This window comes from Shewanella sp. NKUCC06_TVS (assembly GCF_019345515.1).
Classification (GTDB): domain Bacteria; phylum Pseudomonadota; class Gammaproteobacteria; order Enterobacterales; family Shewanellaceae; genus Shewanella; species Shewanella oncorhynchi.
On record NZ_JAHKQX010000007.1, the window covers coordinates 1 to 230,686 of the forward strand.

The window sequence follows — 230,686 nt, forward strand, 5'->3', positions numbered from 1 at the left end:
CGGAATTGTGGGCTGGGAAAGGTTATGGCAAGGATGGTTTAAACTGCAAACCATCCTTGAAGGTTACCAGCTAGCCTTGTCTCTTGAGCAAAAGATGTGATCAAGAGACAGGCCAGAGCGAGGTTTATGAATAGCGTTAGTATCTTAGCGCGATTAAGATTTATTAGTGCAATTAAGGTTTAGCACACTGGGTTGGCGAACCCACTCCTTTCCACTGTGTAGTGCCATCAGTGAGTGACAGGGGCACAAAGGTTAAACCTTGGCTCATATTGGCGGGTGGCAAGTCGGTTTCTAACTCATACATGCCCATGGGGATAGCCCCTGATGTGGCATTGGCGGCTGTTTGTGCGGCCGCAAGGCTTGAGTAGCGCAGACCCAACATATCAAAGTGGTTGCGCCAATCTTTGCCTGTGAGTTTACTCAAAGACACCAGCATAAAGTCGTTGCCCGGAATATCTTTCACCGTTTTGCCACCGTAGACACTATTGCCTTCAAACGAAAATTGGCCAAAGCCCAGTTTGCTGCGATTCGCTTCCCAATCACTGGCGTTATTCGCATATTTACCGAAAATACGACTGTGTTGATACAGCAAGGTAAAGAGATTAAAGCCATTGTTCAGAGTGGTGCCGTCACTGAGCGTCATGCCGTGAGCCTTAAGCGCCATTTGGATGTAAAACGCCATGCGATAACCGTTATGCACTGCATAAGCATTGCTGGCCCAAGGCGCAGTGTACCTGTCTTCACCAGCATCGAGCACCTTACAATTGGCGTCAAACACTACGCGTTTACCACTGGTGTCTGTTGTACCTGCGGCATCGGACATAAACACATAAAAAAGATCCTTGTGGTTCATGTGACCATCGGTCACTGTGCCTGTATTGCCGTCGCGCAGATAATGGGTTTTCCACTTCACCACATAGGGGAAGATATTGTTGGAGTTTTCCCCTGCGCGGCTGCCATAACCTGCCCAGTTTTCATTATCACTTGCCGCAGCATATTGCACATTGAGACGGTTAGTTTGCAGATTGTGGCCTAACTCATGGTTATCACCCCAACCCGTTGGGTCGATATTCCATGCTGCGTCCCAAGGATTACCGCTACAACCTCCACCGCACTGGGCATTTTGGTCATAATTCGCGTGTTGAATGATAGTGCGGGTATGCAGACTATTATCGATACAGTCGTCGCCAAACAGTCCTTTGCAAGCCGCTAGCACATCGGCGGGTAAGGATTCACTTAAGCTCTTGCCTTGGATCTTAAGTCCCGCAAGGGTGTAAACGCTGTTGATATGGTCATCGACAATACTTTTGAGTAGCGCGTTTACATCGGGCACATCCCCGCCGATGGCGTTTAAAAAGCGGTCGCGACGCAGATGCTGCTCGGCACCATCGGTACGCAAGTCCACATGGGGTAATTCGGTATTTTGGATGCGATCGTTAAAGGCTGCTATTTCTGCAGGGTTTGAAAAATCCATAATGGTCGGATGTTTAGCCACATGCTCAGCGCTGACTTCGACACTTAACGCGCCGCTATCAGCACTCGAAGTATCACCACTGATATACAGATAAATCGGCCCACCGTAGGGGGAAGAAAATTCGAGACTTTGTCCTTGAGCTAAGCGTAGGCGTTGCTGCGCCAACTCCAATGGACCGCGGTAGATTTTCTGCTCATAGGCACGGTTAGTATTACGTCTGTGGTAGTTGAGTTTGATCTCCACATTTGCAGCGCTGCTATCGAGACGAGTCAGTTTAATGGTTTGTCCTGGCAGCGCATACCAGCCTGTGGTCGTCCATTGGCCTGCATAGGGCACGCTAATGGTTTTACGTTCAGTGACAGTCGCAGGATAAGCGTAGTGTGCATTGCTGCCCTTGCTGAGGTTAGCTCTGTCGGTAACATATTCACCTAAATCTGGCTGGGCTAAGTTATGGCTACGGGCATAGCTGACGGTCCAATCGGCAAATAGGGCCTGCTGCCACTGGGCGTATTCGCTGTAGGCTATGGGGTAGTCAATCTCGCTGCGATACTTATCGGCGAGCAGCAGTCCGGCCTTCATCAAGGGGAAGTCTGCTTTGGTAAACACATCGATAGCATGGTTATCTAAGGTTTCAGCATTGGCTCGATACCAATCGGCACCCGCCTTGAATGAGTCAACAAAGGCGGCAGTATTACAGCTCAAGTAATTACCGCCACAGTCGTTGAGTACAGAGGTGTCGAAGCGGCCTTCGTTAAGCTTGCCGAGCAAATTATTCACCTTGGCCAGGGCGGTGTCTTCGTGCAAAATGTCGGTCACACTGAGGTTATTGGTATTGAGTTTTGACCAGTAATTGCCAGAGGTAGAAAGCCCCATCTCAAGATAAAGTGGCGACAGTATTGGGCTTTCATTACGCCAGTAGTTAGAGAGCAACAAGGGAATTCCTGCCGCTTTGGCCTTAGCGATAGCGGCTTTTATGCCTGCAAAACCGAGTGACTGACGGTCTATGTCACTAATGATAATCAGATCCGGTTTCAGTGTGTTGATACAGTTGCTTAACTCGCTGTAGTCACAGGTATTTGCTGTATTAATGCTATGGGCTGCGGGGTAGTTGTTTGTAAGCCAAGTGCGGATCCCTTCATTATGGGGAAAGTACCAACTGTCAGCCTTGCTCGGCATTTGGGCGGTCACTATGCTGAGGCCGTCGGTTTTATCGGCGCCTTTGGTCAGCCAGCCTAAAAGGTTTTTCAATAAAGTATCAGTTTGCGCCGAAGTGTTGACAGAAAATAGATTTCCTCCCATGGCCGCATATCTTTGCCCCTGTTGCTCGCCCGCCATCACTAACCCACGAACGGCGCTTGCCCCACTGCCATCGACATTTGATGGCAAGACAGTAAAAGTGTTCTCCGGCATAAAGCTCGAAAAGGTAATTGAGTCATGGGTTGGATGCCAAGAGATGCTGCTACCGACACCTTGATATAGCTGATTTATCTGGGCTTTACGTTTGATGTCGATATTAGCGAGTTCGGCGATGCTGAAATCAATTAACTCACTCGCACTGGCAAGCCTGTGGTCTTGGTGTTTAATGGCATTTTCGGCATTACTGATAAATGTCGGCGTGATAGTGCAATCGGCCGTCATGGCCGTAGTGGTGTAAGTCAGCACATTGAGCGTGCCACCACAGCCAGTAATGCCCTCAAGCGTAAAGCCGGTATCGGCAGTAATGCTAAAAATAGCGCTTTTGCCAGACTCCACTTTTTGGCTGCTTGGACTCAGTGCGCCACCTATTACCGATAGGCTGCTGGCGGTGTATTGTACCAGCGCGGGAGGTCGGACTGGCGGCTGAGTGGGTGGTGTTGTCGTGCCAGCATCTTCTGAGCCGCCACCGCATCCGCTAAGCAGTATGGCAATGGAGGCATAAAGTAGTCTAATCCTCATGGGGAGTCCTTGATCTTTGTGTATTTAACATTTGGTTGACATTGTATCTTGTTGCTCCTGTTTTCAATAGAATTAATTATATAATTTTATTGAAAATCATGACGTTATATTTGACGCTTGTCAAAAAACAGGCACAAAAAAACCGGCTTCTTGCCGGTTTTTTAATAGAGATATTAATTAATCTTACTGTTCACGTGCGATTGCGCGATAACCAATATCGGTACGGAAATACACATCATCCCAGTGAATTTCATCAACCAATTTATAGGCGGCTTTTTGCGCTTCGGTGACGGTGTTACCCAGTGCCGTCGCACACAATACGCGACCGCCGTTGGTAACGACGTGGCCGTTTTTCATCTCAGTGCCCGCATGGAACACTTTGCCATTGTTATCGCCAAGGCTGAGACCGTCAATCACATCAAATTTGCGATATTCATCTGGGTAACCGCCAGCAGCCAATACCACACCCACGGCTGCGCGCTCGTCGTATTCAGCGGTCACTTTATCTAACTCGCCACGGGTGGCGGCTAAACAGAGTTCCACTAAGTCAGACTTTAACCGCATCATGATGGGCTGAGTTTCTGGATCGCCAAAGCGGCAGTTGTACTCGAGCACTTTGGCGCTGCCATCGGGTGATATCATCAAGCCCGCATACAGGAAACCTGTATAGATATTGCCTTCTGCCGCCATTCCATCAACCGTCGGGCGAATCACGTTTGCCACAGTCCAATCGTGTACCGCTTGGGTTACCACAGGTGCTGGCGAGTAAGCGCCCATGCCGCCAGTATTTGGGCCGTAATCGCCGTTATCACGGGCTTTATGATCTTGGCTGGTGGCCATTGGTAGAATATTCTTACCATCGACCATCACGATAAAGCTGGCTTCTTCGCCCTTGAGAAACTCTTCAATCACTACGCGCGAACCCGCTTCGCCAAACTTGTTACCGGCGAGCATGTCATCAATTGCGGCATCGGCTTCGGCTTGGTTTTGGGCGATGATCACGCCTTTTCCGGCGGCTAAACCGTCGGCTTTGATAACCACTGGATAACCCGTTGTGGCCGTTAATTCACGCACGAAAGCTTTGGCATCGCTGATTTCAGTGCAGTTTTTATAACCCGCCGTAGGAATATTGTGGCGGGCTAAAAAGTCTTTAGTGAAGGCTTTTGAACCTTCGAGTTGGGCTGCGGCTTTAGTTGGGCCAAAAATCGCTAAACCTGCGGCGTTGAAGGCATCGACGACACCGATAACGAGTGGTGCTTCTGGGCCGACTATGGTCAGTTCAATCTTATTAGTTTTCGCAAAATCGAGCAGAGCAGGGATGTCGGTGGCGCTGATCGCCAGATTTTCAACATTAGGTTCTAGGGCTGTGCCCGCATTACCGGGTGCTACATAAACGGTAACAACTTGAGCCGATTGAGCGGCTTTCCAAGCTAGGGCATGTTCGCGGCCGCCGCCACCAATGATTAACACTTTCATGGTTAAAACTCCCACACATCGCAAAGGAAAAGGCCCTAATCGCTAGGGCCAAGTTTGATTTAAGTTGTTATCAATGACGGAAGTGGCGCATGCCTGTCATCACCATGGCCATGCCGTGCTCGTCTGCTGCTGCGATGATTTCAGCATCGCGCATTGAGCCACCCGGTTGGATGATGCAGCTAATGCCCGCAGCCGCTGCGGCATCGATACCGTCACGGAAGGGGAAGAAAGCATCGGATGCCATTACAGAGTTCACCACTTCTAAGCCTTCATCGGCGGCCTTGATGCCAGCGATTTTCGCGCTGTAAACGCGGCTCATTTGGCCTGCGCCGACACCGATAGTCATGCCGTCTTTGGCATAAACAATGGCGTTAGATTTAACGAATTTCGCCACTTTCCAGCAGAACATTAAGTCTTTCAGTTCGCTTGCAGTTGGTTGACGTTTAGAGACCACTTTGATGTCTTCTAAACCGACCATGCCTTGGTCGCGATCTTGCACTAGTAAGCCGCCGTTAACACGTTTGTAGTCTAAGGTTTGGGTCTTAGTGTTCCACTGACCACATTCCAATAAACGCACGTTGGTCTTTTTCGCAACCACATCGCGCGCCGCTTGGCTGACGCTTGGGGCGATAATCACTTCAACGAATTGACGCTCAACGATAGCGCTTGCGGTGGCAGCATCTAATTCGCCGTTGAAGGCGATAATGCCACCGAAGGCTGAGGTTGGGTCAGTTTGATAAGCGCGGTTATAGGCATCGAGTAAGTCTTTACCTAAGGCCACACCACAAGGGTTAGCGTGTTTAACGATAACACAGGCGGGTTCCAAGAATTCTTTTACGCACTCAAGGGCGGCGTCGGTATCGGCAATATTGTTGTAAGACAAGGCTTTGCCTTGCAACTGAATCGCGGTAGCCACAGAAGCTTCATCAATTTTAGTGTCAACATAGAAAGCCGCTGCTTGATGGCTGTTTTCGCCATAGCGTAAGTCTTGTTTCTTCACTAATTGGGTGTTGAACGTGCGTGGGAACTTAGAATCAGCAAAGCATTCGTCCGTGCTGTGTGCAGGAACCATAGTACCGAAGTAGTTGGCGATCATGCCATCGTAACCCGCAGTGTGCTCAAAGGCTGCAATCGCTAAGTCGAAACGCGTCGCATGGGTCGTGCTGCCATTGTTAGCCGTCATTTCTGCAAGTACGCGTGAGTAATCGGCCGCATTCACCACGATAGTCACATCTTTATGGTTTTTCGCCGCAGCGCGCACCATAGTTGGACCGCCAATATCGATATTTTCGATAGCGTCTTCTAAGGTACAACCGGCTTTAGCCACAGTTTCAGCGAAGGGATAAAGGTTAACCGCAACTAGATCGATGGCATTGATATTGTTATCGGCCATCACGCTTTCATCAAGACCGCGGCGCGCCAAAATGCCGCCGTGCACTTTAGGGTGCAGCGTCTTAACGCGACCGTCCATGATCTCAGGGTGTCCTGTGTAATCAGATACTTCGATAACAGGCACGCCGTTATCCGCTAACAGGCGAGCGGTGCCGCCAGTTGATAACAATTCTACACCTTGGGCGTGAAGTGCTTTGGCGAACTCGAGAATTCCGGTTTTATCTGAAACGCTTAACAGCGCGCGACGAATGGGTCTGGCATTATTTGCAGCAGTCATTTGGGTACAGGGTCCAGTTATTTTAGTTTCAAGGATCTTTCGGAAAACAGAACAGCCTTAACGCTGTACTGCTTTCCAAAAGTCCCTTGGTCCTATTTTTACTTTATTAGCTAACTTTTTATCCCTTCGTCACAGCGCGCGTATTCTAGCGTAAAACTCGATTTACGGGTGTTTTTTCTGCGTGATTTCACAATATTCATATCAGAACAAAGCGGCATTGCCGTGTTGGCTTTCAGTAAAGTTAAAATTACCTCTTGACCTTGGAGTAGGCTCCAAGGTTTATACTTGCATTATTGAGTTGTATGCTGGAAATGATCCCTGAGTTGCGGACTATTTCGCAAAGGATGAAGACATGTATCGTATTGGTGAATTGGCGGATTTATGTGAGGTGAAAGCCGACACGTTAAGATTCTACGAGAAGCACGGCCTACTCGCGCCGTCGAGCCGTACTGAGTCTGGCTATCGAGTATATACCGAGGCCGATGCTGCGCGATTACGCTTTATTTTACGGGCGAAAGCTGTGGGTTTTACCCTCAATGAAATCAGTGAATTGCTGTCAATTGAACTCGATAAATCTAACCGAGTCTGTGCCGATGTAAAAGGCATGGTTGATTGTAAATTGGCTCAAGTACAGGCCAAAATTGCTGAGCTGAATCATTTTCAAGCGAGTTTACAAAGCTTGTCTGATGCTTGCTGTGGTGGGCCACGTAGCGCCGAACATTGCTCTATTTTAGAGGCGTTGGAGTCCAGCACTGAGCGGGTACGCGTTGAGCATCACTCTCATAATGTAAATCAGTACCAAGCGCACCAGAATAATCACGGCAAAGCCATTTATGAAGAGTCAGGGAATTAATTATGTTATTGAAGAATTTTATTGATCTGTTTTTAGACTCGGCGCCTTGGTTATTACTGGGCCTGATTTTAGCTGGGCTATTAAAAGTATTCGTGCCAATGGCGTGGATGCAAAAGCAGCTCGGTGGTCACGGTTTTAAAACCGTAGTGAAAGCGGCGCTGCTTGGCGCACCTTTACCTTTGTGTTCTTGTGGCGTTATTCCCGCAGCAGTTGGGCTGCGTCGCTCTGGTGCATCTAAAGCGGCCACCACCTCCTTTTTAGTCTCAACCCCTGAAACGGGCGTCGATTCCATCGCCGTTTCCTACGTGTTACTCGGCCCCTTTATGGCGATCGTCAGACCGATTGCAGCGATTACCAGTGCGATTGTGGCTGGCTTACTCGTTGGTCGCGATGATGACGATGGCAAGTCAGTGGTTAAGGTAAATACTCAATCAGATAAGCCATTAGAGGGTGAGGCGTCTTGCTGCGCTTCAAAATCAGTGGCTCAGCCAGAGATGGTAAAAGCCGAAGCGGTTAAAAGCTGCTGCTCATCGACTACGCCTACGATAACGCCCGTAAAGTCTTCCTGCTGTGGTAATGACAATGTTGATGCACCTGCAGCCGAGCCAAAGCCGAAGATCAAAATGACGCCTATGGCGGCGCAGAGCTTGATGGCAGGTCCTTCAAGTGTTATGGCTGTTGGCAGTCAAACCATGGGATCTGCTCAAACTATGGGTTCTGTGGTTAAGGTTAACGCTGCTAAAGCAGAAAGCGTGGGGTCATGTTGTGGCAGCCAAACCACAGAGCCTGAAAAAATAGTGGTGGTGAAAAAAGGCGCTTGCTGTGGTGGCAGTGCTAAGGATGCAGAGCAGGTGAGTACTAACACTGCAGGCGATAGCTGCTGTGCGTCTACTCAAGATATGGCGACTGAGTTTAAGTCGCAATCGGTACTCAGTCGTATCGGAATTGGCCTTAAATATGCGGCAACGGATTTAGTGCGTGATACTACGCTGTGGCTGCTGGTGGGCTTATTTTTCGCAGCTCTGGTACAAACCTATGTGCCGGCTGACTTTTTAGCTAAATGGGGCGATGGCATTCTGGCTATGCTAGTGATGGTGCTCGTTTCTGTGCCTATGTATATTTGCGCGACCGCATCGACACCGATTGCCGCTGGATTATTATTGGCGGGAGTGTCACCGGGTGCTGTACTCGTGTTTATGATGGCAGGTCCGGCAACCAATATCGCGACTTTAGGCATAGTGGCTAAAGAGCTAGGTAAACGTGCGCTGTGGGGCTACCTTGGCGGTGTGATTGGCGTGGCCTTAGTGGCCGGTATGTTGGTCAATTATCTGGTTAATACCTTTGGTTTTGTGGTGATGCCACAAATTGGTGAAGAGCACCAAATGTTACCTCAATGGTTAGTGGCAACCTCTGGCATATTGCTGGCGTTACTCATGGCAAAAGTGGTTTTTGAGAAGATCCCAAGAAGCTGGGTTCGCCGCAACGATTGCTGTTCTTAGTCGATTCATATTCCGCTAAGCAGTATCAAACAAATAAACATCCCAGTGTTGTTGCTAACACTGGGATTTTTTATGGGATTGATTTGCAAACCTATCAGTATTTGTTTGCTTTTTTAACGTCGATAAACGTAGGCGGCCTGTCGGCTTCAGCCTTGTTAATTGATTAGGATGGGAAGGAGCTTATCTCCGCCAAGGTTAAGTTGCGCCATTTCCCTACATCGATATCTAAGGTCACTGCGCCAATTTGCGCCCTGTGTAGGGCAACCACTTTATTGCCCACGGCGGCAAACATCCTTTTGACTTGATGAAACTTGCCTTCGGTGAGTGTGAGTAGCACGGTTTTTTCATCCACTTGCTGCAGTGTTGCTGGCAGAGTGAGGGCGGTTTCGCCCTGTAGATTTAGCCCAGCGTCAAACTTTGCGGCTATGGCTGCAGTCGCTTCGCTGTCGAGTGGATCTCGCAGTTGGATACGATAGACTTTTTCACACTGATATTGAGGCGAGATAATATTAAACGACCAGCGGCCATCGTCAGTCAGTAGCACTAAGCCTGTGGTATCAGCATCTAGGCGGCCAACGATGTGCAGGTCAAATGCACGTTCGATATCGAGCAGATGAAATAGCGAAGGGTAGGCACCATCCACATTTGAGCACAAGGTATTAGCAGGTTTGTGCAACATGATATAGCGAGATGGGCGTGGCGCTAGCGGCTTTCCATTAAGGCTGACAGTATTATTTTCATGCACTTGCATTGCGCAGTCTGTCACGATAGCGCCATTGACTGTGATTGAGCCGCTAAGAATGGCGACACTTGCGGCTTTGCGATCAAGATCTGTGCTTTTACAGAGGAATTTATCGAGGCGCATAGTGAAATCTCAGGAAAAACAGTCAGCACAGGTGTTTAAGTAAGCTGCATTATCGCGACTTAGGGAGGATAAGCAACTGCCCTGTCTGAATGTTAAAACTGAGCGTACTGATTTTTAACGTTATGACCTTTGTGGATCATTTTGCTGTTCGTTTTGTATTGATTTGACCGCAGATGTTTTCTATTTGAGCCACTCGATGAGCATATCGTTCATTAAGTGGCTGATTATTGAGTCGCAGTGCAATGTATTTTATGGGACTTGTTAAGGCGAGGAAAAACTTGGCTTAGTGTTAATAAGTAATTGAGCAAAAATGTAAATACTGCTCAGAATACAGCATATGCCTAAATAAATGAGTAAGCCGAACTCCGTTTGGCCAAAACTGCTGGCAACTAATGGGCCTATTACTGACCCCACCGAATAGCTCAGCAGCATCACTTGAGTCGCTGAAACAATTTGGCTAGCAGGCAAGTCGTCACAAGCTAAGCTGATTGCAATCGGGTAAAGGGCAAAAGCGCTGGCGCCAAGCAAGATAAATCCAATAATCAGCGTCATATTTGAATGCTGAGTGAGCAGTAATAATGCTGCGACACCCAGTAGGCAAAAGCTTACTATCAAGCCACTTTTGTTAACTCGAGGAGATAAATAACTGACTAAAGGTTGTACCAGCATGCCACCTACAATGATGAGGGCCATAAATTGTCCTGTTTGCTGATCAAGCCCCATATCCAGTGCCACATAGATGGGAAGTAAACCATAGATAGGGCCAAGCAATAATCCAGAGACTAAACATCCCATAATGGCAGGCTGACTTAGGTTTTTTAGCGCAGACAATGACATTGATTGTTGTTCGCTTACCTGAGGTTGACCGCGTTTTACCAGTAGCGCGGGTAAACTTGCCGCGGCTAATAATCCCATGATCACTAGGTAAGGTAGATTGCCCTTTGTACCTAAATAATCAATGGCTAATTGTCCTAAGGCAGTGCCTCCATAAAGCGCTGTCATATAAAGTCCAAGCCGCTTAGCGCGTTGCTTTTGGGTATCGGCCATTAATAGCCATGATTCAACAACCACAAAAATCCCTGCAACCGCAAATCCCGCTATAAGTCGAGAGGCTAACCAGACTCCACTTTTGGGGATTAATATCATAGCGACAACGCTGCAAAGAAGGATATTCAAAAAAAGGATAAAGGCTTTACTGTGGCCGATACGGGCAACAACAGGAGCAATACAAGGCGCCCCCAGTAATAAACCTAAATAAAAAATACTGGCCAGTAATGGAGCAAGTGAGGTGCTGAGTTCGAAAAAAGTGAGCGACAGTGGGATTAAGCTCATCAAGTAGCCTGATGCCAAAGCAAACAAACTTAACCCTGCTACGGGGACGAAAAGGCTGGGTTTTTGAGCCGACTGAGTTAAGGCAATTTTTTCCACGGGCGGTTCCGAAAACAGACAAATAATATACAGCGGGCGGGGTTGCGGTCGCGACTTTAGGCTGGATCGCTAACAGGGTAAAGTGAGTTAGATTGACTGTGGTGGTGAATAATATTTGTGTTTACTATTCATGTAGATATTGGGTTTTCTATGTTGCTTTGTTGCAATACGTTTGTGTTGTTCGCTTGCTGTTCACTGCGTCGCAGTTTTAGTGCACATTCAACGATATCTAGATTCGATTTAGCGCTACACATTCAATTTAGTGCCAAATTTGGGGAATAATACCTAATCCTACCAATGATCAGAAGGTATGATTAATTAGTTGATTATCACCTTGGTAGAAAGTGTGGCGTGATCTATATCTCAGTTTTAAACATTAATTAAATTACAACGTGGGCAAGGTTTTGTTCGATCTTTGTCCGTTTGAAATTTTAAAACAAAGGTGTCGATCAGAATTTGGTGATTATTGTCGCTAATCGGCTGTTTGTGCGTGCTAGCTCAGCAATAAATGTTGTTGCCAAGTGATAAAATTACAAAATAAACCGCTTTGCCAAGTGTGATCTATGCCCTAAATTTGCGTCAAAATAAAATGGTATTAAGGTTGTAACCATGTCTTTAACAGATTCAAGTACTGCTCCACCTAATAAAGCTCCTGTCAGTGAGGGGCTCGATAAGAAAAAAATGCTGATCCTAGTGGCTGATATTGTGCTGTTATTTGCACTTTATTACGGTTTACCTTTCGAGCAAGGGGTGAATACTGGGCTGGCCATTTTGTTCTTTGCCGCGATTCTTTGGCTGACCGAAGCGATTCACATCAGTATCACTGCGATTCTCGTTCCTATACTCGCCGTATTCTTTGGGGTGTTTGAAACCAAGGAGGCGATGAGTAACTTTGCCAATCCCATCATTTACTTATTCTTTGGGGGTTTCGTATTGGCTGCGGCCTTGCACCATCAAAAGATTGATACCCTCATAGCGCAAAAGCTGCTGCTAGCCTCTAAGGGCAAACTCAGTATTGCCTGTTTGATGCTGTTTGGAGTAACTGCGCTGCTCTCAATGTGGATCAGCAATACCGCGACCACGGCGATGATGTTGCCATTGGCACTGGGGATTTTGCAGCAGCTCGACCGCGAAAAATACCACAGCACCTATGTATTCCTTCTGCTCGGTATTGCCTATTCAGCCAACATCGGCGGTATTGGTACTTTAGTGGGTAGCCCACCGAATGCGATTGCTGCGGCTCAAGTGGGCTTAAGTTTTAGTGATTGGCTGAAGTTTGGTATTCCAACCGTTATCCTCATGCTACCTATGATGTTGATTGCCTTGTATTGGTATTTTAAGCCTGATCTTTCTGCCAAATTCGATGTTAATGTTGAAGCTCAGAAGCTGACATTTCAGGGGAAATTTACTCTGCTTATCTTCCTGACTACCGTATGTTGCTGGATTTTCAGTGTGCCGTTAGCCAAGGCATTAGGTGGCATCACTCAGTTTGATACCATAGTCGCCTTAGGGGCCGTCGTTTTACTCTCGGGCTTAGGTTTGGTCGGCTGGAAGAAAATTGAATCGACCACAGATTGGGGCGTACTCATATTGTTTGGTGGCGGTTTAACACTGAGCGCAGTACTAAAAACGACTGGCACCAGCGTATTTTTAGCTCACTGGATGACAGATATTTTCGGTAGCACTCACATGTCGTTGTTCGTCTTTGCTGTGATTGCTTTTGTGGTGATGTTGACTGAATTTGCCAGTAACACCGCCAGTGCTGCACTGTTAGTGCCTGTATTTGCTGCGATTGCTGAGGCATTAGGCATATCGCCTGTAATGTTATCTGTACTGATTGGTATTGCAGCTTCTTGCGCCTTTATGCTGCCGGTGGCGACACCGCCCAATGCTATCGTTTATGGTTCTGGCCATATCAAGCAATCGGAAATGGTGCGAGTGGGTATGATCATCAACTTTATCAGTATGATAGTCTTGGGTATTATCGCCCATACCTTCTGGGATATTTAACACTGATATAGTTCATGGCAACTTTGTGTTTCAACGTTGCCGCTATAATAGTATTCGCCTTATGAAGAGCATAGGGCGGATACGCATTTTTCCTAGCAGAGTCGTCGTACCGAGTTTTTGGGCTTAGTGTTTCGAAGCTTACTCTATGCTTATGTTTTGCACTTAATTTGAGGTTAAGTTGCGACTAAAAGTATTTGCGCTATAAATTGCTTGATGTTGATAACGTAGATAAAAGATTTCTTTTACGTTGATGATATCAATCTGTTCAATGTCATTTTTATATAATACGGGAGCGGTATCGCCTTCAGTGACAGTAACGGCTTGTAAAATAATAGGCTTATCTGTCATGGCAAAAAACACTTCTGCTTGCTGTAAATTCTCTGAAAGATAAACATAAGCTGTCTGCGGCTCGGCAGAATTATGATCACTGCGAGTAAAGGCTATCCCTTGCTCGAATGGGCGAATGCATTGCTGAGTTTCATCGTTCCAAGTCCCTCCCTTGTCGAGACAAGTATCAATTGTGAGATATTGTTGTAAACCCCATCCTGTCACCACTAGCAAGAGCACTGCGCCCAGTAAGAACATTGCTTTTTTCAATTTTCGTTACCTTTACAAATTAGCTCGGCTGAGCGTTTGTATCTTAGCTCAATCCTCTTATTTATAGGCATTTAACCATTGGTTTAACGCTGAGGAGGGCAAAGCTCCGGCTTGCTGGGCGAGTATGTGGCCTTGTTTAAAAATCATTAAGGTTGGAATAGATCGAATGTTAAATTGAGCCGCGAGGGCTTGCTGTTCTTCAGTATTGATTTTACCGAAGCGAAATTGAGGTTCCCATGTCTTAGCTGCTGCAGAAAATATGGGCGCAAAACTTTTACAGGGCCCACACCAGCTGGCCCAAAAGTCGACGACAAGGGGAAGCTCTGATTTATTGGCATGGTTGGCAAAGTTTGTGCTATTGAGTTCAATTGGCGCAGCCGTAAAGACACTGAGCTTACATTTACCGCAAGTGGGTTGTTGGTTTAAACGCTCATCGGGAACGCGGTTTAACGTATCGCAATGGGGGCAGGCAATAATCATGGCAAAGCTCCAAAATAAAACGTTTATACGACTTATATATTGGGCTAACCGACAGTAATTTAAAGGGCGAGTGATGATGTTATCGCCCATGATGACCTTATTATTAAGGATTAAGCAGTGAACCGAGCTGCAGAAATGTTTAGATTGCGCCGACAAGCCCGCTCGTCGGTGATAAAATCCTGCGCAAAGTTGAATATCACGCCCTAAGTGCGAACAAGAAAAGAGAATGAAGATATGACTGAATTAGAAGTAATCGATCTGCAAGTGGGCGAAGGAAAAGAAGCGGTAAAAGGCGCACTGATCACCACCCAATATCGGGGATTTTTGCAGGATGGCACCCAATTCGATTCATCCTATGATCGTGGTCAGGCGTTTCAATGTGTAATTGGTACTGGCCGAGTCATTAAAGGCTGGGATCAAGGTATTATGGGGATGAAAGTGGGTGGCAAACGTAAGTTGTTAGTCCCAGCTCACTTAGCCTATGGCGAGCGTCAAGTGGGGGCACATATCAAACCAAATTCTGATCTCACCTTTGAGATCGAATTGCTCGAAGTGCTGACTCGCGACTAAGCGTGACAGGACTGCGAGAGTCTGTGTAAGCTCAATTGAGCCAATATGATTCTGGCTCATTTTGCACTCCTCGCTATGTTTCTTCGGCATTGGGTGATTTACACTGGACTCAATTTTCCCACTTAATGGAAAGAGATTTGTCGTGGCTTCGGATACTGCAGCAGAGTTAATTGCGCAACTTCAGGCTGAGATCGCTCAGCTAAAAAGTGAAAACGCTCATTTAGCAGCGTTGAATTATCGTGCCGAAGAAAAACTCTTTGCGGCCCTCGATGGTAATGGTTTATGTCTATGGGAACAGCATATTCCAAGCGGAAATTTAACCATATTTAACATGCGCTGGGGCGAAATGCTCGGGTTTAGTCCTGAAGAGTTTGCTGCCCATGTTGATATCTGGAAAAGTAAGTTACACCCCGAAGATAAAGAATGGGTGATAAAAGCCTTTGAAGATCATGTGAATGGTCAAGCCGATTACTATCAAGCAGTTCACAGAATGCTACACAAAGATGGCAGCATAACCTGGGTGTCCGATCGTGGGCGTATTGTCGAGCGCTTAGCTGATGGAACACCACTGCGAATGATGGGCAGCCATATTGATATTACTCAAGAAAAGCGCTACGAAATAGATTTAGCCCGTTTAGCTCACAGTGATCCACTCACCAACTTAATGAATCGCCAAGCTATTGCCAAAGTATTCGATGAATCCTCGCAATCAGGTATTCACGGTGCGTTATTTTTTATCGACCTTGATGGTTTTAAAGCGTTAAATGACCGTCACGGCCATAAGTTTGGTGACAGCCTGTTGATGCACGTTGCGCATACTTTGGTATCTCATGCAGGTGAATTTGCGCAGATCGCACGGTTAGGGGGTGACGAGTTTGTGATATTACTGCCGTCATTTGATCGTGAATCTTTAGGGGCGCTCGCACAATCATTGCTCGATGTTTATCGAGATAAATTCCTGCTAGAAGGTTGTGAAGTAGAGGTAGGCCTGAGTATCGGTATTGATATATTTGGCTATGGTGATAGTTTTGCCGAGAGTTGTGATCGCGCGGATGCCGCCATGTATCGCGTGAAACACCAAGGAAAGCATGGATATTGTTTTTATCAGTCGTCGGAATAATGATCCAAGCCTGCAGATCTTAGTAATACTTAATTTATATTTGATTACAGTGCTTTATTCGAACAAAAAACCACCTTTAATGGTGGTTTTTTGTTTTTTAGCTTTTTAAGCTTAGTGTCATCAGCTTATGGAGTTACAAAATTAAATGGTTGATGGCAACTGACACAATAGTTTTCAGATTTTTTGTGTACATGGTGGCACTTACTGCAATCAGTTTCGGTGTCGAAGTGGCGATTTTTATGGGGATTGGTTGGTTTTACATCCGCCGTTTTTTCCGCTAATTTCTTAGTGTTGTGGCATTGTACACACTTGAGCATAGGGACGGCTTGTCGTTCTTCTGCACCATGGCAGCTTGCACATTTAAGCCCTTTCGCCATATGAGTTTGATCGAGTAAAGTACTCTCTTTAGCGAACGCGCTGCCAGCGAAAATACCCAAAATAATAGCCAATATAATTGTTAAGTTTTTCATTGTTTGATCCCATTATTCATTTCACAGGATGCCAAAATGTGAGGCATCCATTATTGATGACTATGTGTTCTATAGTTTTGCTACATATTTGCCCGCTAAATAGCCGAAGGTGTAGCAGCGACCTAAAGACAAGCCAAATACCGTTAATGGGTAGTCAACGCCACCATAGAAACCTGCGCCTAAGTTACCAACAATGAATAAACCTGGAATTTCCTTACCATCGGCATCAAGTACTTGGTGGTTGTCGTTAACGAGAATTCCTGAACATAAAGTAGAAATACGCATACGACGGTGAATACCGTAAAACGGTGGTTTGAGCACTGGTACCATTTTGCTTTTAGGTTTACCGAAGTCCTCATCTTTACCTTTTTTGCACAGCTCGTTATAACGGTTAACGCTGGCAACAAAGGTTTTTGGATCACACTCTAACTTCACCGCCAATTCTTCTAATGTGTTAGCTGAATGGGTGTTGATCAAAGAGGGAAATACTCCTGTTTTCTCACCAGGAACTTCAGGCATGTAAACTTTAAGCTCTTCAGGAGAATAGAGGTGGCCAGGCCAATCCTTCGCTTGCGTCATATAGTCAGAATCAAATACTTGTGAGTAATGCCCCGCATTCTGCTCATCTTTCAAGTAGTTATTCATTAGAGACATCTCAACCTTCTCATTCACAAAGCGCTCACCTTTACGGTTTACCGCTAAGAATGGCATGTCACACATGGAAGCCGGGCCGGCATCGAAGTCGTGCAACATTTTGGTATGTCCAACAGGTTCGATAACGCCGCCAGCCCAATAGGCCATAGCAAAACCGTCACCGGTACGATCCATTTGTTTACGTTCAAAGTTTTTCAGTTCGGGGATGAAGAAGTCACACATGGCTTTGTTATTTTGATAGTCGCCAGAGGACAGAATGACACCTTTCTTCGCCATGTATTTGTGGTATTTACCATCACGAGTTTGAGCAATGACGCCGATGACTTTTCCTGACTCATCCTGGATTAATTGTTGTGCAGGAGTATTAAAGAAAAACTTAACGCCTGCTTTTTCTGCTGTTTTAGCTAATGCGCGCATAGCATCACCCGTGGTGTAGGGTTTAGGGCCGCAGAAAGAAGTGATAAAATTTAAACGGTCATCAGTATCAGCAATTCCGCGAATACCGTGCTGCACTTTAGTTCCTTGGTCAACAATCTGGCCGCCACCTTGTTTCACTCTATCGATAACCCAAGTGACAGCTTCACCTGAATTGTAAGCCCATTGCTTAAGAAGACCGGGATGTGAACGGTGCGCGTTATCCGCCATTAAACGGCTAACTAAAGCTTCAATTGCTGATTTATCACTGTTTTTCAGGTCAATCCCTGAACCAGTGTTTCCTTGAGAGACTGGGATGGCTTGCTTTTGTAAACACGCAACGGTTGCACCACTTTCTCTGGCTGATAGAGCCGCAGGCACACCAGAAGCTCCAGCACCGACGACGACAACATCAAAGGTTTGGGTTGTTGCAATATCTTTATCAGCAATAGGTTTTGGCTTAGGTAGAAAATTGAGCGTTGCGCCGCCAATTTCGCCATATTCAGTGCCAACTTGAAGGGGTGCAGCACTCGCTGAAGCAATACCAAGACTTGCAAAGGCTAAGCCACCACTTCCCACTGCAGCTCGAGTTAGGAAACTTCTTCGAGATATACCATTCTGAAGCACGCTAGCAGTGTATTGATCGATTTCTTTCGGTTTCTGTGAATGCTCTTTACTCATTTTGATACTCCTTGGGTCCTCATTGCTAAGGTCGATATGACATCGTTAGCAACGACAATGGATCTGGCCATAACCGCATGTGATTTGTTTGCTTTAAAAACTAGAAGTGCAGTTGTGTGAAAGTGATTAAATTCTCATTCATTAACAACATACGTTTAAATGTATGACATATGACAATAAACCAAAAGAGGTATTAATTACATCTTTGCAGTGCTTCACAAAATGCTGGAGTTTTGAGCTGTTAATATGATTATTCTTTTTGAAACAAGCTAATGTAGGACTTTCTTTATTAAATAATGCAGTGAATTTTTTGAGGAAGATGTATTTCTTAAATACAGTGATCAAAATAAAATATGTGTTGTTAAGCTATTTCACTACATATATTTAGTGTTCTAGGTTTACGGGAGTTAATTGTGGTAATGAGGCGTTAGAGTCATCGTTATTTCCGCATCCGATAAATAAGACACATGAAATAGCCATGGCTGGAATAATTAAGAAATTATTTTTCCATTTTTGATCTCAATAATTAAGTCAACGCATTCACCGCAACATTTAAATGGATTGAGCATTTTGCAGTGTAAAAACCGGGTGTATCCAACAAGGCTGATACACCCATATAAGTTTTGGTGCAGGGGAGTTAAAACGGATGAACTATTTACCTAAGGCAAATTTATAAGTGACATATAAACGCAGATCGTCAAGATCTTCGGCTTGATCAAAATCGACCATGGCATAACGCGCCTTAAGACCTAGGCCCGATAACATGCCTGAAAATTTATAGGCGATTGAAAAGTTTGTTTCATTAAAATCTGACGCAGTCCCCTCTGGCACATCGTACTGCCCATAAAAGGCATAGGCTTCTAATCCACTCACCCCTAATTTTTCAAAGTCATAGGCCAGCTTTAACGCGTTGACCTCTTCATTCGCCCGTGCAGATTGATATACCTGTTGAATGACCACTTTTTCATCGCCCCATGGGGTCAGCACTGTGTCATCCCCGGTTTTGGCGTACATATAAGTGAGATCTGCCCCCGCCAATTTGGCGCCAAGATGGAAGCCATATTGATAGGTATCGAGTGGGCCGCCGGTTTCATCACCTATTGCCTGTTGAGTTAAATAGGAAGGTGTTAAGTACAAATTCGTTGGACCAACATCAGCGGCTAATTTCACTTTGGCATAGGTTTGATTGAAAACATCTTCCATGCTGTAGTGCCAAAGATGGGCTTCAGTTTGGACTGTCTTAAAGGGCAATTGATATTTAGCACCTAGGGCATAAACTGGGTTATCGGCAACATCTGCCACAATACCCGCTCTTGCTAATTCGCTTTGTACCGCCTCTTTTACGGATACGAAGTTATTATCAGACCACCCCATGGAATCTGTAATATAGAGTGCTGATAACGTTAGATTGTCAACACTCTTATTTTCTGCTGAAAAGCCGCGAAAAGTTCGTGGGATCGCACGAATGTCATGGGGATTCATCATTGGTGTGCGCAGTTCTTGTGCACCTAATTTGAATTGAGTATCCCACCAATTACCTTGGACAAAATACTCCTGTAAACGGTTGACGTTGTCATGGTCGCCAGCGGCATCGCGAGCAACTAGGCCGTAGACATCATCTGAATCATTGGTCCAAATGGGATTTGCAGATGCGAAGCTGGTCCCAAAACTAAGGCCATTCACTTTTGCGGTATTGTAATAAAACAGTCCGCCAAATGACGTATCGTGTTTAGTGTTCGTCGTATTATCAAAGTCACGGGTAAAATCGAATAAGCGTAATTCCCCTTTTAACGTACCTTGGCTAAACATTTGATCAATGCTGGTATCAGCCGTAGCAGGAATCGCTAGCGTAGATAGCACAAGCAAAGATAAATAAGATTTTTTCATCATCATCTTCCCTATTATTAGTAAGCCCTGATCAGAATTGTCTGAGCTAGTTAAAGAAATTATGTTTAACATTCTTAGGTTAAATGTATGACGTATGACTAATGTCGACAACGAAGTTAGGATGAATATGAGAAACTAGTTACGAAATTCGCACAGATGTTACTTGGATCAACAAAGATGAATGTTTTTTAATCACTAATGTAGGAAAGATGAGAGTACTTTTTCTGCGTTAATGCGGTTTTATGCTAGTATGGCGACACTAAGCATATTTGGGATAATCAAGTGCATATCTTCAAGCCAATTAAGCAGATAAGAGCATCGAGTGAAGTCGGGCAGCAACTGAAAAATGCTATTTTAGATGGCGAATATAAGGCTGGCGATAAATTACCCTCTGAGCGCGAATTAATAGAATTATTTCAAGTTAGCCGCACTGTGGTGAGAGAGGCGATCAAAAGCCTCGAAGCGGGTGGATTAGTGGAGATTCGCCAAGGTGCAACAGGTGGCGCATTTGTTAAGCACTTAACCTTTGAACGTTTAAGTGATGCTTGCCAAGATTTATTTCTAATGGGGAAACTTTCCCTTCCTGAACTGTGTCAAGCACGCATGCTGATTGAGCCGCAAGTGGCTAGAATGGCTGCTAAAAATTGCACTCCAGAGCAAGCTAAAGCTTTGCAAGAGGCGAATAGTCATGAAAGTGACTCATTGGCCTATCCCGAAACTGTCATATTGCGATCTCAAGTACATTATTTGCTTGCTGAAATGTCTGGAAATCGCTTTTTAGAAGCGATCGTAAAATCCTTGTTGGTTTTATTAAGTAATCAAACGACTAAGTTTCAGCCACCGACTGATGAAATTCATCCTTTAGGTTTGCATGATGTCATTGTCGAAGCGGTTATCGCAAAAGATGGGGCAAAAGCTGAGGCCGAAATGTTTGCACACCTTGAGGATTTTAATCGGCGCCTAATAGAAATTGAGCGTAAATATATGGATAAACGCGCTTAAGGCAAAGAGCCGCAACCCCAAAGTTCAACCGCGGCTGTTTGTTTGTTGGGTAAGCCAATCCAATGACTCATGGCTTGGCATTGCACTTTTCCTGAGATTTGAGTGAAGCAAAGTTCAAAATCCCCTGCTTCGGGCGTGCGACCTAAGCGCAACACAGGCAAAATGGGCAGCTTGGGCTGATAATGCCAGCTGCCATTTTTAAGATAGGCATCATCTGGGATTTCCATTCCTGCACCCGTACCTTTCACTCTTGCTTCGACCAACACTAATCCTTGTGGCGTGACGTTATAGTCTTCCTCCCAGCGAATTTTTTCTATGCTGTGGTTCCATGCCAAGGTGAAGTTGTCTGTGGGCACTTGGGCCCACAGCGTGCCCGCTAGGCCTAAACACAGGCCTAGCATCTGTTTACCTTCAATGGCTGATTAACAACCAATAATCTCAAGAGCTTATCCTTGCTCTGCAAGACGTTTGAGTTTGCGTGCTCGCCAGCTGTGTTGCACGATAAATAGCAGCGCGAGCCCAAAGCCAATTTCATCACTCAACGGCGTAGCAAGAATTAAGCTCGCACCTGCAAGGAAGCCGATAACGCGTTCCCACCAGTAGAGTTTTTGTAATAGATATCCGGTAAAGATGACGCCCCAAATACCAATACCCACAGTCGCTTTTAGCAAGACAAACCCAGTGGCTAACCAGCTATCACCTTGAAGCATCAAAGCGGGATCGTAAACCGCCATAAAGGGGATCACAAAACCTGCAATGGCGATACGGATTGCCCAAAGGCTGATCTTAAGGCCTGATTCTTTAGCTATTGGCGCTGCGGCAAAACAGGCTAAGGCAACGGGAGGCGTGAGATCGGCCATGATGCCGAAATAAAATACAAACATATGCGACACAATCAGTGGCACACCGAGGTCGAGTAATGCGGGAGCGGCAATCGAGCTAGTAATAATGTAGTTAGGGATTGTGGGGATCCCCATGCCGAGTACTAGGCAAGTGACCATAGTTAACACGAGTGATAAGAACAAGTTATCTTGGCCAACGGCGAGAATGTAGCTCGCGAAGGTCGAGGCAATTCCTGTCAGTGACACTATGCCGATAATCACACCGACTAAAGCGCAGGCGATACCCACAGGCACTGCATGACGGGCGCCTTCTACCAGTGCATGCAAGCAGATGGTGAGAGTATCTCTGCCACCTTTAATAAACCAACAAATGGCGACTAATAAGGCGATAACCCCAAATACGACCCCGATCCCGAGTTGGAAGAAGCCAGCGCAAAGGATGCCAAGGGCAATCCAAAAGGCAATGCGCATTGCCATTGAGGAAAGCCGCAGTACTATGGCTGAGCCTAAAATTACTATCGATGTGAGGGCGAGTCCTACCATGCCTGAGAACAGCGGCGTTCTACCCGAAAACAGCAAGTAGACTAAAATAAACAAAGGGATAAGGAGATACCAACGCTCTTTAATTGCCGCCCATGGATTCGGGCACTGATCTTTAGGCAGGCCACAGAGATTGGCGCGTTTGGCTTCTAAATGCACCATCCAAAATACGGAGCAGAAATAAAGTAGCGCAGGGATCAATGCCGCTTTGGCTATTTCGATAAAGGGGACGTTAATGGTTTCGGCCATGATAAAAGCCACCGCGCCCATGATTGGCGGCATGATTTGGCTGCCCATACTCGATGTTGCCTCTACCCCGCCGGCGAAGGCTGGGCGATAACCGAATCGTTTCATGAGTGGAATGGTAAATTGGCCAGTTGTGACCACGTTGGCAACACCTGATCCTGTAATCGTCCCCATCAATGCCGATGACACTACTGCAACTTTTGCAGGACCGCCGAGCTTGTGGCCAAATAATCCCATGGCAAAGTCGGTAAATAAACGGATCATTCCGGCTTGTTCTAAAAAGGAGCCGAAGAGAATAAACAGGAATATATACGTCGCCGATACATAGGTTGGTGTGCCGTATAGCCCTTCGGTACCGAAGGCTAATTGATTGATGATCTGATCGAATCCATAGCCGCGGTGCATTAAGTCACCGGGTAAATACTGGCCAAATAAGCCATACATCAAAAAGATGCTACAGATGATCGGTAGCGCCCAGCCCATGACTCGGCGCGCTGCTTCAAACACTAATACGATCAAAGTGATACCTATCACTATATCCGCATCGGTCAGATCGCCTGAACGTTGAATTAAGTCGGCTTCGAAATACCACTGATAAGCCGCTGTGGCCATACCAGCTAGACCGAGTAGCCAAGCGAGTGGCTGCCAAGGCTGAGATTTTCCTCTAGCGGGATAACTTAAAAAAACCACTAACAGTAAAAAGCCCACATGGGTGGCACGCAGTACTTGAGTCGAGACGGGATGAAAAGCGGCAGTGATGATTTGAAAAATAGAAAAAATTAGGGCTGTATAAAATAGAGCCTTGGGCCAATCGCCAGTATTTGCGCTGAGACCTTGTTGGGGATCACTCATATTATGCCTCACAGCATTAGACTACAGAGATGATATAAACGAGATGCCGTTATTTAACGGCATCTCAATTGCTTAGTTTGGAATAGGATGCACAGATATCAGTAAAACTTAGAGTGCACCAACTTCTTTGTAATAACGTTCTGCACCTGGGTGCAGTGGTATTGGTAGATTTTTCGTCGCTTTATCTACGCTGATGGTCTTCGCGGCGGAGTGCGCGTTACCGAGTCGGTCTAAGTGCTCGAACATGAGTTTTGTCATCTGATAGGCTAAATCATCCGATACACCGCTTTGAGTCACCAGTAAATTTTGAATGGCGACGGTAGAAACGTCGGTGGTTTGGCCTTCATAGGTCGATGCTGGGATCACGCCATGTTGATAGGCGGGATTGTTAATCTTAGCGATCACATCTTCTGGAATTTCAACAAAGTTGATTGCCATAGTCGCAGCTAAGTCACGGATAGCAGCCATGCCGAGACCGGAAGATTGTAACGTGGCGTCTAATTGACGATTTTTGATTAGTTCAACGGATTCGGCATAGGGTAAAAACTCGACTTTCCCCATGTCTTCGTAACTTAGTCCCGCAGCCTTGAAAATCGATCTGGCATTGAGTTCTGTCCCTGATTTAGGGGCACCCACTGAGATGCGTTTTCCCTTTAAATCAGCCAAGGTTTTAATGCCAGACTCTTTATTGGCGACAATTTGAATGTAGTTAGGATAAGCCGAGGCAAGTACTCGGATTTTATCCAGCGGCGTTTTAAAGCCTGCATCAATATCACCTTGATATGCTGCTGCGACTGAATCACCTAAAGCGAACGCTAATTCACCACGACCCGCTTGCAATAAATTGAGGTTTTCTACCGAGGCTTTAGTTGCTTGAACTGAGGTTTTAGAACCTTCGATTCCTGTGCCGTAGAGTTGCGACAGCGCAACGCCAATAGGGTAATACACACCACTGGTGCCGCCTGTGAGAATGTTGATAAAGGCGGGGGCAGCAGCCATAGCGGCAGCACTGAGTGTGAGAGTCACTGCTGCGCCGACGGCGACAAAACGTTTTTTGATTTTCATTATGAAATATCCTTATTTTTTATAGTGTTATGTAGGGTCTTTCGAGCGGTAAATACCGTAATCAGCTCAATATAACTACATAAAACCTGAAAAAGGTCAATTAGGCTATAGTCGATAGCTGCTACTTTTGTATCACAAAACTGAGATCTGAGACTGTTTTGAGCAAGGTTGTATTGTGAGGTAAAACTTGGTTGGTTCAATGCAGCGGGCAATAAAAAGGGCTAACCTAAGTTAACCCTATTTGTGTTATTAGAGGACAAACCTCCTAATAACAAGACACTATTTAGTGTTATCTAAGAAACCTTTAGTTGCGTTTTTCGCATGTTTTGCTGCTCTTTTCTCTTTAGGAGACATCAGCGGTTGTTTCTTCGATTCTTTACGGTTTTTTTGCTCTTTACTCATATAAAACTCCATGTACTCTTTGGTTATTCATCAGGCTAATCATGTAAGCCGTACTTAATTGAACCTATTCCATGACGTCCTGATTGAAGCGAAATTTTTATCTCGAATTACAACATTTTAAATTACAAATATCTAAAATCATTGATAATTATCTGTGAATTTATTTGCCTCAATGAGCGATTACAGCAAAATAATCTTATCACCGAATTCCGTACCATGATCCATCTATCACTTAGAATAATTAATGCTAATGCTAGCGTTAACCTGTATAAGAAATATGCGAACAAGGACACAGTACCTATATTTTCGTCATTGTTTGTGGTTTTAGTGGGCCCTAATTGGAGGCATAACTAAGTACCATATGCCTAACGTCGGCTCGATTTACCTAACATGCCACCTAATATACCGCGCAAAATTTGTTTACCTAATTGGCTGCCAACCGTGCGTGCAGCTTGTTTTGACAAGGTTTCAGCTAACCCTTGGCGACGCTTATTACCAAAAATGAGTTCACTGAACCAACCTTGTTCCTCAGCTTTTTGGCCCGTTTGAGCATCACTTGCTGTGGATGTGGCGTCGCTGGTGGCGTTACCAACTCGTCTTTGGTTAAGGCGTTCGTAGGCCGATTCGCGGTTGATTAACTGATCGTATTTACCTCCAATCGGGCTTTGGGCGCGGACTTGTTGTAACTCCTCACTTGTGGCGGGTCCCATGCGGCAACGTGGCGGTGCGATGAGCGCGCGCTCGACCATAGTTGGCACGCCTTTGTCGGCTAACATAGACACTAAGGCTTCACCTACAGCGAGCTGGGATATTACGTCGCTGACAACCAGTTTGGGGTTAGGCACAAAGGTTTCGGCGGCGGTTTTAACAGCCTTTTGATCCCTTGGCGTGTAAGCTCGCAGGGCATGTTGAATACGATTACCTAATTGTCCGAGAATTTCGTTTGGGACATCATCAGGAAATTGCGAGCAAAAATAAACGCCTACGCCTTTTGAGCGAATTAGGCGCATGATCTGTTCGACGCGTTTTAATAGACTCGGTGGGCAACCCTCAAAGAGTAAATGCGCCTCATCGATAAAAAACACTAGCTTAGGTTTTTCGGGATCGCCGACTTCGGGCAGATTCTCAAATAATTCTGAGAGTAGCCAGAGTAAAAAACTTGAATATAAACGGGGTGTTAAAATCAGTTTGTTCGCTGCTAATAAATTGATAATGCCGCGCCCTTGCAAATTAGTGCGCATTAAATCTTCAAGCTGTAACGCGGGTTCACCAAAAAAGTCTTTGCCACCATCGCGCTCTAATCCTAGTACCGATCGTTGAATCGCTGCGAGGGATTGGGCACTGATTAAACCATATTTGGCGGAGATTTCTTTGCGTTCCTCGGCAACTAAGGCCAGCATGGCCCGCAGATCATCTAAGTCGAGCAGTAATAATCCTTGGTCGTCCGCCAGTTGAAAGACTATGTCTAAAATACCGCTTTGGGTGTCATTCAATTCTAAAATTCGGCCGAGTAAGGTTGGGCCCATTTCGCTGATGGTGGTACGCAGCGGGTGGCCTTGAACGCCCGCTAAATCCCATAACACCACAGGGTTAGCTTCGTTGTGATAATCCTCAATGCCAATTTGAGTTGCCCTTTGTAATAGCTTTTCACTTGGAGTGCCGGCCATAGCTAGACCCGAGATATCGCCTTTAACGTCTGTGATAAAAACCGGCACGCCTTGGCGTGAAAAACCTTCGGCAATACTCATCAGCGACACGGTTTTACCTGTCCCTGTGGCACCGGCAATTAACCCATGGCGATTGGCATACTTAAGATTTAAGTGAACCTGTTGTTCACCTTTTCCTATTAATAGCGTATTCAAAGGCATTCCTTATGTTAACGGTAGGGCTTATATTGGAATCGTTGCAGCACCTTTATTTAAGCCACTGTGTATTTAATCCACTTTAGTGTCGTCGTTCATGCGTATAAAAATTCATCATTGAGTGTTGGCCTTAGCGTAATTTATGTCAACATGGGGCCTGAATAAGCTTGATATCATTTAGCAAAAATGTGTGATTGGCAATATGGGCGTTACCTATGAATGAGGTGTGTTATTTGGGTCATTCACTGAGGCGTGCTTGATGGTGAAATTCCCTTTGATTATGCTGCTCTTGTTCTTTACTGTGCTGACATCTGCCTGCACCGAATGAGTCTGTGGTGCAAGAACCTGTGTTGAATCTTATGAGCCTATGCGAGATAAACAGCGCTGTGTTGCTGAGGTGGATAAAAACCTTTATTTGTATGAAAAACTAAAAGCAGTAGAAGAAAATCAACGGCTGAAAATGGCCAAAGAACAAGCCATTCAAAAATTGTTAATTGTAGAAAGGATATCTATGAAAGGTGCGGGCGGAACACAGGGCGGGACGGGACAATTTTTTATGGGTCTTGCCATGATGTGTGGTGGATTTTATTTATTGTTCAATGCAATACAGGTGAGCTCTAGTTTTGGACTGGGCTATGGCTTATATCGAGTGAATGCCTTTGGGCAAGGCATGTCGATTACCACTGGCATGGTGATGCTACCGTTTATTATCGGCATTGTTATGGTGTTTTTTGACGCTAAGAGTAAGTTAGCTTGGCTGTTGAGTCTAGGTTCGCTTACGGCCTTGGTTGTGGGCGTGATCAGCTCGATTCAATTCCACTTTAAATCTATGTCGGCCTTTGAACTGATTGTGATCCTCGTTTTGGCCTTTGGTGGTTTAGGGTTGTTTTTACGCTCACTGAAAGACGCGCCCACAAGCGATACACAAGCGAAATAACCACTAGACTCTTAATCACTAGGCTTTTAACCACTAGGCGCTAGAGTGCAAATACTAAATCAGAGTTGTGCATCTAAGCGACTTTAATAGCGGTTTAATGAAAGTTTTAACTACAGAGTGAAGGAATGCGATGCGCTGGCGTGACACTGACAGAAGCTCCAATATCGAAGACAGACGCGGCCAGCAAATGGCATCTGCGGGTGTGCCGAGTGCCTTGTTACTCAGGTTCTTGCCCTTTTTGCTGAGAACTAAACTTGGTCGTGTGGTGTTGCTCATCGGCGGCATTTATATTGCTTTTCAGTATTTTACTGGTGGTCTGTCACTCGACCCAAATACTCAAGCTCATCTTAGCCAATCCCAATCTAGCTCAACAACAGCGGTACAGGATGAAAATGCCCAGTTTGTGGCGGCCATTTTAGGCACCACAGAAACCGTTTGGGGCCAGTTGCTCAAAGGGCAATATCGAGAGCCTAAGTTAGTGCTTTATCGCAATATGACCTCCACTGGCTGCGGTATGGGACAGGCGCAGTCTGGGCCTTTCTATTGCCCTGCCGATAGCAAAGTATATATCGATCTTAGCTTTCTTGATGAGCTTAAAACCTTAGGCGCGCCCGGTGATTTTGCCTTTGCCTATGTGATTGCCCACGAGGTGGGTCACCATGTGCAAAACCTGCTGGGCACGAGCACTAAGGTGCGCCAAGCCCAGCAATCTGGCAGTAAAGTGCAGGCGAATCAATTGAGTGTCGCACTTGAATTGCAGGCTGATTGCTACGCAGGGATTTGGGGGCATTATGTCAATCAACAACTTAACTTACTTGAAGCGGGCGATTTAGCGGAAGGCATTGCCGCCGCCAGTGCAGTGGGTGACGATCGTCTGCAAAAGATGGCGGGTCGCGCCGTACAGCCCGATGCTTTTACCCACGGCAGTTCGGCGCAGCGGGTGAAATGGTTTAAGACAGGGTTTGATTCGGGTAATCTCGCCAGTTGTAATACCTTTGCGGCTAAGTGATTTAGTCTGATATCTCAAATACGTACCGAACAGAAATGCAAGGATAACTGAGTGGCCTTTAACGATACCTTTAGATTGAGCAGCCACGCGGTTATCACTAATGCGCAGGGACAAGTACTGTTGCTTAAGGCCAATTATGGTAATTTTGCTTGGGGTTTGCCCGGTGGCGCACTCGAGCCCGGTGAAACGATTCACGAGGCCTTAGTGCGCGAATGCCAAGAGGAATTAGGCTTAAGTGTGCGGGTTAACTATTTGAGCGGCGTGTATTATCACAGCGCCTATCAATCCCAAGCCTTTATTTTTCGTTGTGAACTGTTGTTGCCTGATGGGCCTGAGGTGGCAAAAAATGTGGCAGAAGGTGAGCCATTGCCGATCCACTTAAGCCACGAACATTCAGAGTTTGCCTTCCACGATATCGACACCCTTAGCGCGGTTCAGCAGCAAAGAATTAAAGATTGCCTCAATTTCAACGGGATTGTCATGAGCGCAAAGTTTTAATGCTTTGCCAGCAAACCGCCAGCTGTTAATCGGCTTGGGTTTGCGCGAGTAAGGTTTCTAAGCAGTGTTCCTTGATCCCGTAATAGGCTTTAATGTCAGCTATTTGCGCGAGGATTGCAGCGCTGTCTTTCTGATTGTGTTGTGGCTTTTTAACGGCCAAAATCATCTTATTCTTATTGGTATGTTCTAGGCTGATAAATTCAAACACCTTAGTCGCATAACCATTGGCTTCCAAAAATAGCGCACGTAATGAATCCGTCACCATTTCAGCCTGTTGGCCCATGTGCACTCCATATTGCAGCATAGGTTTGAACAACTCTGGGCTGTGCATCTGCGGGCGAATTTGTTTATGGCAGCAAGGCGAACACATGATGATGTCGGCATTGGCGCGGATACCATAATGAATCGCATAGTCAGTGGCGATATCACAGGCGTGCAGCGCGATCATCACATCGGTTTGCTTAGGCGCGTGGGTTCTCACATCGCCGCAGACAAATGACAATCCTTGATGATCCAGCGTTGCCGCCGTTTCGTTACATAAATCGGCTAAGGCTTGGCGTAATTCCACCCCAGTCACCTGCGCATCATTGTGAAGGCTGTGGCGCAGGTAATCATGGATTGCAAAGGTGAGATAGCCTTTGCCTGACCCAAAATCGACTACATTGATCGGTTGGTCATTCTTGTGGGGTGAGGCTTCGAGTGCTTGACTGAAAACCTCAATAAATTTATTGATTTGCTTCCATTTACGCGACATCGTAGGGATAAGATTATGTTGGCTGTCCGTCACCCCTAGCTTGGTCAGGAAGGGACGTTCGATATCCACAAAACGCTTTTTCTCACGGTCATGTTCTAAGGGCGCCGCGACGGCTTGTTTAACGTTATGTGTGCTGATTTGGACTTTGCCTTTTTTGCTGATCTCAAGCTGAACTTCTGCCTGCGCCGTGGCTAAGTGGGCGCTCTTAAAATCGCTACCGAGTAACAGTTTTATGCTGGCTAACCCTTCGTCATAACTCAGGTTTTTTGTGATGTGATTCGTCTGATGCTGATACACAAACGATAGCACAGGTTCATTCTGCAAACTGATCGGTCGAATCGTAATGCGCTGCAGGCTTTTATCTGCCCCTCGGTACTTACTCAACAATAGTTTGATCAGACTATTCTTCGCCAAGCTGTCAGCCAAAAGCTGGTAAAAATCATCAAAAGAATTAAGCGCTGAATGGGACATTATTGTTTCCGAAAAAGTAACCAAGAAAAACAGGGTGAGTATTCTAACCGCGATCCGCCGCTACCTAAAGTTATTCTCATCGAGAAGGAGGTTTGGGGCAGACCTCCGCTGCTGATCTATCTGTTGGAGGTCGTAGTGATTAAGCGCTGTCATTCCAGTTACACGCTCTATTAATAATACAGCGACTTGTTAGTGCTCTGTACACATAAAATATTCAAATTGGTCTTCGTCAAAAATTTTAAAGCCGAGCCTTTTGTATAAATTAAGCGCCCGATTTTCTTTTAAAACTGTTAGTTCAAGATACTTGGGTTTTGAAGTTTCTAAAACTTGCTTTAACACTAGACTACCTAGGCCTTTTCCTTGGTTATTAGGGTGAATTTGAAGCTGCATAATTTCTACCTTATCTTCAAATTCGCGGAATTGTAATGTACCAACAACGCTCTTGTCGTAAATAATTAAGTGCGAGTATTTGTAGGAGTTTTTTAATCTAAACTGGTGTTCCTCTTCAGAAAGGAATTGCCCAGACTTTTCAAGGTGCTCAACCATTGTCAATTTTCTCAGGTCAAACAAATAGTCCCAATCTTGGGCTGTTGCTTTGATAAATTTAAATTGCATGTGAACCTTATTGAGCACTAACGCCCGCATAAGCTGCGGAACATGTTGGACGTTTTTTGCGTCTTGTTCTTTGCAAAAAATTGGACAATTTGAAATGTCAGATTTAATGCGCTTGTTAAGTATTTTACTTTACTAAATAAGATCGCGTAGCCGTACAAATGGCTTGCCTGTTTCAGCTGCACGACGGACTTTCTTTGATAGAACGCTCTTAAATCCGATTTTTCTCATTAACATTTCACTCAAATCTAGGCCATCCATGCAAACTAGACTGTTACCCCGACCAAACGCATGTAATCCTTCTTCAGTAAAACCACTATTACTCACGAATAAGCCTCTTGACCAAGCTGCTTTATCTTGAACTTTAGCGTTAAAGGAACGTAAATCAGCAGCGTTTACCGGCAAATTGGTCCATTTTGCCTCAAGAAGATATGTTTCCCCATCAAGCTCAAAGCTCCCGTCAATTTGCTCGCCGAGCAAACGGAAAGATGCTCTACCAGACATCCCGCTTACATCAAAAAGATTTTTGAGGAAAGATTCAAACGCGTAACCTCTAGGGTGAGGATCCATTGCTGCCAGTTGCATCAGAGCTTCCAGTAATTCTTTGGCTGTACTTTCATTAATTGCTTCATCATGCGGAACGAACGACGATTTACTCTTATTCACGGGGGCTTTCCCGCCAAGGCGAACCAAGAGTTCATTAAACTCTGATACTAACTCTGGTTTTTCTTCGTCGATGCTCGCTCGTTTCCGTTTAGTCTCACGATACTGCCACAACGAAGCTAGCACTCTCAAAACTTCTTCTGTTTTAGATTGTTTTAAATAACTGCGAAGCCGCTTCCCTTTACTTGTACCTATATCGCAGAACCTATTATCGTCGATGTTTATTCCTAGCTCATCATTAAAAAACTCAGAGTATGTTTGATTTGAGAAATCTAAAACATACCCACCTTTCATTTCGAAGATGTAATCTAGTAAATCGAAATCTAGCCTTTTAAGTGAATATGTAGTCATGAATAATCCTTATTTTTCTTAGTATATAAGCATCGATTTCGACACCAGCCTAACGTCTTAGTATTTATGCGCTGCGGTGTTTGCAGAGCATAAATCACTTGTTGGACTTGGCCGCTGCCACATCCATGTAAATGGGTAAGAATGATGCCGATAAATCGGAACGCTCAATATAAAACAATAACTTAATGCACTTTTGTTCCGTATTCAAGTAACGATAAGTCACTTAGCAACAAAAAGGCTTACAAGGTAAGGTTCCAAGAAATTAACTAGCTACCTTCGTTAAATTTACAGAGTGCATGCTTGTAAGAAGGGGGTCAGATTACTGTAGGGGTTGGCAAGATTAAGCACTGTCATGGAAGTGACCGTTGACGGCATGGATGCCGTCGTCGAGCCCTCAGGGATGAGTTAATGGCGAGTCACTGGAATGACAGTGCTTAATTAATTTAGTCATTATGACGCCATTGCAAAGTAAGATGCGGCAACTTGTCATTCGTCCTATGGTTCTCGTCTAGTGGCTCTTGTATTGTGGATCAAGCGCGCAGGCGGGGTTTCTTCTGTTATAATGCCTCCTCGATTTTTTGGAGGCGAGAATGGACGTATCTTCTTTACTAGACGGCCTAAATGATAAGCAGCGCGAGGCTGTCGCGGCACCGCAATCTAGCATGTTAGTGTTGGCGGGCGCAGGCAGTGGTAAAACTCGGGTGTTGACCCACCGCATTGCGTGGCTGATGCAGGTTGAACAGCAGAGTCCTTACTCGATTCTTGCGGTGACATTTACCAATAAAGCTGCGGCTGAGATGCGCGAGCGAGTTGAAAAAGTCGCTGGCACAAATATGGGCCGCATGTGGATTGGCACTTTCCACGGCTTGGCGCATCGCTTGTTACGCACTCACTTCCAAGATGCGGGTTTACCGCAAAGCTTCCAAATCCTCGATTCTGACGATCAAGTGCGTTTGATCAAACGTATTCTAAAAAGCCTAAATTTGGATGAGAAACAATATCCTCCACGCCAAGCTCAGGGTTATATCAATGGTAAAAAAGACCAAGGATTACGTCCTAAACATATCGATGCGGGCGGTTTTCCGCTTGAGCAGAATCTGCTAAAAATCTATCAGGTCTACCAAGAGTCTTGCGACCGCGCGGGTTTAGTCGATTTTGCCGAAATCCTATTACGTGCCCATGAGTTATGGCTCAATAAGCCGCACTTGTTGGCCCATTATCAAGACAGATTTAAGCATATTTTGGTGGACGAGTTCCAAGATACCAACGCGATCCAATATGCGTGGATCCGCGTGCTTGCCGGTCAAACTGCCAATGTGATGATAGTGGGTGATGACGACCAATCGATTTACGGTTGGCGCGGTGCTCAGGTTGAAAACCTACACCGATTCTTAAAAGATTTCCCGAGTGCGACCACGATTCGCCTCGAGCAAAACTATCGCTCGAAGGGCAATATCCTTAAAGCGTCCAACGCCTTAATCGCCAATAACCCAGAACGTATGGGCAAAGAGTTGTGGACGGATGAAGCCGATGGCGATCCGATTTCGCTCTATTGCGCCTTTAATGAAATGGACGAGGCGCGCTTTATTGTCGGTCGAATTAATGATTGGCACGAAAAGGGCGGCAACCTCAGTGATTGTGCGATTTTATATCGTTCTAACGCTCAGTCGCGGGTATTGGAAGAAGCCTTGTTACACAAAGGCTTAGCCTATCGCATTTACGGCGGTTTACGCTTCTTCGAACGCCAAGAAATTAAAGACGCCATGGGTTACCTACGGCTGATTAATAACAAAGACGACGATGCGGCTTTTGAGCGCGTGGTGAATACGCCACCCCGTGGCATTGGCGATCGCACTTTGGATATTTTGCGCTCCACGGCGCGCCAGCATGAGTTAACCCTGTGGCAGGCGAGTGTGCGTTTGCTCGACGAGAAAGTGCTTGCGGGTCGTGCAGCAAATTCTGTGCGTGGTTTCATGGACTTAATCATGACACTGCGTGAAGACACCCAAGATATGGTGCTGTATCGCATGGCCGATACAGTGATCCAAGCGTCGGGCCTTAAGGCCATGTATGAAGCCGAAAAGGGTGAAAAAGCCCACGCTAGAATCGAAAACTTAGAAGAACTTGTCACGGCGGCGCGTACCTTCGAAATGCCAGAAGAGCTGGAGGACATGGGCGAACTTAACGGTTTCCTATCCCACGCGGCGCTCGAAGCGGGCGAAGGCCAAGCCGATGCCTTTACCGATGCGGTGCAGCTAATGACGCTGCATTCTGCCAAAGGGCTAGAGTTCACTATGGTGTTCATGGCGGGTGTCGAAGAAGGGATCTTCCCGAGTAAAATGGCGCTCGAAGAGGGCGATAGACTCGATGAAGAACGCCGTCTCTGCTATGTGGGCATGACCCGCGCCATGGAAAAACTCTACATAACCTATGCGGAATCGCGGCGCATTTATGGCCGCGAAGATTACGCTCGGCCGTCGCGTTTTATCAAAGAGATCCCGCCGCAATATGTGGATGAAATCCGCCTCAAGGCGCAGGTTTCAACGCCGATGGCGAATAATCGTTTTAGCGCCCCAAAATCGGCTGCGACAAACGATACCGGTTTTAACGTCGGCCAAAGAGTCAATCACCCTAAATTTGGTGAAGGTAAAGTGACCAACTTTGAGGGCAGCGGTGCCCAAGGGCGAGTACAAGTGAGCTTTACTGACTTTGGCAGCAAGTGGTTAGTGGTGGCTTACGCTCGGTTAGAGGCGCTTTAATACCTGCCCTGAACGCGATGAATGTCAGCTTTTTATGACACGCTTTTAGGGCGTAAATTCGCATCGGGAGAAGCATGGGTATATGATGCTAATCCTGAAACCGAGTGGAAACTTGAGGGTATTGGGAGTACCTAGTTAATGAATTTAAAGCAGAAGTGGGATGTGTATTCCCGTCTTACTCGAATCGACCGTCCCATAGGTACGCTATTGCTGATGTGGCCATGCTTGATGGCGCTGATGTTAGCGGCGGGTGGTATGCCCGATCTTAAGGTATTGATCATCTTTATTATTGGCGTGGTGATCATGCGTGCCTGTGGCTGCATTATTAACGACTATGCCGATCGCGATCTCGACTCTTTTGTGGAACGCACTAAATCTCGGCCGCTGGCCAGTGGCGAAATCAGCACTAAAGAAGCCTTGATACTGTTCGTCGTTTTAGGTTTATCTGCTTTTGGTTTAGTCTTATTACTCAATGGATTAGTGGTTAAATTGTCCGTTGTTGGTATTATCCTCACGATTATTTATCCCTTCACTAAACGCATCACCAATATGCCACAGATGTTTCTAGGCGTGGTGTGGAGTTGGTCTATCCCTATGGCTTACGCCGCGCAGACGGGTGAAGTACCCATCGAGGCTTGGTGGTTATTTGCGGCCAATTGGTTTTGGACTGTCGCCTACGATACCATGTATGCCATGGTCGATAGGGATGATGATTTAAAGGTGGGCATTAAATCCACTGCAATTTTGTTCGGTAAATATGACCGCCAAATCATAGGGCTATTTCAGCTTGCTGCGCTGGCTTGTTTTATCGCCGCCGGTTGGAGCGCCGATCGTGGTTTACTCTATGGCCTAGGTTTACTGACTTTTGTCGGTTTTAGTACTTACCAGCAAATGCTGATCTTTGATCGCGAACGAGCCCCTTGTTTTAAAGCGTTTCTCAATAACAATTGGGCAGGACTCGCATTATTTGTTGGGCTGGGCGCCGATTATTTAGTTTAGTGAACATCATTTTGGCTGTGGAAGATCCTGATGGATCATCCACTGATTCTGTGGCGCTAATATTTGTTCTAAATCAATCTGGTGGATGTTGTCTTGGGAGATGACCTTGATAACTGGGCTCACTCTGTGGGGATAAGGCGCACCTTCGAGTGCGCGTATTGCGAGATCGATGGCAATCCGAGCCTGCAATACTGGTGAGTCGCTGACCGTCGCGAGTAACTGTTTTTTCTGCACTAATTCTATGGTCTGTGCATTCGAGTAGAATGCGATGACTTTTCCCGTTTTATTCCTACGCCCGTCTAAATAGCGCGCCGCGAAAGTGGCGGCAACTGCATTGGCGATTACATAATCTACACTTTGTTTAGTAAGCACTTTTCGCACTAAATCAGCTTGAATAAATAACTCCGTAGTGCCAAACCCTCCTTCAATTGTGTCGAACTCTTGTTTAGCTGCCGCCCGCCTAAATCCTTGTTCCGCCGCCATAACCCAAGAGGCATCCTTAGGCCCTGGAAACCAAGCAACTTTAAGTTTCACTGGTGCTTTATCGACAGGGTCTCGTTGCTGCGATGCAATATACTCAATCGCCGCCGCAGACATATCTTCAAAGCTGACTAAGGAGCGACTCGTGAGTTTGTCGGTCGCGATACCATTCACTAAATCAATAACAGGAATGCCCGCAGCAGAGAGTTGTTCGATATCCGCAATCAGTCCATCGGCCGTATTCGCAGCAATAATATAGGCTTGAGCTTTGAGGGCTTGGCAATCATAGAGTTGTTGTTTTTGTTGCTCAATATTGTCATATCCTCCAGCATCATAAATGCCGAGAGTTACAGCTTGACGTTCGGCTTCCTGCGATAACCCAAAGGCGACGCCCCACCAATATTGGTCTTTACCATGGGGAAGTAAGGCGCAGATCCGCCATGCTTTTTTGGCATGAGTGAGTGGTGTGTATGCCGTTTTTTTGCCATCAGCAATCACATCGGCGGGATACCAAGTTGCCTGCACTGCAAAGGCGAAAATATAGAGGATTAAGGTGAGGCAAATCCTGAGGGAGTAAGCGAAGAATGCAGTAAAGTGCATAGGATCATCATGTTAAGTTAACAATAGATTAAGCATAGATGAATGATCCATAGTTGCTAAGTCGATGCTAAATAAAGCTGATTTATTCTTAATAACCAGTGTCATGAAGTGTTATGGCACTTTTATGATGGGCTGCAGAGTGGTTGAAATTGTAGGGTCGTCTTACATTAGCAGGCTTTACGCTTTGACTTGTTCACTGAATGCTTAAGTTTACATTTCACGCTAAAGGCTTAATTGCCACAGCTGGTTTTTGCCATAGTGCTTAGTCTATAGTCATTGGCTTATAGTGGTTTTTTATGATCAATTTCATGCTTAGGTAACAAGGAATCGTTATGTTTATTCCGTCAGGATTTGCACGGGTTAGCCCGTATATGATGATCGCTGATGCCGATAGTTTAGTGGTTTTTTTACAGCAAGCCTTTGATGCTAAAGCGCTACATATTTCCCGTCGGGCTGATGGCAAAATAGCTAATGCACAGATGCAAATCGGCGACTGTTTATTTATGTTGAGTGAGGCGAGTGAAGCTTTTCCGCCTATGCCCGCATCTTATTATTTATATGTGGAAAATGCCGATAAAATGGTGGCTCAGGCACTCGCCGCTGCGGGTGAATTAGTGATGGAAGTGGCGAATATGCCCTATGGCGATCGCCAAGGTGGAGTGCGGGATCCCGTGGGCAATCTGTGGTGGATCTCCCAGCGTTTAGCCGCGGGGCCATATCAGGATTGAGCATCAAGTGATAACAAGTCAAAGGAGGTGATGTATGCCGTGCCAGTTAACCCGATTATTTGGAATCGAATTACCGATTATTCAAGCGCCGATGGCGGGTGTTCAGGGCAGTGCCTTAGCTATAGCTGTGTCGCAAGCGGGGGCGTTGGGATCTTTGCCCTGCGCCATGTTATCCCTCGAAGCCTTAGATACCGCCTTGACACATATTCGCACCCAGACGGCTAAGCCCATCAATGTAAACTTCTTTTGTCATTATGAACCTGAACCGCAAGCAGCGAAACAAGCCGCATGGCTTAATCAACTCGCGCCTTATTTTTCTGAGTTGGGTGTCAATCCTGATAGCCAAACCGTGGGGGCACAACGCGCGCCATATACCAGCACCCAGGCTGAAGTGTTAGCTAAATTTAAACCTGAGGTGGTGAGTTTTCATTTTGGCTTACCGAATGAAGATTTGTTGCTGGAGATAAAGTCTTGGGGTTCAAAAATCATTTCGACAGCGACAACTGTAGAAGAAGCCCTATGGCTAGAAGCGCGTGGTGCGGATGCCATTATTGCGCAGGGTTTAGAGGCCGGAGGTCACAGGGGGCATTTTTTATCCGATGATTTAACCGAGCAGTTAGGCACTTTTAGTCTATTGCCGCAAATCATTGCCGCCGTTGATATTCCTGTTATTGCAGCGGGTGGCATAGTCGATGCCAAGACTGTGCGCGCCGCTATGGCGATGGGCGCTTCGGCGGTGCAAGTGGGGACGGCATACTTACTCTGTCCCGAATGCACCACCAGTGATATTCACCGTGCCGCCCTGCAAAGTGAGGCAGCGCAGCATACGGCTCTGACTAACTTATTCACTGGTCGACCCGCCCGTGGAATTATGAATCGTTTTATGGCAGAGCTTGGCCCCATCAATAATGCCGCACCGGATTTTCCGCTCGCCTCAAGTGCCGTCGCAGTATTGCGAAGCGCCGCTGAACAACAAGGATTTGGTGATTTTAGCCCACTTTGGTGCGGCCAAAATGCAACTGGCTGTCAGGCTATTCCCGCCGCAGAGCTGACGAGGCAATTGGCGTTAGGTTTGATGGTCTAAGATATTGTTGAATAGGTTATTAATACTCATTGGTATGCTCACCAAGGCTTACATTTTACATGACTAAATTAGCGGCTTGTTAGTTTATACTCACTGTTTAAAGGTTGGCTGCTGGGTAGACTGTCGCTTCTTTTAAATTATGTTTTTTCTGTACAAATGGCTGCAAATCACTCGCCCCATAGTCGTGGATGCGAGTGATCTATCAATTTAAGGAAAACACTATGTTGTTACGTCAAATCATTGTTATGTGCCTTGCCGTTATGAGTTTTGCTACGTTTGCGGGCGACAAAGCCTATCAAGATATCGCACTTAAAACCTATCCAGATCAGCAGCAAGTGACTTTAGCCAGTGTTGCGGGTGACAAGCCGATATACCTAAAGTTTTGGGCAACCTGGTGCCAACCTTGTATGGAGCAAATGCCGCATTTTGAAGCCCTGCAGAAGAAATATCAGGACAAGATTAATATCGTCGCGGTGAACATCAATATTAATGAAGAGCAACCTAAGATTGCTGACGTTATCGCGCGTTTCGGGCTCACTATGCCCGTGTGGTTGGATAATGAAGGCGAGCTGGGTGTGGCTTTAGGTTTGGTCGGTACGCCCTATAGTGTATTAATCAATCGTGCTGGAGATGTGGTTTACACTAGCCATGAGTCAGATGCTAATTTAGATAAATTTATCGATATGTTGGCGAATGGCCAAGAGTTGACTGCGCAGACAACGGAGGCACCCAGTGCCGAACAAACAGCTAAGTTACTGAAACCTTGGGAACAAGGTGAGCATTTACTTTTTTTTACCGCAACATGGTGTGATTGGTATTTGGCTGATAGCCGCCCAGAAATGTCTAAAGAGTGTATTACCGTTCAAAAAGGTTTAAATAATCTCGCGCAAAAAGTGCCTAATAAAGCGTGGCACGGTGTGGTCAATCATTTGTGGACAGACGATAAAGCGCTCGAAGATTTTAAGCAGCTTTATCAAACTCAAGTCGATTTTAGTATCGATGAATTAGGTGTGTTATTTAATCATTTTAAAATCCGCAATATTCCTACTTTACTGTGGGTTAAGGATGGTAAAGTTATTCAGCGTATTACCGATTTTAGCCAGCCAGAGAAAGTAGTTGAGCAACTTTCGGCTCAATAAGCTCATTCCAAATGTTAGGCCTTTGATAGATATCCAAAGGCCTTTTGTCTTCAAAGATTGAATAGATACACAGCTTAATATTCGGTGTTAAAGTCATTGCCCATGGGAAGCACTGCGCAATAAACTGATTCGTAGAACGAGTTGGTTAAGCGTTAACCTTGTTTGGTGTAATGCAGAGTGTTTTCCATTTTATCGTTGAATTTTATTGTGTGGGGGGGTTAGCACTATGACGCCGATTTTCAGTAATGCCGCTATTGGTCGTAGTTTGTTGGTTTTGCTCTTGTGTGCTGGCGTATTCTTTTTTATCGATTTTTTAGTGCCCGCCTTAGCTGCATTGATTGTGTGTTTTTCAAGTTGGCCTCTCTATCAAAAACTATTGGCAAAATGCGGTGGTCGCTCGGCGTTGGCGGCAACCATTGCCCTATGTTGTATTGTGCTCGGGCTGATTATCCCGCTGGTGTTTGTATTTTCCTATGCGTTACAAGAGATTAGGACTTGGGTTGATTGGTTGGTGTTTACTAACCAACACGGTTCGCCCGTGCCCTTGTGGATCAAAGATTTACCTTGGATGGGCGAATGGTTAACCCTGCAATGGCAGCAGTTTATTGGTGAACCCCATGAATTAGGCCAAATTATCAGTGCCATTAGTGGCCAGAATTTGAGTGGCATTTCCCGTTGGGTGCTGCAATTGGGTTGGAATACTTTAGGGTTGTTATTGACCTTACTTTTTATGCTGATCACTTTGTTTTTCCTCTATAAAGATGGTCCGCAAGTGGCTAAACAGTTGGATATCGTGGGTGAGCGAGTGCTGCCTGCTCGCTGGCATAGTTTTTCCCGTGTGGTGCCTGCAACAGTCAGTTCTACCGTGATAGGTATGACGCTTATCGCAATTGGTGAGGGTATAGTGCTGGGGATTGCCTATTGGATTGCGGGAGTACCTTCGGCTGTGGCTTTTGGAGTGTTAACCGCCTTTATGGCCTTGGTTCCCGGCGGCGCGCCAACCATGTTTACCTTGATTTCACTCTATCTTGTCGGCACTGGCGATATGACGGCGGGTGTCGGCTTGTTTCTTTGGGGCAGCATAGAGCTGTTTATTGTCGATAAAACCTTAAGGCCTAATCTTGTCGGTGGGCCGATTAAATTGCCTTTCTTACCGACTTTTTTCGGTCTGATCGGCGGCGTAAAAACCATGGGTTTTGTCGGTTTGTTTGTTGGTCCTGTATTGATGGCCCTGCTGGTGGCCATTTGGCGTGAGTGGTTAAGGGAAGAGCCCGAAACGATACCATTGGATAAACAGGCGGATAGATAGTCGCTAAAGCATCATTTCTCTAAGGTATTTTTGCGCTCATCGGTGTAAAACCACCAAGGTTTAGGATCTTCACCTGCCATAAAACGGGTGATGGAGATAAACACATCGAGCATACAGGGGTCGTGTCTCTGGCCCGTTTTGTCACACAGCGTTTGATACAGCTCGTAGGGGTTTCTATCTAACAGCTGCTCAGGCTTATCTATGCCAAGCAAACGTAAATCCGCCGCACAGGCTTTGCCAATATTGGGTAAATCAGTCAATTGCTTAACCTCGGCACGCATGACTTTTGCTGGATTCATACGGATTGCCTCGTTAAAACACACGCTGAAAAGTCATTACTGCTGGATAATCGCTTAGGCGAGATAATTGCCTTGGCGAAATAAGAGCCTGCAAATAACAGGCTCTTAAAAAAAGCTATAAAATCTAGGCTTTAACCAGTGTAGTCAGATCCGCTGGGCGGTAGTAAACCGATTTTAGTACCTTGCCTTGGCGAACCACTTTACCTGCCATTTCCACATCTTTAGCACATTTGGCTATGATGAAATCACCTTGCTGACTACCGACAATTTCAACACCTTGCTTGGCATAGAAGGCAATGGTCTCGGCCAGTTCTTGCTCGTTACGGCACACTTTACTCATATTGCTCGAGTGGACTTCATCCCAGCAGCTAATAAAGTCGATTTCACGGTTTTGAGCCACGCAAAGCAACAAGTCAATCAGGTAACTGATTTCGAGTCTGTCGGTCATGGCCTGTGCGCCTAAATGCACCAAACGCCCCATTAACACATATACAGAATCGACTATGGCATCGGCCTGTTCGATACGGCTATCGGCTTCTGCAAGTTCAGTTAACTCCTCAATAATCAGTGAAGTATGTAAGGTATCGGCCTTGTCATCTAAAGAATCGACATCATTAACGGGCAAGTCGAAGGTGCTACGAAACTCACTGATATCACGATATAAGTGGTCATAAATAGGTTGAGTTAAGCGGGTGAGTTTCATCTGATTTGCCTTGAAATAAAGAGTTTGGCGGCAATTTTAAAGAAATGCGTCGCAGAATACAAAGATGGGGCAGAGATAAAAATACCCGCAGCCAAATAGGCGGCAGCGGGTTTCGGTAAATTTTGGCGGATGACCGAATGGAGAAATATATTGTGAGTCTGTGTTACTTGGTGATTATTGGCCGTATTTTGCAATCAGTTGATCAAGATAAGGGCCAACGTCTTTATCAGCCCAATCGAGATATCCCCGCACAAAACCGACAAGATTACCTTTAGCATCAAAAATATAACTGGCGGGTACGACATTCGCGGGAATGATTTGTTCTATGTTTTGCTCTGGGTCAAGCCAAGTGGCATAGCCGCTAAAGCCATGTTGGTTAAGAAAAGGGCGTACATCTTTAGATTCTTCATCGATAGAGATTGGAATGATGGCGATATTCTTCCCTTGATACTGCTGCTTAAGTTTTTGGAGTTCTGGAATTTCCCTTAAACAGGGGGCGCACCAAGTTGCCCAAAGATTAACTAAAACCAATTTTCCTTGGTGCTGTTTTAGGGTTTGGGTTTGTCCTGATTCATCAATAAAGGGAACTTCTGGTACGCCGCGTGCGTGCTGCATTTCTATAAAACCAGTCATCACAAGGGGCTTAGGGAGGGGCTCTCCCGTACTGTAGAGTTTATTGTCTAGTGAGTGGGCTGAGCTGCTATTAGAAAACAGACCCAAACACACGAGTAGAACAAAGGGAAAATAGTGTAATTTCATCTAGTTATCCTTTACTTTTAAATAGTCGTTTGTGTTTTTCTACGGGTTACCAATGCGAGACACAACCCAACACCAAGCACTAATAACAGCAGTGGCCCAAACCAAAGTGCGAAGGTGGAGGCTTTAAATTCAGGTTGATAACGGATTTTTTGACCATAGCGTTGCACCATAAAATCGATAATCTCATCTTGGTTTTGCCCCTGTTCCAGCATCGAGAATATTTGTGCTTTGAGCTCATGGGCGATTGGCGCCTGTGACTCAAATAGGCTCTGATTCGTCGCCATAGGGCAACGCAGCACTTTACTGATATCTATTGCTTGTTGCTGGTAGGAAAGGCTTGATATGGGCTGAGCTTGCGCGACGGATAAGCATGGGATCCCTATCCCACATAAGGTGATAGGGAGCAGTAAGACTAAAAAGCGCAATATTGGATTCATTAGGCAAGTGTCTCCTGTGGTTTGTGATGGGATAGGGTACCTAAGGTTGTTAAATCAGCTTGGTAGCTAAAATGGCGAGTAGGCCAAGCGGCAATCGCCCCACCTAGCATCATTAATAGCGCACCAAGCCAGATCCAACTCGCAAGGGGTTTATAGCTAATACGGATAAGGTATTCGCTGTCACTTAATTGCAGCCCCATAGACACATAAATATCCCGACATAATCCATGATCGATACCCGCGTGGGACATTTCCATCCCATTGCTTTTAAAGGTTTGGCGTTGCGGCCTAACGTAACCGAGGATCACTTCATCATTCGCACCATCGCGGATACTGATATTGGCTTGGATTGCCGTAAAGCTGTTGGTTTCGACATTCTCAGTGCTTTCATACACTAAGATATAACCCGCCAACGGTTTACCTTGGCCAGGGCCCATTCTGAGGAGGGCTTCCTGTTCAAAAAAGGAGACGGATGTTGCACCAATAATAGTGATAGCCACCCCAAAGTGGGCGAATAGCATGGCTATAAACCCTTGTTTTGATGATTTAACGGGAGGATTTAAGCCGTGCTCATTGCGGTTTTGGGTTAATTGACGGGCATATATTCGTCTACCCAATCCTGAGGCTGCCAATATCGTGAGCAATAAACACACTAGCAACCAAAGTGCTGCGGCAGTGCCAAGGAGTAAAAATAAGCTACTGCCCGAGGCGGCCTGTAAGCTTACCCAGCCAGCGACGGCTAATATCACTAGGCTAGGAATGAGCAAGGAAGCGATACGAGTCTTTGAGGCATTTTGCCATTGCACTATTTGCCATTGCACTAAGGGCGCAATGCCCATTAACAGGACAAGCAAGAAAGTGAGGGGGACAAATATAGCGTTGAAATAAGGGGCCCCCACTGAAAGTGTACCTAAATCGAGCAGCTCATAGATCAAAGGGTAAAATGTACCGAGTAATACGGAAAACCCTGCTACGACTAAGATAACGATCCCGAGCAGTAACAGCGTTTCCTTACTGAAAAGCGCGAAAGTCACATCCTGTTTTAAATGGTGGGCTTTGAGTGCAAAAATGAGTAACGCAACCCCAACAAAAATCACTAATAAGCAGAGGATTGACATGCCACGGGTCGGATCGGCGGCAAAGGCATGTACCGATTGCACTATGCCGGAGCGCACCAAAAAGCTACCGAGTAAACTGAGTGAGAATGCCAATAAGCACAGCAGTAAAGTCGTGAGTTTAAAGCCATGAGTACGTTGAGTGAGAATGAGGGAATGTACTAATGCTGTTGCCACAAGCCAAGGAATAAAGGAGGCGTTTTCTACCGGATCCCAAAACCACCAACCACCCCAACCCAGTTCGTTATAGGCCCACCAAGATCCAAAGGCATTGCCGCCCGTTAGAAACACCCACGCTAATAATACCCAAGGTCGTAAATAGTTAATTTGACGAGTATTAAAACCACCACCGAGCAGTGATGCTAACGCTGCGGCAAAGCAAACTGTGAGGCCAACATAACCAAGAAAGAGCATGGGCGGATGCAGTATGAGTCCTATGTCTTGCAAAATGGGGTTAAGATCTCGCCCTTCAATCGGAATGTTAGGTAATAAACGGGCAAAGGGATTAGAGGTAAAGAGTAAAAATAAGTTAAAACCAAGGATTACTAATGCCAAAATGGCCAACAGCCTCGCAAAATACAGGGCGTCTTGGTATTTATCGCTGGCCTTATCTTGAGTGCAATCCGCCATTTTTATGCGATAACTGATGATCGCGCCCCAAAGTGCAATCGCAAATATCCAAAACAGCATTGACCCTTCGTGGCTACCCCAAACGGCGGCCACTTTATAACCCAAGGCTAATTGGCTATTCGAGTGGTTTGCGACATAAGCAACAGAAAAATCATCAGTCATAAAGCAATAAATTAAGCAAAGAAGTGAAACAAATACCGAGGTAAATATGGCTCTAAAGAGTGTCGGGCTTAATCCTACCAGATAGGCATTATTCTGCTTAACACCGATTAAGGTCAGTGTTGCAGAAAATAATGCCAATACGCTACTGATGATCAGTAATATATGTCCAATTTCTGGAAGCATAGTTGTCATTTATTATGCCTTAGAATAATGTGGTCGCGGTAATATAGTTTTTACAGTTGGCTATTTTACCCGTGTGATTTTTACATGCTGATTTTTATTAAATCAGCTCAGAAACTTGAGTTATTTTCTTGTGATTTTAAATTTACATATAAGACCTTGTTGGAAAAAGTCAGTTTAATCACAAGCTTTAATCACTATTGATTTTAAGGTTAGTCGAGTTTTGTATTTAATAATGTGATCTTATCCGTTATTAAATCATTCCTTTTTACGCTTGATGTTTTTTGAAAAGTAAAATGCATTTTGAGTTTTTTTTATAACTGAAATGTGCTTTTTAACTTCTAAAAAATAAATGACATTAATTTTGTAAGTTATTGTATTTTATTTGTTTTAATTGATTTTATTCATCTTGATTTATCAGCGCAAATTTAGTGTGCTCTAGCTCTGATTTTTAATGGTTTTTTGCCTCCACCATGCTGTAACTGGTCAATTGTTTATGTCGTTCAGTGAGCAATTAGGTTCAGTGGAAAATATAAAACTAATGATAATTAGGAGTGAATGATGAAACGATGGAAATCCAAAATAGCACTCAGCGTGCTGTTTTGTTTAGGTACTATCGTCAGTGTGGCCGGAATAGCATCCGATGCTAAACCGGGCGAGGTAAAGCCTGGCTATGGTAATAAACAACAGAGTGCGGAAGCTCAGGGTATTATGGCTAATCCCGATCTAACACTAGAATCCCGTGGTGTAAGAACACTGCAGGATTATATTGTTCAGGAAAAAGAGTTGTTTGATTTTCTTTTTGAAAATCATCCGGTATTTAAATATGCCGAGCAAGGTCGTTTAAAAGGAACCTATAAGGTCAGTGACCGTGGTGAAGAATACTTACACGGTGGTGATAGCCAAAAATATAGCCAACATCAAGAGGGCAATCGCCCTATGGCATTGCAATATCGCCTCGGTGCCAAGTCGATTTTGGATTTTCCAAATAAGTTTGTTGGACCTGAAAAATGTGGTGAGTGCCACGGTCCACAATATGAAAAGTGGAAACGTTCACGCCATTCAAAAACCTTACGTTTCCCGGGGAGTCATCCCGAAGTCGATAACGATTTAAACAAAACCATGTATGGCACTAAGGATACTTCTATCCTGCCAGACGGCATTACCCCTGATGCAATTTATGCGACGGTGGGAACACCAAGAACCAAATACGGCTTTATCGACAGCTACTTAGTACGCGGTACCTTCCATGTGAAAGACGGTTTACTCAAAGATGGTACTGGCACTATGGTCGCCGGCGGTAACCAATTCTCCCGTGGTTGGGCTGAATGGTTAACCCCTGAAATGGCGAAGAAAATTCAGAAAGTTATTCCTGAATTTCCAACTAAAATGGAAGATTTTGGCGCGAGTGGTTCACACCAGTGGGGTATGAGCTCCTATGGTGCTAAATACGAGAAGGAATTCTTATTCCAACCTGCGAGTTCCTATTGCGAAATGTGCCACACCTTTAAGTTTGATTTTAAAACTAAAGATGAGTTTTTTGCAGCCCTTGGTAATCCTAAAGAGCTCCAAAAACATACAGTGTCACTCGGTATTACCTGTGAAGAGTGTCATGGCGCAGGTGGTCATTTAGACGGCGGTATCGGTGGTGGTATGCCTTCTAACTGTGAGCGTTGTCACCAGCGTTTTAACTTCGTAGAAGAACTTGCGCAAACCCCACAGGGTAAAGAAAAACTGGAATATGCCTTTAACGTGAAGATGAAATCTTCGTGCCCATCTTGTGGTACAGAAGGTTCGCAAATGTTTGCCTCATCTCACTACGATAAGGGTATGCGTTGTTCTACCTGTCATGATCCACACGAAGTGACTGATGGTGATTGGAAATCCGGTATTACTAAACCAAAACTCATCAAAGAATGTACCGATTGCCATACGGCACAGGCTGAAATTGCGAGTAATACCAAGACCCACAGTAAACAAACTTGTCAAAGCTGTCATATGCCAAACATGGGTAGTTGTGAAAACTTCACCGCGATCCAGTTCCCTGATATGGCCGGTTTCGACAACGTTCGTAAATCGCACATGTGGAAAATCGATGTCGATCCATTGCGTAAGACGCTTAACCCACCTGAAGGTAAGTCTCGCGACTCATCCACTAAGGGCTGGACTGTGGCGAAGGACGAAAATGGCCATAACTACCTCGATCTGATGTGGACCTGTGCTCGTACTTCCGCTTCTGATCACGATGTAGTGGATAACAAAGGTTGCCATAGCCAATTTCAATCTAAGTTGGGTGAGGGTCTGCACTTTAAAGATCAACAGCAAATCTACGGCAAAGTTCAGAAGTGGCAAAAACCAGTGAAAGAAACCTATGCCAAAGTAGAAAAAGCCCTTATTAGCATCGATAAGTCGCCCAATATGGCGAAGTTATCGGTAGAAGATAAGACACAAGTGCTGTTGTTGACCGATAAAGCTCAAGATGTCCTCAAGCTGATTAAAGCCGATGGTTCATGGGGTGTTCATGGTGCGCGTTACTCACAAAAACGCTTAGATGCCGCTTTGACCTATGTGACCCAAGCCCAAGCCATTATTGATGGTAATGCGCTGAGTGCGAAGAAAATATAGTTTAACTTGAGTCCTAGTTATCCCCGACACCTTTGGGTGTCGGGGAATATGAGAGCCTAATTATGCATAACATGCTTCGTCAAAGTGTAAGCCGAATATTGATGGTGTTGGCCTTAGGCGTGACTGCGATGCCAGTCATCGCCGGTGGTGGCTCAGAAATGTCTGAAGTGCCCTATAACGAAATCCAATTAAATCCCATTTCGATGATGGAAGCGGAAACCTTAGTCGGCAAGCAAGGCGTTTATTTTTTCGACGTAAATACACTGGAGATATGGGCAGAAGGTTTTATCCCCGGAGCAGTTTTTTTCAATGTTCAGAATTGGAGAGAGTTACTTCCAAAGAATAAAGATGCAGTCATGGTGTTTTACTGCGCTAACCGCCTTTGCACCAGCAGCAATATGGCGGCGAGAGAAACCATGAAGCTAGGTTACACAGGTGTGCGTCATATGGCCGATGGTATTTATGGCTGGCGTATGTCAGGTCGAGTAACAGAAAAACCTTAGTAACACACAGGACCGATGTTTTATCGGTTTGGTTTGCAGGGCCAAAAGGCGAAACCCACAGGGTTAACATTGTAGAGAACATAAAATGAAAACACGTATGCCAACTTCTTTTATCCCCAAAAGCATCACAGTGGCGACCTGCGCCGCATTATTTGTTTCGGTAGCCAGTTTTGCCGCCACAAGTCTGAAAACCGATGCAGATAAAACCTCCTACAGCATTGGCGCTTCTATTGGTAATTACATTTCTGGTCAAGTTTACAACCAAGTTGAATTGGGTTCAGAGGTGAATGTCGACTTAGTCGTGCAAGGTTTTGTGGATGCGCTTAAAGATAAACAGCAATTAACCGACGAAGAAGTGCTGACCTACCTGAACCAAAGAGCAGAACAACTCAATGCCGCAAGAACTGTCGTTGCTGAAAAACAAATGGCAGAAACTAAAAAGGCAAGTGCGGCATATCTTGCTGAAAATCAAAAAAAGTCTGGCGTTAAAGTTACCGCCTCTGGTCTTCAATACGAAGTCTTAACCCAAGGTAAAGGTCATAAACCCAATCCAGAAGATGTGGTCACAGTGGAATATGTTGGCACTCTTATCGATGGGACTGAGTTTGAAAATACGGTTGGACGTAAAGAGCCCACTCGCTTTGCATTAATGTCGGTGATCCCCGCTTGGGAAGAGGGATTAAAGTTGATGCCTGTGGGGTCTAAATACCGTTTTGTGGTACCAGCAAGCCTTGCCTATGGCACTGAAGCCGTAGGTATTATCCCTCCTGAGTCAGCACTTATCTTTGAAATTGAACTGAAAAATATTGAGAAACCCAGCGAAATGAAAGAGATGAAAAATAAAAAGATGATGCCTGCACACGGTTAATCAGGCTCCTAAAACGAGTTGTTTGGAGAGTGAAATGGAGACTGGAATGGTGAGCTTAGGACTAGGCATTGGCATCAGTTTACTGTTGTTTGTTGCTTACATTTATTGGCAGCACATGCGTCTAAACCTAGTAATGGGAATCGCACAGTTGCCAAACATGTCGAGCAAAGTGCCCTTTGCGATGGGAATCGTCCTAGTGCTGCTGACCCTTGCTATCTACAGTCAAACAGGCCGTTTTAGGGATTGGGATCAAGGTCGGCTTGATGAAAATATTGATTATTTAGTCGCGGCCGAGATCACCAAAGCCAGTCGTTGGGCTCAGAGTGAGCCGCAAAACACCTTGGCACTTATGTCATTAGCTCAGGCTTACAATGCGGGAGGTTTGTACTCAGATGCGGTGCTGACCTTAGATAAATTACTCGAAATAGGGGGGGATGATGCCGAAGTGTTAGGGGCAAAAGCTAACGCGCTTTATTACCGTGAGCTTCGGCAAATGACACTTGAAACCCAAGGGGTGATTGCCAAAGCATTATCACTTTCTCCCTTTGAGCCTCAAACCCATATGTTACTCGCGGCAGATGCTTACTTGCATGCTCGTAACCAAGAGGCCATTGACCATTGGCAGCTTTTGCTCAAACACAATGGGGACAGTATCAACCGTGAAGCAATCAATAATGCGATTGCAAAAGCACAAAGCAAAATGAATGAAAGATGAAACCCGTTCTATCAACCCTCGCCGTAAAGATCTGTCCCTGCAAGGAATCTGGCGAGGCGTTGATATTTTAATAAAAGGATAAATAGGATGAAGAAATACTATGCATTGTTGCTGTTAGTGCCCTTGCTATTTGGCTGTAATAAAAGCGAGGCCACAGACCATGTTCATAAAGCCGAGATGATCCACGAGCATGACCGTTGCCATTTATGCGGCATGGTGATCACTAAATATCCCGGACCTAAAGGGCAAGTGCACCTCAAGGCTGAGAAAACGGTACCTAAGTTTTGTTCGGCTCGCGATATGTTTAACTTTGCATTACAGCCTGAAAATAAAAGACAAATTGATTACATGATGGTGCATGACGCGGGCACGACCGATTGGGATCAGCCAGATGATGGCGCCTTTATTGATGCTCAAAGTGCCTTCTATGTTTACGGTACGACCAAGAAAGCTGTGATGGGACCTGCCGTTGCCCCTTTTAGCACTAAAGCCGCCGCCGAAGCCTTTGCTAAGGAATACGGTGGCCGAGTGCTGAGATTTGATGACATCACCCTAGAACTGCTCGCGGGTGATAAATAAGGTTGTGATGATGAAGCTGCGTCTCGTCCTTATCTGGCTGCTGTGCTTTGCCTCTTTCGGTACTTGGGCTGCACTCATTCGGGTAACAGATACAGATTCACTCACTCTTGCCCTTAACAAAGCTCAAGAAGGTGACACCCTAGTGCTGGCCACTGGGGTGTATGAAGGCTCCTTTAAGGTGACGCAATCCATTTCGCTAAAGGGGGAAGTAGGCGCGACATTAGATGCACTGCGCCAAGGCAGTGCATTGGTCATTGAGGCGCCTCAGGTGAGTATTGAGGGGCTCAATATCCGCCACTGGGGACGGGATCTGTATTACCGTGATGCCGCCATTTTACTCAAAAAAGGGGCGGATAATGCGTTGATTAAGGGAAACCGCTTGGTGGGTGAGGGTTTTGGTATTTATGGCGAACAGCTAAACTCACCCATCATCACGGACAATAGTATTAGTGGCAACGGTGCCATTCATGTGCTTGATCGGGGTGATGGCATTTATCTTAAGCATGTTAATTCGCCACAAATTGACCGAAATCAGCTCATTTTTGTCCGTGATGGTGTGTATTTAGAGTCCGTTACCCACAGCCGCATTTATGAAAATCAATTCACTAAGCTTCAATATGGCATTCACTACATGTATACCCAAGCCGACGAAGCGTGGCAAAACCAAGCGATTGCCGTCGATGGCGGTTATGCCCTAATGAATTCAACCCATATTTACCTGCACCACAACCGTGTGACTCAGGCGCGGGACTTTGGCATTTTACTCAACATTACTGAGGCATCCCATGTGCAAGCCAATGTTGCGAGTCAAATCCATAACCCTAAGGGCACTGTGGAGCTTGGCAATGAGGGGAAAGGTATTTTTATTTACGCTGCTCAACATAACCGTATTCAAGATAACGAGTTTAGCCACAGTGATACTGGGATCAGTATGGCCATGGGCGGAGAGGAAAATCGCCTTTGGCATAATCGTATTATGGCCAATCAAACCCAAGTCAAATATGTCGGTGAAAGCCAACTTGAATGGAGTTATCAGGGGCAGGGGAATTACTGGTCGGAATATCAAGGCTGGGATCTGAATGGCGATGGATTAGGGGATATTGTCCATAGGCCGAATGACAGTTTAGATAAACTGTTTTGGCTTTATCCTGAAGCCAAACTGTTGATGGAAAGCCCTGTTGTGTTGTTACTGCGCTGGGTGGAACGCCAATTTAAGCCCCAAGTGACGAGCGGTATAAGTGATAGTTTTCCCCTAATGCAAAGTGGCGCGCACGTACTGATTGATGGAGGTTCGCGATGAATCATCAAACTTTGACCTGCTCAGCAAATAAGCCTATAGCGAGTGCTGATGTGGTTGTTAAAGCGACAAATATCAGTAAATGCTATGGCAAGTTTAAGGCTCTGGATGATGTGAGTTTTGAGGTGTTAGCTGGTCAAGTGATCGCACTCCTTGGGCATAATGGTGCGGGTAAATCTACATTACTCAAGCTTATTTTGGGATTACTTACCCCCACAAGTGGTCTGCTCCAAGTTCAAGGTCATAGTGTGAGCTCCCAACAAGTGCGGCAGAGTTTGTCTTTAGGCTATTTACCTGAAAATGTGAGTTTTTATGACAATATGACCGCTAATGAGCTGCTGCGATATTTCGCTAAGCTTAAGGGCGTTTCCTTGCCTAAAGTACATGAATTACTCGCTGAATTTGGTTTAGAGGCCGCTAAAGATAAGCGTTTGAGTACTTTTTCTAAGGGGATGCGGCAACGTCTTGGGCTCGCGCAGGCGATATTGGCTGAGCCTAAGGTACTGTTACTCGATGAACCGACAGTTGGCTTAGATCCCTTGGCATCGGCTTTCCTGTATCAAAAAATCGCTCAGCTCAGGGCGCAGGGCTGCGCCATTATTATCAGTACCCATGAGTTGGGATTAGTGCAAGATCAGATGGATCGCGCTTTGATCTTAGGTCGAGGGCGAATGTTGGCTTCGGGAAGCTTAACCTCCCTGAGGGCGGCGACTCAGTTACCAAATCATATCTTGTTGCATTTTCTATCTAATACTCAAAGGCAAGCATTGCTAGCAGATCCCATTTTAGCGGCATGTGTTAAGGCAAATGCGGGGCAGGGACTTATGCTAGCCGTGCCACAGGAGCAAAAGTCAGCCGTGTTAAATCACTTATTACAAAAAGTGCCCGCGGGGGATTTTTCTATTGAACCTCCTAGTTTGCAGAGTGTGTTTCATCATTACATGGAAAGTCTTTGCCCCCTTCAGTCGTCAAAAATGCCTACAAAGACTATTAACATAACAGATATAAATCAGGCGATTAATTTGGAATCAGTCCTATGAACCGTTCTGAGGTTTTGCACCATCGTTTAAGTGCTCTGAGCATAGTGAGCACCATAGCCGCCAAAGAGTTTAAGGATAATTTACGTAATCGTTGGTTATGGATGATGGCGGGAATCTTGTTGCTGCTATCTCTGTGTGTGAGTTTTATGGGCAGCGCTGTGTCCGGCAACTTAGTGGTATTTGAGCCTGCCCAGATCCTTTCTGGGTTAGTCACTTTATCGGTATTTATGCTCCCTTTAGGTGCGATTTTATTGAGTTATGACAGCTTTGTTGGTGAAAAAGAATCCGGCACTCTGCTGTTACTGCTGACCTATCCATTAGCACGTTGGCATCTGGTGTGCGGCAAGTTTTTAGGCCATGCCTGCGTGATGACCATTGCCTGCATTTTGGGCTTTGGTTTAACAGGATTAATACTGATATCACTGGGCGATACTCTGGCCCAGTTATCCATAGCTATCGGGTTTAGCCATTTGATTATGAGCAGTATTTTACTGTCATTAGTGTTCGTGCTCTTGGGTTATTGGGTTAGCTTGTGTGTGCGAGAAAAAGCTAAGGCACTGGGGATATTACTCATTTTATGGTTTGTGCTTGTGCTGGTTTATGATCTGATTTTACTCAGTGCTGTGGTTGGAATGAGTGAGATGTTTAATCGTACTGTATTCAATCTACTGATTTTGTTGAACCCTACTGATCTGTTCCGTGCTTTAAATTTACTCGCGACCCCCTCGGATACACTCGCGGCTAAAAGTAGTCTCACTCTGCTTGCTCAAACTGGGTTGGGCTTACCCTTAATGTATGGTTTGCTGGGTGGCTGGATTGGTGCATTACTTTTGTGTTGTTCTTGGATCTTTAAATACCAAGAAATCTAGTTTAGCGACCTCTGTATTAGTCTAACTTTGTACTTATTAAACAATGACTAAACTGAGTATAGAGTCACACTCTTATATGTTGTTAAAAGGTAAAATAAACCATCTTGACTTGGTGATTGCATATCATCGTTTTCTTGGAAAGAAACAATGTCACATGATGATTGCATGTTGTTAGTGTAATCAAACTTTATCAGTATTGGCTGATCTTTCAGGCGTTTAACATGCATAAAATCACATCTTATTTAATGTTAGATGAACAGGCTAAGGAATTAGTCGATCATGTGAATGGGACAACCATCAGCCTGACTTTTTCCGAAAAGGCCTTATTAGTGCTGCTGTTATCATCCACGAATGCCATTTTTACTAAGGAAGAATTGCTGCAGGTCGGCTGGCCTGAAAGGGTGGTTGCTCCTACCTCTTTAACGCAATGCATCAGTACCTTACGTAAAAAGCTCGAACCCTATACCGAAGTGCAGCTTAAAACCGTGGCACGCCGCGGTTATCAATTGCATATCTCTGAACAATCCCATGTAAAGATGTTGGCGATCAATGATGCGAATGCAATTCGTGATGCCTTAGTGGGGGTGTCGGTTTGGACTAAAGTTGCTGGTATTGCCCTTTTGTGCGCTATCTTGGCAATCGTTTGGTATGTGAGCGACCATCATGCGGTGGTTAAACAGGTGGCTAAATGGCATGCCGATAAATATATCAGCCTCAATATTGGTGGCACGCTGGGGACGGCGCGAACCTTCTATATTGGTGATGAGGATCGTTTACATCCTTCATGGTGGCAAAAACATTTAGCGCCAGAGGGAAATCACATCAATAACCTTAATTACTTCAGTGCATTTACCTCAACAGATGGCAAAAATTATTCGATGGCGATTTGCCCTGAGCTGGACGCCGATGCCTGCAGTGGTCACGGCATCATCAATATCACGGCGATAGATGCAAAACCCGCAGGATTAAATATGGCGGAGTTTATTCCGCTGAGCCAAATAATGGAGCAGCGCATTCGCTATAACCGTATTGTCCTCCCTGCGGATGATAAAGGAATGGGTGAGCTACTTGAGCATAATTACCATGCGGATATTTATTTTCCCGTGGCGGGCGAACTCTTAGTTCGTAACGATCTCAGTATGTCTCTGGTCTATGAAGGGCAAAATAAGGGTAAGTTTTATTCGACCTCCTGTATTACAGATCAAGATTGTTTAACGACACCGATTAAATACACTATCCGCGGTGAGTTTGAGCAGTACCAGACCACAATTGATGACCTTAAAGTCGATGTTTTTCACGTTAAAGTGTTACAAAAAGAACTGACAAAACCGGATGAAGTCAGCCATTCTGCTATGCAGTTCTACCGTGAAATTCGTAAGCATGATATCCGTGATGAAGATTTATTTTATTATCGTGTTTATCAAAATGAGCACACGGCAGTATGGATCATTCCTCAGATGGGACAAGTACTTGCGTGGACTCAGTACACTCAGATCAAATTATAAAGTAGTCGTTAGCAAACTTGATTAAGCCGACATAGTGTCGGCTTTTTTGTGCCTGCAGTTGAGCGCGGTCGTGATGATGCTAAGCTGCGAGTTTAAGCGTCTGGCTCAAATTGTTTGCATTAACTTTCTATCATAAAAATTGGCTTTGTTTTACTTCTTCATTCAGTGCCAGTTACACTGCCAAACTTAGCAATCACACTATAAATACAATAATAAAAAAGAGAGGAGTCATTCATGTCGGACCGTCTTATTCCCGTGCTATTACTGTCAACTTCAGTACTGGCTGGGCTCACTGCTTGCAGTGATAACACCACAGAAAACACCGTAAAAACCAGCGAAAATGCGCCAAAAAGTCAAGACGTTGCAGCTCAAATGCCGATTGGCATTAATGTCGCGGCTATGACGCCAACGGTAAAACCAGGGGATGATTTTTATACCTACGCCAATGGCGAGTGGATGAAAACGACGATGATCCCAGCCGATCGCTCCAGCACTGGCGCTTTCCTCGTAGCCTTTGAAGCAACCGAAAAGCATAAAACCAGTTTGATTGCCGATCTGGTGAAAGCGCAACATGCGGCGGGGAGCGACGAAGCGCGTATCGCCGATTTCTACAAGGCTTACACAGATACCGCCGCTATTGATGCCGCAGGAATGAAGCCTGCCGAGGCGGATATTGCCCGTTATGAGGCCATTGCGAGCAAGCAGGATTTATCTGCGGCGTTAGGCGGAAATCTGCGCGCCGATGTCGACCCTCTCAACGCGACTGACTTTTATACCGAAAACCTATTTGGGATCTTCGTCACCCAAGGTTTAGCCACGCCGGGCGAAGTCTTACCTTACTTTTTACAGGGCGGTTTAGGCTTACCTGAGCGTGAATATTACCTGTCTGCCGATCCTAAAATGGTCGACATTCGCACCGCTTACCGCGCTTACATTGAAACCTTGCTCAAAGATGCGGGTGTGAGCGATGCCGCTGTCCGTGCCGATCGTATTTTTGCCCTTGAAAACAAGATTGCCGCGGCCCACGCCAGCCGTGAAGCAAGCGAAGATTTTACTCAGTCTTCGGGTGTATGGAGCCGTGCTGACTTTGATGCCAAAGCATCGGGCATCGATTGGACTGCCTTTCTAGCGGCGGCGCAACTGGGCAATCAGCCTAAATTTGCGGCCTACCATGCAACGGCGATTACGGGACTTTCTGCGCTTGTGGCCTCTGAGCCTTTAGAAGCATGGAAAGATTGGCTCGTGTTCCACCATATCAACAGCCATGCTGATGTGTTGCCATCGGCAATCGACAACGCTTCGTTTGCCTTTAATGGCACTAAGCTTTCTGGCACGCCAGAGCAGCGCAGTCGCGATAAACGTGCCTTAGCGGCACTCGACCAATATTTAGGTGATGCCGTAGGCCATGCCTATGCCGAGCAATATTTCCCCGCTTCAGCCAAAGCAGAAGTCAGCGCTATGGTGGATAACATAGTGACCGCCTTCGGTCAGCGAGTGGAAAAACTCGATTGGATGGACCCTTCAACCAAGAAAGAAGCCCTAGCAAAAGTGGCTACTATGGCGGTGGGCGTGGGTTATCCCGATAAATGGCGCAATTACGACAGCTATGCAGTGACTGCGACCAATGCCTACGCTAATGCCATCAATGGCGAAAAAGTAGAGTACAGCCACCAGTTAGCCAAGATTGGCAAACCAATGGATAAAGGCGAGTGGTGGATGACGCCGCAAGTGGTGAATGCGGTGAACTTGCCGGTGCAGAATGCGCTTAACTTCCCAGCGGGTATTTTGCAACCGCCATTCTTCGATGCTAAGGCCGATGCCGCTTACAACTATGGCGCGATTGGCGCTGTGATTGGCCATGAAATCAGCCATAGTTTTGATAACAATGGCGCGGCCTTTGACTCGACTGGTGCTATGCGTAACTGGTGGACGCCCGCTGACTTTGCTCAATTTGATAAGCAAGGCGATGCGTTAGCGCAGCAGTTTGATGCTTATGCGCCTTTCCCTGATTTACACGTGAATGGCAAGTTGACCTTAGGTGAAAACATTGCCGACGTAGCAGGTTTAGCCGCCGCTTATGATGCTTACCATGCCTCGCTTAAAGGCAAAGATGCGCCTGTGATTGGAGGCTTTACGGGTGATCAACGCTTTTTTATCGGCTTTGCGCAAACCTGGGCCACTAAGATGCGTGACGAAGCCCTGCGTGCTCGGGTGGCAACCGATGGACATGCCCCCGGCATGTACCGCGCGCTGACCGTGCGTAACTTAGATGCTTGGTATACTGCATTCGATGTTAAGCCTGGCGACAAGCTGTATTTGGCTCCAGAAGATCGCGTTAAGATCTGGTAAGTTTACTGCGTTGATTTGAAAGGAAGGGGGACACTAGCGTTCCCCTTTTTATTAACGATTTTGCAGTCGGTTGTAATCCAGCCACCCACTTTCTATCGGGTGATTGTCGAAAAAGATCTGATTGAGTTCGTCACTAAAGGCCCAAAACTTCGGATCAGTACGGCGTACACCCACCATATCTAACAGTGCTTCATAGTCTTTTTCAGTTTGCATTTTCTCTATTGTCGCTACGACGTTAGGCAAGTCCTGTTCTTTCACTCGCCAAAATGCCTCAGGATAACTGCCCAATAAGCCATGCACTAAAGTGACGTCATCTTTAGCGGGTTCGCGGTTACTCGCCTCATTAAACAGGCTCGAAATATTCCGATGAGCGCTATTGCGAACTAAGGTAAATATCTCAGTTTTACCCGCTTTTTCAGGTTCCACCATGATCATGGTTAGTTCAGGTAACAGGGTCGCTTGTGTGCCTTTTAATCGATCTAATGTGTGTAAAAGTGCTTTGCTATGTATTTGCAAGCTACTGTTTTCTATGTGATATCGATTGGGTTGAACCTTAGCAACCTTCTGTCCGAGTTTTTGATACAGCTCGCCCTTTAGATCGTCACTAAAGTAGAGTACGCCCGTAGGCTGATGAAAGGTGTTGATATCCCCTGCGATAAAGGCCGTGAGCTGAGTACCAGCCCCTTGATACCAATCACTCAACTGTTTGCGCCTTTCCTCCTGTGGCAACAGGGTCAGGAAGTTCGATTCCCCCTCCATGCGTAAAAAATCCATGTATAAGCGAGTTAATAGCTGATGGCCGTAGTTACCATAAACATCGAAACCCGCGACCAATAAATAGTGGATACGCTCCAGTAAGGCATAATCGATAATCCAAGCCGTTTTGGGCGGTTCGCCGACTAAGCCTTTGACCACAGTGGCATTGTCGAAGTGGCGCAGCACTGTCAGGCTGGCATTATCATTGGTGTCGTCGCCATCCCAGAGCCCGTCTATGGTGAGGTGCTGGCCGTTTTTGAATTTCTCGTTCAAGAACTGATTACGCGCCCGCATATATTTGCCTTGCTTGGCGGCATATTTCACCCAAGTTACTGCTAATGCAGTGCTTTCTTCCTCTGCAGGCATACGTAGATTTTCAAGTTGGGAATGGTAAAAGGCGCTAAAGTCAGTGTCGTCCATATAATCTGGAGTCACAAAGTACACCCAGAATCTGTCGTTAATGACATTGAGCGCCACCTGACCACGGCACACTGGGCCTTTGATAAAGCCCATAATGGTATCTTGGGCGCGGGTCAGCATAAATCGATAGCGCGCACTGGCAGGAATTTGAATAAAGGCTTCAAAGGGATTGGCCGCAACGCTCGGCTTGTAGCTCGGCAGTTGAGTGACTGAGTAATCCGCATCGATAAACCATTGTTGCCAGTTATTGAGCAAGCCGGTATTTAAAGCGTAGGGGATATGGGTTTTATCGACTATGGTTGCCCGATAAGGCCGAAAGCGGTAATAGACTCGCTCCACCTTAGGATCGTCGAAGGGACGACGGGAGGCGATAATATCCAGCGCTTGCCCCGGCGGCGTCCGAGAACGCACTAACTCGAAGAATAAAGGCTGGGCGTTTGGTTGATTCAAAGACTCAAAATATAAATGGAAGGCAAACAAATGCTCATAAATGTAACGTGCACTTAATTGGCTTTTTAAACTGTCGCCGTTTAAAAACTCTTCCCAGTGGGTTATTTCTGCAATAAATTCAGGTGTAAGCGCTTGTGCAAACGGCAGTGGCGCACCTTGCTCGAGCCAGTGCATCAACACTTGATGTTCATTCGCATTCAGTGCTGGCAAGCCATAAGGCATACCTGCAAGGGGCTGGCTTTGCTCGTATTTGTCCATTTCCTCTAGGCTGGCGCATTGCTGAACTCTGTCTAGGCTGAAATCAAAACGCTTATCTAAAATCTTGTCTTCGGGCAGGGGGTGCATTTGCTTAAGCGTGAGCATTCTGGCTAATACCGAGGCTTGGGTATTGGCTTCTGGGGTTTGATCGCGCTCGTTTAGCATGGGGTAAAACCCGCGTTGACGCCAAGCTTCTGGGGTAAAGGCATCGACAAATAAGCGATTAGGTGTGGCAGCGACTAAGCGTGTGCCTTGGTAGACCTTTTCCTTACTCGCCCCGCGTTCTATACCTTCGCTCGAGGTCATTTTTAACTGACAGGGGGCATCGTAACAGGCATGACATACCACGCATCGGCTATTGAGAATAGGCTCAACTTGTGTGTGCACAAACTCGGCTTGTTGAATAAATTGGCCGTTAAGCTGTGCATTTTCGACGCGTTTTTGCGGTGAGCTAGTGCCAAACAGGCTATTGAAATCGATTTGCGCTACGCTGGCACAACCTGTCGCTAACAGCACTGCGACCAACAACAACCTCTTCCATCCCCCTTTTATCGCGTCCATTCACCGCTCCTTCATTTGCCACATGCTATTTAGCAGAGTTAGGCTTTTTAGCCCACTGATAAGTATCACTTTAGCAGAAGAGTGTGTTGGATTTGAAATTTGCAGCCAGATGTTGTTCAAGGAGCTGACTTAAGTTGCCCTACAGACTTTTGGTCGCTGCTCGAAACTTGGGTAAGATAGCGGCTATAAAAGCGTACCTGTGATGGCTGTATTAATTGCACCAGTATTGTTGTGGCAATAACAAAAGGATGAAGTATGACTGCTGATAACCGCTATTTTTACGAACCGAGCAAAGGCCATGGCCTTGCACACGATCCTTTAAATGCGATTGTGGGGCCTCGACCGATCGGCTGGATTTCATCACGGAATACCGAGGGGCAACGCAATCTCGCACCTTACAGCTTTTTCAATTGTTTCAACTACAAACCGCCCATCATTGGCTTTGCCAGCACAGGCTGGAAAGACAGTGTCGCCAATATTGTCGAAACAGGGGAGTTTGTGTGGAACCTCACCACCCGCGGCTTAGCCGAGCAGATGAATCAAACCTCCGCCATGCTGCCACGCGGTCAAGATGAGTTTAGTTTTGCCGGACTCACGGCTAAAGCTGGCACCATTGTTAAGGCCGATTTAGTGGCTGAAAGTCCAGTAAACTTCGAATGTAAGTTGTCCCAATGTATCCAGTTAACTGCCGCTAATGGCGACAAGATCGATACTTGGTTAGTGTTAGGTGAAGTGGTGGCTGTGCATATTGCTAAGCATTTACTCAATGCCGAGGGGATTTATCAAACTGCTCTTGCCGAGCCCGTATTACGTGCTGGCGGCCCATCGGCCTATTATGGGATCTGTGAAGATCTGCGTTTTGATCTACATAGACCACTAGTGTAAGGGGCTGCTCATTCGCCGCAGGGCTGTGGGTGTTCAAACTTCGTTTGAGTTTTAGGAATTAGTTTAACTTTTAACTTTTTAAATCAAAATCTAAGTCAAAGTCGTGGGGCTTCACCCCACACCCGACCAAGGTGGACTGCTCGTCCTATCCTCCTTGGATTCTCCATGACGCCCCTAGCGAAGTTACATGCATTGGTTACTGGTCTCATACTCCAATAAAAATTGCCTAACGGCTCAGATAGGACATCCCTGTCCCCCCGAGCCTGCGCCATCATCCATGATGTCGCCACGGCCCCACTCAAACAACTAAGAGCTATCTGCGTATTTCGACAACTTCGCAGGGGACGGTGAACTCCTGCTATTTCGGAGTAAGCTGCTTATCTCAAAAGAATTCTGCCTGTCCTATCTTTTATTTAAATCCAAATCTAAATCTAAGTCGTGGGGCTTCACATCTGATTTTTAACAAAGTGTCTTGCATAGGTAAGTTAATGTTGTGATTCCGTCTGACGGGTATTAAAGTCAAGCGCACAACGCGCTTAAAAAATAGTAGAGCACATTTGAATATTCAACGAGTTAAAGCATTTGTATTGACGACTCAACTAGGCTCTGTCTCAGCCGCCGCTCGCGCACTGGGCAAACGTCAGCCGCAAGTGAGTCAGTGGATTGCCGAGCTAGAAGTCGACATAGGTGTGGATTTATTTGAGCGTAGTGCAAATCAAGTGGCACTCACTGCGGGAGGCGAGCATTTACTACCTAAGGCTATTTTAGCCTTGGCCCAATGGGAACAATTTACTCAATCGGCGACCCATTATGCCGAGCTTGGTAAAGGTCGGTTAGTGTTGGGGGTTGAAAATTATATTCCTTTAGAAGTCTTACGTTCGACAATTCAGCGCTATTTAATGCAGTTTCCAACGCTGGATTTTGTCTTAAAAGTGGATACTTTCGATGCATTACACAGTGCATTTCTATCCGATGATATCGACCTTTTACTGTTACATGAAACGGTTGAATTACATCAATCTCAATCGGGTTACTGCCGCCTTGGCGAATATCAAGAGGTAATGTTGATATCTGGACAGCATACATTAGCTTCACAGCAGGTAATCGACCCCGCACAATTAGCGCCCTATCGTGAATATATTTGGGCAGGAGGGCAGACTGAAAGTGATGATCTCGAAGTCGGCTTTAGTGGCCATTATTGCCAAATCCCCGATCTTGCTTTGTTAAAGTCCTTACTTGCCGAAGGGGATGGATATAGTTTTTTGCCGTTATCTTTAGCGCAGACAGAAATCGACAGTGGAAGATTAAAAGTTGTCCAATTGAGTAGTGAATTTGCGCCTATGAAGCGGCGGCTCGAAATGCGCTGGCATCATGGATTTGAGGCCAGCACCTTAGGGTCTTCTTTGCTGACGTTAATAAAAGAGCAACTCAGCAAATAATTAGATTGATACGGGATTGCTATTGATCATTGAGATCGAACACTAGCTCCCCCTCTAACCACGTCATTAAAATTTGAGTGTCAGCAATTTGTTTTGCTGTGGCTTGGGTAATGTCTCGCTCTAATACAACAAAATCGGCAGATTTCCCTAGCGCGATAGAACCAGTAATGTCACTTATGCCCAAGGCGTTAGCGGGATTTATTGTATAGGCTGCAATAGCACTGTGAATATCAGCGATGCCTGCATTTTGCAGATAGACTGCGTTAGCAATACCAACGAGTGGATTGATATCATTCACATTCCAGTCACTACTTAAAGTTACATTCGCGCCAGTCTTGAAAATAGGGTTAATAGGTAATAAAGCATTAGCTCGTTGCTTACCGATAAAAGGGATCGCCCACTCATGATCCTGCGCGGCAATGTAATCGCTACCCAATTGGAAATCGGCATCGACTTTGAGTGAGGCAAAGCGCTTGATATCTTGGGGAGATACCATTTCTAAATGCGTCATGGCATAAGGGCGAGTAGCTCCCTGAGATCGTAAAGTTTCAATGGCATCTAAGGTGTTGCGTACCCCTGCATCACCTATTGCATGAATATGTGCCCCGTATCCAATTTTGTTGAGTTCAGTAAGCCACCACGCCATTTTACTGGCAGGAACATACTCGAGTCCCCTAGGAAGGTCGGGGGTGTAGCTCCAATCATAGGGGGCTAATGTACTGGCAGTACCGTTTATGATGATGCCATCACTGTAGATTTTGACCTGATTGATGAGCAGCAGACGTTGTTTATCATCAGAATGAATTTTTTTAAAGAAATCAAGCTGTGCTTGGGGTTCATCGACAGGATAAATCCAAGGGCGTAGACTGACTCTGGCGGTTAATTCATCATGACTTTCGACGGCTAGCCATGTTTCTAACCAGTCACGTTTCCAATAGAGTCGTCCATCACCGATAGTCGTTATCCCGTGCTCGGCAGCAGCTGCCAGACCATTTAATAAACCTTGATAATTGGCTTGTTGTAGATTGGGTTGTGATTTCCATGCTTGTTCCATCACAAGATCGCCAGCATTATCGAATAAAATACCGAGAAGTTTACCGCTCTCTTCATCTTTGAGGATCTTGCCGCCTTGCGGATCGGCTGTATGAGCGCTTATCTTAGCTTTGGCTAATGCGAGGGAGTTGACCCACATAGAATGGGATGTTTGCTCCATAATAACGACAGGATTATCGGGGAAGATTTTGTCTAATATTGCCAAAGGAGTGGGGCCACTCTCTTGCATTACTACACTGAGTTGATGGCCATATCCGAGTAACCACTCTCCCGTTTCCAACTGATTTTTACAGGCGGTTAATGTGCGGATATAGCCGTTGAGATTAGTGTCATCATCCAGTAAACAGTCGCTACCTATTTCACTCGCGGCTTCAAACACATGATTATGGTTATCAATAAAACCAGGTAATAAGTAATGACCTTTTAAATCGATGACTTTGGTTTGATTGCTCACGTGATCCATGGCGTTAATGCTATTCCCAATGTAGACAATTTTGCCATCCTTAATGGCTAAACTAGTCGCTTGATCATGGCCATAGACGTGGGTATTGGTGAGTAAAGTATCTGCAAGTTCGTCGTTTGCACAGGCAGATAGGGTGAATAATCCCGTTAAGGCTAAGCATTTAACGAGTTTGTGTGGCGTCTTAGTCTGTTTCATTTGTACTTGAATCCCATATTGCGTCAGCTATTGACTCATTATGGGATAATTTCTCAATAGTGAAAGTTAGTGACTATCAAGAAAACGAGATACCCATGGGAAAAGACTGATAGCCATATTTTTGTTGGTACATTGTGACTGGTTACTATGATTTTCTGCGAAGTTAATCAGAGGCGTTGGAATAAACCGCAGTGAATCTGATCAAGTGGGGGCAAACTTCGTTTGAGTTTTGAGTTTGTTATTTTATGGCTGAGCAATCTAAAGCTTAAGCTTTTTTTTAAAAGAAAAATCAACGTCGTGGGGCTTCACCCCACACCCGACCAAAAGGGGAGCAACAGCAATTCCCTCTTGGATCTCCCTTGCCGAACAACGTCCATGTCTAACTGCCAGTTCGCCATCCCTGGCTCTCGTTCGAAACGCTGCTACGCAGCACTCACCCTAGCGAAGTTACATGCATTAGTTACCTGTCTCATACTCCAATAAAAATTGTAGTGGCACACTAATTTTGGCCACCTAAATAGAGGTGATATTATTACCTCGTAGATGACTTTAGGTGAACACAAGAGATCGACAACCAGAAAAACATTTAGTGCTGAATTCAAACTTGAAGCAGCCCAATTAGTCCTCGATAAAAACCATAGCATCATCGAAGCTGCAAAGGCGATGAACGTTGGTAAGTCCACTATGGATAAATGGGTGAGACAGTTAAAACTAGAACGCCAGGGTGGCACACCAAAAGCATCTCCGATTACCCCTGAACAAATTGAAATCCGTGAGCTGAAGAAGCAAATAGCTCGTCTTGAGGAGCACAATCTTATCCTAAAAAAGGCTACCGCTCTCTTGATGTCAGACTCGATGAACAATTTACGCTAATCAGCGCACTCAAGCAGAGCCACTCTATTCTCACAATTTGTAATGCATTCAAAGTGCATCGAAGTAGCTATAAGTATTGGCTAAAAAGAAAAGAACATATTGATGCAGACTTTACTATTTTATGCAGTGAAGTGAAGGCTGCACATCGTATTAGTCATGGCTCTGCCGGTGCGCGAACGATAGCGCAATTAGTGACTAACAAAGGGATTGGTCTCAGTCGTTATCGAGCCCGTAATCTAATGAAAAAGCTTGGGTTATTAAGCTGTCAGCAGCCTAAGCATTCTTATAGAAAAGCGACACAAGAGCATGTTGCAATCCCCAATACGCTTAATCGACAGTTTGCAGTAACTCAACCAGATCAAGTGTGGTGTGGCGACGTGACGTATGTTTGGGTCGGTAATCGTTGGGCCTATCTAGCCGTTGTTCTTGACTTATTTTCCCGCAAGCCTATTGGATGGGCCTTGTCATTATCACCAGATAGTGAGCTGACCTGTAAAGCTTTGAAAATGGCATTTGAGTTAAGGGGTAAGCCTGAGAATGTGATATATCACAGCGATCAAGGTTCGCATTACACAAGCTTGAAATTCAGACAATTAATATGGCGTCTTCAGATTGAGCAAAGTATGAGTCGCCGCGGGAATTGTTGGGATAACGCACCAATGGAGCGTTTCTTTAGAAGTTTGAAATCTGAGTGGATACCCGCCAGTGGTTATGGGAATTTTACAGAAGCAGATAAAGAGATCACAAATTACATCACTGGATATTACAGTGAGACAAGACCCCATCAATATAATGGTGGGTTAACGCCAAATGAGTCAGAACGTTTATATTGGAATGACTCTAAAATCGTGGCCAATTTTACTTGACCACTACAGTTGTCACTGTTTAAGTCGTCGTTACGGGCTGCCTTGTAATGTCCACTGTGGAAGGCTGTTGGTTGGAATATTACTTAGGAGAAGGCCCGCTTATCGCGGTGTTCATCCTAAAAACAAATTATTAATCAGTGCAGGAGCAAATATGAAAAAAGTAGTAATGATTGCCATGGCGACGGTCTTACTGGGGATGGGAGGATGCTCTGTAAAGGAAAGGGCAATGAGTGGATTTCAGGTTGTGCCCTTTGATGCGTTCAAAACGAGCGAAAGCAATCCCAATCAGCGTATTTATAAGGAGCCGGGCGTTGACCTGCGCCAGTACAATCAGGTGTTACTCGATCCAATCCAATTTATTCGGCAAGAGAATGGTAAATGGTATCTATTGACCGCCAATGAGCAGAATGAGATTGGTCGTTATTACCATGCTAAGTTCCAAAATGAGTTGATCAAAAATGGTGTCAAGGTTGCTACCGCGCCAGGGCCCGGAGTTATCAGAGTGCAGGCTGCGGTGACAAATTTTGATTTAACTCGACCAGAGCTTAAATTACGCGATCTATTACCTGCGAAGATTGCCATTGATGTGACAAAAGAGGCGATCGGTATGGAGCCTTACTTGCTGAAGGTCGGCAGCATGTCGCAATTGCTCGACTCACAAAGCGGCAAGTTGCTAGTACGAGTATTAGATGCTCGCGAGAGTGATGATACCATCCAAAAAGATTCTCCTATTACAGCAAGCGAATTGGAAAAGATGATTGATAAGTGGGCTGCTGGCCGTGCGAAACAGTTAGCCGACAATTTGGGTAAATAATTCAAGCCGTATGTAATATTTTGGTTTAATACATCCATTATAAAAACAAAACCCCAGTAAAAACTGGGGTTTATTATTTAAGCCTATGCTGGCAAAGGTTAGCCAGCCAAGCATACAAATTATCGCGTTATTTGATAAACGCGAACGCATCACCGTAGAGATGTGCTTCTTCTACACCAATCTCACGGAAGATTTCCCGTGCTGCACCCACCATATCGAAACGGCCGGCGATGTAGATATCGTAGCCATTTAAGCTGACAAAATCTTGTTTGATTTGCGCTAACAGATTAGCGGTTTTGCCTTGCCAATTAGCGGGAGCTTCTTCGATGACTGGGACGAAGTGTAACCAAGGGTGAGCATCGTGCCACTCGCGGGCGATGGTTTCAAAATACATGGCATCTTGGGTGCGACAACCCCAATACAGCATAGTTTCAACCTGTTGGCCGAGGGCGATTTGGTGCTCGATGATACTTTTAATGTAAGAGAAACCTGTGCCGCCAGCGATTAACAGGCGAGGGCGAATGCTTTCGTGACGCAGGTGGGCTTCGCCGCCTGGGGCTTCGATGTCGATAGTGCTGCCATCAAGGGCGCAGGCTTTCAGGCGCTCGACCACTTGCATTGGGTAGCTTTCACTCACAGCGGCGCCAATGTGTAATTCGATCAGCTCGGCGTTTGGCGCTGATGCGATAGAGAAGGGGCGTTTATCTTTTTCACCCATGACAACACATAAGTATTGCCCCGCTTGGAAATCGAAGGCGGTTTCAGGCCTTAACAATACTTGATATACGGCATCGTTAAATGGGTTAACTTTCTCTATCTTACAACGTATGGTTTTCATCAAACTTCCTTTGCACCTTTCTTCAACAGTATGTGTCTAGGTGTCGCTTTAGCGGCCTGTTATTGGCCTATTCTCTTGGCTTAAGCCGATACTTGAGTAATGGCTTAAGCTGAATTATAGGGTTGGGCTGTCGTCTATGCCTAACTCATCCCAGATTGAGTCGATCTTTTGTTTTACTTTTGGATCCATCACGATTGGCGTGCCCCATTCGCGGTTGGTTTCACCTTCCCACTTATTGGTGGCATCGAGTCCCATTTTTGAGCCTAAGCCCGCAACGGGTGAAGCAAAATCGAGGTAGTCGATCGGGGTGTTTTCGATCATCACAGTATCGCGTTTAGGATCCATGCGGGTGGTGATCGCCCAGATCACATCCTGCCAGTCACGGCAGTTCACATCTTCATCCACTATGACAATAAACTTAGTGTACATAAATTGGCGCAGGAAAGACCAAGCGCCCATCATCACCCGTTTTGCATGTCCCGGATATTGTTTGCGAATAGAGATCACTGCCATGCGGTACGAACAGCCCTCAGGTGGCAGATAAAAATCAACGATCTCAGGATATTGCTTACGCAAAATCGGCACAAACACTTCGTTTAATGCAACCCCCAGCATGGCAGGCTCATCCGGTGGACGGCCAGTGTAAGTGCTGTGGTAGATGGCATCTTTACGCTGAGTGATGTGAGTAACGGTAAATACTGGAAACTTATCGGTTTCGTTGTAGTAACCCGTGTGATCGCCGTAGGGCCCTTCTTCCGCCAGTTCCTCAGGATCGATATAGCCTTCGAGGATGATTTCACTGGTGGCGGGCACTTCTAAGTCACAGCTTAATGCCTTACAGACTTCGGTACGTTCACCGCGCAGTAAACCGGCAAAAGCGTATTCGCTCATGGAATCGGGGACTGGGGTGACGGCACCTAGAATGGTCACAGGATCGGCGCCGAGTGCGACCACAACCGGATAACGCTCACCGGGGAATTGTTGTTTAAAATCAGCAAAATCTAACGCGCCGCCACGGTGGGACAACCAGCGCATGATCAGCTTGTTTTTACCCAGTAATTGTTGGCGATAAATGCCTAAATTCTGACGACTCTTACGCGGGCCTTTGGTGATGGTTAAGCCCCAGGTCACTAGTGGTGCGACATCGCCCGGCCAGCAATGCTGAATAGGCAATTTAGTTAAATCGACCTCATCGCCGGTTTTGATGATTTGTTGGCAAGGCGGATTACGCACTGTTTTTGGCGGCATATTCAAGGCTTGCTTGAACATAGGGATCTTAGCGATCGCGTCTTTAAAACCCCGAGGTGGCTCGGGTTCTTTTAAAAAGGCTAACAGTTCACCCACTTCGCGCAGGGCTAATGGGTCGTCTTTGCCGAGTGCCATGGCCACACGTTTTGGCGTACCGAACAGGTTTACCAACACGGGCATGTGATGATTTTTGGGATTTTCAAATAATAGCGCAGGGCCTTGAGCGCGTAATACGCGATCGGCGATCTCTGTCATTTCTAAATGAGGATCAACTGGGTAGCTAATGCGTTTAAGTTCGCCATTGGCTTCTAAGTGATCAATAAAGCTGCGTAAATCCTTAAAACTCATGTGGAAATAGCCTCTGCAGTGAAAATCCATGTGGCGCGCACTATAGCATTTTTCTGTTTTAGGGTTAACCAATTCAGTGATCTTCAAGCTTAGGAAGCGTAAAATGGTTACCAGTAAGTCGCGATAGATCTCGCTTACGCCCTTTATTTCGAGGTTTATATGAATATTCCTGTATGGTTTGCTCAAGAAAAGTGTTTTCAAAGTCAATCACATGGCGCGCATAAGCGGTCGCTAAAGTGCTTGGTTTTATCACTTGCCGTGGGGATCTCACTTTTGGGGGCGCTCAGTGTGCCGACTGTGGCGGTGGCCGGAAATAGAGGCTATTCGGATCAAGACGAACGCCACGGTCATCGTGATAGCCACAGTCGTGGCGACAGTCATTACAACAATCGTCATGACAATTATTACGACAACCGCCATGTGCGCAAAGATAATCGCCATTATCGTCCCTATTATCGACCTTATTACCCTTGGGGTTTAGGACTGGGTTTAGGGCTCGCTACGGGTTGGGGTTCTGGCTGGAATGTCGGTTACGGTGTGAACAGCCAATGGAACAATGATTGGGGCTGGAATACTTCGCGTGACGCTTACGCTCGAAATTACTGGAACTCGCCCTATTCGGGCATAGGATTGTCGATTCCTATGCGCTACGACGATGAACCTGTGGCGATTTCTGCGCCTGTGCGGGTCACAACCAGTATGCAATATTCTGCGAGTGAAGGCCGTATGGTGTCGAGCATGCCTGCAAATATGGCCGGACAAACGACTGGGCAACTGGTGTCGCAAACTAGTAACGTCACTGGTAAAACAGTTGCAACTCCGCGTCCACGCGCACCGCACAGTGTGTCTAGCTTGCCGAGCAATGCTAGGGTTGTGCAGCAGGATGGTCGTACACTTTACGAGTGGCAAGGCACGCTTTACGCCTACGACTGGAACAGTCAAACCTATCAAGAACAGTTAGTCAGATAGATTTACATTACGTAAATGACTGAGAAATTGGAGCCCCTTAGTGGGCTCCAATTTATTTATCATCTTTTATTATCTTTTTATTAGTGAGTTATACCAATCACATTAAATATCTAATCAGTTCAGAGCCTCACAGGCATCTCAATCCAAGGCGCATTGACGCAGAAATGGTATTCCCTTTTAAGTCAATGCAACACGGGAGTGGGATGCCTGTGTGGCTCCCGAAGGGCGGCTGATGTTCACTACATGGCAACGCGCTTTATACTGCGTTTAAGGCTTTCGACAGAGCACCACTATGCCTTCAAGCCTTCGCCTTGTCTAAAGCGCGTTGAACTCCCGCTGAATGAACAGATATTTGATTCGATTGGTATTAGCTAGTTGTCGTTTTATAGCATACCGGAGAAGAGGTTTGAATACTGTTAGAAATCAGGCTGCCCAAAATCAGCATAAGGGCGCCAGTACATTATGGGTGTTACTTGCCTTAGCACTCGGAACATTCGCTTTAGGCACCACAGAATTTGCTTCCATGACCTTAGTGCCTTATATCGCGAGCGATTTAGGGGTAGAGGTTGCCCATGTGAGTTATGCCATTAGTGCCTATGCGCTGGGGGTTGTGGTCGGTTCGCCGATTATCATGGTGCTGGCCGTTAGGGTCAGACGGCGAACACTCTTGATTGCTCTAGCTGCCTTAATGGCGGTGGCCAATGGCTTAAGTGCGTTAGCGCCATCATTGAATTGGCTAATCTTTTTCCGTTTTCTCAGCGGCTTGCCCCACGGTGCCTATTTTGGTGTGGCTATGTTGCTCGCCGCCTCTTTAGTGCCGCCAGAAATGAAGGCCCGCGCCGTATCGCGGGTGATTATTGGCCTTACGCTGGCGACGATTATCGGTGTGCCGTTTGCGACTTGGATGGGGCAAACTGTGGGCTGGCGCTCGGGCATTGGCATAGTGGCAATTCTGGCGACCATTACCGCGATAATGGTGTATTTTTTAGCACCTAATCAAGCCGTGCCCGCTGATGCGAGTCCCAAAAAAGAGCTACAAACCCTTAAAAATCGTGAAGTCTGGCTGACGCTCGGTATCGCGGCCATTGGCTTTGGCGGTATCTTCTGCGTGTATACCTATCTGGCTGAAACCTTAATCCAAGTGACACAAGTCGAGCCGTTTAAGATCCCAATCATGATGGCAGTATTTGGTATTGGCGCAACATTGGGCACCTTAGTTTGCGGTTGGGCGGCGGATAAGTCGGCCTTAGCGGCGGCGTTTTGGTCGTTAGTGTTAAGCACTGTGGTGTTGGCGATTTACCCGAGTTTGACCGGACATTACTGGGCGCTGATGCCCGTGGTATTTTTTGTCGGTTGTGGGTTAGGGCTCGCCACTATTGTGCAAGCCAGATTGATGGATGTGGCGCCCGATGGGCAAGCCATGACAGGCGCTTTAGTGCAATGCGCCTTTAATCTTGCCAATGCAATTGGCCCTTGGGTGGGCAGTTTAGTGATCCTGTCTGGACAAGGCATTGCCGCAACAGGTTATGCGGCGTCTTTGTTGTCATTGGGAGGACTGCTGATGTGGTGGTTGACCCACAGAGAAAGCCGTCGCGTCGTTACCCTAAATACAGCGAACTGCGCCGACTAGCGAGTGCTAAGAAAGAGACGCAGTGGTCATATTTTGCGTCTCGAATCCGCACATTTAGCCCCTTTGTATGGTGATATCGGCGATATAACCATGCTCTGTGACAACTAAGGCTTGCTTGAGCATGCCCGCCGCTTCATCGGCGGACATAAAGCTTGAGGTATCTAAAGCCTTACCGCTACTGGGCCAAAAGCCTGTGTCCATGCCACCGGGATACACGGCAATCAACTTCATTGGGCTTTGTTTAAGCTCTAATCGCACCGACTCGATAAATCCCCGCACCGCCCATTTTGCCGCGCAGTAAGTGGATTCTCCCGCCTTGGCGGCCAGTGCTGCGGTGGACATGACCACAACCACAGTGACTGCTTGATCCTTATAGCGTTTCACTAATTCCCGCACTAACAAAATCGTCGAGGTGACATTGTTATTGAGCAGGCTTTGGATATCGCTCGCCCCTTGGGTTTCAATCGCTCCAAAGTAGCCGCTGCCCGCGCAGTGGATCACGGTTTTAGGGGCTTGTGTTAGGCCATCGAACAGGGCTTCGAGACTCGATTCACTGGCGAGATCGGCGGTGATAGCAGCGATCGTTTTGTTGGAGAAGGGCGTTAATGCATTGGCGACGGTTTGCAGGCGCTCGGCATGGCGGCCTGTGAGTGTCAGTGCTTCATTCTCTTTGGCGTAGAGCGATGCGAGCGCCGCGCCTAAACCACTGCTGGCGCCGGTAATTAATATCATAGTGACCTCGGTTAATGCTGTCTTGGCTTGAAAACCGCATTTTAAATTTAAGTGCGCTTCAATTCATGGGAAGGCGAGCGGTTAGATTAAGGTAAATAGCGGCTGATCGAATGCCACTTCATCGCCGTCTTTGGCCCAAATAGCGCTGACCACGCCATCGCGCTCGGCTTGGATGGGATTCATCATTCTCATCGCTTCGATAATGCAGACAACTTCACCTTGGCTCACACGTTGACCGACTTTAACCAGCGGCACATCATCGAGTTCTGCCGCCGCGTAAAAAGTGCCGACCATAGGTGAGACTTGCACAAAACCTTCTGTACTTGGCGAAATGCCTGTTTGCTTTGCCTGTTCATTCAAAGGCGCCACAGGTGCTCTGGGGATCGCTTGCTGTGATTGCACATTGGCTGGCATAGGGCTGTAGCGGGTGATGCGAATTGATTCTTCACCTTCAGTGATCGCCAGTTCTGCTATGTCAGATTCTTGTACTAACTCAATGAGTTTTTTAATTTTACGAAGATCCATTGCCATTTATCTGCCCTTGCAAAGCACGCTATTGAATGGGATTACTGTGGCTGGTTGAGCCGCTTAATGGCCGCCGCCAGTGCAAACTCATAACCCTGTGAACCAAAACCGCAAATCACGCCTATCGCCTTATCGGAAAAATAGGAATGGTGGCGAAAGGCTTCACGGGCGTGCACATTGGATAAATGCACTTCAAAGAACGGAATTGCCACGCCAAGCAGGGCATCACGCAGGGCGACGCTGGTATGGGTAAAGGCGGCGGGATTGATAATAATCATCTGGGCATCAGTCGCATGAATCGCATTGATTAGCTCAAATTCGGCGTTGGACTGAATATGTTCGAGCTCAACTCCCGCCAATTTTGCCTGCTGGTTTAACTCCGCCACTATGTCGGCTAAGGTTTGATGACCGTAAACGCTGGGCTCGCGGCGGCCTAAGAGGTTGAGATTGGGGCCATTGACGAGCAAAATTTTGTGACTCATTGCGCTTTCCTTTACGACATGCCTTGGGATTAATGCTGGGATTAAAGTTGGAAAAATTTATTTCAGTTTTCTACATAGGCCACTAACTTAACCTGTTCAAATCGATTTTGCATTATCCGTTAGTCGATTGTGTGCGAGCTGATCATGTGCGAGCCGATTATACCTTTGAAATCCTGTGCCATTGTTGGCTGGGTTCAATTGCGGTTATTTCTCTGGTACTGGGTTAGCAATTGCCTAAGTTGGCTGTCAGTTGAGTTAATTGTCATCTAAGTTAACTGTCACCTAAGTTAATAGTCACTCTTCTGTTGGCGCATGGCCTTAGTGGCACCTTTTTGTTTCTTGGTTTCTAATCGCCGCGTTTGGCTGCCTTTAGTGGCGCGGGTGGGGATGCGTTTTTTCTGCACTTCACCGACACTGGCAACCAAGGCGATAAATTGCTCCAACGCCGTTTGGCGGTTGGCATCTTGGCTGCGACTCGCTTGGCATTTGATAATGATTTTGCCGCTTTTAGTGATGCGGTGATCCGCCTTGTTGAGCAAGCGTTCTTGGTAAAACTCGGGTAATGATGAGCTTTTAATATCGAAAATCAGCTGCGCAGCGGTGGACACTTTATTTAAGTGCTGGCCGCCTGCACCACTCGAACGGATAAATTGCCACTCGATTTCATTTTCCTGAAGTTCCACACGGTTTGAGATTTTTATCATGGCAAACTTAGGCATTTTTCAGCATGGATTGAGAAGCCATCAATAATGACTTATGGCTTTCCAATAGATTTGTTATCATCGGGCGCATTCTTTGCCGCTGCATTGGCTAAAGCCATTGCCTGCAAAAGTGTTCTCGATTCGGAGTGCCTCTATGTTATGCCAAATCCCCGATATTGCTAAGGGTGTTATCAGTCTTTTTGCCAGTGGCCGACTATCCTCCACCGATTATCGGACCCGTTTACAGCCAGCGATTAAGAGTTATCGTAAGGATTGGGGCCAAGTTTGCCTGTATATTGAGGCGGATGTGTTACTCGAAGGCTGGGAATTTGAGTCGCTGACCGGTAGTGGTGAAGTCCAGTTACCGAATTTTGAAGCCTTAGTGTTTGTGGGCGGCCCTGATTGGGTGGGAAATGCGGTGCGCTTACTCGGGCCTTTTATGCAGGGCGAAGTGGCTTGGTTTCCACTCGAACAGAAAGCCAAAGCGATTGCTTGGATCACTAAGCGTTCGAATATTTAATGGTCTAATTTAGGCCATATTTACAAGGAATTAAGTATGTCATTATTGAAATCGCGCTCTTTTTCTTCACTGACAGTTTCTAAGGTCAGTGCGATTGCGTTAGTGTTGGCATTTACCGCTGGACTGAGTGCCTGCGCGCCAGAAGTGGGCAGTGATGCTTGGTGTAAACAGATGAAAAATAAGCCGTCTGGCGATTGGACTGCTAACGAAGCCGCTGATTATGCTAAGCACTGTGTATTTAAATAAGTGCTGTGCATTTAAATAAGCACTGAGTGTTTAAGTCAGCGTTAGCCTTTAGAGATCACAGCTTGAAAGACTTTGCTTGCGAGCTGTGAACTTATGTTTATCATACGGGTCAGATGTTCCGTTATCCTTTATTTGCTATAGGTGATATTTGAATTCTACCGCTAAGCCATTTTTTACTCGAATGGTGACCCTACTGATAGCCATTATCGTGCTGCAATTTGCTGGCGCGAATATGGGTGCGCATCAGTTACATGCGGGCAATGGTGCGGAAGAAGCTGAGAATCATCCCCATCTGCAATTTAGCGCTCAAGTGACCACTTTGGCCCAATGTGTCGATTGCGTTTGTCCAAGCGAGCAAGCCTTAGGCTTTGCGGACTCCACGGGTGTCACCAGTAATCACACGGGAGAAAACCAAAGCAGCGGATTTCATTCCCACTTAGTGAAAACCACTGAAATACAAGATTTTGACCTATGCCTCGACTGCCAATGCCATGGCGGTCATGTGGCGTTGTTATCTCAGGCAGTGAGTCAGCCTGTACAGGCGTTAGAAAGCGTCTATCTGCCTACCGATGTATCCTATTTTCCGCCTGAAAATTTACCTAAATACCGCCCTCCTATCGCTTAATTCTCTAATATTCGGCTTATTTCTCGGCCTAGGACGATTGATTCATCTGATTGGATCTCATTCTATTTTGCCGCGTGATAAGCCCGTTATGTTCATCCCCCAAAAGATACGCTTGAACTGATGCTCGCAGCGTTAACTGTTGGAGCCGTCATTGGCTTTTTAGCCGCGCACTGTATTGCTTGGCGGGATGATTCGATCGGCGCTTATTTGCCATGCCCAGAACGATATGATTGCTTTGCATTGAGCTATTTAAATGAAGCTCACATCTAGCCGTTTCGCTTTGGGCGCAAAAGTCAGCCGATCCACATTCGATATTGTTAGGATTTGCGATGAAAAAAACGATTCTCGCCCGTACGTTAGTTTGTCTGTTTAGATCGGGCTTGTTTAGCTGCGGATTAGTATTGGCCGCCGGATTGGTAGCCTTTGCCCTCGCGGCAGAAAATGACTCTCTTGAAGTCAATGTCCTTGAAGTCAAGGTCCTTGAAACCAAAGCCTCTGAAGCTAATGCCCCTGAAATCAAAGCCGCTGAAGTTGAGGCATTTAAGGCGCAATCACTGGGCTTACCCGCCAAAGAAACCGACACGGCACATGTCAACTTTGGCCTATGGTTGCCTGAGTTACTCACACAGTTCAATCAGTTACCTGAAGTTCAGGCACAGCTTGTAAGGCAGCAACAGGCCAAACTGGCCATTCAGGCGGCAGATCGCGCTGTGTATAACCCAGAACTTGGGCTTAATTATCAAAATGCTGATACAGATGCTTATAGCTTAGGGCTGAGTCAAACCCTCGATTGGGGTGACAAGCGCGGCGTGGCGACACAGCGTGCCGAGCTTGAAGCGCAAATCCTTTTAGCGGACATAGGGTTAGAGCGTAGCCAAATGTTGGCCGAACGCTTACTGGCGTTGGCAGAACAGGCGCAAAGCCGTAAGGCGCTGACCTTTGCCGAGCAGCAATTAAGGTTTACCAAGGCGCAGCTCAATATTGCTGAGCAGCGATTGGCGGCGGGGGATTTGTCCAACGTCGAGCTGCAATTGATACAACTCGAAGTCGCCTCTAATACTGCCGACTACGCCTTAGCCGAGCAGGTGGCCTTAGTGGCCGATGGCAAAGTAATTGAATTACTTGGGGATAATAATTTCGCTTTTAGTGAGTTTATCAAGGAGATCCATTTCTTTGTGACTCAGGCTAAGCAAGCGCCAGCGGCCGAGTTGGGCACCTCTAAATCAGCCTTGCCAGCACTGGCGAGTGCTTATCAGCAAGTGCTGCTCGCCAGAGTTAATGTCATGCAAGTCAAAGCGGAAGCTTCAGCTGACCCGACTATTAGCCTAGGCGCTGAAAAGGAGGGCACGGACAATAAGCTCGGTGTCGGCGTGTCGATTCCTCTACAAGTTCGCAATAACTACAGTGAGTTACAAGCAGTGGCCGATAAGGGCATCGCTATCGCGGAGCAAGGCTATCTTGCCCGTGAGCGAGTGCTTACCGCTAAGCAGAAACAATTCCTCTATGCGTTACCGCGTTTACTTGAACGTTACCAAGACTGGCGTGAGTTAGTGCAAGTGTCAGGTGCTAAAGCCGCTAAATCCTTAAGCCAACAATGGCAGGCGGGGGATGTGAGTACTAGCGAGTACTTACAGAGCCGTCGTCAGTTAGCCGCCAGTTATTTGGTGGGCTTAAACCTAGAAACGGCTATCTATCAAAGTTGGTTAACTTGGATGGGCGAAAGCGGCCAGCTTATGCCTTTTATCGAAAAGCTCATTATAGAAAAGCTAAATGCAGCACCTTCGATAACATCTAATGCCGCCGCACGCACAGTAAACCCATGAGGTCACAATAATGAATTCAAATACTCACTACGAAAATATCCTTCAACTGGATGCTGTAACGACGCCTGAAAAGCGTCGGTTTAACCTATCAAAAATTGCGCTCGCATTATTCGTGCTGAGCACGCTGGCATTTCTCGCTCAGCCTGTATTGGCTGGCGGTGATCACGCACCCGTCGTTAAGGAAAGCGGCGATTCGGTAACGCAAACGGCGCCGACGGATGAACACGGCGAACAGGCGTTGAAATTGACCGAAGCGCAGCAAGCCTTGGCGGGGATTAGCTTGTTACCTCTGTCGAGCGATAGCTTGAACCTCGCCAATTTGAATCTCGATATTAGGGCGACGGCGACCTTAGTGGTGGATCGCGATCGAACCGCGACCCTTGCGCCGCAGCTCGATGTGCGTGTGTTGGCGCGCCATGTAGTGCCGGGACAAGAAGTGAAAAAAGGTGAGCCTTTACTTACCTTGGGTGGCGCAGCCGTTGCGCAGGCACAGGCGGACTACATTAATGCCGCTGCCGAATGGAGCCGAGTCAAACGCATGAGTGAAGGTGCGGTTAGCGTCAGTCGGCGGATGCAGGCGCAGGTGGATGCCGAACTTAAACGGGCGATTTTAGAGGCAATTAAGATGACGCCCGCGCAAATTCGTGCACTGGAATCGACGCCCGAAGCCATAGGCAGTTATCAACTCTTAGCGCCAATTGGCGGCCGAGTGCAGCAGGATATCGCCATGCTAGGTCAAGTTTTTAGCGCGGGCACGCCCTTAATGCAACTGACCGATGAATCCTATTTATGGGTTGAGGCGCAGTTAACCCCAACTCAAACTACGCATATCCAGGTTGGCAGTTCAGCTTTAGTGCAAGTAGGGGATAAGACGTTGGCAGGTAAGATTATCGGTCGCTCCCATGAACTCGACAGCGTAACGCGCACCGAGCAAGTGCTGGTGAGTATGCACAATCCTGATCATGTGTTGCATGCGGGGCAATTTGCTGAACTCTATTTTGCTGGCTCTACTACCGATCCAAACGGCAGTGGCATAGTGCTGCCCGATGCGGCGTTGACCCGTGGCGGCGATGGCGATTGGCAGATTTTTATTCAAGATGAGGATGGCTTCGAGTCCATTGAGGTAGAAGTGGTGCAGCGTCAACGTGGTCTGAGTCTAGTGCGTGGACCTGAGCTTGAAAAAGCCCAACAGGCACAGCTCAAGGTTGTGGTGGCTGGCGCGTTCTTCTTGGCATCCGAGCAGGCGAAAGCGGGCTTTGATATTCACGCCCACTAATATGAGCGCCCTCATTTTGGAGATTTTCTATGTTGCAAAAGTTAATCGAAGCCGCGATTAAAAATCGGCTGTTAGTGGTATTGGCTCTGCTCGCCGTGATTGTGGGCTGTGTGGCCATGCTGCCAAAGTTGAATCTCGATGCCTTTCCTGATGTGACGAACGTGCAAGTGACCATCAATACTGCGGCCGAAGGCTTAGCCGCTGAAGAGGTGGAAAAACTTATCAGTTATCCGGTGGAATCGGCCATGTACGCCTTGCCAGCCGTGACTGAGGTGCGCTCGTTATCGCGTACTGGCTTGTCGATTGTGACTGTGGTATTTGCTGAGGGGACAGATATTTACTTCGCCCGTCAGCAAGTGTTTGAACAGTTACAGGCGGCGCGGGAGATGATCCCAAGCGGCGTCGGAGTGCCGGAAATCGGCCCCAATACCTCGGGATTAGGGCAGATTTATCAGTATATTCTGCGTGCAGAACCTAACTCTGGCATTAATGCCGCCGAGCTGCGTAGCTTAAATGATTATCTGGTGAAGTTGATATTGATGCCCGTGGGCGGCGTGACAGAAGTCTTGTCTTTTGGTGGCGATGTGCGCCAATACCAAGTGCAGGTCGACCCGAATAAACTGCGTGCCTATGGCTTGTCGATGGCGCAAGTTACCGAGGCATTAGAGAGCAATAACCGTAACGCTGGCGGTTGGTTTATGGACCAAGGCCAAGAGCAACTTGTGGTGCGCGGCTATGGCATGTTGCCCGCAGGAGACGCTGGATTAACGGCGATCGCGCAGATCCCTCTGACCGAAGCCAGCGGCACGCCAGTGCGTATTGGCGATATCGCTCAGGTGGATTTCGGCAGCGAGATCCGTGTCGGGGCTGTGACTATGACGCGCCGCGATGAATCTGGCCAAGTGCAAAATCTAGGTGAAGTGGTGGCTGGTGTCGTGCTCAAACGCATGGGGGCAAACACTAAGGCGACGATTGACGATATTGGTGCGCGGGTGAGCCTTATTGAGCAGGCATTGCCCGATGGCGTGTCCTTTGAGGTGTTTTACGACCAAGCGGATCTGGTCGATAAGGCTGTGACCACAGTGCGCGATGCGCTGCTAATGGCCTTTGTGTTTATCGTGGTGATCTTGGCGTTGTTCCTCGTCAATATCCGCGCGACCTTGTTGGTGTTGCTGTCGATTCCTGTGTCTATCGGGCTCGCGCTTATGGTGATGTCCTATTATGGTCTGTCGGCAAACCTGATGTCGCTCGGCGGCTTAGCAGTGGCGATTGGTATGTTAGTCGATGGCTCTGTGGTGATGGTAGAGAATATTTTCAAACACTTAACCCAACCGGATCGCCGCCATTTACCTGAGGCGAGGGCGCGTGCCGATGGTGAGGACGATCCCTATCACAGTGAGGAGGATGGTGCTAAAGCCAGTGGGGATGTCAGCGAATCGAATATGGTTATTCGGATCATGCTCGCGGCAAAAGAGGTGTGTAGTCCAATCTTCTTCGCCACCGCCATTATTATCGTCGTATTTGCACCGTTATTTGCCCTCGAAGGCGTTGAAGGCAAACTGTTCCAGCCGATGGCGGTCAGTATCATTTTGGCTATGATATCGGCGCTGCTGGTGGCGCTGATTGCCGTGCCAGCCCTTGCCGTGTATCTGTTCAAGCGCGGTGTGGTGCTTAAACAAAGTGTGATTTTAGCGCCGCTGGATGCCGCTTATCGCAAGTTACTGACGGCAACGCTTGCTAGGCCAAAGGTGGTGATGCTCAGCGCCTTGGTGATGTTCGGCTTGAGTCTATTATTGCTACCAAGGCTGGGTACCGAATTTGTGCCTGAACTGGAGGAAGGCACGATTAACTTAAGGGTGACGCTGGCACCAACGGCGAGTTTAGGCACTTCGCTCCAAGTCGCACCTAAGCTTGAGGCTATTTTGCTAGCATTTCCCGAGGTGGAATATGCCTTGAGCCGCATTGGTGCGCCTGAACTGGGCGGCGATCCCGAGCCTGTGAGTAATATAGAAGTCTATATTGGCTTGAAACCGATAGCAGAGTGGCAGTCGGCAAGCTCGCGCTTGGAACTGCAACGCTTGATGGAGGAAAAGCTCAGTGTGTTCCCTGGACTCTTGTTGACCTTTTCGCAGCCGATTGCGACTCGGGTAGATGAATTACTTTCGGGGGTAAAAGCCCAGCTAGCGATTAAAATCTTCGGCCCTGATTTAGCGGTATTGTCACAGAAAGGCCAAGCACTTACCGATCTCGTTGCGAAAATCCCCGGTGCCGTGGATGTGTCGCTTGAGCAAGTGAGCGGCGAGGCGCAATTGGTCGTGCGCCCCAAACGCGAGCTATTGGCGCGTTACGGCATCAGTGTCGATCAAGTGATGAGCCTCGTCAGCCAAGGTATTGGCGGCGCGAGTGCAGGGCAAGTGATCGATGGCAATGCCAGATACGACATCAATGTGCGACTCGCGGCCGAATTTCGCCAAAGCCCTGATGCGATTAAAGACTTATTACTCAGTGGTACAAATGGCGCCACAGTGCGCTTAGGGGAAGTCGCCAGCGTCGAAGTGGAAATGGCGCCGCCGAATATTCGCCGTGACGATGTGCAGCGCCGTGTTGTGGTGCAGGCCAACGTGGCGGGACGCGATATGGGCTCGGTTGTAAAAGATATTTATGCTCTAGTGCCAAAGGCGGATTTGCCTGCGGGATATACAGTGATCATTGGCGGCCAATATGAGAATCAGCAGCGAGCGCAGCAAAAGTTGATGCTAGTGGTGCCGATTTCTATCGCTTTGATTGCCTTGTTGTTGTACTTCTCCTTTGGTTCATTCAAGCAAGTGTTGCTCATCATGGCGAACGTGCCCTTAGCTTTAATTGGCGGCATAGTGGCCCTGTATGTCAGTGGTACTTATTTGTCAGTGCCTAGCTCTATTGGCTTTATCACTCTATTTGGGGTAGCGGTGCTCAACGGTGTGGTGCTGGTGGATTCGATTAATCAGCGCAGGCAAAGCGGCGAAGCACTCTATGATTGTGTTTATGAGGGCACAGTGGGGCGTTTACGGCCGGTATTGATGACGGCACTCACCTCGGCCTTAGGCTTGATCCCGATTTTATTATCATCGGGTGTTGGCAGTGAGATCCAAAAGCCCTTGGCAGTGGTGATTATCGGTGGCTTGTTTAGCTCGACGGCGCTGACCTTACTCGTCTTGCCGACCTTGTATCGCTGGCTATATCGCGGCGATAAGCGCATTGATGAGCTTGATTCGCTACAGATTAGCCACAGGTAAGCCGTCATCGTGGGCAATAACTTGTTATGTTTCGGGTTATTGCCTTCGTTGTAGACAGGGTTATCACATTGACTAAAACTCTAAAAATCAGTGAGCTAAAGAGTGATAGATGGGCTAGTCTTAGAGTCGACATTAAGGACATTCATTTCTGGAGAACATTATGATTGCGGTAATTTTTGAAGTCATCCCGACAAAGGAAGGGAAGGAAGAGTATCTGCACGTGGCGGCTGAAATGCGCCAATATTTAGAAGGCCGCAAGGGATTGATTTCGATCGAACGTTTTCAGAGCCTAACCGACGATGGCAAAGTACTGAGCCTGTCGTTCTGGGAGGACCAAGCTTCCATCACCCAATGGCGTAATCAGATGGCCCACAGCATTGCTGAGCAAACGGGTATAGTGCCCTGTTTGTTTAACTCTTATCGCATTCGGGTGGCAGAAGTAGTGCAAGATTACAGTGAAACTGTGCATGTTGAAGCTGAGTAATCACTTATCTCGCTGATGTAAAAAACAAAACCCATCTCTAGAGATGGGTTTTTTATGCGTGACACTCAAGTTTGAGATTATTTTTCTTGTTGAGCTTTCAATAGATCGCGGATTTCAGACAGCAACTCTTCTTCTTTGGTCGGTGCTGGTGGCGCTTTAGGCGCATCTTCTTCCTTGCGTTTTAGGGTGTTAATGGCTTTTAAACCCATAAAAATGGCGAAGGCGATAATCGTAAAGTCGATAATAGTCTGAATGAATTTGCCATAGGCAATGACCACAGAAGGCGCATCGCCTTGAGCTGCCTGTAGCACTATGCTCAAATCACTAAAATTCACGCCGCCTAGGATGATGCCAATTGGTGGCATGATGACATCGGCCACGAAGGACGAGACGATTTTGCCGAATGCGGCACCTATGATAATACCAACGGCCATGTCGATCACATTGCCACGGGACGCAAAAGCCTTGAACTCTTTAATTAAGCTCATTAGGTTTCCTCCAAAATTGAGATTAAATGTTAAATTTTATTGTGCAAACTGTATCAGGAAAACCTAAGGTCTTTTGCAGCCTGTTACCTTGCCAAGCTTATAGGGGCTTATGGATTAAGGCAATTCTGACATAGAGGATTTATCCTCAAGGCAATGATTTACACTTTACAAAGTAACAATTGTTACTGTTTGGGGTATTCGATTTATTCATCTAGATCGGCATGGCCGATAAAATCAGGGACTTCTAAGACTTGCGATCCCCAACGTTTAAATAGGGAGCTATAGATGAATTCGATAAAGACGCGGTATTTTCGCGGTAGATACGCCCGCTGTGGATAGCTAAGCACTACCTTAGTTTGCACCATTGGATAGTCATCTAGTAGCGGGATTAAATCGCCCTTTTCTAATGCGACTTGGGCTATGATGGACGGCACCGCTGTGATCCCAAGCCCCGCAATGGCGGCCTCGCGAGCGAGGGTGACATTGTTTACCGTCAGTTGAGTCTTGGGCTCGGCGACAATCCAAGTTTTACCATCGAATAATTTCCACGCACCTTCGATATGCGCCGACTGCAAGCGAATCGCTTTATGTTTGGCTAAGTCCTGTGGCACCTTGGGCGTTCCATGGGCAGCTAAATAAGCTGGGCTTGCCATGAGCGATTTATGGGCGTTGACTAAGGCATAGCTTTGCAGGCGAGTGTCACCCGAATCGGCAATTTGAAATAACAGATCGATGCCTTCTTCTATTACATCGACCTTACGGTTGGTGAGTTCAGCCTCTATGGTGATTTCGGGATAAAGCGTTAAAAACTGCGCGAAAATAGGCCCTAAAAACAATTGGCCTAATTCAATTGGGCAGACAATTTTTAGATTGCCTTTAATCAATTGCTGTTGGGCGCTGAGCTGATTTTCAGCGCTCTGCAGATCGGTGAGGATCTTATTGATCCTGTTGTAATAACTCGATCCTGCTTCGGTGAGTTTTAGGGCTCTGGTGGTGCGAAACAGCAGTTGTGTGCCGGTATCGGCTTCGAGCTCGGCTATCTTGCGACTGACGGTTGCCTTAGTGAGCCCAAGGGCTTTGGCGGCACCCGTAAAGCTGCCTTGCTCGACCACTTGAGCGAAAATTTGCACGCGATTGAGATCCATCATTGTTACACCTGTGAAACAGTGGGTTAATTTTTTACTGACTAATAAACTTAGTGAGACAGTAGTACACTAGATATCACTAATCAAGGAGTCATTCATGTCCAAAAGTAAACTCATTATCGCCGTTCCACTGTTACTCGCTGCAGTTGCGGGAGGCGGTTATTACTGGTGGACACAGGTACGTTTTATCGAAACCACTGATAACGCTTATGTTGAGGCCGATATTTCCCATATCAGCGTGAAAGTACCCGGCTACGTTGTGTTAAGCGATGTAACCGATAACCAGCATGTGCAAAAGGGTGAGTTATTAGCTCAGCTAGAAGATAACCAGTTTAGTGCCAAAGTGAGTCAAGCCGAAGCCTCACAGGCGAGTGCGAAGGCGGACTTGCAAACCTTAGCTGCAAAGGTGGAGTTGCAACGGGCGTTAATCACTCAAGCCAGCGCAGGCGTGGTGGCGGCAAAGGCCGATAAAATACGGGCACAACAACAATTGAGCCGTTCAAAAAAGCTTAAAGTCAGTAATTACAGCTCCCAAGATGATGTCGACCAACTACAGGCAGGATTTGATTCTGCCGCCGCCCGTCTCGATGAAGCCAAAGCCGTGTTAGTGGCAAAGCAACGTGAGTTAGCGGTTTTTAATGCCCAATTAGATCAGGCGGGCTCAGTAGTAGAGCAGGCCGATGCGACTTTAGAACTGGCGAAAATTCAATTAAATGATACCCGTGTGACCGCACCTTTTTCTGGGGTGATTGGTAAACGTGGCGCTATGGTGGGGCAGTACGTGCAACCCGGCCAAGCACTCTACAGTTTGGTTCCGGATGGGGCAGTGTGGATCACGGCGAACTTTAAAGAGACCCAGATCCAACATATGCAACCAGGACAGTCGGTGCAGGTCAGTCTCGATGCGTTTCCCGACAAAACCTTTATAGGTGTTATCGATAGTCTGTCACCGGCGTCCGGAGCCAAATTCAGTCTACTGCCTGCGGAAAACGCCACAGGTAACTTCACTAAAATCGTGCAGCGTATTCCAGTGCGTATTCGCTTAGATTTGTCTGAGGCAGAAACACACATGCTACCGGGCTTAAGTGCAGTCGTAAAAGTGGATACGGCATCTGAGCCATCAATATCGGCAATCGCTGCAAATACAGGTCGTTAGTATGAGCGCAACTGGCTCTATCACTGCGTCTGCCGATATGGAGGCGCAGGGCATCAGTGTACCTAAAAAGCCTACCGATTATGAGCGTGGCAGTCGCCGCTCATGGATCGCGGTATTTGGTGGGTTGATCGGCGCCTTTATGGCGATCCTCGATATTCAAATCACCAATGCATCGATGAAGGAGATTCAAGGCAGTCTTGGGGCAACGCTCGAAGAAGGCAGCTGGATTTCAACCGCGTATCTGGTGGCTGAGATGATCGCGATCCCGCTCTCTGGCTGGCTCAGTACGGGATTGTCGGTCAGGCGTTATCTGTTATGGACCACGGCTGCTTTTATCTTTGCTTCTGTGCTTTGCTCAATCGCGTGGAACTTAGAGGCCATGATCGCCTTTCGGGCGCTACAGGGTTTCTTTGGTGGCGCACTAATTCCGCTGGCCTTTAGGCTTATTCTTGAGTTTTTACCCGATAACAAACGTGCCGTCGGCATGGCGTTATTTGGCGTGACGGCGACTTTTGCGCCTTCAATCGGCCCGACCTTAGGCGGTTGGCTGACCGAGCAATTTAGCTGGCATTATCTGTTTTATATCAATGTGCCACCGGGTTTGTTGGTGATGGCCATGTTGGCCTACGGTTTAGAGAAGCAGTCGGTCGTTTGGGATAAGCTGAAGAATGTCGATCTGGCGGGCATAGTCACTATGGCGCTAGGGATGGGTTGCCTTGAAGTGGTGCTCGAAGAAGGTAACCGCAAGGACTGGTTTGGTTCAGAACTCATTCGTAATCTGGCCATTATTGCCGTCGTGAATCTGGTGTTGTTTGTTTGGATCCAGCTAAGGCGTAAAGAGCCGTTAGTGAATTTGCGCCTGCTCGGTAAGCGTGATTTTGTGCTCTCTACTGTGGCGTACTTTTTACTGGGCATGGCATTATTCGGCGCTATTTATTTGATCCCACTTTATCTATCACAAGTCCATGATTACACACCGTTAGAGATTGGTGGCGTGATTATGTGGATGGGATTTCCGCAGCTATTGGTCTTGCCCTTAGTGCCGAAATTGATGGAGCGCTTCGATAGTCGTTATCTCGCTGCTTTTGGCTTTTTAATGTTCGCCATTAGCTATTACATGAATAGCCAGATGACCGCAGATTATGCCGGACCGCAGATGATCGCTTCGCAAGTCGTGCGGGCCTTAGGTCAGCCTTTTATTCTGGTGCCTATTGGTATGCTTGCGACTATGCATTTAAAACCCCATGAAAATGCCTCGGCATCGACGGTATTAAACGTGATGCGTAACTTAGGTGGTGCTTTTGGTATCGCGCTGGTGGCGACCCTGACTGACACTTTGTCGCGCGGGCATTTGGCTCATATTAAGGAATCTTTACCCGCAGTGAGCACGCAAGCACAGGATTATTTAACCCAAAGCGCAAGTATGTTGCAGGCGGGAGGTTCTGATCCCTATACCGCCGCCGCGCAGGCGAAAGCCTTGCTGGGCAAAACCATGAGTCAGCAAGCTTATATTCAGGCCTATAACGATGTGTTTTACATCATGGGCGCTCTGCTACTCATCGCCGTATTCGCTGTGCTGCTGATCCGTAAACCGACAGGGCCTGTGGCCCACGATGCCATGGTCGAGTAATAACGTTTTTCGTTATCCTATTGTCGCCATAGATTTCCCCAGATCTATTGGTTTGTGCAACAGCTTTGCGCCTTAGTCCTCGCGGATTAAGGTGCTTTTTTATGGTCTTTATGCTGTGGTAGACTCAAAGCTCTTTTTCGATGATTTGTAGAGGGATATCGTTTGCAGTGGCAAAATCTTACATTTAATCAATTAAATGCCAATAGGCTATATGACATATTGAAGCTAAGAGTCGATGTGTTTGTGGTAGAGCAGGCCTGCGCTTATCCTGAGCTTGACGATAAGGATAGGCATCCAGAAACCCAGCATTTGATCGGTTTATCGCCAGACGGGGAACTGCTTGCCTACGCGCGTATTTTACCGCCGGGGTTGAGTTATCCAGAGGCGAGTATCGGCCGTGTGGTGGTATCGCCTGCGGGACGAGGCAAAGGGCTAGCCATGCCTTTAATGCAGCACGCCATCGAATCGGCACTGACGACTTGGCCCAATGCGGGGATCCAAATTGGCGCCCAAGATTACCTCAAAGCTTTCTATCAAAAACTCGGCTTTGTCGCCTGCTCTGAGATGTACTTAGAAGATGGTATTCCCCATTTAGATATGCGCTACCAATCAGCATAAGCGGCTATCAATATGAGTTATCTACATCAATTATCAACATAAGCGATCAACAAAAGCTTGGCACATAAACATTCAACATTAAGCCAATAAGGGACCGAGATGTCGACTTCAACGGACTATAGAATCAATCAACAGCAAATTGCCTGCGTGGCGAGTTTTCTGGCTAAAGAGGGCAAAACCGAAGCGTTGATCGCGGCGCTCGCGAGCCTTATTCCTGATACGCGCCGCGAAGCGGGTTGTATTCGTTACGAACTCAATGTGAGCCGTGATGAACCACGCCGTGTGACGTTTGTAGAGAAGTTTGTCGATATTGCCGCCTTTGATGAGCACTGCGCTAAAGATGCAATTCAACACTATTTCCATCAAGTTATGCCCGAATTAGTCGAGTCATACCATGTGGAAACCTATCATCAAGTCATCGTTTAAGTTTTTACCGTTATATCGCTTAATAAAGCTATATCGTCAGCAGAAGGTATTAATTTACATTGGTTTTGCAGTTTATAGCATTGTATCAGGAGATTTTATTGGTTAGCTTATTTCTTTACGCTGCAACAACAAATTGTCAAACAATAATTAACTCATGGATGTATACAATGCTAAAAAAATGGACAATGACACTTATCCCCCTTGCGCTTCTCGGTTTAAGCGGTTGTGCATCGACAAGTGATGCAGACTCTAACTCGACCGTGGTTAACACTTCCGAAAAGAAGGTCGCCAAGGAGTGTAACAAAGTCACATCTACTGGTTCCAATATAGGACGTTGCAAGAAATAACATCTCGCACCTTTAGTCTATAAGCATGCCTCTACTTTAGCTGCGCACAAAGCTAACTTGTTTCGTGTAACTGGATAAGTCACTTCTAAGCGTCTTGTCCGATATCAGCTGAAGCTTATTTACTCCTAAAATGCCTGATGCGCCCTATCGGGCGTTTTTTATTTTAAGGTCAAATACGGCGGCACTACTTAAGCGCCGCGGGAATAAAGTCATCTGTGATGATCCTCGATTGCTTAGGCGGCATCGCGTTATCGCAGCAACATGCAGTTAATTCGGCTACGCTAATGAATGCTGCCCAGCCGGATTATCTCTCTACTTTAGTAGTGATTTTACCCTTAGGCACAGGGCGAATGGACGCGGTATTTGGCGGGCAATTTCAGTTGCCGGATCAAATGGTTTTTTTCCAAGAAATGCATACCTTATTGGATCATTTTGAATTAGAACAGACGATATTTAGATCAGACCATGCCTCTAATTACCTAGTGCTCAAGTGCATATTAGGTAAGGATAAGGCAAAGTTGCTGGCTTAAGTTGCATTTGTCATCAATGTACCGAGTAGTTATCTACGACAAGAATGACAACCTAGACTTTGATTGTATGACTTCACTGGGATTAATAAAGCTGCCTTGCTACTTTGCTTAATTGAACCCATTCGAATTTCATCGCAGAGTGAGTTTTATATCCATTCCAATCTAAAAAGCCGAGTGGTTTATCACTCGGCTTTTAATATATCTTAGATATCGCTTTATTTAGTGAAAAACACTAATGTCCAAGGGACTACGTATGCTTGGAGTACTGTGATCACGCCAATGAAAGTACAGAAAAATAGACTGTGCTTTAGCGTAAAGCGGAAAAGATCTGATTCTTTACCCGCCAATCCCGTTGCAGCGCAAGCAACGGCAATAGATTGTGGCGAAATCATTTTGCCCGTTACTCCTCCCGTAGTGTTTGCGGCGACTAATAACTCAGGTGTTACACCTATTTGGTTTGCTGTATTGGCTTGCAGCGCGCCAAATAGGGCATTTGATGAGGTGTCTGAACCTGTTAAAAACACACCTAACCAACCTAAGAATGGTGAGAAGAAGGGGAATGCTACGCCAGTGCCAGCGAGCACGAGTGCTAAGGTTGAAGATAGACCTGAATAGTTTGCGACAAAGGCAAATGCTAATACTAATCCAATCGACAATATCGGGAATTTTAATTCAATTAAAGTGTCTTTAAAGGATGTCAGTGCATTACTTACTGACATTTTAAGGACCACAATTGAGATCATTGCTGCGATTAAAATGGCTGTTCCAACAGCGCCTAATAAATTAAGTTTATATATTGCTGCATAAGGGGTTTCCTTAGCGACAATAGGTGCACTTTTGATAACGAGATTATGTAAGTAAGGTACTTCAATACTGATAGTGGCAAAACTTAATGCCAGTTGTACATCTTTAAGACTCCACAGGGTTACAATCGCTGTGAGAATAATAAAGGGAGACCATGCTTTAAATATCTGGCTATTAGAAAAAGTAGATTTAGGGGTAGTAACTCTTTGTTTCATTCCTGAGAAAGTGAATATTTCTTTTGGTTGCCAGACTTTTAAAAATAACGTTAAACAAATTAGACTGACTAACGCTGAAGTAATATCGGGTAATTCGGGGCCGATAAAGTTTGAGGTTAAAAATTGGGTAATCGCAAATGAAACGCCTGCTACTAATGTTGCGGGCCAAGTTTGACGTATTCCCCTGATGCCATCCATCATTGCGATGAGCCAGAAGGGGACAATAATCGATAAAATTGGCAACTGACGGCCAGCGAGTTGTCCAATATGGAATGGGTCTAGTGATGAAACCTGACCTGCTACGATAATTGGGATACCCATAGCTCCAAAGGCGACGGGTGCCGTGTTTGCGATTAAACAAAGTCCTGCTGCATACAATGGATTGAATCCAAGCCCGACAAGTAACGCAGCTGTAATAGCAACAGGTGCACCAAAACCCGCAGCACCTTCGAGGAAGGCTCCAAATGAAAAGCCAACCAATAGCATTTGTAATCGTTGATCTTCCGTGACTGAGATGACTGACGAGCGAATAACCTCAAATTGACCTGTTTTAACGGTGATTTTATATAAAAATACTGCGGTAATAATAATCCAAGCAATTGGCCATAGCCCATAACTAAAACCATATATAGCAGAAGCAAGCGCGATACTAATAGGCATTTTGTAGGCGAGTATCGCGACTGCTAAGGCAATTAATAAGGTTAATGCCCCAGCGATATAGCCTTTAAGTTTTAACACAGTTAAGGCTAGGAAGAAAAACACAATAGGCAGTAAAGCAACCATTGCGGTTAGCCACAAGCTACCGAGTGGCGTGTATGATTGGGTCCAGGTCATAGGGTGGTTTCCGTATTGTTATAATATGTTGACAAATCGTGTCGCAGTCGCAACATAGCAGATACTAGTGTTTAGTGATGTAGGATCAATCTTAAATGTTGCAATAAGTGATATGGGTCACGAGATGTGTGGATAAATGATGACGGGGAAATACCTGAATAATAATCAAGTAAAATATTGCCTGTTTTAGCTATATTCACCAAGCATCTAATTTAGGTTGTATTAATATTTGTTGTGTTATCAAGATTATTTTTTTGAGTCGTGAAATTAACTAGAGTATTGTGATTTTATGAAAAACTAGGCTGTACTTTTTTAGTTTTTTGGTAGTGTTTATAACAGATGGTTTATAAATATTTGTTTATCTTTAGATATAGAAATTAATAGCAATCAATGCAATTCAACTAATAATGCAGTGATCTTATTGTGGCCTGAATTGAGCTATATATGTTGCCATACTCTTGTCTATGAGTTTGCTTGGCTGGAAATTTACCTTGCTATATGTGGCTGCGAGTATGACAGTAGGTTGAAATTTTTAATTTTGCAGCACAGTTCGTTGAGGAAGTAACATGAAACAAGTCAAAGTATTAGGCAGTGGTTGCGCTAAATGTAGCAAAACCGCTGAGATGATTGCGGACATATCAGAAGAAATGGGTGTGGATGTGATTGTAAAAAAGGACACAGATCCTCAAAGCCTATTGAAATTTAAAGTGATGAAAACCCCAGCGGTAGTGATCGATGGTGAGCTCGTACATAGCGGCTCAGTACCGACGCGCGATGAAGTTGAGGGGTGGTTAAGGGACTAGAGCTCGCTGAATAGTTGCACGGATTATGCTCGTTAGAAAGCGCTTAAGCTAAAAATGCACACCATTGTCATCCTGAATCCTTGGCAATGGTGGTGTAATATCATCAGTATACGATTAATGATCGTTAAATATAATTTGTTTAAAAACAATGTATTGATGCTTTGTGTAGTCATTTTATTATGGGGTTTTATTGGCTACGGTTTAGTCGGCATTGCATTATCTGGGCGAGTTTATTAAGTCTATGTCGTAGGAGATTGTTTGCAGATTTCGACTTCTTTTATCAGTATCACTGCTATGATTTTGATTCAGTGACCTCGTCAAGTTGCGGGATGAGTGCCAATGCAAAAGTGGCTTAGGGTATTAACACGTTTCTACAGTTGGTTATTTTTTACTGCACGTCTGTTTCGTTTAGGGCTTTTTCTAACGCTAAGTTTATTAGCTTTACCTTTATTTGCTGCTCAAACATCTCCCGGATTAACCCAAGTATTAACGCCCGCTACGGATTGGAAAAACTCCGCTTATATCACCCAAGCATCTAGTGAAGTCGCCCTAAAAAATGAGTATGACCTTACTAAACATAGCGTGCGTAAGTGGCGCATACCGGTACGAGTGTTTATTGAGCATCAAGTGGGTGATAAGGCGCTGCACACTCAATTAGTGTTGATGCACTTAACACACTTAGGCCAGATCACCGGCCTCGATATTCAACGGGTGGATACGCTCTCTGAGGCGAATCTGCACTTAGTGTTTACCCGTCAATCCCTATGGGCAGGTGAGGTGATGCGCTTAATGGGACCGAGCTCGGCGAAAAATGTCCATGGTTCTGTGTGTATGGCAAAGTTTGCTCTCAATTCACGGCAAGAGATTGAACGTGCTTGGATTATTATTCCTGTAGAACAAGCCAAAATGCACGGTAAGTTAGTGGCTTGCGTAGTGGAAGAGATTACTCAAGTGCTTGGTTTACCCAATGATTCAGAGAAAGTATTTCCCTCCATCTTTAACGACAAAACCCCGCAGGACTTACTTACCGGACTCGATTTCATTTTGCTTAAATTACTCTATAGCCCAAGTATTAGCGCTGGAATGACGGCCGCAGAGGTCAAGCAGCCTTTGCAGATCTTGCTCGAACAATGGCTGCGCGATGGCACTATTGCTAACGCTGGCAAAACGGTACGTCAAGGTCAGTTGTACCCATTGTTAGGTTATTGATGACTAAGCATTACAGCTAAAGTTGACATTGCTCGCACGTGACTAATTAATCCTTTTTGTTTTAGGAATAAGGGCATAGTCTATCTTTATATGAGATAAACACCTTGGAGGGACACCATGCGAATGACATTGCAGTTTTTAGGGGCGACAGAGGAAGTGACGGGTTCGTGTCATTTACTCTCGGTTGATCATGAACACTTATTGCTCGACTGTGGTTTGATCCAAGGCGGTAAATCTGATGAGTTGCGTAATCATGATCCCTTCGCATTTGATCCTGAGTCTATTTCTGCTGTCGTGCTTAGCCATGCCCATATCGATCATTCTGGGCGTTTACCACTCTTAGTCAAAGCGGGTTTTGATGGGCCTATCTACACCCATAAAGCCACGGCAGAGCTGTGCGCCATCATGCTCAAAGATGCGGCTATGCTGCAGACCCGCGATACCGAAAGAGTCAATAAAAAGCGTGCTAAACATGATCTTGAACCCCTAGAACCGCTATTCACCGTTGAAGATGCTGAACTCGCGATAACCCAATTTGTACCATTGGAATATGGTCAAGTGACTAGGGTTATTCCCCATGTGGATATTTGCCTCTCAGATGCAGGGCATATTTTAGGCTCCGCCTTAGTCGAGTTGTGGTTAGGTGAGGGTAAATCACAGAAGAAAATCGTCTTCAGTGGCGATCTTGGCCGTGCAGGTATGCCGATTTTACGTAATCCTACCTTAGTGGATACGGCAGATTTAGTCTTAATGGAAAGCACCTATGGCAATCGTTTTCACCGCAGTTGGACGGATACCTTAGCCGAATTGAAAGCCATTTTTGCTAAGACAGTCAACGAGAGCCAAGGCAATATATTGCTCCCCGCTTTTTCGGTTGGACGAGCACAGGAGTTATTATATCTATTTCATTTATATGCTAAAGAATGGGATCTCGGCCGTTGGAAAATCTGCCTAGACAGCCCGATGGCAATTGAGGCGACCCGCGTCTACGTTAATAATTATCCGCTGATGGATGAGGACTTTAAACGCTTTACCCGCCAACATCCTGGGCAGCATCCGCTGTTGTCGAATGTCGAATTTATCCAAACGACCGAAGAGTCGATAGCGCTGAACGACGTGCATAAGGGATTGATCATTATCGCAGGGAGCGGCATGTGTAACGGTGGACGTATTCGTAGCCACTTAGAGCATAATTTATGGCGCCCAGAATGTGATGTGATTATTTGTGGTTATCAAGCGCTTGGAACACCAGGGCGTGCCCTCGTCGATGGCGCTGAGGAACTGTCTATTCATGGTAACAGCATTAAAGTCGCGGCTAAGTTACACACAGTGGGTGGACTTTCAGCCCATGCGGATCAAGCAGAGTTATTACGTTGGTATCACCATTTTGAAGGCCAGCCGCCGTTAATTTTAGTCCATGGAGAACCCGAGGCGCAGCATGGATTGGTCGATGTGATTAACCAAGATCCTCAGACTAAACCAAAGGCTATAGCAATCGCGATCCAGGGTGACCGATTGGATTTAAATGCACTGCCGCAGTTAGTGTGGAAGCCAGCTTAAGTTTATTATCATTACTCGCGAAACTCCGCTCGATAGACTCCTTGCATCATCAATGCAGGGAGTTTTATTTGTTTTGTAAATCAATATCTCACTGCTCGGTAATAACTCTGCTTGCCAATCAATTTCAGATAAATTCAGGCATGATTTAGAACTTTAATTGTTTGCAATTAGTTTCAATTGGTTGCAATTGGTTGCAATTGGTTGCAATTTGAGGTTTGCATGTTAAATTGGCGACATTGATATGTCGTGTTCGTTAGGCCAAGCCCTGATCCGACCTAGTCAATCAAGCTATGACAATAACAAGCAATCACGAGGTTTGAATGAAAGCGATTACGGAGTTTGTTGGCCTGATTAATGGCTTTGTCTAGGGCGCATCTATACTTGGTGATGATCTTAGGCGTTGGTTTGTTTCTTTCCCTCTGACTGAGATTAATTTCCTCTCTAAAGTTAGGCATAAGCTTTAAGTTACTCTGGTCTAGCCGTATTCCTGATAAAGATAAGAATGTGAATCCGTTTAATGTGTTGATGGCCTCCTTTTTAGCCACTATTAAGCCCTGTAGTTCTTGCTTTAACGTGGTTATACTTTATTCGTCAGCATGCAGAGGAAGCCGCAAAATCAAGCTTATAGATTATTTATTAAAAGTTAAGTGACTAATAAAATGGAATTTAAATGATGCTAAATAAAAGTCTGTGTGTAATCGTTTTTTGCTTATTACTGACAGCGTGTAATGGCGTGACATTTCGCACCAATGCGGGTGCTGTTGCTTTAAATAATGCAGTCGCCGGTACTGTTGAAGTGTATTCTCAGGCAGAAATGTCCAGGCACAAGTTTATGAGCTTAGGTGAAGTCTCCACCACATTTTGCAGTACTCAAATTTATCCTGCTGAACACGTCAATTTGGACGATCTTAAAAAAGATTTGAAAGTACAAGTTAAAAAGTTGGGTGGAAATGCCATTATCTTCTACACGTGTGGCAAAGCGAGTTATCCTGCCTGTGAGTTGTATTTTGAATGTAATGGTGAAGGTTTTTCTATCGAAGATTAGCGTTTAGTATTATAAAAAAGCTCACATAGTTGTGAGCTTTTTTATTTTAAATCAATCAGGTTACTGTATTAGTCCGAGTTGTTGTCAAATTCAGTATCATCGAGTAACTCAAAGGCGGGGACGACATTCGGTACGTCTTTAAATAAGCGAGTGAAATGGCGCTGTACACCTTTCAAATCGATTCCTGCTAAACCTGATGCAAAACCAAACCAAGCATAAAGGCCACTAAAGTTATCAAACATGGGCGGTAGATATTTAGGCGTAGTCAGAATGCCCTCTTGGCAAGCTTGGTATAACACGGGGATATCTTCGATCGCCAATTTACCGAGGAATAGCATAGGGATGAGTTCAGGAAGGCCTGAGGTGATGGCGCTGCGGATAAAGTTAATGTTTTCTACATAGCCACGCACATAGGAAATATCCTTAGTGAAGAAACTGCCGCCTTCCACCATACCACCACGGAAAACCCTTTGGGTGACACGGTAACTGTCTGTCGCACTTAGATTCAATCCTCTGAAATAATTGAATACCTCTATAAAGTCAGCACCATTTTCAGCCATATCGACCGCGGCAACACGGTCACTAATTCGCCGAGCCCGTCCTGGATTTGAGCTTAGCGTCAGCATTTCCAGTAAAACGGCTAGACCTTCTTGGGTTGCTGCTACGCGCGGAGAACCGACACTGAGCCAAGTGGCGTGGGGTTGAGCTCGGCCGTTTAGCGTCGTGCCAACATGCACCCAACCTTCGTGAACTTCATATACATTAAGATCCGATTCGCTGAACATTGCTTTGCTATTGAGCTTAACGGTATCGCCACCGACTGCAGCGTCAGAGACGATACCGTCACTAAGGCGTACACGCATATCATCGCTATGGAAGTACTTTTCTAAACGTTGGCTGAGCACGTTAACCGCTTCTGGCGCGCTAATAATTTTAGGGTGGTGTTTATTCATGTGCCTCGCCGCGGGCAGCGAGAAAATGTAGCTGAGTTTATCGCCTAACTGGCGCAAGGTATGGCGATCGCCATGCAGTTTATGGCTAGCACTGCCGTACAATTCTTGGCTGAGCTTACCAAAGGTTGGCGTGCCTCTATTCCCCAACATATCAATGACAAGGCGATACTGATCGACGTTTGCCACTAATATTTTGCCGAGTTTGTCTCGTTTACCCAAACGTCTATGGATGTCCTGCTTTAGGGAGGCTAGCTCAGCTTGGGTTTTAACAGGATCAAAAGGTAACGCAATGTTTTGATAGAACTCTTGCTTGATAGCCGGAAGTACCGTGCCCTTATTGGAGAGAAAACGTTCCTCCATTTCCCGCGGCCATTTAATGGCATCTAAGATTTTTATTGGCGTTTGAATGCGAATTAATTCATCGGAAAAACGGCGTAGATCTTGTTGATATTGGGCTAACGACTCAGACATTCCCGTATATCCTGCAGGTAATTTCAGCGAGAGAGATGTGGCTAATCATAGCCTTAAACCTCATTTATTCATATTGATTCGCAGGCTAGCGGAGAAAATATACCGATTAAATAAATTAGCTGTTATCGATTTTGTGAATCATTTTGGTGTACTTGTTACAATTCTAGCGCTATGTCTATGGGACATAAATAAGTAACCATCTGTTTAATAATATTTTATTGATATGGCATTAAAGCTGCTTTGTTCTTGATATAGAAATAGATTGGTTGGAGCAAAACATGGCCGCGATGAGTTATTTGAGCGTGCTAAGGCTGAATGCTTGTTAATCAAAACTCAAGCTGACAAGAGTGGTAAAAATGACCGTGATGACGCGATATTAAATCTGGAGGTTAGTGAGCTAGAGCAGAGTCACGCCCAGCACTGTTGGCTGGGTGAGATATTCGATTTTAGTGGGCCAAAACTCAGTGAGTTCGAAACAAATGATCACCGACTGAGATCATCATCCCATCATTTTGACCACGAGATAGCGAGATAGAATTGGCTAGAAAAAATCGTCATCTCCTAATGCACGTTTTAACTCCGCCCGCTCGAGGTAGTCTTCTAAACGCTTTTTGACTTCGCGTCTATGCTGCATTGCCTCGGCGGCTTTGCTGTTTCTTGGTGTGGTCATTGCCTCAAGTTCAGTATCGTTGGGCACGACTTCAGTAATATGAGCCATAACGAATTCCTCTTGTTGTTCCTAACGACTTTCTAACTAAAAAGAGTATGGTAGAAAAGCAAATAATTTTGTGAGTTAGGGTGAAAAATTCTTCCCGTGAGTCGGATGATTCAGCTTACCGCTGTTTGGCGTAGGCACTAGACTGCAATTGAATATTTGATTAATTTAGTTTTTGCTTATTTTGTGATTAAGAGCACGGTATCGTCATAGATATATTCGCGTTAATTCCGAGTTAAATAGTAGGATAAACTTGAATTTAGTCATAATTACAACAACACTTGTACCTGTGTTTGTTGTTAATCGTTTGCTAGGGAATTGGCTTACATGGACAAGGATCAGTTTTCTAAATCACTCCCCCCATCTAATAATATCTACTTTAGCGTGCTGAGCTCTAGCTGGCTGATGATAGTGGCTGCCTTACTTTTCATGGGGATCTCTTGGTATGTGCTTGAGCAATATCTTAGGGATAGAGGTGAAGAGCGTTTCGAAAATAGCGTTCAAGAATTAACAGAAGCCGTGAATCGCAGAATGCTTGCCTATGAGCAAGTCTTACGTGGTGGCGTTGGCTTATTATTATCCTCGAGTAATGTGACACGTCAGGAATGGCAAACTTATGTCATCAATGCTCATTTATCTGAGTATTACCCTGGTTTTCAAGGTTTTGGCTATGCTCAGTTACTTCAACCTGAAGCATTAAGTGCGCACATCCAACAAGTTCAAGCTGAAGGTTTTAAAGACTATAAAGTTTACCCAGAAGGAACGCGTGATCAGTATTGCGTGATTGTGTACTTAGAACCCTTTGATTGGCGTAATCAAAGAGCCTTGGGTTATGACATGTGCTCCGAGTCTAATCGATATAAAGCCATCACTCGCGCTATTACCACTGGACTGCCGACAGTTTCTGGCAAAGTCGTATTAGTTCAAGATACTTCTGATGATGCGAAAGCGGGCTTTTTAATGTATTTACCGCTTTATCAAGGCACCACAACAACAGAGGCTGAGCGTAAACAGCACGTGTTTGGACTTGTGTATGCAGCGTTTAGGATGGATGACCTCATGCAAGGGATTATGGGGGAGCGATTCTCAGGCTTGAAACTTGCCATTTATGAAAGTCCGCAGGCAAGCGCTGACAGTCTAATGTTTACCAGCAGCAAAGTGGCCCCGAATGAGCAGGATGTGTTTTATCACTCACAGACTGACTTAGTTGGAGGGCAGTTGTGGCGCTTAGACATTTCATCACAATCGCGTTTTATCTCGAGAGCGGAACAGACCCAAGGTATGTGGCTCCAATTTATCGGTTGTGGTTTTATTTTGGCATTGTTTTACTCAGTGTTAATTATGGCGCGTAATCGATATAAGGAGTCTTTACTGACTTCAGAGTTAATTGCTAACGAAAAACGCTTTAGATTAGTAATTGAAGCCTCTCCAAGTGCGCTATTTATGGTGGATAAATCTGGATTTATTACTTTAGTGAATACCCATGCTGAACGTTTGTTCGGCTATACCAGAGACGAGTTACTCGGTCGTTCCATCAATATGTTATTGCCCGAAACCCTAAGGGATGCTCATCAGCAGCACATGAGTAACTATTTAGTGCAGCCTATTGCGAAAAATATGTCGATGCGGGATGACCTGTTTGGCTGTTGTAAAGATGGCAGTCGACTCGCAATTGAAGTGGGGTTGACGCCTATTCATTTTAGTAATGGCATTTCTATTCTCGCGACAATTAACAATGTCTCTGAACGTAAACGTATTGAAGTTCAGCGTGCAGAACATATGCTTGAGCTTGAGCGTATCAATCAAGAATTAGACAGGTTCGCCTATATTGCTTCCCATGATTTGAAATCCCCCTTACGTGGTATCGAGCAGCTAACCTCTTGGTTATCTGAGGATTTAGTCGATAACACCAATGAAAATGTACAGAAATACCTAGGGCTTATCCAAAGTCGTATTCATCGAATGGTGTTATTACTCGATGGACTATTGATGTTTTCTCGGATTGGTCGTGTCGATACCGAAACCACTGAAGTGAAAAGTCGGCAATTGGTTGAAGACATGTTTGCGCTCGTCGCGCCGCCACAGGGATTTGAATTAGTCCTAAAAGGTGAATTTCCGAATTTTTATACCGTAAGACCATTGTTGGAATTAGTTATACGAAATTTAATCAGTAACGCCATAAAACATCATGACTTAGGTACAGGTGTGATTACGGTTTCATGTGAGGCGTTTGATCAGCAGTATCGATTCAGTGTGATAGATGATGGTCCGGGGATATCAAGCTCATATCATGAAAAAGTCTTCGAGATGTTTCAAACACTTAAACCAAGGGATGAAGTTGAAGGCAGTGGTTTAGGCTTATCACTTGTGAGGAAAACGGTTGAAAGTTTAGGTGGAGAGATTCAGCTTAAATCGCAGGGCCGAGGTTGTTGTTTTTGCTTTAGTTGGCCTAAGCAAATAGTGAAAAAGGAGCTTCTATGAGCGCAGCAAATCACTATCAACAGGTCACCATTTTATTGGTTGATGACGATGACGTGGATTACATGGCCGTGCAGCGGGCGATGAGACAATTGAGGTTACTCAATCCCTTAGTGCGTGCTCGGGATGGGATCGAAGCATTAACTATTCTAACGAGTTTAGACACGATCAAAGGTCCGTATCTTATTTTGCTGGATCTTAATATGCCAAGAATGAATGGGTTTGAGTTCCTTGAGCGAATACGTTCAGATCCTTCTCTTTCTTCGTCTGTCGTTTTTATGCTCACCACGTCGAGTACCGATGAAGATAGGATGAAAGCCTATAGCCATCATGTGGCTGGTTACATGGTTAAAACTGATATGAAAGACGGTTTTAACAATATTTTTAATATGCTTGAAGGTTATTGGCGAATAGTGGAGCTCCCATCCGCATAAGGTGAGTATATGGATTTACTACTGATCGATGATGATGAAGTTGATAGAACTGCGATCATCCGAGCACTCAGACAGTCAAAGTTGACTTTTAATGTGGTCGAAGCAAATTGTGCATTTGATGGTTTAAATCTCGCATTAGAACGTCATTTTGACGGTATTCTATTGGATTATTTATTACCCGATGCTAATGGCTTAGAAGTGTTGATCAAGCTCAATGCCATGACGCAAGACCAGACCGTAGTCGTTATGCTGAGTCGCTATGAAGATGAGAAACTGGCTCAGCGCTGTATTGAACTAGGGGCACAGGACTTCTTGCTTAAAGATGAGGTCAACTCGCGGATACTAACTCGTGCAATTCGTTATGCGAAACAAAGATCTTCAATGGCGTTGGCGTTACGTAATAGTCACCAAAAACTAAAAGAGCTAGCTGAACACGATTCGTTGACTAAGCTGGTTAATCGCTATGGTTTTGAACTTTGTCTTAATCGAGCGATAGCAAGGGCCAAACGTTGTCACGACTATTTAGCCGTTATCTTACTCGATTTAGATGATTTTAAAGCGATCAATGACACTCTAGGCCATCAGACGGGGGATATTCTTTTAGTTAAAGTAGCCGCTCGATTAAGTGAAGTACTACGAGATGGCGACATTATTGCCCGTTTAGGTGGGGACGAATTTGTCGTGCTAGTCACTGATAATGATTATAAATATTTCCCTATGATTGTGGCTAATCGATTGCTCAAAGTGTTTGAGGACGTATTTTGTCTCGGTGATAACGATGTGCTTATTGGTGCCAGTATCGGTGTGGCTTTTTATAATGAAGCGGCTTCGAATAGTTCTGAGCTGATGAAATGTGCCGATATTGCTATGTATCGCGCTAAAAAAATGGGCCGAAACCAGATTCAGTTTTACTCAGAAGCTTTAGATAAAGAGGTGCGTTACCGTAATCATATCGAGTCGAGTTTGCGTACTGCCTTAAAAAGAAATGAATTTAAGGTTCATTATCAAGCGCAAGTGAATGCGAAAACCCATCAGATGGTGGGGATGGAAGCCCTCGTCCGTTGGCAGCATCCTGTGGATGGTATTATCGCCCCAGATCAGTTTTTACCCATAGCCGAAGAGATCGGATTAATGGAGGACATTGATGACTGGGTACTTGAGCAAGCCTGTACACAGGCATTGAGTTGGCTAACCCAATTACAGCCAACAGGGAAAGAATTCACCATTGCCGTTAACCTGTCTGCATCGCAAATTGGAAATGAGAACCTGTTTGATAAAATAGCGAATACGCTGACTAAGACAGGACTTCCTGCTGTAGCATTAGAGCTTGAAATTACTGAAAATTGTCTTATTGAAGATCCCCATGAACATGCCAAAATGCTCGATAGAATCGCAGAGTTAGGGGTGCGTTTTGCCCTTGATGATTTTGGGACGGGTTTTTCGTCCTTAGAACATATCAAATTGTTTCCCATTAGCGTGCTGAAAATCGATAAAAGCTTTGTCGCTTCCTATGATAAGGATGATAAAGACACTCGTTTGCTCGCTGCATTACTTAACTTCGCCCATGGGTTTAATGTCATATCAGTAGCTGAGGGCGTTGAAACGATTGAGCAGGCTGAGTTTTGCACTTCTCGCCATTGTACTGTATTACAAGGTTATTTGTTTTCTCGTCCCTTAGATGCAACGGAGTTTGAGGCTAAGTATATTCTGCCGCTGTTAACTTAAACCGAGTTCCGAGTGTGATAGGTCTTGAAGTATTTCATTAGCATAATGATTTCGTCTGGTGAGGAATATTTTCTTGCTTTACACTGAGCAATAGACAAATATCAGCCCCTTTTTCTGTCGCTGTGCTTTTGGTGCCGCAGAACGGTTTATTCACTCATGCTTAAGTTGGTCACTCAGCAATGAAAATAGGTATTTTATCCCAATTCCCCCAGTTGTATTCGACACAACGTTTAGTCGCGGCTTGCCAAAGTCGTGGACATGAAGCGGTCGTGATCAATACGCTGAATTGCTACATGAATATTAATTCTATTAAACCTAGCATTCATTATGAAGGTACTGAATTAGTTGGGTTTGATGCCATCATTCCGCGTATTCATGCTAGCGTGACTTTTTATGGTTGTGCCGTTGTACGTCAGTTTGAAATGATGGGTGTATATGCCGCGAATGATTCAATCTCCATTGCGCGTTCGCGGGACAAATTGCGGGCACTGCAACTACTTTCCCGCAAAGGGATTGGCATGCCAGTGACGGGTTTTGCCAATAAGCCAAATGATATCCCAGATCTCATCAATATGGTGGGCGGCGCTCCGTTAGTCATTAAATTACTCGAAGGCACTCAAGGGATTGGTGTCGTACTCGCTGAAACTAAAACGGCTGCTGAGAGCGTGATTGAAGCATTCTTGGGACTCAAAGCGAATATCTTAGTACAGGAATACATTAAAGAATCCAATGGTAGTGATATTCGTTGTTTTGTTGTCGGTGACAAGGTTGTTGCTTCGATGAAACGTCAAGGTCCCGAGGGTGATTTCCGCTCAAATCTGCATTTAGGTGGTTGTGGTGAGGTGGTAAAAATCACCTCTGTTGAGCGTAAAATGGCTATTGCCGCAGTGAAGGCGATGGGATTGGTTGTCGCGGGAGTAGATATTTTACGTTCTAACCGTGGCCCACTGATCCTTGAGGTTAATTCGGCGCCAGGCATTGAAGGGATTGAACAAACAACAGGGATTTCAGTGACTGAGCCCATTGTTGAATATATCGAGAAAATGGTTGCGGCCCGTAAAACAAACCGGTCAATTATTGCCTAGTAGGTGATGGTGATAAAATGACGCCACTTTTTAAGGTGGCGTTTTTTATGTTTAGAGCTTATAGATCAAAACTGTAGGAATATCCGAGTACTAGTTTGGCATCATCATCGGTGAGATCGGTATCAGAGACCATAAATGACACTGTGCCTATGCTGGTATCTGCGCTGAGAGTCACGTTATAGTCGGCATAATTATCTTCGCCAAACCAAGATTGGACGACATCACCGTTTGAGTAACCATAGTGCACTGATAAACTCAGCTTTTCAGTGAGAGGAACGGATACCGTCGCGGCAAGATAACTGAGATCTTTATTATCTAAAGGATCGGCGGCCAGATCGTCACCGGCATTGATGACTTGGGAGTAAGCCAGTTCGAGCCATTTCCACGTGACAGCAGCATGGAGCTCACCAAAATCAATACTGCCCGGTGCGTCTGGATAGGCGTAGTAGAGATAGCCAAAGTCGTAGCTGATGTCTTCGGTAATACTGCCGCCATAACCCGCATATAGATCAAGCTCGTAGCTAGTATCATCACCAAAATCCACATTCGATGCCCAAGTTCCCGCATAAAATCCAGAATCGTGGCTGTAGTCAAGGCCACCTTGGATTGCGACCGCATCTTTAGTTTGGGTCGCACCGCGCCATAGATAATTAGAGGTACCGCCAATGTTGCCTGATACGGCTGCAAAGGCGTTGCCTGCCAGTAACATTCCCGTCGATAAGGCCAAAACGCTGTACAGTGATTTCTTCATGCTCATCCCCTCGATTGACTTATTTATCGATTCACCATTGGCACACTCAAAGTCAGCTGTGTTCATTAGTGCATCTTGGTTTTTTTCTAAGGAAGGATTTGCTAATCACATGCCACTATTACAATGCCATGTAAAACAAGGTATTAGAACTCACAATGTTAATGAAATGTTTTTATTTGCCAGTTTGTGGGGCAGAGGCGCACTTTTGTTGTGCAAAAAATATTCAGTGCTTCACTGGAATTGGGCAAAAAAAACGCCTCACAATGGAGGCGTTGTATTGAATTTTATAACTTAGTTTACGCTGTCACGTAGGGTTTTACCCGCTTTAAACTTAGGCACTGTCGCTTCAGCAATTTGAATTTCTTTACCCGTTTGTGGGTTACGGCCAGTGCGAGCGGCACGAGTCGCTGTTTCAAAAGAACCGAAACCTACGATGGAGATTTTGTCACCATTTTTCATTGATTCGGTAATAGCTGCTTCAAAAGACTTCAATGCGCGTGCTGCTTCTACTTTCGTTAGATCGGCATTTTCTGCAATTTTGGCGATTAGTTCAGTTTTGTTCATTTTTATTGTCTCTTCTTTCCGTAGATTTATTTGAAATAAGCGTGCCTAACATGCCATAAGGTTTAGCACTTGGAAAGCCTTTTGCGTCTAGCGTGCAGCAGGATGTTCAGTAAAGCGCAGAATATTTACTCAGTTCGTGACTTAAGTTTTATTCTGGTTTTATTCTTCTAACAGTTGATAGAGTAATTTTTTAACAAGTTTGGGTTCAAAGGGTTTGTCACATAAGGCATTTACACCCGCTTGGGACACATTGCTGAGGTGGGTATCGTTGGCTTCGGAAGACACCATCAAGATGGGAATGTGCGATTGTTGGCTTTCATTGCGGATAAATTGTGTCAAAGCTAGCCCATCTACACTCGGCATATTGTAATCAGTGATCACTAAGTCGAACATATTGTGTTTCATTAACGCTATGGCTTGCGCGCCATCCTCGGCCTCGGTAATCAGCTTCATCCCTAAGTTACCAATCGTACGTTTAATGACGTTTCTTGCCATACGGCTATCATCGACCACTAATACACGCACATCTTGTACATCGAAATTACTGAGGTCGAGTTCATCGTGGCTGAGTAAATCAATCGTGGCATTCAATGCTGTACCTAAATGGTCGGCACTGAAGGGTTTAGGTAGAATCGCTACTACACCCGATTGGCGGAATATTTCAAGTTGCTCACGGCGGCACTCACTCGAGACCAGCATAAATTGGATATCTTTGCAGTCAGCGTTGGCCCTTAAGCAGCCCAAGAGATCGATGGCAGTGCCATCATCGAAATGCATGGCGCTCGCAATAAGGTCAGGTTTATGGCGAGCAATAATATCTTTAGCCGCTTCTATGTTTTCTGCGGTTTGAATGCTGAGAATGCCTTCTTGTTGTAAGCGCTGAATAATAATTCGACGCTGTGTCTCTGAAGGTTCTACTAAAAGAATGGAAAGTTCGCTGGGCGATAAATGGCTCATAGTCTACTTCAAGTTAAGAGTCGTAAGTATTTTACTGGGTCGCTAAGCTACGCTATTGATAACAGCTTAGCAACAAAGTCCATTACTGAGTTTGGCGGGTCAATTGGCGGGTCAAATAGTGTCTCGTGACCTTAGAAAATGCGATCCAATACTGCACGAGTAAAATAACAATAATGCTCACTGTGAGTGGCAACATAGGAATGTTGTGGCCAGAAACAACTACTTTTACATCCTCAGGGGTAATGCGATAGGCAATAATTGCTGTAATCCCCAGTGCCGAGAATCCTAAGGTTTGCATGCCAATATAAATCTTCAACACTAAGCTAGACCACGGCGCCCGTATGAGTATGCCAACGAGCACGGGGAGGACACCTAGGGTGAATACATCAAGGGATTGAGTCATCACAGTACGCCAAAGTGCAGCAATGCTGAAGAGGCAATATAACGTGATCAGTAGTATAAGACGTTTAGGCATAGATTGAAGTGCACACCAGTAGCAAAGAAGATGAGCAAGTGTAGGAAATGCCCTAATCCGAGTCCAGTATAACCGTGATATCGTGTAGAATATGCCTTTTTGCTAGAGGCTCTAATAGGTGACGTTTATGACAGAAGTTGAGTTTTGGGGGTTAGTCACGCGAACGGAAGCGGCGCAATCACAGGAGTCTTTGACTCAAGCACTGAAGCAGAAACTTGCCGAATTGAGTAATGAAGAGTTAAAAGCTTTCGATAAAATCTTTGGTCAGCAGATGCGCCGTAGTTATTTGTGGTCTGTTTGGGGGGCGGCTTACATTATTACGGGCTGTGATTCTGAATATGCTTTTGCCGAGTTTAGGTGTTTTTTGATTTCACTCGGTAAAGAAATTTTTGACGGTGTGGTTAATCAGCCTGACACCCTAGCACGTTTAGTCGCTTGGCCAGAGCGAGATGCCTATGCTTACCCTTTTGTAGATGAATACGACCTTATCGCAGGGCAATTATACGAAGATAGAACCGGTGAGGAACTGCCCTTTATGCCATCGGGCAAGGCGACGCCCGCGGGTAAAAAATTTAGCACTAAGCCCAAGGATTTAAAGCTGCAATACCCTGAACTGAGTGCCCGTTTTCCATTTTAATCTTGGCAATACCTTACGAGCGTAAGCAAGCGTTGGTAGTGACATCGAAGGTCATGCCGTATTTAGGGCAGATGTCGCTCATAAACTCATGTTCTTGCACGGTTAATTGTTGACTAAAATCTTGCTTAAGCTGCTCTGTCATTTGATGTTCAGCCGCATTTTGCGCCTGAGCCAATTTACTCAAATGAACAGTAACAGCCTGTTGCTGGCTGATGGTCAATGGTGCGGCATGGCTTGAAAGGCTGATACTCGTTCCGATTGTCAGCAGTGCCAATAAAGCGAGTTTTCGTGAATATGGGTTGAATAGATAAGCCGTTTTTAGGTTCATAGGTAAGCTCCAAGTTAAAAATTACGTTTAACACGTTAGTTCTAAATCGTGCATCCTTAGACGGTAAAGAAAACGAGTTGTACTGTGAGGAGCTGAGTTTATTGTATAAATATTGAACCTATGCTGAATGGTTAGTTAGTGCTCATTCTTCATTTCTTCGCATTGAAATCCTTGCTTACGAGTATCGAACTGGCACATAGATCCACATTCCCAAGGCACATTGTCGTAGAAGGCAGATTGTTCGCGAGCAAAATCGCGGCAAGTATTATAGCTGTCAAAGTTATCGGTTTTTTTATACTTTCCTGAATCATAGCCATGGTTGTAGATAAAGGCTGACCAAGTTTTAGGGCCAGTATTTTTGTCACTCGGGGAGATAAACCAAATCGCACTCACGACGCAGGTAAACAGGATAAGAATGAACACAGGTACAACAGGGAATTTCATTTTTTATTAAGTGGGCAATGTAAACAATAGCGGAAGGATAACGCTTTTTTTGTCGTTATGCGCGTGAAATGTTCACAAATTGATAACTATGCACTTACTTGGTGCAATTTCGATACAAAAAGATACGTATCGATTGTGATGGTTAAATAATATTTACTTAATTATACAAAAGCTTACGACACATTTGCTGTACTTATATCAGTTTTGCGTTAAGCTCTAGTTCAGGTTAGATTTTGTACTGTGGTTCTCAGAAAGTTATCTAGGCCTTGGAGGCAAACATGAAAATTCAGTCCCTTTTACTCGCAGGTGTATTAAGTTGCAGTGCGGCTTGGGCGGCCGATGAAGCGCCTGTGGATCCCATCACCGAAGATGGTGTGGTTAAAATTGTTTGGCAAAGTCCTAAAGATTATCGCGATATAAAATCATCAGGGGAGCTCCAATCCCGTTATGAGAAGCGCTTATTTGAAACATTAACAGAAAACATCAATAAAGAAGCTGCGAAGATTTTAAAACCAAATCAAAAGCTTGAAATGACCATTACCGATGTTGATCTTGCGGGTGATATGCGTCCAACATTTGGTGCGACCGCCAATGATTTACGCATTATCAAAGACATTTATCCGCCGCGTATGACTTTTTCTTATCAAGTCTTAGAAAATGATAAAGTGATTATCGCGGGCGATGAAAAACTGTCGGATATGGGGTTCATGGGGGGGATCCAATCTTTAAATGATAAGCCTTTTATGTACGAAACCAAAATGTTAACCGAGTGGTTAAAGAAGACGATTGCACCACAACTTTAATGACTCATATCGGTCGCTAATGCTGAGTATTAAAGCTGTTCAGCTATGCCGTTAGTGCCTGAGTGTCGATAATCAGATGATTTTCTAACAGGTAAAATCCGTTATTTGCGGATTTTGCCTGTTTTTTTGCCCTAGCGCTTAAGGTCGATAGACTGTGTTCATGGGCGTTAAAGGTGAGTGCGGGTGGTAAAATGCCTACACACAGACTGATCAATTGATGGTAACAGGCTTCACCTTTTCTATCGTCGGCGAGCATTTCCTGGGCCAGCCAGTGATCTGCGCTATAAAACAAATGCTTATGGGTTTCAAAATCCGCTAGAATTCGCTGGCAACGGCTGATCATATGCTCACAGGTGCTGATAATTACAAAGTCATCGCCGCCGACATGGCCAACAAAGCAATTGTCGCTTTTATACTTCAGTAACAGATTCGCCACTTCACAAATCACTTCATCGCCACGGCAAAATCCATAAATATCGTTATAGGGCTTAAAGTTACACAGATCAAAATAGGCTAGATAAAAATGTTTCTTTTGGATCTTAAGGCGTTTTAATTCCTCTTGAATGGGCACATTACCCGGCAAATCTGTAAGAGGATTCGCATGGCGCGCCATCTTAATTCTGTGCTCTGTGATCCTTTGTAGCAAATCCTTGGTATGGCCTATGCCGAGTAGTTTTCCACGGCGAAGGATAATGAACTGTTGCGCTACCGTATTAGCACTCTCTGAGGTCAGTAATTGACTTACGGTGGATAAAGGTTCGTTGGCCTCAATCTGGATGACTTGCGGGTCCATCACTTCACTCACAGCATGATTTTCATGTAAGGCGCGACCATAGGGTGTGCTGAAGAGTTCAAGTAAGGTCGCGCGGCTGATAATACCGAGTGGCAACTGGTTATCGACCACTACAACCGCCTGTAATGCAGGTTGCGAGATAAAGGTGTCACTTAAGAATTTGAGTTTAAGCGTGGGCACTACGGTTATGGCACTCGTGCACAGGCTCTCGGCCGATTCGCTGTATCTAGGTTGAATTTGAGTATTGCTCGGCACTAAGGTCGCTTTCATCGCGCGGCAGGGGAGCACTTCTGGACGACCGAGTAAGTAGCCTTGGCAATAGACGATACCCAGTTGTTTGAGTACGGCTAATTCCTCTTGCGTTTCAATTCCTTCGGCTATCACTTTGCAGGTTAAGCTTTGGCATAACTCCACAATCGAGCGGACAAATTCCTGTTTTACGGGAGTCGAATCAATCTGATGGATAAAGTGACGGTCGATTTTGACATAGTCAGGTGACAATTCTGACCAGAGTCTCAGACCCGAATAACCTGCACCTAAGTCATCGATCGCCGTTAAAAAACCTTGGCTACGATAGTGATTTAAGCAGGATTTGAGTAAATCGATATCATCGGCGGGATATTGCTCTGACAGTTCAATCACAACCTGTGATGGCGCTATGCCAAGTTGTTGCAGCAGTTGTAAGGTCATGCCCTTGGGGTGGGCGGGATCTAATAATGCCTTAGGCGAGATATTGATAAACAGCTTGCCTTGAAACTGACGCAACTTAAATTGCTCGAGTGAAATACGGCGACAAAGGGTTTCTAGCTCGCTTAATTTACCTTGATGTTCGGCGGTCTGAAATAGCGGGACTGGGGAGTATAACGGGCTGTGTTCAGGGCCACGGCTTAACGCCTCAAAACCATGAATTTTATGTTCTAATATATTGAAAATTGGCTGAAATAAGGGACTGATTGCCGCTTTAGAGATTATTTTATCGAGCTCTTTAGCCAGATCTAAACTTGTCATTACGTCAGCCCCTTCGTCTATGTGAGCGGAGTCTATGACTTAGAAATGACAAAATGATGACAGTTTTGGGGAAGCTTAGTGCTATCTATCTGTGTTGGTGGGCTTGATTAGATATGCTATGGAAAGAGCTGAAATCTAAGATGAGTTTCAGCCCCTAATCTCGGTTTAGCTTTGCTTCTTAAAGGCCTGCAATGTTTGCAGTAATGCGCCTAACTGACGCACATAGGTTTCGAGTTCTTTAGGATCGAGCGTTTGATGTTCTTCCATGCGAGTTAAGTCATCGACCAACTCTTGCACATAGGGCAGAAAGCGATTACTCGAAGCGATAAAACCTTGTTCTGCCGTGAATATGCTGGTGAAGTTTCCATGGCCAGCTTTCTTTAGCTCATCTAACTTAGCGTCGGCGTCTATGGCTTGGCGATAGGCGATTTGAAGATTTTCTTTCAGTTGCTCTATAACCTTGGTATGTGGCATAACAGCGTCTCATTGCAAAATTTGCAGGAATTATAAGGGGCAAAGGATATGGCAACAAGCCAATGGCGACTAATTGCATCAATCAGTTTTCTGGCGTTAGCGGGTTTGAGCACAAAAGTGGCGGGTGCAGAAACCGATAAACCACCATTTTATCAAGTGCAATGGCAAGGCAAGAGTGCGTATTTGCTAGGTTCGATTCATATTGGACGTGCCGACTTTTATCCTTTACCCACCCAAATTGAAACCGCGTTGGGTAAAGCTAAGGGCTTAGTCGTAGAAGTTGATATCAATAAAGTCGATAGCACAGCCTTACTGCAGCAATACGGCCGCGCCGATAAAACTAAGGGTTTAGATTGGCAGAGCCGAGATAAGCAAACGGTCGAGAGCATGACGCCCTATTGCGCGGCCACGGCAAATGTTTGTCAGTCGATACAATCTTTTGCACCTTGGCTGCAGGCTACTCAAGTTAACTTATTGCGTTATAACGACTTAGGTTACAGCACGGATTATGGCGTTGATATGCAGTTGATGGCTCGATATGCGACTTTGCCTGTGTATCCGTTGGAAACCGCCGAGTCACAATTTCAATTGTTAGCGTCTTTTAATAGCCAAGAGCAGTGGTCTATGGTGCGTGAGGCGATTAGCGCATCGGATGCGGAGCTTTTATCGTTAATAACGGCTTGGCGTTCAGGTAATGAAACTGAGCTTGATGCCATAATGCAGGAGCAAATGGGCGGCGAGGGCGACACTAAAATGCTAGAGAAAATCCTCTGGCAGCGAAACCATGTGATGGCCGATGGCATTATAAAATTAATGGGCTCGACTGACGTGACTTCACCTTTGTTTGTGGTGGTTGGTGCTGGCCATGTGGTGGGGGATAAAAGCGTGGTGCAATTGCTAGAGCAAGCAGGCGCCAAAGTTAGCGCCTGCTGGAAACAGACTTGTCAGTAATCGTTTAGGCAGCGCGTTTGTAACGACGCGCGCTCACACTGCAGAGCTTTGCCCTAAAAAGTGCACATATCGGCCGAGGGAAATATAGGGTTCGCGTTGCGAGTACTCCAGCTCCATTTGTAGCAGCTTGTGATAGTCGAAATCCGCGGGCTGACTCTTTTTCAAATAGTCGTGGATTACACGCACGCCAGACTGGCTGATGAGCGACATTCGCCACTCGCTAAACCAATCTTTAACTTCTTGAATATAAAGCGGATGAGTGGGAGTTAGTCGCACTTTCTTCTTCACTTTTAAATCAGCTGCGACGTAATCGAAATTGCCCGACACTAAAGCATGAAAGCGCATGGCTTCTTTGTTGTAAAACATCAAAGAGAATAATCCGCCGGGTTTTAGCATAGTAAGTAAACCCGCTACAGTTGGCTTAGCATCCGTTAACCATTCAACGACCGCATGACACAGTATGATATCGAAATAACCATGGTTATCGACCGATAATGCTTGGATAGGCGCATGGATAAGCTGGATAGCTAATGGTTCATGGGAGGCATCAATTTGTTCTTTGGCTTGAGCCAGCATCTCAGCAGAGATATCGCAGAGTACAACTTCGTGGCCGAGGCGCGCTAATCTTTGGCTAAAATAACCAAAACCACCGCCCGCATCTAATACTCTGAGTTTTTTATCCCCCAGTTTTGCCAGCGCGGGGACGAGGTCGCGCCATAGCACTGCGGCACGAATTTCGCCCTTGGGCGTACCATAGATGTTTTTCGCAAATTTTTGCGCGAGCTTATCAAAATTCTTATCTTGCACGTGATAACTAGGTTAAAGAGAGTGGAACGATAGTGTGGCACAGTCGTAAATTTTTCGCACTCTGGAGATGTTATTGCCGAGTTGAGGTGGATAAATTTGCATCGTTAATTTTTAATATATTGATTTTATTAGTAGTATTTATTCCTACTAAACTTAGGGATACACAGAACTCAGTGCTCTGGGTTATAATCACGCCGTTTTCGCCAAACCTGACTCTATAGTTGTCCATTCGGTGAGTCAGCATCAGCCCTTATTAAGACGCAGCACTGCCTGTTTTACACTCGTTATCAGCTTGATTGATCAGACGTTACTCGTCTGTGCGGGGTAATTTATGGCAATGTATTTTTGTGCCAAGGGATAGTTAATTAAAAGGTACTCAGACTTGAATAATGCATATTGTGTTGAATTGAACGCGATGCCGTCGCTGTTTTCTCTTTATCGCAAGATCTTCTTTGGCCGTAAGCCTGGTTGGGATCAACAGCCGTTGCCCCAAATCAAGGTGACCGCGCCGCATGTGACTGTGTCTGAAGCTAAAGTAAGCCAATATGCGCAGGTGTGTGGTTTTCAATTTGACGGTAAAGTTCTACCGCCAACCTATCTCTACGTGATGGCATTTCGCCTGCATGCGGTGATCTTTACCCACGATGGGATCACTTTCCCACTGCTTGGGATGATCCACCTTAAGAACCGCATTCAAGTGTATCGGCCTGTGACGGTTGACGAGACTTTCTCCCTCGAGTGCGCCTTGACCACGAGCCGCGAGACGGATTCTGGCTTAGAGTTTGAATTTGTGTCTAAGGCGTTTGTCGGTGAAGAACTCGTCTGGGAATCGCTATCCACCTATTTATATCGTATCGATGTTGCTGGACGTCGCGTTCGCCCACCTAAAGCCATTGATATGGCATGGGAAACACCACAAAGCTGGAGTTTGAGTGAAGATTTAGGTCGTCGTTATGCTAAGGCATCTGGCGACTATAACTTGATCCATCTGCATCCAGTGCTTTCAAAGCGTTTTGGCTTTGATCGCGTTCTCGCGCATGGCATGTGGTCTAAGGCCCGTTGTTTAGCAGAGTTGATGCCAAGTATTGGCGATCGTCCATTCACTGTGGATGTGACCTTTAAACTGCCACTTTTGATGCCTGCCGATGTTGGATTTGGCTATGAGCAGAATGCTAATAATATGGTATTTGAATTACGTGACAGCAAAGGCCGTCGCCCCCATTTAAGTGGCGATGTGCAGTTTTAAGCCGCACTCAATAATACATACAACAACGGCGCCTTCTGGCGCCGTTGTTGTTTATGGTTGTTGCTTTTGAGAAACAAAAATCAAGGTACGCTGTGACCCATAGATGCCTGCCAGATACTGAACTATTGCTGGCGATCGAGCTGGATCTCATTGGCGGCGACGGCGCTCTTGAGCCGCTCGAACGCAGGGTAGATTATTTGATGCAGATTAAGGAATCGCTCATTAACCCTTTCGACGGCTATATATCTTAAAGCCAATCACCTAATATCCGCCCTATTCAATGAGTGTTGTATTTAGCAACCCCTCATACTAAACCAAAGCGTATTTGAAAGGGAGAAACCGACGCATGCTGACAGATATGGATATTTCGAATTGCGCTAGCCTAAAAGACATTAATGAACTGGGCGCCGACTTAGGTCTATTACCCGAAGAGATGATGCAATTTGGTCACACTAAAGCCAAGGTCGAGCTCAGTGTGTTGCAGCGTTTAGCTGGGCAGCGCAAAGGCAAATTGATTATCGTCACCGCAGTTACGCCTACGCCACACGGCGAAGGTAAAACAGTGACGAGCATTGGCTTAACGCAATCGTTAAATGCCATAGGCAAAAAGGCCTGTGCCTGTATTCGCCAGCCCAGCATGGGGCCTGTATTTGGGGTGAAAGGTGGCGCTGCGGGTGGCGGTTATGCGCAAGTGGTGCCCATGCAGGAGATGAATTTGCATCTCACGGGTGATATTCATGCCGTGAGCAGTGCCCACAATTTAGGGGCTGCGGCGATTGCGGCGCGGCTATTTCATGAAGCGCGCTTAGGTAAGGCGGAATTTGAGGCGCAATCTGGGCAAGCGTTTTTAGATATCGATCCCAATGAGATCCGTTGGCACCGAGTGGTCGATCACAACGATCGCTGTCTTAGGCAAATCCAGGTGGGCTTAGGCGATAATAATGGCCCAGAGTACGCATCCAGTTTTGATATCACCGCCGCCTCTGAGTTAATGGCGATTTTAGCCTTAAGTCATAATTTGGCAGATATGCGGGCGCGGATCGGTCGTCTAGTGCTGGCGTTAAATACCCAAGGGCAAGTGATTACCGCCGAAGACTTAGGTGTCGCTGGTGCGATGACGGCCATCATGGCGGATGCGATAAAGCCGACGTTAATGCAGACTTTAAATGGTTCACCTTGCCTGATCCATGCGGGACCCTTTGCCAATATTGCCCACGGTAATTCATCCATTATTGCTGATGATATTGCCCTCAGACTGGCGGATTATGTGGTGACTGAAGCTGGTTTTGGCTCAGATATGGGCTTTGAAAAGTTCTGTAATATCAAGGTGCGTCAATCGGGTCAGGTGCCCGCTGCCGCTGTGCTGGTCACTACTTTAAAAGCGCTGAAGGCCAATAGTGGTTTAGTGTCTGAGTCAGATATCAATCTACCAGATCAGGCTCGACTCGAAGCAGGCTTTGCAAATTTAAACTGGCATATCAATAATGTGGCTCGCTATGGTATTCCTGTGGTGGTTGCCATTAACCGTTTCGCCACTGACACTGATGCCGAGTTGCAATGGCTAACTGAAGCCGTCAACGCGAGCAGCGCCTTTGGCTGTGAGGTCAGCGATGCTTTTAGCCAAGGGGAGGCTGGCGCTGTCGCCTTAGCGCAGACTGTGGTTCGCGCCGCTGAAACCGAGAGTCAGTTCAAGCTGTTATATTCAGATGAAGCCTCATTGGAGGCTAAGTTATCCACTTTAGCCGAGGTGGGGTATGGCGCAGCGGGCGTTAGCCTTTCTATCGAGGCCAAACAACAGGCGCAGCAGCTGACCGTATTAAGTTATGGACATTTGCCCCTGTGTATGGCCAAAACGCCGTTATCAATTAGTCACGATCCTAGCTTAAAGGGCGTTCCTCAGGACTTTGAGATCCCAGTGCGTGGTTTAGTCTTGCATGCTGGTGCGGGGTTTATTACCGCCTTGGTGGGGAATGTGATGACTATGCCAGGACTTGGGCTGAAACCGGGTTACTTAAAAATTGATATTGATGCGCAAGGTGAGATAGTCGGCTTAGGCTAACACTGATGCAGAGATTTATAAAAATAAGGGCGAGCTCATTGCAACGCCCTTCTTCTCTCGTTTAACGCTGGTTTAAAGCGGTGATTTCGTGGTTTGATAGATATGCACATCACGCTGTGGGAAGGGAATACTGATCCCTTCGGCGTCAAAGCGCATTTTCACTTCGCGGGTAATGTCCCAATACACTTCCCAGTAATCTTCCGGTTTTGCCCAAGGGCGAACGATAAAGTCGACCGAAGATTCGCTTAATAGATGTAGTTTAATCGTCGGTTCTGGCAATGGTTGTACCTTAGGATGCGCTTCGACGATGGACTTGAGAATCGCTTCAGCTTGTTCGATGCTGTCGCTATAACTGATCCCAAAGGTCATATCGACTCGACGTTGATGCTCAGCTGTGATGTTGTTAATTGTGTCACCCCAAATCTTATTATTAGGAATAATAAGACGTTGGTTATCCATGGTTTTAATCGTGGTTGAGACAAGGCTCATGTGACTGACGCGTCCGGTGACGCCAGCGGCGTTGATCAAATCGCCCACATCATAGGGACGATAAATTAAGATCATCATGCCTGAGGCGAAATTCGACAGGGTATCTTGCAGGGCAAAACCAATAATAACCCCCGCGATACCAAAGCCTGCGAGCAGGGGACCAAGTTCGATCCCAAGCTGTGAAAGGGCGATTAACAGCCCGATAGTAAAGACGGCTTTACCTGATAGCGAGGTGAAGAAGTCTTGTAATAACTTACTTAAATTCAACTTAGAATTGCTAACGGTATTTTTCACTATCTGTTTGGCTAACTTGCCGGCGAGACCCGCAATAAACAAGATCAAACAGAAAACAAATAACTTAAACACGACGGTTGGGCCGTGATTAATCGCTTGTTCTTGTGCCGTATTTAGCCACTGCTCAACGAGGCTTGATGCCACATCAAAGTTCAACACATCTTGAGTGATATCACCTGAAACACTAAAGAGTGTCTTTTTCAGCGCGGCGGTATCATGGCCTAAGGCGTCGAGTAGGCTGATGTCGATATTTAAGCTCTGACTATTTTGTGCTAAGCGTTCCTTTAGCATCATTACGTGGCTGGTTTGCGCCGAAGTGACATCTTTACCTGCATTGGTTGCGGTATCGATTGCTGCTTGTAGTTGCTGCTGGGTATAAGTCACTAAACTTTCTAGCGTATCGGCACGTGCTACTAAAATTTGCATCAGTGATTTTTGTGCTTCGCTAATATCTTGGCCAACTTGTTCGAGCCAAGTGAGCGTCTCGAGTTGTTGCTTGTAATAGGTGTCTTTTTCTAATTCGCGCTTTGATATTTCCAGTAGAGTCGCATCATCTGTGCTTGAACCTAATTGCTGTTCCAATTTACTAATGTTGTCATCGATATAAGCATCAATTTGTTGGATGTAGTTAAGTTGTCCTTGGATTAATGGCTGCAGAAAAGCTTTGTCGATTGGTGTTGCTTCGAGCAGATCTTTAATCTTATTACGTAACTGTAAGGTTTTGTTTTGAATTCGATATTCAACAATTGTCTTCAATTCGCCTTTGGCATTTTTTAGTTTACGTATATCCGTATCGATAGCCTGTTGCAGCATTGCCAGTTCTGCCTTGAGCGTTACAGGAGTGCTTAATGGGCTTTCGGTTGCAGCGACAGGTTCAGTTTGCGCTTGGGATGAAAGGCTGAGTAGTGGTATTAGCAGGGCAAACACGAGAGCGAGGTAGCGGTGCATAGGAGTGATCTTAAGTAGAAATATGTCTGAGTATGATAGATGTTGCCGGATTTACTGTAAAATATCTGCGAGTGAAATAGCCCTTGGAATTAAACTTTTTTGGGAAGGGTTGATTTGAGCTTAACCTTGAGTGCGGTGCTTTATCTGCTTTTTCCGACATTTTGGCTATTTACAGGCCGAACTCTAGTCGGTATCTGGTAAACTTGCGCATCGTTATTTAGGAATCGTGTTTTCATGTTGTGTTCCCATTGTAATCAGTACATCAAGGTCAGTGACATTAGCCAGCAAAGAGGCAAAGGTTTCGACGCTCAAGTGCGTTGTCCCCATTGTGCGGCTTGGTTAGGCCGCAGTCCAACATTGGCTAAACTCAAGTTATTAGGATTTTATTTGAGTGTGTTTACGGCGGGATACAGTTACTTTGATGCCTCTGTGCGGTATTTTGCGATCCCTGTAATGATTTTTTCGTTGATGTTGTTGTTTGTGAGCCATTTTATGGATCAAGTCATCACCATTGAAGCGCCCGAGCAAGTCGATGATAGCGATCAAAGACAGAAGTATCGTTAGGCTAATAAGTGGATTCGTCATGGATAGGAAAATCAGCGGTACAATTTTCCAGAGACGAACATCATTTGAGCGCCTTTAGCAGGCGCTCAAAATGCAACTAAGAGGGTTTAAGGGGCGAACTTCAGCCGCGCTTAATGAGTTTTTGTTTACTGCACGACTTGTTCTTGGCTCGTTAAGGAGTGCTCAACGTAATAAATACCACCAAATATCACCGCGCTGAAGATGACTATCCCTAAGATAAGCCCTAAGTTTTCACGAAAAAATGCTAGCATAATAGTTGCCTTTAGGTGGATAAAACGGAGCCATATCGAGCTTGATTTCGTCATTGTGCTCGCAGACATAAAAACTAAATACACTATAGTTACACTCACTTAAGCTAATCTTAAATGCGTTTTTTTACCTGAGTCCTCGCAAGATCCTACCGCTATTGAAACAAGAAGTTATTGGTAAGACTGGGTACCTCAAATATCTTGTAACCTTTTGCAAAGCGATTACCTTATTGCAACTTGCTATGGCACTGACATAGACTTATGCAACTTTTTAACTATGGGGACGACTGAGTGAGACTTAAAAGTCACATTAGACGCACAATTTCGATATGGCTTGCTGCCGTACTGATATTGCTGTCTCTTGCTGCCTCAGCCCATAGTGTGACCCATCTTGATGATGGCGCTAAGACTCACTGTACCCTGTGCTTCCATCAGCACCAACTCAACAAGATTTTATTGACCCATCCGCTGACGCTGAATTTAGCTATACAGCATTTCGATGTGGTCGAATTTATTTTACCTTCCTCTATTTTTGAACACGTCAGTGTTTATCGCAGTCGTGCGCCTCCCTTCGCTCTCTAAATCAACTTAAAATTTTAACTTATTGTATTTCTTGATGACTTTATATCTGTCGTCGAGTGCTAGTTGTATTTTGGAGATATCATGACTGTTTTAAATACCCGAATTTCTTTGGTGGCTTTGGCGTGTGCGCTCGTTTCGCCTAGCTTATTTGCAGAAGACTCGAGCTTGACCAACCCTAATATCAGTGGTGTGCTAAATGGATATTATCAGACGGGAGAGCGCCCATTAGCCGAGAGTCCAGATGGCTTTGGTTTAGGTGAAACTGAACTGGCGATGAGTGCCAATATCGATGATATGTTTTACGGTAAAATCACCGCAGTAGTTGAAATGCATGACGGTGAGACTGAACTGAATCTGGAAGAAGCCTTTATTCAAACCATGGCGATGCCAGCGGGGTTTTCTATCCGTGGTGGCCGTTTCTTATCGGACATTGGTTACCTCAATAACCAACATTTACATACTGATTCCTTCACCGACCGTCCTGTGGTTTACCGTGCATTCTTAGGGGGACATTATTTTGATGACGGTATACGTTTTAACTACGTAGCGCCGACGGACTTGTATTGGACCATGGGCGTTGAAGCCTTTAAAGGCGATAGTTTACGTGCTGCCGATGAGCATGGTGAGCGTGAGTTTAAGAAGGTCGGCGTTTATACCTTGTACTCAAAAATTGGTGGCGACATAGGCGATAACAGCTCATGGCAAGCGGGGTTGAGTTACTTGCGCAACGAAAATGGCCAAGTGACTGCCCATGAAGAAGGGGAACATGAAGATGAGCATGCCCATGGTGATGAGCACGAAGGTCATAGCCATGCCGCATCTTACACAGGTAAAAATACCTATGGTGCTGATTTTGTTTATAAGTGGGCGCCTAACGGTAACTACAAATATCAAAATCTCACTGTGAGCGGTGAGTACTATCGCGTGAGCGATTTTACACCTATCGATTTACATCCTGAGGATGCACCGAGCCAAGATTACCACCAAGGTTGGTATCTGAGCAGTGTGTACCAATTCACGCCGAGCTGGTCAGCGGGGGTGCGTTATGGTGAAGCTGATACCCAAGAGCTCCATGGCGATCATTTTCATGGGCAAAAGTTGAAGGAATCTGAGGTGAGTTTGGCTTGGCATTCTAGCCACTTCTCGACGGTTCGTTTCCAGTATACCAATCAAAAGGGTACTAACTTCGACGGAATAGAAGACGATAACATCTTCACTATTCAATATATTATGTCTCTGGGGGCTCACGGTGCGCATCAATTCTAATTTAGCTAAATTGGCCGCTGTGGCCTTATCTGTCACTTATACTGGTTTGGCCCATGCCGAGCTGAATGTGTTTGCCTGTGAACCTGAATACGCGGCATTGACCAAGGAGCTTGCTCCAACGGCTAGCATCTATTCGGCAACGACGGCATTACAAGACCCTCACCAAGTGCAGGCGCGTCCGAGTTTGATCGCTAAAATGCGTCAGGCGGATCTTGTGGTGTGCGCAGGTGCCGATCTTGAAGTGGGTTGGTTGCCTATGCTTCAGATGAAGTCGGCAAACGCAAAAGTGCGCTCGACCGAGCAAGGCTTATTTTTCGCTGCCGATCAAATCGAGACCTTAGATAAACTGGCCAGTGTCGATCGCAGCATGGGGGATGTGCATGCTCAAGGTAATCCACATATTCATTTTGACCCGACGCGACTGTTAAAAGTCGCCACGGCATTGAGTGCTAAGCTGACTCAGTTAGATCCTGCTGGTGCGGCAGATTATCAACAGTCACTGGCAGATTTTACCACTCGCTGGCAAGCCGCAGTCCCGCGTTGGGAAGCGCAAGCTAAGGGATTACAAGGTAAAAAAGTGATCGCTTACCACTCAAGCTTTAGATACCTATTCAACTGGATTGGTATCGAGCAAGTGGCAGATTTAGAACCAAAACCGGGTTTAGCTCCCACTAGCGGCCACTTAGCGAGTCTGCTGACGCGCGCCGAGCAGGGGGATATTCTGGCCGTAGTTGTGGCATCTTATCAGGATGAGCGCGGTGCAAAATGGCTGGGTGAAAAAGCGAACTTGCCCGTGGTAATGCTGCCTATGTCTGTGGGGGGGAATGATAAGAGCCAAGATTTATTTAGCCTGTATGACAGCGTGATTTCCCTCTTAAATGGAGTGAAATAAACCTATGTTTGATCTTGAGCTGATGTCGATTCTGTTACCTGCATTGGCAGCGGGGATCTTAGTGTTGTCGACGCATATTGTACTTGGGAGACAAGTGCTTAAGCGTGGCATCATTTTTATTGATTTAGCGATAGCGCAAGTTGCCGCTTTAGGCGCGATTGTCGCTCACATGGACCACAGATTAGAAGATATGCCGTTTGCTAATGTGTGGATGCCAGCGCTGTTTGCCCTTGCTGGTGCAGGGTTTATCGCTTGGTTAGCTAAGCGTATGGCGGGTGAGTTGGAGGCTATGATTGGCTGCTTTTACGTCTTGTCTGCGGTGGCCGCAATGCTGTTGCTGGCAAACGACCCACATGGCGCCGAGTTGTTAAAGCAATTGATGTCAGGTCAGATCCTGTGGGTGAGTTGGTCACAACTGATTTTGCCGGCCGTAGTGTATTCACTGGTGTTATTAGCGATATTCCTGCGCCCCCAGATGTTGGACGGGGCAGGATTTTATCTGCTATTTGCGCTAGTGATTACCTTATCGGTTGAATTAGTAGGCGTTTATCTGGTGTTCAGTACCTTGATATTGCCAGCTTTAGCGTTGAACAAGTACCGTGGTAAAGGTCGGCTATTTTACGCTTACCTCGTCGGTTTACTGGGCTATGTTTTGGGCTTAGTTCTGTCGGCGACCTTAGATCTCCCTAGTGGTGCGGCAATTGTCGCGACTTTGGCCGTGAGTGCCTTAGTTATCCGCTTTGTGTTAAGTAAAGTCTCACCTCTGGCAACTGAGCCTGAAATCTTACCCAAGCACCACGCTTAGTTCGATATTAATCTTAAAGCCCATCGATACACTGGAGGTTCAGTATATCGATGGGCTTTTTTTGCTTGCTTGTTAGCAAGTCAGCTTACAGATGTAAACAATATATTGAGTCCCAAAGCCATGGTGGCTATACTGTCGCCACTTTTACAGTCGGAGTAAATCGTGCTTTTAATCGTCAGATCAATGTTGTTGGCGGTATCCTTGTTGCTTGCCTTTATTTTTGGTGGCTTAGTGTGTTTATTAAGGCCTCGCCATCGCGACAATGTACATATGTTCGCCAAGATCTTCTCATCGGTTGCGCCAATCCTTGGGATTAAAGTGATTGTTCGCCAGCACGAAGATGTGCAGGACGGCCCGTATATTTTCTTAGCAAATCATCAGAATAACTTTGATCTCTTTACTCATACGACAGCAGTTCCTAAAGGTACAGTGAGTTTAGGCAAGAAGAGTTTGGCGTGGATGCCGCTATTCGGTCAAATCTATTGGTTGTCAGGAAATATTCTGATCGACCGCAAAAACCGTCACAGTGCTTTTGATACTATGGCGAAAACTGTGGAAAAAATTAAACAGAAGAATTTGTCTGTGTGGATTTTCCCTGAAGGGACACGTTCACGTGGTCGCGGTTTGTTACCTTTTAAAGCGGGCGCTTTCCATACTGCGATTGCGGCGGGAGTGCCTGTTGTGCCGGTATTGGCCTCGTGCCAAAGCCATATTAAGCTCAATCGTTGGAATAACGGTGTGGTGATTATCGATATGATGGCACCTGTGCCGACAGCAGGTTTAGATAAAGCCGATGTGAAAAACTTCTCTGCGCAAATTCATGCCAGCATGTCGGCGAGATTTGCTGAGATAAATCAAGAAGCGGCAGCACTTATGGGTAAAACTCTCGAGAGTGATGACGTATAATGCCAATTTGAGCCAGATTTACCTTAACGGAGACAAATCCATGTCTATTGAAAGTCAGTTAAAAGCCCAACTTGCAGAGAATCGTGACATAGTGCAAGCCCTGCTTGACGATGGCTCAGAGCCTGATGCGGAATATGTTATTGAGCATCACTTTTCATCGACCAATTTCGACCGTCTCGAAAAAGCCGCAGTAGATGCCTTTAAATTAGGTTTTGAGGTAAACGACGCTGAAGAAATGGAACTGGAGGATGGTTCAATTATCTTCTGTTTCGATGCTGTCGCACACCACAAACTGGATGTTGAATTACTGGACAAAGCGGCCGAGCAGTTGCTGCAATTAGCGGTAAAGCAGAAAGTGGAATATGACGGTTGGGGCACCTATTTCGTCGGTGATGAAATGGATGACGAAGAGGATGAAGACGACGAAGAAGATGATGGTTTCCCTCATTAATTCGCACGTGAATATCTAATCTGTACAGTTTTAAATAAAAATGCCCATCTATGATGGGCATTTTTATTGGGTGAATATGTTAGTCTTGGGTCGTTTTTTTCACACTTGTACTGGTATGTAAAACACTGCAGTTACGGCCTTTTTGTTTCGCTTCGTACAGGGCTTTATCGGAGCAGGAGATCCAGCTAGAGCTGCTGGTGATATGGGAGCCAATTTCGCACACACCTAAACTTACCGTCACAGTAATCTTAAGGCTTTCATACACTATGACGGATGCGGCGATTTTCTCCCTGAGTCGCTCGGTAAAGTTCATCGCATCTGCGCCGCTGGTTTTAGGCAATACAACCGCAAATTCTTCGCCGCCATAACGCCCTGCACAGTCGGTATCACGTAAGGATTGGCTGAGTAAGTGCGCAATATGCTGAATGACTTTATCACCCGCCACATGACCATAGCTGTCGTTGATATGTTTAAAGTTATCGATATCTATCATGACTAAACTTGCCATACCTGAGTAGCGGGCATACAAGTCGTACTCGTGGTCTAAGCACTCTTGCCAATGACGACGGTTGTGCAACTGAGTTAGACCATCGGTTTGGCTAAGGCGTTCGAGTTGCTCGTTGGCAGCTTTAAGTTGCAATTTGTTGATGGCGATATCTGTCACGTCATAAATAATCACACTGATATGGGTCACTTGTCCCGTGAGCGATGCCAGCGGCAGCAGGGTCACGTTCTGGTACATATAGTCTGCACGGCCTGTAATCGGGCGATAGTTTTTAAATTGGAAAACGTACGGACGTTGTTCCCAGCTGATAAAAGCACGGTTTTTAAGCATGAAAACCGATTCCATTTTCTGCTTTAACCAAGTGGCAGGCAGATCGGGGAAGCGGGTAAATAGGTTTTGACCTTTGATCGAATTAGGGGAAACACCGCTGTGATTCTCCATAAAACCGTTCCACAGCTGGATATTGTAATGGCGATCTAATACCACTAATCCCACCTCTATGGTTTGTACCATATCGATGAGCCAGTGTAGTTCGTTCATTGCGCTTTGGTCATTTGACATAGGATAAAATCCAACTGGTTAATCGAGTAAATAGCCGAGTTTATAGCTAAGTGTGGGGATAGAATCCTCGGTGAAGAGCAGTAGCAAATCGCATTGAATATTATGATCTTCAATCCGATAGTTGATCTCCATTGCCAAAGTTCGGTGCCATTTCTCTGAATTATCATGGATCAGATCGTTAACCGTGCAGTGCCGTCCCAGCACGACAGGGTGAGCCTGACTAAATTTCATATCGAGCTGTTCAGAAATGCCGTTAAGGAAGGCGCCTATCAGTACGTTTCCAGTATCAATTAGGACTTCTATCTCAGTATTTTTGTCTTCTGGATTAGCTAATCCCATCAGCTTGGCCATGTCCTTAAAGCTGGAATCATGGAACAAGAGCAGGGCTTCTCCCGCAATACCCGCACCGATAAAACCTTGGCAGAGCGCGGATACAGTTGAGCTTTCTTCCGTGGCTTTGAGCGCCATGGTTAACTCACTGACTTCAAGCACGTTCACATTAGGAATAGGTAGTAACACGAATACATCGAGTAACTTAGCTAACAGATCGGCGGCGCGTCCCATGGCAACGTTGGCTATTTCTTGGCAAGCGTCGCGCATGTCGACTTTGATCATCGGGACTTCGTCGGTGAGATCTTTCTGCGTCAGTGTTAAGATGCCGTAATCTTGTAAAATGTTGCTGATGGCATCGGCGCTCACCGGTTTTTGAATAAAATCTAACGCACCCAAGGCTTTAACCCGCTCGTGAGCTTTGATTTGAATATCGCCGGATACCACAATAATCAGCGCGGGTAAGTCCTGTTGCTGCACTGTTTGCAGTACTTCATAACCGTCCATTACAGGCATGTTGAGATCGAGAAACACCACTTCGCCTTTTCCAGCGCGGATGGCATCAAGGCCTTCGGCACCATTGGTCGCATAAGTTATTTCCACATCCCACTCTTTGGGTAGTGTGCGGGCCATTTGCTTACGTGCCATGGCGGAATCGTCACAGATGAGTACAGATATTGACATGCTGACTAGTGATCCTTATTTGCCCATTTATTGAAGATAACACTTATTTTTTAGGTCTGACTGACGAATTGCGTTCTTCGGGCAAGTCTGATTAATATCTTTTATATGTAACTTATAGATATCATTGATAAATTTATATTTTCTGATGGCATTAAAATTTGAATCATTGTTGAATCAAATCATGCAGAATCTTAAATCGAACTGGCTAATGTTGAGTAAATAACAAGGATATAGTGACTAAAAAAGGACTATAGAATCCATATATTGCTGCCCAATCATCCTTCGCAGTAGGTAGCATTGCGATACTGGTGTCGATTATTAGCAGTTAAATAACTAGCGGTTAAATACGCTTAATTATTGAGCTTGCTAAGGCTATCTAATCGAAAAATACATTAGGATTACTGCACGTAGTGATGACAGCCTAACATAAGTTGCCTTCAATCCCTGATGGAATTGGCAATATTTTGACTCAAGTCAAAAAACAGGCTCATGTTATATCTTTTAGTGAATTATGCCAAACGTGTTAACATTTATTCTGGACTGACCAGTAACGGAATATTTCATGAGTGGCCAAAGTGTACAAGTTAAAATCGATGATGGCATTGCCTATGTGTTGCTTAATCGTCCTGAAAAAATGAATGCTATTAACTATTTAATGTTTAGTGAGCTTGACTGCGCGATTAAAAGTATTAAATCCAATCGTGCGGTGCGAGCCGTGATCCTCTCGGGAGCGGGTGGGCATTTTAGCTCTGGGCTCGATGTTAAAAGCGTCATGTCGGCACCGATGCAGGCAGTTAAGTTACTGTTTAAGGGCTTACCGGGGAATGCGAATTTGGCACAGCGGGTGTCACTAGGTTGGCAAACCTTGCCTGTGCCAGTGATTGCCGTGCTTGAGGGCTGTTGCTATGGCGGCGGTATGCAGATCGCTTTAGGCACAGATGTGCGTATTGCTAGCCACGACAGTAAGTTATCTATCATGGAAGCGAAATGGGGACTTGTGCCGGATATGGCGGGTTTAGTCGCATTAAGGCAAATTATGCCTAAGGATCAAGCCATGTTACTTAGCCTGACTGCAAAAGTGCTTGAGAGTCATGAAGCGCTGGCCTTAGGACTCGTGACACAAGTGAGTGAGATGCCGATGGAAGCGGCGCAACAATTAGCGCAGCAACTGATGCAAACCTCACCGGATGCGGCAGCGGCCATCAAACTTAGTATTAATCGCAGTTGGACTGCTTCTATCCGTAGTCTACTGTGCCGCGAGTCTATTAGTCAGATTCGCTTGTTGTTAGGCAAAAATAGCAAGATAGCGGCGACGCGTCAGCTGAAAGATCCGCAGAAACCCTATCGGGATCGCCAATCAGGTTGGTAATGCTATTTTGTCTGAATTAGCTTGAATCGCCGTTTTTACTGCGTGCCGCTCATTCGGGCAGAAAAGCCTTTAATCGCATTTAAGCAATTCTGCCATGCGCTCTCGTTATCTAAATTGAGCGCTAGGGTAGTTTGGCGATAGTTAGGGCTTTCTAAGGTCACCGCGAGTTTTTTGCGATTGTCGGCAGTCTCCAATGAGGCTGGGTGACCGTCTGGCGATTGAATATCTAAAATGGGCAGCGTAAGTTTTGCCAGTTGCTCCGCGAGTGCTTGATTACGCTGTTCGTCTTCTCGATAGGGATTGATGACGATCAGCACATCAGGGTCTGCAATCTTCTTCTGGCTTAATAGGCTAATCAATAATCCTGCACTTTGGTCGGCGGTGATCAAAATACGTTTTCCCGCATAATCTGCACCGACGGCATCTAACTGTGACATGCTTTTGACGAGAAAATCTTCCTGCTCTTGCTGATGCTTGCTGTTATCTTCGGGCTTGATTTTAGGGCTTGGTTTGTTGGACGGTGAGCTTAATTGCGCGGCGCCAGGCGAGGTCACTTCAGTGGCGGCGGTGGCAAAGTTAGCTGCGGGCATTTCAGTTGGCGGAGTTAAACTTAAGCTGGCCCAACCAGCAGGATTGATATTGCGGCGTACAAACGCCATCAATCCAGGCGCGTCTGCGGTACCATTGGTGGCGGGCAGGATTATCGCCGCACCAAGTTTCTTTTTACCTTCCCATGGTCGCACTAACAAATCGTAGGGCTGATTATCAATCGTGATTTGTTTAATTTCATTTGTGGGTAGATAGCTGTGATTCGACTTTTTGGCACTGATTTCGGCTGGCGCAGATGTTGGCGGAGTTGTTGTCGTGTCTGCCGCGTAGGTAGCGATGGTTGTGATGCCGAGAATGAGGCAAAAGAGGAGTGAAAGAATGCGCGGCATAGAATTGATAACCACCTGTGTAGTCTCATAAATTCATCAGTGTTTGAGTATAACCTGAACAATTACCAAAAAGTGAATTTTCCTCGCCAAAGAATTGCACCTGTCATTTAGTATAAAAAGTCACTTGTAATCGAAAGCCACAGGGCACAAAAAAGCCCAACGCTGAGGCTGGGCTAATTGATGGAAACCTGCTGTTCCGCTTGGGTCTATACGTGGCTAACGAGGACCATACGGATCGCATCGAGTTGTAACTGGCTGGCATCTAGATAAGTGTTTAACTCTTGCATCTGATTGCGCAGGTATTCCAATTCTTCCTCACGGATATTGGGGTTCACCGCCTTGAGTGACTCTAAACGATCAAGCTCTGCGCTCAGTTGCTGAGTCATTTTCTCTCTGGCTTGGGCGACCATTTCATCGACAACCACTTGAGCATATTCTTCACCCTTAGCAAATAGCGGATGCAAAATAGGCTGAGATGCCGTGACTAACTTGCCGCCAATGTGACGATTCACCGCGCTTAATTGCTTATCGAAACTGGCGTAATCCACTTTAGCCGATAGATCGTTACCGTTTTTATCCAGCAACACGCGAATGGGTGTGGGCGGTAAATAACGGTACAACTGGCTCGACTTAGGTGCAGAAGCATCGGCCATGTAGATGAGTTCTAAGAATAAGGTGCCTGCTGGCAGGGCTTTATTCTTTAGAATTGCGACGCTGGTGGTGCCAGTTTCAGAACCTGTGATCAGATCTAGCCCCGTTTGCACCAGCGGATGCTCTTGGGTGATCAGCGCAATATCATCGCGTGATAACGCTGTGTCACGATCAAAGGTCACTGTTACGCCATCTTCTGGCAAGCCAGGATAAGTTGGGAACATCATGTGCTCACTCGGGCGCAGAATAATCGAGTTTTCACCCTTATCTTCTTGATCAACACCGATAATATCCCACAGACGGATCACTGAGCCGATTAAATGAGTATCACCGTCACTTTGGGCAAGGCGGTTGACGATTGCCAGTGCCTTCTCGCCGCCGTGTGAGTTGATTTCCAGCAGCTTATCGCGGCCTTGCTCCATGGCGTGCTTGAGTTCTTTATAACGGCTCTGGGTGTGATTGAGCAGGTTTGTCAGCTCATCGCTGTCATCACCCACAAGCACGTTTAATAGATCCTCGGCAAATTCACTGTAAAGCACATGACCACTCGGACAAGTGAGTTCAAAGGCATTTAGCCCTTGGTGATACCACTGCATCAAACGTTCTTGGGCAGTATCTTCAAGGTATGGCAAGTGAATTTGGATATCATTTTTCTGGCCGATACGGTCTAAACGACCGATTCGCTGTTCCAATAGATCGGGGTTTAGCGGCAGATCGAACAGCACTAAGTGGCTGGCAAACTGGAAGTTACGGCCTTCAGAGCCAATTTCAGAACAGATCAGCGCCTGTGCGCCGCCTTCCTCTTGGGCAAAGTAAGCGCCGGCTTTATCGCGCTCGATAATCGACATACCTTCGTGGAATACCGTTGCTTGAATCCCTTCGCGGGTACGCAGGGCTTCTTCTAAGCTCAGGGCGGTTTCCGCTTGGCTGGCGATGATCAGCACTTTTTTGCTACGGTGGGATTTTAAAAACTCGATTAACCAATCCACACGGGGATCGAACTTCCACCAACTGGCGCTGTTATCTTCAAATTCTTGATACAGTTTTTCAGGGCTTAGGGCTTGCGCCGCTTTCGCCTCTAATGACTTGTGTCCGCCCATCATGCCGCTGACGCGTGCGGCAGTTTGATATTGATCTGGCATGGCATGGGGATAAGCGTTAAAGAAACGCTTTGGAAAGCCTTTTACCGAGGCGCGGCTGTTTCGGTATAACACGCGGCCAGTACCGTGACGGTCAAGTAATTCTTGCAGTAATTCGCTACGGGCGGCCTGTTGTACTTCGGCATCAATACCGTCGGCTTGGATTAAACGAATACTTGGGCTGATATCTTTCTCGCTCAGTAATTCGGTCAAGCTGTTGATGGCGGCATCGGGTAATTTAGCGTTGCCAGCTAAGGCTTCGGCGGCAATGGCGACGTCTTTATAACTGTCTTCTTCAGCTAAGAAAGCATCGTAATCGTAGAAACGATCCGGATCGAGCAGACGCAAACGGGCGAAGTGACTTTCATGGCCAAGTTGATCCGGCGTTGCGGTTAACAGCAAAACGCCTGGGATGACTTCGCTTAATGCTTCAACCACTTGATAGGCGCGGCTTGGCGCTTCTTCGGTCCATTCTAAGTGGTGCGCTTCGTCAACGACTAACAGATCCCAATCGGCATCAAGAGCTTGATCTAGACGTTTTTTCTTACGCAGTAATTCGAGTGAACAAATCACTAACTGTTCTGTGTAGAAAGGATTGTCATGATCGGCATAGGCTTCCACACAACGGTCTTCATCGAATACCGAAAAGCGCAGATTAAAGCGGCGCAGCATTTCCACTAACCACTGATGGCGCAGAGTATCGGGCACGATAATCAGAATGCGTTCGGCGCGGCCGGTCAGCAGTTGTTGGTGAATAATCAGACCCGCTTCAATGGTTTTACCTAAACCCACTTCATCGGCCAGCAATACCCGCGGCGCATAGCGACGACCCACTTCATGGGCAATCCACATTTGATGCGGAATAAGTCCAACACGTGGACCTTGCAGACCAAGCAAATCCGATGAGGCCAGTTTATGGCGCAACATTTGGCATTGATAACGCACACCAAAACGGTCGAGGCGATCGATTTGGCCAGCAAATAAACGGTCTTGGGGTTTGTTGAAACGAATATTGTGGTTCAGCAGGGTTTCACGCAGGGTAGCTTGCTCGCCTGTCTCACTGTGAATGCCGTGATAGATCACTATCCCGTCTTTCTCTGTCAATTCACTGACCGCAAGGCTCCAGCCTTCATGGCTTTCAACCGAATCGCCGGGATTGTATATAACGCGTGTCAGAGGGGCTTCTGCTCGGGAGAACATGCGGTTCTCACCCGTGGCAGGGAATAATACAGTGACCATACGGCCTTCTACTTGAACCACAGTTCCTAAACCAAGCTCTGACTCGGTATCACTTATCCAACGTTGACCTAAGGCGAACGGCATCTTAAATTCTCATTTCTAGGCGGACTCTAACAAAGGGCGCGTATGTTATACCAATACTCGTGATATTTAAATCGCCCTCTCACCCGTTAGAGCCTAATTCCCAGAGTGCTAGATTACAAATTGTACAAGCGACAAAATTGTCATGCCAGTACATGAAACTGTCACGCTAATGTCACATCCGCGGTTATACACTGCTTCGAGTCTGTAAGGTAAACAATGGTTGCTGTATTGTTATCTCGTGAGTTTGGTGCCAATATCAACTTAAGGTTTAAGTGCGAGTAAAGTGCTATCAACTTGAACCTTATGATCATTCTTTGCCATATGCTTAGCCAGTAATAGGAGCCGTGTAACTTTTATTGAGACTCAAAAGTGTGTTTAAACTTTAATGAAGCACTCTGGAGGCGCCATGGAACAAGACGACAGAAAGTTGTTTGTACTGGATACCAATGTGTTACTACATGAACCTTTGGCGATCTATTCGTTTAAAGAGCACGATGTGGTCATTCCGATGACAGTGCTAGAAGAGTTGGACCAGATTAAAGATCGAAAGAGTGATGTGAGTCGTGATGCTAGGGTTGCTATCAGGGCATTGGAAGATACCCTAGGCGGTGAAACTACCCCTGAGCAGATTATCAATGGCGTCCCTTTACCCAGCCGAGAGGGTCATGCCGATGCCGTCGGTTCGCTCTCAATTTTCCCTGATCACCTTGTCGATTTTACCTTAGGCGCACTGCCGGGAGATGGAAACGACAATCGCATTATCAACACCGCCCTACATCTGCAAAATCTGCATCATCCCCGTACCGTTGTCTTAGTCACCAAAGATATCAATATGCGCCTTAAAGCCAAAGGTGCGGGTATTCAATTGGTTGAGGATTATCGAACTGACCAGTTGATCGATGATATCCGCTTCCTCAGTAAAGGCTTTTACCAGTTTGAAGGTAATTTTTGGGAGCACTTGAACAAGGTCTCCACCGAGCGCCACGGTAGACATACAGTGCATGAAGTACCGCTCAAAGACCTCGAAAATGATAATTTCTATATCAACCAATATCTTATCGACACAGAGTCTGATTTTTGCGGTCGTGTTATCGAACGCACAGACACCCATTTACATATTTTAGATTTAGGCCGTGAGCGGGTGAAAAACCTCGAGGCATGGGGTGTTAAACCTAAAAACGTCTATCAAGGCATGGCACTGCAGGCGCTGCTCGATCCCGATATCGATCTGGTGATCTTAACCGGCCCTGCGGGTTGTGGTAAAACCTTGCTGGCCATGGCTGCGGCGTTGGAACTGGTGGTCGAGCGTAATCGCTACGACAAAGTGATTGTCACCCGTAACACCCCTGAAATCGCCGAATCTATCGGCTTCTTGCCCGGCACGGAAGAGGAGAAGATGATGCCGTGGCTGGCCGCCATTACTGATACGCTCGAAGTACTGCATAAGAATGATGTGAATCCCACGGGCAGCATGAATTACATCATGGAGAAGGCTAACATTCAGTTTAAGTCGATAAACTTTATGCGCGGGCGGTCGATCCAAAATTCCATCGTGCTACTGGATGAATGCCAAAACCTCACGGCCTCGCAGATCAAAACTATGATCACCCGTATGGGCGAAGGCACAAAACTGATTTGTTGCGGTAACTTAGCGCAAATCGACTCTAACTACTTAACTGCTGTTACCTCTGGTTTAACTTATATTGTCGAACGTTTTAAAGACTTTGAAGGCAGTGCCAACGTGTATCTGAATGGCGTGGTGCGTTCACGCTTAGCGGAATACGCTGAAGAGCATCTGTAAAGCAGGTCAGTTTAATTTAGGGTAATGACTAAGGCCTCTGATAGGGAGGCCTTAATTTTATGGAGTAGTAGATTTTTAATCGACTTATCAGTGGTATGAGTAGGCTTTATCTGACAATTATTTTATGTGATTGGCAGTTCCTTCCTGCTACTATATGGAGCTCATAGTTTTTGCCGCCGTAGGCTGAAATTAAGCGCTGCAATCAAGGGTAGTGGATGAAATCGAGTGAGCCGGATCTCCAACTAAAATCGCCGATCCAGAAGAACTACAACCGTGCCGTTTTTTATACGTACATCGGCGTTATCGTCATGTCTTTGTTGACCGCATGGATGTTTTTCGACCGCCAAAAAGCACAGCAGATGGAGCAGCGTGAAGAGCAGGTTCAGCGCCATGTATTGCAAATCGATTTGCTACTTGAGTCGAGCATTAGAGCGGTAAAAAGCTTACGCAACGTTGCTGTGGATCATTTACGTTTGGGCGAACTCGTACGTAAAGAACGCTTACCCCAATACGGTAAATTCAACGAAAGCGGCCAGTATTTTACCTTAGAACCTAGCTACGCCCAGAGCGGTGAGCCTTTTACCAACATGGGTAGGATTACTGGTGCGGGTTCCCTCGACGGCCGCGACGACAAGTTCTATCAAGAGCTTGAGATGTTGTTTGAGCTGTCACTGTCATTCCCCGTCGCCAAAGAAGCCGCCCCGAAAGCCTCGGCTATCTATTACCTGTCGAAACGTAGGATCATGTCCTATTTCCCTTGGTCGAATGACGATCAACGTTTTAGGGACGAATTACTCAACAAGAAACAGTTCCAATACGCCACCCCAGCAATGAATCCGCAGCGCAGTGTATTTTGGAGTGAAGCCTATGTTGACTCCACGGGCAAAGGCTTATTGACCACTTTAGGTGTGCCCGTTTATTTGGATGATGAGTTCATTGGCTCAATCAACTTAGACATGACGCTTGCCTCGTTAGCGCGGCAAATTCGGGTCTACTTTAAGATGCCAGGCACAGTGATTTTGCTCGACCAACAGAACAATATTTTATCCCACAGCGATTTTGATAGTTCAGATATCAATCGGGTCTATCACATCAGCCAACGTATTCCCTCTGAGCTGCATTCTTTACCTGAGTCGGAATTGTTCGATGCCCACGACGGCATCATTCGTAACGGCTATTACATCCATTCGGTTGCCCTGCATAACGCGCCTTGGCGTTTACTGTATTTGCAGGATGAAGACGACCTATTCCAAGACTCGTGGGAAAAACTGCAGCTGACCTTTATTTTAGTGGTTATCGCCCTGTCAGTGTTGGTGACCATAGTGCATTGGCAGACGCGCCGCTCTTTTGTGAGTCCAGCCTCGCGACTACTGTCGCACCTTGAGGGCTGCTCCCAAGAGCCGCGTAAACCACCAGAGAAAATCACCCGCGGCTGGGAACCTTGGTTCTTGCTAGTGAGTCGGATTTTTGAGGAAAACAAACAATATACCCACCATCTGGCCGAACAGAATAAGCGGCTCGATAAGCTAGTGGCGCGGCGTACCGAACGCTTAAAAGACACCACAGAGCGGCGTGAGCGCGAATATGCGCTACTGCGATCCCTGCTTGACTCGATTCCTGAAGCGATTGTCTTTAAAGATAAAGAAGGCAACTATTTAGGTTGTAACAAGGCGGCTGAACGCATGCTGGGTTACACAGAGAGCGAGATGATAGGTTTATCATCTGAGGATCTGACCTCGCCTGAAATGGGCATACGTATCCGCGCCGAAGACGAACAAGTCTTAAAAGATCGCACGCCGCTGCGCTACCAAGAAAAGGTCGAGCTTGCGGGTAAACCTGTGCTGCTTGATACCCTCAAACTGCCTTTCTACAATCGCCGCGGCGAACTGCAGGGATTGATTGCCGTGTGGCGTGATGTGACGCGGGAATACGAATCCGCCGAACAATTACGCCTGTCCGAAGAGCGTTATCACTTAGCTATGGATGCGGTGGAAGATGGCCTGTGGGACTGGTATTTAGACTCTGAACAGATCATTTGTAACCCAGCCTATTATTCTATGCTGGGTTATAAAACCAATGAATTCCCAGCTTTAGTATCGACGATTGATGAATTATCCCACCCCGACGATCGTATTCGCGTCGAGGAATACCGTGCTCAGTATCTTGCTGATCCCGTCGGTGCTTTCGAAATTGAATTCCGTATGTTAGGTAAAAATGGCGGCTATCACTGGGTGTTATCCCGTGGTCGTGTGGTGGAGTTCACCGCCGAAGGTCAGCCCAAACGTATGCTTGGTACCCATAAGGATATTACCCGCCATAAGAGTAACGAAGTGGCGTTGCTGGAAGCCAAGCAAGACGCCGAACTCGCTAACCTCTACAAGAGTGAATTTTTGGCCAACATGAGCCATGAGATCCGCACGCCGATGAACGCCATTATCGGTATGTTGCAGTTGGCGCAGCGTACTTCGTTAACGGCGCAGCAGAAAGATTACCTCGAAAAAGCCGGTTTCTCGGCGCAATCGCTGCTGAGGATCATCAACGATATTCTCGACTTCTCTAAAATTGAGGCGGGTAAGTTGGAGCTTGAGCGGGTGCCGTTCCCGCTGGATAAAGTGCTCGATCACGCTCTGGATCTCAATGCGCTCAAGGCACAGGAACAAGGCGTCGAGTTACTCTTATATGCCCCAGTGACGGCGGGACTCATTCTTAAGGGCGATCCGCTACGTTTAGGCCAAGTGCTGATTAACCTGTTATCGAATGCGGTGAAATTTACTCAATCTGGCGAGATTGAGCTCGGCTGTGAAGATGTCGGCGAGCGGGATCATCGGATTACCTTGAAGTTCTGGGTGCGCGATACGGGGATCGGCATAGGTAAAGATCAACAGGATAAGTTATTCGATGCCTTCGCCCAAGCCGACGGTTCGACCACCCGTAAATACGGCGGCACCGGCTTAGGTTTATCGATCAGTAAGCATCTGGTGTCTATGATGGGTGGCAAGATGCAAGTGCAGAGTGAGCTAGGGGTTGGTAGTACCTTTAGCTTTACCATCAGTTTTGAAATTGCCGAAGCCGCTAAGATTGAGCCTTTGGTCGTGCCGGAAAAACTTAATAGTCTACGCACCTTAGTCGTTGACGATAACCCGACGGCACTGCAAATCTATTCGACCTTGATGCGAGATTTCCACTTCGACGTCGATACTGCCGCCAGCGGCGCAGAAGCGCTTTATAAACTGTCGCGGGCACCAATCGATCTGTTATTGCTCGACTGGATGATGCCAGAAATGGACGGTAGCGATGTGGTCAGTGCCATAGATACTATGGTCGCCGAAGGCCGCTTAGCGAAACGGCCTGTGATTATCATGATGACTGCCTATGCGGCAGAGCCCTTGCAGCATGAAGTCGATAGTGCCAATGTGTTTGCCGTACTGCAAAAACCGTTTAAGGCATCGAGTCTGTTCGATGAGATCATTGCCGCCTTTGCCGATGAACCGAGATTGAATGTGGTTCAGCCTATGGTTGAAGTTCAAGTTGAGGAAGGGGAGCACACAGGTTTAGTGCTGCTGGTGGAGGATAACTTTATCAACCAGCAAGTGGCCACTGAACTCCTTAAGAGCGCTGGCTACGAAGTGGTGCTGGCCGACAATGGTCAAGTGGCGCTGGATACCATCGACTCGCGGCCGTTTGATGCTGTGTTGATGGATATTCAAATGCCAGTGATGGACGGGTTAACGGCCGCAAGGGCATTGCGTGAGCGTTTTAGTGCCGATGAACTGCCTATCATTGCCATGACAGCCCATGCCATGTCGGGCGACAGGGAAAAGAGTTTAGCGGCGGGGATGAATGCCCACATCACTAAACCCATAGTGCTCAACGAATTATTTGAAACATTAAATCACTGGATCAAACACAAGAACCAGCATCAGAATCGTTAATTTATTTGCTCGGGGCCAGTGATGGCCTCGCGTTATTTACTTTAAATCAATCGCTTGAGATAAGCAGTCATCAAAGATGCTTATGACATAAATGACTTAATAAGGTAAATAACGCAGCCAGCCGAATCAGGAGGAAAGATGAAACCCCAAAGTGTAGCCTTAGCTTTATTTATAGCGCTGTTAGGATTTCCCACCGTTACGGTCGCGGCAGCCGCGCCTAGCACCAAGATCATTAAGCAGGGCCAAGAGGCGAAAGGGTTTCTTAATCTCTATTACGAGGAGTCTGAGGGAGAGTTATATCTTGAGGTCAATCGTTTAAATCAACCTTTTATCTTAGTTACTAGCCTGCCACAGGGCGTAGGCTCAAACGACATTGGTCTCGATCGCGGCCAACTGGGTCAGACCCGTATGGTGCAGTTTGAGCGCCAAGGTCCCTATGTTTTACTCAAGCAACTCAATACTCAATATCGTGCGAATACCTCTGATGCCGCCGAGCAAAGAGCGGTTGAAGAAGCCTTTGCCGATTCTGTGTTATGGCAAGGCAAAGTGATTGAGGGCAAGCCAGATTTGGTAGCGATTAACGATCTGGTGCTCAATGATTTACACGGCGTGTCTTCCGTATTGCAACAAACAGAGCAGGGCAATTATCAGCTCGATTTGAGCCGTTCTGTCATCTTACCCAAAGGGATTAAATCCTTTGAGAAAAACGCCGATGTGGATGTGCAACTGACGTTCAAAGGCGATGTTGCTGGCGCGCAGGTCGCACAGGTAACACCCGATGGCACCTTAATGTCGGTGCGGATGCGTTATTCCTTTGTTGAGCTGCCTGATACCGACTATCAGCCGCGGGCTTATCATCCTATGAGCGGTTATTTGTCCGATGAGTATCGCGATTATGCCACGCCCTTTAACCAACCTTTAGTGCAGCGTTTTATCCTGCGCCACCGTTTACAGAAAGTGCATCCAGGCCCAGCGCCAAGCGAAGTCGTTAAACCTATTACTTATTATCTCGATCCTGGTGTGCCAGAACCTATACGGTCGGCGTTGCTCGATGGCGCGCGCTGGTGGGAGACGGCTTTTACTCGCGCCGGATTTATCAACGGCTTTAAAGTTGAGTTATTACCTGTAGATGCCGATCCGCAGGATATTCGCTACAACATGATCCAATGGGTGCACAGGGCGACGCGGGGTTGGTCCTATGGCGCCGCACTGACCGATCCTCGCACCGGTGAAATCATCAAGGGTCAAGTCACGCTCGGCAGTTTGCGTGTGCGTCAGGATTACTTGATTGCTAAAGGCTTAACCGCAGGCTGGCAGGATAGAGTGGCGGCCGAGAAAGCGGCGACAGCCTTGTCGCTCGCGCGTATTCGCCAACTGGCAGCCCATGAAGTTGGCCATACCTTAGGGCTAGATCATAACTTTGCCGCTTCGACCAATCAGGATGCCTCTGTGATGGATTATCCCCATCCGAAAATCCAGTTGAAGGGCAATGATATTGATATTTCAGCACCTTACACTACAGGTGTTGGCCCTTGGGATGATTTTACTATCGCCTATGGTTATAGCGATCAAGGTGATGCCCGTACCCAACAAGCACTGCAAGTCGACTTGCTGGCCGATGTGGCGAAACGTGGCTTACGCTATATTGGTGAGGCCGATTCTCGCCAAAAGGATGCGAGTCAGGCCTATGCCAGTTTGTGGGATAGTGGTGACGATCCGATCGATCAGCTGGGTAAGTTAAATAAAATTCGCACTAAGGCGATTGCGGATTTCTCCAGTGCGGCCTTGTTACCCAATGAGCCACTGGGCGAGCTAGCCGATGCCTTTGCACCAATTTATTTGCTGACGCGTTATCAAATCGATGCGGTCGCTAAGTTTATTGGCGGCACTGACTATAACTATCAATCTATTGGTGAAGGCAGCCGCTGGAGCTATATTGCGCCGCAGTTGCAGTTAACGGGCTTAGACGCGCTACTTAACACACTCGATGCGGCGAGTTTAACTGTGCCGCAAACCTTGCTCGACAGTTTAGTGCCAAAGGCGGGGAATTATCATGTCACGCGGGAATCCTTCGATTCAGGTCTAGGTGCTATTAACGATCCTCTTGGTATGGCTGAAGTGTTTAGCCGTCATACCGTGAGCTTGCTATTGATGCCTAAACGCTTGAATCGTGTCAGCCAAGCATCCATGGCCGATAGCGAGCAGTTATCGGTGACGACATTATTGGATAAGTTATTCGCGGCGACCTTGTATCAAGAGGACAAGCTCGCGCTGGTCGAAGGCGTATGGATGCGAGTGAACGCTGTGGTGATTGATGAAGTGCTGGCAACGCTGCACGATCCTCAAACCTCACCAGAAGTGAGGGCTGCGATTAACGATCGCGCTCAGTTTGTGATTAAGCAATTGAAAGCGAAGTCGAATCGAGCGAATGTGAGTCTTGCGGCGCACTATACTTGGTTGCAACAGGGTCTTACTGCGGGTTTGACCGATGCTAAGGTTAAGCTTATTCCTAAGCCGTTAACCTTACCGCCGGGATCACCGATTTAATCCGATGAACATAGGCGCCATTAGGCGCCTATTTCTTTTGGATTTTTCGGATAAAAGTGATCGGCTTTACGCTCTAGATGAGTAAAGCGGCGGGTGTTTTTGTAGGGCAGTTTCATAAAGCCCGATACGCCGTGACCTTGGATTTTTCCGACATGATGCAAGATGCGATCGAGGCTCGCGCGAAACGCCGCTTGCTTACGCGGATTGAGCAGTTTCAAGTAACTGTGAATTTTTAAGTGATTCGGCAGCGCCTCAAAAATGATGCAGCCTGTGTGGTGAATTTGGTTGATGCGGGCTAATTCTTCCATGATTTCATGGGGTAATTCGAGGTTCTCATCGGGATCTTTACCGTCTTCAAAATAAGAATGTAACCGCGACTTATCTTCTAAGGTGGGGACGTCACCGACTTCGAAGGGCAACTGCAGTGCGGCACTGGCGACAAAAGGCTCGCTGGTGTCAGCTCGTTCGATATGCAGTGTGTCTTTGGCGTTAAAGAAACAGGCCTTAAACACCCCTATACGTTTAATTCCCCGCGCGAGATCCACCATATTGTTGACTGCAATGATTAACGCACTTTTTTGTTTTGCATCGTAAATCGCAAGATTGGAGTCGATAAACACGCCGGTTTCCTGCCAATGAATAGCCAGACCACCCACGATCGGATATTGCGCTAAACGACCCACTGCGGCGATAAAGCCTTTTTCGGTATCACCCATGCCCGCGAGGAAGTTGCGGTAATATTTTTCGAGCTGAATATCATCCATCTTAGCGATGGGATCTTGGGCGTTGTGTTCCTTTAAAAAGGATTTACGCGAACTGTAGCTGACGGTTTCAACATCTTTGTCGCGGGATTGTACCCAAACAGGAATTTCACCCTGTAAATCAGCTTTGGGCAGTTCAGGTAAGTGCAGTCTGTGGCTGTGGCGCATACTTTTTAAAAAATAATCGCCGGCGATATTACGCTGCTCAGGATCTGTGCTGAGCATGCCCTCTAAGGTACGGGCTAATTCTATCGGTAAGCCAATGCTGGTGGGCGAGATCACTTGTGCACCGAAGCGGCTTGCTTGCCCAGAGGCGAGGGCATACAGAGTCGCGGCAACTCCTTGCTCGTCAAAGCGCGGGCTGGAGAGTGCTCCATTGAGTTGCTCTTCGCCGATAAAATACACATCACCCATGCGGGCGTTGGTATGTTGTTGATCGCTAGACATTAACGCCATCACATTGTCTTCGACGGGTTTGTTATGTTCATCCCGCTGCGCAAATACCGCTGAGCCCCAATCGATTAACGATAAGTGTTGTTGTTCAATATCGTAAACCAGATTTGAAGGTTTGATATCGCCGTGCACTAAAGGCTTGCCCGTGCGCAGGTAATACAAGATATCGGCGAGTTGGCGGGCGATGCTCATGACCATAGCGGTCGGTAGGGCGCCCATGCGGCGGCAAAGTTGGTCGAGATCTTCCCCTTTTGCCCGTTCCATCACGAGTATTCCCTGCTTACCTACTCGCTCAAATTTGATCGCCCCTGGCACATTAGGGTGCTTGAGTAAGGAGAGCATAAAGGCTTCTTCTTCGAGCCGATCTTGAATGTGTTGTGGCAGATTAATCCGTGAAAACTTAAACACATGGGCATCGCCCGCTTGATTGATACCCGCAAAAACGAAACCGTAGGCGCCTTTACCGACCAATTCGATATCGGTATAACCTAATTTGCTCAGCTGTTGTTTACAGAGGCGGATCCACGCCTTGTGTTTACGGGCATCATTGGCTTTGAGTAAGTAAATGGATTGCTCTTCAGAAATATAAAAATGCTGCAGCTGAGGTGTTTGCAAATTGTGCTCCTTGTTTTGTTCATTTAACCAGTAAGCGGGGGAGATAATCAAATAGCGGGTGGCATTATTTTAGTATTTTGAATGGCATTGATGATCAGCGTCAGGCGCGGTTTACCTATACGATCATTTCGTCACTGACTTTGACTTACATCAAATTAAATCCTCGCGACTATAGGTAATCTTTGGGGCATTAGATGGAATCAATTTTTGTTAATTAACCCACAGACAAAGTGCAGCTAAGGAGGGCGTATGCCCACCCAATATAAAGCCTTGTTGATCGAACTTTTGGAATATCCGCGTAAGCGTATTTTACAGTCAATGGAAGTGACCCATTGCCCGCATGCGGTATTTTTTAATGATAGAGACGAGCAATGTTTAACGTGTCATCAGGGCATGGAATGTATCTGGATGAACCAGAATGACGAGCTGGTGGCTGTGAACGAAAAATCGATTGCCGAGTTAAAACAGCAGTTGTTGATCGCCGTGGACTTTATCGACTCATCTTTAAGCCCACATCATTTATCACGCCGTCAATGCCAATGCGATAACTGTGTTTGGCTGCGTAAAGTGCAAGCCACGTTAGATCAGTAAGTTAGTCTTTACATTGCTGAGTTTGCCGAATGGCAGGAGGCTTTGCATCCACTTTAAAATGTCATTAGAGTAAGGACAACATTAGCGAATAGAGATAAACCCATGGAACCCGGTTTTTGGCATGAAAAGTGGCAGCAGCAACAGATAGGTTTTCATCAGCAAGACATCAATCCTTTCCTCGTTAAGTATTGGCAGCAGCTTGCATTACCCGCAGACACCCAGGTTTTTGTGCCCTTATGTGGTAAGTCGCTAGACATGTGTTTCCTTGCAGAACAGGGGCATCAGGTCATAGGTTGTGAGTTGAATGAATTGGCAGTACAGCAATTTTTTAGCGATAACCAACTCGAGATGACGCAAACTGCCGTGGGTGAACACCAGCATTATCAAACTGAACAGATCAGCTTGTATCAGGGTGATATTTTCACCCTACCTAAGGCTATCACTCAAGACGTGACGGCATTTTATGATCGCGCGGCTTTGATCGCATGGCCAGAAAGTATGCGTGCACAATATGCCAAGCAGTTAGCGAGCTTATTACCTAGCGGCAGTGTCGGTTTATTAGTGACTTTAGATTATCCGCAAGAATCCCTTATCGGCCCACCTTTTGCGGTATCCCCTACTTGGGTAGAGCAGCATCTGAGTGAGGATTTTGATATTGAAGTATTAGCGTCGCAAGATGTGTTGGCCGACAATCCCCGTTTTATTAAGAAAGCCGTGCCTTGGCTTAATGAAGCGGCCTATTTGTTGAAACGTAAGTAGGCTTGACTCGGAAGTTGGATCTGTAACCCCATTGAATTATTCGCGGCTTTCGAGCTTGGAGTTCAGTGGGGCTTGTCATTAAAACATCATATCTAAAGATTAGGCTGGCAAGGCTATTTAAAGGTGAATTGACAGATAGAAGACTTGGTTGCCGCTGGATTTTTGGGATTAAGTTTGCTTGAGTCGGCGTGTATTTAACTTGTCGGAAGTTTGTTGGTGAGTGAGTTACCCTTTACCACGCTATTCGCGATGAACTCTATGCGACTTCGTAATAATTAGGCTCAAGTTCTAGTTGATTCTGAATGATCTGCACTGCCATTCTGGCGCATTTACCACATTGATCGGCAACACCTAAGCGCTTTTTTACGTCAGCAAGCGAGCTATCGCCCTGGCTTACTGCGTTTTTAATTTGCGTATCAGTGATCGCATGGCAAAGACAAACGTACATATATTAGTCTCCAATCGAATTGCGCTAATTCTAAATGAAAACGCTTATCAAATGCAATCATGTTTTTTGGGTGATTTTCATACTTTAACGTTTTTGTTACATGGCGCACGTTTTATCGTCTATGCTAGGTGTGTTTTAGCACTAAAAAGCTAGGCAGTTTTAGAAGTAGGTTTAGGAATACAGAGTCAGGGTGATGATGCCTCACGGATGGATAACTCATGGATGAATAACGAAGAATTAATCAAAGATCCATAAGGTTTCATGAGAACTAATCTACCAGTTACACAGCGAGAATATGATTATCCAGCGGATTGGATTTTATTGTCGACCACGGATACTCAAAGTCATATCACTTACGCCAATCAATCTTTCTGTACCGTTGCCGGTTACGACCTCGATGCCATGCTAGGCAAGCCCCACAACATGGTGCGTCATCCAGATATGCCTCCGCAAGCGTTTGAAGATCTGTGGCGATGTATCAAAAAAGGCGAGCCTTGGAAAGGGATAGTGAAAAACCGCTGCGCCAATGGCGATCACTATTGGGTCGATGCCTATGTCTCACCGATTTCAGTTAATGGCAAAGTCGTCGAGTTTCAATCTGTACGCACTAAACCCACACGCGATCAGGTTAAGCGTGCAGAAATAGCCTATGCGGAGTTGAACAAAAAGGGCAGCGTCAGTGCGTTAAAACGTACCTTGGATATGCCAGTTAAATTGCTGTTACTCGCATTGGTTGCCATGCTACCTATGTTTTACCTTGCTCTGCAAATTGGCTTAATGGGCTTTATTGCCCTAGCGATAAGCATCTTAGTATTGCTGGTGGGCGGTAATCTGGTGCTGAGTCGTTATTACGCGATAGTGGCTAAGGCAAAGCATATCTACGATAACCCCTTGATGGCGCATATTTACAGTGGAAGCTCTGATGATCTTGGCGCGATTGATTTGGCGCTTCAAATGCAGACCTCTGAGCTTAAGTCGATTCTGGGGCGTGCATCGGATTCCTGTTATAACGTGTCAGAACAAGCCAAAATATCTGCCGCCAAGGGCAAACAAATCCAGAGCACCAGTCAGGCTCAACTGTCTGAAATAGAACAAGTTGCTACGGCGATGCAGGAAATGACCGCCACATTAGGCGATATGTCCTCCAATTGTGCCGATGCGGCGAGTGCCACGCAAATGGCATCCGCTGAAACTATCAATGGTGATAAAACTGTGTCGAGTACTATTCGCTCGATTCAAGCTATGGCGGAGCAACTGCAACAAACCTCAAAAGTGATTACTGAGTTAGAAGCCCACAGTAAAGATATTGGCACAGTGCTCGATGTGATTCAGAGTATTGCGGGGCAGACGAATTTGCTGGCATTGAATGCAGCAATTGAAGCGGCTCGAGCGGGTGAGCAAGGTCGTGGCTTCGCTGTCGTTGCCGATGAAGTACGGGCGCTGGCACAGCGTACTCACGATGCCACCAAAGAAATCCACAGTATGATTAATCTGTTGCAGCAGGGGACGAATAAAGCTGTTATCAGCATGCAGCAAGGAGTGGTTGCCGCTTCCGAATGTATTTCAACGGCGGATTTAGCGGGTACGGCATTACGTACGATTCGTGAGGCCATTTCGACCATTACCGATATGACGCACCATATTGCCAGCGCGGTTGAAGAGCAATCGAGTGTGGCAAATGAGATGAATCGCAGCGTGGTGAATGTGTCGCAATTTACCCATTCTAGTCATCAACTCGGCAGTGAAATGGTCGGCTTGAATGACGAAGTGACCCGCGAGATGGATTCTCACTCGGTATTGGTCGATCAATTCTTAAAGCGCAGTTTTAGGGTTTAACTGCCTAAAATTTAAGATAAAAAGGCAATAGTCTGATTATTGCCTTTTCTTTTACTGATTTCTAACTCAATTTCTTATCTCTGATCTAATAACCTTTACTAAAGTCGACTCGATTCTGCAGTGGTTTACCCATGATGTAGCGGCGATAGTTTTGGCTAAATATATCGACGATTTGTGCGGGATGGCTTGGCGCTGAAATATGTGGTGTGATAATGGCATTTCCCCGCTCCCAAATGGGATGGTTATTGGGCAAAGGTTCTTGAGCAAAAACATCGAGAATCGCTTGTTGAGCAGGTTTAGCGATAAGCTGGATATTGAGCGCATCGAGATCGAGTGCATCACCGCGGCCGACGTTAAACAGCACTGAATCATCTTTTAGTCTGCCTAAGGTTTCAGCGTTAAGCAGGTTCTGGGTTGCCGGAGTGCTGGGCAGTAAATTGACCACCACATCGGCTTGCATCAACGTCTGGCCCAAATTGACCATCACTTCAATGGCATCAAAACCTTCTACTGCATCACCACTGCTATTAATACCTGTAACATGCATGCCAAAGTGTTTTGCCGTCTTCGCTAAATGCTGGGCTATTGACCCTGTGCCAAGCAAGAGCAATCGCATGCCCTGTAAACTTGAGTGGCGCTGCTGGGGTTGAATCAGCCACTGTTTTTGTCCTTGTTGCTGGCGATAAAAACGATGGCCGCGGATATGCGCGAGTAAATAGCCGAATAGATACTCGCTCATCAGCGGGCCGAAAATGCCTTTAATATTGGTGAGTTGATAGTCTTTTCTGCCCCTTGGACTCATCAGGGCATCTATGCCAGCAAAGTTTGATTGTAACCATTGCAGATTTTTAGCATGGGGTAATAGGGGCGCGGCGAGTTTAGGTTCGGCTAACCAAATATCTGCATCAATTATGCTCGCAGGATTATCGTCGAGTAACGTTAAATCTGGGAGACTCTGCGCCTCAATCAAGTCGCGGTACTGTTGATTTGCCTTTGTTAGCAAGAGTAACTTGTGCCCCATGGCGTCTCCCTTTATGCTTGGTTATTGTTATTTTTCAATACGCTGTCGCGGCCACTCAGATGGATTGCGCTGCATATTTTTAGGTTAAGTCTATGTTTGATCAATTAGTCGCCATTATTGCCCAGTTAGGTAATATGCTTCGCCCTTGGGCCTTCGATATTGCTACCGCTATGGTGGTGTGTCTTATTTTGGTTTTTTCAGCGGATGTAAATCGTATCTTAAGGCGTCATTTGTTGGGGCATTCTTTTGTGCTGCGAACATTTGTTTTTATTATTGTGAATGCCTTTGGCTATGGCCTATTAATCGTGAAAGCCACGCCTTGGGTGGCAAGACACATAGTGGCTATGCCATCCCATTGGATGTTTCTGTTAATTGTGGCCATGTTTATTTTTATCGGTTATTGGGCTCAGCGAAATAGCCAAGCTTAATATCGTTATTATTTTTGCCGCTACTCAAAGTAGCCAGAGTAATCGGCCATTGCCTTTTGGGTTAAGGCTTGCATGGCGCGATCGGGGTAATTGCTGAACACGCCATCGACGCCTATCTGCTTAAGCGCATGAATATCATCAATATGATCGACAGTATAAACATAAACCTTGGCACCTCGGTTATGGGCGTCGTCTACTAGTGCTTGGCTGATAAAACTCACATCTAAATGCAATGAATAGGCATTCAGTTCGCTTACCACGCCAGCCCCATCGAGTGGAATACTGGCAAGCAGCGGTGCGACTAAAGCATCCGGCAACGCCTGTTTAAGTTCATGTAGATAGGGGTGATTAAAGGAAGAGATCAGTAACTGCTCCTTGGTAAACCCAAGCTGACTCATAGCCTTTGGGTATAAGTCGATTAACGGCGTGACGGTATTAATGCCTTTTAACTCTATATTGACTATGCAGCGCCCCGCAATCAGCTCAAGTACTTGCCATAGCGTCGGAATGGATTCACCTTTCACATTGATGCTTGCTAGATAGTCCTTGCTCACTAAGTGAATGACGCCCGTGCCCGAGCTTTTATTATCAAGCCTTCGGTCGTGAAACACGACTAACTCACCTTCGACATTATGTACATCGAGTTCGACGGCTTGCGCACCCAATTCTAACGCTTTAGCCATGGCGGCTAAGGTATTTTCGGCCTGATAACCGCTGGCGCCGCGGTGAGCAAAAATAAGCATGGTCTGCGATCCTATTAGCTTCTAATAATGCCTTGTTGCTCGCGATTTTGACCATTCTTAATATGGATTTCCATCTGCGGGTAGGCGAGTTCGAGATTGTTTTCTTTGAGTTTTTTAGTCACTCGTTTATGTAAATCATGGCGCAGTGGCCAGCGTGCAGACATATCTTTCGCATAGGCGCGCACTTCATAATCTTGGGTATGTTTACCAAAACCGGCAAACCAGACCTCAGGTTCTGGGCTGGCAAGTGCATCTTCACACTCTTGCACCGCTTGATACAGGGTCGCTTCAACTTTGGCAGGGTCTGAATCCCGCGCCACCGACACATAAACAATGACCCGAGTAATAGGATCTGACAAGGACCAGTTGATCAGCTGCTCTGTGATAAAGGCCTTGTTCGGGATGATAATTTCCTTTCTATCCCAGTCAATAATGGTGGTCGCCCGAATTTGGATTTTACTGACTGTCCCTGTTAAATCACGAATTGTCACTGTGTCACCAATCCGCACGGGTTTCTCAAACAAAATGATCAAACCTGAGATAAAGTTGGCGAAAATTTCTTGCAAACCAAAACCTAAACCGAGAGACAGTGCGGCAATCAGCCATTGCAACTTAGACCATTCCATCCCGAGATTAGAGAAGCCGATTAATAGGCCGAGGAAAACCACCAGATAACGACTGACGGTTGTGATCGCAAAACCTGTCCCGGGCGAGAGATCAAGCCTTTGCAGGATCATTAGCTCAAGTAGGCCGGGTAAATTGGTGGCAATCATTAACGAGAAACCCACCACTATCAGCCCAAACATCAGTGATTTCATGGTAATGGGCAATTGTTGCTCTAAGCCATTCACACTGGTATTGGTTGTCCACAGCGTAATGCCATCGAGGAAAGAAAACAGCGCCGTATGGGTTTGAGTCCACAGACCAATCAAACTGGCTAAAAAGGCCAATAACAAGAGTGAACGCACTAGGCCAAGGGATTGGCTCGAAATGGTTTCGAGATCGACTACGGGTTCTTCGTAGGTATCGAGTCCATCGACGGAAGGGTGATGTGTTTCGCCTTTTTCCCTTTGTGCTAAGCGCTCTGCACGTTTTGCCTTCGCGCGATCGAAGGCAATACGGCGGCGTTCGATTAACATCCATCGTTTGATCAATTGGTATAAGAGCAAGAAACCCAGACCCAGCACGATAGATAATTGCAGTTGTAACAGCATTTGGAAAGCGGTGAAGTAGTAACCCCTAAAGGCTAACACCGCGCTTAAAAGCGGCACAGAAATCAGCAAGGTCCAGAGCATTTTCTGAATGAGTTTTTTGTTTTTACCGTCTTTTTTTGCATCTGAGTTTTTACGGCTCAGGATTAAAATATCTTTGTATAACAAGAATAAAACGATACAGAAAATAATGAATGCGCCGCGGCCTATGCTATTACGCACCAGTGATGTGTCGAGCACTTCGGTAAAGCCCATCAGACCCAATAATGGGCTAGCAATCAGCACAAAGTGTCTGAGCCGTGATTGTCCCGCTTGGATGAGTTTTGAGGGGCGTTTGAAATGGCCCACGAGTACGCCTTTGTCGAGTGTCAGAATAAAAATAAAGCGATATAAGAGATACACTAAACCAATCGCCAGTATGCCCATACCCACTGCTTGCACAAAATTGCGATCGGAATGATAGAAAATCAATCCCGCCATGATCACTGGGAAAGGTTTTATCAACGCATAGCTGATACTGCAGGCGAGCGCTTTGAGAGTGTAAATGAATTTATCTTGGGTCACATTGCCCACATAAGTAGTGTAATGATTTAGCAAGCGATTGAATTTAGGAGTGATCAAGTCTTGTACGACTAAACACAGTACCAGCAATATGATCCACCAAGACCAATAATCGTTTTGTTCATCCCAGGCTTTTCCCAGTTCATCCCACTGTGCTTGTTGCACAAGCCAAACCGTGCTGCGCTCAAGATCCGTAAGCCATAACTTACTGATACTTGCAGCGTTAGGCACCCAGAATAAATGTTCGTTAAGGGTATTTTTGAGGGTGAGATTCTGTTGACTCAGTTGTTGGTAATTGACCTTCAGCTTGCCTAATTCACTCAAGTATTGGTCATAGCTTTGCATCAACTGCGAGATCAAACTCTGTTGCGAGTGTAAGAGCTTAATCTGCTGCTCATTGTATAAGCCGGGTTGTTCTAATTCTTGCTCATTGAGGGCTTGTTGCTGCTCTAAATGGTATCTGTCTAAGCGCGCATCGGCGATCAGCGTTTGCAGTTTTTCGTGATTCGGTGGTTTAGGCAGTGATTGCAACATCTGCAAAAAGCGCTCACCAAAGGCGGAGTTCATTTTGACCCAAGTGATCTGCTCTTGGATGTTTGCCAGTTGTTTGGCTTGGGATTGATATTGGGTTTCAGCCTGTTCCTGCTGTTCGACCACATTATTGATCTGCAAAGTTAACGTTTGCAGCTTTTGGCCGTAAATCTGGTTAGTGTCGGCAATATTACGGGTGATAGGATCGATGACTTTTTCGGTATTAACTAAGTTTTTGGCTAGGGTGGCATCCGTTTGTTGCTGACGTTGTTTATTGATTGCCTTGTTGATGGTTTCGATCAAGGCTTCTTGCTGCACCAGTTGTTGGCGGACTAGCTGTAATTGTAATTGCGTCAGTTCAATGCGTTTTTGGCTGCTGGCAAGTTCTGCTTCATCGGTGGCAAGGCTTTGTTCAAAGAAGAGTCGTTGAGTTTGCTGTAACTCTCCCGTAGGGGTATCTAGCGGGGCGAGTTCTGCTTTTTTGTTTTGGGCGACAGTTTGCCTCGCGCTGGCGATAACGGTAGGTAAGTCATTGTGACGTAGCAATAAATCGTTAACTTGCCGGCCAAGGGTGGATTCGCTTTCTTTAAGTTCAGACAAGCGAATATAGGCCATGGAAGCCTGCTGGCTGAGGTCAGTACCTTTTTCTAGTGATAAAGGCTTATAGGCGTCTTTCAGTGCTTGGTTAGTGCGCTTCTTATGTTGCTCAAAATCAATCTGCGCTTGTTGGAAACTGGCTGCGTTGGCGGCGAGTTTTTCTATGTTAATTTTTAGTTCGTTAATTTGTTCGTCAATGCTGAGATTTTGTTGCTGATCTTGCTTGTTCATGCCAAGACGTTTGTCCAACTGCAAAGGCGAATTGGCAAGTGCGGAAAATGTGAAAAAAGCAATAATGAACAATAAAATACGTGGCATATAGGCTAAAGACATTTAGGGGCGAAAGACGCTCCATATTAGCCAAATTGCGTTGAGATTGGTATGTTTCAGGCGTTCTTTTTTCGCCGCTGTGATTGGTGCGATTGATGGGTTTCGAAGATGGCGGTAGCGACTATGATAGTGCCACCAATTAAGGTGTTGAGATTGAGCTCTTCACCTAAAATGATCAGCGCTAACATGGCGCCATAAAAGGGTTGTAAGCAAGAGACTAGCCCAACCGTTTTGGCGCTGAGTTGCCTCAGCGCAGAAGTAAATAGCGCATGTGGCGCTGCGGTAAAGACGACGCCGAGTAAAATAATTAATCCCCACACTTCTAATGAGATACTGCCCAGTTCCGTTTGGTGCCACGGCATCAAGAACACCACGGCGACCAAGGTTTGATAGAACATGGCATGGGGGCCGCTGTACTGGGAAAAGTAGCGTTTGTGCAATAAGTTACGGGTGGTGAACAAGATGGCGGACACTATGCCGATGGCAATGCCCAGCGTAGTGTCGTTACCTAAATTGGCCTCAGGGATCAGTAATATCACCCCAATCAGCACTAATACACCGCTGATCATATCGTGTAATTTTATCTTATTACCTGTCAGCAACGGCTCGGCAATCACTGTCATCACCGGATAGGTGAAAAACGCAATCATGCCAATGGCGACCGACGATAATTGCATGGCCGCAAAATAAGTCACCCAATGCAGGCTGACGATAACCCCAAGCCCGATTGCGACTAGATAATCTTGTTTGCTTGCCAGCGTTAAACGTTTGCGGCTGAATTTGACTAGCAAACCTAACACTGTGGCTGCGACGATACAGCGTAGAAAGGTGATGTCGAGGGCACTGAGCGGGATTAATTTAGAAAACAAAGCTGTGCCGCCAAATAGCAGCACAGCCAGATGCAATTCAATTAATCCCGAAGGTTTAGCAGAACTCAAGAAAGCTTAATCCGCTTGCTTAACGTCTTTCAGGTTAGCGAAGGCTTGTCCCATACGAGTCACTGCTTCGGCTTCAACACCTTCAGCAAATGTCGCGATAGCATTTTTAGCAAACAACATCACCACAGTACTGCCTAACTTGAAGCGACCCATTTCCTCACCTTTGTCTAAGGTGATGGCATCTGGGCCTTGGGGTGGATATTCCCAAGTGAAGACTTGCTTACCTGTCGGCGGCGTGACTGTGCCTGCCCAGACGGTTTCAATACTGGCAACAATCGTTGCGCCAACCAATACCATGGCCAATGGACCTAATTCGGTTTCAAAAATCGCCACAACGCGTTCGTTACGGGCAAATAGACCGGGTACGTGTCTCGCCGTTAACGGATTCACCGAAAACAGTTCGCCAGGTACATAGGTCATTTTTGATAACGTGCCTTTAATCGGCATGTGGATACGGTGATAGTCTTTAGGCGCCAGATAGATAGTCGCAAAATCACCGCCTTCGAAGCGTTTAGCATCTTCGGCTTGATCGCCAAGCAAAGTTAACGAGGAATAGTGATGACCCTTAGCTTGGAAGATGCGACCGTTTTTGATGGGGCCTAACTGACTTACCGCACCATCGACGGGATGTACCATGATATCGGCGTCCATGTCTAACGGACGAATACCGGGTTTAAGGGCGCGGGTAAAAAAGGCATTAAAGCTTTTATAGGCTTCAGGCTCACTCTGCGCCGCTTCGCTCATGTCGATTTTATATTGTTTGATAAACCACTTAATGGCGGCAGTGGTTAAGGCGCCAGCTTCGGCTGCAGCGAGTTTACCCACTAAACGAGATAACAAGTGTTTTGGCAGCATGTACTGCAGCGCTATTTTGACTTTATCCAATTTCAATTCCTTTTCTTACTGCTCAATCTTTGCTGAGACTGTTGTTATTTATCAATAAGTCGTTATTCGTCAGTGGCCGCGCGGAAATGGCGGGCATGACGTTGTTCATCTAAGCTGGCGATAATTTTATGGTAATTATTAAAGCGATCTGCGCTGATCTTACCTTGGCTCAGGGCTTCTTGCAGTGCACAGCCGGGATCGTCACCGTGTTTACAATCGCGGAATTTACACGCGCCAAGATACTCGCGAAACTCGATAAAACACCAGCCGACACGTTGTGCCGGAAGATGCCATAGGGCGAATTCGCGCACGCCCGGAGAGTCGATTAAATCGCCGCCACTAGGCAAGTGCAACAGCTTAGCAGTGGTAGTAGTGTGTTGACCTAAACCTGAGTTATCGGAAACATCGCCGATAATAAGCTCTGCATCGGGTAGTAATGCATTGATGATCGATGATTTACCCACACCAGATTGGCCGGCAAACACGCTGACTTTATCTTTGAGTATGCCTTTGATGGTATCGATACCATCACCGAGCTTGCTGCTGACCTTATAAACCGGATAGCCAATGTCTTTGTAGCGCTGTAGCGCTTCGTCGATTGCCTGCGCTTCATCGGGATTGAGCAAGTCAATTTTATTCAAAATGATGATAGGCGGAATATCGGTATCTTCGGCAGCCACTAAATAACGGTCGATGATCTGGGTGGTAAAGCTGGGTAATACCGAGGAGACAATCAAAATCTGGTCGATATTCGAGGCGATGATTTTCACGCCATCGTATAAATCTGGGCGTGTAAGTGATGAGCGACGTGGATGAACGGCTTCAACAATACCTGCGATGCCGCTATTGGCTTGGCTCTCAATGGCTAAGCGTACGATCACTTTATCGCCAGTCACTAAACTTGTGACGGCACGGCGAATATTACAGCGCACAATTTGGCCGCTTTCAGTTTCTATGTCGGCATGTTGGCCAAAACGTGAAATCACAGTACCGGGCTGTTCTTGCCCCAATGAACTATCCTGTAACTCTGGCGTATTTTTATCGCCACTATCACGATTGAGTCGCTTCTCGTGATTAGCGCGCATACGGCGTAATTGACCTTGGCTTAGGGGTTTCTTTTTACTCACTGATTCGTCTTCGTCAATTAGGTGATTTTTTGTGTTGGAAAAAAGCAGTATGATACACGCTCTTGAATAAAAAAGCCTGAATTTAGGCTAACTGACATGATAAGGCTGATTTATGACGGCAGATGTAAATAATCTCATTTGGATCGATTTGGAAATGACAGGGTTAGAGCCCGACGTCGACAGGATCATTGAAATTGCCACTTTAGTGACAGATCAAGAACTCAATATTATCGGTCAAGGTCCGGTTATCGCGATTCATCAGTCAGATGATGTGCTGGCCGCTATGGATGATTGGAATCAAAAGCACCATGGTGAGTCAGGGTTGATTGATCGCGTTCGTGCTAGCCAAGAAACCGAAGCGCAAGCCGTGGCTAAGACGATTGCCTTCTTAGAACAGTATGTTCCTAAGGGCGCCTCTCCAATGTGTGGTAACAGCATTGGTCAAGATAGACGCTTTTTAAATCGTTATATGCGCGAGCTGGAAGATTATTTCCACTACCGCAATGTGGATGTCAGTACGATTAAAGAGCTAGTGAAGCGTTGGAGCCCAGAAACTATGGACGGTTTTAAGAAGCAAAATACTCACCAAGCCCTGCAGGATATCCAAGAGTCGATCGCTGAATTGCAGTATTATCGCAGCAAAGTATTTAAAATTTGACCGATCAGTAGATAAATATGCAAGAAGGGGTTGCAGCCGCATGAATTTTTCATATAATGCGGCCTCAACTTTTTGATGCGAACAGAGATGTGCGGTTATTTAGATTGAATGCGACATTAGCTCAGTTGATAAAGGTTGATAGGCGATACCTTTGTTAATGTTGAAGGCAAGTGTAGCAGCGATACAAAAGGCGACATTAGCTCAGTTGATAAAGATTGATAGACGATACCTTTGTTAATGTTGAAGGCAAATGTAGCAGCGATGCAAAAAGCGACATTAGCTCAGTTGGTAGAGCGATACCTTGCCAAGGTATAGGTCATCGGTTCGAACCCGATATGTCGCTCCAAATTAAAATTTAGTGATTTGCCAAATCATTAATACAGATTATGCGACATTAGCTCAGTTGGTAGAGCGATACCTTGCCAAGGTATAGGTCATCGGTTCGAACCCGATATGTCGCTCCAAATTAAAACTTAGTGATTTACCAAATCATTAATACAGATTATGCGACATTAGCTCAGTTGGTAGAGCGATACCTTGCCAAGGTATAGGTCATCGGTTCGAACCCGATATGTCGCTCCAATTTCCTAAATATTCCACTATCAGATTACTCAATTGACATTAGCTCAGTTGTGATTTTTGATATGGCGATACCTTTGTGATTGTTAAATTTAGTCAAGGTATAGGTCATCGGTTCGAACTGCTCTTGATCAAAATTATGTCGCTCCAATTTCGTTCCATTTCCTTATTATTTATTTAACTTTCAATTGGTTAAGTTCATAATGTCGCTGTACTTCTCACATAATTCCCTCAATTGGCTCATCTATATTTGTCTTGATTCACTGCCATCTACCTCAAGCACTCTATCTCAGATTCACCATGCACAACCAAAGACTTACGAATACCCTTTGGGAAAAGTACGTTGAGATCTCTTTTGGCTTTTCTCTTTTATACAAAACAGTGTGATAGGATTTAGATGCGTGATCTATAGCGTGTTTCTTCAAGTTTTCCTAAATTAGATAGCTGCGTGAAAGTTAAATTATGACCTTGTTCAAATATTCGTAACGCTTTTACTCACATAATGGAATTAGACAAAATTAATAGCGCCAAGTAGTTGGCCTGACAATGGAGTGCATTATATGCGTATTCAACAATTACGTGATCTACTCGAGTATGTGGCAAATTGCCGCTTAGATATGGCGCAACTCTATGGCCGACTCAATAATCAAGCTGACTCGGCTCGTGTGAAAATGATGTTGGAGTATTTTGAATCACACCAAAAAACCATGGCAGAAAAACTGCGTGATTATATGGATGAAGCACCACATCGTATTCTTGATACTTGGTATAAAGACTTCACTTTTGAAGACTTTACTAAGCGTTGCCAAGATACTATGTTGCCCGCAAACATGAATGAAGATGATGTGCTCAACTTACATTTAGACCTAGAGAATCGTCTGATTGGTTTGTTAGAAAAAACAGTTAACTCAACCACGGCGGAAGATGCGCGCAATGCGTTAGCCAATTTGATCCGAGTAGAGAAAACTCAGCAGCAACGTCTAGTCCATAGTACGATTCGGATGGACGATATCTAAACCGTCATTTCTTCTTGATTCTCAAAGCCAGCCCAGCGCTGGCTTTGGTTTTTATGTCGACTTTGTATCGGCAACTTTTACTCTACTTTGCTCCATTTGGGCGGGTTTCTGCGCCTGAACTGATTTACGTCATAATTTCTCGCTGCTTTTTTTGCTACTTTCTTGATCTATTGGCTGATTTTTATTGGCCTTGCTCAATTCTGCCAAGACTTCTATGGTGAGATTACTCATTGTGAAATGGAGTCATTGGTGTCTAAGGAGATCCTTCATGGCACAAGATCTATCGCAATTTCCCAAAGCTCTATACACCCAAACACAAGTTCGCGAAGCTGAACTGAGTGCAGTGTCTCAGGGAGTATCTAGTCTCTATGAATTGGTCGAGCATGCTGGCGCGGCGGCTTTTGAGTGTTTAGCGAAACATAGCTCCAAAGTCTTACCTGTGTTAATCCTTGCTGGCAGCGGTAACAATGGTGCCGATGCTTTAGTGTGCGCCCGTCTAGCCCGTGCCAGTGGTATGGACGTTTCTGTGATGATGACGTCAGCGGCAGGCACGCCTGAGTGTCAGCAAGCATTGACCCATTATCTTGCTGAAGGTGGAAAATTACTGCCGTTAGAGGTTGAACCTATTCTCGCAGCGAAAATCATAGTCGATGGTCTGTTAGGTACGGGGGTACATGATGCTGTACGCGACGATATGGCTAAATATATCCGTGCCATCAATGACAATTCGGCTTGGGTATTGAGCCTTGATTTACCCTCTGGAGTCATTGCCGATACAGGCGCCGTAGCAGGCATTGCTGTGATGGCGGATATCACCTTATGTTTTGGTGGTTTAAAGCAAGGTGTGTTAACGGGTAAGGCGCGGCATTACTGTGGCGAGCTTGAATTTGCAGATTTAGGATTAACGCCTTTCTTTGCTGAAGTGAGCGCACAAAGAGTAGGAAGAGAGACTCTTAAGGACTATTTTGCCGCCCGAGCACGGGATAGCCATAAAGGCCAATCGGGCAAAGTCACTGTCATCGGCGGTGATATAGGCATGGCTGGGGCTGTGAGACTGGCAAGTGAGGCTTGCTTACGTGCAGGCGCGGGATTAGTCACTGTGATCAGTCGACTTGAGCATCAACTGACGGTGAATGTCTCCCGTCCTGAACTGATGTTTTGGGGTTGTGATTTAGTCGATATGGAAGTGTATCTGCGTCTTGGTTGGGCGCAGGTTATCGTGCTTGGCCCTGGTTTAGGTAAGCATGACTGGGGGTATAACTTGTTTAAAGCCGTGGGCTTGAGCGATAAGCCTTGTGTTTTAGATGCCGATGCGTTGAATCTGCTCAGTAACGAACCAAGGCGCCAAACGAATTGGGTATTAACACCACATCCGGGTGAGGCGGCGCGTTTACTTGGTTGTACCGTGGTCGATATTGAACAGGACAGATTTGCCGCTGTTCGCGCGATACAGCAAAAGTACGGCGGTGTTGTATTGCTAAAGGGCGCAGGAACGGTCATTTTTGATGGTCAGCAAATGGTAGTGGCACCAGTCGGCAACCCTGGGCTTGCCAGTGGTGGGTGTGGCGATGTGTTATCTGGTATTATAGGCGCGCTCATGGCTCAGGGAATGGATAATATGCAGGCAACTGTGCTTGGCGTAGTCGTACATGGTTGCGCCGCTGATCTTGCGGCAATACAGGGAGAACGGGGTATGTTAGCGAGCGATTTAATGCCTTTTATTCGCCAATTAGTGAATAGTGATTTACTCTAGGCGGAATGTGAGACTTAAGCGGGGCTGGACTTTGTTATGTGCCCCTGTGCCTTTTTAGGATTGAGTCGCTTCTCCATCAATAACAGCAGTGATATAAGCGGATATGACAGAGTTAACTTTTTTCTTAGACAACGAAGACGACACTATTGCGGTTGGGCAAAAATTAGCCCGCCATGTCCAAGCGCCTTTGACTCTGTATCTTACGGGTGATTTAGGAGCCGGTAAAACGACGCTGAGTCGTGGCTTAATTCAGGGATTGGGCCATAAAGGTGCCGTTAAAAGCCCGACTTACACTTTAGTTGAACCTTATGAGTTAGAAGGTGTCGAAGTTTATCATTTTGATTTGTATCGTTTAAACGATCCAGAAGAACTCGAGTTTATGGGGATCCGTGATTACTTTACGGATAAGAGTCTGTGCATTGTTGAATGGCCAGATAAGGGAGAGGGTTTACTGCCCGCTGCCGATGTCCATATGCATTTAAGTTATCAAAATAGTGGGCGAGAAATACGCATAGAGGCCTTGTCTGAGCCAGGTGAAAAGTTATTAAAAGCGATAAAATAAAAACTAAAATGATAAAAAATAACCCGTATTTTCAAATTATTATTCTTTCTTTATGTTCTTTTTTCTCTGTGGCGGCCCATGCTGCTAATCAGTTAGAAAGCGTACGTATTTGGGCCGCGCCTGAGTCAACTCGAATCGTGTTTGACTTGAGTGGAGTGCCTGATTACACCTATTTCTCTTTAGATGGCCCTAATCGTTTAGTTGTGGATTTAAAAAAGACTACTGCTAAAGTTGTGCTTAAAAATCTTGAAAACAACAGTAAGTTAGTTAAGGGCGTGCGGATTAGTAAGTCACCCACTAAAGGTGATTTGCGCTTAGTGATCGATCTCGTAAAACCATTGAATGCAAGCTTGTTTTCTTTGCCTGTTACTGCGCCCTATGGCAATCGTTTAGTGGTTGATTTAGAAGATAAAACGTTAACTACGGCAACGGCTATCGTGTCATCTACACCCGTCAAAACTGTCACCCAAGCGGCGCAATCATCCCGCGATATTGTCATTGCTATTGATGCGGGTCATGGTGGCGACGATCCTGGCTCCATTGGTCCTTCTGGTGTTTATGAAAAAAAGGTCGCCCTAGAAATCGCCAGACGTGTTTCCAGCAAAATCAATGACACGCCAGGCATGCGTGCTGTGATGATCCGTACTGGTGATTATTTTGTGAATTTAAATAAACGCTCTGAACTGGCGCGCAACAGTAAGGCAGATCTGCTGATTTCTATCCATGCTGATGCCTTTACCTCGCCCAATCCACGTGGCGCCTCCGTATGGGTGCTATCAATGCGTCGTGCTAATAGTGAAATTGGTCGTTGGTTAGAGCAAAAAGAGAAGCATTCTGAGTTGCTGGGCGGCGCGGGTGAGATTATCCAAAACACGGATAATGAACAGTATTTGGCTATGACGCTGCTCGATATGTCAATGAACAGTTCGATGGCAATTGGCCATTCTGTAGCGGGGGATATTTTAAAAGATTTAGGTGGCGTGACTCAATTGCATAAAAGTCGCCCTGAGTCCGCGAGTTTAGCCGTGCTGAAGTCACCGGATATTCCTTCAATCTTGGTTGAAACGGGCTTTATTTCAAACCCTAAAGAAGAGCGTTTACTGTCGAGTAGTCGCCATCAAGAGAGCATTGCCAATGCTATTTATAAGGGGGTGAGCCGTTACTATCACAACAATCCGCCAGCGGATACTTTGCTTGCCCAAAGAAGGGGAGGAAGTTCTAGCAGTGCTAAGCCGGCCAAAACCACAGCAAAAGCATCAGCAGAAAGAACCTCAACAGAAAGAACACCTACAGCCTATGTTGGTGATGCGGTATCGACAAAGGTTAAACATAAGGTCCGTCGCGGAGAATCTTTATCTGCAATCGCGCAACGTTATAGTGTGCCTATGTCCAGCATCAAACAAGCGAATGGAATGAAGTCCGATGTGGTGCAGTTAGGGCAAACGTTAGTTATACCCCAGAGTTAAATAGGAAAGCATGATGGGCATTCAGATCCTGCCTCCGCAATTAGCCAACCAAATTGCGGCGGGGGAAGTGGTTGAGAGACCCGCTTCCGTAGTCAAAGAATTGGTCGAGAATAGCCTCGACGCAGGAGCGAGCCGAGTCGATATTGAAATCGACAAAGGCGGCAGCAAGCTGATTAAAATTCGCGATAACGGTTCTGGCATACCTAAAGATGAACTCGCGCTAGCCTTATCGCGCCATGCGACCTCAAAGCTACACACTTTAGATGATCTTGAAGCGATCCTTAGTTTTGGTTTCCGTGGTGAAGCGCTAGCCAGTATCAGCTCAGTCTCACGTTTAACTTTAACTTCACGCACGGCTGAGCAAACCGAAGCGTGGCAAGCCCATGCTGAAGGTGCCGACATGGCAGTTAAAGTGATGCCTGCCGCGCATCCAGTAGGTTCGACGATTGAAGTGGTGGATTTATTCTTTAATACACCGGCTCGCAGACGCTTTTTAAAGAGTGACAAAACCGAATTTACCCATATCGATGAATGGTTAAAGCGCATTGCATTAGTGCGTGGGGATATCCATTTCACGCTGACGCATAACGGTAAGATAGTACGTAATTATCGTCCCGCTGTGAATGAAGCCCAGTATTTACAACGTTTGACGCAAGTGTGTGGCCGTCCATTTGCCGAGCAAGCGCTTAAGATTGAATGCCAACACGATGATTTGCGCCTCAGTGGCTATTTGCAGTCACCTTGGTCACCGGTTATCAGCGATACCCATTACTTTTATGTCAATGGACGCCTTATCCGTGATCGCTTGGTCAATCATGCAGTGCGCCAAGCCTTTGCCCAAAAAGCAGAACTTGAGCAACCCGGCTACGTGCTGATGTTGGATATCGATCCCCACCAAGTGGATGTTAACGTGCATCCCGCTAAGCATGAGGTGCGATTCCATCAGAGTCGCTATGTGCATGATTATATTCTGCAAGCATTGCAATCGGCGCTGGAAGAAGCAGGAGAGCTCAACTTCGTTCACTCTAGTTCTTTGGATGAGGTTGAAGATGTGTTTGTGGATGCTTCAACAAGCGCAGCTGAAATAGCTGCTCCTTTTGCACTTGGCGCTGATTCAGCTCTAGTTAATGCGCAAACTGATACACTTGAGTCTGCTCAAGATTCAGTAGCCCCTGCCGTTCAAGTAAAGTCTGTAGGCGCAGGACGAGAAGGCGCCAGTTTTGGCTCTCAAACCAATGCTTTTGGCAGTATGACAATGCCAAGAGACAGCAGCCGTGGCAGTTATTCTGCAGGTGAATCTCGACAACGTACTGAATTACCGTCAAAGGCGGCAATAGCAAGTTATGGTGCTTTACTGCAAACCCCTTCTTACAGTGTAAAAGATCAAGATTATCAGTCTGTGTTACCTATGCCATCGATATTAGATGGGCAATATTGGGTGATGACGTCGGAAGATAAACTCAGTCTATTATCAATAAAATCAGTAGCATTGGCGACGCGATGCCAAGAGATTGAAGCTAAACTAGCGACGGGGTTAATTGGTCAGCCTTTATTGATGCCAGTGTCTGTCGCGGCTGATGCGGATTGGCAGGCTGTGCTCACTGAACACGACACGCTGATCCGCCAATTAGGTTTAGAACTAACAATTCGTTACCAGCAGTTGATTATTAAAAAAGTGCCCCCATATATCAGAGAGAGCCAGTTAGCCAAAGTGATCCCTGAGTGGCTACAATCGCTACGTTTTGAAACACCTGCGCCGAGCGCATTGGCATTTTGGTTGGCAAAACACAGTTTAACGGGATTCGTTTCGGCACCAGAAGTCTGGGCAGCATTTTCGCAGTTTGCTGAAGAGAAAAAACAGCTTATTGCCAACAAAGCGATATTCTTACCTTGGCAATCGTGGCTAGAAGAGCAAGCAAGTGAATAAAGAATTACAGCCTAAAGTGTTATTTTTGATGGGGCCAACGGCCTCAGGTAAGACAGCTTTAGCATTAGAATTGGCCGAAAAGCATAACTGTGAAATTATTTCGGTCGATTCGGCATTAATTTATCGTGGTATGGACATTGGCAGTGCCAAGCCTTCAGCAGACGAACTGGCTCGCGGGCCGCACAGATTAATTGATATTCGTGATCCCAGTGAAAGCTATTCGGCAGCCGACTTTAGAGCCGATGCAATAGCCCAGATAGAAGAGATTGTCAGCATGGGGAAAACGCCAGTATTAGTTGGCGGAACCATGATGTATTTCAAAGCGTTACTCGAAGGTTTGTCACCTTTGCCGAGTGCGGATGAGGCCATTAGAGCCGAGATCCAAGCGGAGGCGGATGAAAAGGGATGGGAAGCACTGCATGACCAATTAAGGGAGATAGATCCCGTGTCGGCAGAAAGAATTCATCCTAATGATCCACAAAGACTTTCAAGAGCGCTGGAAGTCTATAGAATAAGCGGCAAGAGCATGACTGAGTTGACTCAGACCAAGTCAGCCCCCTTGCCCTATGACGTAGTGCAGTTTGCTATTGCACCGCGCGAGCGCAAAGTGTTACATGACTTAATAGCGCAACGTTTTGCGCTTATGCTCAAACAGGGCTTTATTGAGGAAGTCACAAAGCTAAAAGCCCGTGGAGACTTGCATTTAGACTTGCCTTCAATGCGTTGTGTCGGTTATCGACAGTGCTGGCAATACCTAGATGGTGAGTTTGACTATGATACTATGGTCGAAAAAGCGGTTGCTGCTACTAGGCAATTGGCTAAGCGTCAATTAACATGGTTGCGGAGTTGGCCAGAGTTGAATTGGCTTGAAAGTGGTGCTGAGGGGAATTTAGTTATACTTATGCGTCAATGCCGCTAGCTTATTAGCCCTTGCTGTATAATACTAAAACTAAACAAAAAACTATCACTGATATCGATTTATTTTATATAAATTAAAAAGGAAATAATAAAATGGCTAAGGGGCAATCTTTACAAGACCCATTTTTGAACGCATTGCGTCGCGAGCGCGTTCCTGTATCAATTTACTTGGTTAACGGCATTAAACTCCAAGGACAGGTAGAGTCGTTTGATCAATTTGTCATTCTGTTGAAAAATACAGTGAGCCAAATGGTTTATAAACACGCTATTTCTACTGTCGTGCCAGCACGCCCATTCAACGTTACTGGTCACCAAAATGCCCAAGGCGGATATGGTGCTCAAGATGATGCGCCTAGTGGCGAATAAGTATTATCTGAGGAGTTTGCTTCTTGTTTGATCGTTATGAGGCGGGAGAAACTGCGGTTCTTGTCCATATCGACTTTTCCGATGAGGAACGCCGAGAAGATTTAGTCGAGCTGCAGCTATTAGTAGAATCAGCTGGGGCAAGATCAGTCGGGGTGATTACTGGAAGTCGACGTTCACCGGATCGCAAATTTTTTGTGGGTTCTGGTAAAGCCGAAGAGTTAGCTGCATTAGTGGCGGCGACTGAAGCCAATGTGGTGATTTTTAATCATGCATTGAGTCCAGCCCAAGAGCGTAATCTTGAGCAAGTGTGTCAGTGTCGAGTGCTCGACCGTACGACACTTATTCTCGATATTTTTGCCCAAAGAGCGCGAACTCACGAAGGTAAGTTACAGGTGGAGCTAGCGCAATTGCGCCATATGTCGACTCGCCTGATCCGTGGTTGGACGCATCTTGAAAGGCAAAAGGGCGGTATTGGTTTACGTGGTCCAGGGGAAACCCAGCTCGAAACCGATAGACGTTTGCTCAGAGGACGGATTAAAAATATCAACAAACGTTTAGAGCGAGTTGATAAGCAACGTGAACAGAGTCGACGTGCACGTAAGCGTAGTGATTTGTCGACAGTTTCACTAGTCGGCTACACTAACGCGGGTAAATCAACGCTGTTTAATGCCCTAACATCATCTGATGTTTATGCTGCAGATCAGCTATTTGCCACACTCGATCCTACGCTAAGAAAGTTAGATTTACCTGATGGTGCCGTGATATTAGCGGATACTGTAGGGTTCATTCGTCATTTGCCCCATGATCTCGTTGCTGCATTTAAGGCAACCTTACAAGAGACAAGGCAAGCTGAGTTATTACTACACATAGTTGATTGTGCAGATGAAAACATGGCGGATAATTTTGATCAGGTTCAATCTGTACTGAAAGACATCCAAGCCGATGAAGTCATGCAACTCGTGGTCTGTAACAAAATCGATTTACTCGAAGATGTGACGCCAAGAATTGAATATAACGACATAGGCAAACCCGTTCGAGTTTGGGTTTCAGCACAGAAGCGTTTAGGATTTGATTTGCTATTGAAAGCCATCACTGAGCTTATTGGTGAGGTGATTAAAGAGCTAACACTTAGAATTCCGGCAACTGCTGGACATTATCTTGGCCAGTTTTATCGACTGGATGCGATACAGCAGAAAGAGTACGACGATCTGGGGAACTGTATTTTGTCTGTTCGTTTATCGGACGCCGATTGGCGCCGATTAACAAAACAGAGTCAGGGTGAGTTAGAAACCTTCATCTTCGAAGATTCGATAGATGAAGCTGTTTGTTAATAATCTAATTTATTTCATCCACTTATGGAGTGCTAAATGGCTTGGAACGAGCCCGGTAACAAGGGTAATGATCCTTGGGGAAATAAAGGTGGTAACGACAAAGGACCACCGGACCTTGACGAGGTTTTTCGTAATCTTTCAAAGCGCTTTGGCGGCAAAGGAAATGGCTCAGGCCAGTCTTTTAGTTCGTTTAGCCTAATCATCATTCTTGCTGTTGCTGTAGTTGTTTGGGGACTTTCGGGTTTTTATACAATTAAAGAAGCTGAGCGTGGTGTGGCACTGCGATTTGGTAAACACGCTGGCGAAATTGGCCCTGGACTTCATTGGAAAGCCACATTTATCGACCAAATTTATCCCGTCGACATTCAATCGGTTCGCTCTATTCCTGCGTCTGGTAGCATGCTGACATCCGATGAAAACGTCGTGAAAGTTGAGCTTGATGTTCAGTATCGTATTTTAGATGCTTACTCATATCTATTTAGTGCCGTCGATGCGAACGCCAGTTTGCGTGAAGCGACTGACAGTGCACTGCGTTATGTCATTGGACATAACAAGATGGATGATATTCTGACTACGGGCCGTGATGCTATTCGTCGCGATACGTGGAAAGAGTTAGAGCGCATTCTTGAACCGTACAAATTGGGTCTTGCTGTTGTTGACGTTAACTTCTTACCGGCACGTCCGCCAGAAGAAGTGAAAGACGCCTTCGATGATGCGATTTCTGCCCAAGAAGATGAACAACGTTTTATTCGTGAAGCTGAAGCTTATGCCCGTGAAATTGAACCAAAAGCTCGTGGTGAAGTTGAACGTATGGCGCAACAAGCGAATGCTTACAAAGAGCGTGAAGTCTTAGAAGCTCGCGGTAAAGTGGCTCGTTTTGAGTTGTTATTACCAGAGTATCAAGCTGCGCCTGAAGTGACTCGTAAGCGTTTGTATCTTGATACAATGCAGCAAGTGATGACAGATACGAATAAAGTGCTGATTGATGCTAAGAACAACGGCAACTTAATGTACCTACCGCTAGATAAGTTAATTCAGCAGAAGCCTGCGACAAATGAGCTGGAAGCTAAGCCACAGCAAAATGTTAATTCTTCATCTGTATCAACGACTCGCGCGAATGAGCCTTTGAGTGGACGTCCATCCCGCGATGATCGTACTCGCCAAGGGAGGGAGTAATCCATGGGTAGATTAAGCGTTATTCTTATCGCCGTGCTCTTAGGTATTGGTTTGTCATCTTTAATGGTGGTGAATGAAGGTGAGCGCGCTATTGTGGCGCGTTTCGGTGAAATTTTAAAAGACGACGTTGACGGTAAGCAAGTCACCCGCGTCTATGGCCCAGGCCTGCACATGAAAGTGCCTGTGATCGATAAAGTAAAATTACTCGATGCTCGTATTCAGACACTCGATGGTGCAGCTGATCGTTTTGTAACTTCAGAGAAGAAAGACCTTATGGTCGATTCCTATGTGAAGTGGCGCATTATGGATTTCGAAAAATATTACCTGTCTACAAACGGTGGTATTAAGTCGAATGCAGAATCGCTATTACAACGTAAAATCAACAACGATTTACGCACAGAGTTTGGTCGTCGCACTATTAGAGAGATTGTTTCTGGTAAGCGTGATGAACTGCAAAATGATGCGTTATCCAATGCCTCAGAAAGTGCAAAAGACTTAGGTATTGAAGTTGTTGATGTGCGTGTAAAGCAAATCAATCTACCGGCTAACGTCAGTAACAGTATTTACCAGCGTATGCGAGCAGAGCGTCAAGCTGTGGCAAAAGAGCATAGAGCGCAAGGTAAAGAACAGTCTGAAATTATTCGTGCAACAATAGATGCTAATGTGACGGTGAAGATTGCCGAAGCTGAACGTAAAGCCTTAACCATTCGAGGTGAAGGGGATGCGTTAGCAGCGAAGATATATTCTGATGCTTACAACAAAGATGCTGAGTTCTTCGGTTTTGTTCGTAGCTTAGAGGCTTATCGAGCCAGCTTCTCAGGCAAGTCCGATATTATGGTGTTAGAGCCTGATAGCGAGTTCTTCAAGTATATGAAGAGCACTGCACCTAAGAAGTAATACATTAAAAGTATTGATTTAATAGGTCCTGTTACTCAGGGCCTATTTTTTTATCTGGCGATTGTTAACTTAGATTGAAAAGTCTGGGCTAATTTATATTAGCGATGCATGCTTTATGCCGATATCACAGACAAGAAGCTTAAAATATGATCCAAATGAATTAAAATGGGTTAATAGTTGGGTGTTTTTTAGGCTTTTTTTAAAAAACACGCAATCTCCCTAACTTACTTGCGTGTTTTCACTATGATCTGCTTCTAATTTTTAGCTATAATGAGCCCCGCTTCAAACTTCGATTTTTGACCCTAGTGATGACTAAGGGCTGAAAGTCTTTGAAATATAAAAATTCCAACACCCTCTGGGAGATAAGTGGATGAGCAATGCGCCAGTCGATACCGGACGTCGCAGATTCCTGACAGCCGCAACCGCCGTAGTAGGTGGTGCTGGTGCCGTCGCTGTAGCGGTTCCTTTCATCAAGTCATGGAATCCGAGTGCCAAAGCGAAAGCTGCAGGTGCACCGGTCGAAGTAAATATCAGTAAAGTAGAGCCAGGTCAGCTGATCCGTGTTGAGTGGCGTGGAAAACCTGTATGGGTTGTCCGTCGCACAGATGCTGTGATCAATGAACTGCCAACACATGATGATAAGTTAAGAGATCCTGCTTCTGCTGAGATGCAGCAGCCTGATTATGCAACAAATCCTTTGCGCTCAATCAAGCCAGAGTATTTTATTGCTGTCGGTATTTGTACCCACCTCGGATGTTCACCTACTTATTTGCCAGATTCATTTGGTGAGCAAGTTGAAGGTGTCACTTCTGGTTTCTTCTGTCCATGTCATGGCTCTAAGTTCGATATGGCTGGTCGCGTTTTCCAAGGCGTACCTGCTCCATTGAACCTAGTTATCCCTCCACATCAATACGTTGATGATGGCACCGTGATTATCGGTGTAGATAAAGGAGTGGCGTAATGGTTAAGAATTTAATTAATTGGATTGATGCGCGTATCCCAATGACGGCGACTTATAACCGTCACGTGGGCCAGTACGCTACGCCAACTAACTTTAACTTTTGGTATTTTTTCGGTTCGCTAGCGATGTTGGTATTGGTTAACCAATTACTGACAGGTATCTGGTTGACGATGAACTATGTACCAACAGCAGAAGGCGCATTTGCCTCTGTTGAATACATAATGCGTGATGTTGAATACGGTTGGTTACTGCGTTATATGCACTCAACGGGTGCATCAGCCTTCTTCGTTGTGATCTATCTGCACATGTTCCGTGGTTTAATTTACGGTTCATATCAGAAGCCTAGAGAACTACTGTGGCTGTTCGGTATGTTAATTTTCCTCGTGCTGATGGCCGAAGCCTTTATGGGTTATTTGCTGCCATGGGGTCAAATGTCATATTGGGGCGCGCAGGTAATTATCTCTCTGTTCGGTGCGATTCCAGTTATTGGTGACGACTTAACCCTGTGGATCCGTGGTGACTACGTGATCTCTGGCGCAACGCTGAACCGTTTCTTTGCGCTGCACGTTATTGCTCTGCCGCTAGTATTAGTCGTACTCGTGTTTTTACACTTAATTGCGCTGCATGAAGTGGGTTCTAACAACCCTGACGGTATCGAAATCAAGAAGAACAAAGACGAAAATGGCTGGCCAGTTGACGGTATTCCATTCCACCCATATTACACTGTAAAAGACATCATGGGCGTCGCGGGCTTCCTGATAGTGTTCTGCTATGTGTTGTTCTTTATTCCTGAAGGCGGTGGTTACTTCCTTGAAAAGCCAAACTTTGAAGCGGCTAACTCGATGAAGACACCTGAACACATTGCACCCGTTTGGTACTTCACTCCTTTTTACGCCATTTTACGTGCAGTGCCTGATAAATTGGGTGGCGTGATAATGATGGGTCTGTCGATTGCAGTACTGTTCGTATTGCCTTGGTTAGATCGCTGTAAAGTGAAGTCAGTTCGCTACCGTAGTACGCTACATAAGCTGAACATTGCTCAATTTGCTATATCTTTCATAGTATTGGGTTATTTAGGGGTAGTGCCTGCCACGCCGACGCTGACGATAGTTGCACAGGTGTTTACTTTCACTTACTTTGGTTTCTTTGTGGCGCTGTGGGTATACAGCAAGAATGAAAAAACTAAACCTGTTCCAGCGAGGTTGACACACTAATGAAAAAATTATTGATTGCATTAGTTACCTTGTTGCCGACGTTGGCTATGGCCGCGAGCGGACATAAAATTCATTTAGAAGATGCCAATGTTGATCTGCATGATAAAGCTTCTTTAGAGCGTGGTGTGGATCTGTTCCAACATTACTGTTCTGGTTGCCACAGCACTCAGTATCAACGTTATGAACGTGTAGCGACCGATATCGGTATCTCTGCGGATGATATGCGTAATAAGTATATGTTCACCGATGCTAAAATTGGTGAGTTGATGCAAAACGCTATTCCACCTAAAGATGCTGCTAAATGGTTTGGTGCTACACCGCCAGACTTAACTTTAGTTGCTCGCGTGCGTGGTGAAGATTGGGTTTATTCCTATCTGAAAGGCTTCTATAAAGATCCAAGTCGCCCATTTGGTGTGAATAACACAGTATTCCCATCTGTTGGTATGCCACATGTACTCGAAGAGTTACAAGGCACACCAGTTAAACAAGAAGATGGCACTATTGTGGTGACTGGCGGTAAATTGAATGCGGAAGAATACGACCAAGCAGTACGTGATATCACTGGCTTCTTAGTTTATTCGGCTGAACCTGTTAAGCTAGAGCGTCAAGCTATGGGCTGGTGGGTACTCGGATTCCTATTTATATTCTTTATTGTGGCCTACCTCTTGAAGAAAGAGTATTGGAAAGATGTACACTAGGCACCAATAACGGGTAAAATGTAATATCCGCATAGTGTAAACGGGGGGCTTTGCCCCTCGTTTACTTTTGTTTTATTTCGATTCTGGAGGGTATCAATGGCTGTTGCTGCCAACAAACGCTCTATCATGACACTGTTTTCAGGTGCTGATGATCTGTATAGCCATCAAGTACGTATCGTGTTAGCTGAGAAAGGGGTTACTGTTGATGTTTTACAGGTCGACCCTAACGAAATGCCTGAGGATTTGCTTGAAGTAAATCCATATAACTCAGTGCCAACTTTGGTAGACCGTGAACTCGTTTTATACGAATCACGTATTATCATGGAATATTTGGATGAGCGTTTTCCTCATCCGCCTTTGATGCCAGTTTATCCAGTGTCTCGCGGCCAAAGCCGTTTGATGATGCACCGCATCGATACTGACTGGTATTCGCTCGTTGACCGTATCCGTAAAGGTGATCGTGTTGAAGCGGCTCGTAAAGAGTTGACTGAAAGCCTGATCGCAATTGCGCCTATCTTCGGTGAAGTGCCTTACTTCATGAGCGAAGAATTTGGTCTAGCGGATTGCTACCTTGGCCCATTGTTGTGGCGTTTACCTGTATTAGGTATTGAGCTAGATAGCCGTGTAGCTAAAGATATCAAAGCGTATATGACACGTATTTTTGAGCGTGAATCGTTTAAAGCTTCTTTAACTGAAGCCGAACGCGAAATGCGCATGGGTATGTAATGAAACCTTTGACTCCAAATCGTCCTTATTTACTAAGGGCTTACTATGATTGGTTGATGGACAACCAATTGACTCCTCACGTTGTGGTTGATGCCTTTGTTGAAGGCACTCAAGTACCGCAGCAATACGTGAAGGATGGCCAGATAGTGTTGAATATCGCTGCTGGCGCAGTGGGCAATTTGCAAATTAGCAATGAGTGTGTGGAGTTCAATGCGCGTTTTGGTGGTGTTCCTCAGCAGGTGATGTTGCCAATGGCGTCGATTGTCGCTATTTATGCCCGCGAAAACGGTGCTGGCACTGTCTTCGATATCGAAGATGCTTACCTGGTGGACGATGAAGTTGATTCATCTTTATCTGTCGTTGAAACAACAGATAAAGCGTTTGAACCGACAGATGAGCCCCCTAAGCGTCGCAGTCATTTAACTGTGGTTAAATAACTGTGGTGAAATGCCCAAGTCGTTTAAAAACTAAGCCAGTCTAATGACTGGCTTTTTTGTCGCTGTATTTTATCGCCGTAATTGGTTAAACCTTAAGTACAAGGTGTGATAGCATTTGCGCCCGCATTCATCCGTTAGATATGCGTTACCTTTACCCATTTAGACCAATGGATCTTGTATGTTGCTAATGATCGATAATTACGACTCTTTCACCTTTAACTTAGTGCAGTATTTTCAGCAGCTAGGGCAAGAGATAGTGGTTAAACGTAATGATGAAATTAGCCTAGCCGACATCGAGGTGCTTGCGCCTAGTCATTTGGTGATTTCTCCAGGACCTTGTACTCCCAATGAGGCGGGGATCTCCCTTGCGGCGATTGAATATTTTGCTGCGCGAATGCCAATCTTAGGTGTCTGTTTGGGACATCAGGCGATGGCGCAGGTTTTTGGTGCCAATGTAGTGCGTGCCGAACGGGTGATGCACGGCAAGGTCAGCGTTATTGCGCATACAGGACAGCGGTTATTTAAGGGATTAAATCAGCCTTTAACCGTGACACGTTATCACTCGTTACTGGTTGATGCTGTGCCTGAAGGTTTTGTACTCGATGCTTGGTTTGACGATGCAATTCACGGCCGAGAAATCATGGCCATGAGCCATCAAGACTTACCGCTTTATGGGGTGCAATTTCATCCCGAATCAATTCTCACCGAGCAAGGTCTCGAACTGTTAGCCAATTTTTTAGCGCAACCGGCTGTGTCCGTATAATTTCCTCGCCTTAAAAACTCTCCACACTATCAATTTCTGTTACAAGATTTATCCTTCTTTTAAGCAAGTTTAGCGATTAACTATGCTATAACTGCCGCAAAACTACGCGAATAGGCGAAACCAGCAGATAAGTAGACTGGGTCATTTAGCCATTGCGATAACAATAAAAGGAAGGATAAATGAGAAGCGTAATGCGAAATTTGGGTTTTAGTGCGTTAGCGGTTGCCGTATTGGCAGGGTGCGCAGCGACATCGACTGAAACTGCAACTCCCGTAATAGCTCCGCCAGCATTCCAAGTTCCCTTAGCCCAACCGCCACAAGTTTCACAGGCGCTTACGCTTAATCAAATTATGGCAAATCCTGATTGGATGGGGATCTTTGCCAAAGAGGCTTACTGGAGCGACGATAGCCAAAGCGTGCTGTTTGCCCGCCAAGCGAGTGCTTCACCTCTGCGTAGCTATTATCAGCAAGGCATCAATGACAGTCGCGCCGTCGAGCTAGCTCTCGATAAGTTACATGCGGCAGATCAGCAGTTTGGTGTGTTTGACCGCACTAAGTCCCACAAGGCTTATCTGTATCAGGGCAACATTTTTGTTAAGCAATTAAGCACGGGTAAGATCAGCCAATTGACTCGCCAGCGCACCGCCATCGATGGTGTGCGTTATCTTAATAATGGAGATATTGCCTATTGGCAGGGCGACAATGTTTTCCAAATTCATCAAGATTCAGGCTTAGTCGAGCAACTTGCTGAAATTAAAATGGCGAAAGCACCAGAAGTGGTAAAAGAGCCGACGTCTTATATTGCGAAACAACAGCACAGATTGATTCAGTATGTAGCGCTGCAGCAAGAAAATGCTAAAGCTAAAGCGCAGTACCAAGATGAATTACAAAAAAACGATCCTACGCTCGCCGCCAGTACTTGGTATTTAGGCGATAGCGAAGTGGTGTCAGAGCTGAGTTTATCACCCGATGGCCGCTATATTTTAGTTGCGCTTACAGATAAAAATTACACAGGTAGCAGCGAACACGACATCATGCCTAATTACTTAGGTAGCGAAGGTTATATCGACCCTGTGCCAGTGCGTGCGCGCGTGGCTGAAGATACGCCACCAGGGCAACGTTTTGTTGTGCTTGATTTAAAACAACATAAAAAAGTCGATATCACAATCGAGGGCCTTACTGGTTTTGATGAAGATGTGCTAGCCAAAGTGAAAGCTGAAAATGCTAAAGCGAAAGGCGAAACTTATCAAAGTACTAAATCGCCACGTAAAATTCAGTTGATGCAGGATTGGGGCTGGACTCAGAGTGCGATTCAATGGCATGAGTCGGAAAATAAATTAGCCCTGATGCTAGAAGCAACTGATAACAAAGATCGCTGGATCGCCAGTGTCGATCTTGCTAAGGGTAAATTCATTACCGAACATCGTTTGCATGATGATGCATGGGTGAATTACGACTACAACCAATTCGGTTGGTTACCGGATACGGATACCTTGTATTACTTGTCAGAAGAGTCCGGTTATTCGCAGCTTTATATTAAAGCTCAAGGCGAAAAGCCGCGTGCGTTAACCCAAGGCAAGTTTGTGGTGAGTGATATTACGCTGTCACCGGATGCCAATTACATCTATTACAAAGCGAACCAGAGTCACCCCGGCATTTATAACGTTCACCGCGTGAATCTTGCCACAGGTAAAAATGAGCAACTAACCCAGTGGGATGGCAACTTAGATTACAGCTTAAGCCCCGATGGCACTCAGCTATTACTCAATGCTTCACGCCGTACTCAGCCAAATGAGCTTTATGTTCAACCCATTGGCGGCGAGTTAAAGCAGCTGACGTCTTATACCAGTGATGCCTTCAAAAATTACCCATGGCAAGCGCCAGAAGTGGTAGCAGTACCTTCAAATCATGGTGCTGGCAATGTGTACGCTCGAGTTTATCTGCCGCAAGGCTATGATAAGTCCCGCGCTGAGAAATATCCTGCGGTGATTTTCAATCACGGCGCAGGTTATCTGCAGAATGCCGATTATGGTTTTAGCGGTTATTTTCGCGAGTTTATGTTCCACAACCTGCTGACTCAACAAGGTTATGTTGTGATGGACATGGATTACCGTGGCTCTAAAGGTTACGGCCGAGATTGGCGCACCGCTATTTATCGCAATATGGGTCATCCAGAAGTGGAAGACTTAAAGGATGGCGTAACGTGGATGGCGACTCATACCCATGTCGATACTAAGCGTGTCGGTACTTATGGTGGCTCTTACGGTGGATTCTTAACGTTTATGTCTTTGTTTACCGCGCCGGACTTGTTCCAAGCTGGAGCTGCATTGCGTCCTGTGGCGGACTGGGCACATTATAATGCGCCTTATACCTCTAATATCTTAAATACGCCTGATGTCGATCCTATCGCCTATGAGCGCAGCTCTCCTATTGAGCATGCTCAAGAATTAACTAAACCATTGCTTATCATGAGTGGCGTAATGGACGACAACGTTTTCTTCCAAGACAGTGTGCGTATGGTACAGCGCCTCATTGAACTGGAAAAACCAACCTTTGAAATGGCGATTTATCCTGTCGAGCCCCATGGTTTCCGTCAACCTTCTAGCTGGTTAGATGAATACCGCCGCATCTATAAGTTATTTGAACAAGAACTCAAATAATTCAGTTCGATTTCTGTTAAAGGTCTCCTAGTCGAGGCCTTTTTATTGGGTAACTGACTAGGAAATATCCGATATAACTCTTTGTTTGCGTTCTGCGACTTTGCATTATTGCTAAGATTAAGTGTATGTGCTGAAATTGTAATGATTTTGAGAGTTTGATTGTGTTGACGTCACTCGGGCATTAGCGATATAGGAAAGATTCATAGTGGCGATTTCGGTTGCGGGCGGTGTAAGACCCGGCAAAATTATAGAGATAGAGCACAGACTCTATCAACAATTGATCCTCGGAAAGCAAAAAGCGAGCCCGACTCTTTTGGATGAACTCGACCTTGAATTAGAGGCCGATGCAAATAAGTTAGATGTTGAACGCGAAGCGATTTTGGTGCGTTTGATGAAACAAATTAAAGCTAAAGAAGTGTTTGAAGCCGTATCGAGCCAGTTGCATGAAACTGTCATTAATGCCATCGAGCATCAACTCGCGTCCCCTGAATCTGTTCTGGCTAAGTCAGACATCAATGAGTCGCAAATCCTCTTGCTGGAATTATTGCTGGCAAAAAATCTCGATGCAACGCGATTAAGGCCACTGATCAGTAACTTAAGTTGGTTGTGCCGCGACTTAACTAACATGGTCAACAGCCCATCTTTTCGCGCTCGCCGGTCTCAGAGCTCAGATGTGCGGGTCACTGATATCAAATTAGTGATGAATTACATCGGTATCGAAAACCTTCGCACCATTATCCCTTACTTTTGTTTGCGAAATTGGCTTCCTAGTGGCAATGCTAAGTTGTTATGGACTACCCGTAAATTATGGCGCTACAGCATAGTCAGTGGCATAGCGGCCAATGCTTTAGCTCAGCTTCATAATACTGACTCAGCCTTGGTTTATAGTAGTGCCTTACTTAATCAGTTAGGTACATCCGTTGTATTGAGTTTAAGTGCCCGTTTATTCGACCAAACATGGGGATCTTGGATAAGAGAAGCCAGTAGCAGCCGTGATAAGGAAGTGTATGATGCGGTGATTGCCACTGAGTTTCCTGCTAAGGCCGTGTTTGAACAAGTGTTAAGCCATGGCCTTAAACTTAATTGGCAATTATTAGAGTTACTTAAGTTTGAAGCGAGTCCCTTAACTCGGTTGTTAAAGGAGTTAGACCGAACCTTAAGCTATCGAGAATTGTCGCCTCAGTCGGCATTAGTCGCGCGGGCAAACTGTTATGCTAAGGTGGTATTACTCGAAGAAATGCGTCAAATCGATCCCCAAGAAAAGCGCTTAATGTTTGATTATTATGAGTTAACTGAGCAAGAAGTACTGCGCTTAAAAGCACAAAACTATAGGAAGTTAGATCTGCTGTAATCCACGGTCTGCTACGTAGCGCCATGATTGCGGCGTTTAAGTAGAGGAAGGGATATGCCAAGCTGGCAAGCATCTGTACTAAATACCATTTTATCCTATGTCGCTAGGCCATCCATCAGTCGTGGACAGGCCAAAATGCCCTTAGCGCAAGTGCGTGAAAAGTTGCTTGAGCTTGATAGACGCTGGCTCCCTTGGCCGGATAAGTTAGTCAGCGCTACCATCCCCTTACAACACTCAAACTTGTTACATTATGTGCTTCTCAACGAACCTCCTCGCCTTGGAAATCTATTTTATATCCGTGGCGGAGGCTTCTGTTTTAAAACGCCCCATGCCCATGCAAGACTGGTCGCAGATATCTGCCAGCGTTGTCAATTAGATGCTTATATTCCGGATTATCGTCTCGCACCTGAGTATCCTTTCCCCGCGCCATTTGATGATGTACTTGAAGCCTATAGACGGTTAATTGAGCTGAAAGGCACGGAGAATTTGATCCTCATGGGTGACTCGGCGGGCGGCAATTTAGCACTGAGTTTGTTGCTGGAATTAAAACGTTTAGCCCTGCCTTTACCGACCGCCTGTATCTTGCTATCGCCCGCGTTAGACTTAGCGCTTACGGGGGATACTGAGTTGATACTCGCAGCCGACGATCCCTTCTTCACCATAGAGGCATTGCTGCGCTTACGTGGCGCTTATCTTGCTGGGGCCGATCCTATGTCGGCAAAAGTTTCCCCCTTACAAGGGAACTTGGTAGATCTGCCGCCCATCTTAGTGATTGCGGGTACGCGGGAGTTATTATTACAGGATTCTGAACGTTTAGTCGCCCAAATAAAAGCCTGTGGTGGTGAAATAACGGGCTGCTTTTACCCTAACATGCCCCATGTGTTTCCTCTGTTCAATTTATTACCCGAAGCCCTTGAAGTGAGGTCGAAAATTGGCCATTTTGTGCTTTCACACTTGATTCGTTAAAATGGTGTAGTTATTCACATTCAGTGAATAGCTAGCAAAATGAGGGGTAAATAACTTTTTTTCTGACTAATTATGCTGCAAGCCACGGGCTTAAACGCTTGTATAGTTCTTAAACTGCAATCTTTATGCACTTTGGGTGGAAGTGCGTGGATTGATGTTTGTGAAAAACTGGTATTTTGATCACATTTTCGCTAATAATGGTTATTAATAGACACAAGCAATCCCAGTATCACTAACTCTAGATAAAGATACCTATGGGACTCTGACGGTGCAAGGCGCCGTTACACAAACACAAAGGACGAAGAAGAATGAGCGTTGATATGAAGTTGGACCGTGCCCAGTTTGACGCAGTGATGGTGCCTAATTATGCGCCTGCTGCCGTGATCCCTGTTCGTGGCGAAGGAAGCCGAGTTTGGGACCAAGAGGGCAACGAGTTTATCGATTTTGCTGGCGGTATTGCGGTAAATTGCTTAGGTCACTGTCATCCAGCCCTTGTGAATGCTCTTAAGACACAAGGTGAAAAATTATGGCATTTGTCAAACGTAATGACGAATGAGCCTGCCTTGGCATTAGCGACTAAATTAGTTAATAGCACGTTTGCCGACAAAGTGTATTTTGCCAACTCTGGCGCCGAAGCCAACGAAGCCGCATTAAAACTTGCCCGTCGTTATGCCTTAGAAAAACATGGCGTTGAGAAAGATGAAATCATAGCGTTCGATAAAGCTTTCCACGGCCGTACATTCTTCACTGTCAGTGTCGGTGGACAAGCTGCCTATTCCGATGGTTTTGGTCCTAAGCCGCAGAGTATTACTCACCTGCCATTTAACGATGTTGCCGCCTTAGAAGCCGCAGTAACCGATAAGACTTGCGCCATCATGCTTGAGCCGCTGCAAGGCGAGGGCGGTATTATCGATGCCGATCCTGCATTCCTAAAAGCCGTGCGTGAATTGGCTAATAAGCACAATGCACTAGTGATTTTTGATGAAGTCCAAACAGGTGTGGGCCGTACTGGTGAACTGTACGCTTACATGGGTACTGAAATCGTGCCTGACATCTTAACCACAGCTAAAGCACTCGGCGGTGGTTTCCCTATCGCAGCTATGCTGACAACGGCTGAGATTGCCGAGCATCTAAAAGTGGGCACTCACGGTTCTACCTACGGTGGTAACCCATTAGCCTGCGCTATCGGTAATGCTGTATTAGATGTAGTGAACACACCTGAAGTGTTAGATGGAGTAAAACATCGCGAGCAGTTATTGCGTGATGGTTTGAACAAAATCAATGAAAAATATCATGTTTTTTCAGAAGTACGCGGTAAAGGTTTACTCTTAGGGGCCGTTCTTAATGAACAATACCAAGGTCGTTCACGTGACTTTTTGGTGGCCTCTGTCGCTGAAGGTTTAATGAGCCTGATGGCGGGTGCTAACGTGGTGCGTTTTGCTCCTTCTCTGGTGATCCCTGAGGCAGATATTGCTGAAGGTCTAGCTCGTTTTGAACGTGCTGTGGCGAGCATAGCTGCCGCCTAAATGACCAAAGGAGTGCTGAATTTATTCGCACTCCTTTTTTGTCAGGGAATACTTACCTGCATCACTGCCTGTCTTTTTGAAGAGAGGTGCCTTGATGCACGGTAAGCCAAAGTGAGGAGACACTAAGATGTTAATCATACGTCCTATTCAGGCTGGTGATTTTGAGGCCTTATATCAAATTGCCGAAGAGTCTGGTCATGGTTTTACGTCATTACCTGTGAATGCGGATCTGCTCAGACATAAAATTGCTCGAGCAGAAGCCTCATTCGTCAAAGCCGTAGAGACTCCCTTCGATGAAGGTTATCTGATGGTGTTGGAAGATACCGATACCCGTGAAGTGGTGGGAACGTGCGCCATCGAAGCGGCGGTGGGAATGGAAGATGCGTTCTACCATTATCGACTCGGTACCGAAGTCTATCATTCTGAACAAATTGATGTGCGTAACGAGGTCGAAACACTCACCCTTTGCCATGACTACACTGGCGCTGCTGAGATGTGTACGCTGTTTTTGCGTGAAGCGTATCGCAAGGGCAACAATGGCCGCATGTTATCCCGCAGTCGATTTCTGTTTTTAGCTCAACATGCGAGGCGTTTTGGCGAAACTGTGATTGCCGAAATGCGCGGTGTAAGCGACGCCGAGGGGCATTCACCTTTTTATGGCTGGCTGCAAAAACACTTTTTAGGCATTGATTTTATTCAGGCAGATTATCTTTCTGGTTTGGGCAAAAAGGCATTTATGGCCGAAATGATGCCACGAAATCCTGTCTACGTTTGTCTGTTGCCGGAAGAAGCGCAGAAAGTGATTGGCGAAGTGCATACCAATACCCGTCCGGCATTAAGTCTACTGCAGGCCGAAGGTTTTCGATGCCGCGGTTATGTGGATATTTTTGATGGTGGTCCAACGGTTGAGTGTCGTTTATCGGACATTCGCGGCGTGCGTGAAAGCCGTTTATTAACCGTCGATATTGGTGACATGGTCGAAGCCGACACTCAATTTATTATCTCAAATACCCAATTAGCCAATTACCGAGCGACGTCTGCCGCATTGGCCGTGGACGACAAATCCGAACATATCATCATTAGCCCTGAGCTGGCCGCGGGTTTGCTACTCGCAAAAGGCGATCAAATCCGTATTTTGGCAATGTAGGAATAACCAATGACACATTATATTCAAGGCCAGTGGCATGCTGGCAAAGGTCATGACGTGACCTCAATTAACCCTGCCAATGCACAATCTATTTGGACCGGTAAAACGGCCACTGCAGAACAAGTTAATGCCGCCGTTGATGCCGCGCGCGCCGCACAGTTTGATTGGTTTATGTTAGGTTTCGATGCGCGTTTAGCCATAGTTGAAGCGTATCGCAGCCAACTCGAAGCCAATAAAGCGGAACTGGCAGAAACGATTGCCCAAGAAACCGGTAAGCCTCAGTGGGAAACCGCGACCGAAGTCGGCGCTATGATAGGCAAAATTGCTTTATCGGCCGCGGCTTACAATAAACGTACGGGCACTGAAGCCAACGATACGCCAGCCGGACGTGCGGTTATCCGCCATAAGCCTCACGGTGTTGTGGCGGTGTTCGGTCCTTACAACTTCCCTGGTCATTTGCCGAACGGCCACATAGTCCCTGCGCTGCTGGCTGGGAATACCGTGATTTTCAAACCTTCAGAGCTCACGCCTAAAGTCGCTGAGCTGATGGTTAGCCTATGGGATAAAGCGGGTCTACCTACTGGCGTGCTTAACTTAGTTCAAGGTGAGGTGGATACGGGTAAGGCACTGGCTTCTCACCCACAGCTCGATGGTCTGTTCTTTACCGGTAGCTCACGCACGGGTCATGTATTGCATCAACAATATGCGGGTCATCCGGGCAAAATTTTAGCACTTGAGATGGGAGGTAATAACCCACTGATCATCAAAGGTGTGCAGGATATTAAGGCCGCAGTGCACGATATTTTGCAGTCGGCTTATATCTCATCTGGCCAACGTTGTACTTGTGCGCGCCGTTTATATGTCGAGCAAGGTGAGCAGGGTGATGCCCTGATTGCCATGTTAGTTGATGCGGTTAAACAGATTAAAGTCGGTCCTTGGAATGCGCAGCCACAACCTTTTATGGGCTCAATGATTTCTGAAACAGCCGCTAAGGGTATGGTTGCGGCGCAGGCGAATTTGCTGAACTTGGGCGGCGTGTCTTTGGTCGAGTTGACCCATCTAGAAGCGGGTACAGGCTTAGTGTCTCCTGGCCTTATCGATGTGACAGCGATCGATGCATTGCCGGATGAAGAATACTTTGGGCCTCTACTGCAGCTGGTGCGTTACAGTGATTTCGATCAAGCGATCAAATTGGCTAACCAAACGCGTTACGGCTTGTCTGCGGGATTACTTGCCGATAGCCGAGAAGATTATGACTATTTCCTTGCGCGTATTCGTGCTGGCATTGTTAACTGGAACAAACAAATCACTGGCGCATCGGGCGCGGCACCTTTTGGTGGTGTTGGGGCTTCGGGTAACCACAGAGCGAGTGCTTTCTATGCCGCCGATTACTGTGCTTATCCGGTCGCTTCGGTCGAGGCTGATGCCGTGAGTTTACCCGCGACATTAAGCCCAGGTTTGAGCTTGTAAGCGGGTAGAGATTTGACTTTTATGCGGTAAAAAATATGTGGGAAAGAGGAGGAAGGACTAATGTTCTTCCTTTTTAATAACAAGCAGTAACGTTACTTGAGTTTCTACTGTGGGTATGTGTGACGCTACAACAGTGGCATTTAGGTCGTTACATTTAGTGTTCGCGGCAAAATAACAGCAATAACCGCAGCACAATAAAAGGAGTTTTTATGCATACCGACATCAACGCGTTATTTGCCGCCCTGTGGCAAGACTATATTCAAATGACCCCTTCTGCGGCAAAAGTGCACGCGTTGTTGGGTCATGGTAAGCCGATCATCAACGACCATATTGCCCTGCGTACTTTCAATATCGCTAAGGTGAATTTGGACGTGCTAGCTAAGCATTTCACTTCGTTAGGTTATGTACCTTGCGGTGATTATAAGTTTGAACAGAAAAAACTGATCGCTAAGCATTTTGAACATCCAGATTCGACTCAGCCTAAAGTGTTTATCTCTGAGCTGTTGGTTGAAGAATTTAGCCCTGCGTTGCAAAAAACTATTCAAGGCTTAATCGCCCAAGTGGATGCTGTAGCGACAACGGCGGACAACTTTATTTACTCAGGCCGTCATTGGTCTTTAGATGCTAAAACCTATCAGGACTTATTAACTGAGAGTGAATATGCAGCTTGGGTAGCGGCTTTTGGTTATCGCGCTAACCATTTCACTGTGTCTATCAATCACCTCGACGGTTTTGAGACTTTAGAGTCAGTGAATGATGCACTGAAGCAAGCGGGTTTTGTGCTCAATAGTTCAGGTGGTGAGATCAAAGGTTCGCCAGAAGTATTATTAGAACAATCGTCGACTATGGCCGATAAGATTGGTGTTGAATTTACTGACGCGACAGTGGAAATCCCAAGCTGTTTCTATGAGTTTGCGCTACGTTATCCTATGGCTAATGGTGAGCTCTACACAGGCTTTGTGGCAGCGTCTGCCGACAAGATTTTTGAAAGCACCAATGTGAATAAAGCCTAACGTCCTCAAATTGCTTTGAGCATAAAAAAATGCCATCAATTCGATGGCGTTTTTTATGGATATTTCAAACAAGGTATTTAATACGATTGGCATAACCTGGGGCTAGCTAAAGGTCAGCTCGATCCTCAATCCACCTAAGCGAGTGCTGTGATTAAACTGCAGTTCAATCTCGTATTGCTCGGCAATTTCTTTCACTATTGATAATCCTAAACCGTGACCCATCACAGACTCATCAAGCCTTGTTCCTCTTTGTGTGAGCTTATCTAGCTCATCATCAGCAACCCCTGGACCATCATCATCGATACAAAGGCAGAGACGCTCTTGCTGACGCGATAGCTGAATGCTGACTCGGCTCTGGGCCCATTTAAAGGCGTTGTCTAGCAGGTTGCCTAAGAGCTCCATGCCATCTTCTCTGTGAATAGGCAGTCTGAGAATATTGGGATCGAGTTCGAAATTGCATTCAATGGATTTATTGCGGTGAACCTTATTTAGCGTGTTGGCTAGGCTATGTAAATCCCTAGGGATAACCAATTGCGCTGCGGGGAGCATGTCGCCAGTGATCCTCGCCGCCGCCAGTTTACGCTCGACCATCTTGTGAATCGAATCAAGTTGCTGCTGCAGGGCAATGGCAGTTTCAGGATCTTTGAGGCCAAGAGCTTCAACCTGTTGCTGCATCACGGCAAGTGGCGTTTTGAGCCCATGGCTCAAATTACCTAAGTTATTGCGGCTACGTTCAATTTGCTTGGCTGTGTACTCAAGTAGTTCATTATAGGTTTTTGCTAATGGTTGTACTTCGGGGGGAATATTATTGAGCTCCAGTGCGTTAATTTCCCCTTGTCTTAGCCGAGAAAGCGCGTGCTGTATGTGCTTAACTGGCTTAAAGGATTGACGTAGGATCAAGAATATCCCCGCGATCATAGCAACTAACATCGCCAGATTGACACCAAGCTTAGTGCCATAAACTTCGCTAAACACGCGTCTACCGATACTCAAATCTTGCGCAACGGTTAAGGTGGCGCTGACATTGGCACTGCTGGAATTTAATCCCAGTGATAACAACTGCATATCGTTATTTTTTGGCCCTTTAGCTTGCCAGACGCGGGTTTGATTCGGTGCCAGTGGCTCGATATCTAACTGCATATCCCACAGGGAGCGTGAGCGAATCACTTCATTTGGCAGGTTAAGCTGAAAATAACGGCCTGAATAGGCGGGCTTGTAGAAACTGGAAAGCTGGCTTTGATCTATGCTGATCTCCCCATCGTGGATATGGGTTGCCAGCATGATATGTTCGAGATCTTCTTCTAAGCGATTGATAATAGAGTCGTGGAAGGCCTGACGTAGCATGGACTCAAACAGTATCAGTCCAATCACAGTACCTAACACGAGTAAGCCAGTTAACCATAAACTGAGCTTAGTGCGGATCGAGATCATTCAATAATGCCGTGGAAGATGTAACCTTGGCCGCGACGGGTTTCGATCGTGGTTTTACCCAGTTTCTTGCGTAGATGTGTGACATAAACCTCGACCACATTACTCTCTTTTTCATCGTCAAACTGATAGAGCTTATCGGTTAGCTGCGTCTTAGATAACAGCTTCTTAGGTGACATGAGGAAGATTTTTAACAGCCTGAATTCCATTGCTGTGAGTTCATACAGCTGCTCGGCCACTTTTACTGTTTGCTCTGCTTCATCTAAAACCACGCCACCATAACTCAATTGTTTACTTGAGGTGTTTAGACGACCATGTGCACGGTGGATTAAAGCTTGGATTCGGGCCAATAATTCCTGGGCGTGGAAAGGTTTACCTAAGTAATCGTCGGCGCCAGCATTAAAACCTTCTACTTTTTCATGCCATTGGCTGCGGGCAGTCAGCATGATGACTGGAGTGCTGATCCCTTGATTTCGCCAGCCTTCGAGCAGTTCGAGGCCGTTGCCATCGGGCAAACCTATGTCTAAGATTACGCAATCGTATTGGGTTTCTTTGATCAGATAATCGGCTTCAAGCGCTTTGTCTGTAATATCGGTTACATAGCCAGCGAGTTTGAGTTGTTTCTCCAGCTCGGTGACTAGCATTGGGTTATCTTCAACGAGTAACAGTTTCATGTTTTCGACATTCGCTCGGTAGTGCTATTGATTGATCGGCTTGACCATTTGTTGCATCAATACTGAGATTAACGATTTGGCCACGCTGAACTTTGATTTGCAAATCATAGCGCCATTTATGATCTTCTTGATAGAGATGAGCATCAATTAGTTCACCTTGGCAAAATTGGTTTACTACGGCGAGTGTACCGTTTAAGGACAATATTTGCCCAGAGTTAACTAACGCCTTGGCTTGATAATGTTCTAATTCAATAGGTTCGGCATGCAAGATTATTGGATGCACCAGCGTGAATAGGCTGAAAAAACAGATTAAAAACAGCCGTTTCATTTGAGCTCCCCAATAAAAAATGGCCTAGAATTTATTCTAGGCCACTTTAATAAGGCAGGCTTAAATCAAGCTGAAGACTAACTTAACGGGTACCGTATACCACGATTGTCTTACCATGAGCTTGGATCAAATTCTGTTCTTCTAACATCTTCAAGATACGACCCACAGTTTCCCGTGAACAGCCAACGATTTGGCCTATCTCTTGACGAGTGATCTTAATCTGCATGCCATCAGGGTGTGTCATAGCATCAGGTTGTTTAGCCAGATGTAATAGAGTTTGAGCAATACGGCCTGCAACGTCTAAGAATGCAAGGTTACCCACTTTCTGGCTGGTACTTTGTAGGCGATAGGCCATTTGCGCAGACAGCTTCATCAGAATTTCAGGGTTAACTTGAATTAACTGTCTGAATTTCTTATATGAAATCTCAGCGATTTCACAAGCTTGCTTAGCACGAACCCAAGCGGTACGTTCGGCTTGTTCTTCAAACAAACCTAGTTCACCGATAAAGTCACCTTGATTCAGATAAGAAAGGATCATCTCCTTACCTTCTTCATCTTTAATCAATACCGCTACAGAACCTTTTACTATGTAATAAAGGGTATCTGAGTCTTCACCAGCATGGATAAGAGTGCTCTTTGCAGGGTACTTATGAATGTGACAGTGTGATAAAAACCATTCCAAAGTTGGATCAGGTTTTGGCTTACCAATCAGAGCCATGTTGGTGTTCCTCGATTGATTAAAACGAAAGTAAGAGTATTCTAAATAAGCATTTTACGTCAATTAAACTCACAAAAACTTGATGGAAGTCTTAGTTTAGAATAAGTGAATAAATGCAATTAACCATCTAAAATTAGAGCTTATTTTGCTACTTTAGTGATTTAAGTCAACTAAATCGATATGAAACTCGCTGGATTCACTTAACTCTGTCGAGTTAATCACATCTTACCAGTCTATTTCAGCAGTTTTATTATAGATTATGAATAAAATATGCCACTAAATTACACAATAACATGTTTCACTTTTTAAATTTGACATTCCATTTGGCTTAGCTTCCCCCATTATCCTGAGGTTTGTGTGTATTTAGGCTCGACTTATGGGGTTAATTCTGGCTAACTTTGAGGGCAGTTGTTTTTAAGAGAGGTAAGCAAGTGAAATACAGATTATGGGTTTTAGGTGCAGGTTTAAGCTTAACAATAGGGCTGAGCTCTGCGGCGCACGCATTTTCTATCCCGCAGCCAGCAGCTGAACTTGCGGCCAGTAAGTTTGTGCATATTCAGGTGACGGCAGAGCAAGGTGATGCCGATGCTCAATTTTTGCTGGGATTAATGTATCTCTCTGGACGTTTTGTGTCGCAAGAAGTGCCGACTGGATTGCACTGGATCTCACTTGCCGCCGAACAACAGCATGAAAAAGCGCAGCAAACCTTAGCGGATCTGTCATTTGAAGGCCAATTGATCAAGCGTGACTTGTCAGTCGCTGAGCATTGGTATAAAGCGTTGAGTGAGCAGGGCAGTCGTTGGGCTCAATTCCGTTTAGGCTTTATTTATGCGTCTGGCGGTGACGGTGTGCAGCGTAACTGCGGTAAAGCGGTCGAGCAATTTTCCCAAGTGGGTGATGATGTTGCTTTAGGCAATGTGGCGTGGATTTTAGCAACTTGTCCCGAAGCAGAATATCGTGATGGCAATAAAGCGGTCGAGTTGTCCTTAAAATTACTCAAAGTGAATGAAAACGATCCTACAAATCTTGATAATTTAGCCGCGGCTTATGCGGAGTTAGGCGATTTTGGTGCTGCTATTTCGACGCAGCAGAAAGCGATCGAAGCGTTGAAAATGAATGCTGAAATGACTAAGACTGATGAGTTTATGCTGCGGTTACAAACCTACGAGCAAAAGCGTGCCTATCGCGAAACCTTACGTTTACTCGAATAGGGCTTTCTTCATCATAGCTCTCTTAGTTAACTGCTATTTTTTATTCTAGTATTGATTAATGCATTGATTCATAAATTGAAAAATAAAGCCTGAGTGGATACTCGGGCTTTTTGTTTTTGATTTAAAGCTCACCGAGCGCCCAAGAATCTAGGATGTGATATTCGACACCCGTGCTTGTGCTTTTTGAATGGTATAAATGCAAAATATCGGGCGTTAACGTCAGTGTATTCATACCTTTGAGTTGCAATAAAGCTGCTTCATCAAGCATCCATTGTTTTGCTTTTCTAAATAAACTGATGTGCGGGCAAAAGCTGTGCTCACTTCGATGTAATTGCAGTCGGTCGGCAATTTCTTGCGTCTGTTTAGCTAATTGCACTAACGGCGGCTCAATATCATCGCCTTTCAAGCAAGATACTTGCGCATTAGGCCATACATCGAGCTGGTTAAGCCGAACGCTAAATCTTGGCTTCACTAAGCGGTCAACCGCATCAAGGAGGGCGATTTTTTGCTCGTTGTTAGCTTGACCCATAAAGCAGAGCGTTAAATGCAGATTGCTGACACTCACCGCTTTCGCCTCAGGATTAAGGTAGCATATCAATTGCTGCTGCAATTCACTTAGATATACCCTTTGGCTATCTGTGGGAGCGAAGCCGAGAAATAGCCTTTGTTGCATCGGTTTATCATCCTTTTGGAGGGCTTAATATGGATTATCTTAGCGAGCACTTTGACGTTAAGCGCATTTGAGCGTTAATCTAGCTGTTGAATTTATCAGCTAATTTGTGACTCAAGCAGACGTTTAATTCACTGTGAGCCTATACTTAATGCACGTCGATAATACCTTAAATGGATTTTTAGGTAAGGAAGAGACTTTTCATGTCAGTAGGTTTAGCTAATCCACTCCAACAGGCTTTGGTCAGTATTTTTAGTGAATCCCCGCTAGAAACCTTAGAGCAGAATGTTGACAGAGCGCTTGAGACTATTACTTTGCAACTGCATTGTGACGGGGTATTTGTATTAACCGGAAGCCAGTCACTGGATCGTTTACGCACGCGTAATCTGTATTTAAAACCTCAATTTGCCCAAGGCCAACAAACCCGAGTCTGGCCCTTGGCACGAATGCCATTTTTTCGCTCTCTTGTCCGTACTCCGCGTCTATTAAATCTGGCTGATGTGAATACCTTACCTGCCGATGCTCAGGCTGAGCGAGCTTTATTAAGGGATTGGGACGTCAAGAGTCTATTAGTATTGCCGCCAGTCGTGTTTGGCGAAACCCGTATTGCCTTGGGGGCCGTTAATTGCTCAGAATGTTGTGAATGGAGCGAAGAGTTTATAAGTGAGTTTAATCACGCCGCTGTGATGATTGGCTCTGCGATGGAATTGACGCGTATTGCTTTAAGCATGCTTGCCAGTGAACATAAATACTGTGAAGTATTCAACCAGTTGCCCTTAGCTTGCGCCTTGTTAGATAAGCATGATCAATTGACTATGCTGAATAAAGTCGCTCTGCAAACCCTGCCAATTCAACATGGCTATGATTTATTCGACATGGTGCGTGAGGAAGAACACGCCATGCTAACTGATACCTTACATGTGGTACGAGAAGGTGTGCTCGGTCAAGCTTGGTGTGAATTACCTTTAAAATCAATTCATCAATTAACTTGGTTGAAACTGAGTTTTAGCCAGATTAGCGGCGATAAAGATACTTTAGTCATGATTGCCGAAGATGTCAGTGAAAAGTACCGCTTAGCCGATGAGCTGTCGTTCCATGCCAATTATGATGCGCTCACAGGATTGCCCAATCGGTTACATTTCGAAGCCCTATTAGAAAACCTACTACATGCCCACGATGATATGCCTATTTGCGTGGCGTTTCTCGATTTAGACCAATTCCAAGTCATTAACAATATCAGTGGCCATCAGGCTGGGGATAAGCTGCTTTGCCAAGTCGCATTACGTTTGAAACAGCTCGTACGTAAAGGCGATATTGTTGCCCGTTTAGGGGGCGATGAGTTTGGTATCCTGATGCATTACTGCAATGTGGACTCTGCGAAACAGATTGCTAAGCGGATTTGTACCCAGTTAGCAAATCATGAGTTTATTTGGGAAAGTCGTAGTCACAATGTCAGTGTCAGTATGGGGATTGCTAGGCTAGATAAAAAATCCGCCGATATTTATACCGTCATGAGTCAAGCTGACGCTGCTTGTCGATTGGCGAAGGATCAAGGCCGAAATGGCTGGCATTTATACAGTGCGAGCGATCCTAAAATGAACCGTCTCTACACCGAGATGATGGCCTCTGTAGATATCGTCGGCGCACTCGCATTAAACCAATTCGAGCTTTATTTTCAAAGCATAGTGCCGTTAAACCGCGAGGAAACTGGCTTACATTTAGAGATCCTACTGCGTATGGTGCAGACTAACGGCACTATAGTGTCTCCAGCTATCTTCTTACCCGCCGCCGAGCGATACAACTTGGCTTCTAAGGTTGATCTTTGGGTGATCGATAATTTGCTCAAGTGGGGTGGTAGTCATTTAGATATTTGGCAGCAATTGGATCTAGTGTCTGTGAATCTGTCGGCAACTTCTTTGGGCGATCATGAGTTTATGAATTGGCTAGAAATGCGTTTGATGGCCGAACCTGAGCTGGTGGATAAGCTTTGCATCGAGATCACTGAAACCGCGGCTGTGAGTCAGCTTGATCAAGCGACAAAGTTACTCGAGATACTTCGTCCACTCAATTGTAAATTAGCCCTCGATGATTTTGGTGCAGGCTTTTCTAGCTTTGCTTACCTTAAGCGCCTCAATGTGGATTTTGTAAAGGTTGATGGCCAATTTGTCGTCAATATTTGCGAAGACTCTGCGGATCAGGCGATCGTAAAATCCATCTGCCAACTTGGTCAAGATATGGGGTTTGATGTGGTTGCTGAATTTGTCGAATCCCAAGAAATAGGGTGGAAATTGCAAGCCTTAGGCGTCGACTATGCTCAAGGTTACGCCATCAATAAACCGATACGCTTAGCTGAACTACAGTCAGGGCTCAGTCAACCTTGGCTCGAAAAGCGTGAGATTTTTGCTCCCTATCCACAGCTGTAATCTTGGGCATGGCAGCCTTGAGCTGTTACTTATGTCAGCACTGACTTGATAATGTTTGCTGCGAAATGGTACTCAAAGCCGATTGTTAGTACACTGACGCCCTGTCTTGGCCGCTGATGTCTTTTTCTTGAACTCTCTACCTATTCATAGCTTATTAGCACCGCTGCGCGCGGCTTTTTCTCGTCACGCTCAAGTGATCCTCGAGGCACCGACAGGTGCGGGTAAATCAACGGCGTTACCTTTGGCTATGTTGGATTGGCCAGAAATCAGCGGACGCATTTTAATGCTCGAACCGCGGCGTGTCGCGGCGCGTAGTGTGGCGCACTATATTGCCAGCTGTCGCCAGCAAAAGGTGGGGCAAGAAGTCGGCTATCGCGTCCGCGGTGAAGCTAAAATCAGTGCCAATACCCGTTTAGAAATTGTCACCGAAGGCATTCTGACGCGAATGATCCAACAAGATCCCGAGTTAACTGGGATTGGAATGATCATCTTCGATGAAATTCATGAACGTCACCTCACCACTGATTTAGGTCTTGCCCTAGCGCTCGAAGTGCAAGCTTCACTGCGGGACGATTTAAAGATATTAGCTATGTCAGCGACTCTATCTGGTCTTGCCTTAGCTGAACTCATGCCAGAAGCGGTGACCTTGCACAGCGAAGGCCGGAGTTTTCCTGTCGACATCGAATATCGCCCTGTGCCAACTCAGCAGCATTGGATCGATCACCTCGGCCGCTGCGTGCTCGAACTGGTCTCGGCCAGCAGCAGTGCCGGTGTTGATAAAACTGCTGCCAATAATGCCGTGCTCGTGTTTTTACCCGGTAAAGGGGAGATCTTACGATTACAGCAGTTTTTGCGTGAGCGCTTAGCGGACGATGCCTTTTTGATTTGCCCTCTTTATGGTGAACTTTCAGGTGCCGAGCAAGATAGCGCGATCGCTGCAACTATAGATGGCAGGCGCAAAATTGTGCTAGCCACTAACGTGGCGGAATCGAGTTTAACTATTGAAGAAATAGGGTTTGTCATCGACAGTGGCTATAAACGACAAGCGAGTTTTAACCCTAAAACCGGTGTCACCCGCTTAGGCTTGAAACGTATAAGCCAAGCCTCCGCAACTCAGCGTAGTGGTCGCGCCGGGCGTTTATCAGCGGGTGTGTGCGTTCGCCTGTGGAGCCAAGAAGAACATGGCCGCATGCTCAGGGCCGATGAACCCGAGATCAGCCAAGCGGATCTGGTGGCTATGGCCCACGATTGTGCTTACTGGGGCGCAAAATCCTTTAGCGACTTGATGTTGTTAACGCCGCCACCTAGTGTGCATGAGGCGCTGGCGTGGAAACTGTTACAAGATTTAGGCATGGTCGATACTCAAAATAAACTCACTCCCCATGGTAAAGCGGCCTACGAGCTAGGGTGTCACCCAAGGCTTGCTCATATGTTATTGGGCGCAAAAAGTTTGGGCGCAAACAATGGGGGAGTCAATAATGCTAACGAACAAGCAACGCAATTGGGCAGTTTGGCCTGCTTGTTGTCGGGGGTTTTAGAGGCGCGCGGTTTGCCTAAAAAGGGCGCCGATATCATGAATTACCTGCACTTTGCCTGTCATGGACAAGCTGGGCAACAGGCAAAACAGTGGCAGAAAAAGCTAGGATTAGCGGCGGATTTGTCTAAGATAGCGACCCATGCACACCACAGCGATGTGGGGTTGTTATTAGCACTTGCGTATCCGGATCGTATTGCTAAAGCTCGCGGTGTTGAGGGCTACCAATTAGCCAATGGTACTGGCGTCGTGCTCGCAGCCGATGATGCATTGGCGCAAACGCCGTGGATGGTGGTGGCGGATTTTCAAGAAACTGAAGGCAGAAACGCTGGGCGGATTTACTTAGCGAGTCAGCTTCAGCCAAGCTTGTTCGACCGCGAGCTAAAAGGTTTACTGGATATTCATGAGATCTGTGGCTGGGATGAAGCTAAAGGTCGAGTAATTGCGCAGCGCCAATACAAGGTCGGACAAATTTTAGTAAAAACCGAGACGATTGCTAAGCCTGAACGTAAGCAGATTGTCGCGGCCTTACTGGGCTATATTCGCCAGCAAGGATTACAAATCCTCAATTGGAACGCTAACTTAGAACAGTTTCAACACAGGCTCAAATTGGCAACTGAGTTCGACGTGGGCAGTGACTGGCCCAAGGTTGATGATGAAGCATTATTAGCGAGCCTAGAAACTTGGCTGGCGCCTTACCTCGAAAATGTGAATAATCTGCAGCAATTAGTTAAGCTCGATTGCTTTGGTTTTGTGGCAAACTGTTTGAGCTGGCAGCAGAAACAGCGTCTTGACGAGTTATTGCCAACTTCCTGGCCGTTAGTCACCGGTACCTCTGCGCCAATAGTATACGACGAGTCAGGGCGTGCGCTGCTGCGTGTGCGTCTGCAAGAAACCTTTGGCATGGCGCAGAGTCCTATGTTGGCGCAGGGCAAACTAAAGGTGACGATGGAATTACTCTCTCCAGCCCAGCGTCCATTAGCCTTGACGGCAGATTTAGCCAGCTTTTGGCAGGGACCTTATGTGGAAGTGAAAAAGGAAATGCGCGGTCGATATCCAAAACATCTGTGGCCAGACGATCCTGTGAATACACTGCCGACAAAATTTACCAAGAAGAAAACCTTGGGTTTAGCTCAGCCCTAGCACCATGCCGCTGGTTTTATAACATTTTGTTATGAAACACTTTGATTCGCACCACGTTAGCTTTGTGCCTATGGCTGATGTCTTTAAATGCATGAATGATGAAGTAGATATGACAACTAAGACGACAAAAAAATCACCCGCTTCCCGTCGGGCTAATCATGGCCGCGGTTTATTTCGACGAATTTGGTCTATCAGTTGGAAATTAGGCTTGGCTGGATTAGCTGTAGTGACTTTTTACAGCATTTATCTTGATCAAATTATTGCGCAAAAATTTGAAGGCCAAAAATGGCATTTGCCAGCACAGGTGTTTAGTCGTTCTATGGCGCTGTACCCTGGTGCGGCAGTCAGCCATCCGCAAATGATGGCTGAGCTTAAGTTGCTCGGCTATCGCAAAGTCGCTAACCCGCACCAAGTGGGAGAGTTTTCGGCTTCGAGCACTCGTATTGAATTGTGGCGTCGACCGTTTTTGCATCCAGAAGGCGATCAAGTCGAACAAAGAGTCATGATCAGCTTCGACAGCAATGGCATCAGTTCGGTCACTCGAGTCTCAGACAAGCGTCAACTCGCCATATTCCACCTTGAGCCAGTATTGCTCGACCGCATTATTACTGGCGACGGTGAAGACAGGCTGTTTGTGCCGACCGAAGAAATGCCAAAGTCGATCGTGCAGGCGTTACTGCTGGTGGAAGACCGTAGTTTTTATGAACACCATGGTGTGAATCCATTCGCGATTGCGCGCGCGGCTTTTGTGAACATCAGCGCCGGTCGCACTGTGCAAGGTGGCTCGACGTTAACTCAGCAGTTAGCGAAAAACTTTTTCCTTTCGAGTGAGCGTTCCTTGCTGCGTAAGGTGCGCGAAGCCTTAATGGCGGTCATTATTGATTTTCGTTACAGCAAAGACGAAATCCTCGAAGCGTATCTTAACGAAGTGTATATGGGGCAGGATAAATCCCGCGCCGTCCATGGTATGGGGTTGGCCTCACGTTTCTATTTCGGCCGTCCTATCAGTGAGTTGACTATTTCCCAGCAGGCATTCTTAGTGGCTGCGATTAAGGGACCGTCTTACTACAATCCATGGAAATATCCGGATCGTATTCAAGAACGCCGTGATCTAGTATTGCGTTTACTCATGGATGCGGGGGATTTAACCACGGCTGAGTACAAGGTGGCGGTAGAGTCCCCCTTAGGGATCCGTAATCTCAATAAACCAGCACACCAGAAATTGCCGTCCTTCTTCGCTCTGGTAAAACAGGAAGTGAACGAGCGTTATGGCGATGCGCTATTGAAGCAATCTGGGGTGAAAATCTATACCACGCTCGATCCTATGGCCCAAGAAGCCGCCGAAATTGCGGTGACTCAAACCCTCAAAAGCTTAGATAAGAGCAATAAATCATTGCAGATTGGTATGGTCGTGACCGACAAATACACGGGCGGTATTGCGGCTATGGTCGGCGATAAAACCCCAGGATTTGATGGCTTTAACCGCGCGGTTGAAATTCGTCGTCCTATTGGCTCGTTAATTAAGCCTTTTGTGTATGCTACGGCTCTGGCACCTAATAGCCAATTTACCTTAGCGACACCTCTTAAAGATCAACCTATTACCTTGAAAAGTGAGCAAGGTAAGACATGGTCACCACAAAACTTTGATAAGAAGTTCAGTGGTCAGGTGCCTTTGTTAACGGCATTGAAAAAGTCGATGAACGTACCGACGGTAAATCTTGGAATTGCTGTGGGTGTGGATGCGGTCGCCACAACATTGGCTAAATCGGGTTGGCAGGAGCCGTTAAACGAGTATCCCTCCATGTTACTCGGCGCCGTCAATGGCTCGCCATTAATGGTAGCGCAAGTGTACCAAACCTTAGCTGATAGCGGTGTTTACCGTAAGTTAACCACAGTGACCGCTGTGCTAGATTCTGATAAGAATCCATTGCCTGTGACGCGATTGCCCAAAGAGCAAGCTATAGCACCTGAGACAGATTTCTTAATTCAATTTGCTATGCAGCAAGTAGTGAATACGGGAACGGCAACGCGTTTAGGTAATGCCTTCCCTGGCGTTGGACTGGCGGGTAAGACTGGCACCAGTAACGATAGCCGCGACTCTTGGTTTGCGGGCTTTGATGAGCGTAACGTCGCCGCCATTTGGGTTGGGCGTGACGATAACGGCAAAACCAGTTTGTATGGTAGTAGTGGTGCCATGGCCGTGTATCTTGCCTTCTTAAAGGAACGTCCACCTATTAGTTTGCGCTCAATCCCAGTGAACGGCGTAGTGAAGGGCTTTTTTGACCGAGATACAGGTGTGGCTAAGGAATCCACTTGCAGCAATGTCGATGCGCTTCCGGCATTAGCTGCGACCTATCGTCCTGTGAATAACTGCGGCGACCCTTTGCAGTGGTGGCAGAAAATTTTCTAGGTTAATAGGGTCGATAATGGGCCAATAACGCACTTATGCGTTGGATCTAAAACCTTTTAGTCAGTAGAACCTGTGCCGATGGAAGTGGTGTGATCGAGGGCAAACTCGGGGCGCCAATCTTCCCTTTGCACGGGACGTTAATCCAAAGTGAGAAATGACATGTTTAAAACCGCTGCCGCCGTGCATATTTTAGTGAAACACAAAGAACAGGCTGAGGATATTGTTAAGCAGCTGAATAATGGTGCTAATTTTGCTGTGCTCGCTAAGCGTTTTTCCTCTTGCCCTTCGGCCAAAAAAGGTGGCGATTTAGGCGAGTTCAAAAAAGGCCAAATGGTGCCACAGTTCGATAAGGTTGCATTTTCAGGTGAATTACTGGTGCCACATATAGTGAAAACTAAGTTTGGCTGGCATGTGGTTAAAGTGCTGTATCGCACTTAATACCCCAGTAATAAGCGCATCTTCACCGAACGTTATTTTCGACTAATCAAATAGATTGGAAGATTAGGGAGCGATCAGCATGAAATTTAGTTTTAACACCGAAGATGCGAGTCAAGTTTGCGTAGGAGCTTTTGCCCTTGCGGTCCCCGTTGCATTTTCTGAGGAAGCGTGGCATCTCGGTGAGACTTTACCTTTATTGAATATCGGTATGCTTTTTAGTTTATCGCTGCTCTTTCTTGGGGTATTCACCTATCACAGCGTGTTCCAACAGAATATTGCTTCCCGCGTTCCTGTGTTTATTTTTCGTATCGTGGTGGCGTATTTGCTCACTGCCCTCGTGGTTTTCCTCGTGCTACTTTGCCTCGATAAAGTGCCATTTTTTGAGGACCCACTAACCTCTATAAAACGGATCATAGTGATCACTATGCCAGCCTCTATGGGCGCTATTGTTGTGGATAGTTTTGATAAAGAATGACACTGTTTCGCTAAATCTCATGACTTTTGTCACTGGTTGATTGCGGTTGTCTTGCGCATACTTATTTCCATGTTCTGACTTTGACATTGATTAAGCGTCATAAGCAGATCTAAATTTTGAGCTTGATAACGATAACGCCAATAGATAAAGGAAATGACTATGAACACTGGTGCCCTCGCTTTACTTATCCCAATATTTGCAATTGTTGGCGGATATGTGGTCGCTATAATGAAAATTCGCAACAAACAAGGTGTGTCGACGCGTGAGCAAGTGGCCGAAAACCAAGCTTTTCAGACCGAGTTAGCCATCCTTCGTCAGCGTATCGAAGTGCTAGAGCAGTTAGCCACTGACGATGGTTTTCAGTTAAAGCGTGAATTTAAAAAGGTCTAACGATTTATTCCTTGGCTTATCGGTGGCTAGGCAATACTTACGTTTTAGATGTTATTTGTTCTGACAAGGTATTGCTCGCCAAACGATAAATGATGTTGAGTTATTTTAAATGAGTCACGAGTGATGAAAACGGCCTTATTTTGCTAACATTTCTGCGGCATTATCGGCTGTTATATGTCGCGTCATCATGCTATACAGGCTCTATCTTGCATAAAATTCCGCCTAATATCTGCAGAATAAACCTGAAACGTCAACAGATCCTGATACCCCTGTCATTTGTTTGGCTTTACAAATGTGGGCAGGGTGTTACTTTGTACGCCTTACGTGGGTCAAGTCATCGGGTGAGTTAAATACCTATTTTAAGGTAGACTCGTGATAATTTTGTTATCCATCCCTGTATTGAGTTATTACAAATAGAGTTTATATGTTTCTAGCGCCTTATTTTTCTAAGCAAAATCAAGCTATTTCCGTTTCAGCACAACAAGCCAGTGACTTCGCGAAGAAAATTGCGCAGGACTTTAATCCTATCCACGATGTGGGGGCAAAACGCTTTTGCGTACCGGGAGATTTACTGTTTGCCCTAGTATTGACTCAATATGGTTTGAGCCAGAGCATGAAGTTTAGCTTTGCGGGTATGGTGGGTGATAGCGTCGAACTGCAATTCCCTGAACAAGTGAGCGAGAGTTTTTCGATTCGCGATAGTCGTGAAAAAACCTATCTTAATGTCAGCCGTCATGGCGATGTGAGTTGTTGCGATGCGCAGACCGAATCCTTTATTCGTCAATATGTTGCTTTCTCTGGGCATAATTTTATCGATATTCTGATCCCTTTGATGAAACAACATCAAGTGATGATCAACCCAGAACGGCCTTTAGTGATTTACGAAAGTATGTCGTTTGACTTAACCACCCTCGATTTTGTGCAAGTGACCTTATCCCTCGTTGGCCAAGATTTAAAAATCGATGGTAAACGTGGCGATGTGACATTGCACTTTGAATTACACAGTGGCGACACTTTAGTTGGCACAGGTATCAAAACCTTAGTGATGAGTGGATTACGTGCTTACGATGAGGTTCTTGTACAGCAAATGCGCGCCACCTATGAAGGTCGTAAAACTGATTATTGATTGACGTAAAAGCAATAGGTTGGCGTTTTGTCTTTTAGATAAAGCGCCATGCAATCCTTGATAGCGCGATTAAATGCTAGCAATTAATTGTTATTGACTGATAGCTGCGACACGATTGCTGAGACGTTTTCCGCGCCGCTACGTATTTCTCCCATCACTAATGTTACCTCTGCTAACTGTTGTTTTCCTTCCAGTGCAATACCTTCAACTTCGTTCATCATGCTAGTTGCACTTGTGGTGAGTTGTGTATTTTTAGTGACGACGGCGGCAATCTCACTGGTTGATTTACTGGTTCTGGAAGCAAGCTGCCTTACTTCATCGGCGACAACGGCAAAACCTCGGCCTTGTTCCCCCGCTCGTGCGGCCTCAATTGCGGCATTTAATGCTAGTAAATTAGTTTGATCGGCAATCGAACTAATGGTCGCGACTATGGCTTGAATACTTTGAGATTGTTCATTGAGTTGAGTTATCGCCAAGGTCGCTTTATGGGTTTGCTCGGCAATAGCATTAGAGGTATTTACCGTCGCATTGAGTAAATGTACGCCTTGTTCTGCTTGCTCGACGGTACGTTGTGACGTGGTCAGTGCAATATTGGCGGCTTCACGTACAGCGTGGCTTTGCTCGATCCGCTTGCTGATATCGCTCGCAAATTTAATTACTTTAACCACTTTACCTTGCTCATCCATAATAGGATTGTATGCCGCTTCTAACCAAATCGAATCGCCATAAGCATTTTTACGTTCAAAGAGACCGCTGCTATATCGACCTTGCTTTAGATCGTCCCAAAAGTGTGGATTTTGTCGATAAAACTCATCAAAACAGAAAATACGATGGTGTTTACCAATAATCTGCTCTTTGCTAAAGCCCATTGTCTTTAAGAAGTTAGTATTGGCTTTCAAAATCGTGCCATCGGTAGTGAATTCAATAATGGCTTGCGAGCGATTCAAGGCATTAAAAATGGCCGCTTGGTCGTCAAGTTGGTGCTTATCTTGGGTGATATCAGAGGCTGTTTTCATTATTTTAACGACTTTACCTGCCTGTTTTATGGGGAAGTAAGTGGCTCTAAGCCAGATCTCTTGGCCATTTTGATTCACTCGTGCAAAATTGCCTTCCTGTGGATGACCTGCTTTTAGACTGCTCCAAAATTGCTGGTAGGTAGCAGAATTACCATAAGCCGCCGAGCAAAACAGCTTGTGATGTTGGCCTACGACTTCATTAAGTGAATAACCTACCGTTTTTAAAAACAACGCATTAGCATCGAGAATTATTCCATCAGGCGTAAATTCTACTGTGGCAATACTGTGTTTAATCGAGTCGATGATCGACTCCGCCTCTTGGCGTTTACTTTCGCTCACTTCTAGGCTTTTACGTAATGAAGAGTTGAACACTGAGATACTCCTGATGAGTCTAACTGACTCAAAAACTGCAGTTCTTTATTGAAAGCTCGATATTTCGAGCTAGATATACTGATAAATATAGCTGTGATTTTAATATGTGGTTTATTTCTATGAAACGCGTGATCGGGATCTATATACCTAAATTGAGTAAAAAAGATCACTATTCCTCGGTTTATTCACGAATAGGCATAGCTAGAAAACATTAATGAGGCAATTCGGCTTAATCAGATTGAATTAACGCCAAAGAAAAAGCTGCCAAAGGGCAGCTTCTTAAGTGTCATCTTTGCTCGGCGATTAGCTTAGTTTTTCAATCTTAGCTGGCAGGCCTTGTCTGGCCGAAGCGCCACTTGCCCAGTCTACCAGCGGATAGCGGCCGTGACGACTGGGATCGAACAGATTTAAGTCGTTCATGTTGATCCCGACTCGGATCAGCGGATTGGCGACGATTTTAATCTCGTCAATCACAGTGTCACGCGCGCCGAGTTCTTTATGGCCATAACCGTGTTCGATAGCGATGCAGTCTGGGTGCACTCCGGCAACACATTCCACTAAAGCGATCACGCTGCCGTTAGGCGTGCTGATTTTTACCGTGTCGCCCGTGCTGATGCCAAGGCTAGTGGCGGTTTTCTCGTTCAGTCGCACCGGATTATTAGGGTGTACTTGGCGTAAACGATCCGAGCCAATACTCATAGAACTCATGGTATGGGATTTGTAGCTGCTGATCAGCAATGGCCACTGTGACTTATCAAACGCCTTATCGAGCGGCGTACCATCTGCCAAGGCGGGTTGATATAAGCGCGGACAACCACTCATAAATTCCCCTGTTAGGCTGTTGCGACGACTGCCGACGTCGGGATTCCACAGCATCATAGGTTTAGGCCAGACTTTACTCGGATTCCCCGCGTCATCGCGTGCGCCGCGCATTTCTTCAAAACGGCCTCCGCGAGCAAATAAGTAACTGACTTTTTTGACTTCATCAGGCGTGAGTCTGGTATTGAGCTCACTTTGAATGCGGCTTACACCGCTAAGATACATGTCCTCGGCGTTGATATCGGCGACGGCTTTACCTAAATAGGCCACGTTGGCGGCGCCGTAGAGTGAGTAATCCGCTGCGCGCGTTAACGGATGTAAGCTGCCATCGGCGGCCTTAATGGCATTTTCGCCAAAGCCGGGTAATTGCAACTTCATCGCCACTTGGCTCAAGAAAGACTCCATGCACACCACATCACCACTGGCCATTTTCGCGACTCTTGGCTCGACAATCGGCCAACGACCTGTGGCAACTTTGGTTAGTGTGCCTTGCCATGCTGAGGTCCAGCCCCAAGACTCGTACGTTAAGGTGTCGGGCACTATGTAGTCCGACAGCGCCGAGGTTTCGTTGATAAAGCTGTCGATGCTGATAAACAGCGGCAGCACCTTAGGATCTTTCAGTTGTTCACCAATAGCTTCCCCTAAACCCGCTTGACCATAAATCGGATTGCCCATGTGGTTAATCCATGCTTTGAGTCGATAGGGATAACCGTGCACCGCCGCCGTTAAATGTTCGCCAAGCAAGGGCGATGAAATCGGAAACCAAGGTTCTTTGGCTGGATAAGGCGATTCGCCCGCTTCGACTTTACGGCGATACTCTGAGGTTTTCTCGTAGGGGAATTTAGATCGCGATAGGAATACGCCCTTAGGCTCGACCATGCCGTCAAACTCCTGCAGATTATACCTTGGGCCTTTACCAAAGGCGGGAAAGGAACCGCCGGAAGCTAATGCGCCACCTTTTAAATTGATGTTACCTATCATGGCGTTGAGCATCATGATTGCCCACGCGCTATAAAAACCATTGGCGCTCATTGTGCCGCCGTGGGAGATGACTGCGGCCTTAGTGCCATGGCTGGTAAATTTATCCGCGAGGGCAATGATCTGCGCCTCGCTGATATCGCACTCCTTGGCATAGTGTGCCATCTCGAAGCTCTGCGCCGCTTCACTTAACAGTTGGAAGCTAGATTTAACCGCAATCGCCCCCTTAGGTGTGTCGACGTTTTGGTCAACGTCGAGCATGGCTTTCAGGCTTTGGCTCGCCAAAACTATCTTGCCACTCGCGGCATCGACAACCAACTGCGAGTCTTGCTCGCCGTAGGCTTTGCCCTCGAAAGGTAAGCCAAGATCGCTGGCAAAGAGATATTGGCCATATCTTGGATGGGTAGGTTCGCTGACGATCAAGAAGCCTGCGTTACTAAAACCACGGTAACCTGATGCTTTTGCGGCATCGACATTGGGCGCACTCAAAAAATCGGTGGCGTAGCGCTGGTTATCAATAATCCAGCGCAACATGCCCATGGCGAGTGCCGAGTCGGTGGCGGGGCGGATCGGCAGCCAAGTATTATTGCCCGCGCAAGGTTGATTCGAGGTATTGGGTAGCATGGGCGACACCACCACATAACTGAAATTAGTGTTATTCACCCGCGCGTTAGCCAATTGTCTTGCTTGGCGTTTAAAGGGATTGCCCGATTGCTGCGGTGAAGTGCCGATAAAGAGTAAAAATTCGCTATGGTCCCAATCGGGTTTCAAGTGGGCGTATTTTTTCAAATCATCCAATAAAGCACCTGCTCCGGCGCGGTAGGTAAATCCACAGTAAGCGCCGTGGTTGGCAAAGTTTCGGGTGCCAAAGCTGTTGAAGGTAAAACGTTTGATAATGGCATCGCGGCCCTCATCGGAGGCGTTTGAGACCAGTAACTGGTTAGCCTTAGGGCCGTATTCTGGATTATTGGTATCGAGCGGCGTGGCAATATCACGAATCGCTCTTAAGCCTTCGACTTGGCCCTCACCAAATAAATCACCGCCTTCGACGACTTCATTCAGTAATTGTTCAAAGCTAATGCTCTGCCATTGGCCGCTGCCGCGCTTACCCACGCGTTTAAGACATTGGGTGACGCGATGTGGGCTATCCAATTGTTCTAGCATGGCATTACCGCGGGCGCAGGCGGTGGAACGTCCTTGTAGACCCTGTTCTTGAAAGGCGCTAAGCCCGACAAATGCGGTTTTGATCGGTGTATCGAAATCGATATGTTCCCGCGATGACAGCGGGTGATAAGGATTACCGCTGATACGGATGATTTTATCGGTTTTTTGATCGATACGAGCGCGCACGCCGCATTTGGTCCAGCAACCTAAGCACATAGTATTGGCGATGCGTTGATCGTCATTGCTGATTAACTGGCCTGACTGTAAATCGACTTTGTATTCAGGTGCTAAGGAATTGCCATGCAGTGGATCTTGGGTCGGTTTTCCTGACGTGCCATTGACGACACCTTTGCCCATTTGCGCTAACGTATGGCTATAACCCGCGGCAAATAATCCCACACCACCCGTGACAGCGGCCCCTTTGATAAAACGACGTTTACTCTTATCCATGATGGACTCCTTAATTCTGTAAACTAATTGGGTGCTCAGCGAGCAAGCTTTGCCGTAGGTGTGTGGCGAATAAGTTCGGAGACCAGCGCCATTAATGCTAACCAGAGGCCGAAGGTCCCAGCTATGCCTAATAGCCCTTCGGGTCCCCAAGGCAGTTGATAGAGATAAGTCCCCGCGCCGTACTTAGGATCGGTTTGCGCTTGAATTAGCACTATCCAGCGAAATCCCCACGCAAGGTGAATGGCCGTGAGGCTGACGATTCGCATTGCAACATTGGGTAAGTGACGAATGGCGAGCATCAGTGCCAGCACGGCGAGTGTGACCAGTACCCAAATCGCGGCCAGTTGCCAGCTTGGGCTGGTTTCAAGCAATAACGCGGCCTCGGGTGCCGAGCCCTTATCGAATAATGCCCAGCCGATAAGGCACAGGGCGAACAGACCAAAGCTGGCCCTTACCCAGAGTAATAGCTTGTCTTGGGTACTTTGTTGGTAGCCTGTTAATAACCGATTCAACACCGCCAAAGTGCCGCAGGCGGCGAGTAGGGCGCTCATCGCCATTAAAGGTGGCAGCCAATAGGTATGCCACAGTGGCCGCGCCTTAATGGCCATGGTTTCCATGCCAGTGTATAGGGCGATACTGCAGGCACTCAGGGCCGTGATAATCGCGATCGGCTTGATGAATTTGTCACTGTTCCAATCACCGAATCTCAGTAATTGACCTATTTTACTCACCCAATCTGAGTCAGGGTTCGTGGTGCGCTTAGGCAAATATTGGCGCAATAGCAGCCAAGCAAACAGCGCGCTGGTGCCCGAGAATACCGGCAGTAAAAAGGCACCATACCACATCCAAGATTCAGGGCGCACTTGCGCATAAAAATGCCAAGCCCGCAGCGGTTGGTGTAAATCGGCGAGTAAGGCGATAGGGGCGACTATGCCTGCGGTCAGCATTAAACAGGCGCAGAGTTTCAGCAGTCTGTCATCGGGTTTAGCATTGCTAAACAAGTGTATTGTCGCCACCCACACACTGGCATAGGCCAGACCCATCATAAAAAAGTATTGCACCGCCCAAGGTAGCCAAGTAATGGCGATATCTGGGGTAAAGATTTCTTTAATGACCATGGTGGATCTCCTCGCCAGTATCGGTAAGTAAGGTTCTAACGGGGGCTTGGCCGCTAATCTTGTCCACAAAGGCACTGCTCATGCCGATGTAGAACACCCGTGGCGCAGTGTTGGCCGTCGGTTTGAGTACCTTTATATCGGTTTTATTGGTAGCGAGCAGTTGGCTTATTTGGCTTTTCGGATCGTTAAGATCGCCAATCACACGGGCTTCTCCAACGCAGGTTTCGACGCAGGCGGGCAGTAATCCCGCATCCAACCTATGGGCGCAGAAGGTACATTTGTCGGCGGTATTAGTATCGTGGTTGATAAAGCGGGCATCGTAAGGACAGGCTTGCACGCAGTAGCCACAGCCAACGCACCATTCATTATTGACGACCACTATGCCGTCTTTGCGCTGGAAGGTAGCGCCCGTAGGACAAACGGGAATACATGGCGGGTTTTCGCAGTGATTACACAGTCTTGGTAGCATTAAAAACGCAGGCGGCGTGGTATCTTCCTGCTGCGAGACTTCATACTGCTGCACTGTGGTGCGAAATTGCCCTAGGGGCGGTTGATTCTCGATAGTGCAAGCGACGGTGCAGGCTTGGCAGCCCACGCAGCGACGAAGATCGATCACCATGCCGTAACGTTTACCCACTTGGCCTTCGCTGGCACTGTGCACTTGAGTGCCGCGTTTATCATCCTGCGCATACACTTGCACCACAGGGATCAGTGCGGCGCCAACACTGACGCTGGCCATTTTGCCGAGAAACTGACGTTTACTCTTGTCCATACAGATTTCCTTCACTCTTGCAGATGGCGAATAAACTGGCTCATAGACCTTGATTTAAGGTTTATGGCGAGGTTTAGAGGCATTCTGTAAAAGGCGAGGCGGCATAACTATAGTGGTTTTCCACATATCAGGCGTGGGTTTGATCTAGCGCAACAAATATCCGTTAGAATAGCCTTCAAAATGATAGGGTTTTATTTTTTACGGCTTTTAAACTTAAGTTTGGCCTGCTTCCAATTTGAATTGGACCTACTTTTAACTGGATTTGAGCTTGAGTTGAATTTGAGTTGAATTTGAGTCAATGGGGATAAAGGATTGCACTTCACGTTATTTAGGATGATGAAAACAGTGTTTAGCTCAGGGATGTCGCTCAAGCGGCTGTTACCGATTCAAGGAACAGTGCCTAAGATGGCACCGCGAACGATTTTCAGGATGGCACTAGCCGTGGCGTTAGCGTGCTTGCTCGCTTCGGCAAACGTGTTCGCCGTAGAGCCGCAGAATCAAAGCGCGCCTTCCGATGTAATGGACGCTGAGGTTGTCGCTCAAGTCGTTGCCGAAGAACCCGGTTATCAAGTGGTTGATGTGGGCGTGTTAGCCATCCGCGGTTATAAGGCGACGATTAACCGCTGGCAGCCGTTAATGGGTTGGCTCGAAACCCAAATTCCCAACAGTTACTTCAGGTTACATCCTCTCTCCCTCGATGAGTTAGCCAAGGGCGTTGAAACCCAAGGGCTCGATTTTGTGATCACCAACCCGGGGCAATCCGTGTTGCTGGCGCGGCAATATTCTCTCACTTGGTTGGCGACCCTACGCAGCCCGTTAAATAATGGCGCGGCGATGCAAGTGGGTTCGGCGCTGGTGGTGCGCGCCGATTCACCCTATCAGACTTTAACGGATCTCAAGGGACGTCGACTCGGTATAGTGTCGAAAAATGCCTTCGGCGGTTACTTGACCTTAGTGTACGAAGCGCAGCTAAAGGGCATAGATTTGCCTCGCTTTGTGGGTGAGATCATTCCGCTGGGATTCCCGCTAGATAATCTGTTGTATCAGTTAGATGATCAAAAAAGTGGTAATGATGCGGCGAAAGACAATCGACTGGATGCGGCTGTGGTGCCCGTGTGTCAGCTTGAGCAGATGCAGGCAGAAGGGCTGATTAATATCGGCCATTATCGGGTGCTCGATAACCAAACTCCGGTGGGATTTCATTGCCAAGTCTCGACTCGTCTCTATCCCAACTGGTCCATGGCGAAGACCAATCGCGCCTCGCAATCTCTAGCTAAAAGCGTGACCCAAGCGCTGCTGGCACTGCCCGAAGATCACCTCGCCGCTAAGACGGCCGATTCTGCGGGTTGGACCACGGCCGTGAGTCAGCTGGCGATCGATCAGTTACTTAAAGATCTCGACATGCATCCCTTACAAACACCTTGGTGGCAAAGGGCGTGGCAGTGGGTCAAGTTACATCAACAATGGGCTTGGTTTGTGTTAGGGATTTTGGTTTTACTCAATGTGTATCATTTCTGGTTGGAGTATTGTTTTAGCCGTCGCGGCCGGGAGTTAATTAATACTCAGCGCCAGCTCAATGAAAACCGCGCGCTACTGGAACATGCCCAGCGTATCGCGATTGCTGGTGAGCTTGGCGCGAGTCTCTCCCACGAACTGAATCAACCTTTGGCAGCGATTGGCCATTATTGTCATGGCGCCGAAGTGCGATTACAGCGGGGGACTAGCTCTGAGGAACTGCAATCGGTGTTGACGCTTATCCAGCAGGAAGTCACGCGAGCCGACAGCATTATCAGCCGCTTACGCAACCTGTTGAAGAAACGGCCTGTATCGAAACAACCTTTGTATTTGCATGAGCTGGTCAATGAGACTGTGCCGCTGCTCGCCTATGAGTTTGAACAACATCAAATCAATCTTGCCGTGAATGTGAGCGGCGAGCCCTATTTACAGTCCCTCGATGAAGTCGGCATGCAGCAGTTGTTGCTTAACCTGCTGAAAAACGCCGCCGATGCCTGTGTTCAGCGGTTAGAGCTTGAATCCAGTGGTACCGAACAGATCATCACGCAAAAGCCATACACGCCGACGATCGATATCGATCTTCGCTACCAAGAACGCACACTCTTGCTGACAGTCACGGATAATGGCACGGGTTTAACTGAAGCCGCCAGCCTGCTGATGCAAGCCTTTTATTCCACTAAATCAGAGGGATTAGGTTTAGGCTTAGTGATTTGCCGCGATATTGCCGAGAGCCATGGTGGGATGTTTAGCCTAGAAAGCGCTATGGGCGGCGGTTGCCAAGCGCAGGTTGCTATACCGCGTAAACCTGAGCCCAATGGAGCACTTTAATGAGTCTTGAGTTACCTGTGTATTTAATCGATGACGATGACTCAGTGCGTCGTTCTTTGCGTTTTATGCTCGAAAGTTATGGCCTTAAGATCACTGACTTTGATAGTGCCGAAGCCTTTTTTACCGCCGTAGACTTAACCCTGCCGGGTTGTGTGCTGGTCGATGTGCGTATGCCGGGCTTGAGCGGCCCGCAGTTGCATCTCGAATTAGTCGCCAAAAATAGTCCGTTAGCTGTGATTTATCTCACCGGCCATGGCGATGTGCCTATGGCAGTAGAAGCGCTCAAACTCGGTGCGGTGGATTTTTTCCAAAAGCCCGCCGATGGCGCAAAGTTAGCCGAAGCGGTCGTCAAAGCGTTGGAACATGCTAAAACGCATTATCAAGACAATCAGTATCTTGAGACTTATCAAGCGCTCACGCCAAGGGAGCGGGAGATACTCAACCTGATTGCTCAAGGGTTGAAGAACCAAGAGATTGCCGATAGCCTCTGCATTGCCATGCGTACGGTCGAGATCCACCGTGCCAATTTGATGAAGGGCATGCAAGTAGGATCGCTGGCGGAAATGATGCTGATCTATAGCCGGATCGCCGAACGCCTGCGCCTTGAAGATAACCGCTAAAATTTACCTTTTACTGCGCTAATTGCCGCTTTGTTAGCCGCCTATTTTGGCTAAGTTGTCGTATCATTGGCGGTTAGTATTGGCTTTGCTAGTAGCTTAGTTCTGGGCTTAAAGAAGAGCTTAGTTCTGGGCCCAATTCTGGGCGTAAAGATTGTGAGCCATGGCATTAGTGCAGCGCCGCTTAATTGCCAATACACCGCGATTGCCTTATTTTAGGGGCACTATTTTTAGGTCATGATTTTAAAATCACTTTTTACAGTGCTTTTTTAAGGTCTGTGGCCCTCTTGGATTGTTTTCTCTTTGTCCTGTAGAAGGCTTCTGCAGCTTAGATAAGACGCTCCCGTTTGCATAAGGAATGAAATGGCAAGCTTGATTCGTATTGTGCTGATTGATACGCACCTTCCGGGCGTTGTGGAACTCGCCCTCAATGGCCATACCAACATTTGTGGTACTAACGCCTCGGGTAAGACGACATTACAACGTCTAGTCCCTGTTTTTTATGGCGAATACCCAAGCCGCGTAGTGCCTTCGACCCGCGACAGTTTCGAGCGTTGGTACTTGCCACACGATTCAAGCTACATCATTTACGAATATCAAAAGGCTGATGGCTTACTGTACCAAGCCGTGCTGGCCTCTGCAGGCGATGGTAAGGGCGTTAACTATCGTTTTATCGCCAAAGGTTTTGAGCTAAGCGATTATATTAAATCGCAAAATGGCGACACTATTCTGTGCCACACCATGGCGGAATTAGGCCGTGATTTAAAACGTGCCGGCATCGCTACCACTAACTTGCTCAACACCCGCGAATATCGCGCCATTATTCAAAACGATCGCACCCTATTAAGCACGGGCAGCAACCGCAGCGAACTGCGCGGCTATGCACGCCAATTTGCCCTGTGTGAGGGCGAGCATTCCCTGCGCCACATCGAAAAACTCGCCAAAGCGGTGCACTCCAAAGAAGGCAAGATGGAGACGGTCAAATCCATGATCGCCGCTATTTTGGAGGAAGACGGGGTTAATCCGCCCAGCTCACGCTTAAATCCACAGCGCGTTGAGGCGTGGATCCGTGAAAGCCAACTTATCCAAGGGTTTGAAGTCATTCGCCCTGAGTTTGAAAAACTCGAGCAAGAATTTAACCAACTGCTCAGCGCCGAACTGCGCTTATCAAGCTTGTCCCGTGGTTATCGTAACGATGAAACCTTAGAAGCCGATCGCCAAGATATTCAGCAAACCTTATCTAAAGAGCTGAATTTAAAACTCAGATTGCTCGACGATGAATGGAAAGAGCAGCGCGATGAGCTCAACCTCGATTTATCGGCCGCCAAAGGCGATGTGGCAAAGTGCGAGTACGAACTCGATGCCATTGAAGATCAGCACAGCGCCTTTTTAGATGCCAACATAGAGCAAGCTAAGGCCGATCTTGAGATGCTGCCAAACTGGCGCACCGATGTTGAAAACCTAAGTGAACGCCACAAGCTGCAAACCGAGAAGCACCAAGATATTGAGGCGGCCTACAATGCCCGTCGCAGTAAGATTGGCGAGCAGTTAAACCGCGAGCTAGAAGGTTTGCATGCCGACCAAGACAAGCAGCGCGAAGCCCGCGATAAACAACGTGAAGTCGCGCGCACCGATATCGACGCTTTAGAGTTGCAATGGCGCAACCAAATGGATGCGGGCAAGGCCAGCTTTAGCGAGCAGGAATACCAATTCAAACTCACTGCCGCCGAGCTTAAATTACGGGTCGATGGCGTGACTTACACCGAAGAAGAAAAGCTGAGCCTCGCGATTTTCGACGAACGTATTCACCGCGCCGACGAAGAACAAGAAAGCTGCAATGCCAAGGTCGAGCGCTTAAGCAGCGATGAACGCAAGCTTAGAGCCAAACGTGACCAAGCCAACGAAGCCTTGCGTATCGCCACCTTAAGGGTGAACGAGCGTCAAACTGCGCTGGATGAACTGCACCACATGCTGTTCCCGCAATCCCACACCCTATTGGAGTTTCTGCGTAAGGAAGCTCAAGGTTGGGAGCAAAGTTTAGGTAAAGTGATCGCGCCTGAACTACTGCATCGCACTGATTTACATCCCAGTTTAGTTAGCGAGTCGAGCGAAGCTTTCTTTGGCGTACATTTAGATCTTAAAGCGATCGATGTGCCTGAATATGCCGCCTCTGAGCAAGAGCTGCGTATTCGGTTAAGCAAAGCCGAAGAAGCCCACACTAGCGCCCAAGAAATGCAGGCCGAGGCCGAATCTCAGCTAGTTGCCATTAATGGCGAGTTGGATAATCTCAGCCGTGAACTTACTTTTGCCCGCACAGCGTATAAAAATAGCCGTGACGATCTGCGTCGCCTATTCGATGAAAAGCGCAGTGAGCAAGATAAAATCAACAAAGCATTGAGCGAGCGCAAAGCCCATGCGGAACAAAGACTGACCCAGCTGGATGGCGAGCTGAAACAGCTTAAACATCAGCACGAACTCTGGCTCGAAGAGCAAAAAGAGCAAGCGCTCGAAGCGCGCATGGAAAAACAAGCCTATTGGCAGGAAGTGATCGGCGCGCTCGACAATCAACTCGGCCAAATTAAAGCGACCATTGAAGGCCGCCGCGAAAGTGCCAAAATTGAGCAGAAAGCCTGCGAGACCTGGTACAAAAACGAGCTTAAATCCCGCGGTGTGGATGAGGAGAATATCCTCAAACTCAAGCAACAAATTCGCGAGTTAGAAACCAAAATTAGCCGCGCTGAGCAGCGTCGCAGCGACGTACTGCGCTTTGACGATTGGTATCAACACACTTGGTTGATGCGTAAACCTAAACTGCAAACTCAGCTTAGCGATGTGAAGCGCGCGGTCTCGGAAATCGATCAACAGCTTAAGGCCAAAACTCAAGATGTTAAAGCTCGCCGTCAACAACTCGAAACCGAACGTAAAGCGTCCGATGCGGCGCAGGTTGAAGCCTCCGAAAACTTAACGAAGTTACGTGCCGTAATGCGTAAACTCGCCGAGCTTAAGTTGCCGACCAATAATGAAGAAGCCCAAGGTAGCCTAGGCGAGCGTCTGCGCCAAGGTGAAGATTTGCTGCTGAAACGCGATTACTTGATGGGTTCGGTGAAGCAATATGTAGAGCATTTCGACTCAGTGATCGCCAGCAAGTCAGGTTCGGGCCTTGCGGAAACCTGGGAGCGTGCCCGCGAAGAATCGAGCTTTATCAACGACAAAGGCATTCGTCTGCTGGATTACCGCAAGTTAGTGCCACAGCTTGAGCAATTGCTGAACGTGATAGTGCCGCAGTCGATTACTGCGCTGCGTGAGCAAGGACGAATTTTCGGCGTCGACTTAACTGCCTTCTATGATGTATTAGCCGATATCGACCGTCGCATCGCGTCCCAAAGTGCGCGTATTACCCGCGAAGTGGGTGAAGAGTTATTCCTCGAGGGCGTGTCTGAATCGGCGGTACGTATTCGTTCGCGCATCAGCGAGTTAGAGTTCTGGCCTGAGCTTGAACAGTTCGTCAAAGCCTTTAAACATTGGAAAGCCGATGGCTTTAATGGCTTGCCCGATGAGGATTACACCAACAGTATGCGCCGCGCCTTAGACATTATCGGCCGCGCCGCGTTAACGGGGGGCATCTCTAAGTTGCTGGAAATCGAGCTGCGTCTTAAAGAAGGTAACAGCGATCTGATTATCCGCACCGACAGACAGCTTAACGAATCCTCAAGCCACGGTATGGCATATCTGATTTTGTGTAAGTTCCTGTTGGCATTCACGCGCTTGCTGCGTGGCCGCGCCGATGTGACCATTCACTGGCCAATTGATGAGCTGGGCACTTTGCACCATACCAACGTGAAGAAGATTTTCGACGCCTGCGAAAACAACAACATTTGTGTGCTGGGTGCCTTCCCGAATCCTGAGTCTGAGGTGCTGAACTTGTTCGCCAACCGTTACATTATCAACAAACAAACCAAGAAGTTGCAGGTGGTAAAACCAAAGGTGAACCCAATTGCCGACATGTTGAATAAGCGTTTGTCGAAGGAGGCCATCTAATGAGCGATGCAACTCAAACCGTATTAGTCGGTACTGGCGCTTTGATTGAGCTGTTACTCAAGGGCGAGTTTATTTGCCGCACTACCAATGAAGAAGGCTGGCGCGCCCTTAAAAATAGCAGCACCCGCGAGCGGGTCGAAGGCTATTTAAACCAGATCAACCGTACCGTGGCGTCCGCCGCCGAAGGCGATGTGTTCTTCTGTGGTTATTTGCAGCTCGGCGATAGCGAACGCAAAGTGATTTCATCGCAGTTTAAAGATATCTGTCAGGCATTGATCCCGCTGGTGGAATGGCTGGTATTAGTGCAAGAAGCCAGTGGCCAAGATGCGCCGCTGAGCGAAGGCGCGCCCGTGCGTTTAACTGAGCTGCAAAGCCGTATCGAAGACACGCCGGCGTTTCGTGAGCAGTTAGCCAAACTCAGCCAATATCGTTTATTTGGCTCGACCAGTACCAACAGCGATGCGCAAATCAAGTTAGTCTTCAAACGCTTAGTCGAACTCGGCTATTTAGTGCGCCCCAATGCGGAGAAGCAAATCTATATCGCCACGGGCAAGCTGGATTATCTGTATGAAGTCATTCGGTTTATCGACGAAACCGAAGGCCTAAGCCTAGAAGCGCAGGCGGAAACGGCGACTCAGCGGGACTTAATCTAATGTTGGCACTGTTAAACCTAGGTAAAAGCTGCGACCAAGGAGGCCGTGATGAGCAGTAACTTACATCAGGCGGGGGTTAAGCTGCTCAAGCAGTTAGGTCGCCATGCTGACATCATCATGGACACCTATTTGGCGGGTTCTCTTAACGAGGATGCTCACGATCCAAGCGTGGTTGAAAAGCTCAAACAGGCCGGCATTTTGTGGCGGCCAGAGCCAGATCAAGAGCTGCGCCTTAAGCGTTCTGTGCGTGCCTTGCTCGAAGAAGGTTTAAGTGACGAGCGCAATCGCCAAATCGACTCTAACGTCGGCTCAGCTTTAGCGACCATTAAAACCTTGGCCGACCACTACAAAGAGGCGCGTCACAGCTCAGATTACAGCGCTGCAGAGGCCTATTTGTCGGATTTGAGTGAGCATGTTTATAGCTTTGCCGACAGTCTGCGTTATTCGATTCGTGTGCTCTGGGGCCGGATCAATAACGAGTTCGGTTATGTCGGTACAATCAACGCAAAGATCCGTGAAAATGAATTAGCCCAAAGCCAAGTCTCTGAATTGCTTAATGGCTTAGAGATGTTCCAGTTTAGTGAGCTTGGCGAAATCGCCGGCGATATCCGAGAGCTGCGCAAACTCTTAGTGACGACTTTGCAGGAAACCATGAGCGACTGCGCCCAGGAACTGAGCGTTGTGCAGGGGCGTTTACTCGAACTCTTAGGTCGCTTCAGGCAAATCCGTGGCCGTACCCGTTTGCTTAAGGGCTGGTTACTCTACACTGACTTGCATCCGGATTATCGGCCTGCGGACCATGTGTCCCACAAGGAAATTCCAAGCCTATTCAATCGCGCTGAAATCTTGCTCGCGCCTGCTGCAGTAGACGTGCACAACGCCAGCCAAGAACTGGAGTTGATGGGCATAGTCGCGCACATTAAAGCTATTAGTCGTCATCCCGTGATTGAAGCGGTGCGTGAGCGAGATGCGTCCGTGTCACTCACCCAAAGTGAAGATTTTGATGTGCCGGATAATCCGCTTAAACAGGCGGTGGATACCTATTTTGTCGATGTTATTGAGTCTGGCCTGCGTCAATCCGCGCTGGAATATCTGGTGGATAAGGCATTGCCTTGGGAAGCCGAGAGCTGGATTTATCAAGTGATTGGCGGCTACGAAGGCCTACCCGATGAACACAAAGCTTATTTTGAGCTTGAGCCATTAGGTGAGCCACATCCCATCTATAGCGGTAACTTTATCATTCGCGATGTTGAGTTATGGCTCGCCTAGGTCAGCAACAACTGCAGCTGTTGGAGAAGGCTTTTATTAAGCGTTCTCCCAAGATTAAGCTCACGGCTAACTGGCGCGCGATTTACCGCGAGTTAGAAGTGGGTGAGTTAGACGAGTCTGAAAAGTATTTGTGTTTTGCGCCCAAAGATTTTGAACTGCTAAGGCAAAGCGTGTTGGCGTTAATGGGGCTTGATTTAAGGCAGCTTGATTTTAATGTCGATCGCATGACTATGTCTGCCAAAAGTCACGATGAAAAGCTCGCTAAGATCCGTCCTGAAGCCGAATACGTTTTGATGAAGTACCTAGGTTTAGAATCTTCACCAACTGGGATTTCAACTCGCACATCACTGCGTATTCCTTTGGATGAAGCACAAAAGCATTGCCATGAACTCAATGTCGCAGCCATCCTAGTGATTGAAAACTTAGATGTATTTGATGTTATCCATCAAGCGCGTTTGCCACAGAATTTAACTCATGTGATGGTTATCTACCGAGGTAGCGGTCATCATTCCCCGATTGGCGTGCGGCATTTTTTGCAAGCGATGGCAGATAAATTACCGATCATTGCCTTTACCGACTTAGATCCCGCAGGGCTACAAATCGCCCATACCTTAATGGGTGTGACCCATTGCCTTGTGCCACAACTTGCGCTGACAGCACCTGCTGAGTTATTGGCAATAGCACAAATTAATTCTACTGATGATTTCGACAAGCAAGCGAAACAGGCTAAATATTTGCAAAATGCCGAGTTAAAGCATTGGCAAAAATTAGCCGTTTGGCTAAATCAACACCGTATTAGTATCAAACAGCAACACCTGCTGGCTCGCGGACTTGAACTAGTGTTAGTGCCATATATTTAGCTGTCATCCCTTTCATCTCTCTGCTTTATAATAATTAACTGGTTTTAAATACTGTTATAAATTTAAATTCAGTTATTAAGTCTGGGTTTTATCTGGCTGTTGTTTCTTATATGTTAAATTTGATGTTATTTGGTGTTTATTTTGTTTATTTATACTGGTTTAAATATATTTTGTTAGTGCTCAAATATTGTGCTTATAAATTTTTTATGGTTTAAAATCAGGTTATTACTATTTTTCTGTGATGGTGTTAACTTAATTCAAGATGAAGAAATGAAATTTATTCATTGAATTAACGGCTAGCATGTTTCACTATCCCCGCCTGAGCCAAAAATGGATTGGCAATTGTGCTCATCATGGAAGATGAATAACAAATAAATGACCTTTCTGGGGAAATCACAAGCATGATGAAATCACTTTCGACGCGGATCTTTATTGGTCTGTTTGCCGGCCTTATTTTCGGCACAATAGTGCAATACTTCTTAAACGATATCGGTTTTTTCTCGGGTAATTTAGTCGAGCTTGCCAGTGGCGTTGGTACTATGTTCGTCAATATGATTATGATGCTGGTGGTGCCACTCGTGTTTGTGAGCATCGTTTGTGGTGTCTGTGAGCTGCAAGATCTCAAAAGTTTTGGCCGCTTGGGCGGTAAGACCTTCGGTTTTTATATCATCAATACTGTCGTCGCAATCGCGACCGCATTATTAGTGGTGCTGCTACTCGAACCCGGTAAAGGTGTAGATATGAGCAGCACGGATGGCGTAGCGATTACAGCAACTGAGCTGCCAAGCCTGATGGCGCTGGTGATCGACATAGTCCCACGTAATCCTGTGACGGCTTTTATGTCAGGTAATATGCTACAAGTGATCTTTATGGCCTTGTTGCTGGGCGGTGTGATTAAGTCCCTTGGGGAGCATGTTGCGGGTGCTGTCCAAGGTTTTCAAACCGCCAATAAAATCATGATGAAATTGATTTCTGTGGTGATGAGTCTTGCGCCCTATGGTGTATTTGCCTTGATGTTTAAACTCGGCGCGACCTTAGATGCAGGTGTGTTTATGAGTGTGGTTGAGTATATGGTGCTGATCCTCGCGCTGCTGCTACTGTGGATTTTTGTGGTTTATCCTATGGCTGTGGGAGTATTTACTCCTATTTCAGCCAAAACCTTCCGCGAGAAGACCCAAGAGCAAGTGCTGTTTTCACTCTCGACCGCAAGCTCAAATGCGACTATTCCCGTGACCATGCGTACTTTAACTGACAAGTTAGGCGTGAACCGTGCCGTTGCTGGTTTTGGTGTACCGCTGGGTGCAACCATGAACATGGGCGGTGTGGCGATTTATATCACTATTGCGATTTTCTTTGTCGCCAATGCTTTTGGCATGCCTATTACCACTGAGCAATTGCCTTCGCTGTTATTTAGTGTCTTCCTATTATCTGTCGGTGCGGGCGGTGTTCCCGGTGGCGGCATGGTGATGATAGGCGTGTTAATCCATCAAATGGGTTTACCGATAGAAGCCTTTGCCATAGTGGCGGCCTTAGATCGGATTATTGATATGGTGCTGACATCCTGTAACGTGGTTGGTGATACTGCGGTGTTGACCATAGTGGATCAAACCGAGAAAGTGCATCAGCTTGAGTCAGCGAAGAGTTAATGTGCCACTAAGTCGTATTCTATAAAAACAAAAGCCACTGAAAACAGTGGCTTTTGTTTTATATTCACTATGCTGGTATTGATGCGTTGCTAGGTTAGCATCAACTATGTTAGCCCATTACTTAGTGCGAGTAATTTTATCCAGATAGCCCATGGCAAAGGCTGATAATACAAAGGTGATGTGTATTAACAGATACCACATGATTTTGTCGTTATCGATATTCTTCACATCCATAAAGATTTTCAGTAGGTGAATAGACGAAATCGCCACAATCGACGCCGCCACTTTGTTTTTCAGTGAGCCAGAATCTAATTTACCCAGCCAACTTAGCTTCTCACTGTCTTCGCCCACATCCAGCTGCGAGACAAAATTCTCGTAGCCAGAAAACATCACCATCACAATCAGGCCGCCCACGAGGGTGATATCAATCAAGGACAGGGTCACCAGCACTAAATCCACTTCAGTCATCTCAAAAATGATCGGCAGAATATGGAAGATCTCTTGGAAGAATTTAATGCCTAAGCCCAATAAAACAAAGCTGAGTCCCAAATAAATTGGCGCCATAATCCAGCGCGATGCATACATTAATTTTTCAAATATTTGTTCCATAATCCATTAAACCCTTTATCTAAAATGCGGTAAAAAAATCGAGTCACTAATGACTAAAACAGTAACATAATGCACTTTATGCGCGCTATTACCCAATCACAATGGCGTGAGTTATATGCTGTTATTGTGTTTTTTTTGTAACCTCTGTGGTTATTTAAACCCTATGTTAGGTGTTAGTAGCGCCACATCGTTTAATTTGCACTGCCTTTGATATGTCTGATCGTCGCTTTTTTCAACCTAATACCAAGCAAATTCAGCCATGGATGATCATTTTTCTCGGCATTTTAGGGCTTTGATGAAGGAAGTGACATTTGTCATCCTAGATTGCTGACAACTCACACTGCCGTGATGGACATTTTACGCAGATACTTAAGTCATCTAAACAAGGAGGCTTAATCATGCAACATAAATCACTGGACCAACAATTAATCGAATACCGTCAACAACGTGCTTTAGCTATGCCTTTATCCGGCATGATTGTGTGGAGCTTATTGTTTGTATTGAGCTTTGTATTACCTCCTTCGCAGTTGGTGATGGCGGTCTTTATCGGCACGGGTTCTATTATCTACCTTGCCATGGGTATTTCGCGGCTGACGGGCGAGAATATCTCGTTTAAGAAAAGCGCTGAGCGTAATTGGTTTGAGACTGTGTTTCTCGCTGCGATGGGGATGAGTTTTTTAACCTTTAGTATCAGTATTCCCTTTTTTATGGAAAATTATCTGGCTTTGCCTTTCGCCCTTGCGGTGCAAACAGGTTTAATGTGGTTAGTCCACGGTGTTTTAGCTGCGCAAAAGGTGGCCATAGTGCATGCGATAGTGCGCACCTTAGCCTGTGTGGCAGCTTTCATGCTCTGGCCCGAGCTGAGCTTTCAAATTCAGCCTCTAATCGTGGTGTTTTGTTATGGTTTTTCAATTCCTGTGATGCAGCGCCGTTGGAAGATTCAGCAAAATCTGTGTGCTAGCAATTAGTGGGTTATCTTTGGGATATTGTGTAGATTTTGGCTTTGCGGCCTAATGGCCGAGGTGAATCAAAGTCGTGGGGCTTCACACCTGACGCTTAATCAAGAGTCTAACAAGGTGATCTCGCCCTAGATCGATTTGTATGTCTGCCAGCGCACAGAGCTCAAACTGGTGTTATTGCATTATGGTTATTACCCTGCACTTTTTGCAGTGTGAAGGAGCTTATAATGCAAACCATGAAACTTACGTTCGTTACCGCTGGTGTTGTACTCGTTGGTAGTTTGCTGCTTAACGGTTGTGATAGTGGCAATGTGAATACTCAAACAGGTACACCAGACTTAACTGTAACAACCGAGGATGGTACTGGTGATGATATTAAAATTGCCACAGCAGTTAATACTGCGTTGATCGCTGATCAGCAGCTACAAAATTTAGATATTCAGATAGAAACCCGCAAGGGCGATGTCACCATTTCCGGCAATGTAAATAGCCAAGCTCAGAAAGATCAAGCTGAACGGGTGACGGCAGCAACCTCTGGTGTGCACTCGGTAAATAATCGGTTGGAAGTAAAATAGCAATGTCAGTAAAGCTGCCTGTTTGATGTATTCAATTGACAGACGACAAACAGGAGCGGCAGCTCTTATCTGGCTTTAATTCACCGCTTATGCCACAAAATACCAATCCCCGCCAACCATGCTGCGGGGCGTTGGCCTTCTTGATTTATAAAATATGTGAATCTTGCCGCGCTCTCTCATGTGCATCCGTACACTTCACGATATTCAAGCTATCTTTTTAATAAGTTGTCTTCAATGCACTTCAGTAACTTGTAGGGGATTGGTGTATTTCTGGAGCTTAGGAGTTGGCGGTTCATTTTAAAGAAATTATGTGTGTATCATTTTCGGTATGAACACTAAGCACCTTTAATCGACATTACATGCTTACAACTTAGCCATTGGATGAATTGCCTCACTGTAAGCTTTACCCTTACACCATTTTCCACTTTGATGCCGCTTCTTAAAATCACACATGGCATCCCAACGACCGCTTATGCCACTGTATTGACGACGAAACTCTTTAGCTGAAGTCAACCAAGCATCGGATGCAATCCCTAATTCATTAAGCAGTTTTGGTCGCCGATTATCGAGATAACCTTTTTTATCATGGCGAATGGTTCGGCCTGTCCAATCGATAAGTTCAAGATAATCAGCAAACTGAAACGGAATACCCGTTTGCACATTAAGGTGTGTAGCACCCTCAAATTTGACAAGGGATTTGTGCATTGTTTGATTATTACCGGAGGGTTTAGCTTGTTGATTCGGGATCGTTAACGCACTAGTGGACAAATTAAGTGAGTTAATCCTTTCTTGAATCGATGTAAAATCAGAGGATTGCAAGGAGTTGGCAATTCCTGCTCGAATAGGGTTTAAGTCCACATACATCATACAAGCCAGTAATGCTTGCTCATCCAATAACGCTTGTGACTTAAAACGACCCTCCCAAAACGCACCTTTACACTCATCCTCACGATTCGCCTTACGGGCAATTTCTTCATTTAAACAGCGCATAAACCAGCTAATACTACTTAATCGTTCATGCCACTCTGCAAGTAAGCCATCAAGTAACATGACTTCACCATCGACTAAGGTTTCATCATTCATATACTTAGCCGCGACAGCATGACCTTTAGTGATTTGGCACCAGCGACTGATAATGTCTTTTTTCGCTAAAGATTTCGCCTTCTCTACATCAATTTTAAGCACTAAATGATAGTGGTTATTCATCACAGCATAAGCGCAAATATCAATACAAAAAATCGACGATAACGCTTTGATTTTATCTATAATCCAGCAACGTCTATGCTCATAACTACGACCAGTGAGCTTATCCTCTCCACACAAAAAAGCCCTTCTCACACAGCGATTTATCACATGGTAGAAAGGCGTCGTATTGGCATCAATTAACTGTCTTCTGGCCGAGGTCATCACAAACTCCACTAAGACAAAATCAGGATAATTTAAAGCTTAGTTTAGAGAGTAAGAAAATACAAAAAGATGTGGCTGTCCCCGCTTTTGTCCCCGCTTTTGCCCGTTAGATCTAGCTTCCGAAGAGAACGGTAATTGCTGCACCAATAGCTCCTCCTGAAATAGCTGCCAATAGCACTACAAACAACTCCATCGACTTGTAATTTCTATTTTGAAAGTGACTAACAATTTCTGATGTCTCTTTAATAGGATAAACGGTTAAATTCTCTAGTACTTCATCAACGAACGCTTTCAAGTAAATATTATGCTTCTCAGTTTTATAAATACTGAAGTAATCTTGTTCGTAAATGTTTTTATAGTATATTTTCTGACCTTTAAATAAACCTATATCCAAATAAAGTCTGCTTAATAATCGTGGTTTTTTGGAATACCTATCTTTAAGCGTTTTTTTATGACTTTCATCTTCGATTTCAAGGAGTTTATATAAGCTATTTTGTATTGAATCCCAGTCAGAAGATTGCTTAGCGAGCATAACCTTTAGCTGATAGAAGAAAGCGATTTCGCTCGAAACATCTGAAATTAACTCTTCGAAAGCAAGGTCTTCTGATTCATATTTACTACCAAGGTAAGAAAATATTAATTTATCATAACCCATTAATTTTATATGGTTTAGTTCAAAGTTTGAAGACATGCTTGGAGTGGTATCCTCGTTCTCACTTAAGAAAAAATCAGCGTGAAATGGAGAAGGGCCCACATAGTCAAGTTGTAGGACCTTTCCGGTTGAGTCGAACTCTCGCTTTAAGTATTCCCTAACTATTTGAATTGCGGTAGAAGGTGAAGAGTTTTCACCAGCTCCGATAAGCTCTATAACGGTAAAAGGTCCATACCAATCATGTTTAAACACTATTCTGAAGTGTTCAGTTTCGGTATGAATATAGTTTTGATCTTCATTAATTACTTCCGCTTGTATTCTTCGAGGTAGGTAAAGATTAAATGAGAGCTCAAAAAATGGAATATGTGGATGGCAAGGGTCACCATCATTCATATGAGTACTTTCTGAGATGCTGATCTTTTCGTCTTTTACATCTTTATCAAAGTCGAGTTCAACATCGCTAACATTAGAAAGTCTTTCTAAAGATGCTCTAACTTCGTCAATATACTCTTGGACTGTAATTTTTTCTTCTACACCGCCCTTAAAAGAAAAGTGTAGGCAGCCAATGCCAAATGCCTTCATACATAGTCCTGTTCGATTGGTGTTATAACGTCTTAGTATTTATACGCTGTGCTGTTTGCAAAGCATAAATCGTTTGTTGGACTTGGCAGCTACCACATCCATGTAAATTGTTATAAATGATGCTATAGGAATTTGCTTTTTTGCGGTAGCAGTTTTTATACAGTTTGGCAGGTAATTACTTGATATCGTTTTAGCTTTATCATTCTTTCTGGTTCACTTTTCTCTGCGAAGTTGCTGTGAGCCATTGGAGTAAATCGTTCGAAAGATGGTACAGGCACAAATCTCTGGGGATTAATAGCTCGCACAGTGGTTACAGAAGTTCACGTTCCCCCACGACTTTGATTCATCTCGTCCGACAGGCCGCATAAACTCCAAATGTGAAACCCATCGCTAAAACTTTACAGATCCCTGATTTCGCAATCACAACCCAAAATGTCGCATTACGCGACAACAAAAAAGCCACTGTGGTCAGTGGCTTTTATCCTAAAAATCAAAATCTAAGCGATTCGGCTTACTCTATATTTGGCTCTTCGCTGTAATCGATACCGTGGTAGCTCAGGCAAGCGTCGACTTCGTTGCTGCTGCCTAGGATGACGGCAACACGTTGGTGAATTTGTGTTGGTTGAATATCCAAAATGGTTTCATAACCGGTATAAGCCTTACCGCCAGCTTGTTCGACTAAGAAGGCCATTGGGTTGGCTTCGTACATCAAGCGCAGTTTGTACGGTTTTTTAGGATCTTTATTGTCGGTTGGGTAAGTGAAAATACCGCCACGAGATAGCACGCGGTGTACATCGCCAACCATGGCCGCAATCCAGCGCATGTTGAATGATTTTTCGCGTGGGCCAATTTTACCGAGCAGTAAATCGGCAATATAGGTTTGCATTGGCGCTTCCCAAAAACGCTGGTTCGACATATTAATGGCAAATTCGGCTGTGTCTGGGCTAATGCTCATGGCGGCATTCGTCAGTAAAAACTCATTGGTTTCTGGGTGCAAAGTAAAGAGTTGCACGCCTTGGCCTGTGGTTAATGCCAGCATGGTTGATGGACCATAAAGTACATAACCTGCGGCTAATTGTGCGCGGCCAGATTGTAAAAAACTAGTTTCAGTCAGCTCGCCAGCAGGGGCGGGCAGGACGGAGAAAATGGTGCCGACTAATGAGTTAATATCGATATTAGATGAACCATCAAGTGGATCGAAACACACCAGATATTGACCATTTCGGCTGACTTCAACCACATGATCTTCTTCTTCCGACGCCAAACCGCGCACTGTACCGTCAGCTTTTAAGGCATCTTTGAGCATGTCGTTGGTGATGATATCCAGTTTTTTCTGGGTTTCACCTTGGACGTTTTCTTGCTCAGTCGCGCCTAACACGCCCGCAAGTGCACCGTGGCGAACGGCATGGCTAATGGCTTTTGAGGTGTCGGCTAAGGTTAAAATTAGGTGGGAGAGGGAGTCGTTCACTGCCTGTGAGGTCAGGTGCTGGGCCAGAGTCTGCATGTTATGTCCTTTAGAGGTTCAACAATGAGGTCAATTTCGTTATTTGCCGCGAATGATAACTCAGTTAGTCGACAATTTCAGCGATGTTGCTGATGCTTTTAGCGAATATTAGGGCTTTTTGGGATTATTTGGATTGGGCTTGGCGCAAGGGCCTAATTTGTATCGGCATATTGCATGCTATTTCTATTTAGGGTTTGCCTCTGGCACAATGTCGGCTTGTTTTTAATCGCTGACATCTTAGGCGATTATGTTTCCAAGGAATAATAATGATTAAAAATAGGTTAACTTGGTTCCCTGCGTGCTCACTTAAGGTGCGCGCCGTTCCCCTACTGATAGCGAGCCAAATGGCCATGATTTCGACAGCTATGTTTTCAATTACCCCAGCTTTTGCAATGGAAGGCGGCAAACTGCCACTGACGATTGAGCGAATGAATGCCTCGCCCGCATTAGCGGGCACCAGTCCTCGTGGTTTGAAACTGTCACCCGATGGTCAGCGCGTCACTTATCTTGCGGGCCGTAAAGACAATCAAAACTTTTATGATCTCTGGCAGATGGATGTAAAGACGGGAAAATCTAGCCTATTGCTCAATGCAGATAAGTTGGCAAGCAATGAATTATCCGATGAAGAAAAGGCCCGCCGCGAACGCCAACGTATTTATGGTGAAGGCATTATGGAGTACTTCTGGGCCGATGATAGCCAAGCGCTATTAATTCCGGCTGCTGGTAATCTGTATTATTTTTCATTAGTGGATAACAGTGTCAGCCAACTTCCCATTGGCGAAGGGTTTGCCACAGATGCGCGCCTATCACCCAAGGGACATTTTGTGTCTTTCGTGCGGGACCAAAATTTGTATGTGTTAGATCTGGCAACCAGAAAACTCCAAGCTATGACAACCGATGGCGGCGGGGCGATTAAAAATGCCATGGCCGAGTTTGTCGCTCAGGAGGAAATGGATCGCATGACGGGTTATTGGTGGGCGCCCGATGAATCGGCTATCGCCTTCACCCGTATTGATGAGTCCGGTGTCGAGCAAGTAACCCGTAACGAAATCTATGCTGACGGTATTAAACTTACTGAGCAGCGCTATCCCTATGCCGGCAAAAACAATGTCGACATCGCCCTCGGTGTGGTCACGTTAAAAGATAAGGCTATCAATTGGGTGAAGCTGCGCGAAGATCATAGCGATGAGAATAGCGAAGACAAGAGCAAAGATATTTACCTGCCGCGGGTCGATTGGTTGCCCGATAGCAAATATTTGTCGTTCCAGTGGCAGAGTCGCGATCAACATAAGCTAGATTTGCAACTGGTGGCGTTAGATTCACTGACTAAGCCAAAAACCTTAGTGAAAGAACGCAGTAACGCTTGGGTGAACCTCAATAACGATCTGCACTTCTTAAAGCAGCAGTCTGCCTTTATTTGGGCGTCTGAGCGTGACGGCTTTAATCATCTGTATCTTTTTGACTTAAAAGGCAAACTTAAAACCCAATTGACTCAGGGCGAGTGGGCTGTCGATGCGTTGGAATACATAGATGAAACCGCAGGTTGGGTATATTTCACTGGCCGCAAAGATACGCCAATCGAGAAACAACTTTATCGCATGCCTTTAGCGGGTGGCAAGGTTGAGCGGGTAAGCAAGCAAGCGGGCATGCACGATCCTGTGTTTGCCGACAATCAAAGTGTGTATCTGGATTATTTCAATAGCTTATCTCAGCCACCGCAGATCAGTTTACACGGTGACAAGGGCCAACAACTGGCTTGGGTTGAGCAAAATGAAGTCAAGCAAGGCCATCCTTTATATGACTATGCGGGTCTGTGGCAAATCCCTGAATTTGGTGAACTGAAAGCCGAAGATGGCCAAGTGTTACAAACCCGTTTATTCAAACCTGTTCCCTTCGATGCGAGCAAGAAATACCCTGTCGTAGTGCGGGTTTACGGTGGGCCGCACGCACAGTTAGTGACCAACAGTTGGAGCGAGCAGGACTACTTTACCCAGTATCTGGTGCAACAAGGCTATGTGGTGTTCCAGTTGGATAACCGCGGCAGCGCCCACAGGGGCACAAAGTTTGAGCAAGTGATTTACCGTCATTTGGGTGAAGCTGAAGTCAAGGATCAAAAAGTGGGAGTGGACTATTTACGAAGTCTGCCATTTGTCGATGCCGATAATGTAGCGATTTACGGCCACAGCTACGGCGGTTACATGGCCTTGATGAGTTTATTTAAGGCGCCGGATTACTTTAAAGCCGCGATTTCGGGTGCACCTGTAACCGACTGGCGCTTATATGACACCCATTATACTGAGCGTTACTTAGCCCATCCTGAGGGGAATGAAAAAGGTTATGAAGCCAGCAGTGTGTTCCCTTATGTGAAAAACTATCAAGCGGGTTTGTTGATGTATCACGGCATGGCCGATGATAACGTCTTGTTTGAAAACAGCACTCGGGTTTATAAGGCGTTGCAGGATGAGGGCAAACTGTTCCAGATGATCGATTATCCTGGATCTAAACATTCGATGCGTGGCGAGAAAGTGCGTAATCACTTATATCGCTCACTGGCAGATTTCCTCGATAGGCAGTTGAAAAACGCCAAATAGCAGGCATAAAAAAACCAGATCCTAGGATCTGGTTTTTTGTGAATCGATTTTTATCAAACCAATTAATGCGGATGTCGCTTAGCGGGCGATTAGCCTTCTAAGTTACCGCAAAAACGATAGCCTTCACCGTGAATAGTCGCGATGATTTCTGGCGTATCTGGCAAGCTTTCGAAATGCTTACGGATACGACGGATAGTCACGTCTACAGTACGATCGTGTGGCTTAAGTTCACGGCCAGTCATTTTCATCAGTAGATCGGCACGAGTCAAAATTTTGCCTGGGTTTTCAACAAAGTGCAGCATAGCGCGGAACTCGCTACGTGGCAGTTTGTAAGATTCACCCTGTGGGCTCACTAATGAACGGCTGTTGATCTCTAAGCTCCAATCATTGAAGCGGTAGTATTCTACTGAGCTCTTTTCTTCGACTTCAGCGCCAGCGCTGTTGACACGAGTCAGAAGGTTACGAGCACGAATCGTTAATTCACGTGGGTTGAACGGCTTGGTAATATAATCGTCCGCGCCAATTTCAAGTCCAAGAATTTTGTCGACTTCGTTGTCACGACCTGTCAGGAAGATAAGACCGATGTTGTTGATTTCACGTAGTTCACGTGCCAACAATAGACCATTCTTACCTGGCAAGTTAATGTCCATAACGACCAAGTTAATTTTGTTTTCCTGCATAGCCTTATGCATTTCTGCGCCATCATTGGCCTCAGTTACCACATACCCTTCTGCCTCGAAAATACTTCTCAGCGTGTTACGGGTAACGGCTTCATCTTCAACGATCAGAATGTGCGGATTTTGCATATTATTTACCTAAATTTTAATCAGTTTATACTAACCAATAAGAGCAACTTACTTCGGGCTCTTATATTCATAAAAGCGTTGATACTTCCTTGAACTGCTTTGTGCTCAAAAGGAAAATCTTTACGGTGACATCTATATCTGGATGTAGATTAAGTGCACGTTTAAGTGTAATACGAGAAAACGTAATCAGTACCAACTTCGATAAGCAATAGTTAGAATAAGTTCCTTAACTATTGTTTTTTTTAAATGTTTAAAAGACAAATCAAATGTAGAACAGATTTTAAACAGATGCCCGGTCAGTTCACGTTACTTTAAGCGATATATGTAACAAACTGTATTGAACGATAAGCATCTTGCTCAATCTGTTTCAACTCACCAGTACGTACATTGTACTCGTTTTAGTCATTTGTTAACAAATGAAATGTTAACAAATTTTAGGTGAGCAGGGGTTTTTACCATGATATTTACTTTAGCTATTGATTAGTATAACTAATGTATTTCTTATTCCTGTGAGCCAGTTCACGCCTCTTTGGATTTTACAATCACTCTGCTACACTAGCTTGGGTTCATTTTTCGACTAGACTACCAATGGACAATACGACTCAAAATTTGTGGCAATGTTACCAAGCGCCGTTGTTTTTGCTGACTCAAGCATTATCCTGTGATTTTTCCTTTGCTGTTATTACCGCTCATAATCCCGCTTCAAAGCTTCTCTCTCCTAGCCAAAACCGTTTACTCGATCGCCAACTTCTCCGTGAAATTGAATTACTCGGTAGCCCTTATCGTGCTTTAGTGGGCGCAGCACCGGATTTATCCCACATGGAAAAAAGTTGGGCCGTGTTTATCGATAGAACGATGGCATTGCAATTGGGTAAGAAATTTAATCAATATGCGATTTATGTTGTCGAACAAGGGGATGTGAGCTTAGTGCCTTGCACCTTGGATGGACATGATGAAGTGTGTTTAGGCAAATTTAGAGATTATGTGCAGCTGGTATACGAGCTACCCGATTTGAACATTTAGTTGTTTTCAAAAGATTTTATTTAAATTGTTCATTTGTTATGAAATTAGCATTGACTTCATTAGGGGTTTATTGCTACTTTTTTCGTCCCTTTCCTAGGAAAGGAACAGAAGAGGAGCGTTAACTAGGTAGTCGGTCAGAGGAGCACAAACTCCAGCGATGACTGATGAGGGAGATTAACGCCGAGGCATAGATATGGTTGCTGCATGTTTATGTCGGTCGCTCAGGCTGAATCCTGACGATTGTCACCTGTAATTGGTGGAGAGCTTCTGGTGACGATTGCTGTTTCCCTTCTTTTGGGGTGCGTTATCATTGAGCACCAGGCTCTTCGAACGAAGTCAGTTCGGAGTGTGATCATGTTAGTTAATCAATATCTTATTCAATCTGCATTTATTTGTTGCCCTACGTGTTTCACGGAGGTGCGCTAATGTCCCTCGTTGTCGCAAAATTTGGTGGCACCTCAGTCGCCGACTATAACGCTATGAATCGCTGTGCCGACATAGTGTTAGCTAATCCTCATTGCCGTTTAGTCGTGGTCAGCGCTTCGAGCGGCGTGACAAATCTACTAGTAGAATTGACCCAAGAATCGATCAACGACGATGGCCGATTACAGCGATTAAAACAAATTGCCCAAATTCAATATGCGATTTTAGATAAGCTCGGTCGTCCTAACGATGTGGCCGCCGCATTAGATAAATTATTGAGTCGCATGTCAGTATTGAGTGAAGCGCTCGCATCACAACGCAGCAAAGCGACTATGGATGAGTTGTTGTCCCTCGGTGAGCAATGTTCTTCGGCGTTGTTTTCGGCGGTGATCCGTGAGAAAGGTGTCAACTCAAGTGCCTTCGATGTGCGCCGAGTGTTACGTACTGACAGTCACTTTGGCCGCGCTGAACCTCAGGTCGAGCAGATTGCGACTCTAGCTCGTGATTATCTACAGCCACTGTTAGCGGAACAAGTGATTGTGACACAAGGCTTTATCGGTGCTGATGAAGCGGGACAAACAACAACGTTAGGTCGTGGTGGTAGTGATTATTCTGCTGCGCTGTTAGCTGAAGCGTTACGCGCCTCAGCGGTCGAGATTTGGACCGATGTCGCTGGGATTTATACAACGGATCCTCGTTTGGCGCCCAATGCCTTTCCGATTGCCGAGATCAGTTTCAATGAGGCTGCCGAGATGGCGACCTTTGGTGCTAAGGTATTGCATCCAGCGACTATTCTTCCTGCCGTTCGTCAGCAAATTCAAGTGTTTGTGGGTTCAAGTAAAGAGCCTGAAAAAGGCGGGACTTGGATCCGTCATCAAGTGGAAGATGCGCCCGTATTCCGTGCTGTGGCTTTGCGCCGCGATCAAACCCTGTTAAATCTTCACAGCTTGCAAATGCTGCATGCGCAGGGCTTTTTAGCGGAAACCTTTGCGACATTAGCGCGACATAAGATCAGTGTGGATCTGATTACCACCTCAGAAGTGAATGTGTCTCTAACCCTCGATAAAACAGGTTCAGATTCAAGTGGTCAAGGTCTGTTGAGTGAGGCATTGCTGCAAGAATTATCACAGCATTGTCGTGTGCGAGTTGAAGATAGATTGGCCTTAGTGGCGATTATCGGTAACCGCATCGCGACGACGCCGGGTATTTGTCGCCGTGTATTTGAAGTGTTAGAACCACACAATGTGCGGATGATTTGCCAAGGTGCCAGCCCACATAATCTGTGTGTGTTAGTGGCAGAATCGGAAGCGGCGCAAGTGGTTAAATCGCTGCATCAAAATCTGTTCGAAGGCGTTTAGTATGTTGCCGACAACATCGTCTCTGCAAATCGGGGAGCTTGCCGCAGGGCAAGCACTTACTTTGCCTATCTACCATTTCAAACCGAGTGACGATAAGGCGACTGGCCCCAAAGTGTATATTCAGGCCAATGTCCACGGTGCTGAAGTACAAGGTAATGCGGTGATTTATCAGTTGATGAAGCAGCTTGAACACTGTGACATCCGCGGCGAAATCACCTTAGTGCCATTGGCCAATCCACTCGGGATCAACCAAAAAAGTGGTGAGTTTACCCTTGGCCGATTTGATCCTATTACAGGCGCGAACTGGAATCGTGAGTATTTGAATCATGCAATCGATTTGCCGACTTGGTATGGCGAACATGCCAAGCTGAGTGATAGCGAGCTGCTCCAAGCCTATCGCAGTACTTTGGTTGAAGCCTGTCAGCAAAAATTGCGTCATGAATGGGGTATCACCACGGGTCATAGACTTGCGGTTAACCTGCAGATTATGGCCCATGGCGCGGATATAGTGCTCGATCTGCACACAGGTCCTAAGTCTTGTAAGCACTTGTATTGTCCTGAATATGACTTAGCTGCTGCGCAGTTTTTGTCGATCCCTTATACGCTCATTATCCCCAATGCCTTTGGTGGCGCCATGGATGAGGCTGCGTTTTGTCCTTGGTGGCAATTGAGTGATTTTGCAAAATCTCAAGGGCGCGATTTAGGGGTTGCAGTGTCAGCGTTAACCTTGGAATTGGCGAGCCAAGAGCGCGTCTGCCTTGAGGATGCACGGGTTGATGCACAAGGGATTTTGGCATATTTAAGCCACCGAGGCGTGATCGCTGAAACCGTTGCGCCCGCTAAAATGCAGCGCTTTGGTTGCTATCTAAAAGACTATAAAAAATATCACGCGCCAAGTGCTGGCTTAGTGGAATACCTTGCACCTGTGGGTGAGCCATTAGCCGCGGGACAGCCCTTAGTGAATTTGCTGCGAATGGATTTATACGGTACAGCGGATGAGCTAAAAACGGTCAGTTTGCCGCAGGACTGCGTGCCGATTTTGCACTTTGCTTCGGCATCAGTGCACCAAGGGACTGAACTTTATAAAGTGATGACCAATGTGTTTGAGTTGCCGACATTCCAGCCTAAATCATAAAAATTAGCTCGTAAGCATTAGCCCATAACAATTAGCTTATAGCTTATCTGACTGAGAGAAAACAACGCCAATCCTAATCGATTGGCTTTGTTGTTTTAAGGTGGCTATAACCACTTAAATCGATAAAACAGCGCCATTTGCAGGGCGACGAGTGAGATTAATATGCCGCAGAAGGTGGCGAAGGCCCAAGTGTTGTCCGCGCCCGGTATCCCGCCAATATTGACCCCAAGTAAGCCTGTTAAAAAGCCTAGCGGTAAGAAGATTGCTGACACTAAGGATAAGAAGTATAAGCGTTTGTTGAGTTGTTCCGATTGCTGACTGAGTAATTCTTCTTGAGTCACATTGGCTCTATCGCGCAGGGCATCGAGATCTTCAATGGTGCGGATAAGTTTATCGTTTGTTTCCCTCAGCTTGAGTCGCTCAGTATCTTTAAATAGGCTAAATTGCTCAGAAATCATTTTCGAGAATGCTTCGCGCTGTGGGGCTAAATAGCGGCGAATGGCCACAGTTTGACGGCGCAGTTCGGCGATATCGGTACGTAAGTCTTTCACATTGCCTGAGACGACTAGCTCTTCTAAATCAGAGAGCTGTTCTTCCAATTTATCAATAAACTCGACTTTACGATTGGTCAGTCGCTCGCAGATTGCGACGATAAAGTCCCCCGTAGTTGTAGGCCCATTGCCCTCAAGGATTAGCTCGGCGACATCTTTGACCGACTGTAACTCGCGATCGCAGGTGGATATGATCCGCTGTTTATCGGCATAGATACGCACGGCCACCATGTCTTCTGGAGCAGAATTGGGGTTGAGGTTGACGCCGCGTAACGCGAGTAATATGCCTTCACCTGTTATCACTGCACGGGGACGAGTGTCTTGGGCGAGTAGGGCATCACTTTCGACCTTAGGCAGACCGCTATTGAGTATCCAGTGGCGTGCCTTTTTATTGCGATAGCGAAGGTGTAACCAGAGTAGGCCATCCTGAGGATCCCATTTTTCGATCTGTTCTAGGCTCAAGGTGGAGCCCGCTTGGGCGCCGCTGAGCACTAAACTGTAGATAAACCCTTCGTGCATATCGCATTCCATTTAACTTTCAAAATCATCCAAACAAACTAACTGATTTTGTCATGAAAATGAAGTCAGTACTTATGCTTAACGACATGAGACAAACGTAAATTGACATAAATTTGATGTGCTGAGGGATGCAAGCAACTTAGCCAAGGATAGGTTAAAATTAGCATTAGTAGGCTTAGATCAAAGAGACAATAAAATGGAATACGAATTTCGGCGTAACAGTTTAACTGGCACTTTTTTGGCTAGCTTTAGCATGGATCATGAAGTGCTTGGGCAATGGTTTACGGAAGAATTAGGGACTGAGTTAGCTAAAATTCAGCAAGTGTTGGGTGTGATAAAAGAAATTCAAGCCGATAAACGAGGTTCATGGCGTCTTGTTGGTAATGATTTTACCTTAGAGTTAGAGCGTGAACAGGCCCGAGTCTTTGCCAATACCTTAGGCTTTGAGCAAGAATATGAATTGGAAGAGGCTATGTCACTCTATGATGCTGAGTCAGAAGCTTATTGTGGCCTAGAGGATTTTGAGCAGGCGCTATTGAGTTGGCAGCAATTTATTGAGAAAGGTTTGTAATCATTTATTTAATCTCTATTTGATAAAAACATAAAGGCAATCATGGGATTGCCTTTATTGTTTGCGTGATACCAAGCTTATTTTCGTATCTTTAATTATTTAGGTAGCGCACCGCCATTTCGGTTCTCGATTTAGCATTGGCTTTACGCAGTAGGTTTTTCACGTGTACTTTAACTGTGCCTTCACTAATGTGTAAATGCTCTGAAATCATGCGATTACTTAAGCCTTCCGCCAGTTGCTGTAGAATTTGCAGCTCCCTTGGGGTCAGGCTTGAAATCCATTCTTGTTCATCGGTCGCATCTTTAAGTTCGTAAAGGTATTCCTCTACTTCATCGCTGATCACCCTGTGGCCAAGCATGGCATTTTTGAGTTTTTCGAGCAGCAAATCTGGCTCAGTATCTTTGAGCAAATAGCCGTCGGCTCCAGCGCGAAGTAAACGGATAACATCCTGTTTTGCATCTGAAACGGTGAGAATTACTATGCGTGAGGTAACACCTTCTTGGCGCATGGCGTTGAGGGTATCTAGGCCTGTCATGCCTTTCATATTCAGATCGAGCAATATGATGTCGGGTTCATCGGTGACCACTGCGGTTAATGCGTCTAAACCACTACCGGCTTCGCCAAATAGGCTGAAGTCAGGATCTGAAGCGATGAGCTGGCAGATGCCTTTGCGCAAGAGGGGATGGTCATCGACCACTAGTACTGAATAAGGTTTACCCATTTGAAGGCTCCTGTTGAGATGGGAAAATAAGCGTCACTCTAGTGCCACTTGACCCCTTGCTGTGCTGCATAAGGTTTAATGGGCTATTAGGGTTGAGTGCGTCGTCTTGTGCATTGCATCCTTGCTCAGTCGTGGTTGCCATAGCAGGTTTAAATCTCTTTAAATCATTGTCGCTGAACACGACTTTACCTGAAAGCTTACTGGCTCGTTCATGCATTATACCTATGCCAAAATGTTGATCTCGTTCTTTTAAATGTCCAATACCTATGCCGTTATCACAAACATCAATATTGACCATACCCTCGTCATCCTTATAGCAATGGATGTTAATGAGGCTGGCCTCAGCATGTTTGATGGCGTTTAACGTCGCTTCTCGCGTGATCTGCAGTATGTGGATGTGTTGCTTTGCCTCTAGCCATTGTGGCGCAAGTTTATAGTCTAAGGTTATCTTTATATTCGTCTTTGTCCTGAGTTGCTCAAGCATAGCTTCTAAAGCACTTTTTAGATCAGGTTCTTTAATTGTGAGCCTAAAGGTGGATAGTAACTCCCTGAGCTGCACGTAGGCAGTGCTTACACCTTCGTTGATTTCGGTTAACTGCGCCTCAACGATCGGGCTGCGGCAACTGCAATCTAAGTTTTTGCGTAATAAGCTAATTTGGATTTTTAGGAAAGATAGCACTTGACCTAAAGAGTCGTGCAGCTCCCGGGCAATCACGCCACGTTCCTCCATTAGCGCCAGTTGCTGTCTTTGCTCTGTGGCATTGTGGATCACGATTGAGCGGGTCAGCATAATTGCGAAATTGTTAAACAAGGCGATATTGGGTGTTTGGTCGGCAATTAACTCTAAATAGCCTAAATTAGCCTGCTCAAATTGCAGTGGGAAACGGGTGCTCTCTTGAGTCATATCTGGCCAGCCACCATCGGCCTCAATCACTTCAAGCTCTTGCTCGGGATATTGGATAATGAGCCTTAGGAAGTCGAGTGATTCATAGCCTTTTAACTGATTCAGCGCCGCTTTAAGCGCTTTGTAATCGAGTTTATTCGCGTTTAATGTCAGTAGGTTATCATATAAGAATGCCAGCTCGTTGTTGGCCCTTGTCAGCGCTAAGGTTTTTTCTGCTACCTGCGATTCTAGGTTGCCATAAAGCGTCGCGAGTTCCTTAGCCGTTTTTTGTAGGGCATGGGTCAGTGCTGTAAGTTCAATATATTCGGTCTCGGGCATTTCAATTTCAAAATTACCTTTAGAAATGGTATTCGCCGACTCCATCAGTTTTTGCAGTGGGATCACCACTTTCTTCTTTGTAAAACGCA

At 46.0% G+C, this 230,686-nt stretch carries 194 protein-coding genes, 3 tRNA genes, 2 pseudogenes and 1 riboswitch (1 of these 200 cut by a window edge); of the genes and pseudogenes, 122 read left to right on the plus strand and 77 right to left on the minus strand.

Going from position 1 to position 230,686, the window contains the following annotated elements:
• Nucleotides 1–172 precede the first annotated feature (172 nt).
• From KO531_RS09265 to purH, 3 genes are all read right to left on the minus strand, one after another.
• A complete protein-coding gene (locus KO531_RS09265; RefSeq protein WP_219250982.1) occupies nt 173–3,409 on the minus strand; it encodes an ImpA family metalloprotease in 3,237 nt (1,078 codons plus the stop codon).
• A gap of 183 nt (nt 3,410–3,592) precedes the next feature.
• On the minus strand, nt 3,593–4,885 hold the full coding sequence (purD, locus tag KO531_RS09270; protein ID WP_131524201.1) for a phosphoribosylamine--glycine ligase: 1,293 nt from the start codon (nt 4,883–4,885) through the stop codon (nt 3,593–3,595).
• A gap of 70 nt (nt 4,886–4,955) precedes the next feature.
• On the minus strand, nt 4,956–6,554 hold the full coding sequence (purH, locus tag KO531_RS09275; RefSeq protein WP_012090362.1) for a bifunctional phosphoribosylaminoimidazolecarboxamide formyltransferase/IMP cyclohydrolase: 1,599 nt from the start codon (nt 6,552–6,554) through the stop codon (nt 4,956–4,958).
• Nucleotides 6,555–6,906: 352 nt separating this feature from the next.
• Here purH and zntR point away from each other — a divergent pair, with 352 nt between their 5' ends.
• Nucleotides 6,907–7,407: a Zn(2+)-responsive transcriptional regulator gene (gene zntR, locus KO531_RS09280; protein ID WP_113939245.1), complete on the plus strand. Its 501-nt coding sequence runs from the start codon at nt 6,907–6,909 to the stop codon at nt 7,405–7,407.
• Nucleotides 7,408–7,409: 2 nt separating this feature from the next.
• Nucleotides 7,410–8,906, plus strand: a complete 1,497-nt coding sequence (locus KO531_RS09285; protein ID WP_219250983.1) for a permease — start codon at nt 7,410–7,412, stop codon at nt 8,904–8,906.
• Nucleotides 8,907–9,069: 163 nt separating this feature from the next.
• On the opposite strand, the gene KO531_RS09290 is transcribed toward KO531_RS09285, so the two are convergent.
• Nucleotides 9,070–9,771: a pseudouridine synthase gene (locus KO531_RS09290; protein WP_219250984.1), complete on the minus strand. Its 702-nt coding sequence runs from the start codon at nt 9,769–9,771 to the stop codon at nt 9,070–9,072.
• A 261-nt stretch (nt 9,772–10,032) separates the two neighbouring features.
• Entirely contained in the window at nt 10,033–11,199 is a 1,167-nt protein-coding gene (locus KO531_RS09295) for an MFS transporter (protein ID WP_219250985.1), read from the minus strand.
• Nucleotides 11,200–11,808: 609 nt separating this feature from the next.
• Between KO531_RS09295 and KO531_RS09300 the strand changes: the two genes are divergently transcribed.
• The gene (locus tag KO531_RS09300; RefSeq protein ID WP_168827785.1) at nt 11,809–13,209 is read left to right on the plus strand and encodes a DASS family sodium-coupled anion symporter; all 1,401 of its coding nucleotides are present in this window, start codon (nt 11,809–11,811) and stop codon (nt 13,207–13,209) included.
• Nucleotides 13,210–13,371: 162 nt separating this feature from the next.
• Here KO531_RS09300 and KO531_RS09305 read toward each other — a convergent pair whose 3' ends face one another.
• Nucleotides 13,372–13,806, minus strand: a complete 435-nt coding sequence (locus KO531_RS09305; protein ID WP_219250986.1) for a hypothetical protein — start codon at nt 13,804–13,806, stop codon at nt 13,372–13,374.
• Between the two features lie 57 nt (nt 13,807–13,863).
• A complete protein-coding gene (gene trxC / locus KO531_RS09310) occupies nt 13,864–14,286 on the minus strand; it encodes a thioredoxin TrxC (protein WP_219250987.1) in 423 nt (140 codons plus the stop codon).
• A gap of 234 nt (nt 14,287–14,520) precedes the next feature.
• Here trxC and KO531_RS09315 point away from each other — a divergent pair, with 234 nt between their 5' ends.
• Nucleotides 14,521–14,856: an FKBP-type peptidyl-prolyl cis-trans isomerase gene (locus tag KO531_RS09315; RefSeq protein ID WP_011845636.1), complete on the plus strand. Its 336-nt coding sequence runs from the start codon at nt 14,521–14,523 to the stop codon at nt 14,854–14,856.
• A gap of 142 nt (nt 14,857–14,998) precedes the next feature.
• Nucleotides 14,999–15,976, plus strand: a complete 978-nt coding sequence (locus tag KO531_RS09320; protein ID WP_219250988.1) for a sensor domain-containing diguanylate cyclase — start codon at nt 14,999–15,001, stop codon at nt 15,974–15,976.
• Between the two features lie 125 nt (nt 15,977–16,101).
• On the opposite strand, the gene KO531_RS09325 is transcribed toward KO531_RS09320, so the two are convergent.
• The 3 genes from KO531_RS09325 to KO531_RS09335 all read right to left on the minus strand — a co-directional run bounded on the left by KO531_RS09325 (nt 16,102) and on the right by KO531_RS09335 (nt 20,085).
• A complete protein-coding gene (locus tag KO531_RS09325; RefSeq protein WP_105250378.1) occupies nt 16,102–16,446 on the minus strand; it encodes a cytochrome c3 family protein in 345 nt (114 codons plus the stop codon).
• Between the two features lie 69 nt (nt 16,447–16,515).
• On the minus strand, nt 16,516–18,195 hold the full coding sequence (locus KO531_RS09330) for an FAD-binding protein (protein ID WP_219250989.1): 1,680 nt from the start codon (nt 18,193–18,195) through the stop codon (nt 16,516–16,518).
• A 651-nt stretch (nt 18,196–18,846) separates the two neighbouring features.
• Nucleotides 18,847–20,085: an OprD family outer membrane porin gene (locus tag KO531_RS09335; RefSeq protein WP_219250990.1), complete on the minus strand. Its 1,239-nt coding sequence runs from the start codon at nt 20,083–20,085 to the stop codon at nt 18,847–18,849.
• 279 nt (nt 20,086–20,364) lie between these two features.
• Between KO531_RS09335 and KO531_RS09340 the strand changes: the two genes are divergently transcribed.
• Nucleotides 20,365–21,084: a FadR/GntR family transcriptional regulator gene (locus KO531_RS09340; RefSeq protein ID WP_113939236.1), complete on the plus strand. Its 720-nt coding sequence runs from the start codon at nt 20,365–20,367 to the stop codon at nt 21,082–21,084.
• On the opposite strand, the gene KO531_RS09345 is transcribed toward KO531_RS09340, so the two are convergent.
• The 5 genes from KO531_RS09345 to KO531_RS09360 all read right to left on the minus strand — a co-directional run bounded on the left by KO531_RS09345 (nt 21,081) and on the right by KO531_RS09360 (nt 26,893).
• Entirely contained in the window at nt 21,081–21,485 is a 405-nt protein-coding gene (locus KO531_RS09345; protein WP_219250991.1) for a DUF1850 domain-containing protein, read from the minus strand. The two genes, KO531_RS09340 and KO531_RS09345, sit on opposite strands and share 4 nt — an antisense overlap.
• 45 nt (nt 21,486–21,530) lie before the next feature.
• A complete protein-coding gene (locus KO531_RS09350; protein WP_131524216.1) occupies nt 21,531–23,564 on the minus strand; it encodes a TRAP transporter permease in 2,034 nt (677 codons plus the stop codon).
• Between the two features lie 108 nt (nt 23,565–23,672).
• Nucleotides 23,673–24,629, minus strand: coding sequence for a TAXI family TRAP transporter solute-binding subunit (locus tag KO531_RS09355; protein WP_105250372.1), 957 nt, complete (start codon nt 24,627–24,629; stop codon nt 23,673–23,675).
• Between the two features lie 279 nt (nt 24,630–24,908).
• Nucleotides 24,909–25,031, minus strand: coding sequence for a hypothetical protein (locus KO531_RS22545; protein ID WP_105250371.1), 123 nt, complete (start codon nt 25,029–25,031; stop codon nt 24,909–24,911).
• A 365-nt stretch (nt 25,032–25,396) separates the two neighbouring features.
• A complete protein-coding gene (locus KO531_RS09360) occupies nt 25,397–26,893 on the minus strand; it encodes a helicase HerA-like domain-containing protein (protein ID WP_173496230.1) in 1,497 nt (498 codons plus the stop codon).
• Nucleotides 26,894–27,404: 511 nt separating this feature from the next.
• On the opposite strand from KO531_RS09360, the gene KO531_RS09370 reads away from it, so the two are divergent.
• From KO531_RS09370 to KO531_RS09380, 3 genes are all read left to right on the plus strand, one after another.
• Nucleotides 27,405–27,830 (plus strand): hypothetical protein, encoded by a 426-nt coding sequence (locus tag KO531_RS09370; protein WP_107949438.1) that lies wholly within the window; start codon nt 27,405–27,407, stop codon nt 27,828–27,830.
• A gap of 130 nt (nt 27,831–27,960) precedes the next feature.
• Nucleotides 27,961–28,839: a neutral zinc metallopeptidase gene (locus KO531_RS09375; protein WP_131524218.1), complete on the plus strand. Its 879-nt coding sequence runs from the start codon at nt 27,961–27,963 to the stop codon at nt 28,837–28,839.
• A gap of 51 nt (nt 28,840–28,890) precedes the next feature.
• Complete coding sequence (locus KO531_RS09380; RefSeq protein ID WP_173247816.1) at nt 28,891–29,337, plus strand: NUDIX domain-containing protein; 447 nt, start codon at nt 28,891–28,893, stop codon at nt 29,335–29,337.
• Between the two features lie 25 nt (nt 29,338–29,362).
• Here KO531_RS09380 and KO531_RS09385 read toward each other — a convergent pair whose 3' ends face one another.
• The 3 genes from KO531_RS09385 to KO531_RS09395 form a co-directional block, all read right to left on the minus strand.
• A complete protein-coding gene (locus KO531_RS09385) occupies nt 29,363–30,562 on the minus strand; it encodes an SAM-dependent methyltransferase (protein ID WP_219250992.1) in 1,200 nt (399 codons plus the stop codon).
• A gap of 189 nt (nt 30,563–30,751) precedes the next feature.
• The gene (locus KO531_RS09390) at nt 30,752–31,177 is read right to left on the minus strand and encodes a GNAT family N-acetyltransferase (protein ID WP_219250993.1); all 426 of its coding nucleotides are present in this window, start codon (nt 31,175–31,177) and stop codon (nt 30,752–30,754) included.
• A 132-nt stretch (nt 31,178–31,309) separates the two neighbouring features.
• The gene (locus KO531_RS09395; protein ID WP_219250994.1) at nt 31,310–32,188 is read right to left on the minus strand and encodes a restriction endonuclease; all 879 of its coding nucleotides are present in this window, start codon (nt 32,186–32,188) and stop codon (nt 31,310–31,312) included.
• Nucleotides 32,189–32,778: 590 nt separating this feature from the next.
• On the opposite strand from KO531_RS09395, the gene uvrD reads away from it, so the two are divergent.
• A complete protein-coding gene (gene uvrD, locus KO531_RS09400; RefSeq protein WP_219234786.1) occupies nt 32,779–34,947 on the plus strand; it encodes a DNA helicase II in 2,169 nt (722 codons plus the stop codon).
• A gap of 138 nt (nt 34,948–35,085) precedes the next feature.
• Nucleotides 35,086–35,946, plus strand: a complete 861-nt coding sequence (ubiA, locus tag KO531_RS09405; RefSeq protein ID WP_168827752.1) for a 4-hydroxybenzoate octaprenyltransferase — start codon at nt 35,086–35,088, stop codon at nt 35,944–35,946.
• A 6-nt stretch (nt 35,947–35,952) separates the two neighbouring features.
• Here the strand turns inward: ubiA and torT are convergent, their stop codons facing one another.
• The gene (torT, locus tag KO531_RS09410; protein WP_219234785.1) at nt 35,953–37,026 is read right to left on the minus strand and encodes a TMAO reductase system periplasmic protein TorT; all 1,074 of its coding nucleotides are present in this window, start codon (nt 37,024–37,026) and stop codon (nt 35,953–35,955) included.
• Nucleotides 37,027–37,358: 332 nt separating this feature from the next.
• On the opposite strand from torT, the gene KO531_RS09415 reads away from it, so the two are divergent.
• The 4 genes from KO531_RS09415 (at nt 37,359) to KO531_RS09430 (ending at nt 41,286) form a co-directional block, all read left to right on the plus strand.
• Complete coding sequence (locus tag KO531_RS09415) at nt 37,359–37,754, plus strand: VOC family protein (RefSeq protein ID WP_219234784.1); 396 nt, start codon at nt 37,359–37,361, stop codon at nt 37,752–37,754.
• A gap of 34 nt (nt 37,755–37,788) precedes the next feature.
• Nucleotides 37,789–38,838, plus strand: a complete 1,050-nt coding sequence (locus KO531_RS09420; RefSeq protein ID WP_219250995.1) for a nitronate monooxygenase — start codon at nt 37,789–37,791, stop codon at nt 38,836–38,838.
• A gap of 221 nt (nt 38,839–39,059) precedes the next feature.
• Entirely contained in the window at nt 39,060–39,977 is a 918-nt protein-coding gene (locus KO531_RS09425; RefSeq protein WP_219250996.1) for a redoxin family protein, read from the plus strand.
• Between the two features lie 226 nt (nt 39,978–40,203).
• Nucleotides 40,204–41,286: an AI-2E family transporter gene (locus KO531_RS09430; protein ID WP_113939224.1), complete on the plus strand. Its 1,083-nt coding sequence runs from the start codon at nt 40,204–40,206 to the stop codon at nt 41,284–41,286.
• A gap of 11 nt (nt 41,287–41,297) precedes the next feature.
• Here KO531_RS09430 and KO531_RS09435 read toward each other — a convergent pair whose 3' ends face one another.
• The 5 genes from KO531_RS09435 to KO531_RS09455 all read right to left on the minus strand — a co-directional run bounded on the left by KO531_RS09435 (nt 41,298) and on the right by KO531_RS09455 (nt 45,583).
• Nucleotides 41,298–41,585, minus strand: coding sequence for a helix-hairpin-helix domain-containing protein (locus tag KO531_RS09435; RefSeq protein ID WP_219250997.1), 288 nt, complete (start codon nt 41,583–41,585; stop codon nt 41,298–41,300).
• A 124-nt stretch (nt 41,586–41,709) separates the two neighbouring features.
• Nucleotides 41,710–42,288: a nucleoside triphosphate pyrophosphohydrolase family protein gene (locus KO531_RS09440; protein ID WP_105250355.1), complete on the minus strand. Its 579-nt coding sequence runs from the start codon at nt 42,286–42,288 to the stop codon at nt 41,710–41,712.
• A 174-nt stretch (nt 42,289–42,462) separates the two neighbouring features.
• On the minus strand, nt 42,463–43,047 hold the full coding sequence (locus KO531_RS09445) for a TlpA disulfide reductase family protein (protein WP_105250354.1): 585 nt from the start codon (nt 43,045–43,047) through the stop codon (nt 42,463–42,465).
• A 17-nt stretch (nt 43,048–43,064) separates the two neighbouring features.
• The gene (locus tag KO531_RS09450; protein WP_028761784.1) at nt 43,065–43,484 is read right to left on the minus strand and encodes a cytochrome c-type biogenesis protein; all 420 of its coding nucleotides are present in this window, start codon (nt 43,482–43,484) and stop codon (nt 43,065–43,067) included.
• Nucleotides 43,484–45,583 carry a heme lyase CcmF/NrfE family subunit gene (locus KO531_RS09455; protein ID WP_219250999.1) on the minus strand — a complete coding sequence of 700 codons (2,100 nt, stop codon included), beginning with the start codon at nt 45,581–45,583 and terminating at the stop codon, nt 43,484–43,486. The genes KO531_RS09450 and KO531_RS09455 overlap by 1 nt, the downstream gene beginning before the upstream one ends.
• A gap of 549 nt (nt 45,584–46,132) precedes the next feature.
• Between KO531_RS09455 and sirA the strand changes: the two genes are divergently transcribed.
• From sirA to KO531_RS09505, 10 genes are all read left to right on the plus strand, one after another.
• Nucleotides 46,133–48,196: a dissimilatory sulfite reductase SirA gene (gene sirA / locus KO531_RS09460; protein WP_105250351.1), complete on the plus strand. Its 2,064-nt coding sequence runs from the start codon at nt 46,133–46,135 to the stop codon at nt 48,194–48,196.
• A 62-nt stretch (nt 48,197–48,258) separates the two neighbouring features.
• Nucleotides 48,259–48,699, plus strand: a complete 441-nt coding sequence (locus KO531_RS09465; protein WP_028761786.1) for a rhodanese-like domain-containing protein — start codon at nt 48,259–48,261, stop codon at nt 48,697–48,699.
• Between the two features lie 85 nt (nt 48,700–48,784).
• The gene (locus KO531_RS09470) at nt 48,785–49,567 is read left to right on the plus strand and encodes an FKBP-type peptidyl-prolyl cis-trans isomerase (protein WP_198571993.1); all 783 of its coding nucleotides are present in this window, start codon (nt 48,785–48,787) and stop codon (nt 49,565–49,567) included.
• A gap of 34 nt (nt 49,568–49,601) precedes the next feature.
• Nucleotides 49,602–50,282: a tetratricopeptide repeat protein gene (locus KO531_RS09475; protein WP_219251000.1), complete on the plus strand. Its 681-nt coding sequence runs from the start codon at nt 49,602–49,604 to the stop codon at nt 50,280–50,282.
• Nucleotides 50,283–50,369: 87 nt separating this feature from the next.
• Nucleotides 50,370–50,861: a nitrous oxide reductase accessory protein NosL gene (locus tag KO531_RS09480; RefSeq protein ID WP_219251001.1), complete on the plus strand. Its 492-nt coding sequence runs from the start codon at nt 50,370–50,372 to the stop codon at nt 50,859–50,861.
• Nucleotides 50,862–50,871: 10 nt separating this feature from the next.
• Nucleotides 50,872–52,161, plus strand: a complete 1,290-nt coding sequence (nosD, locus tag KO531_RS09485) for a nitrous oxide reductase family maturation protein NosD (protein WP_212599600.1) — start codon at nt 50,872–50,874, stop codon at nt 52,159–52,161.
• Nucleotides 52,158–53,198: an ABC transporter ATP-binding protein gene (locus KO531_RS09490; RefSeq protein WP_212599601.1), complete on the plus strand. Its 1,041-nt coding sequence runs from the start codon at nt 52,158–52,160 to the stop codon at nt 53,196–53,198. Before nosD ends, KO531_RS09490 begins: the two co-directional genes overlap by 4 nt.
• A complete protein-coding gene (locus KO531_RS09495) occupies nt 53,195–54,067 on the plus strand; it encodes an ABC transporter permease subunit (RefSeq protein ID WP_219251002.1) in 873 nt (290 codons plus the stop codon). Before KO531_RS09490 ends, KO531_RS09495 begins: the two co-directional genes overlap by 4 nt.
• 221 nt (nt 54,068–54,288) lie before the next feature.
• On the plus strand, nt 54,289–55,572 hold the full coding sequence (locus tag KO531_RS09500) for a winged helix-turn-helix domain-containing protein (RefSeq protein ID WP_219251003.1): 1,284 nt from the start codon (nt 54,289–54,291) through the stop codon (nt 55,570–55,572).
• 234 nt (nt 55,573–55,806) lie between these two features.
• Complete coding sequence (locus KO531_RS09505; protein ID WP_219251004.1) at nt 55,807–57,921, plus strand: M13 family metallopeptidase; 2,115 nt, start codon at nt 55,807–55,809, stop codon at nt 57,919–57,921.
• Nucleotides 57,922–57,972: 51 nt separating this feature from the next.
• On the opposite strand, the gene KO531_RS09510 is transcribed toward KO531_RS09505, so the two are convergent.
• Nucleotides 57,973–60,366, minus strand: a complete 2,394-nt coding sequence (locus KO531_RS09510) for a fatty acid cis/trans isomerase (protein ID WP_219251005.1) — start codon at nt 60,364–60,366, stop codon at nt 57,973–57,975.
• Nucleotides 60,367–60,621: 255 nt separating this feature from the next.
• Here KO531_RS09510 and KO531_RS09515 point away from each other — a divergent pair, with 255 nt between their 5' ends.
• Nucleotides 60,622–61,251: a flavin reductase family protein gene (locus KO531_RS09515; RefSeq protein WP_219251006.1), complete on the plus strand. Its 630-nt coding sequence runs from the start codon at nt 60,622–60,624 to the stop codon at nt 61,249–61,251.
• Nucleotides 61,252–61,808: 557 nt separating this feature from the next.
• Nucleotides 61,809–62,690: a LysR family transcriptional regulator gene (locus tag KO531_RS09520; protein WP_107949408.1), complete on the plus strand. Its 882-nt coding sequence runs from the start codon at nt 61,809–61,811 to the stop codon at nt 62,688–62,690.
• Nucleotides 62,691–62,709: 19 nt separating this feature from the next.
• On the opposite strand, the gene KO531_RS09525 is transcribed toward KO531_RS09520, so the two are convergent.
• Nucleotides 62,710–64,401: an amidohydrolase gene (locus KO531_RS09525; RefSeq protein ID WP_219251008.1), complete on the minus strand. Its 1,692-nt coding sequence runs from the start codon at nt 64,399–64,401 to the stop codon at nt 62,710–62,712.
• A gap of 543 nt (nt 64,402–64,944) precedes the next feature.
• Between KO531_RS09525 and KO531_RS09530 the strand changes: the two genes are divergently transcribed.
• Nucleotides 64,945–66,140 (plus strand): IS3-like element ISSba5 family transposase gene (locus tag KO531_RS09530; protein ID WP_219251009.1). Its coding sequence is split into 2 segments (ribosomal slippage): nt 64,945–65,221 and nt 65,221–66,140, totalling 1,197 coding nucleotides; the frame shifts between segments, so codons are not numbered across the junction.
• A gap of 151 nt (nt 66,141–66,291) precedes the next feature.
• A complete protein-coding gene (locus KO531_RS09535; protein WP_219251010.1) occupies nt 66,292–66,954 on the plus strand; it encodes a DUF3313 domain-containing protein in 663 nt (220 codons plus the stop codon).
• 127 nt (nt 66,955–67,081) lie between these two features.
• Here the strand turns inward: KO531_RS09535 and fre are convergent, their stop codons facing one another.
• Complete coding sequence (fre, locus tag KO531_RS09540) at nt 67,082–67,792, minus strand: NAD(P)H-flavin reductase (RefSeq protein ID WP_106648267.1); 711 nt, start codon at nt 67,790–67,792, stop codon at nt 67,082–67,084.
• A 114-nt stretch (nt 67,793–67,906) separates the two neighbouring features.
• A complete protein-coding gene (gene ubiD, locus KO531_RS09545) occupies nt 67,907–69,388 on the minus strand; it encodes a 4-hydroxy-3-polyprenylbenzoate decarboxylase (protein WP_113939206.1) in 1,482 nt (493 codons plus the stop codon).
• A 159-nt stretch (nt 69,389–69,547) separates the two neighbouring features.
• On the opposite strand from ubiD, the gene KO531_RS09550 reads away from it, so the two are divergent.
• Nucleotides 69,548–70,357: a hypothetical protein gene (locus KO531_RS09550; RefSeq protein ID WP_219251011.1), complete on the plus strand. Its 810-nt coding sequence runs from the start codon at nt 69,548–69,550 to the stop codon at nt 70,355–70,357.
• Between the two features lie 406 nt (nt 70,358–70,763).
• Nucleotides 70,764–71,987, plus strand: coding sequence for an MFS transporter (locus KO531_RS09555; protein ID WP_219251012.1), 1,224 nt, complete (start codon nt 70,764–70,766; stop codon nt 71,985–71,987).
• 54 nt (nt 71,988–72,041) lie between these two features.
• On the opposite strand, the gene KO531_RS09560 is transcribed toward KO531_RS09555, so the two are convergent.
• The 4 genes from KO531_RS09560 to arfB all read right to left on the minus strand — a co-directional run bounded on the left by KO531_RS09560 (nt 72,042) and on the right by arfB (nt 74,445).
• Nucleotides 72,042–72,719, minus strand: a complete 678-nt coding sequence (locus KO531_RS09560; protein WP_219251013.1) for an SDR family NAD(P)-dependent oxidoreductase — start codon at nt 72,717–72,719, stop codon at nt 72,042–72,044.
• An 81-nt stretch (nt 72,720–72,800) separates the two neighbouring features.
• Complete coding sequence (gene accB, locus KO531_RS09565) at nt 72,801–73,250, minus strand: acetyl-CoA carboxylase biotin carboxyl carrier protein (RefSeq protein ID WP_219251014.1); 450 nt, start codon at nt 73,248–73,250, stop codon at nt 72,801–72,803.
• Between the two features lie 35 nt (nt 73,251–73,285).
• The gene (aroQ, locus tag KO531_RS09570; protein ID WP_028759381.1) at nt 73,286–73,726 is read right to left on the minus strand and encodes a type II 3-dehydroquinate dehydratase; all 441 of its coding nucleotides are present in this window, start codon (nt 73,724–73,726) and stop codon (nt 73,286–73,288) included.
• 287 nt (nt 73,727–74,013) lie between these two features.
• Nucleotides 74,014–74,445, minus strand: a complete 432-nt coding sequence (arfB, locus tag KO531_RS09575; RefSeq protein WP_011787977.1) for an alternative ribosome rescue aminoacyl-tRNA hydrolase ArfB — start codon at nt 74,443–74,445, stop codon at nt 74,014–74,016.
• 136 nt (nt 74,446–74,581) lie between these two features.
• On the opposite strand from arfB, the gene KO531_RS09580 reads away from it, so the two are divergent.
• The 7 genes from KO531_RS09580 (at nt 74,582) to KO531_RS09610 (ending at nt 82,676) form a co-directional block, all read left to right on the plus strand.
• On the plus strand, nt 74,582–74,947 hold the full coding sequence (locus KO531_RS09580) for an STAS/SEC14 domain-containing protein (protein WP_105250333.1): 366 nt from the start codon (nt 74,582–74,584) through the stop codon (nt 74,945–74,947).
• 36 nt (nt 74,948–74,983) lie between these two features.
• The gene (locus KO531_RS09585; RefSeq protein WP_113939200.1) at nt 74,984–75,193 is read left to right on the plus strand and encodes a DUF3012 domain-containing protein; all 210 of its coding nucleotides are present in this window, start codon (nt 74,984–74,986) and stop codon (nt 75,191–75,193) included.
• A 181-nt stretch (nt 75,194–75,374) separates the two neighbouring features.
• Nucleotides 75,375–75,818 (plus strand): hypothetical protein, encoded by a 444-nt coding sequence (locus tag KO531_RS09590; protein WP_131524257.1) that lies wholly within the window; start codon nt 75,375–75,377, stop codon nt 75,816–75,818.
• Between the two features lie 329 nt (nt 75,819–76,147).
• Nucleotides 76,148–77,641 (plus strand): TolC family protein, encoded by a 1,494-nt coding sequence (locus KO531_RS09595; protein WP_219251015.1) that lies wholly within the window; start codon nt 76,148–76,150, stop codon nt 77,639–77,641.
• 10 nt (nt 77,642–77,651) lie between these two features.
• The gene (locus KO531_RS09600; protein ID WP_219251017.1) at nt 77,652–78,917 is read left to right on the plus strand and encodes an efflux RND transporter periplasmic adaptor subunit; all 1,266 of its coding nucleotides are present in this window, start codon (nt 77,652–77,654) and stop codon (nt 78,915–78,917) included.
• Nucleotides 78,918–78,946: 29 nt separating this feature from the next.
• Nucleotides 78,947–82,192, plus strand: coding sequence for an efflux RND transporter permease subunit (locus tag KO531_RS09605; protein ID WP_219251019.1), 3,246 nt, complete (start codon nt 78,947–78,949; stop codon nt 82,190–82,192).
• Nucleotides 82,193–82,352: 160 nt separating this feature from the next.
• Nucleotides 82,353–82,676: an antibiotic biosynthesis monooxygenase gene (locus tag KO531_RS09610; RefSeq protein ID WP_025008611.1), complete on the plus strand. Its 324-nt coding sequence runs from the start codon at nt 82,353–82,355 to the stop codon at nt 82,674–82,676.
• A gap of 77 nt (nt 82,677–82,753) precedes the next feature.
• Here the strand turns inward: KO531_RS09610 and mscL are convergent, their stop codons facing one another.
• Both mscL and KO531_RS09620 read right to left on the minus strand, forming a co-directional pair.
• Complete coding sequence (mscL, locus tag KO531_RS09615; RefSeq protein ID WP_105250328.1) at nt 82,754–83,164, minus strand: large-conductance mechanosensitive channel protein MscL; 411 nt, start codon at nt 83,162–83,164, stop codon at nt 82,754–82,756.
• A gap of 203 nt (nt 83,165–83,367) precedes the next feature.
• Nucleotides 83,368–84,312 carry a LysR family transcriptional regulator gene (locus tag KO531_RS09620; RefSeq protein ID WP_173496249.1) on the minus strand — a complete coding sequence of 315 codons (945 nt, stop codon included), beginning with the start codon at nt 84,310–84,312 and terminating at the stop codon, nt 83,368–83,370.
• Nucleotides 84,313–84,406: 94 nt separating this feature from the next.
• Between KO531_RS09620 and KO531_RS09625 the strand changes: the two genes are divergently transcribed.
• The 5 genes and pseudogenes from KO531_RS09625 to KO531_RS09645 all read left to right on the plus strand — a co-directional run.
• Entirely contained in the window at nt 84,407–85,465 is a 1,059-nt protein-coding gene (locus tag KO531_RS09625) for an HlyD family secretion protein (RefSeq protein WP_219251021.1), read from the plus strand.
• A 1-nt stretch (nt 85,466) separates the two neighbouring features.
• On the plus strand, nt 85,467–87,095 hold the full coding sequence (locus KO531_RS09630; RefSeq protein WP_212599618.1) for a DHA2 family efflux MFS transporter permease subunit: 1,629 nt from the start codon (nt 85,467–85,469) through the stop codon (nt 87,093–87,095).
• Between the two features lie 162 nt (nt 87,096–87,257).
• Nucleotides 87,258–87,713, plus strand: a complete 456-nt coding sequence (locus KO531_RS09635) for a GNAT family N-acetyltransferase (protein WP_219251022.1) — start codon at nt 87,258–87,260, stop codon at nt 87,711–87,713.
• A gap of 99 nt (nt 87,714–87,812) precedes the next feature.
• Nucleotides 87,813–88,139, plus strand: a complete 327-nt coding sequence (locus KO531_RS09640) for a putative quinol monooxygenase (RefSeq protein ID WP_113939190.1) — start codon at nt 87,813–87,815, stop codon at nt 88,137–88,139.
• 547 nt (nt 88,140–88,686) lie between these two features.
• Nucleotides 88,687–89,064: pseudogene (locus tag KO531_RS09645) on the plus strand (radical SAM protein); the annotation flags it as partial.
• A 167-nt stretch (nt 89,065–89,231) separates the two neighbouring features.
• On the opposite strand, the gene KO531_RS09650 reads toward KO531_RS09645, so the two are convergent.
• Nucleotides 89,232–90,869, minus strand: coding sequence for a lactate permease LctP family transporter (locus KO531_RS09650; RefSeq protein ID WP_219251023.1), 1,638 nt, complete (start codon nt 90,867–90,869; stop codon nt 89,232–89,234).
• 566 nt (nt 90,870–91,435) lie between these two features.
• Between KO531_RS09650 and KO531_RS09655 the strand changes: the two genes are divergently transcribed.
• The 5 genes and pseudogenes from KO531_RS09655 to KO531_RS09670 all read left to right on the plus strand — a co-directional run bounded on the left by KO531_RS09655 (nt 91,436) and on the right by KO531_RS09670 (nt 95,486).
• Nucleotides 91,436–91,672 carry a thioredoxin family protein gene (locus KO531_RS09655; RefSeq protein WP_113939188.1) on the plus strand — a complete coding sequence of 79 codons (237 nt, stop codon included), beginning with the start codon at nt 91,436–91,438 and terminating at the stop codon, nt 91,670–91,672.
• A gap of 339 nt (nt 91,673–92,011) precedes the next feature.
• Nucleotides 92,012–92,881, plus strand: coding sequence for a DUF2927 domain-containing protein (locus KO531_RS09660; RefSeq protein ID WP_219251024.1), 870 nt, complete (start codon nt 92,012–92,014; stop codon nt 92,879–92,881).
• 117 nt (nt 92,882–92,998) lie between these two features.
• Nucleotides 92,999–94,441: an MBL fold metallo-hydrolase gene (locus tag KO531_RS09665; RefSeq protein ID WP_219251025.1), complete on the plus strand. Its 1,443-nt coding sequence runs from the start codon at nt 92,999–93,001 to the stop codon at nt 94,439–94,441.
• 377 nt (nt 94,442–94,818) lie between these two features.
• Nucleotides 94,819–94,990 (plus strand): annotated as a pseudogene (locus tag KO531_RS22400) (sodium:alanine symporter family protein); the annotation flags it as partial.
• Between the two features lie 121 nt (nt 94,991–95,111).
• Complete coding sequence (locus KO531_RS09670; protein ID WP_247651595.1) at nt 95,112–95,486, plus strand: hypothetical protein; 375 nt, start codon at nt 95,112–95,114, stop codon at nt 95,484–95,486.
• A gap of 68 nt (nt 95,487–95,554) precedes the next feature.
• On the opposite strand, the gene KO531_RS09675 is transcribed toward KO531_RS09670, so the two are convergent.
• Both KO531_RS09675 and KO531_RS09680 read right to left on the minus strand, forming a co-directional pair.
• Nucleotides 95,555–96,910, minus strand: a complete 1,356-nt coding sequence (locus tag KO531_RS09675; protein WP_131523937.1) for a flavohemoglobin expression-modulating QEGLA motif protein — start codon at nt 96,908–96,910, stop codon at nt 95,555–95,557.
• A 541-nt stretch (nt 96,911–97,451) separates the two neighbouring features.
• Nucleotides 97,452–97,628, minus strand: a complete 177-nt coding sequence (locus tag KO531_RS09680) for a hypothetical protein (protein ID WP_006079984.1) — start codon at nt 97,626–97,628, stop codon at nt 97,452–97,454.
• A 324-nt stretch (nt 97,629–97,952) separates the two neighbouring features.
• On the opposite strand from KO531_RS09680, the gene KO531_RS09685 reads away from it, so the two are divergent.
• From KO531_RS09685 to rimK, 4 genes are all read left to right on the plus strand, one after another.
• Entirely contained in the window at nt 97,953–100,106 is a 2,154-nt protein-coding gene (locus KO531_RS09685) for a CHASE domain-containing protein (protein ID WP_219251026.1), read from the plus strand.
• The gene (locus KO531_RS09690) at nt 100,103–100,537 is read left to right on the plus strand and encodes a response regulator (protein WP_105250317.1); all 435 of its coding nucleotides are present in this window, start codon (nt 100,103–100,105) and stop codon (nt 100,535–100,537) included. Before KO531_RS09685 ends, KO531_RS09690 begins: the two co-directional genes overlap by 4 nt.
• Before the next feature lie 9 nt (nt 100,538–100,546).
• A complete protein-coding gene (locus tag KO531_RS09695) occupies nt 100,547–102,262 on the plus strand; it encodes a GGDEF domain-containing response regulator (RefSeq protein ID WP_219251027.1) in 1,716 nt (571 codons plus the stop codon).
• A gap of 179 nt (nt 102,263–102,441) precedes the next feature.
• On the plus strand, nt 102,442–103,347 hold the full coding sequence (rimK, locus tag KO531_RS09700; protein ID WP_113939182.1) for a 30S ribosomal protein S6--L-glutamate ligase: 906 nt from the start codon (nt 102,442–102,444) through the stop codon (nt 103,345–103,347).
• A gap of 58 nt (nt 103,348–103,405) precedes the next feature.
• On the opposite strand, the gene KO531_RS09705 is transcribed toward rimK, so the two are convergent.
• The 4 genes from KO531_RS09705 to KO531_RS09720 all read right to left on the minus strand — a co-directional run bounded on the left by KO531_RS09705 (nt 103,406) and on the right by KO531_RS09720 (nt 106,094).
• Complete coding sequence (locus KO531_RS09705; protein WP_105250314.1) at nt 103,406–104,098, minus strand: TorF family putative porin; 693 nt, start codon at nt 104,096–104,098, stop codon at nt 103,406–103,408.
• A gap of 291 nt (nt 104,099–104,389) precedes the next feature.
• Nucleotides 104,390–104,662, minus strand: a complete 273-nt coding sequence (locus tag KO531_RS09710) for an HU family DNA-binding protein (RefSeq protein ID WP_006079990.1) — start codon at nt 104,660–104,662, stop codon at nt 104,390–104,392.
• A 159-nt stretch (nt 104,663–104,821) separates the two neighbouring features.
• Entirely contained in the window at nt 104,822–105,619 is a 798-nt protein-coding gene (locus tag KO531_RS09715; RefSeq protein ID WP_219251028.1) for a response regulator, read from the minus strand.
• A gap of 82 nt (nt 105,620–105,701) precedes the next feature.
• Nucleotides 105,702–106,094 (minus strand): hypothetical protein, encoded by a 393-nt coding sequence (locus KO531_RS09720; protein ID WP_219251029.1) that lies wholly within the window; start codon nt 106,092–106,094, stop codon nt 105,702–105,704.
• A 127-nt stretch (nt 106,095–106,221) separates the two neighbouring features.
• Between KO531_RS09720 and KO531_RS09725 the strand changes: the two genes are divergently transcribed.
• Nucleotides 106,222–106,731 (plus strand): DUF4240 domain-containing protein, encoded by a 510-nt coding sequence (locus KO531_RS09725; RefSeq protein WP_198571977.1) that lies wholly within the window; start codon nt 106,222–106,224, stop codon nt 106,729–106,731.
• A 13-nt stretch (nt 106,732–106,744) separates the two neighbouring features.
• Here KO531_RS09725 and KO531_RS09730 read toward each other — a convergent pair whose 3' ends face one another.
• Nucleotides 106,745–107,059: a hypothetical protein gene (locus KO531_RS09730; RefSeq protein WP_168827330.1), complete on the minus strand. Its 315-nt coding sequence runs from the start codon at nt 107,057–107,059 to the stop codon at nt 106,745–106,747.
• 135 nt (nt 107,060–107,194) lie between these two features.
• Nucleotides 107,195–107,503 (minus strand): hypothetical protein, encoded by a 309-nt coding sequence (locus tag KO531_RS09735; RefSeq protein WP_105250308.1) that lies wholly within the window; start codon nt 107,501–107,503, stop codon nt 107,195–107,197.
• A gap of 278 nt (nt 107,504–107,781) precedes the next feature.
• Here KO531_RS09735 and KO531_RS09740 point away from each other — a divergent pair, with 278 nt between their 5' ends.
• Nucleotides 107,782–108,306, plus strand: coding sequence for a DUF3016 domain-containing protein (locus tag KO531_RS09740; protein WP_219251030.1), 525 nt, complete (start codon nt 107,782–107,784; stop codon nt 108,304–108,306).
• 43 nt (nt 108,307–108,349) lie between these two features.
• On the opposite strand, the gene KO531_RS09745 is transcribed toward KO531_RS09740, so the two are convergent.
• Both KO531_RS09745 and KO531_RS09750 read right to left on the minus strand, forming a co-directional pair.
• Nucleotides 108,350–110,107 carry a GGDEF domain-containing protein gene (locus KO531_RS09745; RefSeq protein ID WP_168827332.1) on the minus strand — a complete coding sequence of 586 codons (1,758 nt, stop codon included), beginning with the start codon at nt 110,105–110,107 and terminating at the stop codon, nt 108,350–108,352.
• A gap of 165 nt (nt 110,108–110,272) precedes the next feature.
• The gene (locus KO531_RS09750; RefSeq protein ID WP_105250305.1) at nt 110,273–110,581 is read right to left on the minus strand and encodes a prephenate dehydrogenase; all 309 of its coding nucleotides are present in this window, start codon (nt 110,579–110,581) and stop codon (nt 110,273–110,275) included.
• Nucleotides 110,582–110,629: 48 nt separating this feature from the next.
• Between KO531_RS09750 and KO531_RS09755 the strand changes: the two genes are divergently transcribed.
• On the plus strand, nt 110,630–111,532 hold the full coding sequence (locus KO531_RS09755; protein WP_219251031.1) for a TraB/GumN family protein: 903 nt from the start codon (nt 110,630–110,632) through the stop codon (nt 111,530–111,532).
• A 33-nt stretch (nt 111,533–111,565) separates the two neighbouring features.
• Here KO531_RS09755 and KO531_RS09760 read toward each other — a convergent pair whose 3' ends face one another.
• On the minus strand, nt 111,566–112,339 hold the full coding sequence (locus tag KO531_RS09760; protein WP_219251032.1) for a methyltransferase domain-containing protein: 774 nt from the start codon (nt 112,337–112,339) through the stop codon (nt 111,566–111,568).
• 415 nt (nt 112,340–112,754) lie between these two features.
• On the opposite strand from KO531_RS09760, the gene KO531_RS09765 reads away from it, so the two are divergent.
• The 3 genes from KO531_RS09765 (at nt 112,755) to KO531_RS09775 (ending at nt 115,644) form a co-directional block, all read left to right on the plus strand.
• Nucleotides 112,755–113,585: a MaoC/PaaZ C-terminal domain-containing protein gene (locus tag KO531_RS09765; protein ID WP_081729006.1), complete on the plus strand. Its 831-nt coding sequence runs from the start codon at nt 112,755–112,757 to the stop codon at nt 113,583–113,585.
• Between the two features lie 92 nt (nt 113,586–113,677).
• A complete protein-coding gene (locus tag KO531_RS09770) occupies nt 113,678–113,836 on the plus strand; it encodes a hypothetical protein (RefSeq protein WP_168827340.1) in 159 nt (52 codons plus the stop codon).
• Between the two features lie 95 nt (nt 113,837–113,931).
• Complete coding sequence (locus KO531_RS09775) at nt 113,932–115,644, plus strand: formate--tetrahydrofolate ligase (protein ID WP_219251033.1); 1,713 nt, start codon at nt 113,932–113,934, stop codon at nt 115,642–115,644.
• A 72-nt stretch (nt 115,645–115,716) separates the two neighbouring features.
• Here the strand turns inward: KO531_RS09775 and KO531_RS09780 are convergent, their stop codons facing one another.
• Nucleotides 115,717–117,375 carry a mechanosensitive ion channel family protein gene (locus tag KO531_RS09780; protein ID WP_212599630.1) on the minus strand — a complete coding sequence of 553 codons (1,659 nt, stop codon included), beginning with the start codon at nt 117,373–117,375 and terminating at the stop codon, nt 115,717–115,719.
• Nucleotides 117,376–117,609: 234 nt separating this feature from the next.
• Between KO531_RS09780 and KO531_RS09785 the strand changes: the two genes are divergently transcribed.
• Nucleotides 117,610–117,939, plus strand: a complete 330-nt coding sequence (locus KO531_RS09785) for a hypothetical protein (protein ID WP_113939169.1) — start codon at nt 117,610–117,612, stop codon at nt 117,937–117,939.
• A gap of 146 nt (nt 117,940–118,085) precedes the next feature.
• Here the strand turns inward: KO531_RS09785 and KO531_RS22550 are convergent, their stop codons facing one another.
• A complete protein-coding gene (locus KO531_RS22550) occupies nt 118,086–118,211 on the minus strand; it encodes a hypothetical protein (RefSeq protein ID WP_105250299.1) in 126 nt (41 codons plus the stop codon).
• 288 nt (nt 118,212–118,499) lie between these two features.
• Here KO531_RS22550 and KO531_RS09790 point away from each other — a divergent pair, with 288 nt between their 5' ends.
• The 6 genes from KO531_RS09790 to rraB all read left to right on the plus strand — a co-directional run bounded on the left by KO531_RS09790 (nt 118,500) and on the right by rraB (nt 123,110).
• A complete protein-coding gene (locus KO531_RS09790) occupies nt 118,500–118,790 on the plus strand; it encodes an ABC-type zinc uptake system zinc chaperone (RefSeq protein ID WP_168827349.1) in 291 nt (96 codons plus the stop codon).
• An 81-nt stretch (nt 118,791–118,871) separates the two neighbouring features.
• Nucleotides 118,872–120,056, plus strand: coding sequence for a hypothetical protein (locus KO531_RS09795; RefSeq protein WP_105250297.1), 1,185 nt, complete (start codon nt 118,872–118,874; stop codon nt 120,054–120,056).
• Nucleotides 120,040–120,948 carry a zinc ABC transporter substrate-binding protein gene (locus tag KO531_RS09800; protein ID WP_173913152.1) on the plus strand — a complete coding sequence of 303 codons (909 nt, stop codon included), beginning with the start codon at nt 120,040–120,042 and terminating at the stop codon, nt 120,946–120,948. The genes KO531_RS09795 and KO531_RS09800 overlap by 17 nt, the downstream gene beginning before the upstream one ends.
• A 4-nt stretch (nt 120,949–120,952) precedes the next feature.
• Nucleotides 120,953–121,753, plus strand: a complete 801-nt coding sequence (locus KO531_RS09805; RefSeq protein ID WP_219251034.1) for a metal ABC transporter permease — start codon at nt 120,953–120,955, stop codon at nt 121,751–121,753.
• Between the two features lie 162 nt (nt 121,754–121,915).
• Complete coding sequence (locus tag KO531_RS09810) at nt 121,916–122,659, plus strand: 1-acylglycerol-3-phosphate O-acyltransferase (protein WP_219251035.1); 744 nt, start codon at nt 121,916–121,918, stop codon at nt 122,657–122,659.
• Between the two features lie 40 nt (nt 122,660–122,699).
• Complete coding sequence (rraB, locus tag KO531_RS09815; RefSeq protein WP_012090273.1) at nt 122,700–123,110, plus strand: ribonuclease E inhibitor RraB; 411 nt, start codon at nt 122,700–122,702, stop codon at nt 123,108–123,110.
• A gap of 79 nt (nt 123,111–123,189) precedes the next feature.
• Here the strand turns inward: rraB and KO531_RS09820 are convergent, their stop codons facing one another.
• Both KO531_RS09820 and KO531_RS09825 read right to left on the minus strand, forming a co-directional pair.
• Nucleotides 123,190–124,176 (minus strand): sensor domain-containing diguanylate cyclase, encoded by a 987-nt coding sequence (locus tag KO531_RS09820; protein ID WP_219251037.1) that lies wholly within the window; start codon nt 124,174–124,176, stop codon nt 123,190–123,192.
• Nucleotides 124,177–124,194: 18 nt separating this feature from the next.
• Nucleotides 124,195–125,190 (minus strand): response regulator, encoded by a 996-nt coding sequence (locus KO531_RS09825; protein WP_028759518.1) that lies wholly within the window; start codon nt 125,188–125,190, stop codon nt 124,195–124,197.
• 562 nt (nt 125,191–125,752) lie between these two features.
• On the opposite strand from KO531_RS09825, the gene KO531_RS09830 reads away from it, so the two are divergent.
• Nucleotides 125,753–126,559, plus strand: a complete 807-nt coding sequence (locus tag KO531_RS09830; RefSeq protein ID WP_219251039.1) for a crotonase/enoyl-CoA hydratase family protein — start codon at nt 125,753–125,755, stop codon at nt 126,557–126,559.
• A 35-nt stretch (nt 126,560–126,594) separates the two neighbouring features.
• On the opposite strand, the gene KO531_RS09835 is transcribed toward KO531_RS09830, so the two are convergent.
• Nucleotides 126,595–127,497 carry a DUF3530 family protein gene (locus KO531_RS09835; protein WP_219251040.1) on the minus strand — a complete coding sequence of 301 codons (903 nt, stop codon included), beginning with the start codon at nt 127,495–127,497 and terminating at the stop codon, nt 126,595–126,597.
• A gap of 206 nt (nt 127,498–127,703) precedes the next feature.
• Complete coding sequence (gene rapA / locus KO531_RS09840) at nt 127,704–130,610, minus strand: RNA polymerase-associated protein RapA (protein WP_219251041.1); 2,907 nt, start codon at nt 130,608–130,610, stop codon at nt 127,704–127,706.
• A 406-nt stretch (nt 130,611–131,016) separates the two neighbouring features.
• On the opposite strand from rapA, the gene KO531_RS09845 reads away from it, so the two are divergent.
• From KO531_RS09845 to KO531_RS09855, 3 genes are all read left to right on the plus strand, one after another.
• Complete coding sequence (locus KO531_RS09845; RefSeq protein ID WP_105250289.1) at nt 131,017–132,411, plus strand: PhoH family protein; 1,395 nt, start codon at nt 131,017–131,019, stop codon at nt 132,409–132,411.
• A 215-nt stretch (nt 132,412–132,626) separates the two neighbouring features.
• Complete coding sequence (locus KO531_RS09850; protein ID WP_113939159.1) at nt 132,627–136,343, plus strand: response regulator; 3,717 nt, start codon at nt 132,627–132,629, stop codon at nt 136,341–136,343.
• Nucleotides 136,344–136,481: 138 nt separating this feature from the next.
• Nucleotides 136,482–138,890 (plus strand): zinc-dependent metalloprotease, encoded by a 2,409-nt coding sequence (locus KO531_RS09855; RefSeq protein WP_219251042.1) that lies wholly within the window; start codon nt 136,482–136,484, stop codon nt 138,888–138,890.
• Nucleotides 138,891–138,910: 20 nt separating this feature from the next.
• Here the strand turns inward: KO531_RS09855 and KO531_RS09860 are convergent, their stop codons facing one another.
• Nucleotides 138,911–140,719, minus strand: a complete 1,809-nt coding sequence (locus tag KO531_RS09860) for a protein kinase (protein ID WP_113939157.1) — start codon at nt 140,717–140,719, stop codon at nt 138,911–138,913.
• Nucleotides 140,720–140,968: 249 nt separating this feature from the next.
• Here KO531_RS09860 and KO531_RS09865 point away from each other — a divergent pair, with 249 nt between their 5' ends.
• Nucleotides 140,969–141,310 carry a hypothetical protein gene (locus KO531_RS09865; protein WP_105250285.1) on the plus strand — a complete coding sequence of 114 codons (342 nt, stop codon included), beginning with the start codon at nt 140,969–140,971 and terminating at the stop codon, nt 141,308–141,310.
• Between the two features lie 102 nt (nt 141,311–141,412).
• Nucleotides 141,413–142,069, plus strand: a complete 657-nt coding sequence (locus KO531_RS09870; RefSeq protein WP_219251043.1) for a thiopurine S-methyltransferase — start codon at nt 141,413–141,415, stop codon at nt 142,067–142,069.
• Between the two features lie 256 nt (nt 142,070–142,325).
• On the opposite strand, the gene KO531_RS09875 is transcribed toward KO531_RS09870, so the two are convergent.
• Nucleotides 142,326–142,517 (minus strand): bacterioferritin-associated ferredoxin, encoded by a 192-nt coding sequence (locus tag KO531_RS09875; protein WP_076498521.1) that lies wholly within the window; start codon nt 142,515–142,517, stop codon nt 142,326–142,328.
• 261 nt (nt 142,518–142,778) lie between these two features.
• Here KO531_RS09875 and KO531_RS09880 point away from each other — a divergent pair, with 261 nt between their 5' ends.
• Nucleotides 142,779–144,353, plus strand: a complete 1,575-nt coding sequence (locus KO531_RS09880; RefSeq protein ID WP_219251044.1) for a PAS domain-containing methyl-accepting chemotaxis protein — start codon at nt 142,779–142,781, stop codon at nt 144,351–144,353.
• 85 nt (nt 144,354–144,438) lie between these two features.
• On the opposite strand, the gene KO531_RS09885 is transcribed toward KO531_RS09880, so the two are convergent.
• Nucleotides 144,439–145,374 (minus strand): D-2-hydroxyacid dehydrogenase, encoded by a 936-nt coding sequence (locus KO531_RS09885; protein ID WP_219251045.1) that lies wholly within the window; start codon nt 145,372–145,374, stop codon nt 144,439–144,441.
• A 92-nt stretch (nt 145,375–145,466) separates the two neighbouring features.
• On the opposite strand from KO531_RS09885, the gene KO531_RS09890 reads away from it, so the two are divergent.
• Nucleotides 145,467–145,802, plus strand: coding sequence for a DUF3392 domain-containing protein (locus KO531_RS09890; RefSeq protein ID WP_113939153.1), 336 nt, complete (start codon nt 145,467–145,469; stop codon nt 145,800–145,802).
• 20 nt (nt 145,803–145,822) lie between these two features.
• Here the strand turns inward: KO531_RS09890 and KO531_RS09895 are convergent, their stop codons facing one another.
• The 5 genes from KO531_RS09895 to rsgA form a co-directional block, all read right to left on the minus strand.
• Nucleotides 145,823–146,545: a glycerophosphodiester phosphodiesterase family protein gene (locus KO531_RS09895; protein WP_219251046.1), complete on the minus strand. Its 723-nt coding sequence runs from the start codon at nt 146,543–146,545 to the stop codon at nt 145,823–145,825.
• Nucleotides 146,546–146,559: 14 nt separating this feature from the next.
• Nucleotides 146,560–149,763: a mechanosensitive ion channel domain-containing protein gene (locus tag KO531_RS09900; RefSeq protein WP_105253001.1), complete on the minus strand. Its 3,204-nt coding sequence runs from the start codon at nt 149,761–149,763 to the stop codon at nt 146,560–146,562.
• A gap of 68 nt (nt 149,764–149,831) precedes the next feature.
• Nucleotides 149,832–150,713: a DMT family transporter gene (locus KO531_RS09905; RefSeq protein WP_219251047.1), complete on the minus strand. Its 882-nt coding sequence runs from the start codon at nt 150,711–150,713 to the stop codon at nt 149,832–149,834.
• Between the two features lie 6 nt (nt 150,714–150,719).
• Nucleotides 150,720–151,598 (minus strand): archaetidylserine decarboxylase, encoded by an 879-nt coding sequence (asd, locus tag KO531_RS09910; protein ID WP_219251048.1) that lies wholly within the window; start codon nt 151,596–151,598, stop codon nt 150,720–150,722.
• A 62-nt stretch (nt 151,599–151,660) separates the two neighbouring features.
• A complete protein-coding gene (gene rsgA, locus KO531_RS09915) occupies nt 151,661–152,725 on the minus strand; it encodes a small ribosomal subunit biogenesis GTPase RsgA (RefSeq protein ID WP_105250279.1) in 1,065 nt (354 codons plus the stop codon).
• Nucleotides 152,726–152,837: 112 nt separating this feature from the next.
• Between rsgA and orn the strand changes: the two genes are divergently transcribed.
• From orn to KO531_RS10050, 27 genes are all read left to right on the plus strand, one after another.
• Nucleotides 152,838–153,383: an oligoribonuclease gene (orn, locus tag KO531_RS09920; protein WP_131523968.1), complete on the plus strand. Its 546-nt coding sequence runs from the start codon at nt 152,838–152,840 to the stop codon at nt 153,381–153,383.
• Between the two features lie 270 nt (nt 153,384–153,653).
• Nucleotides 153,654–153,729, plus strand: a tRNA-Gly gene (locus tag KO531_RS09925).
• A 42-nt stretch (nt 153,730–153,771) separates the two neighbouring features.
• Nucleotides 153,772–153,847, plus strand: a tRNA-Gly gene (locus KO531_RS09930).
• 42 nt (nt 153,848–153,889) lie between these two features.
• A tRNA-Gly gene (locus tag KO531_RS09935) sits at nt 153,890–153,965 on the plus strand.
• Nucleotides 153,966–154,522: 557 nt separating this feature from the next.
• Nucleotides 154,523–154,978, plus strand: a complete 456-nt coding sequence (locus KO531_RS09940; RefSeq protein WP_028761762.1) for a hypothetical protein — start codon at nt 154,523–154,525, stop codon at nt 154,976–154,978.
• A gap of 268 nt (nt 154,979–155,246) precedes the next feature.
• The gene (locus tag KO531_RS09945; protein WP_219251049.1) at nt 155,247–156,731 is read left to right on the plus strand and encodes an NAD(P)H-hydrate dehydratase; all 1,485 of its coding nucleotides are present in this window, start codon (nt 155,247–155,249) and stop codon (nt 156,729–156,731) included.
• Nucleotides 156,732–156,834: 103 nt separating this feature from the next.
• A complete protein-coding gene (tsaE, locus tag KO531_RS09950; protein ID WP_028761764.1) occupies nt 156,835–157,293 on the plus strand; it encodes a tRNA (adenosine(37)-N6)-threonylcarbamoyltransferase complex ATPase subunit type 1 TsaE in 459 nt (152 codons plus the stop codon).
• Nucleotides 157,294–157,301: 8 nt separating this feature from the next.
• Nucleotides 157,302–158,759 carry an N-acetylmuramoyl-L-alanine amidase gene (locus tag KO531_RS09955; protein ID WP_219251050.1) on the plus strand — a complete coding sequence of 486 codons (1,458 nt, stop codon included), beginning with the start codon at nt 157,302–157,304 and terminating at the stop codon, nt 158,757–158,759.
• Nucleotides 158,760–158,769: 10 nt separating this feature from the next.
• A complete protein-coding gene (mutL, locus tag KO531_RS09960) occupies nt 158,770–160,686 on the plus strand; it encodes a DNA mismatch repair endonuclease MutL (RefSeq protein WP_219251051.1) in 1,917 nt (638 codons plus the stop codon).
• Nucleotides 160,679–161,605: a tRNA (adenosine(37)-N6)-dimethylallyltransferase MiaA gene (gene miaA, locus KO531_RS09965; RefSeq protein ID WP_219251052.1), complete on the plus strand. Its 927-nt coding sequence runs from the start codon at nt 160,679–160,681 to the stop codon at nt 161,603–161,605. The genes mutL and miaA overlap by 8 nt, the downstream gene beginning before the upstream one ends.
• A gap of 92 nt (nt 161,606–161,697) precedes the next feature.
• Nucleotides 161,698–161,970: an RNA chaperone Hfq gene (gene hfq, locus KO531_RS09970; protein WP_006084207.1), complete on the plus strand. Its 273-nt coding sequence runs from the start codon at nt 161,698–161,700 to the stop codon at nt 161,968–161,970.
• 23 nt (nt 161,971–161,993) lie between these two features.
• Nucleotides 161,994–163,301 (plus strand): ribosome rescue GTPase HflX, encoded by a 1,308-nt coding sequence (gene hflX, locus KO531_RS09975; RefSeq protein WP_028761769.1) that lies wholly within the window; start codon nt 161,994–161,996, stop codon nt 163,299–163,301.
• Nucleotides 163,302–163,337: 36 nt separating this feature from the next.
• Nucleotides 163,338–164,477, plus strand: coding sequence for an FtsH protease activity modulator HflK (gene hflK / locus KO531_RS09980; RefSeq protein ID WP_028761770.1), 1,140 nt, complete (start codon nt 163,338–163,340; stop codon nt 164,475–164,477).
• A gap of 3 nt (nt 164,478–164,480) precedes the next feature.
• A complete protein-coding gene (gene hflC, locus KO531_RS09985) occupies nt 164,481–165,374 on the plus strand; it encodes a protease modulator HflC (RefSeq protein WP_113939145.1) in 894 nt (297 codons plus the stop codon).
• A 370-nt stretch (nt 165,375–165,744) separates the two neighbouring features.
• Nucleotides 165,745–166,335, plus strand: a complete 591-nt coding sequence (gene petA / locus KO531_RS09990) for a ubiquinol-cytochrome c reductase iron-sulfur subunit (RefSeq protein ID WP_006080059.1) — start codon at nt 165,745–165,747, stop codon at nt 166,333–166,335.
• Nucleotides 166,335–167,549 (plus strand): cytochrome bc complex cytochrome b subunit, encoded by a 1,215-nt coding sequence (locus KO531_RS09995; RefSeq protein WP_105250274.1) that lies wholly within the window; start codon nt 166,335–166,337, stop codon nt 167,547–167,549. The genes petA and KO531_RS09995 overlap by 1 nt, the downstream gene beginning before the upstream one ends.
• Entirely contained in the window at nt 167,549–168,247 is a 699-nt protein-coding gene (locus KO531_RS10000; protein WP_105250273.1) for a cytochrome c1, read from the plus strand. Before KO531_RS09995 ends, KO531_RS10000 begins: the two co-directional genes overlap by 1 nt.
• A 96-nt stretch (nt 168,248–168,343) precedes the next feature.
• The gene (gene sspA, locus KO531_RS10005; RefSeq protein ID WP_006080065.1) at nt 168,344–168,973 is read left to right on the plus strand and encodes a stringent starvation protein SspA; all 630 of its coding nucleotides are present in this window, start codon (nt 168,344–168,346) and stop codon (nt 168,971–168,973) included.
• Nucleotides 168,973–169,410, plus strand: coding sequence for a ClpXP protease specificity-enhancing factor (locus KO531_RS10010; protein ID WP_219251053.1), 438 nt, complete (start codon nt 168,973–168,975; stop codon nt 169,408–169,410). Before sspA ends, KO531_RS10010 begins: the two co-directional genes overlap by 1 nt.
• 178 nt (nt 169,411–169,588) lie before the next feature.
• Nucleotides 169,589–170,173, plus strand: coding sequence for an aminodeoxychorismate/anthranilate synthase component II (locus KO531_RS10015; protein ID WP_219251055.1), 585 nt, complete (start codon nt 169,589–169,591; stop codon nt 170,171–170,173).
• 179 nt (nt 170,174–170,352) lie between these two features.
• Nucleotides 170,353–172,833 carry a prolyl oligopeptidase family serine peptidase gene (locus tag KO531_RS10020; protein WP_219251057.1) on the plus strand — a complete coding sequence of 827 codons (2,481 nt, stop codon included), beginning with the start codon at nt 170,353–170,355 and terminating at the stop codon, nt 172,831–172,833.
• Between the two features lie 205 nt (nt 172,834–173,038).
• Nucleotides 173,039–174,184: an HDOD domain-containing protein gene (locus tag KO531_RS10025; protein ID WP_219251058.1), complete on the plus strand. Its 1,146-nt coding sequence runs from the start codon at nt 173,039–173,041 to the stop codon at nt 174,182–174,184.
• A gap of 54 nt (nt 174,185–174,238) precedes the next feature.
• Nucleotides 174,239–175,150, plus strand: coding sequence for an alpha/beta hydrolase (locus KO531_RS10030; RefSeq protein WP_219251059.1), 912 nt, complete (start codon nt 174,239–174,241; stop codon nt 175,148–175,150).
• A 308-nt stretch (nt 175,151–175,458) separates the two neighbouring features.
• The gene (locus KO531_RS10035) at nt 175,459–176,676 is read left to right on the plus strand and encodes an aspartate aminotransferase family protein (protein ID WP_105250267.1); all 1,218 of its coding nucleotides are present in this window, start codon (nt 175,459–175,461) and stop codon (nt 176,674–176,676) included.
• A gap of 127 nt (nt 176,677–176,803) precedes the next feature.
• Nucleotides 176,804–177,823, plus strand: coding sequence for an arginine N-succinyltransferase (gene astA, locus KO531_RS10040; RefSeq protein WP_219251060.1), 1,020 nt, complete (start codon nt 176,804–176,806; stop codon nt 177,821–177,823).
• Between the two features lie 9 nt (nt 177,824–177,832).
• Entirely contained in the window at nt 177,833–179,293 is a 1,461-nt protein-coding gene (astD, locus tag KO531_RS10045; protein WP_219251061.1) for a succinylglutamate-semialdehyde dehydrogenase, read from the plus strand.
• Between the two features lie 209 nt (nt 179,294–179,502).
• Nucleotides 179,503–180,306, plus strand: a complete 804-nt coding sequence (locus KO531_RS10050) for a DUF1338 domain-containing protein (RefSeq protein ID WP_219251062.1) — start codon at nt 179,503–179,505, stop codon at nt 180,304–180,306.
• A 102-nt stretch (nt 180,307–180,408) separates the two neighbouring features.
• Here KO531_RS10050 and KO531_RS10055 read toward each other — a convergent pair whose 3' ends face one another.
• From KO531_RS10055 to crp, 4 genes are all read right to left on the minus strand, one after another.
• Entirely contained in the window at nt 180,409–181,737 is a 1,329-nt protein-coding gene (locus KO531_RS10055) for an ATP-binding protein (protein ID WP_113939137.1), read from the minus strand.
• Entirely contained in the window at nt 181,734–182,408 is a 675-nt protein-coding gene (locus KO531_RS10060; protein WP_131523983.1) for a response regulator transcription factor, read from the minus strand. Before KO531_RS10060 ends, KO531_RS10055 begins: the two co-directional genes overlap by 4 nt.
• Nucleotides 182,389–182,736 carry a hypothetical protein gene (locus KO531_RS10065; RefSeq protein WP_105250261.1) on the minus strand — a complete coding sequence of 116 codons (348 nt, stop codon included), beginning with the start codon at nt 182,734–182,736 and terminating at the stop codon, nt 182,389–182,391. The genes KO531_RS10060 and KO531_RS10065 overlap by 20 nt, the downstream gene beginning before the upstream one ends.
• 82 nt (nt 182,737–182,818) lie before the next feature.
• Entirely contained in the window at nt 182,819–183,454 is a 636-nt protein-coding gene (gene crp, locus KO531_RS10070; protein WP_006080082.1) for a cAMP-activated global transcriptional regulator CRP, read from the minus strand.
• 431 nt (nt 183,455–183,885) lie between these two features.
• On the opposite strand from crp, the gene KO531_RS10075 reads away from it, so the two are divergent.
• Nucleotides 183,886–184,665, plus strand: coding sequence for a tetratricopeptide repeat protein (locus tag KO531_RS10075; protein ID WP_105250260.1), 780 nt, complete (start codon nt 183,886–183,888; stop codon nt 184,663–184,665).
• 121 nt (nt 184,666–184,786) lie between these two features.
• Here the strand turns inward: KO531_RS10075 and thpR are convergent, their stop codons facing one another.
• Nucleotides 184,787–185,338, minus strand: coding sequence for an RNA 2',3'-cyclic phosphodiesterase (gene thpR, locus KO531_RS10080; protein ID WP_113939134.1), 552 nt, complete (start codon nt 185,336–185,338; stop codon nt 184,787–184,789).
• Between the two features lie 200 nt (nt 185,339–185,538).
• Between thpR and KO531_RS10085 the strand changes: the two genes are divergently transcribed.
• From KO531_RS10085 to KO531_RS10115, 7 genes are all read left to right on the plus strand, one after another.
• On the plus strand, nt 185,539–187,758 hold the full coding sequence (locus tag KO531_RS10085) for an EAL domain-containing protein (protein ID WP_198571945.1): 2,220 nt from the start codon (nt 185,539–185,541) through the stop codon (nt 187,756–187,758).
• 127 nt (nt 187,759–187,885) lie between these two features.
• Nucleotides 187,886–190,435, plus strand: a complete 2,550-nt coding sequence (gene hrpB / locus KO531_RS10090; RefSeq protein ID WP_219251063.1) for an ATP-dependent helicase HrpB — start codon at nt 187,886–187,888, stop codon at nt 190,433–190,435.
• A 91-nt stretch (nt 190,436–190,526) separates the two neighbouring features.
• Nucleotides 190,527–192,845, plus strand: coding sequence for a penicillin-binding protein 1B (gene mrcB / locus KO531_RS10095; protein WP_219251092.1), 2,319 nt, complete (start codon nt 190,527–190,529; stop codon nt 192,843–192,845).
• Nucleotides 192,846–193,004: 159 nt separating this feature from the next.
• Nucleotides 193,005–193,283: a peptidylprolyl isomerase gene (locus KO531_RS10100; RefSeq protein WP_006084190.1), complete on the plus strand. Its 279-nt coding sequence runs from the start codon at nt 193,005–193,007 to the stop codon at nt 193,281–193,283.
• Nucleotides 193,284–193,362: 79 nt separating this feature from the next.
• Nucleotides 193,363–193,758 (plus strand): DUF2391 family protein, encoded by a 396-nt coding sequence (locus KO531_RS10105; protein ID WP_105250257.1) that lies wholly within the window; start codon nt 193,363–193,365, stop codon nt 193,756–193,758.
• A 159-nt stretch (nt 193,759–193,917) separates the two neighbouring features.
• Nucleotides 193,918–194,148, plus strand: a complete 231-nt coding sequence (locus KO531_RS10110) for a hypothetical protein (protein ID WP_105250256.1) — start codon at nt 193,918–193,920, stop codon at nt 194,146–194,148.
• Between the two features lie 424 nt (nt 194,149–194,572).
• Nucleotides 194,573–195,274 (plus strand): DUF3581 domain-containing protein, encoded by a 702-nt coding sequence (locus KO531_RS10115; protein ID WP_131525486.1) that lies wholly within the window; start codon nt 194,573–194,575, stop codon nt 195,272–195,274.
• An 83-nt stretch (nt 195,275–195,357) separates the two neighbouring features.
• On the opposite strand, the gene KO531_RS22555 is transcribed toward KO531_RS10115, so the two are convergent.
• The 4 genes from KO531_RS22555 to dsrO form a co-directional block, all read right to left on the minus strand.
• Nucleotides 195,358–196,662: a PAS domain-containing methyl-accepting chemotaxis protein gene (locus KO531_RS22555; protein WP_219251064.1), complete on the minus strand. Its 1,305-nt coding sequence runs from the start codon at nt 196,660–196,662 to the stop codon at nt 195,358–195,360.
• A gap of 303 nt (nt 196,663–196,965) precedes the next feature.
• On the minus strand, nt 196,966–200,073 hold the full coding sequence (locus tag KO531_RS10125; RefSeq protein ID WP_219251066.1) for a tetrathionate reductase subunit A: 3,108 nt from the start codon (nt 200,071–200,073) through the stop codon (nt 196,966–196,968).
• Nucleotides 200,074–200,108: 35 nt separating this feature from the next.
• Nucleotides 200,109–201,191, minus strand: coding sequence for an NrfD/PsrC family molybdoenzyme membrane anchor subunit (gene nrfD, locus KO531_RS10130; protein ID WP_219251068.1), 1,083 nt, complete (start codon nt 201,189–201,191; stop codon nt 200,109–200,111).
• A complete protein-coding gene (dsrO, locus tag KO531_RS10135; protein ID WP_219251070.1) occupies nt 201,181–201,963 on the minus strand; it encodes a sulfate reduction electron transfer complex DsrMKJOP subunit DsrO in 783 nt (260 codons plus the stop codon). The genes nrfD and dsrO overlap by 11 nt, the downstream gene beginning before the upstream one ends.
• A gap of 405 nt (nt 201,964–202,368) precedes the next feature.
• On the opposite strand from dsrO, the gene KO531_RS10140 reads away from it, so the two are divergent.
• From KO531_RS10140 to KO531_RS10170, 7 genes are all read left to right on the plus strand, one after another.
• Complete coding sequence (locus tag KO531_RS10140; protein ID WP_219251094.1) at nt 202,369–204,306, plus strand: PhnD/SsuA/transferrin family substrate-binding protein; 1,938 nt, start codon at nt 202,369–202,371, stop codon at nt 204,304–204,306.
• Nucleotides 204,306–204,926 carry a response regulator gene (locus tag KO531_RS10145; protein ID WP_219251072.1) on the plus strand — a complete coding sequence of 207 codons (621 nt, stop codon included), beginning with the start codon at nt 204,306–204,308 and terminating at the stop codon, nt 204,924–204,926. The genes KO531_RS10140 and KO531_RS10145 overlap by 1 nt, the downstream gene beginning before the upstream one ends.
• A 360-nt stretch (nt 204,927–205,286) precedes the next feature.
• Entirely contained in the window at nt 205,287–208,961 is a 3,675-nt protein-coding gene (locus KO531_RS10150) for an ATP-binding protein (protein WP_219251074.1), read from the plus strand.
• A complete protein-coding gene (locus KO531_RS10155) occupies nt 208,961–209,614 on the plus strand; it encodes a hypothetical protein (protein ID WP_071939957.1) in 654 nt (217 codons plus the stop codon). The genes KO531_RS10150 and KO531_RS10155 overlap by 1 nt, the downstream gene beginning before the upstream one ends.
• A 48-nt stretch (nt 209,615–209,662) precedes the next feature.
• Nucleotides 209,663–210,883: a phosphoenolpyruvate carboxylase gene (locus tag KO531_RS10160; protein WP_107403642.1), complete on the plus strand. Its 1,221-nt coding sequence runs from the start codon at nt 209,663–209,665 to the stop codon at nt 210,881–210,883.
• Nucleotides 210,871–211,743: a Wadjet anti-phage system protein JetD domain-containing protein gene (locus tag KO531_RS10165; RefSeq protein WP_219251076.1), complete on the plus strand. Its 873-nt coding sequence runs from the start codon at nt 210,871–210,873 to the stop codon at nt 211,741–211,743. The genes KO531_RS10160 and KO531_RS10165 overlap by 13 nt, the downstream gene beginning before the upstream one ends.
• A gap of 401 nt (nt 211,744–212,144) precedes the next feature.
• Nucleotides 212,145–213,389: a dicarboxylate/amino acid:cation symporter gene (locus KO531_RS10170; protein ID WP_219251077.1), complete on the plus strand. Its 1,245-nt coding sequence runs from the start codon at nt 212,145–212,147 to the stop codon at nt 213,387–213,389.
• 117 nt (nt 213,390–213,506) lie between these two features.
• On the opposite strand, the gene KO531_RS10175 is transcribed toward KO531_RS10170, so the two are convergent.
• A complete protein-coding gene (locus KO531_RS10175; protein WP_105250244.1) occupies nt 213,507–213,998 on the minus strand; it encodes a TIGR00645 family protein in 492 nt (163 codons plus the stop codon).
• 398 nt (nt 213,999–214,396) lie between these two features.
• Here KO531_RS10175 and KO531_RS10180 point away from each other — a divergent pair, with 398 nt between their 5' ends.
• Complete coding sequence (locus KO531_RS10180; RefSeq protein WP_131525496.1) at nt 214,397–214,966, plus strand: hypothetical protein; 570 nt, start codon at nt 214,397–214,399, stop codon at nt 214,964–214,966.
• 218 nt (nt 214,967–215,184) lie between these two features.
• Nucleotides 215,185–215,532 (plus strand): BON domain-containing protein, encoded by a 348-nt coding sequence (locus KO531_RS10185; protein WP_105250242.1) that lies wholly within the window; start codon nt 215,185–215,187, stop codon nt 215,530–215,532.
• A 363-nt stretch (nt 215,533–215,895) separates the two neighbouring features.
• Here the strand turns inward: KO531_RS10185 and KO531_RS10190 are convergent, their stop codons facing one another.
• The 3 genes from KO531_RS10190 to KO531_RS10200 all read right to left on the minus strand — a co-directional run bounded on the left by KO531_RS10190 (nt 215,896) and on the right by KO531_RS10200 (nt 219,677).
• On the minus strand, nt 215,896–216,939 hold the full coding sequence (locus KO531_RS10190) for a transposase (protein ID WP_219251079.1): 1,044 nt from the start codon (nt 216,937–216,939) through the stop codon (nt 215,896–215,898).
• 112 nt (nt 216,940–217,051) lie between these two features.
• Nucleotides 217,052–218,173 (minus strand): hypothetical protein, encoded by a 1,122-nt coding sequence (locus KO531_RS10195; protein ID WP_219251081.1) that lies wholly within the window; start codon nt 218,171–218,173, stop codon nt 217,052–217,054.
• Between the two features lie 511 nt (nt 218,174–218,684).
• Entirely contained in the window at nt 218,685–219,677 is a 993-nt protein-coding gene (locus tag KO531_RS10200; protein WP_219251083.1) for a class 1 fructose-bisphosphatase, read from the minus strand.
• 266 nt (nt 219,678–219,943) lie between these two features.
• On the opposite strand from KO531_RS10200, the gene KO531_RS10205 reads away from it, so the two are divergent.
• Entirely contained in the window at nt 219,944–222,268 is a 2,325-nt protein-coding gene (locus tag KO531_RS10205) for a S9 family peptidase (RefSeq protein WP_219251085.1), read from the plus strand.
• Between the two features lie 89 nt (nt 222,269–222,357).
• Here KO531_RS10205 and arcA read toward each other — a convergent pair whose 3' ends face one another.
• Nucleotides 222,358–223,074, minus strand: a complete 717-nt coding sequence (gene arcA / locus KO531_RS10210) for a two-component system response regulator ArcA (protein WP_006080127.1) — start codon at nt 223,072–223,074, stop codon at nt 222,358–222,360.
• 588 nt (nt 223,075–223,662) lie between these two features.
• Between arcA and KO531_RS10215 the strand changes: the two genes are divergently transcribed.
• From KO531_RS10215 to KO531_RS10225, 3 genes are all read left to right on the plus strand, one after another.
• Nucleotides 223,663–224,097, plus strand: coding sequence for a DUF3293 domain-containing protein (locus KO531_RS10215; protein ID WP_173247481.1), 435 nt, complete (start codon nt 223,663–223,665; stop codon nt 224,095–224,097).
• 100 nt (nt 224,098–224,197) lie between these two features.
• Nucleotides 224,198–224,372: riboswitch (Lysine riboswitch) on the plus strand.
• 150 nt (nt 224,373–224,522) lie between these two features.
• Entirely contained in the window at nt 224,523–225,878 is a 1,356-nt protein-coding gene (gene lysC / locus KO531_RS10220; RefSeq protein ID WP_219251086.1) for a lysine-sensitive aspartokinase 3, read from the plus strand.
• A 1-nt stretch (nt 225,879) separates the two neighbouring features.
• On the plus strand, nt 225,880–227,013 hold the full coding sequence (locus KO531_RS10225) for a succinylglutamate desuccinylase/aspartoacylase family protein (RefSeq protein ID WP_219251087.1): 1,134 nt from the start codon (nt 225,880–225,882) through the stop codon (nt 227,011–227,013).
• A gap of 104 nt (nt 227,014–227,117) precedes the next feature.
• On the opposite strand, the gene KO531_RS10230 is transcribed toward KO531_RS10225, so the two are convergent.
• A complete protein-coding gene (locus KO531_RS10230; RefSeq protein ID WP_131525184.1) occupies nt 227,118–228,083 on the minus strand; it encodes a zinc transporter ZntB in 966 nt (321 codons plus the stop codon).
• A gap of 196 nt (nt 228,084–228,279) precedes the next feature.
• Between KO531_RS10230 and KO531_RS10235 the strand changes: the two genes are divergently transcribed.
• Complete coding sequence (locus tag KO531_RS10235) at nt 228,280–228,654, plus strand: YacL family protein (protein WP_105250233.1); 375 nt, start codon at nt 228,280–228,282, stop codon at nt 228,652–228,654.
• Between the two features lie 91 nt (nt 228,655–228,745).
• Here KO531_RS10235 and KO531_RS10240 read toward each other — a convergent pair whose 3' ends face one another.
• Both KO531_RS10240 and narQ read right to left on the minus strand, forming a co-directional pair.
• Complete coding sequence (locus tag KO531_RS10240) at nt 228,746–229,375, minus strand: response regulator (protein ID WP_105250232.1); 630 nt, start codon at nt 229,373–229,375, stop codon at nt 228,746–228,748.
• On the minus strand, nt 229,368–230,686 hold the 3' portion of the coding sequence (narQ, locus tag KO531_RS10245; protein ID WP_219251088.1) for a nitrate/nitrite two-component system sensor histidine kinase NarQ. Its footprint extends 517 nt past the window's final position; the window shows 1,319 of its 1,836 coding nt (coding positions 518–1,836); the start codon falls outside the window, past its right edge — the gene reads right to left on this strand; it ends in the stop codon at nt 229,368–229,370. Before narQ ends, KO531_RS10240 begins: the two co-directional genes overlap by 8 nt.

Bases quoted from the DNA above. Each gene is read 5' to 3' on its own strand.
- KO531_RS10010 (WP_219251053.1), top strand. From the start codon at position 168,973: ATGAAACCTTTGACTCCAAATCGTCCTTATTTACTAAGGGCTTACTAT.
- astD (WP_219251061.1), top strand. From the start codon at position 177,833: ATGACACATTATATTCAAGGCCAGTGGCATGCTGGCAAAGGTCATGAC.
- KO531_RS10230 (WP_131525184.1), bottom strand. From the start codon at position 228,083: ATGCACGAAGGGTTTATCTACAGTTTAGTGCTCAGCGGCGCCCAAGCG.
- KO531_RS09325 (WP_105250378.1), bottom strand. From the start codon at position 16,446: ATGAAAAACTTAACAATTATATTGGCTATTATTTTGGGTATTTTCGCT.
- KO531_RS09675 (WP_131523937.1), bottom strand. From the start codon at position 96,910: ATGTCTGAGTCGTTAGCCCAATATCAACAAGATCTACGCCGTTTTTCC.
- KO531_RS09650 (WP_219251023.1), bottom strand. From the start codon at position 90,869: ATGACCTGGACCCAATCATACACGCCACTCGGTAGCTTGTGGCTAACC.
- KO531_RS10105 (WP_105250257.1), top strand. From the start codon at position 193,363: ATGAAATTTAGTTTTAACACCGAAGATGCGAGTCAAGTTTGCGTAGGA.
- KO531_RS09660 (WP_219251024.1), top strand. From the start codon at position 92,012: ATGCAAAAGTGGCTTAGGGTATTAACACGTTTCTACAGTTGGTTATTT.
- KO531_RS10035 (WP_105250267.1), top strand. From the start codon at position 175,459: ATGAGCGTTGATATGAAGTTGGACCGTGCCCAGTTTGACGCAGTGATG.
- lysC (WP_219251086.1), top strand. From the start codon at position 224,523: ATGTCCCTCGTTGTCGCAAAATTTGGTGGCACCTCAGTCGCCGACTAT.
- hflK (WP_028761770.1), top strand. From the start codon at position 163,338: ATGGCTTGGAACGAGCCCGGTAACAAGGGTAATGATCCTTGGGGAAAT.
- KO531_RS10125 (WP_219251066.1), bottom strand. From the start codon at position 200,073: ATGGATAAGAGTAAACGTCGTTTTATCAAAGGGGCCGCTGTCACGGGT.
- KO531_RS09355 (WP_105250372.1), bottom strand. From the start codon at position 24,629: ATGAAAATCAAAAAACGTTTTGTCGCCGTCGGCGCAGCAGTGACTCTC.
- KO531_RS09765 (WP_081729006.1), top strand. From the start codon at position 112,755: ATGCCGTCGCTGTTTTCTCTTTATCGCAAGATCTTCTTTGGCCGTAAG.
- KO531_RS09835 (WP_219251040.1), bottom strand. From the start codon at position 127,497: ATGCCGCGCATTCTTTCACTCCTCTTTTGCCTCATTCTCGGCATCACA.
- KO531_RS09655 (WP_113939188.1), top strand. From the start codon at position 91,436: ATGAAACAAGTCAAAGTATTAGGCAGTGGTTGCGCTAAATGTAGCAAA.
- KO531_RS09825 (WP_028759518.1), bottom strand. From the start codon at position 125,190: ATGTCAATATCTGTACTCATCTGTGACGATTCCGCCATGGCACGTAAG.
- KO531_RS09445 (WP_105250354.1), bottom strand. From the start codon at position 43,047: ATGAAATTACACTATTTTCCCTTTGTTCTACTCGTGTGTTTGGGTCTG.
- KO531_RS09870 (WP_219251043.1), top strand. From the start codon at position 141,413: ATGGAACCCGGTTTTTGGCATGAAAAGTGGCAGCAGCAACAGATAGGT.
- KO531_RS09730 (WP_168827330.1), bottom strand. From the start codon at position 107,059: ATGAACCTAAAAACGGCTTATCTATTCAACCCATATTCACGAAAACTC.
- KO531_RS09420 (WP_219250995.1), top strand. From the start codon at position 37,789: ATGCCGTGCCAGTTAACCCGATTATTTGGAATCGAATTACCGATTATT.
- KO531_RS10100 (WP_006084190.1), top strand. From the start codon at position 193,005: ATGTTTAAAACCGCTGCCGCCGTGCATATTTTAGTGAAACACAAAGAA.
- KO531_RS10160 (WP_107403642.1), top strand. From the start codon at position 209,663: ATGAGCAGTAACTTACATCAGGCGGGGGTTAAGCTGCTCAAGCAGTTA.
- fre (WP_106648267.1), bottom strand. From the start codon at position 67,792: ATGAAAACCATACGTTGTAAGATAGAGAAAGTTAACCCATTTAACGAT.
- KO531_RS09795 (WP_105250297.1), top strand. From the start codon at position 118,872: ATGACTGTTTTAAATACCCGAATTTCTTTGGTGGCTTTGGCGTGTGCG.
- KO531_RS10000 (WP_105250273.1), top strand. From the start codon at position 167,549: ATGAAAAAATTATTGATTGCATTAGTTACCTTGTTGCCGACGTTGGCT.
- KO531_RS09510 (WP_219251005.1), bottom strand. From the start codon at position 60,366: ATGGACGCGATAAAAGGGGGATGGAAGAGGTTGTTGTTGGTCGCAGTG.
- KO531_RS09465 (WP_028761786.1), top strand. From the start codon at position 48,259: ATGCATAACATGCTTCGTCAAAGTGTAAGCCGAATATTGATGGTGTTG.
- KO531_RS09640 (WP_113939190.1), top strand. From the start codon at position 87,813: ATGTCGACTTCAACGGACTATAGAATCAATCAACAGCAAATTGCCTGC.
- KO531_RS10115 (WP_131525486.1), top strand. From the start codon at position 194,573: ATGTTTCTAGCGCCTTATTTTTCTAAGCAAAATCAAGCTATTTCCGTT.
- thpR (WP_113939134.1), bottom strand. From the start codon at position 185,338: ATGCAACAAAGGCTATTTCTCGGCTTCGCTCCCACAGATAGCCAAAGG.
- nrfD (WP_219251068.1), bottom strand. From the start codon at position 201,191: ATGGTCATTAAAGAAATCTTTACCCCAGATATCGCCATTACTTGGCTA.
- KO531_RS09685 (WP_219251026.1), top strand. From the start codon at position 97,953: ATGGACAAGGATCAGTTTTCTAAATCACTCCCCCCATCTAATAATATC.
- KO531_RS09590 (WP_131524257.1), top strand. From the start codon at position 75,375: ATGGTGACCCTACTGATAGCCATTATCGTGCTGCAATTTGCTGGCGCG.
- KO531_RS09505 (WP_219251004.1), top strand. From the start codon at position 55,807: ATGTCGGACCGTCTTATTCCCGTGCTATTACTGTCAACTTCAGTACTG.
- mrcB (WP_219251092.1), top strand. From the start codon at position 190,527: ATGAATGATGAAGTAGATATGACAACTAAGACGACAAAAAAATCACCC.
- KO531_RS10060 (WP_131523983.1), bottom strand. From the start codon at position 182,408: ATGAAACTGTTACTCGTTGAAGATAACCCAATGCTAGTCACCGAGCTG.
- tsaE (WP_028761764.1), top strand. From the start codon at position 156,835: ATGACAGAGTTAACTTTTTTCTTAGACAACGAAGACGACACTATTGCG.
- purD (WP_131524201.1), bottom strand. From the start codon at position 4,885: ATGAAAGTGTTAATCATTGGTGGCGGCGGCCGCGAACATGCCCTAGCT.
- rraB (WP_012090273.1), top strand. From the start codon at position 122,700: ATGTCTATTGAAAGTCAGTTAAAAGCCCAACTTGCAGAGAATCGTGAC.
- KO531_RS10235 (WP_105250233.1), top strand. From the start codon at position 228,280: ATGGAATACGAATTTCGGCGTAACAGTTTAACTGGCACTTTTTTGGCT.
- KO531_RS22550 (WP_105250299.1), bottom strand. From the start codon at position 118,211: ATGCTAGCATTTTTTCGTGAAAACTTAGGGCTTATCTTAGGGATAGTC.
- ubiA (WP_168827752.1), top strand. From the start codon at position 35,086: ATGAATTTAAAGCAGAAGTGGGATGTGTATTCCCGTCTTACTCGAATC.
- KO531_RS10155 (WP_071939957.1), top strand. From the start codon at position 208,961: ATGAGCGATGCAACTCAAACCGTATTAGTCGGTACTGGCGCTTTGATT.
- KO531_RS09955 (WP_219251050.1), top strand. From the start codon at position 157,302: ATGATAAAAAATAACCCGTATTTTCAAATTATTATTCTTTCTTTATGT.
- KO531_RS09395 (WP_219250994.1), bottom strand. From the start codon at position 32,188: ATGACTACATATTCACTTAAAAGGCTAGATTTCGATTTACTAGATTAC.
- KO531_RS10085 (WP_198571945.1), top strand. From the start codon at position 185,539: ATGTCAGTAGGTTTAGCTAATCCACTCCAACAGGCTTTGGTCAGTATT.
- KO531_RS09385 (WP_219250992.1), bottom strand. From the start codon at position 30,562: ATGTCCCATTCAGCGCTTAATTCTTTTGATGATTTTTACCAGCTTTTG.
- KO531_RS09290 (WP_219250984.1), bottom strand. From the start codon at position 9,771: ATGCGCCTCGATAAATTCCTCTGTAAAAGCACAGATCTTGATCGCAAA.
- ubiD (WP_113939206.1), bottom strand. From the start codon at position 69,388: ATGAGTTTTAAGGATTTACGCAGCTTTATTGATCACTTAGAAGCCAAT.
- KO531_RS09430 (WP_113939224.1), top strand. From the start codon at position 40,204: ATGACGCCGATTTTCAGTAATGCCGCTATTGGTCGTAGTTTGTTGGTT.
- KO531_RS10055 (WP_113939137.1), bottom strand. From the start codon at position 181,737: ATGATCTCGATCCGCACTAAGCTCAGTTTATGGTTAACTGGCTTACTC.
- KO531_RS09875 (WP_076498521.1), bottom strand. From the start codon at position 142,517: ATGTACGTTTGTCTTTGCCATGCGATCACTGATACGCAAATTAAAAAC.
- KO531_RS10015 (WP_219251055.1), top strand. From the start codon at position 169,589: ATGTTGCTAATGATCGATAATTACGACTCTTTCACCTTTAACTTAGTG.
- purH (WP_012090362.1), bottom strand. From the start codon at position 6,554: ATGACTGCTGCAAATAATGCCAGACCCATTCGTCGCGCGCTGTTAAGC.
- KO531_RS09490 (WP_212599601.1), top strand. From the start codon at position 52,158: ATGAATCATCAAACTTTGACCTGCTCAGCAAATAAGCCTATAGCGAGT.
- KO531_RS22545 (WP_105250371.1), bottom strand. From the start codon at position 25,031: ATGAGTAAAGAGCAAAAAAACCGTAAAGAATCGAAGAAACAACCGCTG.
- KO531_RS09425 (WP_219250996.1), top strand. From the start codon at position 39,060: ATGTTGTTACGTCAAATCATTGTTATGTGCCTTGCCGTTATGAGTTTT.
- KO531_RS09750 (WP_105250305.1), bottom strand. From the start codon at position 110,581: ATGCCACATACCAAGGTTATAGAGCAACTGAAAGAAAATCTTCAAATC.
- KO531_RS10190 (WP_219251079.1), bottom strand. From the start codon at position 216,939: ATGACCTCGGCCAGAAGACAGTTAATTGATGCCAATACGACGCCTTTC.
- nosD (WP_212599600.1), top strand. From the start codon at position 50,872: ATGAAGCTGCGTCTCGTCCTTATCTGGCTGCTGTGCTTTGCCTCTTTC.
- zntR (WP_113939245.1), top strand. From the start codon at position 6,907: ATGTATCGTATTGGTGAATTGGCGGATTTATGTGAGGTGAAAGCCGAC.
- KO531_RS09370 (WP_107949438.1), top strand. From the start codon at position 27,405: ATGAAAGGTGCGGGCGGAACACAGGGCGGGACGGGACAATTTTTTATG.
- KO531_RS10165 (WP_219251076.1), top strand. From the start codon at position 210,871: ATGGCTCGCCTAGGTCAGCAACAACTGCAGCTGTTGGAGAAGGCTTTT.
- KO531_RS10180 (WP_131525496.1), top strand. From the start codon at position 214,397: ATGCAACATAAATCACTGGACCAACAATTAATCGAATACCGTCAACAA.
- KO531_RS09450 (WP_028761784.1), bottom strand. From the start codon at position 43,484: ATGAATCCAATATTGCGCTTTTTAGTCTTACTGCTCCCTATCACCTTA.
- KO531_RS09890 (WP_113939153.1), top strand. From the start codon at position 145,467: ATGTTTGATCAATTAGTCGCCATTATTGCCCAGTTAGGTAATATGCTT.
- KO531_RS09345 (WP_219250991.1), bottom strand. From the start codon at position 21,485: ATGCTAGGCCTGTGTTTAGGCCTAGCGGGCACGCTGTGGGCCCAAGTG.
- KO531_RS09880 (WP_219251044.1), top strand. From the start codon at position 142,779: ATGAGAACTAATCTACCAGTTACACAGCGAGAATATGATTATCCAGCG.
- KO531_RS10110 (WP_105250256.1), top strand. From the start codon at position 193,918: ATGAACACTGGTGCCCTCGCTTTACTTATCCCAATATTTGCAATTGTT.
- KO531_RS09525 (WP_219251008.1), bottom strand. From the start codon at position 64,401: ATGAAACAGACTAAGACGCCACACAAACTCGTTAAATGCTTAGCCTTA.
- KO531_RS09945 (WP_219251049.1), top strand. From the start codon at position 155,247: ATGGCACAAGATCTATCGCAATTTCCCAAAGCTCTATACACCCAAACA.
- KO531_RS09850 (WP_113939159.1), top strand. From the start codon at position 132,627: ATGAAATCGAGTGAGCCGGATCTCCAACTAAAATCGCCGATCCAGAAG.
- KO531_RS09695 (WP_219251027.1), top strand. From the start codon at position 100,547: ATGGATTTACTACTGATCGATGATGATGAAGTTGATAGAACTGCGATC.
- KO531_RS09475 (WP_219251000.1), top strand. From the start codon at position 49,602: ATGGAGACTGGAATGGTGAGCTTAGGACTAGGCATTGGCATCAGTTTA.
- KO531_RS09300 (WP_168827785.1), top strand. From the start codon at position 11,809: ATGTCTTTAACAGATTCAAGTACTGCTCCACCTAATAAAGCTCCTGTC.
- KO531_RS10030 (WP_219251059.1), top strand. From the start codon at position 174,239: ATGCCAAGCTGGCAAGCATCTGTACTAAATACCATTTTATCCTATGTC.
- hfq (WP_006084207.1), top strand. From the start codon at position 161,698: ATGGCTAAGGGGCAATCTTTACAAGACCCATTTTTGAACGCATTGCGT.
- hflC (WP_113939145.1), top strand. From the start codon at position 164,481: ATGGGTAGATTAAGCGTTATTCTTATCGCCGTGCTCTTAGGTATTGGT.
- KO531_RS09415 (WP_219234784.1), top strand. From the start codon at position 37,359: ATGTTTATTCCGTCAGGATTTGCACGGGTTAGCCCGTATATGATGATC.
- KO531_RS09390 (WP_219250993.1), bottom strand. From the start codon at position 31,177: ATGCAATTTAAATTTATCAAAGCAACAGCCCAAGATTGGGACTATTTG.
- KO531_RS09670 (WP_247651595.1), top strand. From the start codon at position 95,112: ATGATGCTAAATAAAAGTCTGTGTGTAATCGTTTTTTGCTTATTACTG.
- KO531_RS09855 (WP_219251042.1), top strand. From the start codon at position 136,482: ATGAAACCCCAAAGTGTAGCCTTAGCTTTATTTATAGCGCTGTTAGGA.
- KO531_RS09435 (WP_219250997.1), bottom strand. From the start codon at position 41,585: ATGAATCCAGCAAAAGTCATGCGTGCCGAGGTTAAGCAATTGACTGAT.
- orn (WP_131523968.1), top strand. From the start codon at position 152,838: ATGACGGCAGATGTAAATAATCTCATTTGGATCGATTTGGAAATGACA.
- KO531_RS09755 (WP_219251031.1), top strand. From the start codon at position 110,630: ATGGCAACAAGCCAATGGCGACTAATTGCATCAATCAGTTTTCTGGCG.
- KO531_RS09895 (WP_219251046.1), bottom strand. From the start codon at position 146,545: ATGCTTATTTTTGCTCACCGCGGCGCCAGCGGTTATCAGGCCGAAAAT.
- trxC (WP_219250987.1), bottom strand. From the start codon at position 14,286: ATGATTATTGCCTGCCCCCATTGCGATACGTTAAACCGCGTTCCCGAT.
- uvrD (WP_219234786.1), top strand. From the start codon at position 32,779: ATGGACGTATCTTCTTTACTAGACGGCCTAAATGATAAGCAGCGCGAG.
- KO531_RS09595 (WP_219251015.1), top strand. From the start codon at position 76,148: ATGAAAAAAACGATTCTCGCCCGTACGTTAGTTTGTCTGTTTAGATCG.
- KO531_RS10205 (WP_219251085.1), top strand. From the start codon at position 219,944: ATGATTAAAAATAGGTTAACTTGGTTCCCTGCGTGCTCACTTAAGGTG.
- KO531_RS09775 (WP_219251033.1), top strand. From the start codon at position 113,932: ATGCTGACAGATATGGATATTTCGAATTGCGCTAGCCTAAAAGACATT.
- KO531_RS10195 (WP_219251081.1), bottom strand. From the start codon at position 218,173: ATGAAGGCATTTGGCATTGGCTGCCTACACTTTTCTTTTAAGGGCGGT.
- KO531_RS09900 (WP_105253001.1), bottom strand. From the start codon at position 149,763: ATGCCACGTATTTTATTGTTCATTATTGCTTTTTTCACATTTTCCGCA.
- KO531_RS09740 (WP_219251030.1), top strand. From the start codon at position 107,782: ATGAAAATTCAGTCCCTTTTACTCGCAGGTGTATTAAGTTGCAGTGCG.
- KO531_RS09330 (WP_219250989.1), bottom strand. From the start codon at position 18,195: ATGAGTAAAGAGCATTCACAGAAACCGAAAGAAATCGATCAATACACT.
- mutL (WP_219251051.1), top strand. From the start codon at position 158,770: ATGATGGGCATTCAGATCCTGCCTCCGCAATTAGCCAACCAAATTGCG.
- KO531_RS10200 (WP_219251083.1), bottom strand. From the start codon at position 219,677: ATGCAGACTCTGGCCCAGCACCTGACCTCACAGGCAGTGAACGACTCC.
- KO531_RS09865 (WP_105250285.1), top strand. From the start codon at position 140,969: ATGCCCACCCAATATAAAGCCTTGTTGATCGAACTTTTGGAATATCCG.
- KO531_RS09710 (WP_006079990.1), bottom strand. From the start codon at position 104,662: ATGAACAAAACTGAACTAATCGCCAAAATTGCAGAAAATGCCGATCTA.
- rapA (WP_219251041.1), bottom strand. From the start codon at position 130,610: ATGCCGTTCGCCTTAGGTCAACGTTGGATAAGTGATACCGAGTCAGAG.
- KO531_RS10170 (WP_219251077.1), top strand. From the start codon at position 212,145: ATGATGAAATCACTTTCGACGCGGATCTTTATTGGTCTGTTTGCCGGC.
- KO531_RS10145 (WP_219251072.1), top strand. From the start codon at position 204,306: ATGAGTCTTGAGTTACCTGTGTATTTAATCGATGACGATGACTCAGTG.
- KO531_RS09500 (WP_219251003.1), top strand. From the start codon at position 54,289: ATGCATAAAATCACATCTTATTTAATGTTAGATGAACAGGCTAAGGAA.
- KO531_RS10240 (WP_105250232.1), bottom strand. From the start codon at position 229,375: ATGGGTAAACCTTATTCAGTACTAGTGGTCGATGACCATCCCCTCTTG.
- KO531_RS10150 (WP_219251074.1), top strand. From the start codon at position 205,287: ATGGCAAGCTTGATTCGTATTGTGCTGATTGATACGCACCTTCCGGGC.
- KO531_RS09265 (WP_219250982.1), bottom strand. From the start codon at position 3,409: ATGAGGATTAGACTACTTTATGCCTCCATTGCCATACTGCTTAGCGGA.
- KO531_RS09335 (WP_219250990.1), bottom strand. From the start codon at position 20,085: ATGATGAAAAAATCTTATTTATCTTTGCTTGTGCTATCTACGCTAGCG.
- petA (WP_006080059.1), top strand. From the start codon at position 165,745: ATGAGCAATGCGCCAGTCGATACCGGACGTCGCAGATTCCTGACAGCC.
- KO531_RS09550 (WP_219251011.1), top strand. From the start codon at position 69,548: ATGAATATTCCTGTATGGTTTGCTCAAGAAAAGTGTTTTCAAAGTCAA.
- KO531_RS10185 (WP_105250242.1), top strand. From the start codon at position 215,185: ATGCAAACCATGAAACTTACGTTCGTTACCGCTGGTGTTGTACTCGTT.
- KO531_RS09610 (WP_025008611.1), top strand. From the start codon at position 82,353: ATGATTGCGGTAATTTTTGAAGTCATCCCGACAAAGGAAGGGAAGGAA.
- KO531_RS10225 (WP_219251087.1), top strand. From the start codon at position 225,880: ATGTTGCCGACAACATCGTCTCTGCAAATCGGGGAGCTTGCCGCAGGG.
- sirA (WP_105250351.1), top strand. From the start codon at position 46,133: ATGAAACGATGGAAATCCAAAATAGCACTCAGCGTGCTGTTTTGTTTA.
- KO531_RS10065 (WP_105250261.1), bottom strand. From the start codon at position 182,736: ATGAAACGGCTGTTTTTAATCTGTTTTTTCAGCCTATTCACGCTGGTG.
- KO531_RS09715 (WP_219251028.1), bottom strand. From the start codon at position 105,619: ATGAGCCATTTATCGCCCAGCGAACTTTCCATTCTTTTAGTAGAACCT.
- KO531_RS09285 (WP_219250983.1), top strand. From the start codon at position 7,410: ATGTTATTGAAGAATTTTATTGATCTGTTTTTAGACTCGGCGCCTTGG.
- aroQ (WP_028759381.1), bottom strand. From the start codon at position 73,726: ATGAGTCACAAAATTTTGCTCGTCAATGGCCCCAATCTCAACCTCTTA.
- KO531_RS09995 (WP_105250274.1), top strand. From the start codon at position 166,335: ATGGTTAAGAATTTAATTAATTGGATTGATGCGCGTATCCCAATGACG.
- KO531_RS09665 (WP_219251025.1), top strand. From the start codon at position 92,999: ATGCGAATGACATTGCAGTTTTTAGGGGCGACAGAGGAAGTGACGGGT.
- KO531_RS09470 (WP_198571993.1), top strand. From the start codon at position 48,785: ATGAAAACACGTATGCCAACTTCTTTTATCCCCAAAAGCATCACAGTG.
- KO531_RS09560 (WP_219251013.1), bottom strand. From the start codon at position 72,719: ATGATATTAATTACCGGCGCCAGCAGTGGTTTAGGCGCGGCGCTCGCA.
- KO531_RS09350 (WP_131524216.1), bottom strand. From the start codon at position 23,564: ATGAGTGATCCCCAACAAGGTCTCAGCGCAAATACTGGCGATTGGCCC.
- KO531_RS09820 (WP_219251037.1), bottom strand. From the start codon at position 124,176: ATGTCAAATGACCAAAGCGCAATGAACGAACTACACTGGCTCATCGAT.
- crp (WP_006080082.1), bottom strand. From the start codon at position 183,454: ATGGCTCTGATTGGTAAGCCAAAACCTGATCCAACTTTGGAATGGTTT.
- KO531_RS09375 (WP_131524218.1), top strand. From the start codon at position 27,961: ATGCGCTGGCGTGACACTGACAGAAGCTCCAATATCGAAGACAGACGC.
- KO531_RS09780 (WP_212599630.1), bottom strand. From the start codon at position 117,375: ATGCACCGCTACCTCGCTCTCGTGTTTGCCCTGCTAATACCACTACTC.
- rimK (WP_113939182.1), top strand. From the start codon at position 102,442: ATGAAAATAGGTATTTTATCCCAATTCCCCCAGTTGTATTCGACACAA.
- KO531_RS09680 (WP_006079984.1), bottom strand. From the start codon at position 97,628: ATGGCTCATATTACTGAAGTCGTGCCCAACGATACTGAACTTGAGGCA.
- KO531_RS09535 (WP_219251010.1), top strand. From the start codon at position 66,292: ATGAAAAAAGTAGTAATGATTGCCATGGCGACGGTCTTACTGGGGATG.
- KO531_RS09620 (WP_173496249.1), bottom strand. From the start codon at position 84,312: ATGATGGATCTCAATCGCGTGCAAATTTTCGCTCAAGTGGTCGAGCAA.
- accB (WP_219251014.1), bottom strand. From the start codon at position 73,250: ATGGCAATGGATCTTCGTAAAATTAAAAAACTCATTGAGTTAGTACAA.
- KO531_RS09480 (WP_219251001.1), top strand. From the start codon at position 50,370: ATGAAGAAATACTATGCATTGTTGCTGTTAGTGCCCTTGCTATTTGGC.
- KO531_RS09805 (WP_219251034.1), top strand. From the start codon at position 120,953: ATGTTTGATCTTGAGCTGATGTCGATTCTGTTACCTGCATTGGCAGCG.
- astA (WP_219251060.1), top strand. From the start codon at position 176,804: ATGTTAATCATACGTCCTATTCAGGCTGGTGATTTTGAGGCCTTATAT.
- KO531_RS09845 (WP_105250289.1), top strand. From the start codon at position 131,017: ATGGAACAAGACGACAGAAAGTTGTTTGTACTGGATACCAATGTGTTA.
- KO531_RS09940 (WP_028761762.1), top strand. From the start codon at position 154,523: ATGCGTATTCAACAATTACGTGATCTACTCGAGTATGTGGCAAATTGC.
- KO531_RS09580 (WP_105250333.1), top strand. From the start codon at position 74,582: ATGTTATGCCAAATCCCCGATATTGCTAAGGGTGTTATCAGTCTTTTT.
- KO531_RS09600 (WP_219251017.1), top strand. From the start codon at position 77,652: ATGAATTCAAATACTCACTACGAAAATATCCTTCAACTGGATGCTGTA.
- KO531_RS09830 (WP_219251039.1), top strand. From the start codon at position 125,753: ATGAGTGGCCAAAGTGTACAAGTTAAAATCGATGATGGCATTGCCTAT.
- KO531_RS09720 (WP_219251029.1), bottom strand. From the start codon at position 106,094: ATGCCTAAACGTCTTATACTACTGATCACGTTATATTGCCTCTTCAGC.
- KO531_RS10020 (WP_219251057.1), top strand. From the start codon at position 170,353: ATGAGAAGCGTAATGCGAAATTTGGGTTTTAGTGCGTTAGCGGTTGCC.
- KO531_RS10050 (WP_219251062.1), top strand. From the start codon at position 179,503: ATGCATACCGACATCAACGCGTTATTTGCCGCCCTGTGGCAAGACTAT.
- sspA (WP_006080065.1), top strand. From the start codon at position 168,344: ATGGCTGTTGCTGCCAACAAACGCTCTATCATGACACTGTTTTCAGGT.
- KO531_RS09705 (WP_105250314.1), bottom strand. From the start codon at position 104,098: ATGAAGAAATCACTGTACAGCGTTTTGGCCTTATCGACGGGAATGTTA.
- KO531_RS09585 (WP_113939200.1), top strand. From the start codon at position 74,984: ATGTCATTATTGAAATCGCGCTCTTTTTCTTCACTGACAGTTTCTAAG.
- KO531_RS09455 (WP_219250999.1), bottom strand. From the start codon at position 45,583: ATGACAACTATGCTTCCAGAAATTGGACATATATTACTGATCATCAGT.
- KO531_RS09745 (WP_168827332.1), bottom strand. From the start codon at position 110,107: ATGACAAGTTTAGATCTGGCTAAAGAGCTCGATAAAATAATCTCTAAA.
- KO531_RS09515 (WP_219251006.1), top strand. From the start codon at position 60,622: ATGACTGCTGATAACCGCTATTTTTACGAACCGAGCAAAGGCCATGGC.
- KO531_RS09690 (WP_105250317.1), top strand. From the start codon at position 100,103: ATGAGCGCAGCAAATCACTATCAACAGGTCACCATTTTATTGGTTGAT.
- KO531_RS09725 (WP_198571977.1), top strand. From the start codon at position 106,222: ATGACAGAAGTTGAGTTTTGGGGGTTAGTCACGCGAACGGAAGCGGCG.
- arcA (WP_006080127.1), bottom strand. From the start codon at position 223,074: ATGCAAAATCCGCACATTCTGATCGTTGAAGATGAAGCCGTTACCCGT.
- KO531_RS09885 (WP_219251045.1), bottom strand. From the start codon at position 145,374: ATGGGGCACAAGTTACTCTTGCTAACAAAGGCAAATCAACAGTACCGC.
- KO531_RS09785 (WP_113939169.1), top strand. From the start codon at position 117,610: ATGTTGTGTTCCCATTGTAATCAGTACATCAAGGTCAGTGACATTAGC.
- mscL (WP_105250328.1), bottom strand. From the start codon at position 83,164: ATGAGCTTAATTAAAGAGTTCAAGGCTTTTGCGTCCCGTGGCAATGTG.
- dsrO (WP_219251070.1), bottom strand. From the start codon at position 201,963: ATGGACAAGAGTAAACGTCAGTTTCTCGGCAAAATGGCCAGCGTCAGT.
- KO531_RS09630 (WP_212599618.1), top strand. From the start codon at position 85,467: ATGAGCGCAACTGGCTCTATCACTGCGTCTGCCGATATGGAGGCGCAG.
- KO531_RS09495 (WP_219251002.1), top strand. From the start codon at position 53,195: ATGAACCGTTCTGAGGTTTTGCACCATCGTTTAAGTGCTCTGAGCATA.
- KO531_RS09440 (WP_105250355.1), bottom strand. From the start codon at position 42,288: ATGAAACTCACCCGCTTAACTCAACCTATTTATGACCACTTATATCGT.
- torT (WP_219234785.1), bottom strand. From the start codon at position 37,026: ATGCACTTTACTGCATTCTTCGCTTACTCCCTCAGGATTTGCCTCACC.
- KO531_RS09735 (WP_105250308.1), bottom strand. From the start codon at position 107,503: ATGAAATTCCCTGTTGTACCTGTGTTCATTCTTATCCTGTTTACCTGC.
- KO531_RS10140 (WP_219251094.1), top strand. From the start codon at position 202,369: ATGGCACCGCGAACGATTTTCAGGATGGCACTAGCCGTGGCGTTAGCG.
- KO531_RS09605 (WP_219251019.1), top strand. From the start codon at position 78,947: ATGTTGCAAAAGTTAATCGAAGCCGCGATTAAAAATCGGCTGTTAGTG.
- KO531_RS09315 (WP_011845636.1), top strand. From the start codon at position 14,521: ATGACTGAATTAGAAGTAATCGATCTGCAAGTGGGCGAAGGAAAAGAA.
- arfB (WP_011787977.1), bottom strand. From the start codon at position 74,445: ATGCCTAAGTTTGCCATGATAAAAATCTCAAACCGTGTGGAACTTCAG.
- KO531_RS09625 (WP_219251021.1), top strand. From the start codon at position 84,407: ATGTCCAAAAGTAAACTCATTATCGCCGTTCCACTGTTACTCGCTGCA.
- KO531_RS10175 (WP_105250244.1), bottom strand. From the start codon at position 213,998: ATGGAACAAATATTTGAAAAATTAATGTATGCATCGCGCTGGATTATG.
- KO531_RS10215 (WP_173247481.1), top strand. From the start codon at position 223,663: ATGGACAATACGACTCAAAATTTGTGGCAATGTTACCAAGCGCCGTTG.